Source organism: Dyella sp. 2RAB6, from assembly GCF_052115385.1.
GTDB lineage: Bacteria > Pseudomonadota > Gammaproteobacteria > Xanthomonadales > Rhodanobacteraceae > Dyella_D.
In genome coordinates, this window is record NZ_JBFRGP010000004.1 from 55,022 (window position 1) to 280,567 (window position 225,546).

Annotated in this window: 210 protein-coding genes and 1 pseudogene (2 of these 211 only partly in view); 101 read left to right on the forward strand and 110 right to left on the reverse strand. The window is 66.8% G+C overall.

Annotated elements, in window-relative coordinates:
* The 3 genes from AB4083_RS08030 to AB4083_RS08040 form a co-directional block, all read right to left on the reverse strand.
* Positions 1-466, reverse strand: the 5' portion of a protein-coding gene (locus tag AB4083_RS08030; RefSeq protein ID WP_441607257.1) for a cation diffusion facilitator family transporter. Its footprint begins 443 nt before the window's first position; 466 of the gene's 909 nt are visible here — the first part of the coding sequence; its start codon is at positions 464-466; its stop codon lies off the left edge, out of view.
* Positions 467-537: 71 nt separating this feature from the next.
* Positions 538-1,050, reverse strand: a complete 513-nt coding sequence (locus tag AB4083_RS08035; RefSeq protein WP_441607258.1) for a Slp family lipoprotein — start codon at positions 1,048-1,050, stop codon at positions 538-540.
* Positions 1,051-1,245: 195 nt separating this feature from the next.
* Positions 1,246-2,163, reverse strand: coding sequence for a 23S rRNA (adenine(2030)-N(6))-methyltransferase RlmJ (locus tag AB4083_RS08040; protein ID WP_441607259.1), 918 nt, complete (start codon positions 2,161-2,163; stop codon positions 1,246-1,248).
* A gap of 157 nt (positions 2,164-2,320) precedes the next feature.
* On the opposite strand from AB4083_RS08040, the gene AB4083_RS08045 reads away from it, so the two are divergent.
* From AB4083_RS08045 to AB4083_RS08060, 4 genes are all read left to right on the forward strand, one after another.
* Positions 2,321-2,698, forward strand: a complete 378-nt coding sequence (locus AB4083_RS08045) for a hypothetical protein (RefSeq protein ID WP_441607260.1) — start codon at positions 2,321-2,323, stop codon at positions 2,696-2,698.
* 82 nt (positions 2,699-2,780) lie between these two features.
* On the forward strand, positions 2,781-4,502 hold the full coding sequence (locus tag AB4083_RS08050; protein ID WP_441607261.1) for a copper resistance system multicopper oxidase: 1,722 nt from the start codon (positions 2,781-2,783) through the stop codon (positions 4,500-4,502).
* On the forward strand, positions 4,499-5,446 hold the full coding sequence (locus AB4083_RS08055) for a copper resistance protein B (RefSeq protein WP_441607262.1): 948 nt from the start codon (positions 4,499-4,501) through the stop codon (positions 5,444-5,446). Before AB4083_RS08050 ends, AB4083_RS08055 begins: the two co-directional genes overlap by 4 nt.
* Positions 5,447-5,460: 14 nt before the next feature.
* Positions 5,461-6,021 carry a c-type cytochrome gene (locus AB4083_RS08060; RefSeq protein WP_441607263.1) on the forward strand — a complete coding sequence of 187 codons (561 nt, stop codon included), beginning with the start codon at positions 5,461-5,463 and terminating at the stop codon, positions 6,019-6,021.
* 104 nt (positions 6,022-6,125) lie between these two features.
* On the opposite strand, the gene AB4083_RS08065 is transcribed toward AB4083_RS08060, so the two are convergent.
* Positions 6,126-6,767, reverse strand: coding sequence for an NAD(P)-dependent oxidoreductase (locus AB4083_RS08065; RefSeq protein ID WP_441607264.1), 642 nt, complete (start codon positions 6,765-6,767; stop codon positions 6,126-6,128).
* Between the two features lie 265 nt (positions 6,768-7,032).
* On the opposite strand from AB4083_RS08065, the gene AB4083_RS08070 reads away from it, so the two are divergent.
* Positions 7,033-7,938: a LysR family transcriptional regulator gene (locus AB4083_RS08070; protein ID WP_441607265.1), complete on the forward strand. Its 906-nt coding sequence runs from the start codon at positions 7,033-7,035 to the stop codon at positions 7,936-7,938.
* Here AB4083_RS08070 and AB4083_RS08075 read toward each other — a convergent pair.
* The 8 genes from AB4083_RS08075 to AB4083_RS08110 all read right to left on the reverse strand — a co-directional run bounded on the left by AB4083_RS08075 (position 7,928) and on the right by AB4083_RS08110 (position 16,852).
* Entirely contained in the window at positions 7,928-8,851 is a 924-nt protein-coding gene (locus AB4083_RS08075) for a DMT family transporter (RefSeq protein WP_441607266.1), read from the reverse strand. The genes AB4083_RS08070 and AB4083_RS08075 overlap by 11 nt on opposite strands.
* A gap of 139 nt (positions 8,852-8,990) precedes the next feature.
* Positions 8,991-9,800 (reverse strand): siderophore-interacting protein, encoded by an 810-nt coding sequence (locus AB4083_RS08080; protein ID WP_441607267.1) that lies wholly within the window; start codon positions 9,798-9,800, stop codon positions 8,991-8,993.
* 174 nt (positions 9,801-9,974) lie between these two features.
* Positions 9,975-10,679, reverse strand: coding sequence for a PadR family transcriptional regulator (locus AB4083_RS08085; RefSeq protein WP_441607268.1), 705 nt, complete (start codon positions 10,677-10,679; stop codon positions 9,975-9,977).
* 115 nt (positions 10,680-10,794) lie between these two features.
* Complete coding sequence (locus AB4083_RS08090) at positions 10,795-12,924, reverse strand: AsmA family protein (RefSeq protein ID WP_441607269.1); 2,130 nt, start codon at positions 12,922-12,924, stop codon at positions 10,795-10,797.
* Positions 12,925-13,152: 228 nt separating this feature from the next.
* The gene (locus AB4083_RS08095) at positions 13,153-14,088 is read right to left on the reverse strand and encodes a peptidylprolyl isomerase (RefSeq protein ID WP_441607270.1); all 936 of its coding nucleotides are present in this window, start codon (positions 14,086-14,088) and stop codon (positions 13,153-13,155) included.
* 73 nt (positions 14,089-14,161) lie between these two features.
* On the reverse strand, positions 14,162-15,250 hold the full coding sequence (locus tag AB4083_RS08100; RefSeq protein WP_441607271.1) for an alginate lyase family protein: 1,089 nt from the start codon (positions 15,248-15,250) through the stop codon (positions 14,162-14,164).
* Between the two features lie 103 nt (positions 15,251-15,353).
* Positions 15,354-16,250, reverse strand: coding sequence for an alpha/beta hydrolase family protein (locus AB4083_RS08105; RefSeq protein WP_441607272.1), 897 nt, complete (start codon positions 16,248-16,250; stop codon positions 15,354-15,356).
* Positions 16,247-16,852 carry a TetR/AcrR family transcriptional regulator gene (locus AB4083_RS08110; RefSeq protein ID WP_441607273.1) on the reverse strand — a complete coding sequence of 202 codons (606 nt, stop codon included), beginning with the start codon at positions 16,850-16,852 and terminating at the stop codon, positions 16,247-16,249. The genes AB4083_RS08105 and AB4083_RS08110 overlap by 4 nt, the downstream gene beginning before the upstream one ends.
* Positions 16,853-16,956: 104 nt before the next feature.
* On the opposite strand from AB4083_RS08110, the gene AB4083_RS08115 reads away from it, so the two are divergent.
* The 8 genes from AB4083_RS08115 to AB4083_RS08150 all read left to right on the forward strand — a co-directional run bounded on the left by AB4083_RS08115 (position 16,957) and on the right by AB4083_RS08150 (position 23,026).
* Positions 16,957-17,886, forward strand: coding sequence for a hypothetical protein (locus tag AB4083_RS08115; protein ID WP_441607274.1), 930 nt, complete (start codon positions 16,957-16,959; stop codon positions 17,884-17,886).
* Positions 17,887-18,003: 117 nt separating this feature from the next.
* On the forward strand, positions 18,004-18,543 hold the full coding sequence (locus AB4083_RS08120) for a MarR family winged helix-turn-helix transcriptional regulator (protein WP_441607275.1): 540 nt from the start codon (positions 18,004-18,006) through the stop codon (positions 18,541-18,543).
* On the forward strand, positions 18,540-19,859 hold the full coding sequence (locus AB4083_RS08125) for a S41 family peptidase (RefSeq protein ID WP_441607276.1): 1,320 nt from the start codon (positions 18,540-18,542) through the stop codon (positions 19,857-19,859). Before AB4083_RS08120 ends, AB4083_RS08125 begins: the two co-directional genes overlap by 4 nt.
* A gap of 59 nt (positions 19,860-19,918) precedes the next feature.
* Positions 19,919-20,356: a tetratricopeptide repeat protein gene (locus tag AB4083_RS08130; RefSeq protein ID WP_441607277.1), complete on the forward strand. Its 438-nt coding sequence runs from the start codon at positions 19,919-19,921 to the stop codon at positions 20,354-20,356.
* Positions 20,357-20,376: 20 nt separating this feature from the next.
* A complete protein-coding gene (locus AB4083_RS08135) occupies positions 20,377-20,799 on the forward strand; it encodes a hypothetical protein (RefSeq protein ID WP_441607278.1) in 423 nt (140 codons plus the stop codon).
* 152 nt (positions 20,800-20,951) lie between these two features.
* Positions 20,952-21,923, forward strand: coding sequence for a LysR family transcriptional regulator (locus AB4083_RS08140; protein ID WP_441607279.1), 972 nt, complete (start codon positions 20,952-20,954; stop codon positions 21,921-21,923).
* Positions 21,924-22,025: 102 nt separating this feature from the next.
* Complete coding sequence (locus AB4083_RS08145) at positions 22,026-22,736, forward strand: SDR family NAD(P)-dependent oxidoreductase (RefSeq protein WP_441607280.1); 711 nt, start codon at positions 22,026-22,028, stop codon at positions 22,734-22,736.
* 53 nt (positions 22,737-22,789) lie between these two features.
* On the forward strand, positions 22,790-23,026 hold the full coding sequence (locus tag AB4083_RS08150; RefSeq protein WP_441607281.1) for a tautomerase family protein: 237 nt from the start codon (positions 22,790-22,792) through the stop codon (positions 23,024-23,026).
* Between the two features lie 40 nt (positions 23,027-23,066).
* Here the strand turns inward: AB4083_RS08150 and AB4083_RS08155 are convergent, their stop codons facing one another.
* The 7 genes from AB4083_RS08155 to AB4083_RS08185 form a co-directional block, all read right to left on the reverse strand.
* Positions 23,067-23,816 carry an HvfC/BufC family peptide modification chaperone gene (locus AB4083_RS08155; protein ID WP_441607282.1) on the reverse strand — a complete coding sequence of 250 codons (750 nt, stop codon included), beginning with the start codon at positions 23,814-23,816 and terminating at the stop codon, positions 23,067-23,069.
* The gene (bufB, locus tag AB4083_RS08160; protein WP_441607283.1) at positions 23,813-24,658 is read right to left on the reverse strand and encodes an MNIO family bufferin maturase; all 846 of its coding nucleotides are present in this window, start codon (positions 24,656-24,658) and stop codon (positions 23,813-23,815) included. Before bufB ends, AB4083_RS08155 begins: the two co-directional genes overlap by 4 nt.
* A gap of 239 nt (positions 24,659-24,897) precedes the next feature.
* On the reverse strand, positions 24,898-25,182 hold the full coding sequence (bufA2, locus tag AB4083_RS08165; RefSeq protein WP_441607284.1) for a BufA2 family periplasmic bufferin-type metallophore: 285 nt from the start codon (positions 25,180-25,182) through the stop codon (positions 24,898-24,900).
* Between the two features lie 46 nt (positions 25,183-25,228).
* Positions 25,229-25,984, reverse strand: coding sequence for an alpha/beta hydrolase (locus AB4083_RS08170; RefSeq protein WP_441607285.1), 756 nt, complete (start codon positions 25,982-25,984; stop codon positions 25,229-25,231).
* Between the two features lie 50 nt (positions 25,985-26,034).
* Positions 26,035-26,466: a DoxX family protein gene (locus AB4083_RS08175; RefSeq protein WP_441607286.1), complete on the reverse strand. Its 432-nt coding sequence runs from the start codon at positions 26,464-26,466 to the stop codon at positions 26,035-26,037.
* Positions 26,466-26,741, reverse strand: a complete 276-nt coding sequence (locus AB4083_RS08180; RefSeq protein ID WP_441607287.1) for a BufA1 family periplasmic bufferin-type metallophore — start codon at positions 26,739-26,741, stop codon at positions 26,466-26,468. Before AB4083_RS08180 ends, AB4083_RS08175 begins: the two co-directional genes overlap by 1 nt.
* Before the next feature lie 54 nt (positions 26,742-26,795).
* A complete protein-coding gene (locus AB4083_RS08185) occupies positions 26,796-27,209 on the reverse strand; it encodes an organic hydroperoxide resistance protein (RefSeq protein WP_441607288.1) in 414 nt (137 codons plus the stop codon).
* Positions 27,210-27,513: 304 nt separating this feature from the next.
* On the opposite strand from AB4083_RS08185, the gene AB4083_RS08190 reads away from it, so the two are divergent.
* The 5 genes from AB4083_RS08190 to AB4083_RS08210 all read left to right on the forward strand — a co-directional run bounded on the left by AB4083_RS08190 (position 27,514) and on the right by AB4083_RS08210 (position 32,371).
* Positions 27,514-28,053, forward strand: a complete 540-nt coding sequence (locus tag AB4083_RS08190) for a redoxin domain-containing protein (protein WP_441607289.1) — start codon at positions 27,514-27,516, stop codon at positions 28,051-28,053.
* 26 nt (positions 28,054-28,079) lie between these two features.
* Complete coding sequence (locus tag AB4083_RS08195) at positions 28,080-28,820, forward strand: response regulator (RefSeq protein ID WP_441607290.1); 741 nt, start codon at positions 28,080-28,082, stop codon at positions 28,818-28,820.
* Complete coding sequence (locus AB4083_RS08200) at positions 28,817-30,136, forward strand: ATP-binding protein (RefSeq protein ID WP_441607291.1); 1,320 nt, start codon at positions 28,817-28,819, stop codon at positions 30,134-30,136. The genes AB4083_RS08195 and AB4083_RS08200 overlap by 4 nt, the downstream gene beginning before the upstream one ends.
* 120 nt (positions 30,137-30,256) lie before the next feature.
* On the forward strand, positions 30,257-31,060 hold the full coding sequence (locus AB4083_RS08205; protein WP_441607292.1) for an SDR family NAD(P)-dependent oxidoreductase: 804 nt from the start codon (positions 30,257-30,259) through the stop codon (positions 31,058-31,060).
* A 255-nt stretch (positions 31,061-31,315) separates the two neighbouring features.
* Complete coding sequence (locus AB4083_RS08210) at positions 31,316-32,371, forward strand: hypothetical protein (RefSeq protein WP_441607293.1); 1,056 nt, start codon at positions 31,316-31,318, stop codon at positions 32,369-32,371.
* Positions 32,372-32,387: 16 nt separating this feature from the next.
* Here the strand turns inward: AB4083_RS08210 and AB4083_RS08215 are convergent, their stop codons facing one another.
* The gene (locus tag AB4083_RS08215; protein WP_441607294.1) at positions 32,388-32,753 is read right to left on the reverse strand and encodes a hypothetical protein; all 366 of its coding nucleotides are present in this window, start codon (positions 32,751-32,753) and stop codon (positions 32,388-32,390) included.
* Between the two features lie 236 nt (positions 32,754-32,989).
* Between AB4083_RS08215 and AB4083_RS08220 the strand changes: the two genes are divergently transcribed.
* From AB4083_RS08220 to AB4083_RS08235, 4 genes are all read left to right on the forward strand, one after another.
* Positions 32,990-33,535, forward strand: a complete 546-nt coding sequence (locus AB4083_RS08220) for an AAA family ATPase (protein WP_441607295.1) — start codon at positions 32,990-32,992, stop codon at positions 33,533-33,535.
* Positions 33,536-33,781: 246 nt separating this feature from the next.
* Positions 33,782-36,691: a putative bifunctional diguanylate cyclase/phosphodiesterase gene (locus AB4083_RS08225; RefSeq protein ID WP_441607296.1), complete on the forward strand. Its 2,910-nt coding sequence runs from the start codon at positions 33,782-33,784 to the stop codon at positions 36,689-36,691.
* Between the two features lie 283 nt (positions 36,692-36,974).
* Complete coding sequence (locus tag AB4083_RS08230) at positions 36,975-37,604, forward strand: hypothetical protein (protein ID WP_441607297.1); 630 nt, start codon at positions 36,975-36,977, stop codon at positions 37,602-37,604.
* A 10-nt stretch (positions 37,605-37,614) separates the two neighbouring features.
* Entirely contained in the window at positions 37,615-39,033 is a 1,419-nt protein-coding gene (locus tag AB4083_RS08235; protein WP_441607298.1) for an XVIPCD domain-containing protein, read from the forward strand.
* A gap of 189 nt (positions 39,034-39,222) precedes the next feature.
* Here the strand turns inward: AB4083_RS08235 and AB4083_RS08240 are convergent, their stop codons facing one another.
* From AB4083_RS08240 to AB4083_RS08260, 5 genes are all read right to left on the reverse strand, one after another.
* Complete coding sequence (locus AB4083_RS08240; RefSeq protein ID WP_441607299.1) at positions 39,223-40,479, reverse strand: DUF4785 domain-containing protein; 1,257 nt, start codon at positions 40,477-40,479, stop codon at positions 39,223-39,225.
* A gap of 6 nt (positions 40,480-40,485) precedes the next feature.
* On the reverse strand, positions 40,486-41,346 hold the full coding sequence (locus tag AB4083_RS08245; protein WP_441607300.1) for a hypothetical protein: 861 nt from the start codon (positions 41,344-41,346) through the stop codon (positions 40,486-40,488).
* Positions 41,347-41,702: 356 nt separating this feature from the next.
* A complete protein-coding gene (locus tag AB4083_RS08250; protein ID WP_441607301.1) occupies positions 41,703-42,332 on the reverse strand; it encodes a DNA-3-methyladenine glycosylase in 630 nt (209 codons plus the stop codon).
* Entirely contained in the window at positions 42,322-42,825 is a 504-nt protein-coding gene (locus tag AB4083_RS08255) for a hypothetical protein (protein ID WP_441607302.1), read from the reverse strand. Before AB4083_RS08255 ends, AB4083_RS08250 begins: the two co-directional genes overlap by 11 nt.
* A 5-nt stretch (positions 42,826-42,830) precedes the next feature.
* A complete protein-coding gene (locus AB4083_RS08260; RefSeq protein ID WP_441607303.1) occupies positions 42,831-43,433 on the reverse strand; it encodes a helix-turn-helix transcriptional regulator in 603 nt (200 codons plus the stop codon).
* A gap of 94 nt (positions 43,434-43,527) precedes the next feature.
* On the opposite strand from AB4083_RS08260, the gene AB4083_RS08265 reads away from it, so the two are divergent.
* Positions 43,528-44,115 carry a GrpB family protein gene (locus tag AB4083_RS08265; protein WP_441607304.1) on the forward strand — a complete coding sequence of 196 codons (588 nt, stop codon included), beginning with the start codon at positions 43,528-43,530 and terminating at the stop codon, positions 44,113-44,115.
* A gap of 16 nt (positions 44,116-44,131) precedes the next feature.
* Here the strand turns inward: AB4083_RS08265 and AB4083_RS08270 are convergent, their stop codons facing one another.
* Together AB4083_RS08270 and AB4083_RS08275 are read right to left on the reverse strand one after the other, a co-directional pair.
* Entirely contained in the window at positions 44,132-44,911 is a 780-nt protein-coding gene (locus AB4083_RS08270) for a LytR/AlgR family response regulator transcription factor (RefSeq protein ID WP_441607305.1), read from the reverse strand.
* Positions 44,908-45,990 carry a sensor histidine kinase gene (locus AB4083_RS08275; protein ID WP_441607306.1) on the reverse strand — a complete coding sequence of 361 codons (1,083 nt, stop codon included), beginning with the start codon at positions 45,988-45,990 and terminating at the stop codon, positions 44,908-44,910. Before AB4083_RS08275 ends, AB4083_RS08270 begins: the two co-directional genes overlap by 4 nt.
* A gap of 167 nt (positions 45,991-46,157) precedes the next feature.
* Here AB4083_RS08275 and AB4083_RS08280 point away from each other — a divergent pair, with 167 nt between their 5' ends.
* The 6 genes from AB4083_RS08280 to AB4083_RS08305 all read left to right on the forward strand — a co-directional run bounded on the left by AB4083_RS08280 (position 46,158) and on the right by AB4083_RS08305 (position 51,040).
* The gene (locus AB4083_RS08280) at positions 46,158-46,658 is read left to right on the forward strand and encodes a hypothetical protein (protein WP_441607307.1); all 501 of its coding nucleotides are present in this window, start codon (positions 46,158-46,160) and stop codon (positions 46,656-46,658) included.
* Between the two features lie 107 nt (positions 46,659-46,765).
* Positions 46,766-47,506 carry a helix-turn-helix domain-containing protein gene (locus tag AB4083_RS08285; protein ID WP_441607308.1) on the forward strand — a complete coding sequence of 247 codons (741 nt, stop codon included), beginning with the start codon at positions 46,766-46,768 and terminating at the stop codon, positions 47,504-47,506.
* Positions 47,503-48,204 carry a DUF4440 domain-containing protein gene (locus AB4083_RS08290; protein ID WP_441607309.1) on the forward strand — a complete coding sequence of 234 codons (702 nt, stop codon included), beginning with the start codon at positions 47,503-47,505 and terminating at the stop codon, positions 48,202-48,204. The genes AB4083_RS08285 and AB4083_RS08290 overlap by 4 nt, the downstream gene beginning before the upstream one ends.
* Before the next feature lie 266 nt (positions 48,205-48,470).
* The gene (locus tag AB4083_RS08295; protein ID WP_441607310.1) at positions 48,471-48,854 is read left to right on the forward strand and encodes a YciI family protein; all 384 of its coding nucleotides are present in this window, start codon (positions 48,471-48,473) and stop codon (positions 48,852-48,854) included.
* 214 nt (positions 48,855-49,068) lie between these two features.
* The gene (locus AB4083_RS08300) at positions 49,069-50,313 is read left to right on the forward strand and encodes an autotransporter outer membrane beta-barrel domain-containing protein (protein WP_441607311.1); all 1,245 of its coding nucleotides are present in this window, start codon (positions 49,069-49,071) and stop codon (positions 50,311-50,313) included.
* An 88-nt stretch (positions 50,314-50,401) separates the two neighbouring features.
* Positions 50,402-51,040 (forward strand): glutathione S-transferase family protein, encoded by a 639-nt coding sequence (locus AB4083_RS08305; RefSeq protein WP_441607312.1) that lies wholly within the window; start codon positions 50,402-50,404, stop codon positions 51,038-51,040.
* A 106-nt stretch (positions 51,041-51,146) separates the two neighbouring features.
* Here the strand turns inward: AB4083_RS08305 and AB4083_RS08310 are convergent, their stop codons facing one another.
* Positions 51,147-51,320 carry a hypothetical protein gene (locus tag AB4083_RS08310; RefSeq protein WP_441607313.1) on the reverse strand — a complete coding sequence of 58 codons (174 nt, stop codon included), beginning with the start codon at positions 51,318-51,320 and terminating at the stop codon, positions 51,147-51,149.
* 641 nt (positions 51,321-51,961) lie between these two features.
* Here AB4083_RS08310 and AB4083_RS08315 point away from each other — a divergent pair.
* Together AB4083_RS08315 and AB4083_RS08320 are read left to right on the forward strand one after the other, a co-directional pair.
* On the forward strand, positions 51,962-55,090 hold the full coding sequence (locus AB4083_RS08315; protein WP_441607314.1) for a TonB-dependent receptor: 3,129 nt from the start codon (positions 51,962-51,964) through the stop codon (positions 55,088-55,090).
* Positions 55,091-55,151: 61 nt separating this feature from the next.
* Positions 55,152-57,521 (forward strand): GH92 family glycosyl hydrolase, encoded by a 2,370-nt coding sequence (locus AB4083_RS08320; RefSeq protein WP_441607315.1) that lies wholly within the window; start codon positions 55,152-55,154, stop codon positions 57,519-57,521.
* A gap of 50 nt (positions 57,522-57,571) precedes the next feature.
* On the opposite strand, the gene AB4083_RS08325 is transcribed toward AB4083_RS08320, so the two are convergent.
* Complete coding sequence (locus AB4083_RS08325; RefSeq protein WP_441607316.1) at positions 57,572-57,871, reverse strand: hypothetical protein; 300 nt, start codon at positions 57,869-57,871, stop codon at positions 57,572-57,574.
* A 115-nt stretch (positions 57,872-57,986) separates the two neighbouring features.
* Entirely contained in the window at positions 57,987-59,531 is a 1,545-nt protein-coding gene (locus tag AB4083_RS08330) for a 2OG-Fe(II) oxygenase (protein ID WP_441607317.1), read from the reverse strand.
* Between the two features lie 106 nt (positions 59,532-59,637).
* Here AB4083_RS08330 and AB4083_RS08335 point away from each other — a divergent pair, with 106 nt between their 5' ends.
* The 3 genes from AB4083_RS08335 to AB4083_RS08345 are packed head-to-tail and all read left to right on the forward strand — an operon-like array spanning position 59,638 to position 61,413.
* Entirely contained in the window at positions 59,638-60,309 is a 672-nt protein-coding gene (locus tag AB4083_RS08335; RefSeq protein ID WP_441607318.1) for a TetR family transcriptional regulator C-terminal domain-containing protein, read from the forward strand.
* The gene (locus tag AB4083_RS08340) at positions 60,306-60,977 is read left to right on the forward strand and encodes an HD domain-containing protein (protein WP_441607319.1); all 672 of its coding nucleotides are present in this window, start codon (positions 60,306-60,308) and stop codon (positions 60,975-60,977) included. Before AB4083_RS08335 ends, AB4083_RS08340 begins: the two co-directional genes overlap by 4 nt.
* Before the next feature lie 52 nt (positions 60,978-61,029).
* Positions 61,030-61,413 carry a nuclear transport factor 2 family protein gene (locus AB4083_RS08345; RefSeq protein ID WP_441607320.1) on the forward strand — a complete coding sequence of 128 codons (384 nt, stop codon included), beginning with the start codon at positions 61,030-61,032 and terminating at the stop codon, positions 61,411-61,413.
* Positions 61,414-61,503: 90 nt separating this feature from the next.
* Here the strand turns inward: AB4083_RS08345 and AB4083_RS08350 are convergent, their stop codons facing one another.
* The 3 genes from AB4083_RS08350 to AB4083_RS08360 all read right to left on the reverse strand — a co-directional run bounded on the left by AB4083_RS08350 (position 61,504) and on the right by AB4083_RS08360 (position 64,037).
* Positions 61,504-61,887, reverse strand: coding sequence for a carboxypeptidase-like regulatory domain-containing protein (locus tag AB4083_RS08350; RefSeq protein ID WP_441607321.1), 384 nt, complete (start codon positions 61,885-61,887; stop codon positions 61,504-61,506).
* 371 nt (positions 61,888-62,258) lie between these two features.
* The gene (locus AB4083_RS08355; protein ID WP_441607322.1) at positions 62,259-62,705 is read right to left on the reverse strand and encodes a RidA family protein; all 447 of its coding nucleotides are present in this window, start codon (positions 62,703-62,705) and stop codon (positions 62,259-62,261) included.
* A gap of 72 nt (positions 62,706-62,777) precedes the next feature.
* Positions 62,778-64,037: a hypothetical protein gene (locus AB4083_RS08360; protein ID WP_441607323.1), complete on the reverse strand. Its 1,260-nt coding sequence runs from the start codon at positions 64,035-64,037 to the stop codon at positions 62,778-62,780.
* Positions 64,038-64,432: 395 nt separating this feature from the next.
* On the opposite strand from AB4083_RS08360, the gene AB4083_RS08365 reads away from it, so the two are divergent.
* The 5 genes from AB4083_RS08365 to AB4083_RS08385 all read left to right on the forward strand — a co-directional run bounded on the left by AB4083_RS08365 (position 64,433) and on the right by AB4083_RS08385 (position 68,085).
* Complete coding sequence (locus tag AB4083_RS08365; protein ID WP_441607623.1) at positions 64,433-64,798, forward strand: PadR family transcriptional regulator; 366 nt, start codon at positions 64,433-64,435, stop codon at positions 64,796-64,798.
* Positions 64,795-65,700 carry a sensor domain-containing protein gene (locus tag AB4083_RS08370; protein ID WP_441607324.1) on the forward strand — a complete coding sequence of 302 codons (906 nt, stop codon included), beginning with the start codon at positions 64,795-64,797 and terminating at the stop codon, positions 65,698-65,700. The genes AB4083_RS08365 and AB4083_RS08370 overlap by 4 nt, the downstream gene beginning before the upstream one ends.
* 31 nt (positions 65,701-65,731) lie before the next feature.
* A complete protein-coding gene (locus AB4083_RS08375; RefSeq protein ID WP_441607325.1) occupies positions 65,732-67,063 on the forward strand; it encodes a hypothetical protein in 1,332 nt (443 codons plus the stop codon).
* 25 nt (positions 67,064-67,088) lie between these two features.
* Entirely contained in the window at positions 67,089-67,532 is a 444-nt protein-coding gene (locus AB4083_RS08380; RefSeq protein ID WP_441607326.1) for a DUF1579 family protein, read from the forward strand.
* Positions 67,533-67,695: 163 nt separating this feature from the next.
* The gene (locus tag AB4083_RS08385; RefSeq protein WP_441607327.1) at positions 67,696-68,085 is read left to right on the forward strand and encodes a DUF1090 domain-containing protein; all 390 of its coding nucleotides are present in this window, start codon (positions 67,696-67,698) and stop codon (positions 68,083-68,085) included.
* Positions 68,086-68,182: 97 nt separating this feature from the next.
* On the opposite strand, the gene AB4083_RS08390 is transcribed toward AB4083_RS08385, so the two are convergent.
* From AB4083_RS08390 to AB4083_RS08400, 3 genes are all read right to left on the reverse strand, one after another.
* Complete coding sequence (locus tag AB4083_RS08390) at positions 68,183-69,385, reverse strand: DUF1501 domain-containing protein (RefSeq protein WP_441607328.1); 1,203 nt, start codon at positions 69,383-69,385, stop codon at positions 68,183-68,185.
* Positions 69,386-69,394: 9 nt separating this feature from the next.
* Positions 69,395-70,957: a DUF1800 domain-containing protein gene (locus AB4083_RS08395; RefSeq protein WP_441607329.1), complete on the reverse strand. Its 1,563-nt coding sequence runs from the start codon at positions 70,955-70,957 to the stop codon at positions 69,395-69,397.
* Positions 70,958-71,115: 158 nt separating this feature from the next.
* A complete protein-coding gene (locus AB4083_RS08400; protein WP_441607330.1) occupies positions 71,116-71,403 on the reverse strand; it encodes a hypothetical protein in 288 nt (95 codons plus the stop codon).
* Positions 71,404-71,552: 149 nt separating this feature from the next.
* Here AB4083_RS08400 and AB4083_RS08405 point away from each other — a divergent pair, with 149 nt between their 5' ends.
* The gene (locus AB4083_RS08405; RefSeq protein WP_441607624.1) at positions 71,553-72,158 is read left to right on the forward strand and encodes a class I SAM-dependent DNA methyltransferase; all 606 of its coding nucleotides are present in this window, start codon (positions 71,553-71,555) and stop codon (positions 72,156-72,158) included.
* A 239-nt stretch (positions 72,159-72,397) separates the two neighbouring features.
* On the opposite strand, the gene AB4083_RS08410 is transcribed toward AB4083_RS08405, so the two are convergent.
* The 5 genes from AB4083_RS08410 to AB4083_RS08430 all read right to left on the reverse strand — a co-directional run bounded on the left by AB4083_RS08410 (position 72,398) and on the right by AB4083_RS08430 (position 78,477).
* Entirely contained in the window at positions 72,398-73,783 is a 1,386-nt protein-coding gene (locus tag AB4083_RS08410; RefSeq protein ID WP_441607331.1) for a DUF3472 domain-containing protein, read from the reverse strand.
* An 80-nt stretch (positions 73,784-73,863) separates the two neighbouring features.
* On the reverse strand, positions 73,864-75,126 hold the full coding sequence (locus AB4083_RS08415; protein ID WP_441607332.1) for a DUF3472 domain-containing protein: 1,263 nt from the start codon (positions 75,124-75,126) through the stop codon (positions 73,864-73,866).
* A gap of 359 nt (positions 75,127-75,485) precedes the next feature.
* Complete coding sequence (agaR, locus tag AB4083_RS08420; RefSeq protein WP_441607333.1) at positions 75,486-76,292, reverse strand: transcriptional repressor AgaR; 807 nt, start codon at positions 76,290-76,292, stop codon at positions 75,486-75,488.
* Positions 76,289-77,491: an amidohydrolase family protein gene (locus tag AB4083_RS08425; RefSeq protein ID WP_441607334.1), complete on the reverse strand. Its 1,203-nt coding sequence runs from the start codon at positions 77,489-77,491 to the stop codon at positions 76,289-76,291. The genes agaR and AB4083_RS08425 overlap by 4 nt, the downstream gene beginning before the upstream one ends.
* Before the next feature lie 119 nt (positions 77,492-77,610).
* Positions 77,611-78,477, reverse strand: a complete 867-nt coding sequence (locus tag AB4083_RS08430) for a class I fructose-bisphosphate aldolase (RefSeq protein WP_441607335.1) — start codon at positions 78,475-78,477, stop codon at positions 77,611-77,613.
* Between the two features lie 108 nt (positions 78,478-78,585).
* Here AB4083_RS08430 and AB4083_RS08435 point away from each other — a divergent pair, with 108 nt between their 5' ends.
* From AB4083_RS08435 to AB4083_RS08470, 8 genes are all read left to right on the forward strand, one after another.
* Entirely contained in the window at positions 78,586-79,788 is a 1,203-nt protein-coding gene (locus AB4083_RS08435; protein ID WP_441607336.1) for an SIS domain-containing protein, read from the forward strand.
* A complete protein-coding gene (locus tag AB4083_RS08440; RefSeq protein ID WP_441607337.1) occupies positions 79,785-80,723 on the forward strand; it encodes a carbohydrate kinase family protein in 939 nt (312 codons plus the stop codon). The genes AB4083_RS08435 and AB4083_RS08440 overlap by 4 nt, the downstream gene beginning before the upstream one ends.
* Positions 80,720-81,652 (forward strand): 1-phosphofructokinase family hexose kinase, encoded by a 933-nt coding sequence (locus tag AB4083_RS08445; protein ID WP_441607338.1) that lies wholly within the window; start codon positions 80,720-80,722, stop codon positions 81,650-81,652. Before AB4083_RS08440 ends, AB4083_RS08445 begins: the two co-directional genes overlap by 4 nt.
* Positions 81,653-81,751: 99 nt before the next feature.
* Positions 81,752-83,764 carry an enterotoxin gene (locus AB4083_RS08450; RefSeq protein ID WP_441607339.1) on the forward strand — a complete coding sequence of 671 codons (2,013 nt, stop codon included), beginning with the start codon at positions 81,752-81,754 and terminating at the stop codon, positions 83,762-83,764.
* A gap of 62 nt (positions 83,765-83,826) precedes the next feature.
* Entirely contained in the window at positions 83,827-85,311 is a 1,485-nt protein-coding gene (locus AB4083_RS08455) for a hypothetical protein (RefSeq protein ID WP_441607340.1), read from the forward strand.
* 98 nt (positions 85,312-85,409) lie between these two features.
* On the forward strand, positions 85,410-88,427 hold the full coding sequence (locus tag AB4083_RS08460; protein WP_441607341.1) for a TonB-dependent receptor: 3,018 nt from the start codon (positions 85,410-85,412) through the stop codon (positions 88,425-88,427).
* A gap of 104 nt (positions 88,428-88,531) precedes the next feature.
* Complete coding sequence (locus AB4083_RS08465; protein ID WP_441607342.1) at positions 88,532-88,996, forward strand: hypothetical protein; 465 nt, start codon at positions 88,532-88,534, stop codon at positions 88,994-88,996.
* A 159-nt stretch (positions 88,997-89,155) separates the two neighbouring features.
* Positions 89,156-90,280: a metallophosphoesterase gene (locus AB4083_RS08470; protein WP_441607343.1), complete on the forward strand. Its 1,125-nt coding sequence runs from the start codon at positions 89,156-89,158 to the stop codon at positions 90,278-90,280.
* Positions 90,281-90,295: 15 nt separating this feature from the next.
* Here the strand turns inward: AB4083_RS08470 and AB4083_RS08475 are convergent, their stop codons facing one another.
* Complete coding sequence (locus AB4083_RS08475; protein WP_441607344.1) at positions 90,296-91,558, reverse strand: hypothetical protein; 1,263 nt, start codon at positions 91,556-91,558, stop codon at positions 90,296-90,298.
* Positions 91,559-92,333: 775 nt separating this feature from the next.
* On the opposite strand from AB4083_RS08475, the gene AB4083_RS08480 reads away from it, so the two are divergent.
* A complete protein-coding gene (locus AB4083_RS08480; protein WP_441607345.1) occupies positions 92,334-94,520 on the forward strand; it encodes an alpha-N-acetylglucosaminidase in 2,187 nt (728 codons plus the stop codon).
* 41 nt (positions 94,521-94,561) lie between these two features.
* Here the strand turns inward: AB4083_RS08480 and AB4083_RS08485 are convergent, their stop codons facing one another.
* A complete protein-coding gene (locus tag AB4083_RS08485) occupies positions 94,562-95,797 on the reverse strand; it encodes a hypothetical protein (protein WP_441607346.1) in 1,236 nt (411 codons plus the stop codon).
* Between AB4083_RS08485 and AB4083_RS08490 the strand changes: the two genes are divergently transcribed.
* On the forward strand, positions 95,760-96,359 hold the full coding sequence (locus tag AB4083_RS08490) for a hypothetical protein (RefSeq protein ID WP_441607347.1): 600 nt from the start codon (positions 95,760-95,762) through the stop codon (positions 96,357-96,359). The two genes, AB4083_RS08485 and AB4083_RS08490, sit on opposite strands and share 38 nt — an antisense overlap.
* A 9-nt stretch (positions 96,360-96,368) precedes the next feature.
* Positions 96,369-98,240, forward strand: coding sequence for a beta-galactosidase (locus AB4083_RS08495; RefSeq protein ID WP_441607348.1), 1,872 nt, complete (start codon positions 96,369-96,371; stop codon positions 98,238-98,240).
* A 110-nt stretch (positions 98,241-98,350) separates the two neighbouring features.
* On the opposite strand, the gene AB4083_RS08500 is transcribed toward AB4083_RS08495, so the two are convergent.
* The 7 genes from AB4083_RS08500 to AB4083_RS08530 all read right to left on the reverse strand — a co-directional run bounded on the left by AB4083_RS08500 (position 98,351) and on the right by AB4083_RS08530 (position 106,991).
* Positions 98,351-99,676, reverse strand: coding sequence for a carbohydrate porin (locus AB4083_RS08500; protein WP_441607349.1), 1,326 nt, complete (start codon positions 99,674-99,676; stop codon positions 98,351-98,353).
* A 195-nt stretch (positions 99,677-99,871) separates the two neighbouring features.
* Entirely contained in the window at positions 99,872-101,701 is a 1,830-nt protein-coding gene (gene typA, locus AB4083_RS08505) for a translational GTPase TypA (protein WP_441607350.1), read from the reverse strand.
* A gap of 235 nt (positions 101,702-101,936) precedes the next feature.
* A complete protein-coding gene (locus AB4083_RS08510; RefSeq protein WP_441607351.1) occupies positions 101,937-102,839 on the reverse strand; it encodes a hydroxymethylglutaryl-CoA lyase in 903 nt (300 codons plus the stop codon).
* Positions 102,840-102,932: 93 nt separating this feature from the next.
* Positions 102,933-104,930 (reverse strand): acetyl/propionyl/methylcrotonyl-CoA carboxylase subunit alpha, encoded by a 1,998-nt coding sequence (locus tag AB4083_RS08515; RefSeq protein WP_441607352.1) that lies wholly within the window; start codon positions 104,928-104,930, stop codon positions 102,933-102,935.
* Between the two features lie 200 nt (positions 104,931-105,130).
* Complete coding sequence (locus tag AB4083_RS08520) at positions 105,131-105,649, reverse strand: cupin domain-containing protein (RefSeq protein WP_441607353.1); 519 nt, start codon at positions 105,647-105,649, stop codon at positions 105,131-105,133.
* A gap of 110 nt (positions 105,650-105,759) precedes the next feature.
* Positions 105,760-106,149 (reverse strand): VOC family protein, encoded by a 390-nt coding sequence (locus AB4083_RS08525; RefSeq protein ID WP_441607354.1) that lies wholly within the window; start codon positions 106,147-106,149, stop codon positions 105,760-105,762.
* 47 nt (positions 106,150-106,196) lie between these two features.
* Positions 106,197-106,991 carry an enoyl-CoA hydratase-related protein gene (locus tag AB4083_RS08530; protein ID WP_441607355.1) on the reverse strand — a complete coding sequence of 265 codons (795 nt, stop codon included), beginning with the start codon at positions 106,989-106,991 and terminating at the stop codon, positions 106,197-106,199.
* 173 nt (positions 106,992-107,164) lie between these two features.
* On the opposite strand from AB4083_RS08530, the gene AB4083_RS08535 reads away from it, so the two are divergent.
* From AB4083_RS08535 to AB4083_RS08545, 3 genes are read left to right on the forward strand one after another with little or no spacing between them, the layout of a single operon-like run.
* On the forward strand, positions 107,165-107,410 hold the full coding sequence (locus AB4083_RS08535) for a FeoA family protein (RefSeq protein WP_441607356.1): 246 nt from the start codon (positions 107,165-107,167) through the stop codon (positions 107,408-107,410).
* Positions 107,407-109,263: a ferrous iron transporter B gene (gene feoB, locus AB4083_RS08540; protein ID WP_441607357.1), complete on the forward strand. Its 1,857-nt coding sequence runs from the start codon at positions 107,407-107,409 to the stop codon at positions 109,261-109,263. The genes AB4083_RS08535 and feoB overlap by 4 nt, the downstream gene beginning before the upstream one ends.
* A complete protein-coding gene (locus tag AB4083_RS08545) occupies positions 109,260-109,562 on the forward strand; it encodes a DUF6587 family protein (protein ID WP_441607358.1) in 303 nt (100 codons plus the stop codon). The genes feoB and AB4083_RS08545 overlap by 4 nt, the downstream gene beginning before the upstream one ends.
* 91 nt (positions 109,563-109,653) lie before the next feature.
* On the opposite strand, the gene AB4083_RS08550 is transcribed toward AB4083_RS08545, so the two are convergent.
* The 6 genes from AB4083_RS08550 to AB4083_RS08575 all read right to left on the reverse strand — a co-directional run bounded on the left by AB4083_RS08550 (position 109,654) and on the right by AB4083_RS08575 (position 117,022).
* Positions 109,654-111,465, reverse strand: a complete 1,812-nt coding sequence (locus tag AB4083_RS08550) for a J domain-containing protein (protein ID WP_441607359.1) — start codon at positions 111,463-111,465, stop codon at positions 109,654-109,656.
* Positions 111,462-113,144 (reverse strand): Hsp70 family protein, encoded by a 1,683-nt coding sequence (locus AB4083_RS08555; protein WP_441607360.1) that lies wholly within the window; start codon positions 113,142-113,144, stop codon positions 111,462-111,464. The genes AB4083_RS08550 and AB4083_RS08555 overlap by 4 nt, the downstream gene beginning before the upstream one ends.
* Positions 113,141-113,434: a hypothetical protein gene (locus tag AB4083_RS08560; RefSeq protein WP_441607361.1), complete on the reverse strand. Its 294-nt coding sequence runs from the start codon at positions 113,432-113,434 to the stop codon at positions 113,141-113,143. Before AB4083_RS08560 ends, AB4083_RS08555 begins: the two co-directional genes overlap by 4 nt.
* Before the next feature lie 129 nt (positions 113,435-113,563).
* Positions 113,564-115,171: a carboxyl transferase domain-containing protein gene (locus AB4083_RS08565; protein WP_441607362.1), complete on the reverse strand. Its 1,608-nt coding sequence runs from the start codon at positions 115,169-115,171 to the stop codon at positions 113,564-113,566.
* 162 nt (positions 115,172-115,333) lie between these two features.
* Positions 115,334-115,696, reverse strand: coding sequence for a hypothetical protein (locus tag AB4083_RS08570; RefSeq protein WP_441607363.1), 363 nt, complete (start codon positions 115,694-115,696; stop codon positions 115,334-115,336).
* Positions 115,697-115,840: 144 nt separating this feature from the next.
* Entirely contained in the window at positions 115,841-117,022 is a 1,182-nt protein-coding gene (locus tag AB4083_RS08575) for a thiolase family protein (protein WP_441607364.1), read from the reverse strand.
* Between the two features lie 275 nt (positions 117,023-117,297).
* Here AB4083_RS08575 and AB4083_RS08580 point away from each other — a divergent pair, with 275 nt between their 5' ends.
* Positions 117,298-120,117 carry a S8 family serine peptidase gene (locus AB4083_RS08580; RefSeq protein ID WP_441607365.1) on the forward strand — a complete coding sequence of 940 codons (2,820 nt, stop codon included), beginning with the start codon at positions 117,298-117,300 and terminating at the stop codon, positions 120,115-120,117.
* A 33-nt stretch (positions 120,118-120,150) separates the two neighbouring features.
* Here AB4083_RS08580 and AB4083_RS08585 read toward each other — a convergent pair whose 3' ends face one another.
* Complete coding sequence (locus tag AB4083_RS08585) at positions 120,151-120,384, reverse strand: hypothetical protein (protein ID WP_441607366.1); 234 nt, start codon at positions 120,382-120,384, stop codon at positions 120,151-120,153.
* Between the two features lie 130 nt (positions 120,385-120,514).
* The gene (locus AB4083_RS08590; protein WP_441607367.1) at positions 120,515-121,672 is read right to left on the reverse strand and encodes an isovaleryl-CoA dehydrogenase; all 1,158 of its coding nucleotides are present in this window, start codon (positions 121,670-121,672) and stop codon (positions 120,515-120,517) included.
* 283 nt (positions 121,673-121,955) lie between these two features.
* On the opposite strand from AB4083_RS08590, the gene AB4083_RS08595 reads away from it, so the two are divergent.
* Positions 121,956-122,423, forward strand: coding sequence for a WapI family immunity protein (locus AB4083_RS08595; RefSeq protein ID WP_441607368.1), 468 nt, complete (start codon positions 121,956-121,958; stop codon positions 122,421-122,423).
* A gap of 8 nt (positions 122,424-122,431) precedes the next feature.
* On the opposite strand, the gene AB4083_RS08600 is transcribed toward AB4083_RS08595, so the two are convergent.
* The 5 genes from AB4083_RS08600 to AB4083_RS08620 form a co-directional block, all read right to left on the reverse strand.
* Positions 122,432-123,322: an aldo/keto reductase gene (locus tag AB4083_RS08600; RefSeq protein ID WP_441607369.1), complete on the reverse strand. Its 891-nt coding sequence runs from the start codon at positions 123,320-123,322 to the stop codon at positions 122,432-122,434.
* A 117-nt stretch (positions 123,323-123,439) separates the two neighbouring features.
* Positions 123,440-124,168 carry a 3-oxoacyl-ACP reductase FabG gene (fabG, locus tag AB4083_RS08605; RefSeq protein ID WP_441607370.1) on the reverse strand — a complete coding sequence of 243 codons (729 nt, stop codon included), beginning with the start codon at positions 124,166-124,168 and terminating at the stop codon, positions 123,440-123,442.
* 55 nt (positions 124,169-124,223) lie between these two features.
* On the reverse strand, positions 124,224-124,772 hold the full coding sequence (locus AB4083_RS08610) for a hypothetical protein (RefSeq protein ID WP_441607371.1): 549 nt from the start codon (positions 124,770-124,772) through the stop codon (positions 124,224-124,226).
* A 101-nt stretch (positions 124,773-124,873) separates the two neighbouring features.
* Positions 124,874-127,015: a YccS family putative transporter gene (gene yccS / locus AB4083_RS08615; RefSeq protein WP_441607372.1), complete on the reverse strand. Its 2,142-nt coding sequence runs from the start codon at positions 127,013-127,015 to the stop codon at positions 124,874-124,876.
* A gap of 195 nt (positions 127,016-127,210) precedes the next feature.
* On the reverse strand, positions 127,211-128,113 hold the full coding sequence (locus AB4083_RS08620) for an NAD(P)/FAD-dependent oxidoreductase (RefSeq protein ID WP_441607373.1): 903 nt from the start codon (positions 128,111-128,113) through the stop codon (positions 127,211-127,213).
* Positions 128,114-128,209: 96 nt separating this feature from the next.
* On the opposite strand from AB4083_RS08620, the gene AB4083_RS08625 reads away from it, so the two are divergent.
* Positions 128,210-128,665, forward strand: a complete 456-nt coding sequence (locus AB4083_RS08625; RefSeq protein WP_441607374.1) for an Rrf2 family transcriptional regulator — start codon at positions 128,210-128,212, stop codon at positions 128,663-128,665.
* Positions 128,666-128,805: 140 nt separating this feature from the next.
* Here AB4083_RS08625 and AB4083_RS08630 read toward each other — a convergent pair whose 3' ends face one another.
* From AB4083_RS08630 to AB4083_RS08690, 13 genes are all read right to left on the reverse strand, one after another.
* Positions 128,806-129,909 (reverse strand): Glu/Leu/Phe/Val dehydrogenase dimerization domain-containing protein, encoded by a 1,104-nt coding sequence (locus tag AB4083_RS08630; protein WP_441607375.1) that lies wholly within the window; start codon positions 129,907-129,909, stop codon positions 128,806-128,808.
* A gap of 237 nt (positions 129,910-130,146) precedes the next feature.
* Entirely contained in the window at positions 130,147-133,023 is a 2,877-nt protein-coding gene (locus AB4083_RS08635; protein WP_441607376.1) for a TonB-dependent receptor plug domain-containing protein, read from the reverse strand.
* A 163-nt stretch (positions 133,024-133,186) separates the two neighbouring features.
* Positions 133,187-135,139 (reverse strand): glycoside hydrolase family 127 protein, encoded by a 1,953-nt coding sequence (locus AB4083_RS08640; protein ID WP_441607377.1) that lies wholly within the window; start codon positions 135,137-135,139, stop codon positions 133,187-133,189.
* A 348-nt stretch (positions 135,140-135,487) separates the two neighbouring features.
* The gene (locus AB4083_RS08645; protein WP_441607378.1) at positions 135,488-137,842 is read right to left on the reverse strand and encodes a twin-arginine translocation signal domain-containing protein; all 2,355 of its coding nucleotides are present in this window, start codon (positions 137,840-137,842) and stop codon (positions 135,488-135,490) included.
* Between the two features lie 281 nt (positions 137,843-138,123).
* A complete protein-coding gene (locus AB4083_RS08650; protein WP_441607379.1) occupies positions 138,124-139,548 on the reverse strand; it encodes an amino acid permease in 1,425 nt (474 codons plus the stop codon).
* 30 nt (positions 139,549-139,578) lie between these two features.
* On the reverse strand, positions 139,579-141,342 hold the full coding sequence (locus AB4083_RS08655; RefSeq protein ID WP_441607380.1) for a DUF885 domain-containing protein: 1,764 nt from the start codon (positions 141,340-141,342) through the stop codon (positions 139,579-139,581).
* Between the two features lie 19 nt (positions 141,343-141,361).
* Entirely contained in the window at positions 141,362-142,567 is a 1,206-nt protein-coding gene (locus AB4083_RS08660; RefSeq protein WP_441607381.1) for a M24 family metallopeptidase, read from the reverse strand.
* On the reverse strand, positions 142,564-144,150 hold the full coding sequence (locus tag AB4083_RS08665; protein WP_441607382.1) for an aldehyde dehydrogenase family protein: 1,587 nt from the start codon (positions 144,148-144,150) through the stop codon (positions 142,564-142,566). Before AB4083_RS08665 ends, AB4083_RS08660 begins: the two co-directional genes overlap by 4 nt.
* A 1-nt stretch (position 144,151) precedes the next feature.
* The gene (locus AB4083_RS08670; RefSeq protein WP_441607383.1) at positions 144,152-145,057 is read right to left on the reverse strand and encodes a dihydrodipicolinate synthase family protein; all 906 of its coding nucleotides are present in this window, start codon (positions 145,055-145,057) and stop codon (positions 144,152-144,154) included.
* The gene (locus AB4083_RS08675) at positions 145,054-146,343 is read right to left on the reverse strand and encodes an FAD-dependent oxidoreductase (RefSeq protein WP_441607384.1); all 1,290 of its coding nucleotides are present in this window, start codon (positions 146,341-146,343) and stop codon (positions 145,054-145,056) included. Before AB4083_RS08675 ends, AB4083_RS08670 begins: the two co-directional genes overlap by 4 nt.
* Positions 146,336-146,581, reverse strand: a complete 246-nt coding sequence (locus AB4083_RS08680) for a 2Fe-2S iron-sulfur cluster-binding protein (protein ID WP_441607385.1) — start codon at positions 146,579-146,581, stop codon at positions 146,336-146,338. The genes AB4083_RS08675 and AB4083_RS08680 overlap by 8 nt, the downstream gene beginning before the upstream one ends.
* Complete coding sequence (locus tag AB4083_RS08685; protein WP_441607386.1) at positions 146,578-147,684, reverse strand: NAD(P)/FAD-dependent oxidoreductase; 1,107 nt, start codon at positions 147,682-147,684, stop codon at positions 146,578-146,580. Before AB4083_RS08685 ends, AB4083_RS08680 begins: the two co-directional genes overlap by 4 nt.
* Positions 147,681-148,622 carry a 4-hydroxyproline epimerase gene (locus tag AB4083_RS08690; protein WP_441607387.1) on the reverse strand — a complete coding sequence of 314 codons (942 nt, stop codon included), beginning with the start codon at positions 148,620-148,622 and terminating at the stop codon, positions 147,681-147,683. The genes AB4083_RS08685 and AB4083_RS08690 overlap by 4 nt, the downstream gene beginning before the upstream one ends.
* A 140-nt stretch (positions 148,623-148,762) precedes the next feature.
* Here AB4083_RS08690 and AB4083_RS08695 point away from each other — a divergent pair, with 140 nt between their 5' ends.
* Positions 148,763-149,506 carry a helix-turn-helix domain-containing protein gene (locus AB4083_RS08695; RefSeq protein ID WP_441607388.1) on the forward strand — a complete coding sequence of 248 codons (744 nt, stop codon included), beginning with the start codon at positions 148,763-148,765 and terminating at the stop codon, positions 149,504-149,506.
* A 13-nt stretch (positions 149,507-149,519) separates the two neighbouring features.
* Here the strand turns inward: AB4083_RS08695 and AB4083_RS08700 are convergent, their stop codons facing one another.
* The 3 genes from AB4083_RS08700 to AB4083_RS08710 form a co-directional block, all read right to left on the reverse strand.
* Positions 149,520-149,870: a YXWGXW repeat-containing protein gene (locus AB4083_RS08700; protein WP_441607389.1), complete on the reverse strand. Its 351-nt coding sequence runs from the start codon at positions 149,868-149,870 to the stop codon at positions 149,520-149,522.
* A 103-nt stretch (positions 149,871-149,973) separates the two neighbouring features.
* On the reverse strand, positions 149,974-150,303 hold the full coding sequence (locus AB4083_RS08705) for a YXWGXW repeat-containing protein (RefSeq protein WP_441607390.1): 330 nt from the start codon (positions 150,301-150,303) through the stop codon (positions 149,974-149,976).
* Positions 150,304-150,478: 175 nt separating this feature from the next.
* Positions 150,479-151,282 (reverse strand): M48 family metallopeptidase, encoded by an 804-nt coding sequence (locus tag AB4083_RS08710; RefSeq protein WP_441607391.1) that lies wholly within the window; start codon positions 151,280-151,282, stop codon positions 150,479-150,481.
* Between the two features lie 112 nt (positions 151,283-151,394).
* Between AB4083_RS08710 and AB4083_RS08715 the strand changes: the two genes are divergently transcribed.
* Together AB4083_RS08715 and AB4083_RS08720 are read left to right on the forward strand one after the other, a co-directional pair.
* Positions 151,395-151,997, forward strand: a complete 603-nt coding sequence (locus AB4083_RS08715) for a TetR/AcrR family transcriptional regulator (protein ID WP_441607393.1) — start codon at positions 151,395-151,397, stop codon at positions 151,995-151,997.
* Between the two features lie 44 nt (positions 151,998-152,041).
* A complete protein-coding gene (locus tag AB4083_RS08720; protein WP_441607394.1) occupies positions 152,042-152,983 on the forward strand; it encodes an alpha/beta hydrolase in 942 nt (313 codons plus the stop codon).
* A 76-nt stretch (positions 152,984-153,059) separates the two neighbouring features.
* On the opposite strand, the gene AB4083_RS08725 is transcribed toward AB4083_RS08720, so the two are convergent.
* On the reverse strand, positions 153,060-153,410 hold the full coding sequence (locus tag AB4083_RS08725) for a hypothetical protein (protein ID WP_441607395.1): 351 nt from the start codon (positions 153,408-153,410) through the stop codon (positions 153,060-153,062).
* A 185-nt stretch (positions 153,411-153,595) separates the two neighbouring features.
* Here AB4083_RS08725 and AB4083_RS08730 point away from each other — a divergent pair, with 185 nt between their 5' ends.
* Both AB4083_RS08730 and AB4083_RS08735 read left to right on the forward strand, forming a co-directional pair.
* A complete protein-coding gene (locus AB4083_RS08730; protein WP_441607396.1) occupies positions 153,596-154,654 on the forward strand; it encodes a sensor histidine kinase in 1,059 nt (352 codons plus the stop codon).
* The gene (locus tag AB4083_RS08735) at positions 154,651-155,427 is read left to right on the forward strand and encodes a LytR/AlgR family response regulator transcription factor (RefSeq protein WP_441607397.1); all 777 of its coding nucleotides are present in this window, start codon (positions 154,651-154,653) and stop codon (positions 155,425-155,427) included. The genes AB4083_RS08730 and AB4083_RS08735 overlap by 4 nt, the downstream gene beginning before the upstream one ends.
* Before the next feature lie 19 nt (positions 155,428-155,446).
* Here AB4083_RS08735 and AB4083_RS08740 read toward each other — a convergent pair whose 3' ends face one another.
* A complete protein-coding gene (locus AB4083_RS08740; protein WP_441607398.1) occupies positions 155,447-156,313 on the reverse strand; it encodes an energy transducer TonB in 867 nt (288 codons plus the stop codon).
* Between the two features lie 158 nt (positions 156,314-156,471).
* Between AB4083_RS08740 and AB4083_RS08745 the strand changes: the two genes are divergently transcribed.
* Positions 156,472-157,098, forward strand: a complete 627-nt coding sequence (locus AB4083_RS08745) for a YceI family protein (protein WP_441607399.1) — start codon at positions 156,472-156,474, stop codon at positions 157,096-157,098.
* Between the two features lies 1 nt (position 157,099).
* Here the strand turns inward: AB4083_RS08745 and pdxR are convergent, their stop codons facing one another.
* Positions 157,100-158,575 (reverse strand): MocR-like pyridoxine biosynthesis transcription factor PdxR, encoded by a 1,476-nt coding sequence (gene pdxR, locus AB4083_RS08750; RefSeq protein ID WP_441607400.1) that lies wholly within the window; start codon positions 158,573-158,575, stop codon positions 157,100-157,102.
* 122 nt (positions 158,576-158,697) lie between these two features.
* Between pdxR and AB4083_RS08755 the strand changes: the two genes are divergently transcribed.
* From AB4083_RS08755 to AB4083_RS08765, 3 genes are all read left to right on the forward strand, one after another.
* Positions 158,698-159,666, forward strand: a complete 969-nt coding sequence (locus tag AB4083_RS08755) for a transporter (protein ID WP_441607401.1) — start codon at positions 158,698-158,700, stop codon at positions 159,664-159,666.
* Between the two features lie 184 nt (positions 159,667-159,850).
* Entirely contained in the window at positions 159,851-160,981 is a 1,131-nt protein-coding gene (locus AB4083_RS08760; RefSeq protein WP_441607402.1) for a PepSY-associated TM helix domain-containing protein, read from the forward strand.
* Positions 160,982-161,071: 90 nt separating this feature from the next.
* On the forward strand, positions 161,072-164,539 hold the full coding sequence (locus AB4083_RS08765) for a methylmalonyl-CoA mutase family protein (protein WP_441607403.1): 3,468 nt from the start codon (positions 161,072-161,074) through the stop codon (positions 164,537-164,539).
* Positions 164,540-164,670: 131 nt separating this feature from the next.
* On the opposite strand, the gene AB4083_RS08770 is transcribed toward AB4083_RS08765, so the two are convergent.
* Both AB4083_RS08770 and AB4083_RS08775 read right to left on the reverse strand, forming a co-directional pair.
* Complete coding sequence (locus AB4083_RS08770; RefSeq protein ID WP_441607404.1) at positions 164,671-165,972, reverse strand: MFS transporter; 1,302 nt, start codon at positions 165,970-165,972, stop codon at positions 164,671-164,673.
* Between the two features lie 129 nt (positions 165,973-166,101).
* Positions 166,102-167,007, reverse strand: a complete 906-nt coding sequence (locus tag AB4083_RS08775; protein ID WP_441607405.1) for an SDR family oxidoreductase — start codon at positions 167,005-167,007, stop codon at positions 166,102-166,104.
* A 123-nt stretch (positions 167,008-167,130) separates the two neighbouring features.
* Here AB4083_RS08775 and AB4083_RS08780 point away from each other — a divergent pair, with 123 nt between their 5' ends.
* From AB4083_RS08780 to AB4083_RS08830, 11 genes are all read left to right on the forward strand, one after another.
* Complete coding sequence (locus AB4083_RS08780) at positions 167,131-167,979, forward strand: helix-turn-helix transcriptional regulator (protein WP_441607406.1); 849 nt, start codon at positions 167,131-167,133, stop codon at positions 167,977-167,979.
* A 131-nt stretch (positions 167,980-168,110) separates the two neighbouring features.
* Entirely contained in the window at positions 168,111-170,435 is a 2,325-nt protein-coding gene (locus tag AB4083_RS08785; protein WP_441607407.1) for a SpoIIE family protein phosphatase, read from the forward strand.
* Positions 170,432-170,824, forward strand: a complete 393-nt coding sequence (locus AB4083_RS08790) for an STAS domain-containing protein (protein WP_441607408.1) — start codon at positions 170,432-170,434, stop codon at positions 170,822-170,824. Before AB4083_RS08785 ends, AB4083_RS08790 begins: the two co-directional genes overlap by 4 nt.
* A 239-nt stretch (positions 170,825-171,063) precedes the next feature.
* On the forward strand, positions 171,064-171,645 hold the full coding sequence (locus tag AB4083_RS08795) for a TetR/AcrR family transcriptional regulator (protein WP_441607409.1): 582 nt from the start codon (positions 171,064-171,066) through the stop codon (positions 171,643-171,645).
* Positions 171,629-173,062, forward strand: a complete 1,434-nt coding sequence (locus tag AB4083_RS08800; protein ID WP_441607410.1) for a nitrilase-related carbon-nitrogen hydrolase — start codon at positions 171,629-171,631, stop codon at positions 173,060-173,062. Before AB4083_RS08795 ends, AB4083_RS08800 begins: the two co-directional genes overlap by 17 nt.
* A 20-nt stretch (positions 173,063-173,082) precedes the next feature.
* A complete protein-coding gene (locus AB4083_RS08805; protein ID WP_441607411.1) occupies positions 173,083-173,883 on the forward strand; it encodes an alpha/beta fold hydrolase in 801 nt (266 codons plus the stop codon).
* Between the two features lie 76 nt (positions 173,884-173,959).
* On the forward strand, positions 173,960-174,622 hold the full coding sequence (locus tag AB4083_RS08810) for a response regulator transcription factor (protein ID WP_441607412.1): 663 nt from the start codon (positions 173,960-173,962) through the stop codon (positions 174,620-174,622).
* Entirely contained in the window at positions 174,619-175,767 is a 1,149-nt protein-coding gene (locus AB4083_RS08815; protein WP_441607413.1) for an ATP-binding protein, read from the forward strand. Before AB4083_RS08810 ends, AB4083_RS08815 begins: the two co-directional genes overlap by 4 nt.
* A gap of 154 nt (positions 175,768-175,921) precedes the next feature.
* A complete protein-coding gene (locus AB4083_RS08820; protein WP_441607414.1) occupies positions 175,922-176,587 on the forward strand; it encodes a DUF3313 domain-containing protein in 666 nt (221 codons plus the stop codon).
* Positions 176,588-176,600: 13 nt separating this feature from the next.
* Entirely contained in the window at positions 176,601-177,200 is a 600-nt protein-coding gene (locus AB4083_RS08825) for a paraquat-inducible protein A (RefSeq protein WP_441607415.1), read from the forward strand.
* Complete coding sequence (locus tag AB4083_RS08830) at positions 177,197-177,835, forward strand: paraquat-inducible protein A (RefSeq protein ID WP_441607416.1); 639 nt, start codon at positions 177,197-177,199, stop codon at positions 177,833-177,835. The genes AB4083_RS08825 and AB4083_RS08830 overlap by 4 nt, the downstream gene beginning before the upstream one ends.
* 46 nt (positions 177,836-177,881) lie before the next feature.
* Here AB4083_RS08830 and AB4083_RS08835 read toward each other — a convergent pair whose 3' ends face one another.
* Positions 177,882-178,295 carry a hypothetical protein gene (locus tag AB4083_RS08835; RefSeq protein WP_441607417.1) on the reverse strand — a complete coding sequence of 138 codons (414 nt, stop codon included), beginning with the start codon at positions 178,293-178,295 and terminating at the stop codon, positions 177,882-177,884.
* A 176-nt stretch (positions 178,296-178,471) separates the two neighbouring features.
* Here AB4083_RS08835 and AB4083_RS08840 point away from each other — a divergent pair, with 176 nt between their 5' ends.
* The 4 genes from AB4083_RS08840 to AB4083_RS08855 all read left to right on the forward strand — a co-directional run bounded on the left by AB4083_RS08840 (position 178,472) and on the right by AB4083_RS08855 (position 181,614).
* Positions 178,472-178,969, forward strand: coding sequence for a YybH family protein (locus AB4083_RS08840; RefSeq protein ID WP_441607418.1), 498 nt, complete (start codon positions 178,472-178,474; stop codon positions 178,967-178,969).
* A gap of 62 nt (positions 178,970-179,031) precedes the next feature.
* Positions 179,032-180,126, forward strand: coding sequence for a sensor histidine kinase (locus AB4083_RS08845; protein ID WP_441607419.1), 1,095 nt, complete (start codon positions 179,032-179,034; stop codon positions 180,124-180,126).
* On the forward strand, positions 180,123-180,848 hold the full coding sequence (locus AB4083_RS08850) for a LytR/AlgR family response regulator transcription factor (RefSeq protein ID WP_441607420.1): 726 nt from the start codon (positions 180,123-180,125) through the stop codon (positions 180,846-180,848). The genes AB4083_RS08845 and AB4083_RS08850 overlap by 4 nt, the downstream gene beginning before the upstream one ends.
* A 70-nt stretch (positions 180,849-180,918) precedes the next feature.
* Positions 180,919-181,614, forward strand: coding sequence for an ExbD/TolR family protein (locus AB4083_RS08855; protein ID WP_441607421.1), 696 nt, complete (start codon positions 180,919-180,921; stop codon positions 181,612-181,614).
* Positions 181,615-181,649: 35 nt separating this feature from the next.
* Here AB4083_RS08855 and AB4083_RS08860 read toward each other — a convergent pair whose 3' ends face one another.
* Positions 181,650-182,789: a serine hydrolase domain-containing protein gene (locus tag AB4083_RS08860; RefSeq protein WP_441607422.1), complete on the reverse strand. Its 1,140-nt coding sequence runs from the start codon at positions 182,787-182,789 to the stop codon at positions 181,650-181,652.
* 168 nt (positions 182,790-182,957) lie between these two features.
* Complete coding sequence (locus AB4083_RS08865) at positions 182,958-183,482, reverse strand: hypothetical protein (protein ID WP_441607423.1); 525 nt, start codon at positions 183,480-183,482, stop codon at positions 182,958-182,960.
* A 127-nt stretch (positions 183,483-183,609) separates the two neighbouring features.
* Between AB4083_RS08865 and AB4083_RS08870 the strand changes: the two genes are divergently transcribed.
* Positions 183,610-184,812 carry an aminotransferase class V-fold PLP-dependent enzyme gene (locus tag AB4083_RS08870; RefSeq protein WP_441607424.1) on the forward strand — a complete coding sequence of 401 codons (1,203 nt, stop codon included), beginning with the start codon at positions 183,610-183,612 and terminating at the stop codon, positions 184,810-184,812.
* A gap of 70 nt (positions 184,813-184,882) precedes the next feature.
* Here AB4083_RS08870 and AB4083_RS08875 read toward each other — a convergent pair whose 3' ends face one another.
* The 4 genes from AB4083_RS08875 to AB4083_RS08890 all read right to left on the reverse strand — a co-directional run bounded on the left by AB4083_RS08875 (position 184,883) and on the right by AB4083_RS08890 (position 190,165).
* Entirely contained in the window at positions 184,883-187,429 is a 2,547-nt protein-coding gene (locus AB4083_RS08875; RefSeq protein ID WP_441607425.1) for an XVIPCD domain-containing protein, read from the reverse strand.
* The gene (locus AB4083_RS08880; protein ID WP_441607426.1) at positions 187,426-187,941 is read right to left on the reverse strand and encodes a hypothetical protein; all 516 of its coding nucleotides are present in this window, start codon (positions 187,939-187,941) and stop codon (positions 187,426-187,428) included. Before AB4083_RS08880 ends, AB4083_RS08875 begins: the two co-directional genes overlap by 4 nt.
* Positions 187,942-188,334: 393 nt before the next feature.
* The gene (locus AB4083_RS08885; RefSeq protein WP_441607427.1) at positions 188,335-189,306 is read right to left on the reverse strand and encodes an aldo/keto reductase; all 972 of its coding nucleotides are present in this window, start codon (positions 189,304-189,306) and stop codon (positions 188,335-188,337) included.
* Positions 189,307-189,322: 16 nt separating this feature from the next.
* Positions 189,323-190,165 (reverse strand): EamA family transporter, encoded by an 843-nt coding sequence (locus tag AB4083_RS08890; protein WP_441607428.1) that lies wholly within the window; start codon positions 190,163-190,165, stop codon positions 189,323-189,325.
* 105 nt (positions 190,166-190,270) lie between these two features.
* Between AB4083_RS08890 and AB4083_RS08895 the strand changes: the two genes are divergently transcribed.
* The gene (locus AB4083_RS08895; RefSeq protein WP_441607429.1) at positions 190,271-190,846 is read left to right on the forward strand and encodes a CGNR zinc finger domain-containing protein; all 576 of its coding nucleotides are present in this window, start codon (positions 190,271-190,273) and stop codon (positions 190,844-190,846) included.
* A 31-nt stretch (positions 190,847-190,877) separates the two neighbouring features.
* On the opposite strand, the gene AB4083_RS08900 is transcribed toward AB4083_RS08895, so the two are convergent.
* Positions 190,878-191,798: an alpha/beta fold hydrolase gene (locus AB4083_RS08900; RefSeq protein WP_441607430.1), complete on the reverse strand. Its 921-nt coding sequence runs from the start codon at positions 191,796-191,798 to the stop codon at positions 190,878-190,880.
* A 211-nt stretch (positions 191,799-192,009) separates the two neighbouring features.
* On the opposite strand from AB4083_RS08900, the gene AB4083_RS08905 reads away from it, so the two are divergent.
* On the forward strand, positions 192,010-192,465 hold the full coding sequence (locus tag AB4083_RS08905) for a winged helix-turn-helix transcriptional regulator (RefSeq protein WP_441607431.1): 456 nt from the start codon (positions 192,010-192,012) through the stop codon (positions 192,463-192,465).
* A 58-nt stretch (positions 192,466-192,523) separates the two neighbouring features.
* Here AB4083_RS08905 and AB4083_RS08910 read toward each other — a convergent pair whose 3' ends face one another.
* A complete protein-coding gene (locus AB4083_RS08910) occupies positions 192,524-193,594 on the reverse strand; it encodes an alkene reductase (protein ID WP_441607432.1) in 1,071 nt (356 codons plus the stop codon).
* Between the two features lie 103 nt (positions 193,595-193,697).
* Between AB4083_RS08910 and AB4083_RS08915 the strand changes: the two genes are divergently transcribed.
* Positions 193,698-194,609, forward strand: a complete 912-nt coding sequence (locus AB4083_RS08915) for a LysR family transcriptional regulator (RefSeq protein ID WP_441607433.1) — start codon at positions 193,698-193,700, stop codon at positions 194,607-194,609.
* Here the strand turns inward: AB4083_RS08915 and AB4083_RS08920 are convergent.
* Entirely contained in the window at positions 194,584-196,206 is a 1,623-nt protein-coding gene (locus tag AB4083_RS08920; protein ID WP_441607434.1) for a family 43 glycosylhydrolase, read from the reverse strand. The two genes, AB4083_RS08915 and AB4083_RS08920, sit on opposite strands and share 26 nt — an antisense overlap.
* A gap of 246 nt (positions 196,207-196,452) precedes the next feature.
* On the opposite strand from AB4083_RS08920, the pseudogene AB4083_RS08925 reads away from it, so the two are divergent.
* Positions 196,453-198,159 (forward strand): annotated as a pseudogene (locus tag AB4083_RS08925) (monovalent cation:proton antiporter-2 (CPA2) family protein); the annotation flags it as partial.
* 170 nt (positions 198,160-198,329) lie between these two features.
* Here the strand turns inward: AB4083_RS08925 and AB4083_RS08930 are convergent.
* Positions 198,330-199,061, reverse strand: a complete 732-nt coding sequence (locus AB4083_RS08930) for a hypothetical protein (protein WP_441607435.1) — start codon at positions 199,059-199,061, stop codon at positions 198,330-198,332.
* 269 nt (positions 199,062-199,330) lie between these two features.
* Between AB4083_RS08930 and AB4083_RS08935 the strand changes: the two genes are divergently transcribed.
* On the forward strand, positions 199,331-200,188 hold the full coding sequence (locus AB4083_RS08935; RefSeq protein WP_441607436.1) for a helix-turn-helix domain-containing protein: 858 nt from the start codon (positions 199,331-199,333) through the stop codon (positions 200,186-200,188).
* A gap of 21 nt (positions 200,189-200,209) precedes the next feature.
* On the opposite strand, the gene AB4083_RS08940 is transcribed toward AB4083_RS08935, so the two are convergent.
* Both AB4083_RS08940 and AB4083_RS08945 read right to left on the reverse strand, forming a co-directional pair.
* Positions 200,210-201,316 (reverse strand): hypothetical protein, encoded by a 1,107-nt coding sequence (locus tag AB4083_RS08940; RefSeq protein WP_441607437.1) that lies wholly within the window; start codon positions 201,314-201,316, stop codon positions 200,210-200,212.
* 217 nt (positions 201,317-201,533) lie between these two features.
* Positions 201,534-202,280 carry a glucose 1-dehydrogenase gene (locus tag AB4083_RS08945; protein ID WP_441607439.1) on the reverse strand — a complete coding sequence of 249 codons (747 nt, stop codon included), beginning with the start codon at positions 202,278-202,280 and terminating at the stop codon, positions 201,534-201,536.
* 111 nt (positions 202,281-202,391) lie between these two features.
* Here AB4083_RS08945 and AB4083_RS08950 point away from each other — a divergent pair, with 111 nt between their 5' ends.
* Positions 202,392-202,769: an ArsR/SmtB family transcription factor gene (locus AB4083_RS08950; protein ID WP_441607440.1), complete on the forward strand. Its 378-nt coding sequence runs from the start codon at positions 202,392-202,394 to the stop codon at positions 202,767-202,769.
* Between the two features lie 86 nt (positions 202,770-202,855).
* Positions 202,856-203,005: a hypothetical protein gene (locus AB4083_RS08955; protein WP_441607441.1), complete on the forward strand. Its 150-nt coding sequence runs from the start codon at positions 202,856-202,858 to the stop codon at positions 203,003-203,005.
* 61 nt (positions 203,006-203,066) lie between these two features.
* Here AB4083_RS08955 and AB4083_RS08960 read toward each other — a convergent pair whose 3' ends face one another.
* The 6 genes from AB4083_RS08960 to AB4083_RS08985 all read right to left on the reverse strand — a co-directional run bounded on the left by AB4083_RS08960 (position 203,067) and on the right by AB4083_RS08985 (position 207,794).
* Positions 203,067-203,891 (reverse strand): helix-turn-helix transcriptional regulator, encoded by an 825-nt coding sequence (locus AB4083_RS08960; protein ID WP_441607442.1) that lies wholly within the window; start codon positions 203,889-203,891, stop codon positions 203,067-203,069.
* 63 nt (positions 203,892-203,954) lie between these two features.
* Positions 203,955-204,776: a DUF4198 domain-containing protein gene (locus AB4083_RS08965; protein ID WP_441607443.1), complete on the reverse strand. Its 822-nt coding sequence runs from the start codon at positions 204,774-204,776 to the stop codon at positions 203,955-203,957.
* On the reverse strand, positions 204,773-205,246 hold the full coding sequence (locus AB4083_RS08970; protein ID WP_441607444.1) for a hypothetical protein: 474 nt from the start codon (positions 205,244-205,246) through the stop codon (positions 204,773-204,775). Before AB4083_RS08970 ends, AB4083_RS08965 begins: the two co-directional genes overlap by 4 nt.
* A gap of 8 nt (positions 205,247-205,254) precedes the next feature.
* On the reverse strand, positions 205,255-205,854 hold the full coding sequence (locus AB4083_RS08975) for a HupE/UreJ family protein (RefSeq protein ID WP_441607445.1): 600 nt from the start codon (positions 205,852-205,854) through the stop codon (positions 205,255-205,257).
* Complete coding sequence (locus AB4083_RS08980; protein WP_441607446.1) at positions 205,851-207,080, reverse strand: DUF4331 family protein; 1,230 nt, start codon at positions 207,078-207,080, stop codon at positions 205,851-205,853. The genes AB4083_RS08975 and AB4083_RS08980 overlap by 4 nt, the downstream gene beginning before the upstream one ends.
* A gap of 132 nt (positions 207,081-207,212) precedes the next feature.
* On the reverse strand, positions 207,213-207,794 hold the full coding sequence (locus tag AB4083_RS08985; protein ID WP_441607447.1) for a hypothetical protein: 582 nt from the start codon (positions 207,792-207,794) through the stop codon (positions 207,213-207,215).
* A gap of 178 nt (positions 207,795-207,972) precedes the next feature.
* On the opposite strand from AB4083_RS08985, the gene AB4083_RS08990 reads away from it, so the two are divergent.
* Positions 207,973-208,509: a cysteine hydrolase family protein gene (locus AB4083_RS08990; protein WP_441607448.1), complete on the forward strand. Its 537-nt coding sequence runs from the start codon at positions 207,973-207,975 to the stop codon at positions 208,507-208,509.
* Positions 208,510-208,739: 230 nt separating this feature from the next.
* Positions 208,740-211,673, forward strand: coding sequence for a TonB-dependent receptor (locus AB4083_RS08995; RefSeq protein ID WP_441607449.1), 2,934 nt, complete (start codon positions 208,740-208,742; stop codon positions 211,671-211,673).
* A 63-nt stretch (positions 211,674-211,736) separates the two neighbouring features.
* Here AB4083_RS08995 and AB4083_RS09000 read toward each other — a convergent pair whose 3' ends face one another.
* Together AB4083_RS09000 and AB4083_RS09005 are read right to left on the reverse strand one after the other, a co-directional pair.
* Positions 211,737-212,444 carry a DUF899 family protein gene (locus tag AB4083_RS09000; RefSeq protein WP_441607450.1) on the reverse strand — a complete coding sequence of 236 codons (708 nt, stop codon included), beginning with the start codon at positions 212,442-212,444 and terminating at the stop codon, positions 211,737-211,739.
* 28 nt (positions 212,445-212,472) lie between these two features.
* A complete protein-coding gene (locus AB4083_RS09005) occupies positions 212,473-213,132 on the reverse strand; it encodes a glutathione S-transferase family protein (RefSeq protein ID WP_441607451.1) in 660 nt (219 codons plus the stop codon).
* Positions 213,133-213,401: 269 nt separating this feature from the next.
* On the opposite strand from AB4083_RS09005, the gene AB4083_RS09010 reads away from it, so the two are divergent.
* Genes AB4083_RS09010 through AB4083_RS09020 form a run of 3 tightly spaced genes read left to right on the forward strand, consistent with a single transcriptional unit; the run spans position 213,402 to position 215,807 of the window.
* Positions 213,402-213,869, forward strand: a complete 468-nt coding sequence (locus AB4083_RS09010; RefSeq protein ID WP_441607452.1) for a MarR family winged helix-turn-helix transcriptional regulator — start codon at positions 213,402-213,404, stop codon at positions 213,867-213,869.
* Between the two features lie 59 nt (positions 213,870-213,928).
* A complete protein-coding gene (locus AB4083_RS09015; protein WP_441607453.1) occupies positions 213,929-214,486 on the forward strand; it encodes an isochorismatase family protein in 558 nt (185 codons plus the stop codon).
* 34 nt (positions 214,487-214,520) lie between these two features.
* Positions 214,521-215,807: an MFS transporter gene (locus tag AB4083_RS09020; protein WP_441607454.1), complete on the forward strand. Its 1,287-nt coding sequence runs from the start codon at positions 214,521-214,523 to the stop codon at positions 215,805-215,807.
* A gap of 197 nt (positions 215,808-216,004) precedes the next feature.
* Here the strand turns inward: AB4083_RS09020 and AB4083_RS09025 are convergent, their stop codons facing one another.
* Positions 216,005-216,475, reverse strand: coding sequence for a hypothetical protein (locus AB4083_RS09025; protein WP_441607455.1), 471 nt, complete (start codon positions 216,473-216,475; stop codon positions 216,005-216,007).
* Between the two features lie 370 nt (positions 216,476-216,845).
* Here AB4083_RS09025 and AB4083_RS09030 point away from each other — a divergent pair, with 370 nt between their 5' ends.
* Positions 216,846-218,186 carry a hypothetical protein gene (locus AB4083_RS09030; protein WP_441607456.1) on the forward strand — a complete coding sequence of 447 codons (1,341 nt, stop codon included), beginning with the start codon at positions 216,846-216,848 and terminating at the stop codon, positions 218,184-218,186.
* Positions 218,187-218,305: 119 nt separating this feature from the next.
* Here AB4083_RS09030 and AB4083_RS09035 read toward each other — a convergent pair whose 3' ends face one another.
* Together AB4083_RS09035 and AB4083_RS09040 are read right to left on the reverse strand one after the other, a co-directional pair.
* Complete coding sequence (locus AB4083_RS09035; RefSeq protein WP_441607457.1) at positions 218,306-218,653, reverse strand: ArsR/SmtB family transcription factor; 348 nt, start codon at positions 218,651-218,653, stop codon at positions 218,306-218,308.
* Positions 218,637-219,101: an SRPBCC family protein gene (locus AB4083_RS09040; RefSeq protein WP_441607458.1), complete on the reverse strand. Its 465-nt coding sequence runs from the start codon at positions 219,099-219,101 to the stop codon at positions 218,637-218,639. Before AB4083_RS09040 ends, AB4083_RS09035 begins: the two co-directional genes overlap by 17 nt.
* A 190-nt stretch (positions 219,102-219,291) precedes the next feature.
* Between AB4083_RS09040 and AB4083_RS09045 the strand changes: the two genes are divergently transcribed.
* From AB4083_RS09045 to AB4083_RS09055, 3 genes are all read left to right on the forward strand, one after another.
* Complete coding sequence (locus AB4083_RS09045; RefSeq protein WP_441607459.1) at positions 219,292-220,107, forward strand: creatininase family protein; 816 nt, start codon at positions 219,292-219,294, stop codon at positions 220,105-220,107.
* A 52-nt stretch (positions 220,108-220,159) separates the two neighbouring features.
* Positions 220,160-221,347 (forward strand): YVTN family beta-propeller repeat protein, encoded by a 1,188-nt coding sequence (locus AB4083_RS09050; RefSeq protein WP_441607460.1) that lies wholly within the window; start codon positions 220,160-220,162, stop codon positions 221,345-221,347.
* 191 nt (positions 221,348-221,538) lie between these two features.
* Positions 221,539-223,188 carry a WG repeat-containing protein gene (locus AB4083_RS09055; protein ID WP_441607461.1) on the forward strand — a complete coding sequence of 550 codons (1,650 nt, stop codon included), beginning with the start codon at positions 221,539-221,541 and terminating at the stop codon, positions 223,186-223,188.
* A 193-nt stretch (positions 223,189-223,381) separates the two neighbouring features.
* Here the strand turns inward: AB4083_RS09055 and AB4083_RS09060 are convergent, their stop codons facing one another.
* Positions 223,382-223,639: a GIY-YIG nuclease family protein gene (locus tag AB4083_RS09060; protein ID WP_441607462.1), complete on the reverse strand. Its 258-nt coding sequence runs from the start codon at positions 223,637-223,639 to the stop codon at positions 223,382-223,384.
* Between the two features lie 66 nt (positions 223,640-223,705).
* On the opposite strand from AB4083_RS09060, the gene AB4083_RS09065 reads away from it, so the two are divergent.
* The 3 genes from AB4083_RS09065 (at position 223,706) to AB4083_RS09075 (ending at position 225,024) form a co-directional block, all read left to right on the forward strand.
* Complete coding sequence (locus tag AB4083_RS09065; protein ID WP_441607463.1) at positions 223,706-224,047, forward strand: zinc ribbon domain-containing protein YjdM; 342 nt, start codon at positions 223,706-223,708, stop codon at positions 224,045-224,047.
* Positions 224,048-224,157: 110 nt separating this feature from the next.
* Positions 224,158-224,526, forward strand: coding sequence for a hypothetical protein (locus tag AB4083_RS09070; protein ID WP_441607464.1), 369 nt, complete (start codon positions 224,158-224,160; stop codon positions 224,524-224,526).
* A 123-nt stretch (positions 224,527-224,649) separates the two neighbouring features.
* A complete protein-coding gene (locus AB4083_RS09075) occupies positions 224,650-225,024 on the forward strand; it encodes a hypothetical protein (protein ID WP_441607465.1) in 375 nt (124 codons plus the stop codon).
* Between the two features lie 40 nt (positions 225,025-225,064).
* Here AB4083_RS09075 and AB4083_RS09080 read toward each other — a convergent pair whose 3' ends face one another.
* Positions 225,065-225,546: the 3' portion of a VOC family protein gene (locus AB4083_RS09080; RefSeq protein WP_441607466.1), read on the reverse strand. The gene runs 13 nt beyond the window's last position; the window shows 482 of its 495 coding nt (coding positions 14-495); the start codon falls outside the window, past its right edge; it ends in the stop codon at positions 225,065-225,067.

Below are 225,546 nucleotides of genomic sequence, written 5' to 3' on the forward strand. Positions count from 1 at the left end.
AACGCGTCTCCCGGAACCATTGCCACAGGCCCATGCCATCGCGCGCCTTGTTCACTTCCTGCATGCAGCCGCGCATCGAGATGCCTTCCATCACCAGGCCGAACACCAGCACGCCCACCGCCAGCCACGGACGCTGCAGCGGTTCCGGCGAACCCAGCTTGTGCACGCCTTCGTAGATCGAAAACATGCCACCCACGCTGAACAGCAGGATCGCCACCAGGAACGACCAGAAATACAGCGCGCGGCCCCAGCCCAGCGGATAGTCCTCGCTGGGCGGACGCTTGGCCTGGCGCATGCCCAGCAGGAGCAGGCCCTGGTTGCCGCAGTCGGCCAGCGAATGGATCGCCTCGGCCAGCATCGCGCTGGAGCCGGTCAGCACCGCGGCGGCGAGCTTGCTGACAAAGATGGCGAAGTTGGCACCGAGCGCCAGCAGGACCGCTTTCAACGAATTCGCGTGACCGGACATCGACTCTCTTCCCTGCAACCTTCTGTAGTGAGCGAGCTGTAGTGAACGAGCTGCAGCGAACCAGGAGCGCGTCAGCGGATGCCGACGCCCAGGCCCACGCCGAAATGCACGTTGTTCTTGCCGCTGCTCAGCTCGTCCGCGGTCCACACGTGCGACCGGTTCACCTTCACCAGCGGAAACACATACGGCGCCTCGCCGACTTTGCCGGCGCGGCTGCCGCTGATCAGGCCGTCGACGGTGACCAGCGCGCCGGCCGGATAGTCCATCGATTCGACATAGCCGGGCATGGTGGCGATAAAGCGGCCCAGGCCACTGTCGTTCGCCTTCGGGCGCTGCGAGCCGTCCAGCGGATAGGCCAGCACTTCGACCTCGCTGTGGTCGGGCAGGTTGTGCACCGCCACCACGCGGCCGCCCCAGACCACCGGCGCATTGCTGTAGCGCTCCGGCGCCTCGGCCACGTTGAACGGCGCGGCGGCGAGGGTGCCGGTGGCTTTGTAGATCGGCGCGGGCGCGCAGGCGCTCAGGCCGAACACGGCGGCGGCGGCCGCCAGGCGAAGGACGAGGTTCACGTTCGGCGTGCGCATGGTCGGTCTCCTACGTACAGTGGGACTGCCTGGATGTTGAGCTGCCCGCACGACCTTCGTCACCCCAGCGAAAGCTGGGGTCCAGTGCCTCAGAGGCCCTGGATTCCGGCTTTCGCCGGAATGACGAGTTCGCAAAGGCTTAAGTTCGGTAAGCCATTCTTTGCTGTCCGCGCAGGCGCGGACGCGGCGCCAAGCTTAGCGGCGGGTGGGTTTGCGCGGTAGCGGCGCTTCGCCGGTGTCTTCGGCCAGCCAGTCCAGGCGCCAGGTGGCCGGGCGCTCCTGCGACAGCAGCCGGCTCATCGCGCGCAGCGGTTCGCGCAGCACATCGTCGAGCTTCCACGGCGCGTTGAGGATGACCACGCCCGAACCGTTGAGGCGCAGCGGCGAGTCGTCCGGCCGCACCAGCAGTTCCGCGCGCAGCACGCGGCGCACGCCGCTGTGCTGCGTCCAGCGCAGGAACGGCTGCACCTGGCTGCGCAGCTTGATCGGGTACCACACCGCGTACACGCCGGTGGGCCAGCGCAGCAGCGCGGCTTTCAAGGCCTGCTCGATGCTGCGGTACTCGGCTTCCTGCGCTTCGTACGGCGGATCGATCAGCACCAGACCGCGCTTTTCCTTCGGCGGCAGCAGGCCCTTCAAGGCTTCGTAGCCGTTGCGCTCGTGTACGTGCACGCGGCGGTCGTGGTGGAACAGTTCGCGCAGGCGGGTGGCTTCTTCCGGATGCAGTTCGCATAGCTGCGCGGTGTCGATATCGCGCAGCGCGTTGGCGGCCTGCAGCGGCGAGCCGGGGTAGAGCCGCAGTCCGTCCTTGTTGCCGGGCAGTGCCAGCACCGAATCCAGCCAGTGCCGCAGCGGCGGCGGCAGCGGGCCCGAGGGCGCGCTCTTTGCGCTCTGGTGCAGGTCCGGAAACAGCAGGCGGACGATGCCGTCCTTGTATTCACCGGTCTTGCCCGCTTCCGCGCTGTCCAGCGCATAGCAGCCGCTGCCGGCGTGCGTGTCGACGAAGCAGAACGGGGTGGGCTTGGCCTTCATCGCCTCGATCAGGGCGAACTGCACGGTGTGCTTGAGGACATCGGCGAAGTTGCCGGCATGGTAGGCGTGGCGATAGTTCATGCCGCCATTGTAGGTTGGGGTGAGCCCCAGGCGAACCCCAACGTTGCCGCCATGTTGGGGTTCGCCGGGGCTCACCCCGACCTACGCCATGCGGTGAAGCCGCTTGAAGCCAACTCCAGAGTTGTTCCCCCTGGTGCCCGCTGGCATCCTCCGGCTCATGTTTCATCGCCTCCTCCCCTCGCTACGCCGCTCCCGTGCCCTGTTCGCGCTGGCGCTGTGCGCGTGGCTGCTGCTGGCGAGCATGGCCTGGGCCACCGGTGGGTGTTGCGACGAACTGCAGCCGGCACCGGCCAAAGCGATGCAGATGGACGGCCACGCCGGCATGCATGGCATGCACGACGTGCAGCCGCAGGCTCCGCAGACGCATGGCCATGCGGCGCCGGATTGCACCTGCGCGCATGCGCCGGCCAAGCTGGATGGCGTGGCCATCGTCGCCGCCGCGCATCCTTCGCCCGAACGCCTGGGCCTGCCGCGCGGCAGCGAAGCCGCGCCGCAACAACCCGCCAAACCTCCCTTGAGACCTCCGTCGGCCTGACTGTCGTGCATGGCGCGGCCGCTTTGCCGGCCGCTCTTTATCCATGCCTGCGCGGCAGGCACGAGCATGACGGAGCAAGACGATGAACAAGCAGGATCCCGCGCCGGGATACCGGGGCGTCCACCTGCCGCGGCGGCGTTTCGTGCAGGGCCTGGCCCTGGGCGGCGTGGCCGCCGGCCTCGGCCTGTGGCGTGGCGACGCGCTGGCGCAAGCGGCCAGCGCGCCGCGCGCCGAACTGAGCGGCACCCATTTCGAACTGGAGATCGGCGAGCTGCCGGTCGATTTCACCGGACGCCGGCGCATCGCCACCGTGGTCAATGGCCAGTTGCCCGCGCCGCTGCTGCGCTGGCGCCAGGGCGACACCGTCACCCTGCGCGTGCGCAACCGCCTGGCGGTGACCAGTTCGATCCATTGGCACGGCATCGTGTTGCCGGCGGACATGGACGGCGTGCCCGGCATCAGCTTCGACGGCATCCCGCCCGGCGGCGAATACCTCTATCGCTTCAGCGTGAACCAGGCCGGCACCTACTGGTATCACAGCCATTCGCGCTTCCAGGAGCAGATCGGCCTGTACGGCCCGATCGTGATCGAGCCGCGCGGCGGCGAACGCCATCCCGCGCAGCGCGACTACACCATCCTGCTGAGCGAGTGGACCGATACCGACCCGGAGCGCATCTACGCCAACCTCAAGCAGCAAAGCGACTACTACAACCTCGGCAAGCGCACCGCCGGCGAATTCCTGCGCGATGTGCGCCGCCAGGGCCTGGGCGACGCACTGGCCGAACGGCGCATGTGGCAGCAGATGCGCATGGACCCGACCGACCTCGCCGACGTCTCCGCGATGGCCTACACCTATCTGGTCAACGGCTGCGCGCCGGCGGGCAACTGGACCGGCCTGTTCGAAGCGGGCGAGAAGGTGCGCCTGCGCTTTATCAACGGCGCATCGATGAGCTTCTTCGACGTGCGCATTCCCGGCCTGAAGATGACCGTGGTCGCCGCCGACGGGCAGCCGGTCGAGCCAGTCACGGTGGACGAATTCCGCATCGGCACGGCCGAAACCTACGACGTGATCGTGGAGCCCTCGGCCGACCGCGCCTGGACCATCTTCGCGCAAAGCATGGACCGCAGCGGCTATGCGCGCGCTACGCTGGCGCCGCGCGCGGGCATGCTGGCCGAGGTGCCGCCGCTGGATCCGCGCCCGCTGCTGAGCATGGGCGACATGATGGGTTCGATGTCGATGGGTTCGATGGGGCATGCCATGGGCGACATGGCTCAGATGGGTCACCAGATGGCCGCCACACCCGCACTGAAGACCGGCGTGGAAGTGGACATGCGCGTGCCGCAACCGCGCCGCAATCTCGACGACCCCGGCGTGGGCCTGCGCGACACCGGTCGGCGCGCGCTCAGCTATGCCGACCTGCACGCGGTGGATGCGCCGATCTCGCCCGAGGTGGATCGCGAACTCACCCTGCGCCTCACCGGCAATATGGAACGCTATCTATGGTCGTTCGACGGCACGCGTTTTTCCAACGCCGGGCCGCTGCGCCTGAAATACGGCGAGCGCGTGCGCATCACTTTGATCAACGACACCATGATGACCCACCCGATCCACCTGCACGGCATGTGGAGCGAGCTGGAAAACGAGCATGGCCAGTTCCAGGTGCGCAAGCACACCGTGGTGGTGCAGCCAGCGCAGCAGCTCAGCTATCGCGTCAACGCGGATGCGCTCGGCCGCTGGGCGTATCACTGCCATCTGCTCTACCACATGGAGGCGGGCATGTTCCGCGAGGTGGTGGTGGCATGAAGACGATGCACTACGCATTCGCCTTGCTGTCGATGCTGCCGTTCACCGCGGCGGCTCAGGACGGCATGCAAGGGCATGAGCATCACCATGCGCCAGCGAAATCCGCCAATGCTCCCGCGCAGCACGCGACGATGGACGACATGCCCGGCATGCAGATGCAGCCCGAGCAGGCTAAGCCGCAAGCGCAAGCCAAGGACGAGCATGCCAGCCACGCCATGCCCATGCCGCCGACATTGCCACCGAACGACCACGTGCCACCGCCACCGCCGCAACACCAGCCTGCGCCGATGCCACCCGCGCACATGGTGGACATGATGCAGATGGACGACCTGGCCAAACGTGGCATGTGGTTGTTCGATCGCCTCGAACGCACGCGCGGTATCGGCGGTGACTACGCCACGGCGTGGGAGGCCGAAGGCTGGTGGGGCAGCGATACGAATCGGGTGTGGCTGCGCACGGAAGGCGAACGCAGTGCGCAAGGTACGCAGGATGCGCGCGCCGAAGTGCTGTGGGGCCATGCCTTCAGCACGTTCTGGGACTGGCAGCTCGGCGTGCGCCACGACTTTGGCCAAGGTCCGGATCGCCAATGGCTGGCAGTCGGCGTGCAAGGCCTGGCGCCGTACTGGTTCGAAACGCAGGCGACCTTTTACGCCGGCCCGCAGGGACGCACCGCGCTGCGCCTGCAGAGCAGCTACGACCTGCGTTTTACCCAACGCCTGATCCTGGCGCCCGAGCTGGAAGTGAACTTCTACGGCAAGGACGACCCGCGGCGCGGCATCCGCTCCGGATTGTCGGAAGCAGAAGCAGGCCTGCGCCTGCGCTACGAATTCAGTCGCCGCTTCGCGCCGTATATCGGCGTGAACCACACGCGGCGTTTCGGTGAACCCACCGGCCTGCCGCGTCGCGAGACGACCTGGCTGGCCGGTATCCGGCTTTGGTTCTGAAGGAGGAATCTGCGATGAAAGCCTTGCTGTTGTTCTTGCTGCTGGCCGCGATCGCCGCGCTGGCCTTGGTCTATTCCGGCATCTATCCGATCGGCGCCGACCAGCCGCATTGGGCGGTCACCGAACGCGCGCTGGAAGTGTTGCGCGATCGCTCGATCGAGAAACAGGCGGCGGGTATCGCGGTGCCTGCGCTGGACGATCCGGCACGTATCCGTCGCGGCGCCATGCATTACGCGCAGATGTGCAGCTCCTGCCATCTGACACCCGGCATGCGCGATACCGAACTGCGCAAGGGCCTGTATCCGCAACCGCCGGACTTGGCGCGGCATGGCGTGCACGATCCGGCGGAGGCGTTCTGGACGATCAAGCATGGCGTGAAGATGAGCGCCATGCCGGCCTGGGGCCGCAGCCATGACGATGCGGCGATCTGGGATATGGTGGCGTTTCTGCAGGTGCTGCCGAAGCAGGACGAGGCGGCGTTCGAGGAGATGGCAGGATCGGCGGGGGACGATGGGCATGGTGGCGGGCATCACCATCACGACGACGAGCATGACGATCACGACGACCATCATTGAACATCGCGTAGGTTGGGGTGAGCCGAAGGCGAACCCCAACGTATCGCCACGTTGGGGTTCGCTGGCCGCTCACCCCAACCTACGCCCAAGTGAAGGCGAATCGATCAGTAGGCGAGCGTGATGCGCTTGTTCTCCGCATCCCGCTGCTCCAAGCGATCCAGCAACCCAGCCGCGTAATCGGCGATCGAAATCCGGCTATTGCCTTCCGCATCCACCAGCAACTGCTCTCCACCCACCCGGTACTTGCCGGTGCGCTCGCCCGGCTCGATCACCGCGGCGGGGCTGAGGTACGTCCAGATGGTGTCGCCGTTGCTGGCACGAAACACTTCCAGCGCCTTGCCCTGCGCCTCAGCCTCCGGCTTCCACGCAGCGGGGAAATGCGGATCGTCGATCACCCGCTTGCCCGGCGCCACCTCCAGCGTGCCCGCACCACCCACCCAGAACAGGCGCGACACGCCGGCCTTGGGCAGGTTGTCGAGCAGCACGCGTGCGTTGGACGGCACCAGCCCAGGGTCGCCATCGCGGCGCGCCGACAGGCTGGCCACTGCGGCATCGGCGCCGCGCACGGCGTCGGTCCAGCTTTCCGGCTTGGCCACATCGCCGGTGACTACGGTGAGCCTGGCGTTCTGCTGCGGCAGGCGCGAAGGATCGCGTACCACCGCGATCACGTCGTAGCCGCGCGCCAGTGCTTCGTCGAGGATGCCTTGGCCGATATGGCCGGTGGCACCGAACAGTGCGATTTTCATAAGCGATCTCCAGTGAGGGATGGTCGACAAAGGGATGGCATGGCTGGAATGCAGTGGCTCGAGGCCACTTCATCTCGCCCTTGCTGACTTTTGGCGCTCAGCTCCAGCGACGCTTCCTCGCCGGCAGCAGGGCAGTGCGGAAGGCGCGCATGGAAGATGTCTCGCAGTGGGAATGAAGCAAAGCATGCGCCGATCATTGATACGGATATATGTATCAACGATTAATTCACTGTAAAGTCTAATTTGACAGTGAGCGGAGGCGCGCATGGCGAACGAGGTCAATCTCAACCGGCTGGCGGTGTTCGCGGCGCTGGTGCGCGCCGGTTCCTTCACCCGCGCAGCGGAGGAGCTGGGCATGACCAAGGCCATGGTCAGCCAGCATCTGGCGCGGCTGGAACAGGAGCTGGGCGTGACCCTGCTGGTGCGCAGCACGCGGCGCATGTCGCTGACCGAAGCCGGCGCCACCTTCCATGCGGACTGCGTGCGCATCCTGGCCGATGCCGAAGCGGCGATCGAACGCGCCGGCGAAAGCCGCGACGCGCCACGCGGCACGCTGCGGCTGACGGCTTCGCTCGATTACGGCATCGCGGTGGTGGTGCCGCGGCTGGCCAGCTTCATGCGGCACTATCCCGCGGTGCAGGTCGACCTGGTGCTGAGCGACCACATCACCGATGTGATCGCCGAGCGCTTCGACCTGGCGATCCGCGGCGGCTGGCTGCGCGATTCCAGCCTGCGCGCCACGCGGCTCGGCAGCTTCCGCCAACTGCTGGTGGCCGCGCCGGCCTACCTGGCCGAACACGGCACGCCGCGCCGGCTCGACGACCTGGCCGCGCACGGCGCGATCGCGATGTCCGCGCTGCCGGTGCCGTTGCGCTGGCAGTTCACCGGCGCGGGCGGCGCGCGCCGCACCCTTCGCCTGCGCCAGGCGGCGCAGGCCAACAGCGCCGCGGCGGTGCGCGGCCTGGTGCTGGCGGGTACGGGTATCGCGGTGCTGCCGGACTATCTGGTGGAAGAGGACATCCGTGCCGGGCGCTTGGTCGCGCTGCTGGCGCAATACCGCCTGCCGGAGGGTGGGGTGCATGCGGTGTATCCCGGGCGCAAGGCGCCGGCCAAGGTACGCGCCTTTATCGAGCACCTGCAGAGCGAGATGGCACCGCTGGTCACTCGATGACGTTGTGGCTCTCGGCGGTGCCCAGCAGTTCCGGTTGCGCGGGTTTCGTGCTGCGGCGATGGAGCAGCGGATGCACGAACACGGCGGCCAGGATGATCGCCACGCCCGCATAGAATTTGCCGTCGAGCTGGTGCTGCTCGCCCAGCAGCAGGATCGCCAGCACGATCGCGTACACCGGCTCCAGGTTCGTCACCATCTGCGTGCCGAACGCGCTCATATGGCGCAAGGCCACCAGCGCCAGCGCGAATGGCAACAACGTGCAGCCGAAGGACAGCAGCAGGAGCAGCGCGGTGTCGTGCGCGCCGGGCAGCACGAACGCCGGGCCGGGCAGCAGCGGGGCGAGCAGGGTCAGGAACAGCGTGCCGGTGCCCAGCTCGATGCAGGTCACCGTCAAGGGATCGGCGCGGTCGACGAAGCGTTTGTTGAACGCGCCGAACAGCGCCACCAGCAGCGCGGACAACGTGCCCACCGCAATGCCTGAGCGCATGTCCTCCGGCACGCCGCCGGCGACCAGGGCCACGCCCGGCACCACGGCCACGCCGATCAACAATTCGCGCGGATCGAACTTGCGCCCGGCGATCCAAGGTTCGACCAGGGCCAGGAACACCGGACCCAGCGCGATGCAGGTCGCCGCTACCGAAGCGTTGGCCAGCTTGATCGCCGCATAGAAGGTCAGCCAATGCAGCGAGACCAGGGCGCCGATGCCTGCATAAGCCCAGCGCAGGCGCACCGGCATCGCTTTCAAGCCGCGCCGCACCTTGGCGATCAGCAGCAATGACCCCGCCACCAGCAGCATGCGCCACCACACCAGCGGCAGTGCCGGCAAGGTGATCAGCTTGCCGAGGATGGCAGTGAAGCCCCACAGCAGGACGCAGAAATGGATCTGCAGGCGGGCTTTGGCGACAGCATGCATGGGGAGGCGAGAGCGGGAGCGGAGCCACATTGTAGGTTGGGGTGAGCCATAGGCGAACCCCAACAGCCGCGCTCCAGCCGAAGCGACCCGTTGGGGTTCGCCTGTGGCTCACCCCAACCTACGCCGGTCGTATCGGGGCCTACTCGTCTTCGTCGTCCGTGCCGTCGGCTTTCCAATAGCCGGTCGCACGCACCCATTCCTTCGGCACGTCACGCTCGGCCAGCATCAAGCGCATATTGCGCGCACGCCGCGATTCGGCCGCGATCCAATAGAACGTGTCGCCCTTCGTCGACAGGCGCTGCAGAGCTGCCACGCGGCGCAAGGCATCCTCGAGCAAGCTGCTGGCCGCGCCCTCCACGCCATCGCGTTCGAACCACTGCACGTCGCACTGCGCATCGGTGAACAGCAACTGCCGGTCCGACGCATCCGGTACCTCGGCCAGCACCGTGGCGGACATCGACGCCGGCATTTGCTCCAGCCAGCGCCCGATCGCCGGCAGTCCGGTCTCATCCGCCACCAGCACGTAATGGTCGAAATCGTCGGCCACCACGAAGGAGCCGCGCGGTCCGCCCGCGCCGATCACCGCGCCCGCTTTCGCCGCTTCCGCCCAGGCCGAGGCGGGGCCGTCGCCGTGCAGGACGAAGTCGATGGTGAGTTCGCCGCGCGCGGCGTCGTGATGGCGCGGGGTGTAGTCGCGCATCGGCGAAGGATCGGCGCCCGGCGGATATTCGAGGCCATTGGGCCCGCGCTTGGGAAACACCAGCTCGCCGGCGTCATTGGGGAAGAACAGCTTGACGTGATCGTCCGGCGCGCCGCTGAAGAAACCTTCGAGCTGCGCACCGCCGAGCACGATGCGCTGCATATGCGGCGTCAGCCGCTCGACGTGCAGCACTTCGAGCTGGCGCATGCGCACTTCGTGCATCACCCTGCGGGATTCGTGTTTGCTCATGAAAACCTCGGAACGGATAGGGAACGCCACCGCGCAGCGGGGCGGAAACCGGGTGGCTGGCCGAGGGGCGTGGCGCCGGAGGAGTAGCTCGCGAAGGCCGATGTGGGCCGCGAAGACGGGCATTTCAAGCCGGGCCGCGCGCATACACGGCCCGGCTTGATGCCGTCATGGAAGTCACTCGCGGCGCGAACCGGCGGCGATGTCGGCCGCAGCCTTTTCCAGGATCGAGGCCACGCGCTGCGTCTCCGCCTTGCTCCAGTCGGCGCCGCGCATCAGCAGGGCATGCTTGAGCGCATGCATGGCATTACGGATCGGCATCGGCATCGACATGCGCGCCGCCATGCGCGCGCTTTCCTCGGTGCGGCTGGTCACCGCTTCCACCGCGGCGCGGTTCTCGTCCAGGAAGGCGCGGCCGGCGTCGGTGATGGCGTAGAGCTTGCGGCCGCCCTGTTCGTTCTCGAGCTGGGCATGGCCCAGTTCCTCGAGCATGGTCAGGGTGGGATAGATCGCGCCGGGGCTGGGCGAGTAGTGGCCGTGGAACATCTCTTCGATCAGCCGGATCAGCTCGTAGCCGTGGCGCGGCTGCTGCTCGATCAGCGCCAGCAGCAACAGTTTCAGGTCGCCGTGGCCGAACATGCGGCCGCCGCCACCGCGGCGTCCGCCGCCGCGCAGGCCGGCCCATTCGGCGAAGAAGTCGCCGCCCATGCGGTCGCCGAAATGGTGGCCGCGGCCGAAGTGGTGCTCGTAGCGCTCATGGCGCGCGCCGCCGTCCCAGTCCATGTCGTCGGCCTGGAACGGGTGGAAGCGCTCGCGCAGGTATTCGTGGTGCAGGTGGTGGTACTGGCGAAGGGCATGGAAGAAGTGGCGGGGGCTGCGCATGATGGATTCCGATATATCGTAAGTTGGTGCTGACGATATATCGGAAGAATATCGAATACAAGTGTCCGGACGCTCCGGAAGGGAGCGTCGTTTCACCCGTAACTTATTGATGCAACTAGCGAGTCGAGGCCTTGCCCGAGCGCAGCTGCTGCAGCACCTGCTGGCAGGTATTGGGCTGGCTGCCCTGGCTGGCGACCACCAGCGGCAGCAGGGCCGCGGCCGGCGCCGCCAGCACGCCCAGCACCACCGCGCCGCCGCCGCGCAGCAGCAGCGGGCCGGTGTGCACGCCGACATCGGGGTTCTTCAGCGTGCCGCGCACATACAGCGGCGAGCGCAGGGTGAACACGCGCAGGCCCTTGCTGTGCGGTTTCACGTCCAGGTCCAACTGCTCGCTGGCGAAGTTGACCTTGCCCTCGACATTGATCACCGCGTCCTCGGTGTCGAACACGAACAGCCGCGTGTTGAATACGCCGTCGTTCGCGGCGAGGTCCGAAGCGGCGCAGTTGATCTTCACCACTTTGTCGCCGAACAGCTTGCCGATCACGATATTGCCGACGTTGAGGCCGGCGGTTTCCAACAGGTTCTTGCTGATCGCGCCATCGTTCATCAGCAGCTTCAGCTCACCGTCGGCGCTGCCGAGCAAGGCGGCGACGGAATTGCCGCGCGCCTTGAGGTTGGCGTCGCCGTTGATCTCGCCGAAGCTGGTGTTCATCGCCTGGAAGGTGGGGAACAGCTGCTTCAGTTTCAGTCCGCGCAGGCGCAGGTTGACCGCGCCGCGCATCGGCGCCTGGCTGCCGTCCAGGCGGATGGTGCTGCCGACGCGCCCGCCGGCCACGCCGAAATCCAGCGGGTCGAGCAGCAGCACGCCGTTGTCCATGACGACGTGGGTGTCCAGCGAATCGATCGGCAGATCCGCGCCGCGCACGATGCGCGCGCCGGTGAAACGCACGTCGGCATCCATGGCTTTCCAGCGCTCGGTGCGGAATGGTTCCACCGGCAGCACCTTGTCCGCCGGCTGCGGGGTGGCGTCGCCGCGGCGCTGTTTTTCCGCATTGGAATCGGCGCCGATCAACGGCGCCAGGTCGGCGAACTGCAGCAGCTGCGAGCGCAGCGTGCCGCTGAGCTTGGGCCGTGCGCCGCCGGTGACGAAGTCCAGGCTGCCAGCCAGGTCGCTGCCGCCCACGCGGCCGCGGAAGTTGCGGTAGCTGAAATGGCTGCCGCCACGCTTCAGTTGCGCGGTGAGATGGCCTTCGGTGGCGTAGGGCGGCGTGTCCGGCAAGGTCACGCCGGTGATGGCGTAGAGCTTGGCCATGCTGCTGCCGGAGAACCACAGCTTCACGTCCAGCGCGCCCAGGTGCAGCGGATCGGTGAGCGTGCCGGCCAGGGCGATATGGCTGTCGCCGATATGCACGTCCGCCTGCAGCGGGAACGGCCGGTCGGTGTCCTGCAACGCGATCACGCCGCCGATCTTTCCATTGCCCTTGAGCGGAGCGCCCTGATAGCTGCCGGTGGCCTGCCAGGCGAACAGGTACGCGGTGCCCGAAGCCTTGGCGTCGACCTTGTCCTCGTCCTTCTCCTTGCTCGACGCAAGCGCCTTGCGCGCTGCGCCGCCGGCGGTGCGTGCGGCCTGGTCGCGCGCGTCGTCGGCTTGCTGCTGCATGATCTGGTCGAACGGGATCGCCTGCAGCAGCGGCTGCACGTCGACCTGCAGCTTCACCTTGCCCACCGCGTCGTCGTAGCTGATCTGGCCGCGGTCGAAGCCGATCGCGCGCAGATCCATCTTCCACGACGAAGGTTCATCGCTTTTGCCGAAGGCGAAATCCCAGTTGGCCCTGTCCGGCGCCTGCCGTTCGAGATCGACCACCGGGTGTTCCAGCTGCACGCTGGGGATCACGATGCGATGCGCCAGCAGCGGCAAAGGCGCCACGCGCACGCGTACGGCGTCCAGCTGCGCGAACTGCGGCTGCTTCGCCCATTCCGGATTAGCGATGCGGATATCGCGTGCGATCAGTTCCGGCCACGGAATCCATCCGCCCAGGCCGCTTTCGCCGGGTTCGCGCCGCCATGCCACGCTGAGGTCGCCCTGGATCGCGAAGGGCCGACCGACCGCCTGGCTCACCTTGTCGTTGATGGTGGGCTTGAGGCGGTTCCAGTCGTAGGTGGCGATCACCAGCACCGCGATGGCTATCAGCACCACTGGCAATGCGGCCAGCGACCAGATCAACACCTTGCGGCTTCGCTTCATGCTTTTCTCCCGCGCCACTTCCATCGCGACAGATAACCGCATGCGCGAAAAAATTGTGTATGTGCGGGGTGTCGCGCTCAGAGGCTGTTCACGCTGCCTGCAGCGGGCTGATCCTGCGCGCGCGCGTTTGCGTAGGTTGGGGTGAGCCATAGGCGAACCCCAACGGGGCGACGATGTTGGGGTTCGCCTGAGGCTCACCCCAACCTGCGCCAGGCGCTGAGACAGTGCTCAGGGCTTCGCTTCGCGCACCGGGATATTGATGCTGCACAGGTCGATCTTGCCCGCCGGGTTGCGATAGAAATCGTCGCGGCGGTTGCGCTTGGCTTCGACCAGCGCGGCAAAGGTGCTGCTGTCGGTGCGGAGCACCTCGATGTTCGGGCGCTCCTTCGCCGGCATGTCCACGGCCAGCTTCACCGACTCGATGGTGGTGCGCTGCTCCGGCTTCTCGTAGAAGCCGAGCGGGCCGGTGCCGCGCGGGAACGCCGAGAGAAACTCCATGCCCTGGATCACCCGGCCGGCCACTGCGAGGTTGCGGTCCAGCCCGCGTGGCGCCTGGCCGATGATCGCGTACAGCGAACTGCCGCTGCCGGTTTCCGGCGCCACGTCGCGCGCCACGCCCACCGCGCCATAGCAATGCGTCAGCCACTCCTGGCCGCTGGCCTTGTCGCGCGCGGCAGGGAAGCCTTCGACGAAGCCCACCTCCGGTGCATACACGTCGCCGTCCGGCAGCGCGGTCCACGGCAGCTTGGCGTCGATCGGGCGGGTGTACTCCGCCGGCACCGTCTTCTTGGCCTTGCCGAGCGAGCGCAGCTTGTTCTTGTCGCCCTTGTCGTCGTCTTCCGGATCGCCCCACTGGGTGACGAAGTTGTCCTGCACGCGGATGATCGCCAGCCCGTCGAAATAGTGCTCGTGCACCAGGGTGCGGATGTTGTCCGCGTGCAGCGGGGTGAAGTCCGGGGCCAGCTCGATCAGCACCTTGCCCTGCGGCAGGCGCATCTCCAGCAGGTTGTTCGGGTCGGGCTTGCGCCATTCGGCGGGCTTGGACTGCTGCAGCAATTCCTTCGGCGTGGCCGACTTGCCCGCCGGCGGCGTGTCGGCCAGGGCCGGCAGGGCCAGGGCGCAGAGCAGGGAGAGGCCGAGCAGGCGCGGAACGAGGCGGGACATGGCGGACCTTGGCGTGGTGGTGGAAACCCGCCGGAAGGTAGCAGAGTGCGGGGCCGCCGACGCGGCCCGCCGGTCATTGGCCGTAGGAGCAGGCGCCGATCCAGTCGGGCGGCTGGGGCGACAGCTGCTGCGCCACCGCCTGGTAGTCCGGGTCCAGTTGCGCGGCCAGCCAGAACAGCGAGGCGGCGCTCTTCGGATTCCACGGCCCGCTATAGCCCTTCTCGCCGGCTTGTTCGCGCTGATGATCGAACTTCACCTGCGTGTGCACGAACTCCTGGTGCGTCTTGCGGCCTTCGGCATACGGACGCAGCCAGTCCAGCGCCTTGGCCAGCGAAGCACCCTGTGGCGTGGCTTCATGCAGCCAGTCGTCACCGAACGGCTTGGCGGCGAGCGAGGCGGTGACCAGCGGCTGCAGGTCGTACACCACGTAATGCAGCGCGTCGCGCTCGGCGAAATCGATCGCTTCGCCATCCGGCTTGATGTTGTCGGCGAGCTGGCGTTCGAACAGCTCATGCGCGGTTTTCAGCATCGCCACGTCGCCCAGCGCGGCGGCGGCGAGCGTCACCAGTTTGACGCGATGGCTTTGCCAGTTGTTGGTAGCGGTGCCAGGTTTGTGATCGGAAGGAAAGGCACGGATGCGTTCGATATAACCCTCGCCCAGCTTGCGCAGCCAGCTGCGCACGGCGTCGCGTGTCGAGGCGGGCAGGGTGGCGGAAGTCAGCACATAAGCATCGATCAATCCGTCGAGATTGGTTTCGTCGATGGGATTGAAATCGGGTTGATAGGTGCTCGACCACGCCACCAGATAATCGTTGACCTGGTGCAGGTAGCGCACATCCGCACTCAGCCGCCACGCCAGCGCCGCCTGTCGCGCCAGTGGCCAATCGCGTTCGGCATCGATGCTCTCGTCGCGAATGCCTTGATGCGGCAGCGTGCCTTCGGTGTGCACGTGGGCGAGCGCGTGGGGCTTGTCGTCGAGCTGCTTCTCCGCGGCGGCGAGGACGCGTTTGGCGGATGCGTTCTGTTCGCCCGCGCCGGGCGCCTTGGGCTGGCACAAGGTGATGGCGCGTGGCGGCGTCATGCTGCCGCGCACCTGCGCTGGCGCGGAGGCGGCGAACAGCGACGCGATGGCGAGCGACAATGCGATGGATCCACGTGACATGGCGACTCCTGGCCTTCCGTTCGGGCCAGTGTGCCGCCTCGAGCGCTTATCGGATGTGAGGCAAGTTCCTGCGGTCAGCCGTGGGCAAGGCCCGTCGGTGTGCTCATGCCGCGCCGTGCTCCGCCGTGCTTGCGCTGCGGGCCTTGAACCACGCCAGTGCCTCTTCCCACAGCGGCTGCGCATGCTGGCGGAAATAGCCCATATGCCCAAGCGAGCCGTAGCCTTCCTTCTTCGCATCGACATCCCGGCGTTGCAGCGGCGCATGGCGATAGCCGCCGATAAAGGCATCGCGCGAGCGGGGCAGGGCCCACAGGTCGTCCACTGCATTGGCGGCGACGATCGGCGTGCGCACGCGCGCATAGACGTCCGCCATGTGGGACATCGCCGGGTCGTCGAAGAAGTAATGCGGGAAGCGGCACCAGCGGCGCCAGTCGCGATAGACGCCCATCGGCAGGTCTTCGCCCGCGCCTAGCAGTTTCCATGGCATATAGCCTTTCCAGTGCGTCAGCATCGGCAGCAGCACATTCCACGCCAGCCAGATGCGCGTGCGTTCCGGTTGCGGCATCCAGCCATGCCAACCCGCGCCGACGCCGAACAGGTAAGCGCCGGCAAGGCGCTGGTGATTGGGCAGCAGGCCCAGCGCGTGCCCGCCGAAGGAATGGCCGACCAGGTACAGCGGCGTGTCGCCCTCGGCCAGATGCTCCACCGCGGCGGCGAGGTCCTGCGTGGCCCAGTCGAGAAAACGCATCTCGAAGCCTTTCAGGCTGGCGGGGCGCGAAGCGCCGACGCCGCGGTAGTCCATGGTGAGCACGGTGTAGCCGTGCGCGTTGGCGAATTCGGCGAAACGCCGATAAAAGCCCTGCGGTACGCCGGTGGCGCTGCCCACCACGATGCGCGCGGTTTCCTTGCCGTTGGCCGGATACAACACGGCACCGAGTCGATAACCATCCTGCGCCACCAGGGTGAGCGCCTGGCCGGAAGCGGCGGCGACAGTATTCATGCGCGAGTTCCCTTCAGGTTGACCAGCTCCGTGCGCAACAGGCCCAGCAGCATCTCCACCGTATCGTTCATCGGCTTCGCGCTGCCGGCCACGCGGGCCTGGATCAACGAGCCTTCGTAGGCGGACACGATCAGCGCCGCCAATTGCGCCGAGCGTTTCGCGCCGACCCCGGCCTTGACCAGCATGCCCGTCACCAGTTCGCGGAATTCGCCGAAGGCCTGGGCCAGCGACTGGCGCAGCTCGGCATCGTCCGGGGTGGATTCCAGCGAGATGGTGGCCAGCGGGCAACCGCGTTCGAAGCCGCTGCGTTCCAGCCGCTTGTGCGCATGGTTCCACCAGGTCTTCAGCGCCTCCACCGGATCGGTATTCGCATCGGCGAGCTGCTGCAGGCTCGCCTTGATCTGCGTCACGGCGGCTTCGATGGCGGCGACCGCGAGATCCGTCTTGCCGCCCGGGAAGTGGTGATACATCACGCCTTTCGGCGCCTGTGCCTCGTGCAGGATCTCGCTCAGGCCGGCGCCGTGCAGGCCTTTGCGCTGCAGGGAATCGAACATGGCCGCGACAAGGCGTTCGCGGGAGCTGGGCGCGTCGTTGCTTTTCATGATGGGCGAATCTATAGACCGGTCGGTCCAGTTGTCAACCGTGGCGCATCGGTGGCGCAGCACATGCACTAGGCTTGCGCTGAGACCTGCCAGGGTGAAGGACCATGTTTCGCGCCACCAACATCCATACCGCCCAGGACATCGACGCCGAAGACTTGTGGTCGATGGAGCCGGTCGATCCGGACGGTTTCGTATGCCCCGACTGCGGCTCCAAGGTCTATCCCACGTCGTACCGGCCGGAGAACCTGCGCCGCGCGCACTTCGCGGCCAAGCCGAAATGCCCGCCGTGGTGTCCGAGCAATGGCGAGGCCGATCTGCTCAAGCGCGCCCGCGCGGAATCGCTCAGCGCGGAGGACGGCGGTTTTCCCGGTTACATGCCCGCTGGATTCCGCCTGCCGGTGGAAACGACGCCTGCCGACAGCGCCGCCGGCGCGAGTGCGACCGAGGGTGAAGGCAAAGGGCGGCGCGCTCCCGCCGCGCCGCCGGAGCAGGGCGCACGCCAGCGTCCGCGCGTCACCACCAGCTTCCGCGATATCTGCCGCGCGTATCTCAACTTCCCCAACGACCGCCATCGCGAACTGCATTTCCTCGACCTGTACGGCAGCACCTACGACGAAGTGATCTGGCGTCTGCGCACGAAGCAGGATCGTCTGATCCGCTATCCCATCCCGCATCTGTTCCACGGCCCGATCGGCTGGCGCGCACCGGAAGTCAGCGACGATCACGCGCTGATCGAAATGGACGTCAAGGAATGGCACGAGGGCAAACCCGGCCGGCCCTATCAGGTGAAAGTGCTATGGGGCGACTGGACGCAGCGCCAGCGCAACGCCTTGCTGCGCGAAGTGCAAACCGCGAGCGACGAGGCGAAGGAACTGAAAAAGGCCGGCAGCAAGGACCGCAGCCTGCTGTTCTTCGTCGGTCAGCAGGAGAAGGGCGACGACGGCATCTTCGTGGTGACGGAGCGCAAGCTGATCTGCTGCCTCACCGGCTTCGACGGTCGCCCGACCGCCGCGCAGGCCAAGCGCAAGGCTTGACCTGAGGGCGCGCCGCACGCAGCGCGCTCCGCTCCAGCATCGGCGTCCATGACCAACGACAGGGTGTCTCTCCAGACACTTGCGATAGATATAACAGCGCTTATACGTTTCATCCCCATGACGCTCCCCAAGACCGCCACCCTGGGCACCCTGCTGCGGCACCTCACCGAATTGCTGGACGGTTCGGTGGAGGACGCCTACCGCTCGCTCGCCCTCGATTACCGGCCGCGCTACACGCCGGTGATGCGTGTCCTGCTCGCGCAGGGGCCGGCTTCGATCCGCGCCATTTCGTTGCGTGCAGGCATCAGCCATTCGGCGGTCAGCCAGACGGTGGCGCAGATGGTGCGCGCCGGCCTGGTGGCACAGGAGCCGGGCGGCGACGCGCGCGAGCGCATCGTCGCGCTCACCCCGGCTGGCGAGGCGATCGTGCCGGCGCTGCGCCGCCAGTGGGAAGCCACCGAAGCGGCCGCCAGGACGCTGGACCAGGAGTTGCCGATGCCTTTGACCGCGCTGCTGCGCGAGGCGATCGACGCGCTGGAACGGCGCCCCTTTCGCGAGCGCCTGCAACGCGCTGCATCCAGCAAGACCGCATCAAGCAAGACCTCATCAAGCAAGACCTCTCCACGCAAACCGAAGCCCGGGAAAAGTTCCTCATGAAACTGCTGACCATGGTCTGTGCAAGCCTGCTGAGCCTCGCGCCCCTTGCGGCATCGGCGCAGCAAGCGCTGACTCCGAAGGAACGCGACGCGGCGATCCAGAATGTCGAGAAGCTGATCCAGGAGCGCTACGTTTTTCCCGCGCTGCGCCCGACGATCGTCGCCGCGCTGGAAAAGCAACGCCGCGCGGGCCGCTACGACACCGACGACGCCCGCGTGTTCGTCGATCGCATCACCGAGGATCTGCGCGCCGCCGGCAAGGACCGGCATCTGTGGATGAGCGTCGATCCGGCCGGCTACGCGGCGGCGCTGCGTTCCTCGCCGGACGACGACTCCGGCGACGACCCGTACTGGCGCGAGCGCGCCGTGCGCAACCACCATGGCCTGGTGGAGATGCGCATCCTGCCGGGCAATATCCGCTACCTGCGGATCGCGGAATTCGCCTGGGTGCAGGACAGCACCGGCCAGGCCTACGACGAGGCCATGCGTTTCCTCAAGGACGGCGACGCCATCATCATCGACCTGCGCAACAACCCCGGCGGCTCGCACGGCGCGGTGCAATACCTGGTCAGCCACTTCCTCGATCCCGACGTGCTGGAATACACCTTCTTCGAAGGCTCCAAGGCACCGAAGCAATCGCGCACCGCCACCTATCTACCCACCGGCCGCATCAAGGACAAGCCGCTGTACGTGCTGACCAGCCGCGGCACCGGCTCGGCCGCCGAAGCGTTCGCCTATGACGTGAAGCAGTTCAAGCTGGGCGAGCTGGTCGGCGAGAGCACCGCCGGCGCCGCCAACAACAATGCGATGCTGCCGGTCGCGCCGTATTTCGTACTCAGCGTTTCGTTCGGCCGTCCGGAACATGCCATCAGCAAAGCCAACTGGGAGCACGATGGCGTGGCCCCGGATGTCGCTTCGACGCCCTCGCTGGCCTTGGAAACCGCCGAGAAGCAGGCTTTGGACAAGTTGGCGAGCAAGCCCAAGGCCACCGAGGAGCAGAAACGCGACTATCAGTGGGCGCTGCTCGGCGTCCAGGCGGCGCTGCACCCGGTAAAGCCGGATGCAGCCACGCTCGCCCCCTTCATCGGCAGCTATCGCAAGAGCGGACCCAATGCCAATGCCATCACGGTCGTTCAGCGCGACGGCTCGCTGTGGATCACCCTGCCGCGCTGGCCCGAATCGCGGATGCAGCCGCTGACCCAGGACACCTTTGGTGTAGATGGCGTGGAGAGGCTGCGCGTGCGGCTGACCGGGAAGACCCTGGAAGCGCTGTGGAGCGATGAGGACACGCCGCGGGTGTACCAGCGCGAAGGCTGAGGGCTTGTGCTTTAATCGCCCGCAACAGCGAGGACCATCGCTCGAGCAAGGAGGCGACCGTGAGCATTCCCGAAGCCCAGATGGCCGATATCGAGCGCTTATGCGCCGAAGGCGACGGCCTGGTCGAACAGGGCCAGTTCGGCGAAGCCTACAAGAGCTACATGGCGGCCCTGCAGCTGGTGCCTGAGCCGGCCGAGCAGTTCGAGGCCACCACCTGGATCCTGGCGGCGCTGGGCGACCTGTACTTCGGCGCTGCGGACTACCACCAGGTGGTGACCGTGCTCAGCGATGCGATGCATTGCCCGGGCGCCATCGGCAACCCCTTCCTGCATCTGCGCCTGGGCCAGGCGCAACTGGAAGTGGGCAACGAGGAACGCGCCGCCGATGAATTGTGCCGCGCCTATATGGGCGGCGGCGGCGAGATCTTCGAAGAGGACGATCCGAAGTACTTTGCCTTCCTCAAGACCAGGATCCAGCCGCCGGCTGGCGGTTGGTAAGCCAAGGGGCGGCCGGCTCGATGGACATCCCGTCGCTGATGTACGAAACCGTCGCATCGCTGGCCAAGGCGATGTTCGAGGCGAACAAGTCCGGGCAGACCGCCGTCTATTGGCGCAGCTACAACCTGTTGCGCGGCTACTGCGAGGAGCAGGAAGCGCAAGGCGTGAGCCATCCCTTTCCATGGGAGACGCTGGCCGATTTCACCCGCGACGACATCGCCGCCGTACCGCTTTACCTGCATGCGCTGAAATACGCCGAACGCACCGACACCTATCGCGCATCGATCCTGTTCGAACTGGCCAGGCGCTATCAGGGCTGCGGGCGGCACGAGGCCGCGTGGACCAGCGCGACGGCAGCGAACGAATGCGCCGCGTCGCTGGACGATGCCGACCTGCGGCGCGATATCGGCAGGTTCATGCTGGAGCTGTCGGCGGGGCGCTGAAGCCGTCTTCTTTCGCACCTACCATCGTCACGAGCTGCGAGTGCAGGCCTTTTAGCCTCGAACCCACCATGTAGCATGTCGCTACTGGATTCCGGCCTGCGCCGGAATGACGGTAGTTTGTGCACCGGCCGCCACTCAAGTGAGGCAACTCCATGGACCGCATCGACGCCATGAAAGTCTTCGTCGCCGCGCTCGACGAAGGCAGCCTTGCCGGCGCCAGCCGCAAGACCGGCCGCTCGGCCGCGGCGGTGAGCCGCGCCATCGCGTTTCTCGAAGCGCACGTCGGCGTCCCGCTGCTCCATCGCACCACGCGTTCGCTGAAATTGAGCGAGGCGGGCGAGCGTTACGCCATCGCCTGCCGCAAGATGCTGGCGGATCTGGACGAGGCGGACCGCAATGCAGCGGGCGAGCGTTCGGTGCCGCGCGGCACCTTGACCATCTCGGCTACCGTATTCGCCGGCGTGGAAATCCTGCGGCCGATCGTCGATGCCTATATGGACGAATTCCCCACGGTCAGCGTGCGGCTGCACCTGCTGGAGCGGCCGGTCAACCTGATCGACGAAGGCATGGACCTCGCGCTGCGCATCACGCATCTGCCGGATTCCAGCCTGGTCGCGCATCGCATCGGCGAAGTAAGGCGCGTGGTGGTGGCGTCGCCGCGCTATCTGGCCAGGCATCCGCGCATCGCGGAACCGGCGGATCTGGGCAAGCACCAGCTGATCGCCATGACGCATATGGGGCCGGAATCGTGGAGCTTCCCGCCGCAGGAAGGTTCGTCCGTGCCACGCGCGGTGGCGTTCACGCCGCGCCTGGTGGTGAACAACGTGCGTGCCGCGATCGACTCGGCGGTCGAGGGGCATGGCGTGACGCGCCTGCTTTCGTATCACGTGGCGCCGCAGGTCAGGGAAGGCGCCTTGCGCATCGTGCTGGCGGATGCGGAGCCAGCACTGATCCCGGTGCATCTCGTCTCGCCGTACGGACGCTTGTCCGTGCCGAAGGTGCGCGCCTTTGCCGACTTCGCCCTGCCGCGCCTGCGCGCGCGTTTCGCCAGCCTGGCCAAGGAAGTGGAGATGGCGCCGGACACACCGATTCCACCGCGGCGCGGAAGAATGTCTGCCGGATGACGGGGATTCGCTAGTCCAGCGTGCGCGCCTAGATTGGAGGCGTCGGGCACCGAGCCCGATCGGCGATCAGCCGAACCTCGTTTCCCACACGAGACGCACCCCATGAACAGCCAACAGAAAGTCGCCATCGTCACCGGCGCATCGCAGGGTATCGGCGCGAGCCTGGTCAAGGCCTTCCGCGACCGCAACTATCGGGTGATCGCCAACTCCCGTTCGATCCAGCCGTCCAGCGATCCGGACGTGCTGGCGGTGGCGGGCGACATCGCCGACCGGGCCGTGGCCGAACGCATCGTGGCGCAGGCGCTGGCGCGCTTCGGCCGCATCGATACCCTGGTCAACAACGCAGGCATCTTCACTGCCAAACCGTTCACCGCGTTCACCGCCGAGGACTACGCCGCCAATATCGCGGTCAATCTCACCGGCTTCTTCCATATCACCCAGCTCGCCATCGCGGAGATGGAGAAGCAGGGCAGCGGGCACGTGGTGAGCATCACCACCAGCCTGACCGATCATGCGATCGATGGCGTGCCGGCGGCGCTGGCCGCACTGACCAAGGGCGGCTTGAACGCGGCCACCAAATCGCTGGCGATCGAATACGCCAAGCGCGGCGTGCGCGTGAATGCGGTGTCGCCCGGCGTGATCAAGACGCCGATGCATGCGCCGGAGACGCACGGCTTCCTGGCCGCGCTGCATCCGGTCGGCCGCATGGGCGAGGTCGCCGATATCGGGGACGCCGTGCTGTACCTGGATTCGGCGGGCTTCGTTACCGGCGAGATCCTGCACGTCGACGGCGGCCAGAGCGCCGGTCACTGAACTACGTGAGGCGGACTTCGGTCCGCCTCTTTCATCACCGCGAGGAGAACGTCATGCCTTACATCCATATCCAGATCACCCGCGAGGGCACGGCACCCGGACGCAACGCCGCGACGGCGGAAGAGAAAGCGGCGCTGATCAAGGGCGTCAGCCAGCTGATGCTGGACGTGTTGAACAAGCCGCTGGACGCCACCTTTGTGGTGATCGACGAAGTGGACACGGAAAACTGGGGCTGGGGCGGTCTGCCGGCGCTGGAGTATCGCAAGCAGCGGGAAGCGGCGAAGAAATAAGGTGATGGGCCGCGCGGAGCATGCCGCGCGGTCCTGGCGTTCAATCGCTTACGCCAGCCACCACGCCGGAGCCGATCCATTCGGCCAACAGCTGGCCGGCGCGCGCAATGCCTTCCTCTTCGCCGAGACGTTCGACCAGGGCATTGCACAGTGTGTCGAAGCGCCCGTCGTCCTGCAGCGAAAGCAGGGCGGCGTGTTCGATGGCATCGACCTGCCGCAGGCGCGACATGAAACCCTGGCGCCACACCACCAGGCCCGCAGGCGCATCGAGCATTTCGGCTACCGGTGCGGCTGTTCCGTCCTGCAGCGCCGACCAGATCGCCATCGCATTGGTGGTGGCGGTGCGCTGGTGAAGGCTGGGGCTGAGGTGCAGTGTCGCGCGCTCCCAATCGACGCCATCGAGTTCGGCGGGCGAAAGCGCGGGAGCGTCGGGCGCAACGAAGACCTCGGACAGCGTCCACTCGATCCAGGCCAGCTCCTGCAGGTCCGGGTTGTGCGGATACAAGGCCTGCAGGCTATGGGCAAGATCGGCACCATACGCATCCAAGGTCCACGAGGATGGTGGGCGCTGGTCGATATAGTGAATGGCGAGCTCCAGGAACGCTTTGTCGCCCATCGCCAGCTTCAGTTGCGGATAGCTCGCGCGCAACACGTTGACCAGTTGCGTACGGTAGTTATTCTGGTAGGCGGCGAGGCTGCGTGCTGCGACCAAGCCACGGCGCAGGCCGTCTTCGTTGCCGGCCAGGGTCAGCCAGTCGCTGAAATTCTTCTGCATCTCGGCCAGCATCATGCGGCCTCCTGCATGGCCTTGCGGCCCTCGCGCAGTTGGCGTGCGGTATCGAGTTCGGCCAGCAGTTCCGGCAGCGGAGGGATCGCGTCGTCGCGCTCGATCATGGTGGCGACCGGGCCGAACATCGCCGTGGCGGCGGCATACAACGCCCACACTTCGTCATTGACGGGCTGGTCATGCGTGTCGATCAGCAGCTCCTCGCCCTGGGTGTGTCCGGCCAGATGGATCTGGCGCACGCGTTCGGCGGGAAGGCCGCGCAGATAGGCCTGTGCATCCCAGCCGTGATTCTGCGCGCTGACGTAGATATTGTTGACGTCCAGCAGCAGGCCGCAACCGGTGCGGCGGCTCATCTGGGCGATGAATTCCCATTCGCTCATGCTGGACGCCGCGAAGCTCACGTAGCTGGACGGGTTCTCGAACAGCATCGCCCGGCCCAGCGCGTCCTGCGCTGTCTCGATATTGCGGCAGACCACGGCCAGCGTTTCCTCGGTATAGGGCAGCGGCAGCAGGTCGTGCGAATTGAAATGGGCGTAGCGCGACCAGCTCAGGTGATCGGAGACGAACAGCGGATCGATCGCATCCACCAGCTTGCGCAGGCGCCGCAGATAATCGCCGCGCAACCCGTCCGCCGAGCCGATCGACATCGATACGCCATGCAGGATTACCGGATGGCGCTCGCGCACACGGCGCAGGATGTCCAGCGGCTGTCCGCCATCGACCATGAAGTTCTCCGAGATCACTTCGACGAAGTCCACCGGCACGTCGGTGTCGAGGAAGTCGCGGTAGTGCTCGCGGCGCAGGCCGAGGCCGTAGCCGTCGAAGGTGGGGATGGCGTGGGACATGGTGTTGCTCCTGCGTTCGTTTGAAAAAAGGGAGGTTGAATGCTCGCCTCAACCCAGCCCCCTCTCCCCTCCGGGGAGAGGGTTGGGGTGAGGGGCCGGGCGGAGCGCGACGTTGAACCTGGAGACAAACCCAAGAGCTTTTCTTCGCTCCGTTGAAATCTCGTGGCGAGCCCCGACCCCTCATCCGGCTGCCGCCACCTTCTCCCCGGAGGGGAGAAGGGCTTCAGCTTGGAACGTGATTACTTCGGCTCCGTCAACGTCCCACCCGCCGCCAGGCACTCCGCCTTCGTCTTCACCACAACGCCCTGACCCTTGCAGTCATTGAGCCCTTTGCAATCGTGCTTCGAAGTGGCGCAAAGGCTTTCGCCCTTGCAACTGTTGACGCCATAGCAACGCACCGGTTCACGCTGCTGCGCGCCCTGATCGGCCGCCTTCACCGGCGAGATGACGGAAGCTGCAGCGATGGCAATCAGAGCGGCCGCAGCGGCCAGACCGGAACGGGACTTCGTGGAGATGATGTTCATAAGGTGACTCCTTTGAATGGATGGAATGGAAGAAGAGAGAAGAAACTCAACGCACGCCGTTGGCGGCGTCCTCGATGACCTTGGCCACGGCCTCGGGCTGCGAGATGTACACGGCGTGGCTGGCCTTGATTTCGGTGACCTTGGAACCGGCGCGCTTGTACATCCAGCGCTGCAGGTCGGGGCTCAGCGCGCGGTCGTCGGTGGTGACCACGGCCCAGCTCGGTTTGCCGTGCCAGGCGGCAACCTGCATGGTGGCGCCGAAGGCGGCGGCGCTGGCCGGCACCTGCGAGACGGCCATGAAGTCGGTGCGGTTCTTGCCGAGGTCGCCGGCGAAGTCGTCGCCGAATTTCTGCGGATCGAAGTACAGGTGGCCGTCGCGGGTCGGCACGATGTCGTTGCTCGGCGATGGCATCGAGCCCACCACCTGCGACAGGCTTTCGCCCACGTCCGGCTGCACGCCGGCGACGTAGACCAACGCCTTCACCTTGTCGCGGTTGCCGGCCTGGGTGATCACCGCGCCGCCATAGCTATGGCCGACCAGCACCACGGGGCCGTCCTGTTCGCGGATCAGTTCGCGCACCTGTTCGGTGTCGTTGGCGAGCGTGTCGATGCGCGGCTGCGCCACGACGACCTTGTAGCCCTTGTGGATAAGGATGTCGTGCACGACGCGCCAGCCGGAGCCGTCGACGAAGGCGCCGGGCACGATCACGACGTTCTTGATGGCGGGGGTGGGCGCCTCGGCGGCGGTGGCGGCGCCGGTGGCGACGGCCATGGCGATGGCAATGCCTAGCAGGGTACGCATGGAAAGGATTCCTGGTTGATGGTGGTAATGCGGTGAGTTGGCGATGCGAATCAACGTGGGCGTTGCAGCAGCCGGTCGAGCGACCAGCGGCCGCCGCCGTAAGCGATCAGCGGCAGCAACAAGGCAGCCCAGGTCAGATGGGTGGGCCAGGCGAGCGGGTAGACGAAGATCTCGATCACCGCGGTCATGCCCAGCAGCGCCAGCGCCGACCCGCGGGTGAACAAGCCGGCCACCAGCAACACGGGGAACAGATGCTCCGCGCCGGTGGCGAGCCGGGCCGCCCATTCCGGCGGGATCACCGGCAGGGCGTATTCGGCGACGAACAGGTCGTAGGTCGACTGCTTGATGGTGAGGAAGCCTTCGACCTTGGTGCGTCCCGACTGGAAGAACACCGCGGCGATGGCGACGCGTGCGATCAGCAGTAGGGCGGCATCCGGCAGCGCGCGGGTCCACCGCGACGTGGTCGTCGCGGCCGCATTCATTACTTCGACTCCAGCGTGCCGTAGCCCTTGGGCGTCTTGATCGTGGTGCAGGTGCCCTTGTCGACCAGCACCCAGGCATTGCCCTGGTAGTCGGTCTTGGAGGTGCCGGCGCAGGTGGTGCCGGTGCCGGCGGCGCAGTCGTTCTTGCCGGCGAGGGCGACGCCGTAGCACTTTTCCATCGGCTTCTTCTGCGCTTCGTCTGCATGGGCCGAAGCGGCGAAACAGGCGAGGCCCAGGGCGAGGGTGGCGGCGAGCTTGGTGTGCGTGCGGTGCATGGGGGTTTCTCCTTGAGCGGCTATTGCGTGGGTGGAAGGGATGAGTGGAAGGGTTCAGATCAGGTTGATCGCGACGTCGATGTTTCCGCGCGTCGCCTTGGAGTACGGGCAGGTCTGGTGGGCGCCGTCGACGATGGCCTGGGCGGTGTCGCGGTCGAGGCCCGGCAGGCTCACGTTGAGCCGCGCCTGCAGGAAGTAGCCGCGCTCGGCGCTGTTGCCGAGGTCGACTTCGGCCTGCACTTCGGTAGCGGCCGGGAGGCGCACGCCGATCGACTGTGCGGCGAAGCCCATCGCGCCGATAAAGCAGGCGGACCAGCCGGCGCCGAACAGCTGCTCCGGATTGGTGCCGGCACCCGGCGCGCCCGGCGGGGTCAGCTTGAGCTCGAGGCGGCCGTCGTCGCTGCGCGACTGGCCGTTGCGGCCGCCGGTGGTGGTGGTCTTGCCGGTGTAGAGAACGTTGCTGCTCATGGTCGTGGTTTCCTGGTGGTGGCCATCGCGTCGGGATGACGGCGGCCGGTGGAGACAAGGAAACCGCGGTGGCGTATCCGGCTTGTGTCGCCGCAAGCGCCGAAAGGCAACGCAATGTGTAGCGGGCAGGGGCGGATACGTTCCGATACAAAAGCCGCCGCAATGGCGCCGTTGCTGGCTCCGGCGGCTTGTACATTCAGATACAAAAAGCCGCTTTGGCGGACACGCGGGGGATAAGGCGCGGCGCTCCAATACGCACCTGGGCGGTGCATGCGCACCGCGTCACCACTACGAGGCAATCCCCATGCGTCTTCTCAAAATCACCGCCGCCGCGCTGTTCCTGGCCGCCGCCTGCGTAGCGGCCTGGCCCGGCACCACCACTTCCGCCCTCGCACAGGAGCGCGAGGCCAGCCCCGCGCCGGAACTGAATGGCGCCGGCCCCTGGTTCAATTCAGCGCCGCTGACCCTGGCCGGACTGCAAGGCAAGGTGGTGCTGGTCGAGTTCTGGGCGCGCGAATGCATCAATTGCATTCACGTGCTGCCGCACACGCGTGAGTTGCATGACCGCTATGCCGCCGACGGACTGGTGGTGATCGGCGTGCACACGCCGGAGTACGAGGAGGAACAGGATCCGGTCGCACTCAAGGCCGCCATCCGGCAATACAAGATCGACTGGCCGGTGGTGGCCGACAACGACTACCGCCTGTGGAATGCCTATGGCAACCGCTACTGGCCGGCGCTGTACCTGATCGACCGCAACGGAAAGCTGGTCTACAGCCACTTCGGCGAGGGAAACTACGAGCAGGTCGAGCGCCGCGTCCGCGCGCTGCTTGGCAAGGCCTGATCGGGCGCATGGCAATGGGGCAGGGTATGGATCACATCGACAACATCCTGGTCGTGGACGACGACCGCGAGATCCGCAACGGCGTGGTCGACTACCTGCGCAAGAACGGCCTGCGCGCCAGCGCGGCGGTGGACGGGCGCGACCTGTTCGCCCAGCTCGACGGCTCGGCCTTCGACCTGGTGGTGCTCGACATCATGATGCCGGGCGACGACGGCCTGGTGCTGTGCCGCACCTTGCGCGCCGGCAAGCACCGCGCGCTGCCGGTGGTACTGCTCACCGCGCGCGACGACGAGACCGACCGCATCATCGGCCTGGAGATGGGCGCCGACGACTACGTGACCAAGCCGTTCGCGCCGCGCGAGCTGCTGGCGCGGATCAAGGCGGTGATCCGCCGCACGCGCATGCTGCCGCCCAACCTGCGCGTGACCGAGGCGGCCAGCGAGCTGGCGTTCGGCCGCTGGCGGCTGGATACCACCGCGCGCCACCTGCTCGACGAGCACGGCACCATCGTGCCGCTGAGCGGCGCGGAGTTCCGCCTGCTGCGCGTGTTCCTCGACCATCCGCAGCGCGTGCTGTCGCGCGACCAGCTGCTCAACCTTACCCAGGGGCGCGACGCGGAACTGTTCGACCGCTCGATCGACCTGCTGGTAAGCCGCCTGCGCACACGTCTTTCCGACAACGCCAGGGACCAGGCCTATATCAAGACCGTGCGCAGCGAAGGCTATGTCTTCAGCATGCCGGTGACCGTGCCGGGCGAGGGCGCATGAGCGCGCAGCCTGGCATGCGCAGCTTGCGCTGGCTGCCGCGCAGCATGGCCTCGCGCCTGTACCTGATCATCATCGCCGGCCTGCTGCTGGCGACCGGTTTGTCGCTGGCGCTGGCCTTCTACGAGCGTTTCGAAAGCGCCACCGCGGTGATGCTCAACACGGTGGAGCACGACGTGGCCACCTCGGTCGCCGTGCTCAACCGCCTGCCCGCGGCGGAGCGTGGCGACTGGCTGGGCCGGCTGGAGCGCGACAACTATCGCTACGTGCTCGGTGAAGGCAAGCCGGGCTTTGCCTTGATCTCAGCGCGTTCGCGCGAGTTGTCGCAACGCATCGCCAACGAGGTGGGTTCCGCTTATCGCGTGCATGCCGAGGCGATTTCGCGCGAACCGGAGCGCTACCAGGTGCACTTCACCCTGGGCGACGGCGCGCCGCTGACACTGGAAGTGACGCCGCAGTTGAAGCCGGTCGCGCCCTGGCTGCCGCTGGTGCTGGTGCTGCAGGTGGCGACGGTGCTGTTGTGTGCATGGCTGGCCGTGCGCCTGGCCACGCGTCCGCTGACGCGGCTGGCGCAGGCGGCGGAGGCGATGACGCCCACCGCGGATGGCCCGCGCCTGCACGAACAAGGCCCCACCGAAGTGGCGCAGGCCGCGATGGCGTTCAACACCATGCAGGAGCGCATCGCGCGCCACTTGAAGGAGCGCCTGCACATCCTCGCCTCGATCTCGCACGACCTGCAGACCCCGATCACCCGCATGCGCCTGCGCGCGGAGGGGCTGGACGAGGGCGAGGGACGCGAGAAATTGCTCGGCGACCTGAAGGCGATGGAACACCTGGTGCGCGAAGGCGTGGCCTATGCGCGCAGCGCGCACGGCGGCGCGGAGACGCCGGTGCGGCTGGACATGGATGCATTCCTGGAAAGCCTGGTGTTCGACTATCAGGACATGGGCAAGCCGGTGACCCTGGAGAGCGTGGCCGGCGGCACCGCGATGGTGCGCCGGCAGGCGCTGCAGCGCGTGCTCGGCAACCTGGCCGACAACGCGATCAAGTACGGCGGCTCGGCCCAGGTGTCGTCGTGGCGCGATGCCGGTGGTGCCTTGTGCATCGCCGTGGCGGATCGCGGGCCGGGCATTCCGGAGGACGAACTCGAACAGGTGCTGCAACCGTTCTATCGGTTGGAGGCCTCGCGCAACCGCGACACGGGTGGCGCGGGCCTGGGCCTGGCGATCGCGGCGCAGCTGGCGTTGGCGATGGGCGGAGTGCTGACGCTTGCCAACCGCAAGGGTGGCGGACTGATCGCCACCGTGACGCTGCCTTGAGGCGGCCCCGCGCCGGCCGTGGCATAAAAGGTGGTATCTGCGACATTTAAGTCGTGGCGCCCGAAGCCTAAAAAGTCCGCATCCCGCCGGCAATCCCGCCGGCGCATGCGGAGTATCGACATGAGCACCCACGAAGACGGCACCGCCCTTATCACCGGTGCCTCCACCGGCATCGGCGCGGTATACGCCGAGCGGCTGGCCCGCCGTGGCCATGACCTGATCCTGGTGGCACGCAATCGCCAGCGCCTGGACCAGCTCGCGCGCCGCCTGACCGACGAAACCGGCCGCTCGATCCAGGTATTCCCCGCCGACCTGGGCGATCCGGCCGGCGTGGCCGGTGTCGAGCAGCTGCTGCGCAGCGACCACAGCATCTCGATGCTGGTGAACAATGCCGGCATGGGCGCGGTGGCGCCACTGCTCGAATCCGACGTCGCGCGCATGACGCAGATGATCGAACTCAATATCGGCGCGCTGACGCGCCTCACCTATGCGGTGGTGCCGGGCTTCGTCGAGCGCGGCGGCGGCGCGGTGATCAATCTCGCTTCGATCGTGGCCATCGCGCCGGAAATGCTCAACGGCGTATATGGCGCGACCAAGGCCTACGTGCTTGCTTTCACCCGTTCGCTGCATCACGAACTCGCTGCGCAAGGCATCCGCGTGCAGGCGGTGCTGCCGGGTGCGACGGCGACGGAGTTCTGGGCGGATTCCGGCAAGCCGGTGAGCGAACTGCCGCCGGCGATCGTGATGACGGCCGAGGCGATGGTCGATGCCTCGCTGGCCGGCTTCGACCAGGGCGAGGTGTTCACCATCCCCGCGCTGCCGGAGCTGGGCGACTGGGCGGCCTATGAAGGCGCCCGCGAGAAGTTGCTGCCGCAACTTTCGCGTGCGCAACCGGCGACGCGTTATCTGCGCGCGGTGGACTGACGCTTCGCACCGGCAGCATCGCCGAACCCGAGAAGGCCGCCACCGCTTCGGGTGCCGGCGCGGGCGCGGCGCTCACCGGCCGCTGGCTCCAAAAACACGCGCTTTTAATCGATTCCCGTGCTATCAACCGGCGGTTGTCGTCAGGGGGACGATCCAGGGTATTCCAGCGGTGGTGGCGAGAGGGCATGTACATCCCGGCCCCTCTCCCGCAGCCGTACCAGAAAACGCGTGCGATACGGCAAGGAGCTATATCCGATGAACGCAGAACACGAAGCGCTGCAGCGCCAGCTGCAGTGCATGCAGACGCAGGTCGATCAACTTCAGCAACAGCTGCAACGCAAGCGCGTGCGCCGCCGTCCGTTCCTGGCGGTGCTCGGCATCGCCGCACTGGGCCTGATCTTCAGCTGGGCCGCCCATAGCCAGAGCGACAGCACCGAGTTCCTGCTGATGAAGCAGGTGGCGGAGCTGGAAACCCGCATGGGGAACATCGAGAAGCAGCTCGCCTCCGGCAAAGTGAGGGCGCCTTTCAGCGTGGTGGACGCCAAGGGCTTGCCGATCATGTCGGTGTTCGCCGGCAGCAACCGCGGCGTGCAGGTGATCAATGACGCCACCAAGCCCGGCTCAACGGCTACCGCGGTCTCCATCGAGGCCGGCGACGTCGCCGGCGTGCGGGTGCGTGCCGGCAATGAGCAGGCCTGGATCGGCGGGCTGGACAAGGGTGTTGGCATTTACGTGGCCGGCGATGGGGGTGTGCAGGACATCCGCACCTTGATGACGGCGAATCTCGGTTTCGAAGTACGCCGCAGCGATCAGCGCATGTCGACGCTGGGCGTCACCGAGAAGGGCAATGTCGCGCTGCGGCTGTATTCGCCGGAACCGACGCCGGAGACGGAGACGCGCCGCCAGCTGGTGGCGGTGGGCGTCACCGCCAAGGACGACCTGGGCGGATTGGAGGTGCGCGATTCGGCCGGCAAGTTGCTGACCCGAGTCAGCAGTGTCGGCAACAAGACCGGCATCGTCAGCGTGTATCCGGCCTCCGACAATGCTTCGGCCAGCATGCAGATCAACGATGGCGGTGCGGGCCTGCTGGCGGTGCTGGCCGACGACGGCACCGCGATCGCCAGCCTGTCGCGCGGAAAGAATGGCGGCCTGTTCCAGCTGACGGATTTTCCCGGCGACGTGATGGTCAAGGCCGGCGTGACCGACAAGCACACCGGCGGCGTCTTCGCCGGGCCCGAGAGCAGCGCCGCCGGGAGCTTCCTGGTCGGCCGGAATCCTGCTCACCCAGGCGACGCGGCGGGCGGCGACTGATCCGGCGCGACGCCGCTCAGCAGCCTGCAATGACGAGCAGCGCGCCTGTCAGCGCCAGATTGGCCTGCCAGGCGCGCAGCGCCGCTTCGCGCGCGGCATCGGTGGCGCGCCAGAAGTCCAGCATCAGCAGCGAGGCCAGCACGGTGAACACCGCCAGGCCGAGCGCCGCGAAACCTGCGTGGAGCTGCAGCGCGAGCATCGATCCGGCGACGAGCTGGAAGATCGAGCCGACGGCGAGCGTTGCGCCGGCGCAGGGGATGCGGCGTGCGGACAGCGCGCCGGACAATCGGGCGAAATGCCGGAAGTGCAGGGCGCCGTTTAGCGCGTAGTACAGGCCGAGCAGGGCGTAGCCGAGAGGCGCCAGCCAATGATGCGCGAACATGCGGGAAACCTCGGATTCCGGGCGAATCCGAAGTCTCGACCGATCGCCGCAGCTTCGCGGTTCATATCTTGCGGGATCGGGGCCGCGCTATCTCAGGTTTTCGAGCTGCGCAGCCAGCTGCGATTCCAACTCCGGCCATTCCTCGCGCAGGATGCTCAAGCTGCACCTGTGCATCGATGGGCGATCGATGCAGTATGCAGGCACCGGGTGGCAGGCCAGGGGCAACGAGGGCGTTCATGCAGGCATCGCAAGCCATGCCATTGGCGGAACTGGGCGAGCGCATCTGCGTGCTGGGTCCGTCCAACAGCGGCAAGTCCACGCTGGCCGATGCGATTGCCCGCAAGCGCGGCTTGCCGGTTGTCCATCTCGACCAGCTCCATCATCTGCCGGATACGGATTGGCAACCGCGCCCCTTCGACGAGTTCGTGGCGCTGCACGACCGGGCGATCGCCGCCGAGCGCTGGGTCATCGACGGCAACTACACGCGTTGCATGCCGCAGCGCCTGCGCCGTGCCACGGGCCTGATCCTGCTCGACGTGCCCGTATCGCTCAGCCTGCTTCGCTATGTCAGAAGGACGCGCGCCGGCAGCAGGCGCGTGGGCGCCATCGCCGGCGGCCGCGAGCGCATCAGCTGGGACATGCTCCATCACATCGCGCTGGTGACGCCGGGGAACCGCAAGCGCTATCTGGCGCTTTATCGCGATCTCGAGCTGCCCAAGCTGCACCTGCCGTCCGCGCGCGCCATCGAGGCGTGCTATCGGGATTGGGGCCTGCAACGCTAGGAATGCTCGCTGCGCAGCTGCGATGAGCGACGCGTCACGAAAGATGTCGCAGCACCGCACGCAGCAGGGCGCGCCTATGGCCTGACCGCGGCGCTCGCGCTATGGTCCATCCATGCCAGCGGACTGCCGTGCCGACAGGAAGCGTGCCGTCGCCCCTGGCCACCGGGCCGATCCGTGCATTGCGGCATCAGGGGAGGAACCAGGCAGGTCATGGCGACGATGAGCGGCCCGCCGAAAGGGCCATCCGTGTTGAGCATCTTCGTGTTCGGCAGCCTCACGGCCGTCCTGCTGCTCGCGGTGCTGATGAGCGGCTTGCGCTCGGATCTGCGCGCCCAGCTCGGCGAGAGCAGCCATCGCACGCATGAGCTGGCGGCGCACGTATCGCAGGCCATGCGCATGCCCTTGCGCTTCAGCGCCAACTCGCTGACTTTCATCGCCGAAGAGTCGAGCCGGCTGCAAAGCACGGCGCCGCAGCAGAGCGAGGTGCTGCTCAAGGGGCTGGTCGCCGAAATCATGCGGCGGCAGCCGCAGATCCTGCATATCGACGTGGTGGCCGCGGAAGGCTCCGCGTCCGGCGCCGTACACGAGGTGTCGACCGGTACCGTGTGGGCATCCTGCGCTGCAAGCGCGCTGCGCGTCGCCGGTGCACCTTGCTTCGGTCCCGTGGTGAACACGACGGATGGCGAGGTGATGTTTGTCGCGGCGCCGTTCGACGAGCATCGGCGGATCGTGGCGGACATGCAGGTCGCAGCGCTGCAGCGCGCGCTGGTGGGCGTCCCGCATGCGAACGACATCTTCTTCGCGCTCGAAGATGCGCACGGCCGGACCATCGTCCAGGGCGGCGATGCCGAGGCCGCGGTGGCCGATCCGAATGCATCGGCCCCGCCGTGGTGGGTGCGCCACCTGTTCGGCTGGCAGGGGCCGCTGCCGCTGCGGGCCACCACCGCGATCGAGCCGTATCCGTTCAAGGTCGTCGCCGGCATCACTTACCAGAAGGCGCTGGCGCCATGGCGCCGCCAGGTCGCCGCGGCGGCGGCGTTCTATCTGTTCTACCTGTTCGCCTTCGCCAGCCTGCTGGGCGTGATCTATCGCTCGGCCAAGGTGCAGCGCTATTACATTGAGCATCTGCAGGCCAAGACGCAGGAGCTGCACACCGCGCAGCGCGTCGGGCGGACCGCGATCTGGACGTTCCAGCAGGGGCGCCTGGCCTGCACCGACGAGGAGGGCGAGATCTTCGGGCTTGCCGGCGGGCGCAATGCGGCGAGCGTGCGCGAATTCCTGGCGATGGTGCATCCGCAGGACCGTGCGCCGCTGATCGGGCAGGTCGGCGCGGCCTGGCGCAACCAGGACAATCTGCGCGCGGAGTTCCGCATCAGGAAGGCCGACGGCAGCGAGCGTTCCCTCTCGGCAGGCGGCAAGGTGGTGGTCGGCCAGGACGGCGCGCAGTTCATGACCGGCACGGTGGTCGACGTCACGGAGCAATGGAACGCGCACCGGCGCCAGGCGGAAAGCGAGCATCGCTTCCATTCGCTGTTCGAGCACAACCCGCTGCCGTTCTGGGTGTTCGACGCCGATACGCTGCGCTTCCTGGAAGTGAATGCCGCGGCGATGAAAGCCTATGGCTATACGCGCGAGGAACTCCTCGGCATGACCATCGCCGACCTCAGGGACCCGACGGAACGTCCCGGCCTGGTCGCGCATCTGGCATCGCCGCATGAGTCGCGCAGCGCGCCGCGGGTGTGGGCGCACCGGACTCGCGACGGCAAGCGCATCGATGTGCGCATCCACGCCGCCGATATCGTCTTCAACGGCATCCCCGCGCGACTGGTGCTGGCCGAGGACGTAGGGCAGCAGCTTGCCGGCGAGCGTGAGCTGGCCTACCGCGCCACGCACGATGCAGTGACCCGGCTGCCCAACCAGCACGCGTTGCTGAACCGGCTGGACGTACTGATCGCCGAAGGCCGCCCCTTCGGCATCGCCTATATCCAGTTGCTGGGCATGGATGCCATCGCGGACACCTTCGGCATCAGTGTCGCTGCGGGTGTGTTGCGGGCGATGACCGCGCGCCTGGTGGAGCGCGTGATCGGCGATGAATTCCTGGCGGCGGTGACGCATGAGTCGTTCGTGTGGGTGGCTTCGCGGGACCGCATGAGCGAGGCCGGCCTGCAGGCCATCGTTCACTGCAGCAACGAGCCGCTGTACTTCGAGGAAACCCAGCACCAGATCGAAATCGTGATCGGCGTGGTCGCTCATCCGCGCGATGGCGCGCGTGGCGACGTGCTGTTCGCGCACGCGGCCCTGGCGGCGCATGCGCAAGGGCGCGGCCAGCGCGCCGTGCATTACTTCGAGCCGTCGCTGGCGCAGCAGTCGAAGGAGCGCATGCAGTTCTCGGCCAGCCTGCGGCGGGCCGTGCGGCGCCACGAATTCGAGATGTATTTCCAGCCGATCACCAATTATCCCGACCAGCGCCTGATCGGCCTGGAGGCGCTGATGCGCTGGCCGCAGGCCGACGGTTCGCTGATTCCGCCCTCGACCTTTATCCCGGTGTGCGAGGAGTCCGGCCTGATCGTGCCGCTCGGGCGCTGGGTGCTCAACCAGGTGGCCAAGGCCAGCCTGCAATTGAAGGAAGCCGGCTTTGACGATCTGCCGATCGGCGTCAATATCTCGCCCGCGGAATTGCGCGGCAGCGACCTGGTCGCCAACCTGCGCGGGGTGCGCGCGGCGTATGCGCTCGCCGATCACGCCATTCATATCGAGCTGACCGAGAGCTGCCTGATCGAGCATCGCGACAAAGCGATCGAGGTGATGCGGCAGTTGCGTGCCGATGGCGTGGCTGTCGCGCTCGACGATTTCGGCACGGGTTTTTCCAGCCTTTCCTATCTGCGCGACCTGCCGATCGACATGCTGAAGATCGACCAGGCCTTTATCCGCAGCGTCGACCGCGACGCCAGGTCGGCGACCATCTGTGATGCGATCATCGCGCTGGGCAAGAGCCTGGGCATCCGCGTGATCGCCGAAGGCATCGAGCGGCCCGCGCAGTACCAGTGGCTGCATCGGCATGGCTGCGACGGCGCGCAGGGCTTCTATCTGGGCCGGCCGGAACGGCTGACGGATTTCCTGGCGCAGTGGACGCCGGCGCGGGCCCGGGCGCGCTGAACCGTCGCCACGCGGCGGTTGCGCACCTGGCCATTCGGTCTACTTGCTGGCCGGCGGGGCGCCGAGTACTTTCCCACGGCCTCGCGGCGGGGGGACAACAGTGGACTGGTCCGCAGTTTTCGCCGGCGCGGCGCCTTAACCTGACGAGCACACTCAGGTTGGCAGACTGTTTCATTGAGCGTCAGGGACCGGTTGCTCCGCGCCACGCGGAGAACCATGACGAACCGCCAGGCAGCGCAAGGGATTGGAAGTGCCAAAGATACGAAGCGAACAAGGAACCCGCATGCATCATGCAGCTTCGCGCACACCGGCCGCGGGTCGGTTCATGCTGTTCGCCGCCATGGGCATGCTGGGCGCCAGCCCGCTCCTGGCCGCGCCCGGCCAGCCACAGAATCACGTCAAGGAGAAACATGCGATGACCACGTCGGCAGCTACCGACTCTTCGTCGGGCATCAGCGCGACCCAGGCCTTGCAGCGGACGCTGGAATTGATCCGCGGCAGCAAGAGCGTCGCGGACATCACCCCCGAGTCCATGCAGGGCACGTTCGGCGTGCAGGTGAAGAAGGTCGATCCGCAGGAGTTCGGCTACGGCCAGCACCTGCCGGGCAACTGGGCCTTCAGCATTCTGCGCCAGGACGTGGACGGCAGCGGGCGCGTGGACCTGAACTTCGATCCGCTGCCCGGTACGCAGGCCGCGTTGAAGGACATCTGCGAGCCGGATTTCTCCCGCTTCACTGCGGAGCTGGAATCCATGGGCTTCGCCCGCCACTCCGCGCACGGCGAACACAATCGCTGGACCTACGACGCCTTCGAGCGTCCGGGCATGCGCGTGGAGGTGTATCCGGAGGTGGAGCATGCCGACAACGGCGAGCCCACCGGTCCCACCTGCGTGAAGATGGTGCTGGTACGGTAAGGAGACCGCCATGCCTTTATCCACGGAAGCCCAAGCGGTCGTCGATGCGTTCGGCCACCAGACCGGCGTCACCTCACAACAGCTGCAGAACCTGCAGAACACGCTCAACGGCTCGCCCGCGCTGACCCAGGAGGTCAACGACGCGGTGGCGCAGGGACATCTGCAGCGCATCGTGCCGCTGACCAATCCTCATGCGGGCGGTGAATACAGCCCGCAGGACAAGGAGATGCGCCTGCCGCTGACGATGCTCGACTCGCCGGCACACGGCGCCTACAAGCCCGGCGAGGCCACCTTCGTGCTCGGCCACGAGCTGCAGCACGGCTTCAATGCCGCCGAGAAGGCCCAGGCCAGCACCAGGTTCGGCCAGGAGCTGACCGCGGTGGCGCAGTCGCCCGATCACCAGCACGACTACACCGCGCCTATCGGCAATCTGATCGCCGCCAGCCGGCGCGACGAAGCGGGTGCGGAGATCTCCGGCTGGAACGCCATCGTCAGTGCCGCGCAGAAGGACGCGACGGATCACCATCGCGCCGCGCCGACGCTGCAGGACATCTACAAGGAGCAGCCGTTCCGCATGAAGGATTTCATCGACGTCGACCGCAGCCATGTGCCGCCGACGTATTCGATGAAGCCCAACCTCGAGGTCGACGCCCACCTGCACATGGCCACCTCGGCCAAGAACCTCGAAGGCATGGGGCAGAACTATTTCGACCGCGCCGGTGGCCTTGGCCACAACGGCAATTCGACTTACGCCAACTACTACGGCGCCAGCGCGATCAGCGATGCGGTGCGCTTCGAGCGGGCCTACAACCCGCCGCAGCCGGGCGTGCCCGCCCACGAGATGCGCGTCGACATGGCGAACCTGCATCTGAGCCCGCGCATCGTGGCCGAGAACGGCATCAACCTGGGCAGCAACACCGCGCCGGCGCCGTATATCGACCGCAGCTCCGGCACCTCGGTGGATGCGCAGTTCCGCCATAGCGCGGGGACCCACACCTACCAGCCGATCGCACCGCTGCCTTCCACCGGGGAGCCGGGAGTGACGCGCCTCGACCAGGCGGCCCATCCCGACCACGGCCTGTATCGCCAGACTCTGGACGCGGTGCATCGCCTGGACGTGCAACATGGACGCGAATCCGACGTCAGCAGCAACAACCTCGCTGCAGCGGTGACGGTGCAGGCGCGGCGCGACGGCTTGAACAAGATCGACCACGTCGTGCTGAGCGAAGACAAGAGCAAGACCTTCGGCGTGCAGGGCGACCTGCATTCGCCCACCAAGCAGATCACCGAGGTGGGCACGGCGCAGGCGGTCAATACGTCGGTCGCGCAGAGCAGCCAGCAGTGGCAGCAGCACCGCGCCGCGCAGCCGGAGCAGCAGAATCAGAACCAGCAGCAGAACCAGCAGAACCAGCAAGCCCAAGCTCGCTAGGCCCAGGCTCGCTAAGCCCAGGCTCGCTGGGCCCGAGCTCGCTAACTGCAGGGTGGGTGTGCCATCCGGCTCAAGCGATGGCAGGACAGCAGTAAATCATCGAGGTGCCGCTTGTCGGCACCTCTTTTTTTTAGCGCCTCGCCACGCCATGGCCGGGAATGAACCATCCATTCCCGGCCATGCGCCGGTTTACAGCGAGAAGCGCAAGGCGTTCGCGCGCCGTTCGACCAGGCCTACCGCCGGCTGATCCTGCAGGCGCAGGTCGCGCAGCTCGTACGGCGGTGCCACGCCGTGCAGGCTGGCCGGATCGAAGTGCAGACGCAGTTCGCCACTGCCCGTTTCCAGCCACGCCGCCGATTGCGCATAGGCAACCGGAACCTGCGCGCCATTCGCGCCGCGGCCGTAGAGCACGCCGGATACCGCATAACGGCTGCCGCTGCGGATATCCACGCCGAACGCGATATCCACGCCGCCATCGCTGGCGCGCTGCGGTTCGGCGTTGCCGGTGAAGCGTGCGTCGGGCACCGCGACCGCCACCGCGGTGTTGACGTTGCGCCGCACCTCGCGGCCATTGGCGTCGGTACCGGTTACCGTGCTCTGCACTTCCCACAGGCCGGGGATGCCAGCTTGCTTTGCCGGACTGGCGGTGGCGACGAAGCTGCCGTCGGCCTGGCGCTGGAAGCTCAGCGGCGTGGTGTCGCCGTCGGGCGAACGCAGCACGCCCGAGGCTGCGCTCAGTGCGCGCTGCTGCTTGCCGTCGCGCAGGTTCACGGCCACCTGCAGGTTGCCGCCGAGCAACAGCTCGGGACGGTTAGCCTGCGCTTCGACTACCAGCGGACTCTGCGGCTCGTATACATAGACCACGTAGCGACCGCGCGCCGTCGGCGCCTGCAGCGTGGTGCGGCCGGCGCCGAGGTCCGGGCGCAGCTGCAATGCCATCGAAGCATCCGTGGCTTCCATGCCGGCAGCCTTGAGCTGCTCGGTATCGGCGACATGGCGGGTGGCCGCGTTGCCGTCGAAGCGCTTGCCGCCGACCTGCAGGCGCAGGTCCGCCGGCTGCAGCCGCGCGCCGCCCTGGCCGGGGCTGAGGCGGATGATCGCGCCGGGTGCGGTGGTGGAGAGTTCGACGCCGCGCTGCAGTTCGGTGTCGCTGACTTCGCGCCAGTATTCGCGGCTTTCGCGGCGCACCGGCGCCGGCGTCGCCTGCAGCGACTCAGTGGAGTTCAGCGCCCAGCTCACCTGGATCGGCTGCCGCTCGGTATGCACCTGCGGCGCGGTGGGCGCCAGCCGGCTCGATACCGCGGCGGTGGGGTTGGCGGTGCGGGCGTGCACCAGCGTGGGCACCAGGTCGCCGGCCTGCGCCGGCAGCAGGTTTTGCGTGGCGGCGAAAGCGGACAGGGGCAGGGCGCCGGCGAGCAGCGCCAGCATCAACGGTCGAATGCGCATGGCGGCTTATCCCTTGATGTCGTTGGCGAGGACGGATTCCAGGCCGAAGCAGGCGCGGCGGCTCTGGTTGTGGTTCAGTACCGCGCCCCCGCTGGTGCGCTGCGTATCGCGGAACCACACGCTGCCGGCGGCCGAGGCACTGCTGCAGTTGATGAAGCCGTCGGAACAGCTGTCCAGCCAGTTTTGGGTGATCTCCAGGCCCACGCTTTGCGCATAGCCGCCGCAGTAGCTGTCGCTGTTCCACACGCCCGAGGTCACGTCCGTGCCGACGACGTCGCGGAAGCTCACCGGCAGGGACGGGCGCCCGGCGGTGCCCAGCAGGTTCTGCTGGTTGTAGGTGGCCATCCAGCTCACCTGCTGCATGCGCACCGCGTCGTTCTGGTAGCCGAGCAGCCAGCCCAGCGCCGACTCGAACACGTTGCCGTTGATCACCGCATCGGCCAGCGGCGTGCCCGCACTGGACGGCGCGATCGCGTCGATCCGCACGATGCGGCGGATGATGTTCGGATAGCGCGCGTCGTAGGTGGGGTTGGACAGGATCCAGCGCATCACGTTGCCGCCGTTGGAATGCGTGATGACGATCAGGCGGTCGATATTGCGGCTGTTGATGAAGTCGGTGAGCTGCTGCGCCAGGCAACCGGCGGCGCGGTTGTCCCACATGTATTGCTCGAAGTCGCAGTTGACGACGAGCAGGTTCTGCTTGTCGGTCAAGCCGCCGCGCACGCCTTCGACCATGGCCGATTGCCAATAGTCGTTGGCCGCGTCGGTCTGCTTGCCGGTGCCGTGCACCAGGGCTACGCCAGTGGCCGCGTTGGCCGTGGCGCAGGCCAGGGCGAACAGCAAAGTTCCGATTAAAGTTCCGATCAAACGTCGCACGTCAGTTCCCTCCTTGAATGGGCGCACGGCGCGAAAGCCATGCGCGGGTAAGGCGCCCGTGCAGGACGAAGGGTTTCGTCGGGAACGGCGCGCCGGCGATCGGGCACGCATGGAGGGTGCTGGCGGTGATGCCCGGTACCGGCTTCCATGCGGACTTGAGGCTTGGCGCGGGGAATCTAGCGGGCGTGTCCGCTGTGTTTCTGTGAAGCGGTGCGGCTATCTGGGTTGCAGGCAGATGTCATGCGCGCGCATTGCGGCGTTCGCGGTCGCGGCGTGAGGAAGTCGTGAGCTTGTGGCTTTGACGTTTCGAACGTTTCGAACGATGTGTGCGTTGTGCGCAACCGCAGCTAGGCTCGTTGCGTGGCCGTGCCGGAGACATGCCGATTGCCGTGCACATACCAGCGCCATGGGAAATCCTTGGCCACGCTGATGCCGATGCGCGGTCCGCCGATGGCGTGATCGGGTGGTGGCGTACCGTCGTCGACGACGGTGAAGCCTTCCGATGCGTCAACCAGGTCGATGCCGTCCTGTGCGCGGTCGATGCCGAGCGCCTGGGTCAGGCGCGCCGGGCCGCGGCATAGATCGCGGTCGACTGCGATGCGCGGACGCGCCGCGCGCATCAGCGCCAATCCATGCAGCGGTTCCAGCGCGCGGATCAGCACGGCGCAACCGGCGCCCTGCGGACCGCAGACGCAGTTGGCGCACCAGTGCATGCCGTAGGTGAAGTAGACATACAGATGTCCGGGCGGCCCGAACATGGTGGCGTTGCGCGGGGTCTTGCCGCGGTAGGTGTGCGCGGCCGGGTCCACCGCGCCGGCGTAGGCTTCGACTTCCACGATGCGGCCTGCGCGGCCATCCACCGTGGCGAGAATCTTGTTGAGCAGCAGGGGCGCGACCGTGGTGGCGGGGCGATCGTAGAAAGCCCGCGGCAGCGGTGTGCCGGGCCAGTGGATCGGCGCTGCTTTGCTACGAGCCACGCTGGTTCTCCCTTGTGCGCGTGGCGAATCGCGCCGCAAGCGCCGCTCCCGAGTAAGCGCTGTCGTCGGTGATTTCTACGCCGGTAAAGGGTGGCGGTGTGTAGTTCGCCGCTGCCTGTTCGGAGTCGAAATCAATCTCGAAGATCGCCAGCGGTGGCGAGGACGGATAGACGTCGATGGCGCCACCTTCCACGGCATAGCGCTGCTTGCGCACCGGTGTGCCGGGCAACGCGGATAGCGTCAGGTATTCATCCTGCGACAGGTAGATATTGGTGATCGGGTTCGGCAGCGCATCGGCGCGGCCGTACTTCTTGCAGAGTTTGTAGACCACCTCGCCATCGGCTGCCTCGATGCGGCGAAGGCGCAGCAGGCTGCGCTCGATATAGCGGTCGTCGATGATGCGATAGGCCTGATCGGCAAGCTCGGCCAGATACGGAGGCGCTACCAGCCAGCGCCGTTCGATTTCCGCCTGCGAATACTTTGGTTGTTTCATGCGCGCTATTGGCCCTGGCCCAGCGAAGCCTTCCAGGTGTTCCAGGTTTCGAGATAGTCGGCACGGTTGAGCGATTCGGCCAATTGGCTGACGAAGCTGTACTCGGCCGCCAGCACGGCCAGCCGGTAGTCCTCTTCGATGAGGTAGATCCACGGCACGCCATCCTGCCTGGCCTGCCCGAGCATCGACTCGATGGTGTCGATCTGCTCCCGCATGGTGCGCTGCCTTTTCTGCAGCAGCTCCACGGCTTCGCTGGGCTCCATCACGCTCAACAGCGAGAGCGCCACGCCGAATTGCGGGTATTCGTGCTGCGGTTTGGCGGTCCATTCGCGCATCCAGTCGTACAGCTCCTGCCGACCCTGGGCGGTCAGCGCATAGACCGTCCGTTCGGGCCGCAAGGTGTCGCGCAGGGTTTCGTGCTCGACGATGAAGCCGGCCTTGAGCAACTGCTCCACCACCATGTAGAGCGAGCCGCGGTTGTACTTGATGTTGCGGTCCTTGCCGGTCTCCTTGAGCCGCTTGCCCAGCTCATAGGGGTGCATGGGACCGGTCAACAACCAGGCCATCACGGCCAGGGCCAGCGGATTGGACACTTTTCGGCTGCTCACTGGGCCTCCTGTCGCTGCAGGGAAGGAGTGTGGGTATCGTTATGGTTGCAATCAACTAGTCAGTATCAACTATTTGATCTATAGTGCCGCCCCTATGAGCCCGAACTCGAATCCGTCCGACCTGCCCGGCCTGCCTCGACGGAGAGTGCAGGTGCTGCCCTACGATCCGCAGTGGCCGCTGACATTCGAGCGCCTGAAGGCGGGCATCGGGGGCGCCGTCCAGGGCACCGTCGACGCCATCGAGCACGTCGGCAGCACCTCGGTGCCGGGACTCGCGGCCAAGCCCATCATCGATATCGACCTGATCGTCGCAACGCGCGACGGGATGGCCGCGGTCATCGAGCGCCTGGCCGGCATCGGCTATGTGCATGTCGGCGACCTGGGCATCGAGGATCGCGAAGCATTCGAACCCCCACTGGATCTGCCTGCACACCATCTGTATGCCTGCGTGCGCGGCTGCGTGGCGCTGCAAAACCATCTGCTGGTGCGCGACTACCTGCGCGAGAACCCGCCGCTTGCGCAGGCCTATGGCGATCTGAAGTTGCGGCTGGCCGAACATTGCTCCGACGATCCGCTGCGCTACAGCAAGGGCAAGACGGATTTCCTGCTGGCCGTGCTGAGCGAAGCGGGTTGCCGGGAAGAGGCTTTGCGCAAGGTTCGCCGCGCCAATCTCGGCGCCTGAGTACCGGCGCCGCGTTTCAGGACGAAGGCCCGAGCATTCCGATGTGTTCCAGCCGCAGCCGATGCCGGAAGCGCCGGCTCACGCGCAACTCGGTGCCATCGGCCAGCGTCAGCAGCGCATCGCGCGTCGGCAGCAGGCCGAACTTGCGCACGCGATCCAGCGCAACGATGGCCGAGCGGTGGATCCGCGCGAAGCGTGCCGGATCCAGCCGCTGCTCGATGCCATCCATGCTCGCGTGGAGCATATGCAGGCGCGGGCCGACGTGCAGGATCACGTAGTCGCCGCTGGCTTCGATCCAGTCGACCTGGTCCGCGGGCACCCACACGGTCTGGCCGCCTTGCCTGGCCTCGAAGCGGGTCAGCCACGTGTCGCCGGAAGCAGCGCCGGCCTGCAGCAGGCGCAGCAGCTTGTCGACTTCCACGCCGGCGCGCTGCTGTTGCAGGCGATGCCGTGCAATGCGCAGCGCTTCGTCGAAGCGATCGTCGTCGATCGGCTTCATCAGATAGTCCAGCGCATGCACGCGGAATGCTTCCAGCGCGTAAGCGTCGTATGCGGTAAGGAACACCACCAGCGGCAGCTCGCCTGGCGCGAGCCTGGACAGCATCTCGAAGCCATCCATGCCGGGCATCTGCACGTCGAGAAACACCAGCTCGGGACGAAGCGAGCGGATCAGTTCCAGCGCACTCTGGCCCGAGTCGGCCTCGCCGGCGATCTGGATATCCTCGGCCCGGCGCAGGCAGACGCGCACGCCGCGGCGCGCCAGCGGCTCGTCATCGACGATGAGCGCGCGGATCATGCCTGGGCACTCACCGCGGCGTGCCGCGGAATATCGATGACCGTATCCCAGCCGCCTTCGGCGACGTCCGCGGCGAAGCGATAATCCTCGCCGTAACGGGCGGCCAGCCGCGCGCGCGTATTGGCAAGCCCCAGTCCGCCGCCTTGCAGGCGTTTCCCGGGCATCCCGCCGGCACGGTTGCGGATGGCGATGCGCACGGCGTCGCCGGCGCCGGTCACCGCCAGCGACAAGCTGCCGCCTTCGACGAACGGCGCGATGCCGTGGCGAATCGCATTCTCAACCAGCGGCTGCAGCAACAGGTGCGGCACTGGCGTATCCAGCACGTCGGCATCGCATTGCACCGTGGCGGCCAGGCGCCAGCCGAGGCGGATCTGCTCGATCTCGATGTACTGCTGCACCTGGGTGAGTTCCTTCGCCATGCTCACGTCCCCCTGCCGGGTGGGCTCCAGGGTGGAGCGCAGGAAGTCCGCCAGCAGCGCGATCATGCGCCGTGCTGCCGTGGTCTCTCCTTCGCCGACCAGGGTGGACACCCCATTGAGCGTGTTGAACAGGAAGTGCGGGGTGATCTGGTAGCGCAGCGCCTTGAGTTCCGCCTCGCGCGCCAGCGTCTCGGCCAGCAGCCACTGGCGCTCGCGCTGCTGCGCTTCCTGCCAGTGCCAGGCGCCGCGGTACAGCGCAGCCCAGGCCGCCAGCATCAGGGTAGGGCTGAAGGCGTTGGCAAAGCCGACGAAGAGAATGGAATACCACTGCGAAGACGCAGCGGGTGGATGGCCGAATACCGTTTCGAGCGCGGCGCCGGTGGTCGAACACAGGATGCCCATGGGATAGGCGCAGGCGATGACCACGGCGAAGGTCCGCGGCCACGATGCTTTGGCAACGGCCAGCCGGTAACTGATGGCGAGAATGATCGGGCTGGCCAGAAACGCCATCGCCGTGGTGCCGAGAAAATACATCAGCACCGGAAACGCATTGCGATACGGTAGCGCGCCCAGCGCACTGACGAGGCCATAGCCCAGCCATCCACCGCAGTGGATCAGCCAGAACCGGGGGCGCTGCCTGGGATCGATGGATTCCGCCATGGGTTAAACAGTTTGCGCCACGCCGCGCACGCACGGAAGTCGCCGGCGTACCGGCTGACGGTCGCGAGCGGTCCGCCTGCCGAAAAGCGCAACCGCCACCCGGAAGCGGTTGCTAGCCTGCCAGCCGACTCCAGCGAGGGGTCTTGCCTGGACTGCGGGAGCACGCAATGGCGAACGATAGAAACAACGAGTCGATACGACTCATCATCAAGGCGACCTTGGTCGCGGGATGCCTCGACCTGGCCTCGGCCTTCGTCTATGCCGTCATCGACGGCCATCCCCCGCTCGCCGTGCTGTTCTCCATCGCCGCGGGCGTCTGGCCCGGCGCGCGCAACGCGGGTCTAGCCGGAATGCTCGCGGGGCTGGTGCTGCATTTCGCCATCATGAGCGCGATGGTCTCGGTCTATGTGCTGCTGGTGCGCCGGTGGTCGTGGACCGGACGGCATCCCTTCATCGCGGGCAGCCTGTATGGCCTGGGCTTGTGGTGCGTGATGTACCTGCTGGTGCTGCCGCTGCGCTGGCCGTCGATCCTGCAGCACATGACCCTGGTCAACCTGGGCGAGCAATGGCTGAGCCATGTCGCGCTGGTGGGCATTCCCATAGCCGTGCTTGCCGCGCGCTTCCATCAGCCGTTGCCGGCGAAGGTCGCTGCCGCAATGGATCATTGATCCGGCGTCGGCGCAGCTGGGTGCGGATGGTGCACTACCCGACCATCCGCACTTCCCTCCGCGGGCCACCGTTGCTATAGAACGGCGAAACGCGCGAGGTTCGATGCATGGCGACCCCACACGGCTTCCGCACCGCACGGCGTGGCATCGAGCGCCTCGCGCCCGGTTATGCGCTGCCCAGGCACCAGCACTACGAGGCATACGCCACGGTGCTGTTGCGCGGCCGCTTCGAGCAATGCAGCTATGCCGGGCGCATGCGCATCGCGGCGGGCGACGTACTGGTCCAGCCAACGCTCGACTGCCATGCAGACCGCATGCTCAGCGCCGGGCTTACCGTATTGCGCCTGCCGTGGCCGCGCGATGAGGGACGCGGCGGCGTCCACGCCGGTTGCGATGTGGACATGCTTGCGCGCCTGGCGGAGCGGGATGTGCTGGAAGCAGCGGCAGCGCTGCGGGAGCAGTTGGCGCAACGGCAGGTATTGCCTTCGCTGATGGAAGATCCGGCCGACGCGCTCGCCGCGGTCCTGGTTGAACCCGATGCGATGGCGATCGGCGCATGGGCCGAGCGTATCGGCCTCGCGCGCGAGACCGTCTCGCGCGGGTTCGGTCGCCTGTATGGCGTGTCGCCGATCCGTTTTCGCGCGGAAGCGCGCGCACGCGCCGCGTGGTTGCGCATCACCGGCCAGCGCGAGCCGTTGGCGGCGATCGCCGGCGATTGCGGTTTCGCCGACCAGGCCCACATGACGCGCGCTGTTTCCCGCTTGACCGGTGCCGCGCCGACAGCCTGGCGCGGCAAGTCACATTCGTTCAAGACGGGCGCAGGCACTGACGCCAGGCTGGCGCCATGATCGCTCTCATCCTCGCCGTTGCACTGGCCGGCCCCGCCGCTACCTCGCTCGAAACCACGCTGCGCGCCAAGGACCAGGCCCTGCTCGATGCAATCGCTCCCGGCGACCGCGGATTGTGGGAACGCACGTTGGCGGACGACGCCATCTATGTCGACGAAAACGGCGCGATCATGGATCGCCAGGCCTTTCTCAAATCGCTGGTGCCGCTCCCGCACGGCGCCAGCGGCTCGATTGCGATCACCAGCTATCGCGTGCAGCGGCACGGCGACAGCGCATTCGTCATCCACCAGGACGAAGAACACGAGATGTTCCACGGCCAGGCGCTGCTGGCGCACTACCTGATGACCGAAACCTGGCGCCTGGAACGGAACGAGTGGAAGCTCGCCTCCGCGCACGTCTACGTGGTCAACGACGACCCGCCGGCGGTCAAGCTGCCGGCCGCAACGCTGGCCGAATATGCGGGGCGTTACCAGGCGGCGCCGGACCTGCGTTATGTCGTGCGTATCGAGCACGGGGTCCTGGTGGGCGGCGTCGAGGGTGCGCCGCTGCAGCCGCTGCTGGCCGAAGTCGCCGACGTGCTGTTCCTCAAGGGGCAACCGCGCAAGCGCCTGGTTTTCCAGCGCGACGGGCAGGGCAAGGTTATGGCGTTCGCCTTGCGCCGCGAAGGGCATGATGTGATCTGGACGAAACTGCCTTAGACCAGAGTGGCGCGATTCCCCATCGCGCTCGCTTCCGGGCGCACCCGTGCAAAGGCGACAACCGTGGTTGACGATGCCGATTGCATCCATGCCTGGGCGGGTGAAACCCCCTGATTTCAGGCGCGCTGATTCAGCCGCCCGATGTCCGCGTCGAATTGATGGGTGATGCCGGGAAATAATTTTCCCGACGCTGTCGATTTCCGGCCCGCTCGTTCGTCGCTCCCATGTAAGGCCGCTCATGCCGGCCCAAACCGAGGAGACCGACGATGCGCGTCATGGTGCTGGTCAAAGCGACCGAAGACAGCGAGCAGGGCTTCAAACCCACGCCCGAGAACATGCAGATGCTCGAGGCGATGGGCCGGTACAACGACGAGCTGGCCAAGGCGGGCATCCTGCTTGCCGCCGATGGCCTGACGCCGTCCTCGCAGGGCAAGCGGATCGCGTTCGATGGTGCGAGCCGCCTGCTCATCGACGGGCCGTTCGCCGAGACCAAGGAGCTGGTGGCGGGCTTCTGGTTGTGGGAAGTGAAGGATCTCGACGAGGCGATCGCCTGGGTCAAGCTCTGTCCGAATCCGATGCCGGGGCCGAGCGAGATCGAGATCCGTCCCTTGTACGAGATGGACGATCTTGGACTGGATACGGGCGCCTGACATGTTCAGGTATGTGCACATCGGCGTCGATCGCCCCGGGCTAAATGAAGTCTTGGTGCGTAGTCGTCGCAGCGGTGTATGTACCGCTTTGAAACCGCGAGTGTGTGCCATTGCACGCTGCGGGAGCGTCGCTGCTCCACGCACACATAAAATTGCAGTGCGATGCAGATACTCGGTGGTTGCCACGCCCGGTGGCGATCATCGAGAGCTTTGCATGGATATCCGCAACCGCAATCCCGCCGCGCCGTGGGCTGGCACCCGGCATCATCAGCCGTCCGTTCACGCCGCTCGCCGACGTGTCCGCCACGTGCTGGCCATCGGCGTGGCCTTGGCGGCGGCCGCACCGTTCTCCAGCGCCTTCGCGCAGAGCCAGCCCTTCGTCGCTACCGGTTCGTCCAACCAGGTGGCGGTGGCCAAGGCCCTGCAATCGCTGCCCGCCCGCAGCGCGCTGCGGACGGCGCTGCAAAGCCAGTGGCCCGCCGACCCTGCCGTGGCTCGCGCCGCCTACGACCAGCTCTCCGGCGAAATCCACGCCGCGGTGGGCACGCAGATGATCGAAGGCAGCCATTTTGCCCGGGACGCCGCCTTCGCCCGGCTCTCCTGCGCGGCCGGTTGCGCCGATGGCAGCCATCTGTGGGCGCAGGCCGCCGGTGGCTGGAGCCACCAGGGCAACAACGGCAATGCCGGCGCCATCACGCGCGACATGGGCGGCGTGATGGGCGGCGTCGACACGCTGATCTTCGCCAACCGCTGGCGCGTGGGCCTGTTGTTCGGCTACGACCATGCGCGCCTCGACGCCGACAGCCGCACTTCAACCGCCACCACGCACGACACCACCTACGGCGCCTACGCGGGCACGCAGTGGGGCGCGTTCACGCTCAAGCTGGGTGCGGCGTATGTGCGTCACGACATCGCCACCGACCGCTTGGTGCAGGTGCCGGGACTCGCCGCGGCGCATCTCGGCACGGATTACTACGGTCATACCGCGCAGGTCTTCGGCGAACTCGGCTATGGCATGCATTGGGGCGGCAGCACCTTGCAGCCCTATCTGCAACTGGCCCAGGTGCGGCAGAGCTTCGAAGCGTTTCGCGAATCCGGTGGCGCAGCGACGCTTGCCGGCGGCAGCCACGATGCCGACGTGACGTACTCCACCCTGGGCGTGCATTTCGTGGCGGACAGTTTCCAGCTCGGCACGGTGGCGGTGAATGCGCGCGCCGGCCTGGCCTGGCGCCATGCCACCGGCGATGTGGACGTCAACCATGCGCTGGTGTTCCGCGCGGGCGGCAGCGCCTACAACGTGCAGGGGCTGGTGGTGAGCCGCAACGTCGGTGTGCTCGATGCCGGCCTAGATTTCACGCTGGCGCCCGACGCAGTGTTCTCGCTGACCTATACCGGCCAGGCCGGCAGTCAGCGTCTGCTCGATCAAAATGTAACTGCAGCGATGTCGGTGCGCTTCTGAACGGTGTGCGCGAGGGCGATGACCATCGCCTTCGCGCACCACGTGCAGGGTGCACATACTTTGACCTTATGCACGGAGGAAGCTGACGATGAGCATCACCATTACCGCGTTCGAGCGGTCGCCCGATGGCGGCAAGGGGCTGGCGCGCGATACGCGTGTGCGCTGGGCACTGGAGGAGGCGGGGCTGCCTTACGAGGTCCGGCTGGTGTCGCCTCGTGCGATGAAGGAGCCTGCGCATATGCGCCTGCATCCTTTCGGCCAGATTCCCACGTATGAGGAAGACGGGCTGGAGTTGTTCGAGACCGGCGCGATCGTTTTCCATATCGCCGAGCATCATGCGGATCTGCTGCCGCGCAATGCGCAAGCCAGGGCGCGTGCGATTACCTGGATGTTCGCGGCGCTGAATTCGGTGGAGCCGTCGATTCTTGAAATCGTGACGGTCAAGTTCCTGGAAGGCGACCAGCCTTGGGCCAAGGAGCGGATGCCCTTGGTGCAGGACCGTATTCGCCAGCGGCTGCAGTTGCTGGCGGCGCGGCTCGGTGATGCGGATTGGCTCGATGGTGCCTTCAGTGCCGGGGACCTGTTGATGGTGTCGGTGTTGTTGAGGTCGCGGCCGTCGGGGATTCTGGATGAGTTTCCGACGCTGGCGGCGTATGTGGCGCGTGGGGAAGCGCGGCCTGCGTACCAGCGGGCGTTTGCGGCGCAGTTGGCGATCAATGCCGCGTAGTAAATTTGCCCTGGGCAAGCGCAGGTTGGGGTGAGCCGCAGGCGAACCCCAACATGGCCACGTCCAAACGCAGCGCATTGTTGGGGTTCGCTTTGCTCACCCCAACCTACGCCGAGGGTTGTGCCGTCTTATGCTGTACCTGCAGCCAATGCATGCGGCCATGTGCTTGCGCCGCACAGCGTGCGCCTATGTCGATGTTAAGCAGGGCATCCGGGCTGGCGTCAGGATCGGAGAAATAATTCGCGTGGCGCGTGATCCACGGTTCGCCATAGCTGTTCATAAGCAGCTCCTTGCTAAGCGCCGCGTCCTCGCCGCGTAAAACGGCACGCCGCCAACAGCTCGGCGTGCCGTCGACCTTACGGACTCGAAGATTCACCGACAGCCGAAAGACTGGGCGCCGGGCGGCTTGATTGATGAAGTGGGTTGCGGCGCCAGCAGTTTTCGCCGTCGCGCAGGGTGACGTGCCGGCCCACGCAATACACCGTCATTCCGGCCTACGCCGGAATGGCGATAGCTGGGTCGTGAAGCGAGCCCAAGCCTTACATCCCACCCCTCTCAGCCGGCCATCCAGCCGTCCGAAACCCTCGTCCCACCAAGCTCCTTTTTGCGTCGCAGCGTGACACCTCGCCTGTTCGGGGCCTTAATTTGGCGCCAGGGGATTTAGATCGATCCAAATCAAGTGTGATTCAGTTCATATCGCGGAGACGATGGAACTGAGGGGCTTGCCGGCGCCATTAGTTTCAATCGATCCAATTCGAAAGGGAGGGCAGCGCAGCGCGTATCAGCAGCACGTGATCGAACGGGGGATACCCGCGCCGATGCAAAACGGCGCGCACCATGTAGGGGAGAGCAATGACTTACCAGTCGCATGTGTTCACTCGCAAACCTTTGTACATCGCACTCGCTTTAGCCACTTTAGCCATGGGCAACGCACCCACGGCAGCCTTTGCCACGCAGCCGGCCGCAGCTGCCGCGACACCCGCCGCCACGCCGGCAGCGCAACCGCAACAGGCCGCCGACGGCGCGCAATCCAGCAGCACCGACGAGAAGAAAGCCGGCAAGGACAAGAATGGGGACAACCGTAACCCCACCACCTTGCAAACGGTCGTCGTCACCAGCTTCCGCCAGTCGGTCGACCAGAACATGCAGGACAAGCGCGATTCCAATTCGATCGTCGAAGTGATCAATGCGCAGAACATCGCGCAGTTTCCGGCCAAGAACATCGCCGATGCCCTGGCGCATGTGCCCGGCGTGGTGATCAGCCGCGAGTCGGGCGAAGGCAAGACCGTCAGCATCCGTGGCCTTGCGCCCGAGCTGACGCTGACCCAGTTGAACGGCAACTACGTGGCGTCGGCCGACACGTCGGCGGGCCTCTCGCGTTCGTTCAACTACACCTTGTTCCCGGCCAACATGTTCGCGGACATCAAGCTCTACAAGAGTCTTGAAGCGCGCCTGGACGAAGGCGGCATCGGCGGCAACGTCGACCTGCGCACGCGCCGTCCGCTGGAGATGGCGGCGAACGAGGGCTTCATCTCCGGCACCTCCGCGAGCTCCGACACGAGCTCGAAGACGGAGCCGCAGGTCTCCGCGCTGTGGTCGTGGAAGAACAAGGACGAAACCTTCGGCGTCCTCGTCGCGGGCTCCTACCAGAAGCGCCAGGCGACCACCTACGAAGCCGATGCCACCAGCTGGCACTGGTGGTCGGACAACTGCACGGACCACACCACCTGCACTCAGTCGCCGGTGAACGTCAACGGCAGGCCGTATCCGTCCGCGGTCAACAACAACATCGACCTGTGGGGCAACGGCGTCGTCGACCAGGCCGGGCACGTCTCCAACGGCTTCTGGATGCCGCAGCAGTTCGCCACCAGCCGCAACGACCTGACCCTGAAGACCAAGGGCGCCCAGGCCACGATGCAGTTCAAGCCGAGCGACCACTTCCTGCTGACCGGCAACTACTTCCGCTTCCAGCGCCAGCAGACCCAGATCACCAACACCCTGGAAATTCCCGAGTGGGGCCTGCCCAACAACAGCAACTACGCCGACCAGAACGGCCGCCTGCTCGCGCCCAACGGCCTGACCTTCGACAAGTCCGGCACGATCGTCACGGGGGCGAACTACGTGTTGCCGCCGGCGGGTGTCGGATGCAATGCCGCGGTGAACCCGGTCACGGGCGCCGCCCGCCAGGCGGTCGACGTGTGTTCGACGGAAATCCCGTGGCTCAACGGCAATTACTCCGTCGAGAAGGCCACCTCGCAGACCCTCAACCTGGAAGGCGAATGGGATAACGGCGGCAGCCTCAGCGGCTCGTTCAACGTCGGCCGGACCTGGGCCAAGGGCGGCCCCTCCATCGAACTGGGCATGGCGGCCAAGCCGCGCAATTTCGTGAACGGCCAGTGGGTGGACGGCAGCACCGGCGCGGCCTGGACCTTCAGCGGCAAGCCGGGCATCGTCGCCGACCAGTCGGTACTGCAGAACATGCTGGCCGGCGCGGGCCAGGTCGACCTGGGTTCGACCGGCTCCAACATGGTCAATACCCGCACCTCGCAGAACTTCGCGCAGGCGGACTTCACCTGGGCGTTCGAGTCGTCGTGGCTGCAGTCGCTGCAGTTCGGCGCCAAGTACAGCGATGCCAATGCCGAGCAGCAGAGCAACGAGGTGCGCTGGTACTGCAAAGGCACCACCTCGCAGTTCCAGACCTGCGATCCGAACGCGGGCCAGCTGCCGGCCAGCTTCCTCCTGCCGAATTACCTCAACGGCGCGAACCATGCCTACGAGGACAGCATCTTCCCGGCGATCAATTTCCCGGCGTACTACAACCATCTCAATTCGACCTACGACCGGGTGCTCTACAACAAGCCGCAGAACAAGTCGTCGATCGGCGAGAAGATCGCCGCCGCCTATGTACAGGCGAACTTCGACACGGGTACCTTGCGCGGCAACGTCGGCCTGCGCTTCGTTTCCACCAAGCAGGACCTCACGGTCGCCAACCAGGTCACCACCAACAATGCGGTGTACTACCACGATACCGCCGGCAACATTCTGATCTGCCCAGCTTCGGGCATCAACGCGGGCGGCGGCAAGTGCGCGCCGGGCGACTTCCAGTACCTGCCGCGCGAAGTGGCGGTGGTGGAGAACTTCACCAACTCGACCACCAACAAGCGCTACAACAAGCTCCTGCCGAGCTTCAACATCGCCTGGACGATCGCCGAGCAGTTCGTCCTGCGCGCCGCCGGCTCGCAGGCGCTGGCGCGCGCCAACTACACCGACCTGGCTCAGCTTGGCCAGCTCACCAACAACACCCAGGACTACTACAACGACCGCAAGCAGTTCGGCGCGCCGCTGCCGGGCTGGTACGGTTCCGGCGCCAATGCCGACCTGAAGCCCTTCACTGCCACTCAGTTCGACCTTGCCGGCGAGTGGTACTACGCCCCCCACGGTGTGGTCGGCATCGACCTGTTCCAGAAGAAGGTGAAGAACTTCGTCGTCCCGGTCACCGTCAACAACATCGACGTAAACGTAGGCGGTACCCAGACCAACTTCCGCCAGTACAGCACCAATGCCAACGGCCGCTCCGGCACGTCGAAGGGCATCGAGCTCTACGCGCAGCACACCTGGGACTCGGGCTTCGGCTATATCGCCAACTACACGCTCAACAAGACCAACGAAACCGCGGTGACGCTGGGCGATACGGAGGTGGGCAAGGCGGAGCTGATCGGCAGCGCGAAGTACGCGGCGAATGTCTCGCTGTTCTACGAAAAGAACGGCCTGCTGCTGCGTGCCAGCGAGAACTGGACGGGCCGCACCATGCAGGGCCTGGCCGCGGGTTTGCCAATCTACGCGCAGCCGTATCACCAGATCGATCTGAACGGCGACTATGAGATCAACAAGCACTTCATGGTCACCGCGTCGGTCATCAACATCAACAAGGCGACGCCGCACACCTATCTCGGTGGCGACACGCGCGCGCGCCTGGTCCAGTTGATGTATCCGGGCCGGCAGTACTACCTGGGCGTGACCTACAAGTTCGGTGGAGACAGCAACAGGTAAGAAGAAACGACGGGGCCGGGTGCATCACCCGGCCCCTGTTCTTTTCCAGAAGGAAAACCGCATGAATACCTCCATGGCACGCCTTCCCCATCGTGCCGTCGCGGCCGCGCTGTCGGTGCTCGCCGTGACTTCAGCGATGGCCGTACCGGCGAAGGACCCCATGCGTGCGGCTCCCGCCACGGCGCCGGTGGACATGGCCAACCCCCTCGTCGGCACCGCTCCGCTGGACCGGCAGGAACTGATCGGCAATGCGCCGCCTCCGGGCGAGCCGCTGTATTCCGGCATGACCTCGCCCGGCGCGAGCCTGCCGCAAAGCGCGACCGAAGCGGCGCCGGTCAATATCAATGTCGATCTCAGCTATCCCAGCGGCGTCGCCACTTCGTATGGCTATGGTCGGCCCACCATGTTTGGCTTCACCGGCGGTGGCGGCTCGACCTATGGCGGCCGCGGCACGCCGATGGTGATGCCGGTGGTGGGCGACTGGACCGTGCCGCCGGATTACACGCCGGCGTATTACGAAAAGGCCAGCGAGAAGGCTACACCTGGTTATTACGCCGTCGATCTGGCTCCCTTCCGCACTCGTGTCGAGCTGACCGCGACGCGGCGAACCACCCTGATGCGTTTCACCTTTCCAGCGAGCCATCGCTCGAACGTCGTCGTCAACCTGCGCCGTCCCGGTGGCGAGGTGGAAGTGATCGGCGACCGCAGCATTCGCGGCGTCGATGCGGATGCGCGTGCGGCACACGATTCGAACGGGTCATGGTTCGTCGCCGAGTTCTCGCGGCCATTCGCCGCCTTCGGCAGTTTTCGCGCCAGCCACGATCACGAAGGCTACGGCATCGGCGACCAGGACGTGCAGGCCGGGCGGCGCAAGATTTCCGGCAGCTATGCGGGCGCCTACGTCACCTTCGATACGCAGGCCGGCGAGCAGGTGCTGGTGAAGATCGCCCATGGCCATACGGCGGAGGAAGCCGAGCAGCGCTTGCGCGCTGAAGATCCCGCCTGGGATTTCGAGCGTGTGCATGACCGGGCGCGCGCGGCCTGGGCGCAACTGTTCGACCGTGTCGAAGTCACCGGCGGCACGCCGAAGCAGCGCATGCTGTTCTACTCCACGCTGTATCACTCATTCGCCAGTCCGCGGTTGGTGGCGAGCAAAGGCGAGCGCTTCACCGACGCCAACGGCCAGGTGCAGGTTGCCGCTTATGATCGCTACGGGCCGGTGCCGTTCTGGGATACCGGCCGTAACCAGATCGTGCTGTTGATGCTGCTGGAGCCGAACGTGGTGCAGGACATCATGCGCTCCGAGCTGGATATGGCGCGCGAACGTGGCTACATGAATACCTCGTTCCATGGCGACCACGCGGTATTCCTTTACGACGGCGCCTGGCAGCGCGGCATCCCGTTCGATTACGCATCCGCTTATACCTACCTGCGCAAGAACGCGACCGATCCCAAGGGACCGCGCGGCTTTCTGGCTGAGTACATGAAGAATGGCTGGATTGCCGACATCATTCCGCCGGGAAATCCCAGCCCGCCCTATGCGGGTGGCAAGGCAGGGGCCGCCACCACCCTCGAATACGCCTGGGACGACCACGCGCTGGCCGATGTCGCCCAACGGTTGGGCAAGACGGACGACGCGCAGATGTTCATGCGCCGCGCCGGCAATTACCGCAACGTATTCGATCCGTCGGTGGGCTTCGTCCGGGGCCGCACCGAGGACGGCAAGTGGATCTCGCCCTTCGATCCGGGTGAGCCGTGCTACAACTTCACGATGAAGGAAGCATCGGGCTGGTCCACGCTGTGGCTGGTGCCGCACGACGTGCAAGGCCTGATCGAACTGCTCGGTGGCCGCGATGCGTTCAACGCCAAGCTCGATGCGTTCTTTTCGACGCCCTATCAACCCAAGGGCGTCTGCCGCGACTGCACCGGCCTGATCGGGCAGTACGTGCAAGGCAACCAGCCGGACCAGCAGGCACCGTATCTCTATGCATGGAGCGGCCAGCCGTGGAAAACGCAGGCCCTGGTGCGCCGCGTTCTGGAAGAACTCTACGGCAGCGACGCCAGCGGCTATGGCTTTCCCGGCATGGACGACCAGGGCTCGACGTCGTCCTGGTATGCACTGAGTGCGATGGGTTTCTATCCGGTCGATCCGTCCAGCCCGGATTACATCATCGGCAGTCCGATCTTCGACCAGGTTCGTTTGCGCATGGGTAACGGCAAGCTGTTCGAGATCGTGGCGCGGAATAACTCGGCGACGAATATGTACATCCAGTCCGCCACGCTCAACGGCAAGCGCTGGACCAGACCGTGGTTCAGCCATGCCGATATCGCCAATGGGGCAACGCTGGTTTTGACGATGGGGCCGGAACCGAATAAGGAGTGGGGTGCGGACCCCAGCGATGCGCCGGCTTCGATGTCGGCGCGACAGTGAGCGCCCGAGTTATCTCTGACTTCGATCCTGTAGCGAACGTCCGCTATCGGCTACTGACCGTTGCCCGAGTTCCAAGGCGGGGGCGCCGGGCTGTTGAGCGCCTGGTAAATATGACCGGTATGCTCATGAGGAACGGGCAGGTAACCTGTCGCCGGCGCCTTTCCTCTCTGCGTCCACATGAACAAACCAATCAGCGTCACGCCTAAAGGTGGCATAAGCCACACGATCAGGAGCTGCCCGAGCTTCTGGCCCGGAGTAAGGCTTTCGCTTCTGGCTACCGCTACGGAAACGATCAGATTCAAGAGCGCTACGATTACCAGCGCACTTTCAAGTATGCGTGTCCAACTCATCTAGCCTGCTCCCGAAAAATGAGCTATCCGACGTCAGCCTGTGGGCGGAGGCAAACATTTTGAACTTGTCGAGCGCTGCTGCCAATCATCTGAGCAAAGGCTTGCGCGCACTGGCTCAGGACCAAACGAGTTCGCCATCGTATCCACAGCTGACTCGGGTACCGCCTTCGAGCTCGATGACGTCGGTAACGAAGTTGGCATGCACTTCCTCCTGGACTAATTCCAGGGAGCAGCTATCCCAGAGGCGAAGATGGTTGTCCTCCCCGCACGTGGCCAACAAGCCGTTGCGGAGAAAGCGCACCCGTCGCACGGCTGCAGTGTGCGCGACGAAGGATGCGGTTGCCGATACCTCGCCATGATTGACGGTCCACAGTGTGACCCTGCCGCTGGCGTCGCCTGTGGCGAGGAGGTTCGTGCCCGGCATTGGCTGGGAGAGGCTGACGTCGATCGTCCTTAAGGGATGTGACATATGGCGCGTGACAATGCACCGGTTGGTCCGCAAATCCCAGATGCGCAGGCTTTGGTCTTCCGACACGCTGGCGAGGCCGGTCCTGCCCAGGGCGGCCAGACCCCATACCCAGCCGCGATGGCCCTCCAGCGTTTGCAGATGCTTGGCGTGTTTCGACCACAGCCGAATGGAATGGTCTGCACTGCCAGTGGCAACGAGCTGATCGGACAGGCGCGCGATCGAGAGTACGGCGGCTTCGTGCGCGATCACGGATTGCAGGCAATGGCCGGATGAGGTCGCCCAGAATCGCAGCGTGCGATCGCGCGAGATCGACGCGAGCATGCCGGCGTGGACCTCCACCAGCCCGAGCACGGACTGGGTGTGTCCTTCCAAAGAGTAAACCAGGTCGCCACCGGGCGCCCAGGTGCGAATGCTGCCGTCGCGGCCTCCGCTTGCCAGTCGTCCATCGCTCAGCGCCGCAAGCGCCCAGATGTAGCCCTGGTGGCGCGGTATGGCGGCAGCCTCTGCTATAGCGCTTTCCGCTCGGTGAAAGATGAGGTCGCTGCGGAGCACGTACTTGGTTCCTCGCGTCACCGTTTCGCCGGCATGCCACACGCCGTGGTCGAACAAAATCAGGCTTCCCGCCCTGGGGCGGATACGCGCAATGACATTGCGCTCGTCTTCTCCCTGCGCCGGGCCGGCGCCATAGAACAGCGTATCGCCCCCTTCGAACTCGTCGCCGTCCGTGAGGTACACCATGAAGGTGAGCATGGACCGGCAGTCCGGTCCGCGGTGGTGCACGCCGTCCTGGTGAATATGGAATTGCTGACCGGGACGGTACCTGCAGAGGCGGAGCCGTTCATTAATGCCTTGCAGTCGCCATTCATTCCGCAGACGCGGGTCGAGCAGGCTTTCGGGGCCGTGTTCGAACACGTCGGCAAGGCGTCTCTGCAGACTGCCGGCCAGGCCTTGGTCGTCGAGGACTTGCCGATCGTTGTTGCGATACGAAGGCGGATAGTCCAGTTCGGCGCTGGCAAATCCGCGTTCTTCGGCTTCCGCGATCAACGTTTTGCATTCGGCCGCCGAAAGAAAGTCTTGAATAAGGGCGCAGGCGCCCAGGGAGCGGGGCAGGGGATATTCGACGGTGGGGGCCGGTGCGCGCTCCCGGAGGTCAGGTTCTTCCGTTGCCGATATTGCTCTGATCGCGTCCATGGCGTTCTCGTTATTGGTTGGTTGACCAATTAATTGTCACGCTACTCCTGCGATTGCTCGCGATCAAGTCATATTTGGGTGTATAACCAAGAAAAGGAGGCCGCTCATGCCGCGCAAACCCAATACCGAGCTTCGCCGGCAGCAGATCGTCGATGGCCTGCTCAGGACCATCGCGACCCAGGGCTATACGGGGGCCACCATCCAGGCGATCGCAAGCGCATCCGGTCTTGCGCCAGGGCTGGTCCACTATCACTTTCGCGACAAGCGCGAGATTCTGGTGAGTCTGGTCGAGCAATTGGGCGCTTATGCCGCCGCACGCTTTCAGTCGCGCGCCGCCGATGCTGCCGGCGCCAGGGAACGCCTGCGCGCCTACATCGACGCGCGCCTGGCCTACGGCAGCGATGCCAACCCCGATGCGGTTGCTGCATGGGTGATGATCGGCGCCGAAGCGGTACGTGATCCCGATGTACGGGAGATCTATCAGCGGGCCGTTCGGCAGGAGATCACGCTCGTCCGCAAGTTGCTCCGAGCCTATCTGGTCGGAAGCGGCAAACGCGTGCGGAAGCTGGATGCATTTGCTGCCGCCCTGCTCGCCTTCGTCGAGGGTGTGTTTGTCCTGGCCAGCAATGCCCGCAGCCTGGTGCCGACCGGATTCGCCGCCGATATGGCCGCCGAATGGGTCGAGCGTTACGCCGCGGCCGAGCCACCGGCGACGGATCGGGATGCCGCGGTCAGCAAGATCAGTTCCCCGCGAAAGTCAAAAGGAAGGCAGCGATGAATGCACCGCCGATGAGCGCGCATGCTCGTCCGGATCGTTTCCTTACGGCGGATGCCGTGCTGTGGGAAGCGACCTGGGCGGGTCTTGGCATCAGGTCTGCACCACGCGATGTCTTTGACCTGCTGCGGAAGCGCTATGACGAGCGCCATCGCGCTTACCACACGCGCGAACATCTGGAGCACTGCTTTTCGCTGCTGGTCGAGGCACGCGAGCGCTGCGAATATCCAGACGAAGTGGCACTCGCGCTATGGTTCCACGATGCGATCTACGAGCCGCTGCGCTCCGACAATGAAGCAGCCAGCGCAGGCTGGCTGGTCGAGGTTGCCCGTGCCGCCGGAGTTGTCGAGCCGTCCGTAGAGCGGATGCACGCGCTGGTCATGGCTACGCGGCATGACGCGCCCGCGCAGCGGGAGGACGAACGGATTCTGGTGGACATTGATCTGGCGATTCTCGGTTCGTCGCCGCAGCGATTCGAAGCTTACGAGTCGCAGATACGGCGGGAATATCGTTGGGTTCCCGGCGCGGTTTACCGTGCGGGAAGAGCACGGATCCTGCAGGCTTTCCTGGATCGGCCCGCGATTTATGCCACGGCTCCGTTCCATGTCCGGTTCGAGCACGCGGCGCGGACGAACATCATGCGATCGCTGGAGTTGCTGGCGCGCCGTTGATCGGAATCGACTGCGTCGAAGTCGTTTCTTCGACCTGAAGTGGAGACCCATAATGGAAACGCAGAACATCCGAATGGCCATCGACCGGCACTGGGTCGCATCTGCTGCGGGCGACCAGGTTGCCGAGCATGAGATCTATCACGACGATGCGGTATGCGAGTACCCGCAGTCCGGGGAAGTCATTCGCGGTCGGGATAATCTGCGGGCGCTTCGCAGCCATCACCCTGGTCGGCCGTCGGGATTTGCGGTGCGTCGCGTGGTGGGGGAGGGCGAGCTTTGGGTTACCGAGTATGTGATTGTCTATGGAGACAAGCGCACGCACACGGTGAGCATCATGGAGTTCCGCGACGGGAAGGTGTCGCACGAAACCCAATACTTTGCGGACTCTTTCGAGGCGCCTGGCTGGCGATCCCGGTGGGTCGAGCGAGGAGCCTGATCGATCTGGCGGCCTGCGGCGCCGCCGCGCTTTATCTGGACATGCGATGGGTGTCATGCCCCGGAGGGCATGACACCTGGGCCCACACGATCAGTGATTGAACGATCCCGTGCACTGGTCGTTGTCGCAGGCGAAATCCACTTCGGATGCCCGGCCCGCAAACAGCGGAATGCCGTCCACCGTGGCGAGCGTCTTGCCGTCCCGCTGCAGCGACACCTCGTAGGTGCCCGGCGGCAGCGCGGACAGGTTGTAGCGGCCCTTGCTGTTGGGCGAGCCGTGGCGGGTGATGCCCTTGTCGCTATGCACGGTGATCGTGCTGTCAGCGGGGCTCTTGCCGAGAATGCTGGAGCTGGTCGACTGCGCGTAGGCAGCGTTGACTGCGATGGCGCCGAACGCGCTCACGGCAATGGCCGTCATGAGCTTGAGCGCGTAGCGACGGTGCCCGACGGCTGCGGTTTTCTGGCTGGTTTTCATGTGGGTTCTCGGAAATGGGGGCACGACAAACCGATCGACCATTCGCGCCATAGTCGGTTTGCGATCGATGTCAGTTGAATCACGGCAGTGGGGACTGCCGAAGTACTTATCTTTCTTGTAGCGGAAACTTTTCTGCGTGCGATAGCTTGGGTTGCACCTGATCGCCTGGATCGGTTTGCTGGATGATCCATGGCGGAGGCGGCTGCAAGTTAACCGAGCGGGCTCGGGTCAGGCATGTGAAGGTGGTAATGCTTTTCGCTACGAACCCATCCTTCTTGCCGTCGCCGGCCGCGATACGCGGGACGTTTCGTGAAAATCGAAAGTTCTTTCGCGACGGCTTGAAGGTCGCCTTATATCAACGACGCGCATGCTCAACCATCGACGACCGCAAACGCATCGACCTCGATCAGATAGTCGGGCGACAGCCGCGCAACTCCCATCACCACGTCGGCTGCCTTGTGCTCCCCGAACAGCGCCAGCCGAGCCTCTTCGATGATCGGGAGGTGATCGTCGCGCTGGTAGTCGACGACGTAGACCGTAATCCTGGCGACGTCCTTGGGAAGCGCTCCTGCGGCTGCCAGCGCGCGGCCGAGATTGGCAAACACCTGGCGCGCCTGACGCGCAAAATCACCCTGGCCGACCAGCTTCCCGTGGATGTCTTCGGGCTCCTGGCCAGCGATGAAGATCAACTTGCTCCCCTTCGCGATCACCACTTGAGAGTAGGTGGTCGGAGTGGGCAGGTCCGGCGGATTGATACATTCGAGTGTCATCTGTCTGCGGTCCTTGAGTGGCAGGAACAGCGAGGAGCCCTCAACCAAAAACCCCTCCCGCAGCGCGCGGGAGGGGTTTTCCTGATGCCGCCGTTGAGGCTTGCGGCTTCGAGCGGCAGTTTACTGATACCGCGCTACAACGAAGGTGACTGGCGAGTTGCCATAGCCCGAGACGACGATCTTGCCGTCGCTCTGGATGGCGAGCCCCTGGATAGCGGCATTCGCGCTGCCGATGGCGGTGGTCACCGGACCGAAGCTGTAGTCCTGGTTGCCGAGCTGGTCGTAGCGGTTCAAGGTCAGCTGGCGATAGCTGCCCGCACTGGAGTAGCCGCCGATAATGATGCCGCCGCTGGCGTCGATGGCCACATCGCTGCCGATCGCATCGCCGCTGCCGATCGCGGTAAGCACCTTGCCCGTGCCGGAACCGAAGCCGCTGTCCAGCGCGCCGGCGGTCGTGTAGCGAACCGCGGCAAAGCGGTAGTAGCCGCTGCTGGTGCTGTTCGCGTAGCCGGCCGCGACGATCTTGCCGTCGCCCTGGATCGCCAGCGACGTGGCGATGGCGGCGTTGCCGCTGAAAGTGCCGCCCACATTGGTCAGGACCTTGCCGCCGGTACCGAACGTGGTGTCCAGCGCGCCCGTGGTGGTGTAGCGCGTCAATGCGAAGACGGTGCCGCCGCTGGACGCATAGCCGGCCAGCACCGGCTTGCCGTCCGCCTGGATGGCCAGGCCGTTGGCATAGGCAGAGCTGGTGCCGATCGCCGAGGTGACCATGCCGGTGCCGCTGCCGAAGCTGTAATCCAGGCTGCCGGTGCTGGTAAGGCGTGCCAGCGCAAAGCCGGAGCCCGCATAGCCCGCCACCCAGATCGAGCCGCCCTGTACGGCAACGGCGAAGGCTTCCGAAGCGCCCGCATAGAAACTGACCGTCGTCTTGCCCGAGCTGCCGAAGCTGGTGTCCAGCGAACCATCCGTGTTGTAGCGATAGACGGTGAAGTTGCGGGTGGAGGTGAAGTTCGGGCACGAGGTGCCTGCAACGACGATCTTGCCGTCCGTCTGCAGGGCGAGTGCGCGCGCCTGTCCGGAGCAGGTGCCGGCCGGCGTGGTGGTGACTTTGCCGGTGCCGTTGAAGCTGGTATCCAGCGCACCGCTGGTCGTATAGCGCGCCAGTGCGAAGTCGCCGCCGACGTCCTGGCCGGCGGTGACGATCCGGCCGTCCGGCTGGATGACGACCCGGGCGGCAGAACCGTAGGCGCCAAAGGCGGTGGAGGTGATGCCGGCCGAACCGAACGTCGGATCCAGCGATGCGGCCTGCGCGAGTGTTGCCACTGCGCCCAGAGCCGTGATGGCGATGCCGAGCGATACCTTCATGGTGTTGCTGATCACGGATGCTTCTCCCTGTCGAATAACGTCAAATCTGTTTGAGGTTCAATTCAAACCACCTTCGCCAGCCGCGTGGCCCCCTGCCAGCAGCGCTCCTCTCCTTGAAGTGAAATCCGATCTTGATGGCTCCCCCCTGCGCTGACCTGACGACGATCGGCTGATCGGCCGGAAACCCAGGTCCGAGGCGGGTTCGCAAGCACTCGTTGCGACCTGGTAATCATCCAATTTCGCTGTCTCATGGACTGCGCCGATTGAGGTTTTTATTCGTGCAATTGGCACGTGGATGAGGCATGCCCAGGAGCCCATTCCAACGCCAACCCATGACTTCCAGCGCATGTACTATCCATAACTTCACACTATGATTCACTCACGGCTAAGTAGCCCAAAGGGTGAGCCAGGTGGAAGACATTGCCGGCCTGTTGAAGAAATTCCAGAAGGAGCTGTCCGCGGGCACCGTTTCGCTGGTGCTGCTGGCGGTGCTGGGGCAGTCGCGGCAGCCGATGTATGGCTATCAGATTGCCAAGCGGCTGGAGGAAGTGGGGGAGGGCGTGCTGGCGGGGAAGCAGAGCGCGCTTTATCCGGTGCTGCGCAATCTGGAGGCCTACGGCTTGCTGGAAAGCGAGGTGGAGCCTTCGGTAAGCGGGCCGCCGCGCCGCTATTACCGCATTACGAAGCTGGGTCGCGAAGCGCTGCGCGAGTGGGTGGCGGCGTGGAGTGCAACCCGCGATTCCGTCGAATCCGTCTTGCAAGGAGGGGTGATATGAACACGCCGCGCACCATCGCGGAATACCTGGAGCAGCTGCGCGCCGCCTTGGCCGGCGCCGATCCGGCTTTGATCCAGGATGCTCTGTACGACGCCGAGGAACACCTGCGCGCCGAGTTGCAGGAACACCCCGGCATGTCGCAGGAAGACATGCTGGCCAAGGTCGTGGGCAGCTACGGTTCGCCCGAAGAAGTGGCCGATATCTATCGCGACCAGGAGATCAAGATCCAGCGCGCGCTGCGTCCGCCGCCGCCGCCGAAGCGGCACTCGCTGATCGGGCGTTTCTTCGGCGTGGCCGCCGATCCGCGCACCTGGGGTTCGCTGTTCTACATGCTGCTGGCGCTGGCCACCGGCATTATCTACTTCACCTGGGTGGTGACCGGCATCTCGATGTCGGCGGGCCTGGCGGTGCTGATCGTCGGCATTCCCTTCATCGTGCTGTTCTTCGGTACGGTGCGCGGCTTGTCGCTGATGGAAGGACGCATCGTGGAAACCATGCTGGGCGTGCGCATGCCGCGCCGGCCGCCCTATCAACAGGCCGGGCATTCGCTGCTGAGCCGCATCGGTGCGATGTTCACCGACGCGCGCACCTGGAGCACCATGCTGTACATGGTGCTGATGCTGCCGCTGGGCATCATTTACTTCACCATCACCGTGACCTTCCTGGCGGTATCGATCGCTTTCACCGGCGCGCCGCTGGCGTGGACCTTCGGCGATTTCGACCACAGCTTCGTCACCATGAACTGGGGCTATGGCGAGCACATTCCGGGGATCGGCGATGCACTGGTGCTGTTCGTGGCCGGCGTGTTGCTATTGTTCGCCACGCTGCACCTGGTGCGGGCGCTGGGGCGGATGCACGGGCTGATCGCCAAGAGCCTGCTGGTCTCGCGCAGCGCCAACTGATCCTTATCGGTAGTCCGTCGTCGGAGGTCTCATGCGTCGTATGAGCTGGTGCTTGATGCTTGCGTTGTGCCTGTCGTGGACCTTGGCAACGGCGGCGGAAGCGCCGCCTTTCGAACCTGCGCAGGCCAAGGCCTGGTTCGGCGAAATGCAGCGCCAATGCCAGGCCGACGGCGGCAAGTTGTGGGGCGCCAGCCTGTGCGGCCCGATCATGCTGGTGGAACCATCCAGCCGCCGCGTGATTGCCAACCAGGCGGATACGCAGGGACTGCTGCAGGCGGAGCAGGGCGTGTTTACCGGGCATCTGCCGGACGACGTGTCCTTTGCCAACAGCTCGCTGGACTGGGCCGGCGTGCGCTGGGCGCAGATGGGCTGGCCGCTGCCGGCGGATGCCGGCCAGCGGCGCGTGCTGATGGCGCACGAGTCGTTCCATCGCATCCAGCCGCAGGTAGGCCTGGAACCGCCGCGCGAGCTGACCAACGATCATCTCGACAGCTTGCAGGGGCGCTACCTGATGCAATTGGAGTGGCGCGCCCTGGCCAAGGCGGTGGCCGCCACCGACCACAAGACGCGGCGTAGCCACGCCGAGGATGCGCTGCTGTTCCGCGCGGCGCGTTACCGCCAGTTTCCCGCGGCGGCGCAGAGCGAGCGTTCGCTGGAACGCAACGAAGGGCTGGCCGAATACACCGGCATCGCGATCGGCGCGATATCGCCAGCCGAGCGCACGGCGCTCACTGCAGGCGACCTGGTTTCGCACGTCTCCGCACCCAGCTTCGTGCGCTCGTTCGCCTATGCCACCGGGCCGGGCTACGGCCTGTTGCTCGATCGCTATCTGCCTGCATGGCGGCAACGTATAAAGACGCCGGACACCGGCCTCTCCGACTTGCTCGCCAGTGCGCTCGGTACGAAGAACGCCAACCCCACCGATGCCGACGTGCAGCGCCGCGCCGCCGCTTACGACGGCCCCGCGCTGCTCGCCACGGAGCAGGCGCGCGAGCAGCGCCACCAGCAGGACATCGCGCGCTACAAGGCCTTGCTGGTCGACGGCCCGCGCCTGGTGCTGCCGCTGCACGAGCCGAAGGTGATGTTCAATCCCAGCACCCTGGTGCCGCTGGGCGAGGCCGGCACGGTCTATCCGACCATCAAGGTGCTGTCCGACTGGGGCGCCATCGAAGTGAGCGCGGGCGCGTTGCTGGCGCCGGACTGGAAGCATCTGTATGTGGCCGTGCCCGACCCGCAGGCCGCGCGCAAGGGCAGCATCGCCGGGCCGGGCTGGACACTGAAACTCAACGACGGCTGGCGCATCGATGCCGGCGAACGACCGGGCGACATGGTGTTGTCGCCGCCTAACCAGGGTGCGCATTGAGCGCATCTCACACGAGGTTCTTTCGATGCAGGAAACGCTGGGATTTCTGATCGGCCGCTGGAGTGGCGAGGAACACATCGCCACCACGCGTTGGGGCCAGGGCGGCCCAGCCACCGCGGAGGTGGATGCGCGCCTGGATCTTGGCGGCAAGGCGGTTGTGATCGATTACCGCCAGCAGCGCGAGGGCAAGCCGGCGTTGCAGGCGCATGCCGTGATCGGCGCCGGTCCGGAACACGACCGGTTCGAGCTGTTCTGGTTCGACAGCTATGGCTTCGTGCCGTCCGCGCCGGCGCCGGGGCATTGGAATGGCAACCGCCTGGTCTTTCTGCGCAGTTCGCCGCGCGGACAGACGCGTCACGTGTATACGCCGCAGGGCGATGGAAGCTACACGCTGGCGCTGGAGAGTTCGTTCGATGGCGGCGTGCAGTGGGAAGGGGTGGTGATCGGCACCTATCGCCGCGCTGGATGATCCGCCGCGCGTGCGCTGACCACATCAGGCGCGCCGTTGTTCCGAACTTATCGTGGCACGCCGGGTCATAGCGCCCCATGCTTTTTCCCTAAGGCATGGGCGCCAATCCCGGCAATCGCCTCTGCTCAGGTGCAGGGCGATGTTTTAGGTAAGGAACATCCTAATGTTGGTCAAATCCTGTTTATTCACTGCTTCATTCGTGCTTGCGATTTCCCTGGCAACGACTGCCCAGGCCAGCGTCACCTGCGCCGGAAAACAACACGACATCGAAGAGCAGATTCGCTACGCCCAGCTTCATGGCAATGCCAATCAGATCGCCGGCTTGCAGAAGGCGTTGCAGGAAAGTCGCGAGCACTGCACGGATCAGGCACTGCAGGCGGAACTGCAGAAGCATGTGAGCGAGAAAGAGCGCAAGGTGGGCGAACGCCAGCGCGAACTGGCCGATGCACAGGCCAGCGGCAAGCCGGGCAAGATCGCCAAGAAGCAGCAGCGATTGGAAGAAGCACAACAGAGTTGCGCGAGGTGCGCAGTCGGTAATCGTAGGTTGGGGTGAGCCGCAGGCGAACCCCAACATCGCCGTATCCAGGTGCATCGCATTGTTGGGGTTCGCCGTTGGCTCACCCCAACCTACGGGATAAGGTGGCGCGGTCTTAGACCAGTTGCAGGTCGCGCGGCTTGGCCCCCGGGAACACCGCCTGCAACTGGTTCGGCGATAGCCCCCAGGTGCGTGCGAACAAGCCGCCGAGCACATCGCGGTAATTGTTGAGCACTGGGTAATCGCGGTTCTGCAGCAGGTTCTTCGCGTCCACCGCCACCTGTTCGCCGGCGATGCGGCCGCCGCGCACGCGGCCGCCCAGCACCCAGTACACCGTGCCGTGGCCGTGGTCGGTGCCCTTGTTGCCGTTCTCGCGGAAGGTGCGGCCGAATTCGGAAACCACCACCACCACGGTGTTGTTCCATTCGTCGCCCAGCGCGTCGGCATAGGCGGCCAGGCCCTGGCCAAGATTGGTGAGGTTGTTGGCCAGGGCGCCATTGGCGCCACCCTGGTTGACGTGGGTATCCCAGCCGCCGACATCGACGAAGCCGACGCGATACTGGTCGCGCATCATGGTGGCGATGCGCTGCGTTTCGGCGGCGAAGTTCTTCGCGGTGGTGGCGCCGCGATTGGCCTTCATCATTTCGTCCTGCAGGTCCTTGGAGACCTTCTGGCGCAGTTCCAGGCCGTCGGTCGCCGCGGCGGCGAGCGTGGTGCCCTTGTACATTTCGGCCAGGATCGCCGACTGCCGCTCGTCGAACGCGGGCTTGGCCACGCCGCGCAGCGAGATATTGGGGATGTCCTTGCCGCCGCCCTGGAAGCTCAGCGGCAGCGCATCGGTGAAGGCGATGGACGGGACGTTGGACAGCGAGCCGGACAGGCGGGCGAGGAAGCCGGAGCGATAGTCGCTGCGCTGGCCGGTGGGTTCGCCGGATTCGATATTGTCCTGCGTCTCGAAGTGGCTGCGCGACATATCGTCGGTGCCGGCGAAAGGCACGAAGGCGAGCTGCTTGCGCTGCCATAGCGGATAGAGCGAATCGCGCAGCACGGGGTTGAGGCCCCATTGGCTGTCGAGTGCGATCGCGCTGTTGGCATTGGCGGCATCGGGGCGTGCGATCGCAATGGTCGGACGCGACTCGTAATAGAAGTCGCTGCCGCAGGGCACCAGCAGGTTGTTGCAATCGTAGCCGCCGCGCAGGAACACCAGCAGCAGGCGTGGCGTACTGGCCGCCGGCGCGGCGAACAGGCGGCCGGAGTAGGAGAACAGCGGCGAGGCGGCAGCGGCCGCGGCGGCAAGCAGGAACTGGCGGCGGTTCATGGCGCTACCTCAGCGGTAATTGAAGTCGGGAGACGACAGCAGGAAGGTGTTCCACTCCTGCTGCGACGAGGCCTTGCCCAGCGCCTCGCGCGTGGCGACCGAGAGATGCGGGTCGATCGCGTCGTAGTACAGCCGCGTGGTCAGCATGGGAAAGCCAGGTGCCACGCCATTGCTGCCCTCGGGCACGAACAGGCGGTTATTGCCGGTGCCGATCGCGCGCGCGATCTCGAAACGCTTGGCCATCTGGCCGGAACTGGCCCAGCCGGCGGCATCCAGCGGCCAACCATCCGGCGTAAGGCGGCCGTAGATCGGCTCGCCCAATTGATTGAGCCAGTTGAGCAGCGGACGCGCGTTCACCACCGGGCGCCCGTCATAGGCCAGGCGCACCGAGGACACCACGAACTGCATCGGGTCCTTGAACTTCTTGCCGCTGTCGGCGGTGAACTCCTTCGCCTCCAGCATGGTGCGCAGCACCTTGGCGATATCGCCGTCGCTGCGCTGGAAGGTGCGCGCCATCTTGTCGACCAGGGCCGGCGGCGGTTCGTCGGCGATGAAATAGCGGGCCAGCTTGGTGGCGACGAATTTCGCGCAGGCGGGCTGGCGGGTGATCAGGTCCACCGCCTTTTCCACCTCGTCGAAACCGCTGCCCTTGATGTGCTGGCCGAGCAGCACCTTGTCGCCGAAGTCGTGGCGCATCGGGTTGAACTCGAACAAGCCGTCGCGCACATAGGCCGAGGCCATCTTCGGGTTGATGCGCTGCTTGTCGGCGGGCGGGGCGATGCCAACCCCGGTCAGCACCAGCGCCAACTGCTGGACGTCCTGCTGCGTATAGCCGGAGCCGACGCCCAGCGTGTGCAGCTCCATCAGCTCGCGCGCGTAGTTCTCGTTGACGTGGCCCTTGGCGTTCTGCGCGTTGTCCAGGTACTCCAGCATGGCCGGGCTTTTCAGCGTGGCCATCACCAGGTCCTTGAACTTGCCCAGCGCGTGCGGCCGGATGGTCTCCTCGGCGAAGCGCGCCGCCACCCAGCGCACGCGGCCCTTGGCGCCGTAGATGCTGAAGTGGTTCAGCCAGAACCACACCATCTGTTCCTTGAGCTGGTTGGAGCCGTACGTGGCGCGCAGCAGCGCGGCCTGCTGGGCTTCCTGCAACAGGTCGTTGCCGCGCTGCTGCAAGGCTTTGCGCGCTTCGACCTTGGCGTCGCCGTCGGGCATGTCCTTGATGCGCTCCTGTTCGGTCTGGAACGAGGCGATCAGCTGGTCGGGCGGGGTGTTCACCACTTCGTAGCCGCGGATCAGCTGGCCGATCTCCGGCGGCAGCTCGTCGCCCAGCTTGTCGTCCAGCTGCGCGTCGAGGTAGCGGTCGCGGCCCAGCTCGCGATAGCGGGCCACGCTGGCGCTGTCCAGGCCAAAGCCGTCGCGGCGCAGCCACGCCACGTCATCGGCGCCGAGCGCATCGCGGCCACGTGCGGAAGCAGGTGGTGCGCCGAGCGCGAGCGTCGCGGCGAGGGCGAGCAGCAAGGTGGAAAGGTGTCGGCGTAATGCCTGCGGGTGGAACGGAGCGTGGCGGCGCATGCGTCTTGGCTTCCTGGCGGTTGACGGCGGCGAGGGTTGCGAGAACTGACAACGCGTCACCTTGCCATGCGTAGACACGGGTCATCCGTGGACCGGGCCGCATTCGGCCGACATTCACCAGGGCGGGCCGCCGCATGAACTTGCGGTGGGCGGCATGTTCAGAACTCGTCGACGAACTCCACCGCGATATCCAGTTCGCGCGTGGCCAGCAGGGCGACGTTGCGCACCAGCTCTACTTTCTTCTGCGGCGCATTGACCTCGACGCGCACCACGTCGCCCTGGCTGTCGTCGACCAGCTCGCTGGAACTGGAATCGTCGCGCATCTCGTCCATCGACTCCTCGTCGACGTCTTCCACGTGTTCGATGCCGTCGATGCCGCGCAATGCATGGATCAAGGTATCGATCTTGTCGTGGTCGCCGGAGATGCGCATTCGGATCATGGACATGGCGGAGGTACCGGGCGTTGCGGATGCGCTGCCATGCTGGCGCGCGGCGTGTATGTAGCGGGTGATGCGTGCGGTAAGGATGAGTAGTGATGCCGCGGCTTTCGTGCTGCAATAAGCGGACCTTTGCCCACCGCCGCGTCGCGCTGCCCATGCCCAAGACCTACGATCGCGCCTATTTCGACAAGTGGTACCGCAGCCCGCGCCATTCGGTCGCCTCGCCGGCTGAGCTGCGGCGCAAGGTGGCGATGGTGGTGGCGTTGACCGAGTACTACCTGGGCCGGCCGATCCGCAACGTGCTGGACGTGGGCTGCGGCGAGGCGCCCTGGCGGGCGGCGTTGCGGGCGCTGCGGCCTGGCATTGCGTATCGCGGGCTGGATGCCAGCGAGTATGTGGTGGCCCGTTATGGGCGCAGCCGCAATATCGGCTGGGCCCGCTTCGGGCAGCTGGCGGAGTTGCGTTTCGACGAACGCTTCGACTTGATTGTCTGCACTGATGTGCTGCATTACCTCAAGCCTGGGGAGATCCGCGCGGGGCTGACGGGTATTGTCGACATGCTGGAGGGTGTGGCTTTTCTGGAGGCCTATACCAGCAAGGACGATGTGGCTGGCGACCACGATGGTTTCGTGGCGCGTGCGCCGGCCTGGTATTTGCGCAGCTTTCGCGAGGCGGGGTTGTTGCCGTGTGGCTCGCATGGTTATCTGGGGCCGCGGTTGGAGCGGCGTATCGCGGCGCTGGAGCGGGCTCAGCTGGGCTGAGGCTGCGTAGCTTCTTCCGGGGAGAGCGCTGGCTCAACCTTCGTCATTCCGGCGTAGGCCGGACGAGCGCGTAGCGCGAAGAACGCCCGCAGGGCGGCCCCGAAGGGGTGAGCGAAGCGAATCATCCAGTAGCGGTCACGTTTGATTGTCGCGTTATCGCTAGGTTGTCTCGCCTTTGGCGAGTGTTTCGCCCCGCTGCCGCGGGGCGACTTACTTTCTCTTGCTTGCCCAAGAGAAAGCTAAGCAAAGAGAAGGGCACCCTGCTTGGCGCCCTCCGATGGCAAAGCCATCGGAGGGTCCGTGAGGGCTGGCCGGGCTTTTTGACAGGGCATCCATGCCCTGATCAAAAAGGCGGGGACGTCCTGTCCCCGCCCGTTCGCCGCGCGCACGAAGGTCTGCCCCGAAGCGACGGACGGCGTAAAGAACCCGTCGTTGCGCAGATAGAACGCGTTAGTGCCTTTGAGGCCGCCGGCGAAATCCAGGCGCTGCTTGTTCAGGCCGGTGGGGTCGACGTCGTAGTACGCGGAGGTCAGCTCGGTCCATGCGCCGCCTGCGGGCTTCGCCCATTCGTTGCCGTACTTGGCGCGGCGACCGACATAGCCGTGGTCGGGATCGAACGATTCCAGGAATGAATACAGCCCGCGCAGATAGGTGGCGACGCCGGGATATTTCCAGGTGGCGATCAGATGCCAATTGCAGTTGCCATGGGCGTTGTGTGCATTGCATTGCCCGCGCGAGGCGGCGTCGGCGAACCACGAGCTGAAGAGTGTGTTGCCGGCGTCGTCGAGTTGCGCGCGCGTCAGGAAGCGGTAGGTGTGGCCGGCTTCCCAGCGATAGACCAGGTAGCTCTGGCCGCCGGTGCCTTCGCCGCCGAAGCCATTGGTGGTGACGCCGGGGCCTTTGCGCACGAGGGTGGTGCTGCCGCTCGGCGGGTCCCACACGGAGAACAGCACGCGGCGTTCGGTGGGCGAGTTCACCTGGATGCCGAAGTAGCCGACGTTGAAGCCGTTGGCCATGTAGTAGGAGCCGACGGGATCTTCGCCGACAGGCACGGTGATCTCGCTGTAGAAATACTCGGTGTTTGCCGGCGCCTTGAAGCCCAGGTGCACCGAGGGGCCGCGGCGCGACCAATAGAAATTGTCGGGGTCGTTGGCGTAGGTGACGCCTGCGGTGGTGGCGCTGCCCGATACCTGCAGGCCGCTGATGTCGCCGTAGCCGCTGCCGTCGGTGGCCACGCCCTGCAGATCCACGCGGACATAACCGGGCTGCGCCACGGTAAACGTGCCGGCGTCGAACGGGTCGGCCGCGGTGCTGCTCAGGTTGGCCAGGCGCGCTTGCCCGTTGACGGACACCTTTACCGTGCTGTGGCTGGCGCCGGCCAGCGTGCCGACCAGCGCGAGTTTCAGATCGCCAGCCTGCTTCACGTCGAAGTACACGCTGACCACGGCCTTGCTGGAATCCCAGTTGTGCAGGCCGTCGTCGGCGATGGCTTCGTCGGCGGTGGGCGAAAGGTGGGTGATATAGGCATTGCCGCCGAGCGGCACGGTGTTGGTTGCGTCCTGCGCGCTGGCGGCGCCGGACATCGCGAGCAGCACGACGAGGCTGCGGTACATGATCGATCGCATGATTCCCTCCCAGTGGATGACGGTGTTGCGTCCGGCGGAGGCCGCGCGTGGCCTCCGCCGGATAAGGCGACGCGCAGGCCTCAGGGCAGTGCGTCGAGATCGATGTCCGGCGCGGTGCCGTTGGCGCTGCGCACGAAGCTCTGGCCGGAAGCGACGGACGGGGTAAAGAAGCCGTCGTTGCGCAGATAGAACGCGTTGGCGCCGCTGAGGCCGCCGGCGAAATCCAGGCGTTGCCGGTTCAAGCCGGTGGGGTCGACGTCGTAGTACGCCGAGGTCAGCTCGGTCCACGCGCCACCGGCGGGCTTCGCCCACTCGTTGCCGTAGGTAGCGCGGCGGCCGATATAGCCGTGCTCCGGATCGAAGCATTCGAGGAACGAGTACAGCCCGCTGAGATAGGCGCTGGTGCCGGGATACTGCCAGGTGGCGATCAGGTTCCATGCGGTTGGCGTCGCGGCGTCGGAAAACCACGAGGTGTATTGCGTGTTGCCGCTGCCATCCGGTTGCGCGCGGGTAAGGAAGCGGTAGGTGTGGCCGGCCACCCAGTTGTAGACCAGGTAGCTCTGGCCACCGGTGCCTTCGCCGCCGAAGCCATTGGTGGTGACGTTGGCGCCCTTGCGCACGAGGGTGGTGCTGCCGCTGGGCGGATCCCACACCGAAAACAGCACGCGGCGCTCGGTGGCGGAGTTCACCTGCATGCCGAAGTAGCCGACGTTGAAGCCGTTGGCCATGAAGTACGAGCCGATCGCATCCTGGCCGGTGGGGACGTTGATCTCGCTGTAGAAGTATTCGGTGCTGCTCGGCGCGGTGAAGCCCAGGTGCACCGACGGGCCGCGGCGTGACCAGTAGTAGTTGGCAGCGTCGTTGGCATAAGTCACACCTGAGTTGGTGGCGCTGCCGGAAACCTGCAATCCGCTGATGTCGCCGTAGTAGCTGCCATTGGTGGAGACGCCTTGCAGATCCACCTTGACGTAGCCGGCCTGCGCCACGCTGAAGTTGCCGGCGCTGAAGGGCCCGGGCGAGGTGCTGCTCAAGGTCGCCGTATGCGACTGGCCGGCGACGGTCACTTTCACCGTGCTGCTGCTGGCGCCGTTGAGCGCGCCGGCCAAGGCCAGGGACAAAGTGCCGGCCTGCTGCACGTCGACGTAGACGCTGATCACCGCCTGGCTGGAATTCCAGTTGTGCAGGCCGGTGTCGCTGATCAACTCGTTCGCGCTGGACGACGCTTGAGTGATGAAGGCATTGCCGCCCAGTGGCACGGTGCTGGTAGTGGCGTGTGCGGCGGTGGCGGTGGCGGTGGAGATCGCAAACAGCAAGGCGAGGCTTTGGTACGCAATCGATCGCATGACTCCCTCCCAGGTGATGGCGTTTCGATTCGTCGGGCAGACCGCCCCCAAGCGGTCCGGTAGTGCGGGTCAGGCAGGTTTCGCGTCGCGTCGCGTCGATGGCGTTTCCGGTTTCATTTTCGTTTTAAGCGAAAATGAAAGATATTGATTCAAAACGGAAGTTAATCGACGGAAATCGGAGGATAATGAAAGTTATCGGCGATGCAAGTGCTGCGCATCGCAGTAGCGCGATCAGGCGGGGAAGGTGATCGGCGCAGGTTGGGGTGAGCGCAGCGAACCCCAACGCGTAAAGCGGCGACATGACGAATCGTTGGGGCTCGCTGCGCTCACCCCAACCTGCGTGGTCTATCGCGAGGGATTCAGACCAGCATCACTTCCACGCCAGCCGCACGCAGCGCTTCCACTGCCTTCGGCTCGGCGCTGTTATCGGTAATCACGCGATGCAAATGCTGCACCGGGGTAATCACCGAGAGGCTGCGCTGCCCCAGCTTGCTCGCATCGAACACCGCGATGGTTTCGCGCGACACGCGGATCATCAGCGCATTGAGCGAGGCTTCCAGCGGGTCGGGCGTAGTGACGCCGACCACCGGGTCGAGTCCATCCACGCCGAGGAATAATTTGTCGGCGGAAAGCTTGGCCAGCGCCTGTTCGGCGTCGGGGCCGACCAGCGAATACGAAGTCTCGCGCAGCAGCCCGCCCAGCATCATCACGCGGATATTGGAAAGACCCGACAACTCCAGCGCGATATTCAGCGCATTGGTGATGACGGTGAGCGATTCGAACTTCTGCTGGCGGATCTGCCGCGCGATCTCCACCGTGGTGGAGCCGGAATCGAGAATGACCGTTTCGCCGTCGTGGATCAGCCGCGCCGCCGCCTGGCCGATGCGCAGCTTCTGCGCATGGTGGCGGGTCTCCTTGATGCTCAGCGGCGTGTCGTGCGCATTGGGCGCGGTGGCGGGCAGGGCGCCGCCGTGCGAGCGGGTAATGGCCGAGCTGCGCGCCAGCGATTCGAGGTCGTTGCGGATGGTGACGGCCGAAGTGCTGAACTGCCTGGCCAGTTCCTCCACCGTGGCCCGGCCCTGCTTCTCGACGTATTCGACGATCAGGCGGCGACGCTCTTCCACCAGCAGGCGGCGCGTCGGGGCAGAGGCTCGGTTTGGAGTCATGGAAGACCTAGAAGTCGTGCGGCGTTGTCATGGTATACCTTGCGCAGGATAGCGTCTGGCAGGTCCAGCCCATAGATGGACCAGCGCCCTTGCGGCGGGGTTTCCGCGGGGGCGTAGTCGAAGTACTCGTCGTCGGTTTCCAGGAAGCGGTAGTAGATCTCGTACAGCGCGTCGCCGAACAGTTGCTGCGGGACGTCGTCGCCGTAGGGAGAAGGCACCGCGTCGGTGCCGAACAGGATGCGGTCCTGGAAACGCTCGAAGAAGCGCCGCGCCGTGCGCGGTTGCCGGCCCAGCTCGCCGATGCGCGCGCTGATGTCCACCACGGTATTGGGGTAGCGCTCCAGGCAGGCCGCTACGGCCTCGAGATTTTCCGCGCCATTGCCCACGTGCATCAGCGCGAAGGTGGTGTCCGGGTGGCGCGCGATCAGGCGGTCGCGCGCGGCGATCAGCTCCGCATTGCTGGGGAATTCCGGGCCGTAGAACGACCAGTCCGGATGGCGCGCCAGTTCCTCGTAGCGCTCGTTGCAATCGTCGGTGGGTAGGAAGAACGCCTCCGGATCGGAGACGTGCATGAACACCGGCAGCTTCAACGCGGCGCAGGTTTCCCACATCGGATCGAAGCGGCGGTCGTCGATCGCCACCAGCGGGCCATCGTCGATGCGCTCGCGCAGATACAGGCCCAGCGTCTTCAACAGTTTCAGGCCGCGCGCACCGACGCGGTGGGCATGTGCGAGAGCGTCGGCCTGGCGGTTGGGATAATCGGCTTCGGCGAACAGGCCGAACGAGGGTTCGGTCAGCGTGAGGAAGCGCCCGGGCGCAGCCTGGTCGAACGTGCGGATCGCCTGTTCCAGTCCCGCGCCGGTGCCGCCGGTGAGGTTGACCAGGGTGCGGATGCCCTTGCGTTCCATCACCGGCAGCAGGTCTTCCGGTGGCGCGAAGACGGTGATTTCCTCGCCCACCGACACACCGTTGCGCACGTTGGCGGTCCAGGTGAGGTGGGTGTGCATGTCGATCACCGGAAAGCGCGGGCGCTCCACCCGCGTCTGCTTGACGTGCAGCATGCTTCGCGGCTTGAAGTCGAACAGGCGCAGGTTACTTTTGCTCTCGTCCGGCTGGGTGGCGAGCTGGTTCTTGCCGCTGTCGATGCGGACGGTGCCGGCGCCGGAGGGTGGGGAGCAGCAGAGGCAGGGTTTGGGCATGAGAGCGTTTCTTGTTCGAGGCGCGCGTAGGTTGGGGTGAGCGCAGCGAACCCCAACGGTGCGACAACATGCGAGGTCCGTTGGGGTTCGCTGCGCTCACCCCAACCTACGTCTGGCGATCAGCGCGGGTACTTGGCCATGATCTTGTGCACCTCGTGCACCAGCGCCACCGCCTGATCCAGCGGCCGCAGCCACATGTTGCGGCCGAACATCACGCCCTGCGCGCCGGAGGCCATATAGAACTCGACCTTGCGCAGCACCGCCGCATCGTCGTCGTTCTTCTCGCCGCCGGAGAACAGCACCATGGTGCGGCCGGCCGAACGCACCACTCGCTCGGAACGCGCGGCGGCGTCTTCCTGCAGCTTGTCGTACGGTGCGGGGGCGTTGGTGCGGTTGTCGTTGGGCTCGTGCAGCTTGACGATGTCGGCGCCCATTTCCACGGCGACGCGTGCGGCGTAGTCCTGCGCGAACAGGCTGTTCTTGCCGCCCTTGGCCTCGACCGCCTCGCCGCGCGGGTATGACCACATCACCAGCGGCATGCCGTAGCGCTCGCAGTCCTGGCGCACCTTCTCGAACTGGCGGATCTCATCTGCCTGGCGCGGCGAGCCGACATACATGGTGTAGCCCACGGCGTCGGCGCCCAGCCGCACCGCGTCCTCGACCGAGGCGAACAGCGGCGAGGTGGCTTCCGCGTCGCTGGGGATATTGGTCTTGCCGTTGAGCTTGAGGATCAGCGGGATGCGCCCGCAGTACTCGCCCATGTACTTCTCGGCCAGGCCCACGCCCAGCGCGATGGCGGAGAAGTTGCCCTCCACGGCGAGCCGGAACTGGTAGTCCGGGTCGATCGCGGGCGGGTTGGGGAAGAAGTCGGTCGGGCCGTGCTCCAGGCCCTGGTCCAGCGGCAGTACCAGCAAGCTGCCGTTGCGCGGGCCGTGGCCATACAGCAGGCGCCACAGACGGGTGCGCTTGCCATGCGAAAGCGCCAATTTCGAAAACCGTTCGGAAGTTTTCGAAAGGGCTTGTGTGCTCTGAATCATTTCGAATACCCTGCGTTTCGTGATCGAACGGTTTCACATTCGAGCGAAACGACCGAAATGTCAATAGTTGATAAGAAAACGAAAGCAAATGATGGTCTCACCGGACTGCGCACCCGCCCGGCGGCGGAGCAGCAGACGGCCGGTTATGCCGACACCTTGCGCGAGGTGCTGCAGCAGCCCGCCACCTGGCGCGGGACCGCGGCGTTGCTGCGCGAACCGGCGGTGCGCGAGCGGCTGGCGCGCGCGCTGTCGCCGCGGCCTTCGCATGTCGTGCTGACCGGTTCGGGCAGCTCCATGTATATCGGCGAATGCCTGGCGCCCACGCTGCAGGAAGGCTTGGGCATTCCCGCGCAGGCGATCGCCGCCGGCACCTTGCTCACGCATTGGCGCGGTGTGCTGCCGCCGGGCGAAGGCTTGCTGATCTCGCTGGCGCGTTCCGGCGACAGTCCCGAAAGCTGCGGCGTGGTGGATCGCGTGCTGGCCGATGCGCCGGGATGGCGGCATCTGGTGATCACCTGCAATGCCCATGGCAAGTTGGCGACGCGCTACAACCACGACCCGCGCGTCACCGTGCTGGTGCTGGACGAGCGCACCAACGATCGCAGCCTGGTGATGACCAGCAGCTTCACCAACTTGCTGCTGGCGGGCTCGGGTCTGCTGCTGAACAGCCCTGGCGAGCTGACCGGGCAGGCGGTCGCCGCGCTCGCTACGGTGGTCGATTATCTGTTCGACGAGCAGGCAGTGGCGCTGGCCGAACTGGCGTCGCGCAACGTGGAGGCCGCGGTCTACCTGGGCAGCGGCGGCGGCATCGGCGCCGCGCACGAAGCGGCACTGAAGATGGTGGAAATGACCGGCGGCAAGGTCATCACCATGGCCGAGACTTTCCTGGGCCTGCGGCATGGGCCGATGTCGAGCATTCGCGCGAGCACGCTGATCGTCGGCTTCCTGTCGCCGGATCCGGCGGTGCGCGGCTACGAACTGGACCTGCTGCGCGAACTCGACCGCAAGCAACTGGGCCTGGCCAAGCTGGTGGTGGGCGAGGGCATTCCGGCCGACGTGCTGCGGCCGGGCGACGTGGCGATCGAACTCGCCGGCCTGGGCCACCACGGCGAACTGCCCGCGTTGATGGCGAGCGTGGCGGTGGGCCAGCTCTTGGCGTTCTTCCGCTGCCTGCGTCTTGGCGACCGCCCCGACGCACCCTCGCAAGGCGTGCTCACCCGCGTGGTGCAGTCCTTCACTCTGCACGGAAACGGCGCGTGACGACGGCGCTGCTCAAGCGCGTGCTGGTGGTGGGCGAGGTCAATGTCGACCTGGTCCTGAAAGGCCTGCACGCCGAGCCCGCGCCGGGCCAGGAAGTACTGGCCGACGATTTCCTGATGACGCCGGGCAGCTCCTCGATGATCTGCGCGATGGGCCTGGCCAGGCTGGGCAATCCGGTGGCGTTTCATGGCCGGCTGGGTGCGGATACGTGGGGGCGCTATTGCCTCGACGCCTTGCGCGATGCCGGCATCGAGGTGGCGTCGCTGCAGCCGGAGACGGCCTTGCGCACGGGCATCACGGTGTCGCTGTCCACACCGCGCGACCGCTCGCTGGTGACCTTCCCCGGCGCCATCGCGGCCTTGTGCGCGGAGGATGTCAGCGACGCGTTGCTGGCCGGTGCGCAGCATCTGCACGTGTCCTCGTTCTATCTGCAGCAGGCTTTGCGGCCGGGTATTCGCGGGCTGTTCGCGCGCGCCCGCGCCGCCGGACTCAGCATCTCGCTCGACCCGGGTTTCGATCCCGAACAGCGCTGGGGCGACGATCTGCGTGGCGTACTGGCGGACGTGGATGTGTTCCTGCCCAATGAAGAAGAGCTGCGCGCACTGACTGGCGAACACGACACCCGCAAGGCGCTCGCCGCACTCGACAACGGCCACACGCTGATCGTGGCCAAGCGCGGCCGCCAGGGTTGCGCCGTGCTGCACGAGGGTGTGCTGCTGGAAGCGCCGGCGTTTACGGTCGAAGCGGTGGACAGCACCGGCGCCGGCGATTCCTTCGACGCGGGCTTCCTGCATGCCTGGCTGCGCCAGCTGCCGCTGCGCGACTGCCTGCGCTGGGGCAATGCCTGCGGCAGCCTGTCCACGCGCGGCATCGGCGGCACCACGCGCCAGGCCAGCGCCGACGAAGTCAGCGCGTTGCTGGTGCCCGCGGCATGATCACGGTGGCCGGCTTCAATACCGCGATCGACCGGCTGTACACGCTGGACGCGCTGGAGCCCGGCGTGGTGCAACGCGCGGCGGCGGTGCAGGCGTATCCGGGCGGCAAGGGCATCCATGTCGCGCAGACCATCGCCGCGCTGGGCGAACCCGTGCAACTGGTCGGCCTCACCGATGCATTCCATCGCAACCTGATCGCCCGCCGCATGAGCGAGCGCGGTGTGCTGTTCCACGGGGTGGAGATTCCCGGCGAACTGCGCCACTGCCTGGCGCTGCGCGAGCGCGACGGACGCATGACCGAGGTGCTCGATCCCGGTCCGCTGCTGCAGCCGCGCGCGCAACAGCAACTGCTCGATACCTTGTGGCGCTGCGTGGAAGACAGCGGCGCGCTGGTGCTTTCCGGCAGCCTGCCGCGCGGTTTCGAAGCCGATACCTACGCCGCGCTGGTGCGCCAGATCGCACCGCGCGGCCTGCCGTGCCTGGTGGATGCGAGCGGCGAAGCACTGCGCCTGGCCGCGGATGCCGGCGCCTTCCTGCTTAAGCCCAACCGCGACGAGGCGGGCCATCTGGCCGGCCGCGCGGTGGACACGATCGAAGAAGCCGCTGCGGTGGCACGCGAGCTGCACACGCGCGGCGTGGCGTTCCCGGTGATCACCCTGGGCGCGCAGGGCGCGCTGGGTTTCGACGGCACGGCCTGCTGGCACGCCTCGCTCGCCATTGCGCACAGCGCCAACGCGGTGGGCTCGGGCGACTGCTTCCTGGCCGGCGTGGCGGTGGCGCTGCGGCGTGGCCAGGAGCCGGCGCAGGCCTTGCGCCTGGGCGTGGCCTGCGGCGCGGCCAACGCGCTGCACGAGGAGACCGGCTATGTGCAGCGGGCGCAGGTGGAAGCGCTGCTGCCGGAGGTGAAGCTGGTCCGCTTCGACGGTTGACGACACCGCGCGGCGCCGTGGGAGCGGCAACGCGCGGGAAGGTGTTTCGAGGCCACGGGGAGGACCGTGGTGTTTTCCAAAACTGGAGAGAACCGCGGTATGTCACCTGTTTCCGTATCCGATCTTCCGCCCTCGTTGCGGCATCCTTCCCCTGGCCTGCGCCGCAAGCTGCTCGCCGCGCTGCTCGCCGTGCTCGGCATCGGCTCGGCCCAGGCCGCGGACGATGCGGCATTCGGCAATAACGCGATCGCCGCGCGCTGGTCGTATGCCGACGGCAAGCTTGACCACGTGGTGGTGGACGACAAGATCAACCAGCGTCCGCTGGAGATCACCGCGCCGTTCGTGCTGATCTTGGCCGACGGCAGCAAGTTCGCCACCGCCGACATGCACGCTGCCGCCGCGCCGAAGACGGCGATGCTGAAGGCGAATGCCAAGGCCTCGCGCCTGGCCGAACGCCTGAAAGGGCAGTCGGTGCAGGCGAGCTTCACCGACACCGGCGGCCGCTTCCGTGTCGATTGGCAACTGGTCCAGCGCGAGGGCTCCGATTATCTGCGCGAGATCGTCACCGTCACCGCGCTCAAGCAGGACGAGTCGATCAAGCGCATCGACCTGCTGCAGGCGAAGCTTGCCGACGCGGAAGTGATCGGCAGCGTGGCCGGCTCGCCGGTGGTTGCGGGGCGCGATTACCTCGGCTTCGAACATCCGCTGTCCGGCAGCCAGGTGCATGGCAGCAAGGTCAATCTGTGGATCGACCGCGAGCTGCCGTTGCGCAAGGGGCAGTCGGTCACCTACTCGGCGGTGGTCGGTGCCACCCATGGCGACCAGTTGCGGCGCGACTTCGCCACTTACGTCGAACGCGAGCGTGCGCGTCCCTATGCGCCGTTCCTGCACTACAACTCCTGGTACGACATCGGCTACTTCACGCCCTACACCGAAGCGCAGGCGCTGGATCGCATCCAGGCCTTCGGCGAAGCGCTGAGCGTGAAGCGCCACGTCAAGCTCGATTCCTTTCTATTCGACGATGGCTGGGACGACCGCAGCGGTAGCTGGCATTTCAGCAAGGACTTCCCGCGTGGCTTCCTGCCGCTGCGCGAAGCCGCTGCGAAGTACGGCGCAGCGCCGGGCATGTGGCTGTCGCCGTGGGGCGGCTACGGTCCGCCGAAGAAGGAGCGCGCCGAGCGCGGCGCGCAGGCCGGCTACGAGATCATCGACGGCGGCCTGGCCCTGTCCGGCCCGAAGTATTACCAGCGCTTCCACGACGCGGTGATGGAACTGGTGAGCAAGGACGGCGTCAACCAGTTCAAGTTCGACGGCACCGGCAATGCCGACAAGGTGTTCCCGGGCAGCGTGTTCGACAGCGACTTCGGTGCGGCGATCCAGCTGATCGAGGATATCCGCGCGGCCAGACCCGGCACCTATATCAACCTCACCACCGGCACCACCGCTTCGCCGTTCTGGCTGCGCTACGCCGATTCGATCTGGCGCGATGGCGAGGACGACGACCTCACCGGCGTGGGCAGCAAGCGCGAACGCTGGATCACCTACCGCGACCGCGAGACCTACCGCAACATCGTGGTGAAGGGGCCGCTGTTCCCGCTCAATTCGCTGATGCTCCATGGCATCATCTATGCGAAGGAAAACCGCAACCTCAGCACCGACCCGGGCCATGACTTCGCCAACGAAGTGCGCTCGTACTTCGCCACCGGCACCCAGCTGCAGGAGCTGTACATCACGCCCACGCTGCTGACCGAAGCCGATTGGGACCTGCTCGGCGACGCGGCGCGCTGGGCGCGCGACAACGCCGACGTGCTGCGCGATTCGCACTGGATCGGCGGCGATCCGGGACGCCTGGACGTGTACGGCTGGGGTGCGTGGTCGGCGAAGAGGTCCATCGTCACCTTGCGCAATCCCGACGCGAAAGCGCAGACGATGGTGCTCGACCTGGCCCGCCAGCTGCAGCTGCCGGCCGATGCCGCGCGCAACTTCGGCGTGCGCGACGTGTGGAAGACCGGCACTGAACCGGTGCCGGCCACGCTCGATGCCGACCACGCCACGACGGTGCAGCTGGCGCCGTTCGAAGTACTGACGCTGGAACTGACACCCACGCGCTGAATCGATCGCGCCGGCTGCCGCGGGAGGCGTGCGGCCGGCAGGCGATCTCCGGGGAGGTAGGCATGACCACGTTCGACCGCACGAGGCGCGGACTGTTGAAAGCGGCGGCGCTGCTGCCGCTGGCGGGCACGCTGGGTTCGTTGGCGCGGGCGGCGGAAAGGCCGTCGTCCGTGGCCGACTCTGCGCAGGCAAGCTTCGCGATCAAGCCGGATGGAGCAGGGCGCCTCGTCAGCGAATCGCTGGCAAGCCTCAGCTACGAGACCGGGCAACTGGCGGACCCCAGCTTCTTCTCGGCGGGCAATCGCTCGCTGGTCGAGCTGCTGCGCCGCATGAATCCGCACGGTGTGCTGCGTATCGGCGGCAACACCAGCGACTTCACGGTGTGGAGCGAATACCACGGCGAGCTGCCGCAGCAGCAGGCGCGCAAGGGCGGGCCGCAGCATCCGGTGCTGCTTCGCCCCGCGGCCTTGCATGAGCTGGCCGGCTTCCTGCGCGCGACGGGCTGGAAGCTGATCTTCGGCGTGAACCTGAAGATCGGCGTGCCGGCCATGGCGGTGGCGCTGGCCAAGGCGGTGCGCGAAGCCGTGGGCGACGACCTGGTGGCGATCCAGATCGGCAACGAGGCGAACAACTACGCGAAGGACTATGCGGCCTTCGATGCGATGTGGACGCCGTACGCCGAGGCGCTGCGCGCGGCCGGCTTGCCGATCGGCGGCCCGGATACCGGCGCCAACTCCGACTGGGTCACCGAGTTCGCGCAGCGGCATGGCAAGGACAGCGTTCTGCTCAGCCGGCACTACTATCGCGACGCCGCGCCGCGCGGTTCGATCGGCGACCTGCTCGGCGGCGATCCGGGTTGCATCGAGGACACCGAGCGATTGGCCGGCGTCGCCGATGCCGCCCATCTGCCGCTGCGCCTGACCGAAGCCAACTCCTATTACTTCGGCGGACGCGATGGCGTCAGCAATGTATTCGCTTCGGCGCTATGGGGTGCGGACTTCATGCTCGCGCTGGCGCAGCTGGGCGTGGAGGGCATCCATTTCCACGGCGGCACCTTGGCTTCGGTGGAAGCGTCGCTCGGCCGCGAAGCCGATAGTTCGACCGCGGCAACGGATATGGCCGCGCGCCGCGATGCGGTGAGCTCGCGCTACTCCGCCATCGCCGGCAACGTCGAACTGGGTTTCCAGCCGCGGCCGCTGTTCCACGGCATCGAACTGGCGCAGCGCTTCGCCGGCGCACGCATGTTGCCGGCTCGCTTCGATACCGGCGGCGCCAACCTCGGCGCCTACGCCGCTCGCCGCGGCGACACGGTGCTGGTCGCGCTGATCAACAAGGACACTTTGCGCGACGCGGACGTCGCTATCGCCGGTCTCTCCGGCTACGGCAAGGCGAACACGATGCGCCTGCGCGCACCGGCCCTGGACAGCCGCGGCGGGGTCAGTTTCGCCGATGCCAATGAAGACGTGCATCTGGATAAGCAAGGCGCGGCGCGTATCGCCGTGCCGCGCGGCAGCGCCGCGCTGTTGAGTTTCGAACGGATGGTTTGAAAGGGCTGGCATGGACGCCGTTACCTGCCGGCTTGGTCGCGGCAGTGGGGAAGGAGCAGTCAATCAATGAGCCATAAAACGATTGGGGAGTTGCCGAAATGAACAAGCGTCAAGCCAAGTACCAGAGTTTGTGTCGAAGCCCACTGAGCCTGCTGATCGCCCTTAGCCTCGCCGGCGGCATCGCGCACGCACAGTCCACCACCGGCAGCATCGTCGGCCAGGTGCCCGCGGGCATGGGCGATACGGTGACGCTGCAAAGCGCCAACGGCCTGCAGCGCGACGTGGCGGTGGACGAGCGCGGCCGCTATTCCGCCAACCAGCTGCCGCTGGGCAATTACACGGTGACCCTGAAGCGCGCCGGCCAGGCCGTACAGACGCGCGACAACGTGGCGCTGCGCGTGGGCACGGCGACCGACGTGTCATTCACCGAGGCCGCGACCAGGAACCTGGAAGGCGTCAGTGTCACCGCCAATGCCTTGCCGGCGATCGACGTCACCAGTGTGGACTCGCGCACGGTGATCACCTCCGAGCAGCTGGCGAAGTTGCCGCTGGGTTATTCGGCGGAGGCGGTGGCGCGGCTGGCGCCGGGTGCGGTCAACAACGGCGGCGGCTTCACCAGCGCTACCGGCGGCTCGCTGGTCAGCTTTGGCGGTTCCGGCGCCAACGAGAACGCGTACTACATCAACGGTTTCAACACCACCGATCCGCTGAAGTCGGAAGGCGGCCTGACCCTGCCTTACGGCTCGATCGACCAGGAAGAGGCCTACACCGGCGGCTACAGCGCGCAGTACGGCCGCTCCGACGGCGGCGTGCTCAATATGGTGGGCAAGCGCGGTAGCAACGAATGGCATTTCGGTGGGCGCGCGAGCTGGGAGCCGGCCTCGCTGCGTTCCTCGGCCAAGAATTTCTATTACGAAAACGGCCTGCCCAATCCGCCACTGCCGACCGGCTCGCTGTATTCGCCGCGCGAGAAGAACGAATACTGGATCACCACCTATGACGCCTATGTCGGCGGTCCGCTGATCAAGGACAAGCTGTTCTTCTTCGCCTCGGCGGAGATGTCCAAGCAGCAGGGCAGCTCGGTCGGCACGGTGACCAGCAGCTCGCCGTACCAGACCTACGCCTACCGGATGCCGAAGTGGTACGCGAAGCTGGACTGGAACATCAACGACAGCAATATCATCGAACTGACCGGTGCGTCCAATAAGCGCTCCTACGAGGGCAATCTGTACCGCTACGACTTCCAGAACATGGTGCCCGGCCGCCTGGTCAGCCATGCCGACAGCACCAAGAGCGGCGGCGACATGTGGACGGGCAAGTACACCGGTTATCTGACCGAGAGCCTCACGCTGACCGCGCAGTACGGCAAGATGAAGACGCGCGCGTTCCAGCAGCCGGTCGGCTACGCCCCGGACCTTACCTACGTGTCGGGCATCACCTCGCAGAACCCGGCCATCGTCGGCGGCCAGCCGCGCTTCAACAACCAGACCACCACCTCGCTGTACGACCCGGATCGCGGCAACACGGTGACCAACCTGCGCGTGGCCCTGGAGTACAAGTTCGGCGACCACACGCTGACCGCCGGCATCGACAACCTCACCGCCGAGGCGTTGAAGCAGGGCCGGGTGACCTCGGGTCCGGGGTATAGCTGGAGCTATGGCCATTCGGATCACCCGACCGCACCGCTGGATCCGGGCCTGGGCGTAGGTCCGACCGCGGGCTTTCCCAATGGCGCCACCGGCTATTACGTGATGAAGAACGTCAACAGCCAGTTGGCCAACGTGAAGACGGTGGAGCACGCGCAGTACCTCGAGGACAACTGGCAAGTCAACGACCGCCTGCTGTTGTCGCTGGGTATCCGCAACGACCAGTTCACCAACTACAACGCCAACGCGCAGGCGTATATCAAGCAGACCGCGCAGTGGGCGCCGCGGCTGGGTTTTGCCTGGGACGTCAACGGCGATTCCAGCTTCAAGGTGTTCGGCAATATCGGCCGCTATTACCTGGCCTCGCCGCTGGAGCCGGCGCTGAGCGCGGCAGGCGCGCAGACCAGCACCACGCAGTACTTCACCTATAGCGGCATCAATCCGGACGGCACGCCCAGCGGGCTGACCCAGATGTCGCCGCCGGTGTCGGCCAACAACAACTTCGGCGTGCTGCCCGACCCGCGGACGGTCACCGCCAAGGACCTGAAGTCGATGTACCAGGACGAGTACATCCTGGGCTTCACCAAGACCCTGGGTCACGAATGGGTGTACGGCGCCAAGGCCACCCGCCGCGTGCTGCGCAGCGCGATCGACGACTTCTGCGACGTCGACCTGATCACCGCCAAGGCGCAGGCGCTGGGCTACAACGTCAGCTCGCTCAACAGCTGCTATCTGATCAACGCCGGCCGAGCCAACACCTTCGTGGTGCTGGACGATGCAGGTCAGCATCATGACGTGAAGCTCAGCCGCAAGGAGCTCGGCTTCCCGGATATGAAGCGCAAGTATTACGAGCTGGACCTGTTCATGGAGCACCCGTTCGACGGCAAGTGGTACGGCAAGCTGGACTACGTGTTCTCGCGCAGCTACGGCAATACCGAGGGCTGGACGCAGTCCAATGTGCAGTCCGATGGCCCGAGCGAATCGGCCGACTGGGACAACGCGCCGATCATGGTCTACAGCAATGGCGACCAGGGCAACGATCATCGCCACCAGATCAAGGCCTGGGGCTATTACCAGATCACGCCGGAGTGGCTGGTGTCGGGCAATGTGTCGTTGATTTCGGGCAGCCCGAACGTGTGCCTTGGCTTGTTCCCGGGTGACAATCCGGATCCGTCTTCCTACGGCTCCGCCTATCACTTCTGCCGCGGCGTACCGGTAACGCCTGGCAGCATCGGGCGTTTGCCATGGCAGCGCCAGGTGGACCTGGGCGTGAAGTACACGCCGGACTTTGCCGCACACAAGCTGGGTCTGCACCTGGACGTGTTCAACGCGTTCAACAGCCAGCCAGTGATCAATATCACGCCGAATCTCTATTCGAAGGCCGACGGAACCCTAAATCCGTTGTACCGCACGCCGCGTGTGATGCAGTCGCCTCGGTATGTCCGCCTGTCGGTGACCTACGACTACTGAGCTTCGGCTGGCACAGGGATGTGCCGTCATCTCAATGGATGAGCGTGTCGCGGCGACGCGTTGTTTTCTCGGGGTGGTTTGTTCTTTCATTAAGGAGGATAGCGATGGTTGCATTCAAAAGGGTGTCGCAAGGTCTTTTGTTCTTGTTTGCGCTAGTGGCGTCTTTTTCCTGTTTTGCGCAGACGCCTATAGCACAGAGCGTCATTTATCTTGATGCAAACAACAACATCATCGGTCAGCAGATGATTGCGTGTAATAACGTTGCGCAGCACGCGGGGACGATCAGCTTTTCGAATCCCAACAAGATTTACCAGGAATGGCCCTGTGAGCCGCAATGCCACTACATCGGTGGCGCCGATGGCGCTTCTCCTAGCAAGGACATCGAGTGCGATAACGGCGCTTACTATGTGATGTACAAGAATGTGTCAGGCGTCGCGACGGCGAATGGCATGACCGTGCAGCAGTACTGTTCCACGCCGTCGCCGATCTATCACAGCGTGAGTTGTGACGCGACGGAGCCGACTTATGCTGGCAGTTTGATTAACTACCAGCCCGGCTTTAGTCCTTGAAGCGAGGCTTTTCATCCAGGTGCTTATTGCGCCTGGATGCTCGAGGCGATGCGCGGAGGAGATGATATGGAATCTAGGTTTCTGCGATCAGGTCTTATCGGCTTGGTTCTGTGCGCATTGTCTTTCAGCTGTGCACATGCGCACGGAGACAAGGTCTCAATGGCCCAGGCCAAGCCAGATGACGACGCCAACGCCCCCTACAAGGTCTACGACACCACGCCCGCCATCACCATGGGTCCGCTTCTGCTGGACATGGCCGAAGACTCGGTAGTGATCGAGTGGATGACCGATGCGCCCAGCGACGGCAAGGTCAGCTACGGCGAGCACGCACTCGATCATGAAGCGGTGCCGCAGGTCGATGGCCTGGTGCCGGTGGGAACCATGCACCGCGTGGTGCTGCGTGGACTGCAACCCGGACGCACATATCGGTACCGCATTGCTTCGCGACGCGTGGTCGCGCTGCGGCCGTACTGGCCGGATCGCGGCAAGACCGTGGAGAGTGCGGTCTACGGTTTCACCACATTCGATACGTCGAAGAAGAGCACCAGCTTCGCGACGATGACGGACACCCACGAGAACGTCGAGCGCGTGCGCGCATTGGCCGAGCTGGCGCAACGCCAGCCGGTGGACTTTGTCGTGCATACCGGCGACAGCGTGCATTACGCCACCGGCGAGGACCAGCTGAAGGACAAGTTCCTGGAGCCGATCGCCACTGGGCTGCAAGGCCGCATGCCGCTGCTCTACGCGCGCGGCAACCACGAATACCGTGGCGGGTTCGCCCGCTCGCTCGGCGATTACCTGCATGCGCAGGAAGGGCGCTACTACTACACGCGCGACGAAGGTCCGGTGCATCTCGTTGTGGTCGATACCGGCGAGGACAAGCCGGATGCGACCAACGTCTACGCCGGACTCAATGACCTGCGCGCCTATCGCGCGGAGGAATACGCCTGGTTCAAGCAGGTGCTTGCCGACGAGCCGAGAATGCGCACTGCGCCGTTCACGGTGGTGCTTGGCCACGATCCCGAATGGGGTTGGCTGGACGGTGCCAACGCCGAGTGGACGAAGCGGGCGAACGAGGCCAAGGTCGATCTGTTCATCGCCGGGCATCTGCATCGGCTCGAACGCGTAAAGCCAGGCCAGCGCGGCAACGACTTCACCATTCTGGCGCTGGGGCAGGACCAGGTCGCACGGGTGGAGGTGGACGAGCGCGTGCTGAAGGTGAGCGTGATCGATCGAACGGGCCAGATCATGGACGCCTTCGTGCTGAAGCGGCGGGACAAATAGCGGCAGGTGTCGCCGCTACCGTCGAGGGGCGCGAAAATGGCCGCTGATATCCAGATTGACGTTGCGCGGGGATGGGAACGGTGTGGCAGCCGCAGGTGAATGCGAGCCTGCACTTGGGCTTGCCGCTGCCGCGGCGACCTGGGGCGCCTGGTCTGCGCGGGGGCGTTTGTTGGCGCGTGAGGCGGAAGGGTCAGCGACGGCCGGCGTTGCCGGCCTGGCGTGAATGGCGGCGACGCGCGTGGGTGGCGTCGCACTCGCGGCCATGCCCGCGGGCGGAGCATCCGCCCGCTTTCGCTTGCTCCCTCCAGTCCCGGCTGCTGCGACAGCAGGAAGATGCGGCGTCACCGCGGAAGAGGCGCTGGCCGCCGCGGCCTGGTGGGCGGAATGTGCGGCCACGCCGGAGGTGCCTGAAGCCGCCGTGGGTGGAGGTAGTGCCAATGGCGGAGGCTGCATATATCCGCCGCCCGCGATGGCTGCCCCGGCCGGACCATCGGCATGACGCAGAGGCGAATGAGGGGCGTCGGGCAGCAAGCGCCGGCGGCTGTCCTGGAGATCACTCATGGCGCTACGCGCCAGACTCATCACCGTGGCCTGCCCGGCGGCGGGCAGCGCGTGGTAATAACGCGCGAGCTTGGTCTTGGCCGCGTTCCGATCGCTTTCATAGGTCCTGCGTGCCCCTCTGTCCTTGAGCTTGCGGGCATCCTTGACGGTGGCGGCGCGTTCCCCGGGCGCCATGCTCATCACTACCAGCGCGGCCGAGGCTACGCCGGCTGTGGGTGGCGTCAGGTCGGGCGCTCGCAGCATCTTCATCATCTGCACGCGATTGAAATCGTGTCCCGCGGCCTGGCCCGCGGTATGCGTATCCGAACCGCTATGTCCGGCTGCGCCGCCGCCGGGCACGCTCAAGAAGGTTCTCGCCGTATCCGGACGCGCGCCATCGCTGGCTTCCATGACGGGTCTGACATTGGCCTCGCGGATCTTCCCGCGGGAGTAATGACGCAGGGCCGTCTTGCTGTTGGTGGCAGGCAGGGTCGACTCGACCGTGCCCTTGGTGCGGCCGGACAGGAGTACCGCCATGTCGGTGGGGGCGGCCCCTTCGTGGTGCCCGGTGCTGTGCCTGGACTCGGCCTTGGTCGGGTTGGAGGCGACCCGGAATTCCGCCGAGGTGGTCTTGTTGCCCCGCACGATCTTTTCGGTGGCTGCCTTCTTGAATGCTCCTTCCTTGGCCTGCGATGCCGTCAGTGTCCGGTCATCCGCGGTGAGATAACGAGGCGCCATGGGTGGCCGCGATGCGGGAGTGAGGGGCGCCACCATCGGCGACAGCGTGGCCGCCGCGCCGGCGGCCGCGGCGGCCGAGTGCGGCGATGCGGCGGCTGCAGCTGCTGCGCGGCGTGGGTGATGCGGGGACAACAGGGATGGGGTCAACCCGGATGGGGTGGCAGGTGATTGCGGCGTACGCAAACCTCCCGCGAAAGCCTGGCCTGCCACCGGCATCGCCGACAGCGATCCCGGCGAGCTGGCGGCGGCCGGCGTCATCCACAGGCCTGCCAGCGCGCCGGTTGGACGTGCCGCGGGCGATGGTGACGACGGTGGAGTGTGCCTGGCGGGCATGGACGCCGTGGCGGCCTGGGGCGTATGTAGCATCGCCATCGACGGCGCTCCGCCGCCAGGTGGGCGGGGCGATACCAGCGGCGTCGGCGGTGGCATGCGGGCCAGGCCGGGTGGCGCATGCGGCCTCGGCACAGGCGGTGGCAACAGCAGTGGCGAAACGGTGGGTGGGGCAGCTCCGCCAGGCGCATGGCTCGACGGCCGCGCGACCGCTGCCGCCCCCGGCCGCCCGGCAGGGGGCGTGCCCTGCGGCTTGGCAGTTCCCGAACTTCCGCCTGTTCCTTCCGGCTTCCCTGGCATTGCCCTGATCCCCCATCAAGGACCCCGAAGACTAATCGCCGTCGCCGCCGGCTGCCAGTGAGCCGGCTGCCGGCCCCGCCGGCCCCGGCGAAGCAGGCGTGGGAGCAAGTAATCTGGCGGCTATCGTCCGTGGGGAGGAGCGCCGATGGCTTGCACCGGCATGATGAAGTGGCTGCTGGCCGGTGTGCTGATGGTGGCCTCGTGCGGTGCCTGCGCCGACACGGCTTTCGAGGTGGCGCCCGCGCGCGCAGCCCTGAAGCGCCTGCTGCCGCATCACGCAGCGCAGATCGCACTGGTCGCGCTTCCTGCTGGCACCGAAGACCGTTACAGCATTCGCGGCCAGGCCGGCCATATCGAAATCGCAGGCACCTCGCCGGCCGTATTGCTCACCGGCGTCGAGGCGTATCTCGAACAGGTGCCTCACGTGAGCATCGGCTGGCCCGGCGACAGCCTGGATCGCCTGCCGGCCACGCTGCCGGCGCCATCGAGGACGATCGAGAGCCGTGCGGTGGTGCCGGACCGCTTCGCGCTCAACGATGTCGACGACGGCTATTCGGACGCCTATCTCGACTGGCCCGGATGGGAGCACAAGATCGATCTGCTGGCGCTGCGCGGCATCAACGAGGTGTTCATGCCGGTGGGTGCGGAGGAGGTGTATCGCCGCGCGTTCCGCGAGTTCGGCTATGGCGACGACGAGTTGCGTGCATGGATTCCGGCGCCGGCGCATCAGCCGTGGTGGTTGCTGCAGAACATGTCGGGTTTCGGCGGGCCGGTGTCGGCGGAGCTGTTCGACGCGCGCGCTGAGCTTGGCAAACGCATTGTCGAACGCTTGCGCGAGCTGGGCATGCAGCCGGTGTTGCCGGGTTACTTCGGCACCGTGCCACCGGGCTTCGCCACGAAACAGCCCGGCACGGCGCTGGTGCCGCAGGGCGAGTGGGTGGGATTTCAGCGGCCGGACTGGCTGGATCCGCGCGATGCGCATTTCGCCAAGGTCGCCGCGGCGTTCTATCGGCACCAGCGCGAGTTGTTCGGCGACGGCGTGCTGTACAAGATGGATCTGCTGCACGAGGGTGGGCGTGCCGGCGAGGTGCCGGTGGGCGAGGCGGCGAAGCAGGTCTTCGCTGCGTTGAATGCCGCTCATCCTGCCGCGAGCTGGGTGCTGCTCGGCTGGCAACACAATCCGCCGCAGGCGGTGGTGGCGGCGGTGCCGCACGATCGCTTGCTGATCGTCGATGGCCTGTCCGACCGCTACAACGGCATGCAGCGCAAGCAAGACTGGGGTGGTGCGCCGTTTGCGTTCGGCACGATTCCCAACTTCGGCGGACACACGACGCTGGGTGCGAATGCTGGCGTGTGGATCGAGCGTTTCGCGGCGTGGCGCCGCGACGATGCAGGTTCGCTGCGCGGCATCGCGTACATGCCGGAGGGCAGCGGCACCGATCCTGCCGCGTATGCGCTGTTCACTGCGCTGGCCTGGACGCCGGTGCCGGACGATGCGCGCCGCTGGTTCGACCGCTATGCGGCGAACCGTTACGGCGGTGACGACGCGCATGCGCGGGCTGCATGGCGGACCCTCGCGCAGACCGCTTATGCGATGCCGTCGGGCGAGTGGTCGGAGCCGCACGATAGTCTGTTCGGCGCACGGCCGAGCCTGGATGCGCGCAGCGCGGCGACGTGGTCGCCGACGGCGGCACGCTACGACCTGGCGCGCTTCGATGGCGCCGTGTGCGAGTTGCTGAAGGTGGCGCCGGCATTGCGCGCGACCTCCGCCTATCGCCACGACCTGGTGGACGTCACGCGGCAGGCGCTGAGCAATCGCTCGCGGCTGTTGCTGCCGCGCATCAAGGCGGCGTACGAGGCGAAGCATGCGCAGCAGTTCCGTGCGCTCACCGAGGAGTGGATGGGTGACATGGCGCTGCTCGACCGCTTGCTCGCTACCGATCCGGATTTCCTGCTCGGCCGCTGGCTGATGCATGCGAAAGCGGCAGCCCGCAACGACGCCGAAGCAGCCCAGCTCGAATACGACCAGCGCTCGATCCTGACCAGCTGGGGCGATCGCTCCGGCGCCGATCGCGGTGGCCTGCACGACTACGCCAACCGTGAGTTGGCGGGCCTGGTCGGTGGCTTGTATGCGCAACGGTGGCAGCGTTTCTTCGACACGCTGCAGGTTGGACCGAACGGCGGCGAAGCGCAGCCGATCGATGGGTTCGCGCTGGAGCAGGCTTGGGCGCGTTCGCGCGAGCCGCACGCTACGGAACCGGCGGGCGATCCGTGGCGCCTGGCCGGAGAGGTTGCGCATCGGCTGCGGCTTTGCACCGTCGCTGGCGACTGAGCCCGATCGTCATCCGCGCGCGGCATGGTGCGCGCGTACGCTCATTTGCGATCGGCACGGAACGAACGCGTGATGTCCATGGCGATGTCGCGGGCGCCGGCGCCGGATCCGCTGGCCGTGGTGCTTGGCGTAGTCGGCGGCGTCGCCGTGGCGACGGTGGTCGTGGTGGTGGTGGTCGTGGCTCGCGTCGGCGGCGTGGAGACGACGGGCATGCCGATCGTCAGCGTGTGGGAAGTGCTGGACGTCGACGACGAGCTCGATGAGCTGCTCGTGGGCATGGGTGCGAACGCGGATGACGGCGGTGTCGGCGTAAGCACGGGTGGCATGGGCAGGTAGCCGCCGCCGCCGAGGGCGGCGCCGGAACCGCCGGTCGGATCGCGCATCGGCGAGTGGGGGCGGTCGGGTAGCAGGCGGCGGCCGCTGTCCTTGAGATCGCCCATGCCCTGCTTGGCCAGTTTCATCACGACGTTCTGCTCTTTCGGGGGCAGGGCCTGGTAGTACGCGTCGAGCTTGCGCTTGGCGTCGTTCCTGCTCTGCTCGTAGCCCGCACGAGCCTGCACATCCTTGAGGCTGCCTGCGTTCTGCGCCTTGCTGGCGATCTGCCCTGGAGCGACGCTCATGACCGTCATGGCGCCGGCGACGGTGCCCGCCACGCCGGAGGTGACGCCGGGTTCCTGCAGGGTGCGCATGCCCTGGTGGCGCAGGAAGTCGTGCGCCTCGGCCTGTCCCGTCGTTTTTACGCCCGAGCCGGTATGGCCCGCCGGCTTGCCGCCAGGCACGCTGAGCACGGTCCGGGCGGTATCCGTGCGCGCGCCGTCGCTGGCTTCGGCGACGGGTCTGACATTCGGCTCCAGGATGCTGCTGCCGGCGTACTTCGGCAGCACGCTGTTGCCGGTCCAGGCCGGCATGGTCGCGGTGCCGTCGGTGTTGACCTTGCGCCGCGACAGGAACCGCATGGCGTCGGTCGGCAGGAAGCTCTCGTGATAGCCGCTGCTGTGCCCGGAGGTGGTCGGGTTGGAAGGAAAGCGGAAGTCGTTCTCGTCGATCGGCTTGGCCTGCACCACGTTTTCGGTGCCGATGGGGCGGAAGCCGCCGGAGGAGGCCTGCGCCTTGGTCAGCGTCTTATCGGACGAGGACTTGTAGGAAGTCATCGGCGACAGCGTCGACGGTGCGGTCGGCGGCGGAGGCATCGGCGACAGCGAGCTCGATGGCGATACCGAACTGGACGAGGTGGTCGGCGTGGTCGAATGCGGCGCGCCGCCATGCAAGGGCAGCAAGGGCGAAAGCGGCGAGGAGGAAGTGGTCGACGAGGTCGGCGGCAGCAGGGAGCTCGTCGATGTCGTGGTGGTGATCGAAGGCCGCGGTGCGCTGGTCGCGCCACCGCGCGTCATCGGCGACAGCGTGGTCGGCCTGGGCGACGGCGTGACCATCGGCGACAGCGTCGTACTGGACGCGCGCGTGGATGACGTGGATGACGTGGACGAGGTGGATGAACGCTGGAGCGGCCGTCCCGAGGTCGAGGACGAGGACGACGATGTCGAACGGCGCGGGCGCCCGCCTCCCGAGCCGCTGCTGCCGGAGCCGCCACCGCTGCCGGAGCCGCCACCCGATCCGCTGCCGCCCGTTCCGCCCGTTCCAGAACTCCCCGTTCCGTGTGGCATGACCCTGATTCCCCCATCAAGGACCCCGGAGGTTACTCCCGGCCCAGGGCGCTCGCCAGGGCACGGCCTCGCTGGGCATTCGCGCACGGCGGGGCCCGCCGGCCCGCGCTACCATCGAACGGCTTTCGCCCAGCCCGGTCGCCACGCGGATGCGCTTCCATCCCCCCGCCAGCCCTGAGGAGTCCCCATGCGGCGAAGAGAGTTCCTGCGCCTGAGCGCGCTCGCACCGTTGGGTGCGTTGAGCCTGCACGTCGATGCGGTGACCGTGCCGTCGATGCACACGGAACCGGCGCCCGACGGCCGCGCGCATCGCTTCGCGCTGGGCAAGCGCGACTTCCTGCTGGATGGACGTCCATTCCAGATCCGCAGCGGCGAGATGCATCCGATCCGGGTGCCGGCCGAGTACTGGACGCAGCGCATCCGCATGGTCAAGGCGATGGGCTTGAACACCGTTGCCATTTACCTGATGTGGAACGCGCTTGAGAAAGAACCTGGCGTGTTCGATCTCGAAAGCGGCAACCGCGACTTCGTGCGCTTCATCAAGCTGTGCCAGCGGGAAGGCATGTGGGTTTATCTGCGGCCCGGTCCGTATGTCTGCGCCGAATGGGATTTCGGCGGTCTGCCGCCGTACCTGCTGCGCGAGCCGGATATCCGCGTGCGCGACAAGGACGATCCGCGCTACATGAAGGCGGTGGCGCGCTACCTCGACCGGATCGCACCGCGCATTGTGCCGCTGATGGCGGCGCAGGGCGGGCCGATCCTGATGGTGCAGGTGGAGAACGAATACGCCTCGTTCGGCGGCGACCTGGCGTATCTGGAGCAGCTCCAGTCGATGTGGCGCGAGCGCGGCATCGAAGGGCCGTTCTCCATTTCGGATGGGCTGGGCACGATCCAGAAGCAGCAGACCTATCTGCCCGGCAGCGCGCTGGGCCTGGATGGCGATACCGATTTCGCCGCGGCGCAGGCGATTGCGGGCGAGGCGCCGGTGTGGGTGGGCGAGGGTTATCCCGGCTGGCTGACGCATTGGGGCGACCAGGATTTCCAGCGCGGCGATTACGCGGCGATGTTGAAGAAGCTGATGGCCGAGGGGCGCTCGTTCAATCTGTACGTGGCGCATGGCGGCACCAACTTCGGTTTCGGTGCGGGTGCCAATGCCGATGCGGACTATGGCAAGTTCGATCCGGTGATCACCAGCTACGACTACGGTGCGCCGATCGACGAGCGCGGTGCGGCCACCGCGGATTACCGCGAGTTCCGCGGCATCATCGGCGAGCGCCTGGCGCATCCGCTGCCGCAGATTCCCGCGCCGCCGCCGGCGATGCGCTTTGCCAAGTTCGAGCTGAAACCGTATGCGTCGCTGTGGGACAACCTCACGCCGTCGCCGACATCGGTCGAGCACGGGCCGGTGGCGAACGAGCTGCTGCTGGGGCAGGACCACGGCATGGTGTTGTATCGCGCGATGTCAGCCAAGGGTGGGCGTCTGTCGATCGAGGGCGTGCGCGATTACGCGACGGTGTTTGCTGCGGGGCGCTATCTCGGCTACATCTCGCGCGTGCGCAAGCCGGGCTTGAGCGAAGCGACGCAGATGGAAGTGCCGGCGCCGCACGCGCAGGATGGCGATGCGATCGAGATCCTGGTCGACAGCTTCGGGCATGTCGGCTATGGGCAGGCGATGGCGGACCGCAAGGGCATCGTCGGCGAGATCCGCCTCGATGGCGAAGTGCAGCAGCATTGGTCGGTGCATGGCTTGCCGCTCGACGCTGCGTATCTGGCGGGGCTGCGTCCGCTGCAGCGCAAGCCGGAGCGGCCGGGCCTGTTCTTCAAGGGGACGCTGGTGCTGGAGAAGACGGCCGATACGTACCTGGACATGAGCGCCTGGGACAAGGGCTATGTGTGGGTGAACGGGCATCTGCTCGGGCGGCATTGGAAGATCGGGCCGCAGCAGCGTCTGTTCTGTCCGGCGTCGTGGTTGAAGGCGGGGGAGAATGAGGTGCTGGTGTTCGATATGCATCGCATCGAAGCGGCGGCGATCGAAGGGTTCGAACGCCTGCACGGCTGACGTAGGTTGGGGTGAGCGCAGCGAACCCCAACATGTGACCCGTCATGCGCATCGCAACGTTGGGGTTCGCTGCCGCTCACCCCAACCTACGCCGGCATGGATATCGGCTGCTAGAACTCCACGTGCGCCCGCAGCGCCAGGAATTTCGCCGGTCCGCGGTCGCGGTTGTAGCCCGGGTGGCGCACCCATTGGAAATCGGGGCTCAGGGTCAGATGCTCGAACGGCACGAAGCTGTAGTACGCCTCGATGATCTGCTCGCGGCCGTAGTTCAAGGCGCCGTCGCCGAGCACGAAGCCGCTGCCGCCCAGCTCCAGATATTCGCGATGCGGCGAAGACAGCGTATTGATCGCGAAGCCCAGGCTGAAATGATCCTGCTGGCGCCCCCAATGCGTACCTGATAACTGGACGCCGCCGCTCAGCGTGCGATCCACTTCGGTGAATGCGAACGACTCGTTGCGCCCGTCGTTCCAACCCGCACGCATGAACACGCCGGTATCGCCGCCGTCGGCCAAGGGCAATTCGCCATTGAGGCCGAAGCCGTACTTCTTGCGCCCGGGACGATCGTCGGCGCGGATATCGGGAGTGCTGCCGGTGGCGAGCGCCTGGGCGATCACCGTGCGATACACGCCCATGCTGGCCTGGTTCTGGAACACCAGCGCACGCAGCGCCCAGCCATCCTTGTCCGGCTGGATGGTGAGTTCGAGCTGCTGGCCGCGCGCCTTGTGCAGCGACTCCACCAGGTGCGAACCGTTGGCCTCGGTCGGCATGCGGTAGATGCCGTAGCGCAGGCTCCAGCCGGATTGGACCAGGCCGAGCATCAGGCCTTCGGTATAGCCGCGCGTGTCGGCGGCGAAATCCCAGGCGACGTTGTTGAACAGCGCCCAGTTCATGAACTGCGTGCGGGTGCCGTCGGCGTAGCGGTTCTTGTCGAAGTCGTCGTTGATCGCCATCTTGCCGAGCTTCACTTCGATGCGCTGCGCGGGTTCCTTGCCGGGCAACTGGTCCATGGCGCGCCCGGCGTCTTCGGTGTCGTCGCCCAGTGGCAGCGTCCAGCGCAGGAAGCGGCGTGCGACGTAGGGCGTCTTGCCGAGGCTGGCGGAGCCGGAGCGGATCACGTCGCCGTTGGGCAGGCCGGCCATGCCGGTGGCGCCGCTGACACCCTCGCCCTTGAACATTTCCACGTCGAAGTAGAACTGGAAGCGGGCGGGCAGGGCGACGCCGAAGTAGGCGCCGAAGGTGTGCGAGCGAGCGGTGTCGGTGCGCGCCTTCAGGCTGAGCGGGCCGGCATACGGCGAATGCACGGCGTACTGGTGCTGGTCGATGAAGGTGTACTGCGCACCGAGGAACTGCGGCACGAATACCGGCGCTTCGTCAGCGTGCAGGACAGGGGCGGCGAACAGCAGTGCAGCGACCGCCAGGAAACGCAGCGATTTCATCCTTAACTCCCGTACGGCGCGGCCCGTGCTTCCCGCGGCAGCAGGCATGGTGGCATGCGCGTGTGGCACGTCAACGTCAACGTCAACGTCAATGGCCGTGGCGCGAGCAAACAAAAAGGCCGCCTTGCGGCGGCATCGTTACAAAAGGAAAGGCCGCCCTGCGGCGGCCTTTCGTAAAGCACATCGAACCGTCGATCAACCGCCGCGCGAAGCCTTCTTGCGATCGTTCTCGGTGAGGTGCTTCTTGCGCAGGCGGATTTCCTTCGGGGTGATCTCCACCAGCTCGTCGTCGTCGATGAAGTCCAGCGCCTGCTCCAGCGAGAACTTGATCGCCGGGGTGAGCTGGATCGCATCGTCCTTGCCGGAGGCGCGCATATTGGTCAGCGGCTTGGGCTTGATGGCGTTGACGGTGAGGTCATTGTCCTTGGAGTGGATGCCGACCAGCTGGCCTTCGTACACCGAATCGCCTTCGGCGGCGAACAGCTTGCCGCGCTCCTGCAGCGGCCCCAGCGAGTAGGCGGGGGTGTTGCCGGCGGCGTTGGCGATCATCACGCCGTTGAGGCGCTTGGCGATCTGGCCTTCTTCCTTCGGACCGTAGTTCTCGAACACGTGGAACAGCAGGCCCGAACCCTGGGTGAGGGTCTTGAACTGGTTCTGGAAGCCGATCAGGCCACGCGCCGGGATCATGTACTCCAGGCGCACGCGGCCCTTGCCGTCCGGCTCCATGTTCTTCAGCGCGCCCTTGCGCACGCCCAGGCGCTCCATCACGGGGCCCTGGTGGGTTTCTTCGACGTCGACCACCAGCTGCTCGATCGGCTCCATCTTCTGGCCGTCGATCTCCTTGATGATCACTTCCGGACGCGACACGGCCAGCTCGTAGCCTTCGCGGCGCATGTTCTCGATCAGCACCGACAGGTGCAGTTCGCCGCGGCCGGAGACCAGGAACTTGTCAGCGTCCGAGCCCTGCTCGACGCGCAGCGCCACGTTGTGCACCTGCTCGCGCTCCAGGCGCTCCTTGATCTGGCGGCTGGTGAGGAACTTGCCGCCGGAGAGATCCTTGTTGCCGGCGAACGGCGAGTTGTTCACCTGGAAGGTCATGCTGATGGTGGGCTCGTCCACGGTCAGCGCGGGCAGCGCCTCGGGCGTGTCCAGCGCGCACAGGGTGTCGGAGATGGTCAGCTCCTGGATGCCGGAGATGGCCACGATGTCGCCGGCCTCGGCGGTGTCCTGCTCGATGCGCTCCAGGCCCATGAAGCCCAGCACCTGCAGGATCTTGCCCTGGCGCTTCTTGCCGTGGCGGTCGATCACGGCCACCGGCATGTTCTTCTTCAGGGTGCCGCGCTGGATGCGGCCGATGCCGATCACGCCGACGAAGTTGTTGTAGTCGAGCTGGCTGATGCGCATCTGGAACGGGCCTTCCGGATCCACTTCCGGCTTGGGCGCGTGCTTCATGATGGCTTCGTACAGCGGGGTCATATCGCCTTCGCGGGTTTCCGCGTCGAGCGAGGCATAGCCGTTCAGCGCCGAGGCGTAGACGATCGGGAAGTCCATCTGCTCCGGCGTCGCGCCGAGGCGGTCGAACAGGTCCCACACCTGCTCGACCACCCAGTCGGGGCGGGAGCCGGGGCGGTCGATCTTGTTGACCACCACGATCGGCTTGAAGCCCATCGCGAAGGCCTTCTGGGTCACGAAGCGGGTCTGCGGCATCGGGCCGTCCATCGCGTCGACCAGGATCAGCACGGTGTCGACCATCGACAGCACGCGCTCCACCTCGCCACCGAAGTCGGCGTGTCCGGGCGTGTCCACGATGTTGATGCGGTTGCCCTGCCAGGTGATGGCGGTGTTCTTGGCCAGGATGGTGATGCCGCGTTCCTTTTCCTGGTCGTTGCTGTCCATCACGCGCTCAGCCAGGACGGTGCGCTCGGAGAGCGTGCCGGACTGCTTCAGCAGCTGGTCGACGAGCGTGGTCTTGCCGTGGTCGACGTGGGCGACGATGGCGATATTGCGCAGATTTTCGATGGACATGGGATGGGCTCGGGCGACCGGATGGCCGTCACGTGGGTTTCTCAAGGGCGAATCGGACGATTATACGGGCTTATGTGACAACTTGCTTGTTTGTCCCGCCAAAGCTTGAAGAAGGTGCAGGCTGGGGTGAGCCGAAGGCGAACCCCAACGTGGCCAGCTCCAGACGCATCGCAATGTTGGGGTTCGCCGGCGGCTCACCCCAACCTACGGCCCGCGGACGTCCCTGAACTGCTGTTCAGGCGGCCGTCCGCGCCCGGGTCACCCGGCTGGCGGTTTCCTTGTGCAGCTGCGCCGCCAGCCAGGCCCCGGCAGCCACCAGCAGGTCCAGGTTCACGCCGGTCTCCATGCCCATCCCGTGCAGCATGTAGACCACGTCCTCGCTGGCCACATTGCCGGTGGCGCCCTTGGCATACGGGCAGCCGCCGGTGCCGGACACCGCGCTGTCGACCACCCGCACCCCTTCCTCCAGGCAGCTGAGGATATTGGCCAGGGCCTGGCCGTAGGTGTCGTGGAAATGCACGGCCAGGGCGGCCATCGGCACCTCGGCCGCCACCGCCTTCAGCATGGCGCGGGCCTTGGCCGGCGTGCCGACGCCGATGGTGTCGCCGAGCGAGATCTCGTGGCAGCCAAGCTGGTGCAGCCGGGTGGCCACGTGGACCACGTCGGCCAGCGGCACCTCGCCCTGGTAGGGGCAGCCCAGCACGGTGGAGACATAGCCGCGCACCTTCACGCCGTCGGCCCGGGCCAGTTCCAGCACCGGGCGGAAGCGCTCGATGGATTCATCGATGCCGGCATTGATGTTCTTGCGGTTGAACGCCTCGGAGGCCGCGGTGAACACCGCCACCTCGGTGGCGCCGACCTCGCGCGCACGCCGGTAGCCCTGTTCGTTCGGCACCAGCACCGGATAGCTCACCCCGGGCACCTTGCGGATGCCCTGGAACACCTCGGCGGCGTCGGCCAGCTGCGGCACCCACTTGGGGCTGACGAAGCTGGTGGCCTCGATGGTGGCCAGGCCGGTGGAGGAGAGGCGGTCGATCAGCGCGATCTTCACGTCGGCCGGGAGCATGGCCTTTTCGTTCTGCAGGCCGTCGCGGGGGCCGACTTCGACGATGCGGACGTGGTGGTCGGAGCTATTCATGGGAGCTATCCGTCAGGCGGGCGTCTTCGTATGTGACATGCGGTTGCGCTGCGTGCGGCTCAAGTTGGGGTTCGCCTGGCGGCTCACCCCAACCTACGTGGCGAAGCGCACCAGTACGGCGTCGGCTTCGACGAAATCGCCCTGCGCGGCGCCGATGCTGTCGATGGTGCCGGCGCGCGGAGCCTTGAGCGCCAGCTCCATCTTCATCGCTTCCATCACCAGCAGTTCCTGGCCTTCCTCAACCTGGTCGCCGGGGCTGGCCTTGACCAGCACGATGCGGCCCGGCATGGGGGCGATCACCTGGTTGCCGCCGCCACCGCTCTTGGATTCCCACTCGAACGCGGCGGCGCGGGCGAAGGCGTGGCGGCGGCCGCCGGCGTCGTGCAGCAACACGCGCTGCGTGTCGGCGTGCAGCGGCAGGCGCAGGGATTCGCCGTCGAAGCGGGCGCTGAGCGCCTCGCCGTCGTGGCGCGCACCCTGCACGTGGCAGCTGGCATCGCCATGGCGCAATTCATAATTGCCGGCGTGGCCGTGGGCTTCCACTTCGTAGCGCTGCTCGCGCAGCGACAGCGCCACGATGCGCTTGCCGGCATGGCCGACGCGCCAGGCGTCGGTGCGGGCCCAGGGCGAATACGGATCGCTGCCGTGCGCCGCCTGCGCCACCACCGCGTGCTCGTCGTGCAGCAGCGCGGCCACGGCGGCGGCAAACAGCAGCTGCGGCGCGGGCGCGGCGTCGCCGGCGAGGAATTCGTCCAGGTGGCGGTCGAGATAGCCGGTGTCGATGCGGCCTTCCACCACCACCGGGTGGCGCACCAGCCGTTCGAGGAAGGCGATATTGGATTTGGGCCCGGCGATCTCGCAGGCCATCAGCGCTTCGCGCAGGCGCTGCAGGGCCTGCGGGCGGTCGCGGTCGTGCACGATCAGCTTGGCGATCATCGGGTCGTAGAAGATCGTGACCGTATCGCCCTCGATCACGCCGCCGTCCAGGCGCACCTGGCGCGAGGCTTCCGGCAGGCGCAGGCGCAGCAGCTTGCCGGAGCCGGGCAGGAAGTTCTGTTCCGGGTCTTCCGCGTACAGGCGCACTTCGATGGCGTGGCCCTGCGCGTGGATGTCTTCCTGGCGCAAGGGCAGCGCCTGGCCGGCGGCGATGCGCAGCTGCCATTCGACCAGGTCCAGGCCCAGCGTTTCCTCGGTGACCGGATGCTCGACCTGCAGGCGCGTATTCATCTCCATGAAGAAGAACTCGCCGTCGGGTCCGACGATGAATTCCACCGTGCCGGCGCCGACATAGTCGACCGCGCGCGCGGCAGCCACCGCAGCGGCGCCCATCGCGGCGCGGCGTTCCGGCGTGAGGAACGGCGAGGGCGTTTCCTCCAGCACCTTCTGGTAGCGGCGCTGCGCCGAGCATTCGCGCTCGTTGAGATGGATGACGTTGCCGTGGGTGTCGCCGAACACCTGGAATTCGATATGGCGCGGATGCTGGACGTAGCGCTCCAGGATCACCCGCGTATCGCCGAACGCATTGGCGGCTTCGCGCTGCGCGGAGGCGAGCGCGTCGGCGAATTCCTGCTGCGCATGCACGATGCGCATGCCCTTGCCGCCGCCGCCCGCGGCGGCCTTGATCATCAGCGGGAAGCCGGTGCGGGTGGCTTGTTCGGCGAGGAAGGCCGCGTCCTGGTTGTCGCCGTGGTAGCCGGGCACCAGCGGCACGTCGTGGTGTTCCATCAGCGCCTTGGCGGCGGCCTTGGAACCCATCGCGTCGATGCTGGCCGGGCGCGGGCCGATAAAGGCGATGCCGGCCTCGGTGCAGGCGCGCGCGAAAGCGGTGTTCTCGGACAGGAAGCCGTAGCCGGGATGGACAGCCTGGGCGCCGCTGCGCCGGGCCACCTCGAGGATGGCGTCGCCGCGCAGGTAGGAGTCGGCCGGGCGCGGCCCGCCGATCGGCCAGGCCTCGTCGGCCAGCCGCACGTGCTGCGCATCGGCGTCGGCCTCCGAATACACCGCGATGGTGTGGATGCCCAGACGGCGGCAGGTGCGGATCACGCGGCAGGCGATCTCGCCGCGGTTGGCTATCAGTACGCGCTCGAACATGCACGGGTCCGTGGGTGTGGGGTGCAAAGTCCGTAAAGCTAGCAGAACGGGCGTTTCAGGCCGATGCGCGGCGCAGCATTTGGCGGTGGCACGGCTGCCGTAGGTTGGGGTGAGCGAAGCGAACCCCAACGTCCAGCGTGTCGGCGGCGCCCGTTGGGGTTCGCTTCGCTCACCCCAACCTACACCGGCGCTGGATGGATTTACTCGCCTTCCCAGTAATCCACCGTTTCGCCCTGTCGTCCGATCACGCGGAAAAACTGCGGCGCACCATCCGCCCCCGGGCCGTATTCCGCGATCACACCGAACTTCTTGCTGTCCGGGTATTCGCACACTTCCGGCGTCTGCTTGGTGCTGACGCTGAGATAACGCAGGTCCTTGTCGCTGGTATTGGCGATCTGGTGCGCGCTCTCCGGCCCGCCGGGCGGGCAGGCGATGATGTCGCCGGCGCGGATCGGATGGCGTTCCTCGCCGATGCGCAGTTCGCCTTCGCCTTCCAGCACGAAGAACATTTCCTCGTTGATGCGATGGTTGTGGAAGGGATAGCCGCGCTTGCCGGGCGGCAGCAGCGTGATGTTGTAGCCGAGCTTCTGCGCGCCGAGCATCAGTGAAAGGCGCGCAATGCGCGGCGCGTAGCGTTCGGCGGCGCTGCCGGTGGGCGCGAAGGCGAGCGGGATGGGCTGCGGCTCGACGTCGGCGATATTGAGGATAGGGCGGGGCATGGGAGCTCCTGGGCAGGTTGGGGTGAGCCGGAGGCGAACCCCAACGGGTTGGTGCGCTTGGAGGGGGCACGTTGGGGTTCGCTGTGCTCACCCCAACCTACGTCATGGCGTCACACCGTCAGGTGGCAGACGGCTTCCACGTTGTGGCCGTCCAGATCCAGCACGAACGCCGCGTAGTAGTTGTCGTGGTAGTGCAGGCGCAGGCCGGGCGGGCCGTTGTCGGTGCCGCCAGCGGCGAGCGCCGCGGCGTAGAAGCGGTCGACTGCTTCGCGGGTGGGCGCGACGAAGGCGACATGGATGGCCGACAGCGGCGCGATCGGATCGGCGCTGATCCAGAAGCTGGGCTTGCCGTCCTTGCCGAAGCCGGCATGCGAGCGGCTGCCGGTTACTTCCTGGGTGACTTCCATCGCCAGGCCGCCGCCGAGCGGGGCCAGCACGCGTTCGTAGAAGGCCTTGCTGCGGGCGTAGTTCGAGACGGGCACGCCGATATGGTCGAGCATGTAAGCCACTCCTTGCAGGGGATGACGGAAGGTAAGCGCGACGCAGTTTATGCCTGCGCGGTCCAGGCCGCCGCGCGCTTGTCGAGAAAGGCGCCCAGGCCTTCCTGGCCTTCGGCGGAAACGCGCAGGCGTGCGATCAGCTCGGCATTGTCGCGGTCGATGCGCTCGGCCTGCGCTTCGTCCTGGCCGGCGACGCGCAAGGCCAGGCGCTTGGCCTGCGCCTGCGCCACGGGGCCGGCCTTGGCGAACGCGGCCAGCACGCTGTCGACGGCCTCGTCCAGCGCCTCGGCGCGCACGCACTGGTGCAGCAGGCCGATGCGCTCGGCGGTCGGCGCGTCGAACAGTTCGCCGGTGAGGAACAGGCGGCGCGCCTGGCGCAGGCCGATCGCGGCGATCACGTAGGGGGAGATCACTGCCGGCACCAGGCCGAGCTTGACCTCGGTCAGGCCGAACTTCGCGCCGTCCACGCCGATGGCGATATCGCAGCAGGCGACCAGGCCCACGCCGCCGCCATAGGCCGCGCCGTTGACTCGCGCGATGGTCGGCTTGGGCAGGAACTGCAGGGTGCGCATCAGCGTGGCCAGGCGCAGCGAATCCTCGCGGTTGTCCGCCTCGCTGGCCTTGGCCATGCCGCGCATCCAGTTCAGGTCGGCGCCGGCGGAAAAGCTGGCGCCCGTGCCGGTGAGCACCACCGCGCGCACGGCCTGGTCGCGGCCGGCCGTGGCGAGCGCATCGGTCAGTTCGGCGATCAGGCTGTCGTCGAAAGCGTTGTGCACCTGGGGGCGGTTCATCGCGATGCTGCGGACGCCGGCGCGATCGGCGAGCTGGAGGCTGGTGTACATGGGAGCCTGGGCGGTGGGGGAAAGCACGTAGGTTAGTGAAAGGGAGCGGGGAGGAGGCAAGCGGCAGCAAGAGCTTGCGATCCACCCGTAGCTAATGCCGCATGGCGGTGCGGATTCACCGTTTCCGTCACAACCCGGTTACAATGCGAACCATTCTTATTTGAGTGGTTGCCGTGCGACTGTCCGACCTGCCGAAAGGGGCGCCTGCCGTGGTGGACCGAGTGGACGATGCGCTTGCCGACGATCCGATCGCGCAGCGCCTGCGCGACCTGGGCTTCGTCACCGGCGAGCCGGTCCGCGTGGTGGCGCGCGGACCGCTGGGCGCCGACCCGCTGCTGATCCAGATCGGCTCGACGCGGTTCGCCCTGCGCCGCAGCGAAGCGGCGCGCGTCACCGTGCGCACCGGAGACCACGCATGAGCGCGAGCACGCTGCGCATCGCCCTGGTGGGCAATCCCAATTGCGGCAAGACCGCGCTGTTCAACCAGCTCACCGGTGGCCGCCAGAAAGTGGCCAACTACGCCGGCGTCACGGTGGAGCGCAAGGAAGGCCGCTTCACCGCCCCCAGCGGCCGCGTGCTGCACCTGATCGACCTGCCGGGCACCTACAGCTTCGACGCCACCAGCCCGGACGAGCAGATCACCCGCGACGTCTGCGCCGGTGCGTATCCCGGCGAGCCGGCGCCCGACCTGATCGTATGCGTGGCCGACGCCACCAACCTGCGCCTGCATCTGCGCTTCGTACTGGAAGTGAAGCGCCTGGGCCGGCCGGTGGTGCTGGCGCTGAACATGATGGATACCGCGCGCCGCCGCGGCATCCGCATCGACGTCGAGGAACTGCAGCGCCGCCTGGGCGTTCCGGTGGTCGAGACCATCGCGGTGAAGCGCGGCGGTGCGAAGGACCTGATCGCGCGCGTGGACGGCGAGGTTCCCACCGCCGCCGACGCGCAGCCGGACGATCCGGCCAGCCGCGCCGACCTGCACGGACAGGTGCGCGAGCTGCTGGCCGCCACCGTGGTGATGCCGCGCAATACCGATGCGATCGACGATGCGATCGACCGCTGGGCGCTGCATCCGGTATTCGGTCTGGGCATTCTCGCGGTGCTGATGTTCCTGATCTTCCAGGCGGTGTTCTCCTGGGCGCAGCCGTTGATGGATGCGATCCAGGCGGGCGTGGCCGCGTTCGGCGGCTGGGTCACCGGCGCACTGCCCGAGCACAGCGCGCTGCACAGCCTGCTCAACGAAGGCATCTTCGCGGGGCTGGGCGCGGTGCTGGTGTTCCTGCCGCAGATATTGATCCTGTTCCTGTTCATTCTGTTGCTGGAGGAATCCGGCTATCTGCCACGCGCGGCCTTCCTGCTCGACAAGCTGATGTTCAAGGCGGGCCTCACCGGGCGCGCCTTCATTCCGCTGCTGTCGAGCTTCGCCTGCGCCATTCCCGGCATCATGGCCACGCGCAGCATCACCGACCCGCGCGACCGCCTCACCACGATCCTGGTGGCGCCGCTGATGACCTGCTCGGCGCGCCTGCCGGTGTACACGCTGCTGATCGCCGCGTTCATTCCGCAGCGCACGGTGTGGGGCCTGTTCAATCTGCAGGGCGTGGTGCTGTTCACGCTGTACGTGGCGGGCATCGTCAGTGCGCTGACGGTGGCGTTCGTGATCAAGCGCTTCCGCAAGGACAAGAGCGAGCACGCGTTGCTGATGGAGCTGCCTTCGTATCGGCTGCCGAATCCGCGCGACATCGCGCTGGGCCTGTGGGAGCGCGCGCTGATCTTCCTGAAGCGCGTGGGCGGCATCATTCTCGCGCTCACCGTGCTGCTGTGGTTCCTGTCCAGCTTCCCGGCGCCGCCGCAAGGCGCGACGCAGCCGGCCATCGACTACAGCCTGGCCGGCCGCCTGGGCCACTTGCTGCATTACGTGTTCGCGCCGATCGGTTTCAACTGGCAGATCTGCATTGCGCTGATCCCCGGCCTGGCCGCGCGCGAAGTGGCGGTGTCGGCGCTGGGCACGGTGTATGCGATGTCCGCCGCCGGCGGCGACGATGCGCTGGCCAGCCAGCTCGGCCCGGTGATCGCGCAGCAGTGGTCGCTGGCCACCGCGCTGTCGCTGCTGGCCTGGTATGTGTTTGCGCCGCAGTGCATGTCGACCCTGGCGGTGATCCGCCGCGAGACCAATTCCTGGCGCAACGTGGCGATCACCGCCGGTTACTTGTTTGGCCTGGCCTACCTGGCTTCGCTGATCACCTATCAAGTGGCGAGCGCATTGTCATGAGCACGTTCGGCGTGATCCAGGCAGTGATCATCGGCGCGCTGGTGCTGTTCAGCGCGCTGTACGCCATGCGCAAGCTGCTGCCCGGCATGAGCACGCGCTGGCTGGCGGCGCTTTCCGCCTCGCTCAACAAGCCGTGGCGCAAGCCCTGGCTGCGCGCGCTGGGACGCCGGCTGCAGCCGGCGCAGGCCAGCGGCAGCTGCGGCGACGGCTGCGGCACCTGCGGCAGTTGCGGCCCGACGCCGCCGGCGTCCGCGCGGCCGGATGCGCAGCCGCTGGAATTTCGCTCTCGCCAGCGCTGACAGCTGCTCGTCATCCCGGCCTGCGCCGGGATGACGAGGTTGCGACGGCTTGGAGTGAGTCGCTGCGATCCCATGCCGATCAGGCTTCGCGTCAGCGCCAGCGCAACTGCTTGCGCTGCTTGAACAGATCCAGCATCCAGAACAGCAACGCGCCGGCGGCGGGCAGGCGTGCGTCGCTGAGCAGCAGCACGGCGACGATGATCACCAGCACGCCGACCAGCGTGTCCGGCAGCTTGCTCAGGAACGAGCGCCTGGCCGGATTGCGCGCGCGCCAGCGCAGGAAGCCCAGGGCGATCGCCGGCACTGCCAGCAGCAGGGCAGGGAACCGCAGCGGCTCTCCATCATAGGTATGGCCGAAGCTGTAGAGGGCGAATGCGCCCAGCGCCAGCAGCGGCACGAAGGCGATGCGCAGCAGTGGACGCGGCGTCACCGGTTGCTCCGGCTGCTGCTGCCAGCGCCAGGCCAGCAGGAACACCAGATAATAGGCCCAGGCCGCGGTGGCGATGCCGGCCATGATCGGGAACACGTTGCGGTCCGACTGTGCATCTACCGACACGTACAGCAGCGTGGCGGCCAGCAGCAGCGCGGCGCAGCGGATGGCGCCGACGATTACCCGCGGCCGCGTCACCAGGAAGCGTTCCGCCGCCGCGATGCAGAAGCGCGTGAGGCGCGGATCGAAGAAGCTGTCGAGCAGGTGCAGGTTGCCGTCGCACAGCCGCAGCGCGAAGCGTCCGAGCGAACTGAGCCGGTTGGGAATCAAGGCGGCGAACGCGATCCACCACCAGCGGAACGGCTGGCGCAGCCGCTGCAGGTCATGCCAGGCCTGGTTGGGCATGGGATACGGTTTTTTCGGGTCCTTGGTGACGCTGGCGAGCGCGTTCTTGTTGCGCTCCTGCATCAGCCAGCCGATTTCCAGGCGCGCGGCGAAGTCCTGCGGCGTCTGGCCGGCCTGGGCCAGCAGCGGGCGCAGGCCGAAGAACTGGATCAGCAGCCAGGCACAGGCGGCGGGCATCGGCGGGCGTTCCAGCCATAGCCGTTCGAACAAGGGCCGCGCGGCTGCCTGGCGCACGGCAAAGTTGCGCAGCGCCGGCTGCACGCACAGCGCGGCTTCCAGCGGCGCGCGGTCGCCCGCCAGCGCCTGCGCGCTCAGCCAGGCGAAGAAGCCGTCCATATCCAGCCACTGCGCATTCGCGCCCCAGGCCTGCATGCTCGGCGAGTGGCGTTTCACCAGCTCGTAGCGTTCCTGCGCAAGGCCGCGCAGTTGATGCAGGTGCAGCGCATCGACGCCGCTCTGGGTGTGCTCCAGATCGAAGAAGTCCAGCGTGGCATCCATGCTCGCCGCGTCGATCGGCGGCACTTCGCCGAGCAGCCGCTGGATCAACGCGCGTCCCACGTGCTGCTTGACCTGCAGCGACCACAGCGCCGGCTGTTCGTGCAGCCACGATTTCAGCTGGCGCGGCTGGCCCAGCGGCGCGACTTTCATATAGGACTCGATAAAGGCCGGCAGGTCGAAGGGTTGCGGCGGCGCGGGCGCGGCGGCCGCCGGCGCCTGGGCGAACGGTACCGGGCGCCAGGCGCCGTGCGTATCCGGTACGGGCGGCATGTGCGGCGCCGGCGCTGCGGACGGCACGTGCGGCAGCTGCGGTGCATCGACCGGCGTGGCGGCTTCGTCGGCGTACTCCGCCTCCTCCGCGTCCTCTTCCTCGTCGGCGCAAGGCACCATCGCCATCGAAGCCGTACGCACGCGCCACGCCAGCGCGCGCTGATACATCTCGTGCAGTTGCTGGAAGCCGGCCGGATCCTCGTCCGGGCGCACCGTCCGCAGGCGCTTCGCGTAAGCGCGCTTGATCTCCCGTTCGTCCGCTTCCGGCGGCAGGCCGAACTCGTCGAGCGGAGAGTTCACAGGCTGGCCTCCAGCGTATCCAGCGCGTCGGCGAAGTGGCGGCGGTGCTCGCGGATCATCTGCTCGTCCTGGCTTTCCAGGATCGAGCGGAAGCGCGCGATCCAGTGCTGCAACTGGTCGCGCGCCTGCACGTACTCCTCGTACAGGCGTTCGGCGCGGGCCAGCATGGCGATGTTTTCCTGCTTCTCGCGCGGATGGATCTTGATGTTCTCCAACGCCAGCAGGCGCGCCCGGATCTCCTCGGGGCTGAGCACGCCGGGGTTCTGCTCCAGCACCAGCTCGTGGCGCTGGCGCGTGGCGACCACCTCGGCTTCCACCTGCAGCACGCCGTTGACGTCGTAGGTGAAGCGCACGTTCACCGCATTCTCCTGTTTGGTGCGCTGTGCCGGCAGGGGAATGTCCAGTTCGCCCAGCTTGATATTGCGCTCGACCATCGGGTTCTCGCCCTGGTACACGCGCAGCTTGATTTCCTTCTGGTGGTCGCGGGTGGGATAGAACTCCTCCTCGCGGCTCACCGGCACCGTGCTGTTGCGATGGATGATCGGCGCGAAGAAGCCGTCCTGCTCGATGCCGCCTTCGTCGCGGCGCGCGATCGCGATGCCCAGGGTGTAGGGGCAGACGTCGGTAAGAATCACCTCGTCCAGCCGCTGGTCGCGCGCCTTCATGCCGGCGGCGGCGCAGGCGCCGAGCGCGATCGCCTGGTCCGGATTGATGTGGCGCAGCGGCAGGCGGCCGAACATGCGCGAAACCAGCCGCGCCGCCAGCGGCATGCGGCTGGCGCCGCCGACCATGATGATCTCGTCGAGCTGGTTCGGCTGCAGGCGCGCATCGCGCATGGCGCGCTCCAGCGGTGCGCGCATGCGCTGCACCAGTTCTTCGCTGAGGCGGGCGAAGCGCTCTTCGTCGATGCTCCAGGACAGCAGTTCCTCGCCGCGCTTCCAGTTCACCTGCGCCTGGCCGGTGCCGAGGTCGCGCTTGGCCTGTTCCAGGCGGCGGCGCAGCTGGCCGCGTTCCTGCGGCGACAGCTCGCCCAGCTTGTGGTCGGCGTGGAAAGCCGTTTCCAGCACGTCGAGGAAATCCTCGCCGCCGAGATAGTTGTCGCCCGCGCTGGCGTGTACTTCCACCACGCCGTCGAACATCTCCAGGATGGACACGTCGAAGGTGCCGCCGCCCAGGTCGAACACCAGGAAGCGGGTGCCGTCGCGCTGTTCCTGCAGGCCGTAGGCCAGCGCCGCTGCGGTCGGCTCGTTGATCAACCGCTCCACCCGGATGCCGGCCAGTTCGCCCGCGGCGCGGGTGGCCTTGCGCTGTGCGTCGGAGAAATACGCCGGCACGCTGATCACCGCCTCGCTGACCTTCTCGCCGGTGGCGGCTTCGGCGTCGGCGAGCAGCGTGCGCAGGATCAGCGCGGACAGCTCCTCCGGCCGGAACATGCGCGCGCCCAATCGCGTTTCGCGCGCACTGCCCATCCAGCGCTTGAACGCCGCCACGCTGTCGCCGGGATGGCTGATCATGCGGTCGCGCGCGGCCTGGCCGACGATCATGTGGCCCTGCTCGTCCACGCTCACCACGGAGGGCGTCAGCAGTTCGCCGAGCGCATTGGGAAACAAGGTGGAGCCGGCTTCGCCGTAGCGGCCGACGAGCGAGTGGGTGGTGCCTAGGTCGATGCCGACGATCATGCTTGCCGAACCCCTGTCGATAAATGAAACCCGCGCAGCCCGTTCAGCGCGTGCCGGCGGGCGTTTCCGGTGGCGCTTCGTGCGGCGGCTAAGAGGCGGTGCTGGTGGCAGGCGCCATGGCGGCGCCACTGCAATGCCTGCTGGTGGGCATCGTGCAGCCGCTGGAAAGCGGCGGGACTCTCGCCGGGCCGATGCTTTTTCAGTAGCGGCGCGCAGGCGCGCTTGATCGCCGGCTTACCGGCGTCCGCCTCGGGCGTCAGGCCCAGTCGTTCAAAGATGCCGTGGATCATGCTGCTTCCTGCCTTGCTGCCGGTCCTGTCCATGGGCGCGGCCCATCGCGCCGTGCGGCGGCGCGATGGCGACTATGCGTGGTGCGTGCACGTTCCGTCCCCCTGTCGAAAGAGCATGCCGCTTTTTGGTTACATGCGGAACACGCCGTAGCGCTGCGGCTCGATCGGCGCGTTGAGCGAGGCGGAGATGGCCAGGCCCAGTACGCGGCGGGTGTCAGCCGGGTCGATGATGCCGTCGTCCCACAGGCGCGCGCTGGCGTAGTAGGGGTGGCCCTGGCGCTCGTACTGGTCGCGGATCGGTGCCTTGAAGGCTTCCTCGTCCTCCGCGCTCCAGCTCTTGCCGGCCGCTTCCAGGCCGTCGCGGCGCACGGTGGCGAGCACCGAGGAAGCCTGTTCGCCGCCCATCACGCTGATGCGCGAGTTCGGCCACATCCACAGGAAGCGTGCGCCGTAGGCGCGGCCGCACATGGCGTAGTTGCCGGCGCCGAAGCTGCCGCCGATCACTACGGTGAACTTCGGCACGTGCGAGCAGGCCACGGCGGTGACCATCTTGGCGCCATCTTTGGCGATGCCGGCGTTCTCATACTTCTTGCCGACCATGAAGCCGGTGATGTTCTGCAGGAATACCAGCGGCACGTTGCGCTGGTTGCACAGCTCGATGAAGTGCGCGCCCTTGAGCGCGCTCTCGGCGAACAGGATGCCGTTGTTGGCGACGATGCCGACCGGGTAGCCGTGGATATGCGCGAAGCCGCAGACCAGGGTCTTGCCGTAGCGCGCCTTGAATTCATGGAGTTCGGAGCCGTCGACGATGCGCGCGATCACTTCGCGGATATCGAACGGGCGGCGCGTGTCCTGCGGGATCACGCCGTACAGCTCGTCGGCGGCGTAGCGCGGCTCGGCCGGCGTGCGCAGGGCCAGCGGGATGTCCTTCTTGCGATTGAGGCTGGCCACGATGTCGCGGGCGATCGACAGCGCATGCGCGTCGTTCTCGGCGAAGTGGTCGGCCACGCCGGAGACGGACGTATGGACGTCCGCGCCGCCCAGCGCCTCGGCGTCCACCACCTCGCCGGTGGCGGCCTTCACCAGCGGCGGGCCGCCCAGGAAGATGGTGCCCTGCTCGCGCACGATGATGGTTTCGTCGCTCATCGCCGGCACGTAGGCGCCGCCGGCGGTGCACGAGCCCATCACCACGGCGATCTGCGGAATCCCTAAGCCCGACATGCGCGCCTGGTTGTAGAAGATGCGGCCGAAGTGTTCGCGGTCGGGAAACACCTCGTCCTGCAGCGGCAGGAAGGCGCCGCCGGAATCGACCAGGTAGACGCAGGGCAGGCGGTTTTCCAGCGCCACTTCCTGCGCGCGCAGGTGCTTCTTCACCGTCATCGGGAAATAAGTGCCGCCCTTGACGGTGGCGTCGTTGGCGACCACCACCACTTCGATGCCGTGCACGCGGCCGATGCCGGTGATGATGCCGGCGGCCGGCGCGGCATCGTCATACATGCCGTGCGCGGCGAGCGGCGACAGTTCGAGAAAGGGCGAGCCGGGATCGAGCAGGGCGCGGATGCGCTCGCGCGGCAGCAGCTTGCCGCGCGCGGTGTGCTTCTCGCGCGCCTTCTCGCCGCCGCCTTCCGCGCTGACGGCCAGTTGGCGCTGCAGGTCGTCCACCAGCGCGCGCAGGTTGGCGCTGCCGGCCTGGAATTCGGGCGAACGGGTATCGAGCTGCGAGGTGAGGACACTCATTGGCGAGGGCGCGTTCGAGGGGAAAGGCCGGATCATAGCGGCCGGCGCGCCGGGGCCGAAACGCACCGCCGCATTTCCTCGCGCGGTATAGCGCTATTTTTCGCGGACGAAAAAAAACCGGCCGCTTGCGCGACCGGTTTTCCTGAAGCAATCGCGAAGGGATTAATGGCCCTTGGCGGCGTCCTTCGCCTTTTCCGCGGCGTCCTTGGCGGCGCCGGCAGCGTCCTTGGCGGCGTCAGCGGCCTTGGAAGCGGAGTCGGCAGCCTGCTCCATGGCGCTGGCCGGAGCGGCGGTACCGGCGGCAGCCGGAGCGGCAGCGGTCGAAGCCGGAGCAGCGGCCGGAGCGGCAGCGGTGGAGGCCGGGGCAGCAGCCGGAGCCTCGGCAGCCTTCTGAGCCTGGTCAGCGGACTGCTGAGCCTGGTCAGCCGACTTCTGGGCGTCCTGCGCGGAATCCTGCGCGCCGTTGCTGCAAGCCGCCAGCAGCGCGACGAGCGCGGAGGCGAGTAGGGTACGCGTGAACTTCATTGTTGAATCTCCTTTGCCGTGGAATGCCGTTTGGCGGGCGTATTAATAGCGCTTTCGCGGAATTTGCGCCACATCTTTATTTAACAAGGCCATAGCCGGTTATCCCCCTTTCATTGGGGTCGCCGGCCAGGCCATGCCTTTCGCTTAGAGCAGTTCGACCGCGATGGCGGTGGCTTCGCCGCCGCCGATGCACAGCGAGGCGACGCCGCGCTTCAGGCCACGGGTCTTCAGCGCATGCAGCAGGGTCACCACCAGGCGGGTGCCGCTGGCGCCGATCGGATGGCCAAGCGCGCAGGCGCCGCCGTTGACATTGAGCTTGTGGTGCGGGATGCCCAGCTCGCGCATCGGCGCCATGGCGACCACGGCGAAGGCCTCGTTGACCTCGAACAGGTCCACGTCCTCGACCTTCCAGCCGGCCTTCTCCAGCACCTTCTGCATGGCGCTGACCGGGGCGGTGGTGAACCACTCAGGCTCCTGCGAATGGGTGGCGTGCGCCACGATGCGGGCCAGCGGCTGCAGGCCGCGGGCCTTGGCCTCGTCGGCCGAGAGCAGCACCACGGCGGCGGCGCCGTCGGAGATGCTGGAGGAGCTGGCCGCGGTGATCGTGCCGTTTTCCTTGCGGAAAGCGGGCTTCAAGGTCGGCACCTTGGCGATGTCGGAGCGGCCCGGCTGCTCGTCGGTATCGACCACCACGTCGCCCTTGCGGCCGGCCACGGTGACCGGAACGATCTCTCCGGCGAAGGCGCCGTTCTGCTGCGCGGCCTGGGCGCGCTTGACCGACTCGATGGCGAAGGCGTCCTGCTCTTCGCGGGTGAAGTGGTACTTGTCGGCGCACAGTTCGCCGAACACGCCCATGGCCTTGCCGTCGTAGGGATTGGTCAGGCCGTCCCAGGCCATGTGGTCGACCAGCTGACCGTCGCCGTAGCGGATGCCGGTGCGCGCGTTGACCATGTGCGGCGCATTGGTCATCGACTCCATGCCGCCGGCAATCACCACGGCGGCCGAGCCGGCCTTGATCAGGTCGTGGCCGAGCATGATGGTCTTCATGCCCGAACCGCACACCTTGTTGACGGTGGTGCAGCCGACGGCGGCCGGCAGGCCGGCCTTGAGCGCGGCCTGGCGGGCCGGGGCCTGGCCGAGATTGGCCGGCAGCACGCAGCCCATCAGCACTTCATTGACGTCCTGTGCGGCGATGCCGGCCTGCTCCAGGGCAGCCTTGATGGCGGTGGCGCCCAGCACGGGGGTGGGCACGCCGGTGAACTGGCCGAGGAAAGAGCCGATGGCGGTGCGCTTGGCGCCCGCGATGACAACACTGACGTCCGACATGGGGATCTCCGCAAGAACTTCTGAGTGGGCAGGGGTTGCCCGTTTGGTGTGATGGGTGATGCCGTAACCGCGTAATTATCGCAGCGCCTACCACTGCCGGCAAACCGTTGCCGTAACAGAGGTTTGCGCGCGACCTCCGTGATTATTCCGTCGCCTTCCTTCGCACTTCGTTGCCCTGGCTTTGTGCGACCATTGCGCCCAGGAATCACCGTCCGCGGGCAAGCCGCGCCGGTCTAGACATGGGTCGTCAAAAAGTGGGGATCAAGATCATGGGCATGGGGAACGGTTTTCCGCGCCAGCGCGAAGTGTGCCTGGCGGTCGTGGTCGCGCTGGGATTGAGCGCCTGCGGAGGCGGCGGAGGCGGCAACGGCAATGTCCGCGTCACGCCGAGCACGCCGCCGAGCACGCCGTCCACGCCATCGCAACCCAGCAGCCCGCAGCCGCCGATCGATGCGCAGCTGACGCTGACCGACACCAACGCGGCGCACGCGCAGGGCTATACCGGCCAGGGCGTCACCATCGGCGTGGTCGACAGTGGTGTCATGCGCAACCATCCGGCCTTGGCGGGACGGGTGCTGGCGGATCTGCTCTACGTCGATCCCAGCGTAAACAACACCAGCATCGACGACGTGGTCGGCCATGGCACCTGGGTCTCGCAGGTGGCCGCCGGCAAGCCGGTCGGGCAGTTCGTCGGCGGCATCGCGCCGGGGGCGAACATCGTGTCCGCGCGCATCATCGCCGACAAGGCGCCGACGGACGATGGCTCCGGCCAGGGCAACCGGGCCACCACGGCCGATCCGCTGGGCGCGATCAACGACGACCTGATCGCCAACGGCGTGAAGGTGATGAACAACTCCTGGGGCGGCCTGTACTGGGACGCCACCGCCACCGCGACCACGCAGAGCTTCCACGACGCCTACAACCGCTTCATCAACAGCTGGGGCGGGCTGGTGGTGTTCGCCGCGGGCAACGATTCGAAAGCCAATCCCAGTGACGTGGCCGCATTGCCGGCGCGTGCGCCGGACCTCACCCGCGGCTGGCTCACGGTAGTGGCGGTGGACAGCAACAACCCGACCAAGCTGGCCAGTTATTCCAATGCCTGCGGCATCGCCATGAATTACTGCCTGGCCGCGCCGGGCAACCTGATCGTCACCGGCAAGGACGACACCACCACCAGCACCAGCTACTACATCATCACCGGCACCTCGTTCGCCGCGCCGCAGGTGTCGGGCGCCGCTGCGCTGGTGTGGCAGGCCTATCCGTATTTCAGCAACGACCTGGTGCGGCAGACCCTGCTGGGCACCGCCGCCGACCTCGGCACGCCGGGGCCGGACAGCACCTTCGGCTACGGCATGCTCGACGTGGGCAAGGCGGTGAACGGTCCGGCGAAGTTCGACTGGGGCGACGTCACGGTGAGCTTCACCGGCAGTTCGAGCTGGAACAACCCGATCTCCGGCGCCGGCGGCCTGATCAAGCAGGGCACCGGCACCCTGCTGCTGACCCAGCCGTCCACCTACACCGGCCTTACCCAGGTGCAGGGAGGCGTGCTGTCGGCGAAAGCGCTGGCCTCCGGCGTGGCGATCGGCGCGCAGGGCACGCTCACCGACACGCATGGCATCGGCGGCAACGTGGCCAATGCCGGCGTGCTCACGGTGCGCGGTGGCGACGTCAACGTGACCGGCAGCTATCAGCAGACGGGCGCCGGGCGTCTCGCGCTGGAACTGGGTTCGGTGCTGCGCACGGGCGGCAGCGCCACGCTCGGCGGCGGCGACCTGTACGTGATCGGCGCGGGTTCGGGTTACGTCGCCAATGCGCACACCAACGTGCTGGTGGCGAACGGCGGACTCAGCGGCGCGTTCTCCGCCGTCAACACCGCTTCCAACGTTTTCCTCAACGCCTCGATCAACTACGACGCCACCAGCGCCTGGCTCAATGTCACGCAGGTGCAGGTGACCGCGGTGCAGGGCATGAGCTACACCGCTGCCTCGATGGGCGCGGCGCAGCGCGTGGATGGCGCTTTCCAGCAGCTCAACATGCAGCTCAACGGGCAGCTCGCGCAAAGCGGCGTGAGCGGGCAGGCCGCGGCGTCCGGCTTTATCCAGGGTGCGGCCCTGTTGCAGCAGTCGCCGAATCTCAATGCCGCGCAGCACTCGCTGGAAAGCCTGTCCGGCCAATTGCACGCGGCGAGCGCAGCGATGACCCTGCAGGCGATCGACGCCAGCACGCGCGCCTTCTCCGACCGCTTCGACGAACTGGCGCAGGCGCCACTGGCCGGCGGCTGGGCGCAGAACCTCGGCTACCAGGGCTCGATGGCGCGCGCCGGCTACGGCAACGTCGGCATGGACCTCAGCGGCTGGATGGTGGGCCAGGACCGCCGCCTCGGCGCCAACGGCTTCGCCGGTTTCGCGGTGGCGCAGATGCAGGGCCTGGGCCGCCTGGCCGAGAGCGCCGACCAGGGCCGCAGCCGCGCCGTCGAAGGCAGCCTGTATGCCGGTGTCACGCGCGATGCGTGGTACGCGACGGGCCGCGTCGGCGTCGGCGACTACCAGGAAAACATGCGCCGCCACCTGCAGCTCGGCGACGCCACCACGGCCGTGGCCAGCGATACGCGCGGCCGCTACGGCGTGGCCTATGGCGAAAGCGGTTATCGCTTCGAGGCCGCCGGCATGCGCGTCACGCCGTACATGGACGTTCAATACACGCGCATCCAGCGCGACGGCTTCAACGAACTGGGCGGCTACGGCTTCGGCCTGAAGGCGCCGAGCCAGACGATCGAGCGCTGGCAGGCCGGCGCGGGCGTGCGTGCGGCGCGCAGCTGGCTGGTGCCCAGCCTGGGCCGGCTGGACCTGAAAGCGCGGCTGTCCTGGCAGCAATCGTTCGCCACCCGCGGCGATGTGTTCGACGCCAGCTTTACCGGGCTCAATCAGTGGGCGCCGCTGGGTGGCGTCGGCTTGGCGCGCTACGCCGGGCTGGCCGGCCTGGAGCTGGACTGGCGCTTCTCTTCGCGCGGTGCCTTGCAGCTGGGCTACGACCAGTACTTCGGCCAGCGCGACCAGTCGAGCATGGCCACGCTCGCCTATCAGTACCGCTGGTAAGGACGGGGCGGCATCGGCCGACGCCGATGCCGCTCAGCGCGACGTGTGGCGCAGACCGAACGGCTGGTAATGGCCGCGGCGCGTGGCGTAGCGGGGGCGGGCCGCAAGCAGGTCGGCGAGGTGATCGATCGCCGTGTCGGCGGGCGCGGACGTGGCGCTGCCTCGTGCGGTGTTCGCGTGATTCATGCGGCAGGCCAGCAGCAGTTCGGCGACGGCCTGGCGGGCCTGGTGTACCAGCGGGTCGGAATGGATGCAGTCGTTCTTCATGACGCGCCTGCGTAGCGCAGGCCGGTAGCCGCTGGATCAGCGGACAGCAGGATCGCCGTGCGGCGTGTCGCTTTCGTGACGTTGCCGCGACGGATCGCGCACCGCGGCGCGCGATCCGTACTGCACGGGCTCAGGACTTGCCGTGGAACAGCTCGCGCCCGATCAGCATGCGGCGGATCTCGTTGGTGCCGGCGCCGATCTCGTACAGCTTGGCGTCGCGCAGCAGGCGGCCGGCCGGGAACTCGTTGATATAGCCGTTGCCGCCCAGCGCCTGGATCGCTTCCAGCGCCACCTGCACCGCATTCTGCGAGGCATTGAGCAGGCACGCGGCCGGATCGATGCGCGACTTGCTGCCCTGGTCGAATTCGCGCGCCACCATATAGGCGAAGCCGCGCGAGGACTGCAGTGCGGTGTACATGTCGGCGACCTTGGCCTGCATCATGCCGAACGTGCCGATCGGCGCATTGAACTGCTTGCGCTCGCGCACGTAGGGCAGCACCAGGTCCATCGCCGCCTGCATCAGGCCGAGCGGGCCACCGGACAGCACCAGGCGCTCGGTGTCCAGGCCGCTCATCAGCACGCGCACGCCTTCGTTGACTTCGCCGACGATGTTGGCGGCGGGAATCTCGCAATCCTCGAACACCAGCTCGCAGGTGTTGGAGCCGCGCATGCCCAGCTTGTCCAGCTTCTGCGCGGTGCTGAAACCCTGCATGCCCTTCTCGACGATGAAGGCGGTCATGCAGCGGCTGCCGGCCGGGCGCGGCGCGGTGCGCATATACACCAGCAGCACGTCGGCGTCGGGGCCGTTGGTGATCCACATCTTGGTGCCGTTGGCCACCCACACGTCGCCGCGCAGCTCGGCCTTGCAGCTCATCGAGCCGACCACGTCCGAACCCGCGCCGGGTTCGCTCATCGCCAGCGCGCCGACGTATTCGCCGGAGCACAGCTTGGGGAGGTACTTGCGGCGCTGTTCTTCATTGCCATTGTGGAACAGGTTCTGCACGCACAGGTTGGAATGCGCGCCGTAGGACAGGCCGACGGAACCGGAGGCGCGGGAGATTTCTTCCATCGCCACCATGTGCGCCAGATAGCCCAGGCCGGTGCCGCCATAGGTTTCCGGAACCGTCATGCCCAGCAGGCCCATCTCGCCGAACTTGCGCCAGAGATCGGCCGGGAACACGTTGTCGTGGTCGATCTGGTTGGCGCGGGGAGCAATCTCCTTTTCCGCGAAGGCGTGCACGCTTTCGCGTAGCAGGTCGAGCTCTTCACCGAGGGAAAATGGACGCATCGGAAGCTTCCGGCAGGGACGGGGAGCCGGAAATGCTAACGCAGGATCGGTACCGGCCCATGGCGCAGCGCACCACGGCGCGGTTCGGACGGGTCATCGGCTCGGAAATAGTCCGATTGCTTCTGTCCGTGAAGTAGATCACAGTTATCTAATATAAGTGGGTGGGGGCACCTCAGGGATTATGGATGTGAGAGGTTTTCTCGCGCTTCCGGCACTGCTTGGAGGCTTGAGCGCATGGGCGCGCCGGCGGCTGCGCAGGGGAGTCTGGACACGCGGCGCGTCGGTGAGCATCGAGCTGGGCGGCTTGCGCCTGCGCGTGCTGCGCCGGGAAAAGCCGTCGGCGGACGACGCCTGGTGCCGCAATCAATTGCTGGTCGATGCCCGCTGCGACGTGCACGAACGCAGCTTGCACGAGCACGGCACGCTGCTGTCCGCGGTCGACCTGCAGGCCTGGTGCCTGAAGCTGCCGTCGCTGCTGGATGGCGAACTCACCGAGCTGCACCTGTGCAGCGTCAGCGACCGCATCGGCCTGCACCTGCAGCGGCCGCTGCAGGAGAACCTCACCGCGGTGACGGTGGCGCTGGTCGATCCGGCGCGCGACGGCCAGACCGTGTACGACGCCTGGCACGCCGGGCGCGGCCTGCTGTTCCTGGTCACCCAGCTGCAGCTGCAGGAATTCTTCGCGCAACTGGAACATGCGATGCAGCGCTTTCCGGTGCGCTACGGCCACGTGCAGCGGCAGCCGGCCTAGCCCGCGCGTCAGGGCACCGGGTGCCCTTGGCTGGCCGTCCAGATCGCATACCAATCTTCGTTAGCCAGGCGCACGTCGAGCGCGGCCACCGCTTCGCGCAGGCCTTCGATGCGGCCGCTGCCGGTCACCGGATGCGGCCGCGAGGGATGGCGCAGCACCCAGGCGAAGGCCAGCGTGGCCAGGCTGATCTGCAGCCGCGCGGCGATCGCTTCCATGCAGGCGCGCACGCGCACGGCCTGCTCGTCGGTGCCGGTGAACAGCCGGCCGCCGCCGAGCGGCGACCAGATCATCGGCCGCAGGCCCAGCTGCTGGGCCTGGTCCAGCGTGCCGTCGTCGAGCGCCGCCAGCTGCAGCGGCGACAGCTCCAGCTGGTGGGTGAGCAAGGGCACGCGGCTGTGCAGCAGCGCGAACTGGCTGGCGCTGTGGTTGGACACGCCCCAGTGGCGCACCTTGCCTTCGCGGGTGAGCGTGGCGAAGGTGCCGGCCAGTTCGGCGGCGTCCATCAGGTAATCGGGGCGATGGATCAGCACCAGGTCCAGGTGATCGGTATGCAGGCTCTGCAGCGAGCGCTCGACCTGCGCGCGCACATAGGCCGCGGTGGTGTCGTAGTAGTTGACCGTGTAAGGACGCTTGGCGGAACGCAGGCGGATGCCGCACTTGGTGACCAGCTGCATGCGTTCGCGCAAACCCGGTGCTGCTTTCAGCGCGGCGCCGAACGTCGCTTCCTCTTCGTAGTCGCCATAGATATCGGCGTGATCGAACGAGGTGATGCCCAGCTCCAGCGCCTGCTCGATCCAGCGCACGCGCGCCTGCACGTCGAGGTTCCAACTGGTGAGTCGCCACAGGCCGGCGACGATGGGGGAGAGTTGCAGACCCGGCGCGGGGAGGGGCGGTTGCATGGCGTGGCCGATGGAGAGAGCTGTCCATGCTATCGGCCGTTCGCGGCATTGGCTAATAAACGCTCGCCATGCCGGCGCAGACCCGCATGACGGGTTCTTCGCTTTGCCTGGAAGTTGTCAGCACAACCCGCCATTGACGGCCAGCACCTGCCGCGTGATGTAGCCCGCTTCGGGACTCATCAGAAACTGCACCGCTCCAGCCACTTCCTCCGGCGTTCCCATCCGCTGCATCGGGATCGCCGCGAGGATCTCCTCCAGCGGCAATCCGGCATCGACCATCTCGGTATCGATCAAACCCGGCGCCACGCAATTCACCGTGATCCTGCGCTTCGCCAGCTCCAGCGCCAGCGCCTTCGCCGCGCCGATCACGCCGGCCTTGGACGCGCTGTAGTTCACCTGGCCGCGGTTGCCGATCAGGCCGGACACGGAAGTGATGCACACGATCCGCCCCGGCGCGCGGCGACGGATCATCGGCATCACCAGCGGATGCAGCACGTTGTAGAAGCCGTCGAGGTTGGTGCGCAGCACCTGGTCCCAGTCTTCTGCGCTGAGCGCGGGAAACGCGCCGTCGCGAGTCAACCCTGCATTGCACACCACGCCGTAGTACGCGCCATGCGCGGCCACGTCGGCTTCGAGCGCGGCGGCGCAGGCGGCGCGCTCGGCGATATCGAACTGCAGCACGCGCGCCTGCCGGCCCAGGGCCTGGATGGCGGCTTGCACGGCCTCGGCCTCCTCGCGCCGCGAGCGGCAATGCAGCACCAGGTCGTAGCCGGCCTGGGCCAGGCGCAGGGCGATGGCGCGGCCGATGCCGCGGCTGGAACCGGTGACCAGGATGGTGTCGGTCATGCGTGGCGATCCTCGATAAGCGCAGCGGCAACCATAGCGAAGGCGCGCGCGGCGATCACGCCGCGTGCCGCAGGAACCGGCGCCGCACCAGCCATTCGCCGGCGAACAGCGCGCCCATGATGAGGTAGGCGATCAGCCCGTTGTACAGCGTCCACCAGCGCAGCGGCGCCCACAGCGTAAGCGCGGCGGACACCAGCGCGTTGGCGGCGAAGAAACCCATCCACAGCCAGGTCACCTTGCGCGTGTACGGCACGGCCGCGGCGGGCAGTTCGGGGTCCTGCACGCGTGCGATGCGTTCGATCATCGGCGGCCCGTAGCGCAGGGTCAGCCCGAAGGCGAGCAGCAGCAGCGCGCAGATCAGGCTGGGATACCAGCGCAACAGCTGCGATTCGCCGCTCAAGGCCAGCAGCGCGCAATAGGCCAGCGCCGCGCCGAGCATCCAGCGGCCGCCCGGCTGGCGCCATAGCGCGGGTGCGCGCAGCAGCCACGCGACGCCCAGCGCCAGCGCGAAGGCCTGCGGCGGCACGTACTGCATGCCGAAATACACCAGGAAGGGATACAGCACGCCGACGGCGAGCAGCAGGAGGGAAGTGAGTTTGCGCATGCGGCCCGGCGGTACTCCACGAAGCAGGCGGGGTTCGCCACCTCCGCGACTATCCGGCCCGGCGCTGAAGCGACGGGCCGGCGCATGCTACCAGAGGCGGCTCAGCCGTCCCGTACTTCCAGCGCCAGTTCCGCCAGGCGCTCGCGCTGGGCCAGGATCAGGGCGAGCTGGCCGAGCACCAGGCGCGCGGTTTCGTCGCCGCTGGCGTAGGCCGGCATGGTCAGCAGCAGCGGCGCGGGCTCGTTGGTTTCCAGCGCCTCGGCCAACTGCTCCAGCGCCTCGACGGTCTGCGCGCCGCAGGACTGCACGGCTTCGCGCGCATGCCCCGCCGCGAGCGCCTGGCGGTTGGCGCCCAGCGCGGACAGCTGGCTGAGCAGCACGTGCGCCGCGCCGAGGAAACGCAGCAGCGATTCGCTGCCACGCCGGTGCCGGCCCGGTTCGCGCAACATGTTGGAGAGCACGCCGCTGAGGTTGGCATCCGCGTTGTGCGCGTCGCGCCGCGCGATGCGGTAGGGCAGGTCGTCGCGCCGCCCGCCGGCGTACTGCGCCAGGATGCTCGCCAGGTAGCGCGCATCGCAGCGCAGCGTGTCGGCCATCACCTGGTCCAGCCGCCGCCCCTGCCAGTCCGGCAGCACCAGATGGATGGCCAGCGCCGCGATCGCCACGCCGATCAAGGTGTCGACCATGCGCGGCCACATCACCTCGTAGCCGTTGCCGACCTGGTTGAAGCACAGCACCACGAATAAGGTGATCGCCGCCGTGGCCAGCGTGTAGCGCCGCTGGCGCGCGGCGAAGAACACCACCCCGGCCACGATCAGCAGCGGCACCTGCGCCGGCTCGAACGGCAGCAGCCGCAGCGCCGCCCAGCCGGCGACCAGGCCCGCCAGCGTGCCGGTGGTCCGCTGCAGCAGGCGGCGGCGCGTGGCGCCATAGCTGGGCTGGCACACCAGCAAGGTGGTCAGCAGGATCCAGTAGCCGTTCTGCGGATGCACCACGCGCAGCACCGCATAGCCGGCCAGCAGCGCCAGCGCCAGGCGCAGCGCGTGGCGGAAGCGGAACGAGCGCGGCGTGAACTGGATACGGATGCGCGCCCAGGCCTCGGCCAGGTTGCCCGGTCCCGGATCCTGCAGGGCGCTTTCCTCGCCCGGCACCGGGCCGCTCGCCGGCTGCTCGCGTTCGAGCAGCGCCTGGATCGCGTCCATGTTGCGCAGCAGGGCATCCAGCGAACGCAGCAGATGCGCATCCGGCGGCGCGGCCTGCGCGCGCAGCGCTTCGATCGCATCGCGTACGTCGTCCAGCGCGGCGCGCGCGCCATCGTCGACGTGCAAGCGCGTGCGCAGGCGCAACGTCTGCGCGCGCTGGCGGCACAGGCCGGCGTGGCGGCGCAGCAGATGTTCGCAGCGGAACAGCACGTCGCTGTGGAAGAACGCTGCGGCCAGCGCGTCGTAGGGATAGTGCGAGGAACTGACGCGCTCGTGGATGTCCTGCGCGGCGAAGTACAGGCGCAGGCGTTCCGCGGTAGGGCCGCTCGGCCGGCGCGGGCCGATGCGGTCGATCAGGATCAGCCGCGTCTCGTTGAGCGCCTGCACCACCTTCTCGTTGCGCATGGCCAGCGCCTGCTGCAGGGCCTCGCGGTCCACGCCCGGCAGCGGCGCGAACAGCGCCGCCTTGCCTTCGAGGTAACCGGCCAGCGCATCGAAGGTGCGCGCCAGCGCGTGGCGCACCGCCTGCTGCGGCGACAGCGCGCTCCACAGCAGCGACAGCAGGCCGTACCACGCGGCGCCGCCGAGCAGCAGCGCCGGTTCGTGCAGGGAGCCCGGATGCGCGCCGGTATCCGCGGCGATCATGGTGTACACCGACAGCAGCAGGGCGGAGCCGGCGATGGTGGCGTAGCGGTGGCTGGCCGCGCCCAGCATCACCAGGGCGAACGTCGCCAGCGGCAGGCCCAGCGCGAACAGCGCCGGATGCGGCAACAGCAGTTGCACCGAGCAGGCGGCGACGGCATAGCAGGCCAGCGTCACCAGCAAGGTGAGCAGCCGGCTGCGCCAATGGTCCTCGGTCTCGGCCAGGGCGCAGGCGATCACGCCGAGCAGGGCGGGGATGGCATCGGCGAAATGGCTGCCGGCCAGGCAATACAGCACCACGCCGCCGAGGCCGAGCAGCACGCGCAGGCATTCGGCGAAACGGTCGGAGCCGCGGATGCGGCGCAGGGTGTCGGCGATGGAGGAGGGAGCGATGGTCACCCCACAAGGATACGTAAAGCCCCTCTCCCAGCGGGAGAGGGGTTGGGGTGAGGGTACGGCCGGAGTGGGGCACACCACTTCGACCGTACCCTCATCCGGCTGCCGCCACCTTCCTCGCTCCTTAGAGCCGCGCACATCCCTGTGCGCTCCTCGCGTGCTCCCGAAGGGAGAAGGGTGCTCGTTTTAAGCGTTGCCTTAAGCCGCCACACCCATGAACAACGACCGGTGCGCCGCCACGCCCGCCATCACGCCGGCCGAAGCCGCGCGGGTGGCATTGGTGAACAGGGTAGCGGCGTCGCCGGCGGCGAACACGCCGGGGACCGTGGTCTGCTGCATGCCGTCCACGCGCACGATCGACCCCAGCGGCCCGGCATCGAATTCGCAGCCCAGCTGCGCGGCCAGCGGACTGGCCACGCTGGTGCGCGGCGCCACGAACAGGCCGTGCATGGGCACGATCTGCTCATCCGCCAGGCGCACCCCGTCCAGCCGCGGCGCCGCGCCCAGCAGTTCCACCACCGGCTGGCGTTCGATGCGCACGCCGCGGTTGGCCAGTTGCGCCAGCTCCGTTGCTTCCAGCATCAGCGTGCCCTGGGTGAACAGCGTGGTCGGGCCCCAGTCGGGCAGCAGCAGCGCCTGGTGCGTGGAGCCCGGATGGGTCGCCAGCACGCCCAGCGGGCCTTCCAGCTCGTAGCCATGGCAATAAGGGCAGTGCACGACGGTCTGGCCCCAGCGTTCGGCCAGGCCGGGCAGTGCGGGCAATTCGTCGCGCACGCCCAGGGCCAGGATCAGGCGCTGCGCATCCAGGGTCGCGCCATCGTCCAGCGTCACGCGAAAGCCGTCGCGTGCGCGCGCCGCGCCCGTCGCCATGGCCTGGCGCAAGCTCATCGTCGGATAGCGCAATAGCTGGTCGAGCGACTCGCTGAGGATCTGCGCCGGCGCCTTGCCGTCATGCCCGAGGAAACCGTGCGAATGCGCGGCGAACCGGTTGCGCGGCATGCCGGCGTCCACCACCAGCACCTTGCGCCGGGCCCGGGCCAGCTGCAGGGCCGCGGCCAGGCCGGCAAAGCTGCCGCCGACGACGATGACATCGAAGCTCATGGCTTGCTCCTTTCAAGTATCTTTAAAAGTTACAAACTAGTGCGGATAGCCGCCTTATGCAACATTGGGAGTTACTTGAGTCCAGCGAGCCGACCCATGAAAGGCGACAACCGGCTTTCCCGCATGCTCCACGTGCTGATCCACCTCGGCCAGCAGGACAGCCCCACCACCTCGGAGCTGATGGCCCGGATGCTCAACACCAACCCGGTGGTGGTACGCCGGACCATGGCCGGCCTGCGCGAGAAAGGCTTCGTCCGCGCCGACCGCGGCCACGGCGGCGGCTGGACCCTGACCCGCGCGCTGGACCGGATCACCCTGCTGGACGTCTACCGCGCCATCGACGAACCGGCGATCTTCGCCTTGGGCATGGCCGAGGACACCCCGCGCTGCCTGGTGGAGCAGGCCGTGAACGCCGCACTGGAAGGCGAGCTGCGCAGCGCACGCGAGCTGCTGCTCAAGCGCTTCGAAGGCATCACGCTGGCAACGCTGACCAAAGACTTCGAGAAGCGCGCACGCAAGCATGCGCACGCAAAGGCACATTGCCCGGCGTAGGTTGGGGTGAGCCGCAGGCGAACCCCAACCATGAGGTGCGCATCGATTGCCTATGTTGGGGTTCGCCTGCGGCTCACCCCAACCTACAAAAAAAACGCCTCCCGATGGGAGGCGTTGTTCCTGACGCATGACCGCGCGGCTTACTGCCCGCGCATACGCCCGGCAAAGCGCGGCGCGCCATTGCCCATGTGCGGCAGCTTGATCTTGCCGATCGAGGTGATGCGCTCCTCGGCCAGGCGGTCGGCGGCCTTGTAGGTCGGCACGCCCTCGTTCTTGGAGATCTCGAAGATGCGGCCCAGGTTGTAGTAGATCGTGCGCATCATGCGCATCGCACGCTCGCGGTTGTAGCCGTCGATCTCCAGCGACACGTTCATCACGCCACCGGCGTTCACCGCGTAATCCGGCGCGTACAGCACGCCGCGGCGGGTCAGCTCGTCGCCGATCGAATCGGTGGCCAGCTGGTTGTTGGCGGCGCCGCAGATGATCTTGGCCTTGATGCGGTCGATGGTCTGCTCGTTGAGCGTGCCGCCCAGCGCGCAGGGCGAGTACACGTCGGCGTCGACGTCGTAGATCTCGTCCAGGCCAACGGCTTCGCAGCCCAGCTCGTCGACGCAGCGCTGCACCGCATCCTTGTTGATGTCGGTGACGAACACCTTGGCACCCTGCTCGCGCAGCAGCTTGATGAACTCGCTGCCGACGTGGCCGCAGCCCTGCACGGCGTAGCTGTACTTGCCCACGTCTTCGTTGCCGTGCTTGACCTGCAGCGCGGCCATCAGGCCCTGCAGGGTGCCGAACGCGGTGAACGGCGACGGATCGCCCGAGCCGCCGTGCACCTGGTGCACGCCGGTCACGTATTCGGTTTCACGGAACACGTATTCCATGTCGTTGACGTCGATGCCGACGTCTTCGGCGGTGATGTAGCGGCCGTTGAGCGAATTGACGAAGCGGCCGAACGCGCGGAACAGCGCCTCGGACTTGTCCTTGGACGGATCGCCGATGATCACCGCCTTGCCACCGCCCAGGTTCAGGCCGGCCACGGCGTTCTTGTAGGTCATGCCGCGCGACAGGCGCAGCACGTCGTTGACCGCGTCCTGCTCGGTCTTGTACGGCCACATGCGCAGGCCGCCGAGAGCCGGGCCCAGCACCGTGTTGTGGATCGCGATGATGGCCTTCAGGCCGGCGTCCTTGTTGTGGCAGAAGACGACTTCTTCGTGACCCGTTTTGGCGATGGTTTCGAAAATCATTGGAACGGTGACTCCACGGTGGGGTGGCGCGGTTGGGGATGCGGTGATCGGTGCGGCGGCCGCTGGACGGCGTGCGCATGCCTCTAAAGTCAAAACCCCGACCGGGGGTCGGGGTACTTACACAGTCCATAAGTCTAGCGGGTCACCCGGCGGGTTGCTGTTGCGTTGCAGCAGGGCGGGCGCGCCGAGGCACGCCAGGGACCGCGCCGGCCCTTGGCGTGCCTGGATTTGACTCGATCAAAACGTCAGCGTGACCCGCGCCCAGTAGTAGCGCCCCATCACGTCGTAAGTCGCTACGTCGGTGTTCGAGTTGTTCACATTGTTCTGATAAAGCAGGGGTGGCTGCTTGTCGGCGAGGTTGTCCACGCCGACGTCGAAGCGCGTGCGCCAACCCTTCACTTCATAGCCCGCCTGCACGCTGTGATAGGCATACGCACCCACCGTGCGCACCACCGACGGCACGGTCAGATCGGCCGACAGCTGCTGGCGCGTATCGGGGCTGCCGACCTGGGTGCGGCCGACGTAGCGCAGGCGCCAGCTCGCGCTCCACGGACCGCGCGTCCAGTTCAGCGTGGCCAGCCCGCGCCAGCGCGGGAAGTTGCCATACGCGTAGGTATAGCGGCCGGCGTTGTGGATGGTCACCGAGGTCGCGTCGGCGGGATCGGGATTGACGTCGTAGCGCGCCACATACGTCGTGTCCAGGCGCAGGTTGAAGCGGCCGTAGCGCTCGGTGTTGAAGCGATACGCCACGCTGCCGTCGACGCCCTTGGTCGACAAGGCGCCGAGATTCACCGTCGGCTCGGCCACGTAGTTGATCGCGCCGCTGGCGAAGCGATGGATGAAATTGCAGAACGGGCTGGCCGGGTTGGCATAGCACTGATTGAGCGCGGTCTGCGCCGAGATGGCGGTGATGGTGTCGTTGAGGTTGATGCGCCACACGTCCGCGCTCAGCGACAGGCCCGGCACCCATTGCGGGTCGTACACCACGCCGAAGTCGAACGACTTGCCTTGCTCGGGCTTGAGCTGATAACCGGCTGCGATCGAGCCGGAGGTCTTGGCCGAAATCTCCGGATTGGCCTGCCGGTAGCTGCCGTCGGTGGGCACGCTGGCGCAGGCTTGCGGATGGCCGCCGGTGTAGCCGTTGCAGGGGTCGTTCACCGTCGGCGCATCGCCCGCGATGCCGCCATACAGCTCGCTGATATTCGGCGCGCGGAATACCTCGGACACGGTGCCGCGCAGCAGCAGGTTGTCGATCGGCCGCCATTCGACCGCCAGCTTGCTGTTGGTGCTGCGGCCGGCGCTGCTGTAGTCGGACCAGCGCGTGCCCAGGGTCAGGTTCAGCACCTGCGCCCAGGGCTTGCCGGACAGCAGCGGGATCAGCGTTTCGGCGTAGGCCTCCTTCACGTTGAAGCTGCCGGCGAGCACCGAGCTGCAGAACTCCACCACGCCGCACAAGCCGTTGAGGTCGGCCACCGCCAGCGGATCGGTGCGCGTGGACGTGCTCTCCTTGCGGTAGGAAAAACCGGTGGCCAGGTTCACCGTGCCGGCGGGCAGGTCGAACAGGCCGCCGTTGGCGTTCGCTTCGAATTGCTTGACCGTGTACGCGGTGGTGGTCACCGGGTTGCGCTGGATGTTCTTCAGCGCCGCGATGGTGCCGGGATCGTTGACGTTGAAGATATTGATCGGCGTGCAGCCGGCGATCGGGCTGCCTGGCGCGCCGCACGTCACCTTGCCGGTGGACGTATCCAGATACGAGGGGCCCAGTCCCTGCTGGAAGCCGGCGTAGTCGAGAAAGCCGTTGTTGACCGACTTCTGCCGCACCTTGCCGTAGTTGAACGCCGCATCCCATTGCCAGCTGCTGTCGCCGAAGCTGCCGCGCAGGCCCGGCGTCACCTGCAGGTTGTAGGTCTGGTAGGCATAGCGGCGATAGCCCAGGGTGGTGAAGCGGGTATTGAAGTCGCCGTTGTTGGCGCCGCTGATGCGGTCCGTGCCGAAGTCCACGCCGAACGGGTTGTAGTAGTTGTTCCTGGAGACGATGAAGTTGTCGCCGTTGGCGAACACCGGCACCGGCGCGATCTGCGATTCGGATTGCGTCTTGGTGTAGTAGAGGTTGGCGTAGGCCTCCAGCTTGTCGGTGAGCTTGTACTTGCCGAGCACGAAGAACTGGTCGCGCTTCTGCGGTGTCTGCAGGATGTTGTCGCCCTGGTAGTTGTAGCTGTCCGCCACGCCGTAGCAGTGATAGTCGCCCGGCGTGGTGACGCCGCTGACGCCGGGATTGAGCGCCACGCGCGAGGAGCAGCCCAGCGCCTTGGCCTGTGCGCCGGGCAGGGTGATCGCGCCGTATGGCGTGGCCGACGAGCCGCTGACGATCACCTTGCCGCCGGTGAGATTGAGCGCATCGCGCGAGAACGAGCGGTCGCGTGCCGACACTGCGTCCAGGCTCTGGTGGCCGAGTCCCGCGATGATGCTGCCGCGCTCGTTGCCCTGGCCGGCGGTGAGCGTGAAGTTGCGGCGGCGGCCGTCGCTGTGGCCGCTTTCGGCGAAATCGCCGGACAACTGCACGCCATCGAAATGTTCGCGCAGGATGAAGTTCACCACGCCGCCGATCGCATCCGAACCGTAGATCGCCGAAGCGCCATCGCTCAGCACCTCCACGCGGTCGATCATATTGGCCGGGATGCTGTTGACGTCGTTGTAGGCCAGGCGCACGCCGTTGACCAGGATCAGCGTGCGCTTGTCGCCCATGCCGCGCAGCGAGATGGTCGCCGCGCCGGTGCCGCCGCCGTTGTTGGTATTGGCATTGGTCGCGTTGCCGGCGATCGACGGCAGCTCCTGCACCAGGTCGCCGAGGCTGGCCTTGCCGGTGGCGGCGATCTGCGCGCGGTCGAGCGTCACCACCGGGTTGGCGGTTTCCACGTCGACGCGGCGGATGCGCGAACCGGTGACGGTGACGGTTTCCAGGCTCTTGGCTTTTTGCGGATCGGCGGCATCGCCGGGCGGCGGCGAGTCCTGCGCCCAGCCATGCGCGGCAAGGCCGAAGGCAGTGCTGGCGATGGCGAACTTGACGGCGAGGCTCAGTGCGCGTGGACGGCGACAGGCGGAAGGTGGATGCATGGGCGGATACCTCGCATGGCAGGTGGTGCCGGTGATGGGGCGTGCGCAACGGCCCCCCCTCAGGGCGGTTGCGTTTCGTCGGGCAACAGCGCGCCGTGCCGGGCCAGTGGCCCGGTTGCGTGCGTTGCATTGCTGCGGCCCGCCTCAGGCGGGCATGACGCGCTCAGCCCTGGCCGGGCGCGTCGGGTTGAAGCTGCCAGTACACGGCATAGCGCTCGCCGTGGATTTCATTCAACGGCGCCACCGCAATGCTGCCGTCGCGCGTGTCGGCCTCGAAGCGCAGTTCGCGCGCCGAAAGCGTGCGCAGCCAGGCGGCCGCTCCGGGCCGCCCGGCTGCCACGCCCGGCGCCGGCCGGGGTTTGGGCTCGGGTTTCGGTGCGGCCTCGTAGCCGCAGTACTGCATGTCGTGGGTGAGGCCGTCGGCGCCCAGGCGCGCGGCCAGGACCAGCGGCCCGTACAGCGCGGCGTGCAGGCCGTCGTCGCCAGCCAGCGCTTCGCTGTGCAACTGCATCGGCAGGTCCAGCTCCACGCGATCGCCGTCGCGCCAGGCGCGCTGCAAGGTGAGATAGCTGCCGGGCGACGCGAACACGTCCAGGGCCTCGCCGTTCACGCGCACGCCCGCGCCGGGAGCGATCCACGACGGCACGCGCAGATTGAGCGCGAATGTCGCCGGCCCGGCGAGCGAGAGCTGCAGGCGCGTAAGCGGTTCGCGCGGGAACGCGGTGTCCTGGCGCAGGCGCAGGCCGTGCTGCGGCCAATCCAGTTCCGATGGGATAAACAGGTTGACGTAGAGAGCGTCGTCGTCATGGAAGTAGATGCTGTCATTGAAGCGCGCGAATTCCTCGGCGCCCGAGCCGGTACAGCACCAGAACGAATCAACCGGCGAGTTGTAGAACTTCGCCGCACCCGCCTGCAGCGGGTAGTAGTACAGCTTCATCCCCGCCGGATCCTGCGTGCCCAGCCGTGCGTTGTAGAGCGTGCGCTCGTAGTAGTCGAACGCGCGCGGGTCGCCGCTCCAGGCGTAGACGTAGCGGGTGAGCTTGAGCAGGTTGTAGGCCACGCAGCATTCGGCGCTGTACAGGCCGAGCTGGCCTTTCAGGTCGCCGGGGCCGGTCTTCCAGAATTCGTCATTGCTGGAACCGCCGGTAGCGTACGTGCGGTTCTGCGTCACCGTCTCCCAGAAGAATTCGGCGATACGGCGGTAGCGCGGCTCGCCGGTGAGCTCGTAGCGGCGCGCCGCGCCCAGGATCTTCGGGATCTGCGTATTGCTGTGCAGCCCTTGCAGTTCGTCGCGATGCGCGGCCAGCGGATCGAACAGCGTGGCCTGGTCGAAGCGATGCGCCGCATCGCGGTAACGCTCGTTGCCGGTGAGTGCGTAAAGCTGGTACAGCGCCTCGTTCATGCCGCCGTATTCGGTCTTGAGCATGTGCGCCAGCTCGGCGTCGGAGAATCCGTTGAGCCAGCGCACCGTCCAGTTGCCGATGCCGGTGGCCACCTCCAGCGCCTGGCGGTTGCCGGCCAGCGTGTACATGTCGAGCATGCCGGCCAGGATCTTGTGGATGGTGTAGAACGGCGCCCACACCTTCTGGCCGCTGCTGAGGCGGTCAAAAAAACTGGCCGGAAACGCGCTGAGATAACCATTGGCCTGCTGGCACGCGGCCAGCGCAGCAACCAGTTCGTCGCCGCGTTGCTTCAGCAGCGCGTCGCCGAGGCTGGCGTGGGCCAGCGCGGCGGCGGAAAGATAATGGCCGCCGGCGAAGTGCCCGCGCAGTTCGCAATCGGGCTTCTCCCAGCCGCCGAATGGCTTGGCGGAAGAGGGAAGGCTGGCCTGGAGGCGAAAGCTGTGCGCCAGGCGATCGACCGGAAGGCTGTGCAGATAGCGCAGGTTGATCGCCGCGGCACGCGCAAAGTCGCCGTCCAGCAGACGCACCTGGCCCAGATCGAAGGCCTGCATCCGCCGTACGGGCTGTTCGCGGATCTTCAGTGAGGCAGTGGCGTTACCGGGATCGGCAACGTCAGGGGCGGCGAGGATGCGCGGCGTCACCGCGAGCGTGGCGGCCGCGACGGCCGCGTTCTTCAGGAATCGCCTGCGGTGATCGCTACAGCCAGACGGCATACCCTCTCCCCGGATGTGCTGGCCACGCCGGCGCGGCGTGGCAGTTAGTGGCGCATCCCCCATGCGCACGGTTTCATCGTGCCGTCACATGCGCGGGGCGTCTTGTCGTATTTGGGAAAGGGGGGTGCGGAATTGCGCATAGTGGTTTGAATGTGAATGCGACAACGCCACGACGACCGTAAAGCCCCTGTCCCGACGGCGACCCGAAGGTAGTCCCGTGGGAGAGAGGGGTTGGGGTGAGGGTACGGGCGGAGTGGGACGCTTCACTCCGCCCGTACCCTCATCCGGCTGCCGCCACCTTCTCTCCCACGGGGACTACCTTCGGGTCGCCGGCGGGAGAAGGGTTTCTCAAATGAAGGTCGCGGAAATCCGCACGACTCGCTCGGGGTGGCCGTCGATGCGCACCATCTCGCCGCGCCGCTTCTTCAGCGCGACTCCATCGGCGCGCACGTCGCCCAGTCGCTTCCCCTCAGGCGCCCGCAAACTCAGCCACACCGCCCCGGCCATCCGCTCCGGCAGCGTGATTTCACCCGTAACACCATGCCCACCATCCGGCTGCAAGCGCACATCGACCCGACCCCACCGCGTCGGCGCACCAAGTATCTCGATCGCCTCGTCACCGCCCATCCACCGCCGAGGCACCGCACGCGCCAGATGCAGGACCTCGCCCGCGCTGTCCTCGAACACCATCATCCAGCGCAACAGCAAGGGCATCGTCAACTGCGCGGGCATGCAGAACAGCGGCATGCCACCGCTCAGATCGCTCACTTCGCCGGCCGTCCAGCTGCCCGGCGTATGCGCGTGGTAGCGGTGCGCGTAGAGAAACAGCAGGTACTCGTCGATCCGGTCCAACCGCAGTAATTGCTGCGCGTAGCCGTAGGAAATGAAACCGAGGATGTCGCGCCCTTCCGGTGAAGGCGGCGCGACGTTCGCCACCACGCCGAGCGAGGTAGCGCCATGGCCACGCATGCAATCGATCACCAGGTGCGCGAGATCCTCCGGCAACACATCGGCCTGCAGCAGTTCGGCATAGGCGCGATGCGGCCACTGCTGCTCGCTGGGATGTTCCTGCAGCAAGGATTGGCGGAAAGTGAGCTTCACGCCGGGAAGCGGGCCGATATACGGCGGATGCAGGTCGTAGCGGATATTGGCGCGCAAGCTGCGCACGAACTGCTCGGTAAGCACGCGCGCGCGTTCGCGCCAACGCTCCGCCGAAGCCTTGCCATTGGCATCGATCTGCACCCACACCGCCGCAAGGTCTTGCAAGCCCCGTACCGCCAACGCGCTGTTGGCGTAGTAAGGCTTCCACCACAGCTGCGGCTCGGGAAACAGGCAGGCGTCGGATTCGTTCCAGCCGTGGATCAGGCCATGGCCGGGATCTTTCTTCGGCAGGCGCAGGCTGGCGTCGTGCAGTTCCAGCAGGATGCGCGCGGTGGCTTCGATCTTGCCCCGGTGCTTGCGCAGCAGCGCCACGTCGCCGGTGTAGTGCAGATAACGCGCGAGCAGCGACAGCGTAAGGCCGAACTGGCCGGTCTCCGCGCCACGCATATTGACCATGCCGTCGGCCTGCACGAAGTCGGTGAAGTAGCCATCCAGCACGATCGCCGCCTGCGTGTAGCGGCCCCATTCGAGATTGGCATACAGCGAGCTGGTGAAGGTGTCCTGGAAGCCGTCGTACTCGTTGCCGTAGTAGTCGCGATCCACCGCGCCATACTTCGGATAGCTGCCGCCCGGCCGCACCACCAGCTCGCGCGCGAACGCATGGCGCGCCATGTCCGCCCAGCTTGGATCCGGCGTGCGCATGGCGCAGGCATCGGCCAGCTGTTGCTGCCAGGCATCGTGGAAGCGCAGCAGGGCGCGATAGAAAGCTTCGGCCGATGGTGGCTGCCGCGCGGGCGGATAGGCCGGATAGCTGTAGCCGTAGTGCAGCTCGCTGATGCGCCCATGCTCGACCAGCGCGGTGCGGTGCCAGGTCTGCACCACGAAGCGGTCGGTGGCATCGACATCGGCGAATACCAGCACGTCGTACCAGCGCCCTTCGCCCAGCGGAAACACTTTATGCACCGCCGGCAACCAGCCGCCGAGCAAGCCTTCGCGCCGCCGTGGCGCAAGTTTTTCGTCACGCAGCGCTGCCGTCTCCTGCGAGGGCTTGAAGGTGCGCGTGCTGCCGCCGGGAAACACCGGCATGGTGTCGGCGCAGGCCACGTTGCCGACGAAGCTGGTCCAGGGCAGGCGGCCGTTGTAATCCTTGGGGTCGAGCACCGAGGCGAGCGGCGGTGCGGCGATGCGCACCTGCTCGGGATCGGGCTCGCCGCGCTGGAGCAGGCGCTCGGCCAGCAGGTCCGCATCGGCGAGGGCGAGTTCCTTCAGCGCGATGCCGAGGTAGGGCGTTCCCGCGTCGGCCGCGCACGATTCGGTGCGCTTGCCCAGCACACAGCCGCCATCGGGACCGAGCAAGGTGATCGCGCCATCCGGCGTGCTCAGATCCTCGAACACCGACCAGGCGGCGCCTTGCAGATCGAAACCCACCAGGCGCAGATGGCCTTCGGTGGAAAGCGCCGCGAGCGGTACGCGCGGCGGTGGCGCCAACGCACCGGACACTGGCGGCCGTGCCGCCGCCTGCGCGGACGTCACATCCCAACCCACCACTCCGGCGGCCGCACCCGTTGCGGCCAGGCCCTGCAGAAAACGACGCCGATCCATTCCGTCCCCAGGCCGACGCTCCCCGCGCGGCAATCAGAAAGAGAGGGCCCGCGTACGCGCCGGGTTGCAGCGGAAGGGAGGGAGCAGACTTCCGTACGCGGACCGAAGCACGAGGCTCCCATGCACCCGCTCATGGGTCTTGTATCGATGCGGCAGAGGTAGTGCGGAATGCCGCACAGTGCCGTCGACCGGCGCAGGTTGGGGTGAGCTACGGGCGGACCCCAGCATGAACACTTTCACGCGCACCGCATTGTTGGGGTTCGCTTGCGGCTCACCCCAACCTACGCCGTTTCAGACGTCGGCGCGGTTCGGCTCGCGAGACGGCTATGCTTCCTGCCATACCCCAGATACACCACGCAGCCCACCAGCAACCACAGCGCAAACCGCAGGTAGGTCACCATCGGCAAGCCCCAGATCAGCCAGCAGGAAAACCCCACGCCGATCAACGGCACCAGCGGCACCCAAGGGGTGCGGAACGGCCGATGCAGATCCGGCTGGCGCCAGCGCAACACCGCCACCGCGGTGCAGATCACGATAAACGCGCCGAGCACGCCGATATTCACCAGCTTCGCCAACTCATCCAGTGGAAACAGGCCTGACGCCACCGCCGTGACCGTCCCCAGCAGGAAGGTCGCGCGGTGCGGCGTGCGCCAGCGCGGATGGATTCCGGCAAACCACGCCGGCAGCAAGCCATCGCGGCCCAGGCTGAAACCGATGCGCGCGCCGGCCAGCAGGTTGGCGAAGATCACGCTGGTGATGCCGCATACCGACGCCATCGAGATCACCGCCATCGTCCACGGCATGCCGATGCGCAGAAACGCATGCGCCACCGGCGCATCGTTGTCCAGCGTGGTGTAGGGCACGATGCCGGTCAGCACCAGGCAGATGGCGAAATACAGCAGCATCGCAATGCCCAGCGACAACAATACCGCACGCGGCAGGTCGCGCTGCGGATTGCGCGACTCCTCCGCGGCAGTGGTCAGCATGTCGTAGCCGAACACCGCGAAGAACACCACCGCCGCGCCGGTCACCACGCCGTGCATGCCGAACGGCATGAACGGATGCCAGCGCTCCGGCTTCACGTAGGCGGCGCCCGCTATCACGATCAAGGCGGCGCCGGCGATCTTGATGCCGACGATCAGCGTGTTGAAGCGCGCACCCCATTCCATGCGCACGGCGAGCAGGGCGGTGATGGTCACCGAGATCACGATCGCCGGCAGGTTCACCACGCGCCCTGGCGCCGTGCCCCACGCCCCCTGCGCCCAGGTCGGCAATGGCAAGCCGAAGTTGTCGAGCAGTACCTGTGCGTAACCGGACCATCCCACCGCCACCACCGCCGCGATCAGCGCGTACTCCAGCAGCAGGTCCCAGCCGATGATCCACCCGGCGAATTCGCCCAGCACCGCATAGCCGTAGGTATAGGCGCTGCCGGAGACGGGAATCAGCCCGGCGAACTCGGCATAGCACAGCGCTGCCGCCGCGCTGGCGATGCCGGCAAGCAGGAACGACAACAGCACCGCCGGCCCCGCCTGCGTCGCCGCCACCGTGCCGGTGAGCACGAAGATGCCCACGCCGATAATGCCGCCCAGGCCGATGGCGGTGAGTTGCCACAGGCCGAGCACGCGGCGCAGGCCGGTGCCCTTGTCGGCCTCGCGCTGGAGGCTCGCCACCGACTTGCGCCGGGTGATGTCGTCGATCAGGCCCATCGGTTCCTCCCCGAAACCTCGTGGTAGTCGTTACGGTGCTTTCGCCTCCGCATACGGCGACTTGCCGCCGTCGGCGATAAAGCGATCCACTTGTTGTTGCAGTACGGGCAGCGGCACCGAGCCCAGCGACAGCACGGTGTCGTGGAAGGCGCGCAGGTCGAAGCGTTCGCCCAGGGCCTTTTCGGCCTTGGCGCGCGCCTCGACGATCGCCATCTCGCCCAGGTAGTACGACAGCGCCTGGGCCGGCCAGGCGATATAGCGATCCACCTCGGTCTCGATCTCGTGTTCGCTCAGCGCAGTGTTGTCGCGCATGAAGGCCTGCGCCTGTTCGCGCGTCCAGCCCAGGTGATGGATGCCGGTGTCCACCACCAGGCGGCAGGCGCGCCACATCTGGTAGCTGAGATAACCGAAGCGGTCGTACGGCGTGTCGTACATGCCCATCTCCACGCCCAGCCGTTCGGAGTACAGCGCCCAGCCTTCGCCATAGGCGGAGATATAGGTGTAGCGGCGGAACTCCGGCAGCCCTTCGTGCTCGGCGGCGAGCGGCATCTGCAAGGCATGGCCGGGCGCCGATTCGTGCAGGGTCAGCGCGGTCAGCGAATACAGCGGGCGCGACGGCAGGTCATAAGTGTTGACCAGATAGATGCCGGGGCCGCCGCGGCCGCCGGTGTAGAACGGCGCCAGATCCGGCGGCACCGGCTCGATGGCGAAGCGCTGGCGCGGCAGGCGGCCGATGTACTGAGCGAGCTTGCCGTCCACGCGCTTGGCGATCCATGCGGCATCCTTGAGCAGTTCGTCGGCGCTCTTCGGATAGAACTTCGGGTCGGTGCGCAGATAGTGCAGGAACTCAGCGAAGCTGCCCTTGAAACCGGTCTCGCCGATGGTGTGTTCCATCTCGGTGCGGATGCGCGCCACTTCATGCTGGCCGGTTGCATGGATCTGTTCCGGGCTGAGTTCCAGCGTGGTGAACTCGCGGATCTGCGCCTGGTAGAACGCCTTGCCGTCCGGCATCGCCTCCGCCGCCAGCGTGGTGCGGGCCTGCTTCATGTAAGTGTTGCGCATGAAGCCGAGCAGCTTGGCGTAGGCAGGGATGACCTGCTGTTCGATCTCCGCACGCGCCTGCGCGCGCAACTGCGCCTGCGTGGTGGCCGGGATGCTGTCCGGCATCTTGCGCAATGGCGTGTAGAACAGGTTGTCGTCGCCCTTGGCGTTCGCCACGTCGGCGATGGACTGGTCGCGTCCGGCCAGGGTCACCCGCGGCACGCTGAAGCCGCGTGCCAGGCCGGCGCGCATATTGGCGATCTGTTCGTCGAAGTAGCGCGGGATATCGCGGAGCTGGCCCAGGTAGCGGCGATAGTCGTCCGCGCTGCGCATCGACTTGCGTGCGGTGAAGCCGAGGTTGGTCCAGAACGCGGTGTCGCTGTTGAACGGCATTTCCCAGGTGTGCAGGCGCTGGTCGGCCAGCAGCGTCTCGACCTGGTTGCGGTAGACCGCGTAGTTCACCGGGCCGTCGCCGCGCAGATCCTTCGGCTCGATCGCGTCGAGTTGCTTCAGCACGTCCGCCCAGTAACGCTCGCGCTGCGCCTGCGTGGCCGGATCGACCCTGGGCAGATGATCGGCGGCCTTGCCCTCGCCATCTTCATCGTCGCCGCCGGCGAACTGCGCCTGGCGCCATTGCCATTCCTGCGTGTAGATGGCGCGGAAGCGCTGGTCGGCGCCGTCGGCCGCGTGAGCGAGCAGAGGAGCGATGGCGAGGCAGATGGCGCAGGTAAGCGTAGCGATCGGTCGATGCATCGGCTGCTCTCCGGGGGCGTCAGGCGAAGGGCTGGTCGATGGCCGGCGACGGTGGGGTGAACCAGGCCGCGCCGTCCTCGGTGACGTAGAAGTGGTCCTCCAGGCGTATGCCGAACTGCTCCGGGACCACGATCATCGGTTCGTCGCTGCAGCACATGCCCGGCCGCAGCGCAGTGCGCGAACCGCGCACCAGGTAAGGCATCTCGTGGATGGCCATGCCGCAGCCGTGGCCGGTGCGGTGCGGTACGCCGGGCAGGCGGTAGTCGGGGCCCAGCCCCGCGCGTTCGATCACGGCGCGGGCGGCGTCGTCGACGGATTCGCAGCTCACGCCCGGGCGCACGGCGTCGAACGCGGCCTGCTGCGCGGCCTGCTCGAGTTCCCAGATGCGCGCCTGCTCGGCGCCTGGCGTGCCGAAGATGTAGGTGCGCGTGATGTCGGAGTGGTAACCCTGCACCGTGCAACCGGTGTCGATCAGCACGAGCTGGTCGCGCTCCAGGTATTGCTCGCCGGGGATGCCGTGCGGATAAGCGGTGGCATGGCCGAACTGCACGATGCAGAAGGTGGACCCGTTGTCCGCGCCCATCGCACGGTGCGCTTCATCGATAAAGCGCACCAGCTCGGTGCGCGAGATGCCTTCGCGCATCAGGCGGGCAGCCAGGCGATGCACGTCCAGCGTCATCGCGGTGGCCTGCTTCATCAGCGCCAGTTCGGCGGACGACTTGCACATGCGGCAGCCGTCGATGATGGCGGTGGCATCCGCGATGGGCTTGCCGCCGAGCACGCCGCGCAGGCGTTCGGCGACCGCGAACGGCGCCGCCGGGTCGAGCGCGAGGCTGCCCGCGCCGCGTTCGGCGAGGGCAGCGGCGACGAGTTGCTGCGGGTCTTCGTGTTCCTCCCACAAACGCACGTCGGCAGGAATGCGCAGCACCGCGGCGAGCGAGCCGGCCTCGAAGCCGGGGCAGATCAGGATGGGATCGCCCTGCGCGGTGAGCAGCATGCCCAGCAGCCGCTCGCTGGCACCCCAGGCCACGCCGGTGAAATAGCGTAGCGAGGTGCCGGCGGTGACGAGCAGCGCATCGAGCCGCTGCGCGCGCAGCAGCGCGCGGGCGTGTTCGAGGCGGTGCTCGTATTCATCCGCGCCGATCGCGGGTGCCACTGCTTGCCACGGCCGCAGGCGCGCACGCGCCTGGGCGAGGTCGAGACCGCCGATCTGCATCGAACTCATGCGCCTGGCGTTCCCAGGTCGTCGACGCACCAGCAGCCGTCGATCTGCCGCTCCACCCCACCGGGGTTATGGTCGCGCAGCTCCGGCGGCAGCAGGTGTTCGGGCAGGTTGTCGTAGCAGTGCAGGGCGGCGAAGCGGCGGATCGCCGCCGGCATGCCTACTGCGGTGAAGCCCGGATGGCCGGTGCTGGGGTAGGGGCCGCCGTGGTTCATCGCCGGGCTGACCGCCACCCCGGTGGGCATGCGGTTGCCGATCAGGCGGCCGACGCGCGGGCGCAGTGCGCGCGCGACGTCGACCGATGCCGCCTCGTCGGCGCCGCTCGTATACAGCGTGCCGGTGAGATTGCCTTCGAACGCGGCCGCCACCTGCGCCATCTGCGCCACGTCGCTGGTGCGCACCAGCAGGCTGACCGGGCCGAACGCTTCGGTCTGCAGGGCTTTCGGTTCGCGCAGGAACGATGCGGCGTCCACTTCCAGCAGGCTCGGCGCGTAGCGATAACCGGGCGAGCCGGCTGCGCCGCCCGCCAGCAGTTGCGCACCGGCCGCACGCAGCGTGGCGACGCCGTTCTGCAGATGTTCCAGCACGCCGCGCGAGAACAGCACGCTCGGCGCCGCGGCGGCGAAGTGCGTCTTGGCGGCTTCGACGAAGGCGTCGCCCGTCTCGCTGCGCGGCACGATCACCACGCCCGGATTGGTGCAGAACTGGCCGCTGCCCATGGTGCAGGAGCTGAAGAACTCCTGCGCCAGCGCCGCGCCGCGTTCGGCCAGCGCACCCGGCAGCAGGAACACCGGGTTGACGCTGGACAGTTCCACATACGCCGGCACGCCCGCCGCATCGGCGGCGGCCTTCAGCGCCAGCCCGCCGGCGCGGCTGCCGGTGAAGCCGATCGCGCCCAGGCGCGGATCGCCCGCCAGCGTGGCGCCGATCGCATGGTCGAAGTGATAAAGCATCTGCACCGACGCGGCCGGCAAGCCAGCCTGGCGCAGCGCCGCGAATGCCGCGCGTGCCAGGCGTTCGCTGGTGGCGGGGTGCGAAGGATGCGCCTTGGCGATCACCGGATTGCGCGCGGCGATGGCGGAGGCGAAATCGCTGCCGGCGATCGCGTTGAAGGCGAACGGGAAATTATTCGGGCCGAACACCAGCACTGGCTTGCCCAGCGGCGCCAGGTGCGAACGCAGGTTGGCGGCGGTGTCGATCACCGGCTGGGTCCACGCATAGCTGCGCACGGCGTTCGCGGCCAGACGCAGCTGATGGGTGGTGCGCGGCAATTCCACCGCGGCGAGGCGCGGGTGCTTGGGCAAGGCGGTTTCGGCGTGGGCGATGTCGACCAGTGCCTCGGCGTCGGCTTCGATCGCATCCGCATACGCTTCGAGAAAGGCGGCGATGCGTTCCGGCGGTGCGGCGGCGAGTTCGGCGGCGGCGCCGGCTGCGGCGGCGAGCGCGGCTTCGACATCCGCTGCGCCGCAGACCGGGAAGGCCGGGCCGATCGCTACGCCTGTGCTCGGGTCTTCGGCGCGGAACTGGCCGGCCGGCGCGTTTGCCGCGCGCCAGTCGCCGTCGATCAGGACGGGTTGGATGTCCATGTCAGAGCTTCGGCGCGTGGGCGATGGCGTGATCGATCACACGCAGCGCGGCTTCGCGTTCCGCGCCGACGACCGCCAGTCGCGGCGCGCGCACCTGCTCGGAGCCCAAGCCGACCTTGGCCTGCACCAGCTTGATCAGCTGCACGAAGGTCGGCACCGTATCCAGCCGCAGCAGCGGCAGGAACCAGCGGTACAGTTCCAGCGCCGCGTCGGCGCCGCCGTCGCGGGCCAGCTCGAACAGCTTCACCGACTCCTTCGGGTAGGCATTGACCAGGCCGGCGATCCAGCCGCGCGCGCCCATCGCCACGCCTTCGACGATGGCGTCGTCCATGCCGACCAGCAGCTCCACCCGGTCGCCCAGCAGGGCGCGGATGCCGGCGAAGCGGCGCACGTCGCCGGAGGACTCCTTCACCGCCTGCACATTCGGGTAGGCATGCGCCAGTTCGGCGATCTGCTCCGGGGTGAAATCCGTCTTGTAGGCGACGGGGTTGTTGTAAAGCATGCAGGGCAGGTCGGTGGCCGTGATCACTGCACGCAGATGCGCGCCCATTTCGCGCCAGTCGGTGGAATACACGTACGGCGGCAGCACCATCAGGCCGGAGCAGCCCAGCGTCTTCGCTTCCCTGGCCAGGCGCACGGCCTCGTCGGTGGACAGCGCGGCGATGCCCGGGATGACCGGTGCGCGGCCGTTCAGCGCCTGCACCAGGGTGCGGATGATGGCGACCTTTTCCTCGAAAGACAGCGTGGCCGCTTCGCCGAGCGAGCCGAGCGGCACGATGCCGGTGCAGCCGGCGTCGATCAGCTGGTTGGCGTGCCTGGCGAGAAAGGCGTGGTCGACCTGGCCGTCGGCGGTGAAGGGCGTGGTGATGGCGGGAATCACGCCGCGCCAGATGGATGCATTGCTCATGTCGGTGACCTCGATACGTCGTCGGAAGGGGAAAGAGCGAGCCCCGCCAGGGTGGCGAGGCGTGCGGGAAACAAGGGCGGGCGGCCGGCGCTGCGCGGAAAGCGGCCCAGCTCGGCCAGCGCGGTGCCGCAGATGCGGCCCTGGCAGGCGCCCATGCCGCAGCGCGTGGCGAGCTTGGCTTCGCGCGCATCGGCGTAACCGTCGAGCGCGCCGAGCGGGACGTCCTCGCAGCGGCAGATCAGGGTTTGCGGCGTAGCCAGCGCACGCACGCGCTGGCCCGGCGCGAAGTGCATTGCCAGCAGCGCGCCGAAGCGGCGGGCGCGTTCACGCTCAGGCAGCAGGGCGCGCGCTTCGGCGGCGTTGCCGACCGCCATATGGCCGGCGATGGCGCCCTCGATGCGCGCTACGGCCAGGCCGCCGATGCCACAGGCTTCGCCTGCGGCGAAGATGGCGGGCACACTGGTGCGCAGCAGTTCGTCCACCTGCACCTGCGGATGGGTCGCTGTGTGGTCGAGCGCGCAGCCGAGCAGTTGCGCGAGTTCGACATTCGGCACCAGGCCGTAGCCGACGGCGAGCAGATCGCAATCGACGACATGGGTGCCGTGCGCGTCCTCGATCTCCACCGTGCGCACGGCCTCTTCGCCATGCGCGTGGCGCACCACCGAACCGAGGCGATACGGCACGCCGAGCAGCCTGGCGCGCAGCGACAGCGCCTGCGCGGCGCGCGTGGGCCAGTGCAGCAGCTGCCGTGCGAACGCGTGCACGCTGTCGGCGGAAGCCTGTTCGTGGATGCCGACCAGCCTGGCGCCATGCGCGCGCAAGGTGGCCGCGGCGGCGAGCAGCAGCGGACCGCTGCCGGCGACGACCACGCGTTTGCCGGCGACCGGCCAGCCTTGCTTGGTCAAGGCCTGCAGACCGCCGGCGCCGGTGACGCCGGGCAGCGTCCAGCCGGGGAAGGGCAGCAGCAGTTCGCGTGCGCCGGTGGCAAGGATCAGCGCGCCGTACGCAAGCAGGGCCGAACCTTGCGGGGTCTCCACCCGCAGGGCGCCGTCTTCGCTGGCGACGACGCTGCGCTGAGCCAGCAGGGTGACCTGGCGCAGCGTTTCAAAAGCTGCGCGCGCGGCACGCGGTGCGGGCTTGCGCACATCGTGGCGCCACACCTGGCCGCCCACGCGCGGCTGCGCATCGAGCAGGCCTACGCGCGCGCCGTGTGCGGCAGCGGTATGCGCCGCGGCGAGACCGGCGGGGCCGGCGCCGACCACCAGCACGTCGTAGCGCTCAGTCATGGCTGTCCACCTGCATGCCGTCGCGCGCCGGTGTCATGCACGCGCGCTGGTGCGCGACGCCGTCGATGCGGACGCGGCATTCGAAGCACACGCCCATGCCGCACAGCGGCGCGCGCGCTTCGCTGCTTACCGAGGTGCGGAAATGCAGTGTCCAATGCGCCACCGCGGCGGCGACGCTGGCGCCGGCCGGTACGTCGACCGGCTGGCCATTCACTTGCAGGCGCACGGTGGCGCTCATGCCGCCAACCTCGACGGTGCGTAGGGCGCGGGATCGATCGCCGGCTCGCGTTGCTGGATCAGGTCCAGCAGCAGGCGCGCGCTGCCCAGGGCGGTGGTGACGCCAAGGCCTTCGTGGCCGGCGGCAACCCATTGATCGGTGCTGCCGGGCACCGCGCCGAGATAAGGACGTCCATCCGGCGTGGTCGGGCGAAAGCCGGTCCACGCGCGCAGCGCCTGCAGTTCGCGCAGCGCGGGGACGAAGGCGAAGCAGCGTTCGAGCATCCGCCGCAGCATGGCGGGCGAGACCGCCGCATCGGTGGCGCTGAATTCGCGCGAGGAGCCGAGCAGGATCTGCCCGGTCGGACGCGGCTGCACATTGAAAGCCACACTGCTGTCGGCGTCACCGTGCGCGCTGTCGGCATAGCCCAGTTCCAGCAACTGGTGCCGCAGCAGGCCGGGATAGCGGTCGGTGATCACCAGATGTCCCTTGCGCGCGCGCATCGGCAACTGCGGCAGCAGTGCCGGCACGGCGCAACCGGTGGCGACCAGCACCGGACCGCTGAGCGAGGAGCCATCGTCCAGTTGCGCGCCGCCGCGGCGCAGCGCCTGCACGCGGCGTCCTGCATACAGCACCGCGCCGCGCGCTTGCGCGCGATGAACCAGATGGCGCGCCATCCGCGGCGGATACACCACCGCTTCGCGCGGCACCAGCATGCCGCCGCTCATGCCGGGGGCGAGCTCGGGTTCCAGTTCGTACAGTTGCCTGGCGTCAAGTAACTGCACTTCCACGCCGGCGGCCTCCAGGCGCGCGGCGCGGGTGGTGGCGGAGGCGAGATCGCGTTCTTCGCGCGCCACCCACAAGGTGCCGCAGCGGCTGAATTCGGCTTCCGGCAGGTCGGCGAAGGCTTCCCACTGCCGCAGCGAATAGCGCGCCAGCGCCAGTTCGGCGGGATCGTCGTCCATCGCCACCAGGTGGCCCATCGCCGCGGCGGTGGCGCCGCCGCCGATCGGGCCGGGTTCGACGATCGCCACGCGCAGGCCGTCGCCGCTGGCCGCATCCGCGCAGGCCGCGCCGACGATGCCCGCGCCGATCACGATCAGGTCGTAGCCGGCTACGCTCATTCCGCGCCGCTGCCCCAGGTGAACGCGTCGGCTTCGTCGAACAGCAGGGTGGAACTGGCCACCACGAAGGCGCTGCCGGTGATGCGCGGCTTTACGCCGCGCGCGCCCGGTGTGTAGCTGGCTTCGAATTCGCTGCCGTGGCCGAGGATGCTTTCCTGCCGCCACACTTCGCCGGGGGCGAGCTTGCCGTCCGCCGCCAGGCAGGCCAGCTTGGCGCTGGTGCCGGTGCCGCAGGGCGAGCGGTCGTAGGCCAGGCCCGGGCACAGCACGAAGTTGCGGCCGGCCTGGCCATCGAGGTCGGCATTGATCTCGATATGGTCGATCTCGCCGCCTTCGGCGCCGGTGATGCCCTGCGCTTCGAGCACGCGGCGGATCGCTTCGGTGTAGGCGGTCAGTTCGCGCTGGTGCTGGATCTCCAGCGGCAGAGGCGTGTCCTTGGTGATGAAGAACCAGTTGCCGCCCCAGGCGATGTCGCCGGTGACGTCGCCGTAGCCGGGCACGCTCACGCGCATGTCCTTGGCATGGCGATAGCTCTCGACGTTGTCGATCGACACGCGCCCGTCCGCATGCAGTTCCGCCCCCACCGTGCCGACCGGCGTTTCGATGCGATGCAGGCCGGGGCCGATGCGCCCCAGGTGCTGCAAGGTGCGCACCACGCCGATGGTGCCGTGGCCGCACATGCCTAGATAACCGACGTTGTTGAAGAAGATCACGCCGGCGCAGGCATCGGCACTTTGCGGCGGCAGCAGCAGCGCGCCGACCACGGTGGCCGAGCCGCGCGGCTCGCAGGCGATGCCGGCGCGCCAGCGGTCGAAGTCGCGGCGGAAGCGTTCGCGCTGCTCCATCAGGGTGCCGGCGCCCAGGTCCGGAAAGCCGGCGATGACGGTGCGGGTGGGTTCGCCGCCGGTGTGCGAGTCGATCACGTCGATGGTATGCATACCGCACATGCTCGCCGCCGGGGCGGCCGAGCGTCTAGCAACGCTTGGCATCGCTGCGTGCGGAAATCAGCACAATGCGCCAGGCCGATTTTGTGCCATGCTGCGATTGCACAAGGCTTTGCGACGAGGCAGGACCTGCGATGGACATGAAGATTTCGGCCGACGAGCTGGAGGCGCTGTTCGACGCCTTGCCCGATGTGGTGTTCTTCGTGAAGGACGGCCAGGGCCGCTACACCCACGCCAATCTCACCCTGGTGCGCCGGCTGGGCTTGAAGCAGCGCGCGGATGTGATCGGCCGCAGCGTGGTCGAGCTGTTTCCCGCCACGCTGGGCGGCTCCTACGCGTCGCAGGACCGGCGCGTGCTGGACGGCGAAGTGATCGAGAACCAGCTCGAAGTGCACATCTTCCCGAACCGCGTGCCCGGCTGGTGTCTTACCTGCAAGCGGCCTTTGCTCAAGTCGGCAAAAGGGCAGCGCGGCGAGGTACACGGCATCGTCGGCATCTCGCGCGACCTGGGCAAACCGGATGGTCGCCATCCCACTTATGTGCGCCTGCGCCGCGTGCTCGCCTACCTGCAGGAGCATTACGCCGAAGGCGTGCGCGTGGCGAAGCTGGCCGAACTGGCGGGGGTCTCGGTGGCGCAGCTGGAGCGGCATTTCCGCCGCGTGTTCCAGCTCACCCCGCAGCAGGTGCAGACCAAGCTGCGCATCGAGGCGGCGATGCGGCTGCTGCGTGGCGCGGAAAGCGTGGCGGCGATCGGCCTCGCCTGCGGTTTCGCCGACCAGAGCGCGTTCGCGCGGCAGTTCAAGGCGACGGTGGGCATGACGCCGCGGGACTACCGGGCGATCGCCGCCGGCGCCCCGCGTGCGGCGCCGGCGGCGTAGAGCGGGAGACGGCTCAGCCGTTGACCCACACGCCGACGTTCAGATGCCAACCGTCGTTGCGACGCTCGTAATGCGGGTGGACGTAGTGGTAACCCGGACGCACCACTTCCCAATGCCCCGGCATGGCCACGTATTCGCGCCCGCTCCAGTGCCAGTAGCCACGTGCCCACACATAGCCCTGGCGCGGCGCCGGCTCCACTTCCACGATGCGCTCCGGCGGCGGCTGCGGTGCGATCACTTCGACCACGTCGCGGCGCACCACCGGGCGTTCCACCACCACGGGGCGCTCGTGCACCACGCGCTCCTCCACGCAGCCGCTGGCGAGCAAGGTCAGCGCGGCGAGCGCCACGATTCGAATCTGCATTGTTGTGCCCCTTCTTGGTGAGAACTAATTGGTTAGAACTAGTTGGTTAGAGCCGGGAAAAACGCGGCTGCCAGCGGGCAGCCGCGTCGAAATCAAACGGAGCTCAACGGCCCCAGTAACCGTCGTGGAAGCGCCAGCCGCCGCGGTAGTGCTCCCAGCGCGGGGCGCGATAGTTGTAGCCGTGGCGCGCCGGCATCCAGCGGCCGACCATCCACACGTGGCGGCGCGCATACGGGTCCCAGCGCCAGTAGCCCGGCGCCCAGGCGTAGCCGACGCGCGGCGGCGGCACCACTTCGTAGCGCGGTGCGGGCGGTGCGACGTTGATGCCGACGGAGATCTGCGTGCGCGCGGCGGCATCGGGAGCGTAGGCGGAAGCGCCCAGGCCCAGGCCCAGCGCGGTCAGCACGGCGAAGGTTCGTGCCAGCGTTTTCATGCGGTTTCTCCTCGGCCACGCAACGTGTGGCCCGCATGGAAAAACGGCATGGGCCGGCGGCTGTTGACCGCGGCCGGCCGGCTTGTTCAGAAATGGGTGGGGTGGAACAGGATGGGGGCGAGCAGGATGCGGTGAAATACGCGCGGCGGCGCCGGAACGCCGCCGCGCGCCGTCCTCACATCGCGCAGTTGGGCTTGTGCCCGCTGGTGCGTGCCTGCTCGAACACCGGCATCAGCAGGTCGGCCTGCTTGGTCAGCGATTGCTGGCGGTTGTACGAGGCCGGATGGGTCGACAGGAAGGCCGGCTGCTTGGGGCCGGCCGGGCCTTGCGCCGCCATCCGCTCCCACAGCGTGGCGGCCGAGCGCGGGTCGAAGCCGGCCTGCGCCATGTAGCGCTGGCCCAGCGTGTCCGCCTCGCTTTCCTGCATGCGCGAGAACGGCAGCAGCAGGCCCACTTCCGCACCCACGCCGAGCGCCGCGGCGGCGTAGCCGACGTTGGTGCCGCGGGTGGCGGCATAGGCGGTGCCGGCAACCACGGCCACCTGCGCGGCGATGTTGTCGGACATGCGCTCGGCGCCATGGCGCGACACCACGTGCGAGAGCTCATGCCCCAGCACCACGGCGAGCAGGTCCTGGTTGGACGCCACCTTGAACATGCCGCGGTTGACGCCAATGCGCCCGCCGGGCAGGGCGAAGGCGTTGGGCGTGTTGTCGTCGATGATCTGCACTTCCCACTGCTGGGTGTTCCACGGCGCCGGCAGCACCGCCACCAGGGCGTTGGCGACACAAGTGGCGTAGGCGCGCTCCTTCGGCGCATCGGCGAACTTGCCCTTGGTGCGCATATCGTTGAACGCGGCCAGGCCCATCTTCGACATATCCCCGTCGGAGACCATCATCAGCTGCTTGCGCCCGGTGGGCGAGGTGGTGCAGCCACAGAGCAGGGCGCCTAGGGCCAGCACGAGCGGCAGGCGGAATTTCATGCGTTTTACCTCCCTGGAAAACTGGTCCGAAGCATAACCTTGCGTCCGCCTTCGCAATGTGTGCCAGGTCGGCACTTGAAAAGAACGAACGGTCGTTCTATTTTCCGACCCCATGAACGCTACTACCGCCCCCGGCAAGCGCGCCGCCACCCGCGAGATGATCCTCGACCGCGCCTACGCCATGGCCTGCAACGACGGCCTGGAAGGGCTGTCGATCGGCACGCTGGCGCAAGCCGCGGACATGTCCAAGAGTGGCGTGTTCGCCCACTTCGGTTCGCGCGAAGACCTGCAGCTGGCCGTGCTCGAACTGGGCGCGCTGCGCTTCATGGACAACGTGCTGCTGCCCGCGTTGAGGATGCCGCGCGGCTTGCCGCGCCTGCGCGCCATCGTCGAGCACTGGTGTGACTGGGCGCATCGCTACGAGCGCGGCTGCGTGCTGCTGTCGGCCGTCGGCGAATACGACGGCCGCGATGGCGCCCTGCGCGACGCGGTGGTGCATCAGCAGGCCGGTTGGCGCGGGCAGTTGGAGAAGGCGATTGCCCTGGCGGTGGACGAAGGGCATCTGGGCCGCGATACCGACGTCGGCCAGCTCGCCTTCGAGATCTACGCCTTCATGCTCGTACTGCACCACGACGCCGGCTTGTTCGGCTTCGAGGAGGCACGTCGCCGCACGCTCGCGGCGGTCGACCGCCTGTTCGCCAGCTATCGCATCTGACCCCCGCACCCGCACTCAGCACCCACACCCCAGGGAGCTCCGCCATGCCTCGCCCCCAACGCGCCCATCGCCCGCACGGCCGCCCCAGCGCCGGCCTGCTGCTGAAACTCGGCGCCGTGCGCGCCAGCTTTGCCGTCGGCGGCCGGCTCGCGCCGCGCCGCACGGTCGACCGCGCCGCACGCCTGTTCGCCACGCCGTTCGCCAGCAGCCGCAGCCGCGCGCTGGCGGCCCAGCCGGACGAGGCGATGACGCTAGGCGAATTGCCGGTCGGCGGCGAGCGGATCGCCACCTATGTCTGGGGCGATCCGGCGACGCAGCCATACGCGCTGCTGGTGCATGGCTGGTCCAGCTTCGGCCTGCGCTATCTGCCGTGGGTGCAGCGCCTGCGCGAAGCGGGCCTGGCGGTGGTGGCGTTCGACCAGCCCGGCCATGGCCGCAGCTCGGGCCGCTTGTGCACGCTGCCGGATTTCATCGCCACCATCCGCGCGGTCGGGCAGCACTACGGCAACGCGGCGTTGGCGATCGGCCATTCGCTCGGCGGTGCCGCGCTGGCCTTGGCGCAGAGCGAAACCTGGTGGGCACGGCAACTGGTGCTGGTGGCGCCTGCGGCCGATATGGAAGCCGCCGCCGGCCGCTTCTTCCGCTTCGTGAAACTGGGCGACCACCTGCGCGAAGCGTTCTACGGCTGGCTCGAGCGGCGCACCGGCGTGACCGTGCGCGACCTGCAGGTGCACAAGCATCTGCCGGCGCTGGGCCAGTCCGGGCTGGTGGTGCACGACCTGGACGACCACGACGTGCCGTGGGACGAGGGCGAACGCTACGCGCGCTACTGGTCGGGCGCGCGTCTGCTCACCACGCAGGGACTCGGCCACCATCGCGTGCTGGATGCTCCAGAAGTGATCGAGGCGACCTTTGCTTTCCTGCGTGGCGAGACGGTGGGCGAGCGCGTGGTCGCGACGCCAAACCTGCCTTACGGCGTGGCCTAGGTTGGGGTGGCAACCCCAACGTCGTCGCTTGCGAAGTGGTCGCATCGTTGGGGTTCGCCTGTCGGCTCACCCCAACCTACTTAGCCGGCAGCACGCGTCCTGTGCGATAGCTGCGATAGCGGCACACGTCGAAGTTGCGCTGCAATAGCGAGCGCCCATCGGCGAAGGTGGCGCGCAGATCGCGGCGGCAACCTTCCTTGCCATCGATCGCCACCGTTACAGCGTTGCCGCCACCGATCAGCGGACGATCGCCGATAGGCACAGCGCGAAACGCATCCGTTCCCGCCGGCGCAACGGCCAGCGTCACCAGGCTGGAAGGCGCATCGTTGTAGACCTCCAGATAGCGCGTCTGCGCAGCGGCCATCGTTGGCAGCGACACGCAGGCGAGCGACCCACTGGCGAGCAGCAGCGCAAGGCGACGGTTCATGGCTTCCTCTCCACAGCTGCCGCCCGGGCGGCGATGCACGGATTGGGCGCGAAGCGCCCGTCGGGCGTGGTTGTGGCGGGACGGATCGTAGCGGGCGCGGGACGAATGGCAGCCGTGACCGGCGAGCCTGTTCGCGCGCAGCTATGCCTGTGTAGGATGCGGACGCCACGGCATGGAGGAGTGCGATGCGATTCTGGCGTTACCTGGCCGCGTGGACCGTGCCGGCCGTGCTGTTCGCCATCCAGGGCTACAGCATGGATGCGATGCGCGGGCATACCTGGAATGCCGCCGACTACATCCGCTGGGCGATGGTGCAGTGGTACACGCTGGCGGTGCTGGCGCCTGGCGTGTTCGCGCTGGCCAGGCGCTTTACCGTCGACACCACCGCGCAGTGGCGCTACCTGCCGCTCTATATCGCCGGCAGCCTGGGATTCTCCGCCTGCGCGGTGCTGATCGGCGCCACGCTCGGCCATCTGCTCGAACCCGGCCAGCCGCCGTTCGACGACCAGCTGCAGCAGTTCATCGACAAATACGTCTTCATCGATTTCTTTATCTACTGGGTGCTGGTGGTGGGTTGGCATGCCATGCGCTTCTTCCGCGAGAAGGACCGGCGCGCGGACCAACTGCAGGCGCTGCTGGCGCAATCGCGCCTGCAGGTGCTGAAGATGCAGCTGCAGCCGCATTTCCTGTTCAACACGCTGCATGCGATCACCACCCTGATCCGCGAGGAGCCGGAAGTCGCCGAGGACATGCTGCTGCGCCTGAGCGAGCTGCTGCGCGCGTATCTCGATGAAGACCGGCAGGAGATCGCACTGGCCCGCGAGTTGGAGTTGCTGGACTTGTACCTCGGCATCCAGCGCGTGCGCTTCAAGGACCGCCTCGATACGCGCGTGGACGCGTCGGTCTCCGCGCTTGGCGCCGCCGTGCCCGGCCTGATCCTGCAGCCTTTGGTGGAGAACGCGATCCATCACGGCATCGGCCGGCACGCCGGCGGCGACACCGTCGAAGTGTTTGCGCATCGCGACACCGACAGCCTTTACCTGGAAGTGCGCAATCGCAACGGCGTGCTGGAAGTGACGCCGGAAGAAGCGTTCACGCGCGGCATCGGTCTGTCCAATACACGCTTGCGCCTGCAGGAGCTGTACGGCACTACCGCCTCGGTTTATATCGACACGCTGTCGCCGCAAGGTGTCACCTGCCGCCTGCGCCTGCCGTTCCGCGCACTGGGCGCGGTGGCCGCATGAGCATCCGCGCGCTGATCGTGGACGACGAGCCGATCGCGCGGCACAGCATCGCGCGCCTGTTGCGCAAGGAAGCGGATGTCCTGATCGCCGGCGAATTCGGCGATGGCGCCAGCGCGCTGGAGGCGATCCGCCAATTGCAGCCGGACCTGGTATTCCTTGATATCCAGATGCCGGAGATGACCGGCATCGATGTTGCCGTCGCGCTGGGCGAGGCGGCCTTGCCGGCCACGGTCTTTGTCACGGCTTATGAGCAATACGCGGTGCGCGCGTTCGAGGCGAACGCGGTGGATTACCTGGTCAAGCCGTTCAGCAGCGAACGCTTCGACGCGGCGTTGCGCCGGGTGCGGCGGCGGCTGGCGGGCGAGGGCGGCGGTGCCGAGTCCGCGCGGGTATGGCAGGCGCTGGCGCAATGGCGGCGCGAGCAAAGCTACGCGCGGCGCCTGCCGATCCCGATGGACGGCAGCGTGATCCTGCTGGAGGTGGCGCGCATCGACTGGATCGAAGCCAACCGCAACAGCGTGCGCCTGCACGTGGGCAAGGACACCTACGAGTTGCGCGAGACCATGACCGCGCTGGAGGAACGCCTCGATCCGCGCCAGTTCGCGCGCGTGCATCGCTCGGCCATCGTCAATATCGACCGCATCCAGGCGATCCATCCGTGGTTCAAGGGCTACCACATGGTGGTGCTGAGCACGGGGCAGGAGTTGCGCATGAGCCGCTACCAGCACGATGCGTTCCGTGAGCTGGTGCGCTTGCCGGTGCGGACGCCGTAGCGGCGTCCGCACCGGAGAATCAGGAGCGATCCAGCGGCGTGGTCAGGTGCAGGCCGCTGCCGACCAGGTAGAGACTGCCGTCGGGCAACGCATCGGCGCCCAGGCTTTCATCCTTGTGCGTGCGGCGATACTCGTCCATCCACGGGATCGGTTCCTTCGGACCCGGAATATAGGCCTGCCAGGCGGCAGATTCGGGCTGCTCGGAATCTCCCATGTGGCGCAGATGGTAGGCCACGGGCACGCGTACGATCCAGGCATCGCCGTTCCGGCCCGGGCCGTTGGCCGGCACGGTGAAGGTCCAGTTGCGCGCGGCTTCGATGCTGGAGGCGGCCAGCAGCTTGCGCCAGCGGCGCATGCCGTTCTCGCTGTCCGCCACGTTGAGATTGACTTGCTCGGCGGCCACGTCGCCCACGGTGCCGTCGGGCTGCACGCGCACGAGCAGGAACACCGTGCCGCTGACGCGCGCCTGCACCGCATCCTGGGGGTAACGGGGTGGCGTGCGGTTCTTGTAGGCAAGCCCCTTGTCGGCCTGGCCATTGCTGAAGGTGCCGCTGACGATGCGCAGGTTGAAGGTGTCGCCGTCGCCGCTTGGGGTCGCGACGACGCGCAGGTGCATCGGCGCTTCCGCCGCCACCGCGACGCCGTCCGCCAGCACCGGTTGGAAACGCCAGGTGGCCGAATTGCGCTTGACCAGATCCACTACCGGCACCGGCAACTGGTCCTGCTGGTCGAGGGTGCACGAGCGGACGCTGCCGTCCGGTGCCAGCACGATATGCCCATTAACCACCATGCTGGCCTCGGCGCGCTTGCGCACCGCGCTGGCGGTCTGTGCGATGGCGGCGCCGCAGAGCGCCAGGCAGAGCAGCAGCATTCCTATGCGTTTCATCGACTTTCCCTCTGTCGTTTGATCGAAGCGCAAGTATCCCGCGTGCTCAAGGCAATCCGCCAGAGCCGGCGTGTCGATTTCCCGCGCCCTGGTTCGTCGCCTAGGCAAGTCGGCCATGCTGCCGGCGGACAACCCACTCTCCACAAGGAACGCCGACCATGCACGCCATCGCCCACCGTCCCCTGCGCACCCTGATCGCCACGGCCGTGCTGGCCCTGGCCGGCACCTCCGCGCGCGCCGGCTCCGCCACCTACACCGTCGACCCCACCCACACCTACCCGAGCTTCGAAGCCGACCACTTCGGCGGCCTCTCCGTATGGCGCGGCAAGTTCGACCGCAGCAGCGGCAAGGTCACGCTGGACAAGGCCGCCGGCACCGGCACGGTCGACATCGCGGTGGACATGAGCAGCGCCAACTTCGGTCTGGCCAAGCTGGACGAAGAAGCGCGTGGCCCGCAGTTGTTCGAGACCGCCAAGTACCCCAAGGCTACCTACAAGGGCAAGCTCGCCGGCTTCGTCGACGGCAAGCCGACCAAGGTGCTGGGCGAGCTGACCCTGCACGGCGCGACGCATCCGCTGGAGCTGACCGTCAACTCCTTCAAGTGCATGCCGCATCCGCTGCTGAAGCGCGAAGTGTGCGGTGCCGACGCCAGCGCTACGTTCCAGCGCGATACGTTCGGCATGGCCGGCGGCAAGGACTACGGTTTCAAGATGGACGTGGTGCTGCGCATCCAGGTCGAGGCGATCGCCGATGAAGCCGATGCCAAGCCAGCCGCCGCGCACTGATTCACAGGCAGCTCTTGAGCCGGCGCACCGCCTCTTCGAGCGCGCGTGCGTCGGCGCCGCCGTAGCCCATGATCAGTCCGCCGCGCACGGGCGGTTCCGCGTAGCACAGCGACAGCGGCCGCGCGGACACGCCCACCTGCGCAGCGCGGCGCGACAGCGCCACGTCGTCCACCCCCGGCGGCAGCAGCGCCACCAGTTGCATGCCGGCTTCGGCGCCGATCACTTCGAGCTGCTGCGGCAGATGCGTGCGGATCGCGGCGACCAGAGCGGCGCGCCGCTCGGCGTACAGCACGCGCATGCGGCGGATATGCCGCGCGAAGTGGCCTTCGCGGATGAAGTCGTTCATCGCCAGCTGCGGCAGCGTGGCGGTGCAGGTATCGAGCGCGTCGCGGCAGGCGACGAAGGCGTCGACCAGGTCCTTTGGCACCACCAGGTAGCCCAGGCGCAGCGCGGGGAACATCACCTTGCTGAAAGTGCCGACGTAGATCACCCGCTCTTCCGTATCCAGCCCTTGCAGCGAAGCGACCGGACGGCCGCCGAAGCGGTATTCGCTGTCGTAGTCGTCCTCGACGATCCACGCGCCGGAGCGCGCGGCCCAGCGCAGCAACTGCATGCGCCGCGCCGCGCTCAAGGTCATGCCCAGCGGAAACTGGTGCGACGGCGAGATATAGGCCAGGCGCGCATCCGGCGCGCGGCGGATGCCTTCGGCCACGTCGAGGCCTTCCTGGTCCACCGGCACCGGCACGATCCGCGCGCCCATGGTGCCGAAGGCCTGGCGCGCGCCGGGATAGCCGGGGTCTTCCAGCCAGGCGCGGTCGCCGGCGTCGAGCAGGGCATGCGCGCAGATCTGCACGCCCTGTTGCGAGCCGGTGGTGATCAGCACCTGCGAAGCATCGACGCGCAGCGCGCGCACCGCACCGAGATACTCGGCGATGGCCTCGCGCAGCAGCGGACAGCCGCGCGGATCGCCATAGACCATCGACTCCGTGCTCGGCGTGCGCGCGTGGCGGTTGAGCAGCTTCGCCCACAGCTCGGTGGGGAAATGCTCCAGCGCCGGGAGGCCGACGCGGAAGGCGCCCTGGCTGTCCAGCCAGGTCTGTTCCGGCGCGCGCATGCTGGCCACGCGCTGGGCCACGCGGCGGTTGGCATTGTGCTTGGCCACCGGGACGGCGGTCAGCCTGGGACGGGCGGGTTTCAGCGCCGCGGCCGGAATCGAGTGCGCGACGCAGGTACCGGCGCCGACGAAGCTCTGCAGATAACCTTCCGCCAGCAACTGCTCGTAGGCGCTGAGCACCGGCAGCCGCGACACCCGCAATTCGCTGGCCAGGCTGCGGGTGGACGGCACGCGCTGGCCGGGGCGCAACTGCCCGTCGGCAATGGCGCGGCGAAACCATTCGGACACCTGCTGGTAGATCGGCACGCCGCTGCCGCTTTCCAGCGCAATCGGCGGCAGGAACGAAGTGGACGCTCGCGGCATGGCGGCTGGCCTCAAGTGGTCATGCCGGATGATAGCCAAGTGGCTATTCGCCCACGCCACTGCCATTCGTAGTGTTGCGCGGCGGCGTATGGCCGGGCAGGAGAGCGGAGACGGACTTGAGCATGGGGCACCGTATGAAGGGCAAGGCGAGGCTGGGGCTGCTGGGCGTGCTGGCGTACCTGCTGGCGTCGATGGCGATGGCGCAGGAGGCGGGTGCGCCGATCCGGCAATCGCGCGACGACGCCTGGTGGACTGGCCCCATGCTGGCGAACGGCGCCGAGACCCTGCCGCAGGGCCATATGCTGATCGAGCCGTATATCTATGACGTGATGACGCCCGGCGTCGATGCGTTCGGTTCGCGCGCCTATGTGCTGTACGGCCTCACCGACCGCGTGACGGTCGGCGCCATCCCGATCATCGGCTACAACCGGGTGAGTAATGGCCCGAACAGCTCCGGCGTCGGCCTGGGCGACCAGATCCTGCAGTTCCAGTACCGGCTGATCCGCTTCCACGAAGGCAGCTGGGTGCCGACCGTCTCGCTGATGGTGCAGGAGGCGGTGCCCACCGGGCGCTACGACCGCCTGGGCCACCGTCCAGCGAATGGCCTGGGTGGTGGCGCTTACGCCACGACCGTGGGCGTCAATATGCAGAGCTACTTCTGGTTGCCGAACGGGCGGATCCTGCGCGCGCGGCTCAATGCCACCACGACTTTTTCCGGACGTGCGGCTGTCGAGGGTGTCAGCACCTACGGCACCGGCCAGGATTTCCGCGGGCATGCGCGCGGCGGCACCAACGTCTATGTCGGCGCCGCGCTGGAGTACAGCCTGACCACGCGCTGGGTGCTGGCGCTGGACCTGACCTACAGCCACAACGACAACACCTGGGTGAGGGGTTTCGACGTCGTGCCCGGGTTGGAGCCGGCGCGCGTGAGCAACCGCTTCGGGCGCAGCGATGCGGTCGGTTATGCGCCGGCGATCGAATACAACTGGACACCCAATATCGGCCTGCTGCTCGGCGTGCGGGTGGTGGCGGGTGGCAACAACACCAAGCGCTCGGTGACGCCGGCGATCGCACTTAATTACGTGCATTGACTACGCACCCCTCTCTTTCCTTCGCAGAGAGCAGGCGTAGGTTGGGGTGAGCCAGAGGCGAACCCCAACCCCAACCATGCGATGCGTTTGAAGGTGACCATGTTGGGCTGTATTGCGCCTGAGATGCGAACCATTCTCATCGCTGTGCTAAGGTCGCGCCCCTGATTCCAAGCCGCCGCGACCGATGCCACTGCCGTCCCAGCCGACCTCACGCCACCCCTGGCGCCCGCGCGACCTGCTGCGCAAATTGCACCTGTGGCTGGGCTTGAGCGTCGGCATCGCCTTTGCGGTATTGGCGTTGTCCGGCACGGTGTTGGCATTCCAGACGGACCTGTTGCGCTGGCGCCATCCGGAGTTGTTCGCACATGCGCTGCCCACATCCGCGCAGCGGGCAGCGATCCTCGAACGAATCCACGACACGCCTTGGCCGGCCCCCTTGCGTGCCATCGACACGCCCACCGCCGACCTGCCGCTGTGGCAGCTCTCGTTAGGTGGCGAGAAGCGCGTTTATCTCGATCCAATCGATGGACATCCGTTGCTGACGCGCTCCAAAGACGACGACTTCGTCCTTTGGCTGCGCGATCTGCACACCCATCTGCTCAGCGGTCGCAATGGCGAAACCGCGCTCGGTATCCTCGGCCTGGCGGAGCTGAGCCTGATCCTGATCGGCTTCACGCTGTGGTGGCCGCGCCGCGGTCATTGGCGCCATTCGGTGCGCATGTATGCGCAACCGCCGACGCGGCGCTGGCGCAGTTGGCACCAGGGCATCGGCGCGATGCTGTTTCCGTTGCTGCTGCTGAGCACGCTCACCGGCGTCACCCTGATCTACAAGGACACCACGCGCAGCGCGCTCGCCGCGTTGTTCGGCGACAAGCAGGCCAGGCCGCCGAAAGCGCCGGCCGTTGCGCCGAGTGACGCTCCATTGCAGTGGTCCGCCGCACTCGCCGCCGCGCAGGCCGCGCTGCCGGATGCCGAGTTGCGCCGCATTACCCTGCCCAATGACAAGAACGCCGCGCTCACCATCCGCGCGCGCGGTCCGCAGGAATGGAATGCGGTCGGCCGCAGCGTCGTGGTGGTCGATCCCTATAGCGCCAGGGTGCTGTCGGTATACGACGCGCAAGCGCAGGGCGGTGGCGCCAGGCTGGTCGACAAGATCTACCCGGTGCACTCCGGCCAGGTCGGCGGCCTGCCATGGCAACTGCTGATTGGCGTGGTGGGCGTGCTGCCGGCGTTCTTCCTCGTCACCGGCTTTTTGTTCTGGCGGACGCGCAGGCGCCACCTCAAACATGCGCAAAGCATGCTCGGCAAGCGCTGAGCCGTACGCCCAGGTACGCACGCTGCAAGCGCTTAACGGCGATCCCCACTAGAATTGCGCGTCTTAAGCACATCCTGAGTTGGAGTCGCCATGAGTTCCCCCGCCCAGCACGTTTCCGCCAGTGCTGCAGTGCACGAAAGCCGTCCCCTGCGCTTTGTCACTGCCGCCAGCTTGTTCGATGGCCACGACGCGGCGATCAATATCATGCGCCGCATCATCCAATCGCAGGGTGCGGAGGTGATCCACCTGGGCCATAACCGCTCGGTCGAGGACGTGGTCCGCGCCGCCTTGCAGGAAGACGCCGACGCTATCGCGCTGTCCTCGTACCAGGGCGGCCACGTCGAGTACTTCAAATACATGGTGGACATGCTCGAGGAACATGGCGCCGCGCATATCCGCGTGTTCGGCGGCGGCGGCGGCACCATTACCCCGGAGGAAATCCGCGAGCTGCAGGCCTACGGGGTGGAGCGCATCTACCACCCGAACGACGGCATGAAGCTCGGCCTCACCGAGATGATCGAGGACGTGATGCGCCGCACCCGCGAGGCCGCCGAACGCCGCGCCAGCGCGGAAAAGGCCACCGCCGTCGCGCCGCGCGTGGACATCGACGACGAGATCTCGATCGGCCACATGCTCTCGGCGATCGAAGAAGCCGAGCTGCCCGAGGCGGAACTCGAGCATCTGCGCAAGCAGTGGAAGATGGCCGGCAAGCAGACGCCGGTGCTGGGTGTCACCGGTACCGGCGGCGCGGGCAAGTCCTCGGTGGTGGACGAGCTGCTGTTGCGCTTCCTGCATGCCTTCCCCGACATGCGCATCGCGGTGCTCGCGGTCGATCCGACCCGCCGCCGCAGCGGCGGCGCGCTGCTGGGCGACCGCATCCGCATGAATTCGCTGCGCAGCCATCGCGTGTACATGCGCTCGATGGCCACGCGCCGCCAGCACGCCGCCACCAGCGTGGTGCTGCATGACTGCATCGATTTCCTCAAGGCGCAGCCTTACGACCTGGTGATCGTGGAGACGGCCGGCATCGGCCAGAGCGATTCGGAGATCGTCGACCTGGTCGACTTCCCGATGTACGTAATGACCAGCGACTACGGCGCGGCCAGCCAGCTCGAGAAAATCGACATGCTGGACTTCGCCGAACTCATCGTGCTCAACAAGTTCGACAAGCGCGGCGCCGAAGACGCGCTGCGCGACGTGCGCAAGCAGTGGAAGCGCAACCGCACCGCCTTCACCCTGAAGGACGACGAGGTGCCGGTCTATCCGAGCATCGCCAGCCAGTTCAACGATCCGGGCGTGACCTGGATGTTCGCCAACCTGTGCCGCCTGCTGCGCGACAAGCTCGCGCTGCCGGCGCCGAAATGGACGCCGGAGCTGGACACCTCGTTGAAGGAGCCGCGCGCCACCGTGCTGATTCCCGGCAGCCGCGTGCGCTATCTGGCCGAGATCGCCGAACAGGGCCGCAGCATCAACGCCGGGATCGAGCGCGAGGCGGAATTCGCCAGCAAGGCGCAGCATTACTACGAGTCGCTGAAGGACCTGGGCGATGCGCGCCTGCCGCGCCAGCTCTCGCGCTACGACAGCGAGTCGCTGCACGAGGAGGGCGCCGACCGCACCCTGCTCACGCTGCGTCAGCGCTACAACCAGGCGGTGAAGGAACTCAGCCACGAGGCCGTGCACCTGCTGCACGACTGGCCGGCGCGCTACAAGTCGGTCACCGACGATTACAACGAATACAAAGTGCGCGACAAGACGATCCGCGTCGAGAACTATCGCGAATCGCTCAGCCATCAGAAGATCCCCAAGGTGTCGCCGCCGAAGACCAAGGATTGGGGCGACCTGGTGCGCTTCCTGCTGCGCGAGAACCTGCCGGGCCATTACCCCTACACCGGCGGCGTGTATCCGTACCGCCGCACCGGCGAGGACCCGACCCGCATGTTCGCCGGCGAAGGCACGCCGGAGCGCACCAACCGCCGCTTCCATTACCTCAGCCAGGGCGGCGCCGCCACGCGCCTGTCCACCGCGTTCGACTCGGTCACGCTGTATGGCGAGGACCCGGCGCCGCGTCCGGACATCTACGGCAAGATCGGCAACTCGGGCGTCAACGTCGCCACGCTGGACGATATGAAGAAGCTGTATTCGGGCTTCGACCTGAGTGCGCCGAGCAGTTCGGTGTCGATGACCATCAACGGTCCGGCGCCGATCGTCCTGGCGATGTTCATGAACACCGCGATCGACCAGAACGTGGAGAAGCATCTCAAGGCCGATCCGGCGCGCTGGAGCGAGGCGCAGAAGAAAATCTCCGCGCTGCAGCCGCACGGCGGCCCGCGCTATTCCGGCGAGCTGCCCAAGGGCAACGAAGGCCTGGGCCTGGGCCTGCTCGGCATCACCGGCGACCAGCTGGTGGACCAGGAGACGTATGCGCGCATCAAGGAGGAAACCCTGCAGACCGTGCGCGGCACGGTGCAGGCGGACATCCTGAAGGAAGACCAGGCGCAGAACACCTGCATCTTCAGCACCGAATTCGCGCTGCGCATGATGGGCGACATCCAGCAGTATTTCGTCGACCACAAGGTGCGCAACTTCTATTCGGTATCGATCTCCGGCTATCACATCGCCGAGGCCGGCGCGAACCCGATCAGCCAGGTCGCCTTTACGCTGTCGAACGGCTTCACCATCGTCGAGTACTACCTTGCGCGCGGCATGGACATCGACGACTTCGCGCCGAACCTGTCGTTCTTCTTCTCCAACGGCATGGACCCGGAGTACACCGTGATCGGCCGCGTGGCCCGCCGCATCTGGGCCCGCGCCATGCGCGAGCGCTACGGCGCCAGCGCGCGCAGCCAGATGCTGAAGTACCACATCCAGACCTCCGGCCGCTCGCTGCATGCGCAGGAGATCCAGTTCAACGACATCCGCACCACGCTGCAGGCGCTGTACGCGCTGTTCGACAACTGCAATAGCCTGCACACCAATGCCTACGACGAGGCGATCACCACGCCGACCGAGGAAAGCGTGCGCCGCGCGGTAGCGATCCAGCTCATCATCAACCGCGAGCTGGGCCTGAACTTCAACGAGAACCCGTGGCAGGGCAGCTTCGTGGTCGATGCGCTCACCGACCTGGTGGAAGAAGCCGTCTACCGCGAGTTCGAGGCGATCAGCGAGCGCGGCGGCGTGCTCGGCGCGATGGACACCATGTACCAGCGCGGCAAGATCCAGGAAGAGTCGATGTACTACGAGCAGAAGAAGCACGACGGCAGCCTCCCGCTGATCGGCGTGAACACCTTCCTGCCCAAGGATCACGGCGGCGAGATCGCCACCGAGATCGAACTGATCCGCTCCACCGAGGAGGAGAAGGGCCAGCAGATCGACAACGTGCTCGCCTACGCCAAAGCGCGCAACGGACTGGCCCCGGAGAGCCTCAGGATCCTGCAGAACACCGCGCGCGAACGGCGCAATGTGTTCGAGCAGTTGATGGAGGCGGTGAAGTACAACTCGCTGGGGCAGATCAGCCACGCCTTGTATGACGTCGGTGGCGAGTACCGCCGCAATATGTAAGCGAAAAGGGGCCGCAAGGCCCCTTTTTTTTCCACTGGCTCGACGTAACGATCTCGTCATTCCGGCCTGCACCGGAATGACGCTACTCAAGGGCAAGCCGTGAGTAGCCAGGTTTTATTGCGTTGCGCAGCTCAGGCCCGATCGCCTTGCACCAGCGTGCTGGCCGACTGCGGCCGCGTCTCGGGCATCCGCACCAGTACCGGCAGTACAAGCAAGGCCACCACCGCGATCATCACGCCCGGGATTACCTTCCAACCGGTCGTTGCAATCAGCAGCTCGGCCAGGAACGGCGTCAAGCCACCGAAGATCGCCGTCGCCATGGTCACCCCCAACGCCAATCCGCTCAGCCGCCCCTCGCCAGGAAACTGCTCGGCCGTCGCCGGCGCGCCCACCGCGCTCACGCCGCCGGCGAGGCAGGCCAGCACGATCGCGCCGAGTGCGATATCGACTTCCGCACCGCGCGTCATCCACTCGAACATGCCCCAGGGCAACAGCATGCTGGCGACGGCCAGCCAGACCAGCACCGGCCGGCGCCCCACACGATCGGACAGCGCACCCGCCAGCGGCGTCACCAGGATCACCGCCACCGCGGCGAGCGTCGACAACCACAATGAGCGTTCCTCGGCGAGGATGCCCGACGAGCTGAGAAAAGCAGGCACATAGGTGATGCCCACGTAATAGGTGATCGAGCCCAGCGCCGAGATGGCGAAGGTGCGGAACAGGGCGGGGCGGTGGTTGGCCAGCGTAAGGCCGAGTGGCGATTCCGGTACGGTGTGTTGTTCCACCTGCCGCACGAAATCCGGCGACTCCTCCATGGTGGAGCGCGCGATCCACACGCAACCGGCCAGCGCTGCGCCGACGAAAAAAGGAATACGCCAACCCCATGCATCGAGCTGGGCCGTACTCATCGCGCTCACCGTCAGCGCCGAAACGCCTACCGCGAGCAGTGCGCCGATCTCGCTGGCGGCGGATGCCAGCGAGGTGATCAGCCCGCGCCGGTCCTGGCGTGCGCCTTCGAGCAGGTAAGCCACCACGCCGGTGTATTCGCCGCCGACCGAGAACGCCATGAAGCAGCGCAACAGCAACAGCAGCACGCCTGCGCTGGAGCCGATGCTCGCGTGCGACGGCAACAGCGCGGTCGCCAGCATCGCCAAGGTCATCAGCATCATCGACCACAGCAACGTGCGCCGTCGTCCGATCCGGTCGCCGATATGGCCGAACACCACCGCGCCCAGCGGCCGCATGGCGTAGGAGATGGCGAAGCCGGCCAGCGTAGCGAGCAGCGAGTTTGCGCCGCCGCCGAAGAACACCCGCGACAGCACGGTGGCGAAGTAGAGATACAGGGTGAAGTCGTACCACTCGACCACCGTCGAGAGAGCGGCGACCGCCATGGAGCTGCGGGAGATTTCGGCGGTGCCGGGCTGTGCGGTCATGCGGTGACGGTGGCCGGTACGGAAACCGCGATCCTAGCGCGATCCGCCGTACCCGGCCCGTCAACAGCCCCCCGGCCCGTACTGGCGTAGGTTGGGGTGAGCGTCAGCGAACCCCAACATCCCGCGCGATTACGCCACCACGCTAGGAAAGTAGACGTTGCGATCGAGATCCTCGATCAGTCCCGGTCCTTCCGGCATCCAACCCAAAGACGCACGCGTCTTCGCGCTCGACGCCGGAATATCCGCGCCAAAGAAGTACGCGAGAAACCCGAAATGCTCCTGCGCCTCCTCGCGCGACCTGGCCACCACCGGCAAGCCCAGGCGCCGGCCGATGACTTCGGCGATCAGTCGCGTCGGCACGCCTTCTTCCGCTACCGCGTGATAGCAGGTGCCAGCCGTGCCTTGCTCCAATGCCAACCGATAGACACGCGCGGCATCCAGGCGATGCACCGCCGGCCAGCGGTTCTGGCCGTCGCCGATATACGCCGATACGCCACGCTCCCGCGCGATGCGGATCAGCCACGGCACGAAGCCATGGTCGCCGTCGCCATGCACGGTGGGCGACAGGCGCACGATGCTCGAGCGTACGCCGCGCGCGGCCAAGCCCAAGGTCATGACTTCCATCGGCAACCGCGGCGAGCCATGCGAGGCCGGATCGGCCATGTCGTCCTCGGTGCCCACGCGACCCGGCGCGAGCAAGCCGACGCCGGTGGTGCCGATCAGCGGACGAGCGGAGCCCGCCAATGCCGCGCCCATCGCTTCGACGGCGTGGCGCTCGGTCACGGCGTTCTGCGCGTAGCGCGAGAAGTCGTGATTGAAGGCGGTGTGGATCACGCCGTCGCAGGTGGCAGCGGCTTGCGCAAGGCGCTCCGGCTCCTCCAGCGAGGCGTGCAGAATGTCTACGCCAAGCGCAGCCAATGTTGCTGCGGCGGCCTCTGAACGGACCAGGGCCAGCACTTTGTGACCCGCGGCGAGCAGGTCATCGACCACGGCGGAACCGACGAACCCTGTCGCACCAGTAACGAATACACGCACAATGCATCCTCCAGCTTTGGGATGCCCGGCATCGTCCTCGCGCGCCACGCACGGATGAAGTCGTGGCGTTATACGGGTATACGGACTAACAGGCTGGTCTCCACAGCCGAGGATCAGACGGCCATGAACACCCAGGTCGTGAACGACAACCTGCTGGGCGCGTATCTGCGCGATCGCCGCGAGCGGCTCGATCCATCCGCGCTCGGTTATCCGGCCAGCCGCCGGCGCACGCCGGGCCTGCGCCGCGAGGAAGTGGCGCAGCGCGCCAACGTCAGCGCAACCTGGTACACGTGGCTGGAGCAGGGGCGCGGCGGCGCGCCCTCGGACGAAGTGCTGGATCGTATCGCCAGCGCGTTGTTGTTGAACGATGTCGAGCGCGAGCACTTGTTCCTGCTGGCGCTCGGGCGGCCGCCGGAGATCCGCTACCAGGCCAGCGAAGGCGCGACGCCGCGCCTGCAGCGTGTGCTCGACGCGCTGCCCTACAGCCCCGCGATGGTGAAGACCGCCACCTGGGACGTGCTGGCCTGGAACCGTGCCGCGGCGGTGGTGCTGACCGACTACGGCAAGCTGGAGCCGGCGCAGCGCAACGTATTGCGTCTGATGTTCTGCAACCCCGACGTGCGCGCGCACCAGGTCGACTGGGAAAGTGTCGCGCGCTTCGTGGTGGCGGCGTTCCGCCTGGATGCGGCGCGTGCGGGTGCGGCGCGCAGCGTGCAGGCGCTGGTGGATGAGATGAGCGAACGCAGTGCAGAGTTCGCGGCGATGTGGCAAAGCCAGGAGGTGCAGCAGCATGGCGGCGGCACCAAGCAGCTGCGTCACGCGGCGCTTGGCACCATCGCGATGGAGTATTCGGCTTTTGCCGTCGATGGGCATCCCGATTTGAATATGGTGGTCTACAACCCGGCGACGCCGGAGGATGCGCAACGCATTCGCCGCCTGATCGAAGCGGCGGAGTCCAGCCGTAACGGTTGACGTGTAGAAGGTGTGAAGATGGCGGGTGGCGCGCCTCCGCCTCAGGGCCAGCCACATCGCGCGATTGTGATAGCGCTCTCTGCCTGGAGCCCGCAGCGGATCGCAAGATGCGCTGCAAGGGGGGGCGTCACATGGGGTTGCGCAGCATCGCCACGCGTCTGGCCGTCTGGGTACTGGCCGGCACTTTGCTGGTGGTCGTCGCCGGCGGTTTCCTGCTGTTCCGCGTCATGCGCCAGCAGATCCTCGAACAGAGCCACCGCGAGTCGGCGGTGCTGGCAGGAGACGTCAGCCATCGCATCCAGCATCGGCTCGACAAAGTCGTCGACTCCGCGCAGATGCTCGCGGCATTGATCGGCCCGCGGCCGGACGATGCGGAACCGCTGATTCGCGATGCCTTGCGGCACAACGTCGATCTCGCCGGACTCGCCGCTGCGTACGTGCCGGCATCGATCGACCCGCGTGCGCCGGGCCGTTCGCCGTTCGTCAGCCGCCAGGGCGACGGCGGCCTCGTCACGCGCGACCTGCTGAAGGACCCGGCGCCGTACTGGACGCAAAGCTGGTTCCGCAGCGGACTCGCTTGCTCCGTGGGTTGCTGGCAGCAACCGTTCTTTTCGCAATCGCGCCAACGCCAACTGGTCAACTATTCGGCGGCCATCCTGTCGGATGGCCGCGCGGTGGGCGTACTGAATGCCGATGTCACGCTGGAATGGCTGCAGGGCGTGCTGAAGAACTTGAACAAGCCCGAAGGCACCGCAGCCTTCGTGATCGATCAGCAAGGCGTCTATCTGGCCACCGATGGCCCGGCCCTGGCCGGGCCGCACGCGCAGGACGAGCTGGTCGCGGCGATGCGCGGCGATACGGCCGAGCCGGTGCGGCACGGGGGGCTGTTCGCCGCGCACCCCGGCTCGCCGGTGTGGATCTATCGCGCACCTATCGACGGTACCCATTGGCAGGTCGGCCTGGTGGTGCCGGAGCAGCGCATTTACGCCGGCGTGCGGCGCAGCTTTTCGGTGGCGCTGTCGGTAGGTGCCCTGGCCTTGCTCAGCCTGACCTTGCTCACCCTGGTGGTCACGCGGCGCGTGCTCAGTCCGCTGGGCGTGCTGACGGAACGCGCCGAACAGGTGGCGAAGGGCGCGCTGGATTTCGAATTGCCCACGGTGCGCCGCCGCGACGAGGTGGGCCGGATGACGCATGCGTTCGACCGCATGCGCCACGAACTGGCCGATCACCTGGCCGAGCTGGGCCGCGTGGCGCGCGAGCAGCAGCGCCTGGCCAGCGAACTGGAAATCGCCCAGCAGATCCAGACGGCGCTGCTGCCGGGCGCTCATTTCCTCGACGCGCGCTGCAACAACTTCGAGTTGCATGCCGTGCTCAAGCCGGCGCGCACGGTCGGCGGCGACCTCTACAGCTACTTCATGCTGCACGACCGGCGCTTCTACATCATGGTCGGCGACGTCTCGGACAAAGGTATTCCCGCGGCGCTGTTCATGGCCCGCGCGATCACCCTGGCCAAGGCGCTGGCGCCGCGCGCGCAGTCGCCGCAGCAACTGTTGCAGTTGCTCAACCAGGACCTGTGCCGCAACAACGACGGTTGCATGTTCGTCAGCCTGCTGTGCGGTCTGCTGGATACCGCCACGGGGCACTTCTCGATGGCGAGCGCCGGCCATGAACCGCCGGTGCTGTGGGGGGAGGGCGCGCCGCGCCTGCTGGAGATCGAGACGGGACCGGCGCTGGGCCTGGACGAGGATGCCGTCTACTGCTCGCGCCGGGTGCGTCTGCAGGCGGGCGAAACCTTGCTGATGTACACCGACGGCATCACCGAGGCGACCGATGCCGACCTGGGCATGTACGGCCAGGAACGCATGCTGGCGTGCCTGCAGCGCTATGCCGTGCAGGGCGAGGGCGATCCGGCGGGCTATCTGCTGGCCGATGTGGAAGCGTTCGCCGCCGGCCACGGGCAGGCCGACGACATCACCGTGCTGGCGTTACGCTGGCACCACGCCGGGGCGGAGGGGAGTGCATCCATGCTGGAGCTGACTATGCCTGCTTCCATCGACGCGGTGTTCGAAGCGCTCGCGCGCTGCGACGAACGGCTCGCGCTGGCGGCGGTCGACCACGGCGTGCGCGAGGACGTGCGCCTGGTGCTGGAAGAACTGATGGTCAACATGGCCGAGCACGGCCGTCCATCCACGGGCGAGGCGCGCATCGAGTTGCGCATGACCCTGGCCGCCGATGCCGTGCTGGTCGAGCTGCATCACGACGGCCAGCCCTTCAATCCTTTGTTGTCACCCGTGCCGCAGCTCACCGGCGACGTCGCCGACCGCGAGATCGACGGCGGCCTGGGCATCCACCTGGTGCGCGCCATGGCCAGCGATTTCAGCTACGCGCACGACGAGCAGGGCAACCATCTGCAGTTGCGTTTCATCCTTCCTTCCCGAACGGAGGCACGACTATGAGCTTCAGTCTGCACACCGATGGCCTGTCGCCCCAGCGCACCACCCTGCGCCTGCACGGCCGGCTCGACGCCCTGAGCTTCGGCGACTTCGACGGCGGCGCCGCGCCGGTGCTGGAACAGATGGGGCCGGGCGGCACGGTGGTGCTCGATCTTGCCGCGCTCGACTACATCAGCAGCGCGGGCCTGCGCAGCATCGCCAGGATCCGCAAGGCCATGCGTGCGCGCGAAGGGCATACCTTGCTGGTCAATCCGCAGCCGCAGGTGCGCAAGGTATTCGAGATCGTCAAGGCGGTGCCGGTGAGCGATGTGTTTTCCAGCGTGGAGGAGCTGGATGCGTATCTGGACCGGATTCAGAAGAGGGTGCTGGGTGGGGAGGACGAAGACGTTTGATGAAAAAATCCTTCTCCCTTGCGGGGAGAAGGTGGCGGCAGCCGGGTGAGGGGTCGCTCTAGGGGAAGCGTTTGTACGGAGCGAAGAAAAGCTCTTGGTCTTTGATGACCCTCAGCCCACCACTCCGCCCGCCCCTCACCCCAACCCTCTCCCCGGCGGGGAGAGGGGGCAGTAGCGTTGGACGCCCCTGCCGTTGGTCACCTTTGCCAACCCCGGCGAAGCATGTATACATTGTATACATGCCAAGACTCACCACCCCCGACAAGATCCTCCGCGCCGCCCACAAGCTGATGGACAAGGGTGGCGCCGACGCCGTCAGCATGCGTCGCGTGGCCGCGGCGGTGGGTATCACGCCGATGGCGATCTACCGTCATTTCCCCAACCGCGAGGCACTGCTCAAGCGCATCTCCGACGACAGCTTTGCCAGCGTCGCGCAGGACTGGGCAGAGCGTTCGCGCCATCCGGATATCTATCAAGGCTTGCGGCAGTCGATGGAGCAGTACCTCGATTACGCGCTGACCCATCCGAACCTGTTCGATCACGCCTTCTCCGTGCGCCGCGATGACGCACGCCGCTTTCCCGAGGATTTCCGCGACCGCCAATCGCCCACCCTGACCGTCATCGCCGACAAGCTGGCCGAAGGCATGCAGCAGGGGCTGTTCCGCGAGGCCGATCCATGGGACCTGGCGATGACGTTGTGGGGCCTCGGCCATGGCCTGATCGCGCTCTACCGCGCCGGCCGCTTCAGCTACGACCAGAAGCAGTTCCGTGCTTTCTATCTGCAATCACTGGAGACCGTGTTCGATGGCATCAAGTCCTGATCCGCGCCGGCTCGTCGCCGGCCTCGCCGCCACGGCGCTGTCCGCCCTGGCTTATGGCTTCGGCACCGGCCTGCAACCGCTGCCCTGGCTGACCTGGCTGGCGCCATTGCCGCTGGCCTTGCTGGCGCCGCACGTGAAAGCACGCTGGCTCGCGCTCGCGGCTTTCGTGGCCGGTGCGCTGGGTGCGCTCAACCAGTGGCATTACCTGCACGGCGTGATCGGCTTGCCGGTGCCGGCGATCGTGACGTTTACCGCGTTGCCTGGGGTGTTGCTGGCGCTGTGCCTGCTGTTCTTCCGCCGGCTGCTGCAGCGTGGCCACGGCATCGCTGCCGCGCTCGCGATGCCGGCGTTGTGGGTGGCGGTCGAGTACATCAACACGCAGACCTCGCCGCATGGCACCTTCGGCAATCTCGCCTACAGCCAGATGGACCTGCTGCCGGTATTGCAGCTGGCTTCCGTCACCGGCCTGTGGGGCATCAGCTTTCTGTTGCTGCTGGTGCCGGCGGCCTTGGCGGTGGCGTTGACGCGTAACGCAGCGTCGCGCACGCGCTTCGTGGCGGTCGCCATCGTGGTTCTGACCCTGGGCGCGACATGGGTCTACGGCTATGCGCGCCTGCAGGCGCCGGCGACGGAATCGATAAAGGTGGGACTCGCTTCGATGGAGAAGCCGGTTCGCCCCGCCTTGTCGGCACCGGAAGGGCAGGCGCTGCTGGAGCGCTACCTCGCCGCGGTCGACCGCCTCGCTGCCGCCGGCGCGACCGTCATCGTCACGCCGGAAACCGCCTTCGCCACCGGCGACACCACCGTGCCTGCCTTCGCCGAAGCGGCGCGCCGTCATGGCCTGCTCCTCGCTGCGGGCATCGATGCCAAGGGCGGCACGGACGGCGAGCGCAACGCGCAGTGGGTCTTCGGTCGCGTACTGCAGTCGCCGGCAACGTATGCCAAGCACCATCTGATCCCCGGCTTCGAGAACCAATACCGCCCCGGCACGGCCTACACCATGCTCGACGGCGCGCCGCGCATCGGCCTGGCGATCTGCAAGGACATGGACTTCCACGATATCGGCCGCGCCTACGCCGACCGCCAGGCGCAACTGCTGCTGGTGCCGGCCTGGGACTTCGGTGTCGACGGCTGGCTGCATGGGCGCATGGCGATCATGCGCGGCGTCGAAAGCGGCTTCGCCGTCGCCCGCGTGGCGCGTGCCGGGCGCCTCACGCTGAGCGACGATCGCGGGCGGGTGGTGGCGGAAGCGTCCAGCGAGCAGCATGATGCGGAGCTGGTCGGCGAGCTGCCGCTGCACGCATCGCACACGTTCTATGCGCAGTGGGGCGACTGGTTCGCCTGGGCGGACCTGGCACTGCTGGCGATCCTGCTGGTGTGGGCTTGCGTGGTGCCGCCCCGCTCGACCCGTACCTAGAGCTGTTACCGGAGATACGCATGCTTGCCTCGTCCGCCGAAGATTTCTGGATCGCCACGGACCACGGCCGGCTCTACGTGAAGCACTGGTACCCCGCGGCGGAAGACACCGCCGCGGCGCCGATCGTACTGTTCCACGATTCGCTGGGTTGCGTTGCGCAGTGGCGCGACTTCCCCGAGCAGTTGGCAGACGCAACCGGGCGGGGTGTCATCGCCTACGACCGGCTTGGCTTTGGCCAATCCGATGCGCACCCCGGCCATCTCGATGCCGGCTTCGTCGAGACGGAAGCCCACGGCGGCTTCCGCTTCCTGCGCGAGGCCTTGCGGCTGGACTGCTTCGTCGCCTTCGGCCATAGCGTGGGCGGCGGCATGGCGGTCGCCTGCGCGGCGGCCTGGCCGGAGGATTGTGCCGCGCTGATCACCGAGTCCGCCCAGGCCTTCGTCGAAGACCGCACCCTGCAAGGCATCCGCGCGGCCAGGCAAGCGTTCGCCGAGCCGGGCCAGTTCGAGCGCCTGCGCAAGTACCACGGCGACAAGGCGGCCTGGGTGCTGCAGGCCTGGACCGAAACCTGGCTGGCGCCGGATTTCGCCGCGTGGAACCTCGACGCGGCCCTGCGCCAGGTGAGCTGTCCGGTGCTGGCCATCCACGGCGACCAGGACGAATTCGGCTCGCCGCGCCATCCCGAACGCATCGCCAGCCTGGCCGCGGGGCCGGTGGCGAAGCACGTATGGGAAGGCTATGGCCACGTGCCGCATCGCGAGAATGCCGCCGCTGTGACCGCACTGGTGGCCGCCTGGCTGGGTGCGGGCAACGGCGGCTGAGGGCCGCTGCGCCATTAATCAAAACCTAACGCCCTGGGCGCATGCTCCTGCCTTCCTGTCCTGGCCGGGTGTGCCTGTGTATCTGTTGCTGGTGGAAGACGATGCGATGCTGGGCGAAGCCATCTGCGATGGCATTCGCGAACAGGGCTGGGCGGTCGACCGGGTCAACGACGCGGGCTCCGCCAGGGCCGCGCTGATCGACCATCCGTATACGGCGGTGCTGCTCGATATCGGCCTGCCCGGCGATTCCGGACTCACCGTGCTGCGCTTCCTGCGCGAGCGTTACGACGCGATCCCGGTGCTGGTGCTCACGGCACGCGGACAACTCAGCGACCGCATCCGCGGATTGGACGCCGGTGCCGACGACTACCTGGTCAAACCCTTCCAGCTCGGCGAACTGCTGGCCCGCGTGCGCGCGGTGGCACGGCGCAGCGATGGATTGGTGGTGCCGACACTGCGGCACGGCGAGGTGGTACTCGATCCGGTGCGGCGGCGGGTGACCAAGGATGGCGAAGCAGTGGCGCTCAGCGCGTACGAATACCGCATGCTGCTGACCTTGCTGCAGCGCGCCGGCCACGTGGTGACGCGCGACGAACTGGAGAAGGCCATCTATGGCGACCGCGCCGTGGTCGGCAGCAATACCGTTTCGGTCTTCGTGCACCAGTTGCGCCGCAAACTGGGCGACGACCTGATCGCCACCGTGCATGGCCACGGCTACACCCTCGGGGAAGCGCCGTGAGGTCGCTGCAATGGCGCATGCTGGCGGCGCTGGGCCTGGTGATCGTGCTGGCCTGGTCGATCTCCATCGCGATGTTTGCCGCCGTGCTGGTCTCCGGGCGGGCGAATTTCTGGCACGAGCATCTGGACTGGCTGGGCCAGGCCCTGGTCGGCAGCCTGCCGGATCACTGGAAACCGGAGGCGCCGCCGCACGCGCTGCCGAATGCGGCCCAGCTTCCCGGGCGTGGCGGCGATCCCAGCGGCATCCTTACCGCCATGCTGCTCAACACCGTCGAGCTGGCCATCGTCGGCCTGTTGATGTGGTGGGCGGTGGTCGCCTCGCTGCGGCCGCTGAAGGCGATCTCGGCGGAGATCGGCCGGCGCCGGGCCTTCGATGCCGCGCCCTTGCCCACCGAGCGGGTGCCGTCTGAGCTGCGCCCGCTGCTCGTCGCGTTCAATGCGCTGCTTGGCCGTGTCGACACTGCCATGAAGGCCGAGCACCAGTTCATCGCCGATGCCGCGCACGAGTTGCGCACGCCGCTGGCCGCGCTGCACGTGCAGGCCGACGTGGCCTTGCTGGCTGGCACGCTGGAGCGCAAGGACGAAGCGCTGCGCAAACTGCTCGATATCGCCCAGCGCAGCCATCGCCTCGCCGAGCAGCTGCTGGACCTGGCCCGGCTGGATGCGGGCCTGCATGCGTTGAGCGTGCAGCGCATCGACCTGCTGGAGCTGGCCAATCACGTCGTCGACGAATTCGTGGTGCGTGCGGAAGGTCGCGGCACGCGGCTGTCGATCGACGGCACCTCGTGCTGGGTGCGCTGCGACGTCGACGAGATGGGCATCCTGATTCGCAACCTGATCGACAACGCATTGCGGCACGGTCGCGCGGACGGCGCGGTGGAAGTGAGCTGCAGCCAGGTGGTGCGTGAGGACGGTACCCATCCGGTACTGGAAGTGGTCGACGACGGACCGGGCGTGCCTGAGAGCGAACGGGTAGTGATTTTCGAACGCTTCTATCGCGCCAAGGGCAGCGTCGTGCGCGGCAGCGGCATCGGCCTGTCGCTGGTGGTGCGCATTGCCGAGCTGCACGAGGCGAGCATCGAGACTGGCGCCGGCATGGGCGGCGCCGGCCTTTGCGTCCGCGTGGTCTTCCCGCCGCAGGACTGATCGCGTCAGTGGTTGTTCAAGTCCACGGCGCAGGCCTAATCAAATCCTAAAACCCTCTTCCTAGGCTTCACCTCGAAGCGCCGCTCGCGCGCCGCTCGACCCGAAGACTTCGTCACGCGGCGCTGGCCGCGTCACCCATGCACAGGAAGGGACTATGCGTATCCACCTCAAGGCGCCCGGCGCCATCTTTTTTTGCGCTACCGTGTTGGCGCTGGCCGGCTGCGCCACCACGCGGCCGATGCCTTACCAGGGCATCGAATCCTCCGGTTATCTGCGCCCCAATGAGGATACGCACCGCGGCCACCAGCCCTATGTGTACGACACGCGGGTGGACTGGAGCCAGTACCGCAGCTTCGTGCTGGATCCGGTGAATATCTATCGCGGCCAGGACCAGCAGTTCGGCAAAGTCGCCGAGCAGGACAGGCAGGCGCTGGCCGGTTATATGCAGGAGCAGTTCCAGGCGAAGCTGCGCGAACGCTATGCGCAGGTGTCCGAGCCGCGGCGCGACACGCTGCGCATCCGCGTCACGCTGACCGGCGCGCGCGCCTCGACTACTTTCATCAGCACCTTTACCAGGATGGATATCGGCGGTGCGCCGTACAACGCGGTGCAGGCGGTGCGGGGCAGGGAAGGCCTGTTCACCGGTTCGGTCAGCTACGCGGTGGAAATCTATGACGCCTCGTCGCAGCGCCTGCTCAAGGCTTATGTCGACAAGCAATATCCGAACGCGATGAATATGAAGGCCACGTTCGGCGCCATGAGCGCGGCCAGGACCGGCATCCAGAAGGGCGCCGACAACCTGCTGCAGAACCTGCAATGAGCGGGGCCGGGCCATGCGCACGCATCCTTCCCTGATCGTCTGCCCGCATTGCGATGCCGTGTATCGCCGCCCCGCGCTCGCGGCGGGGCAGGTGGCACGCTGCGGCGAATGCGACGCGGTGCTGCACCGCGCCGCGCGGCTCGATATCAACGGCTGGGTCGCGCTCACGGCGGCGGCGGCGATTCTGTTCGTGCTCGCCAATATCTTTCCGGTGATCAGCGTGGGACTGCAGCCCTACCGCAACGACGCCACGCTGTGGCAGGCCACCGCTGCGCTGGTGCATGGCGCCTGGGCGCCGTTGGCATTGCCGGCGGTGGCGGTGGCCATCGTGGCGCCATTCGCGCAGATCACTCTGCTTGGCTGGGTGTTGGCTTATGCATGGCACGGGCGGCGTGCGCCGGGCTTTCGCTCCGCCATGAAGGCACTGGATTGGCTGCGGCCATGGAGCATGCTGGACGTGGCGCTGCTGGGTGTGGCCGTGGCGGCGATCAAGCTGGCGGGCATGGCCGAGGTGGCGATCGGCCCGGGCCTGTGGGCGATGGCCGCGCTGATCGGCGTCACCGCCGTCACCGCCAAGGGCGATCCACGCTGGTTGTGGGAGGCGACGGAGTGAGCTCGCGGCCACGCGCGTGGCGCCTGGGCATGCTCGGTTGCCGCGTCTGCGGGCTGGTGGTTTCCGCGCCGCTGCAAACCGGCGGCAGGTCGTTGTGCCCGCGCTGCCGCGCCGAACTGCAGCCGCCTTTCAGCGGCGGGCTCGGACGCGTCTGGGCGTTGTGGATCGCCGCGCTGATCTTCTATGTGCCGGCGAATCTGCTGCCGGTGATGGATATCCGTGCGCTCGGCGAGGTGGAGCACGCGGCGACCATCCTGGGCGGCGTGGCGGAGCTGTGGCGCGATGACTCGTATGGCATGGCGTTGGTGGTGTTCGTCGCCAGCGTGCTCATCCCGGGTGTCAAATATCTCGCCCTGGCCTTCCTGCTGCTGACCGTGCGCCATGCCAACGGTTGGGCCAGGCGCGCGCGGGCCAGGCTTTATCGCTGGCTCGAAGCCGTGGGCTATTGGTCGATGCTCGACGTGCTGGTGGTTGGTCTGCTGGTCAGCCTGGTGCAGTTCCAGGCGCTGGGTGAGATCCAGCCGCGCGCGGGTATTTTGTTCTTCGGCATGTCGGTGGTGCTGACGATGCTGGCGACGCAGAGTTTCGACGCGCGGCTGATCTGGGATGAAGGGGGTGGGGAGGACGCGGCTTGAGCGATCGGACTTATGTCCGGTGTATGCCGCTGGCGCAGGCAGCGATTCAGGCCATCCCATTGCAGCGGATCAACAGCACCTGCTTCATATCCGCGTCGTAGACCACATTGATCTGCGCGCAGCTGCCGTCATGGATGCCCGGCACGTCCTTCGATGTCGCGACGATTTTGACGCCGGCGACCTGGCCCCTGATGCCCTTGCGGACGAAGGTACCGAACAGCAGGCGGTGGCCATCGCTGTACTCGCCGTAGTAATAGCGAGCGTAGTTGCCGAGTACTGTGTCCCTGGGCATGCGCAACTGCGGTTCGACCTCGGCGACCAGGGCGGCCGTGGGCGTCCAGGGTTTGTTCTCGGGTTCGTCAGCCGGCGACGTGGCCATGCCTGCGCTGCTCCACAGCAGTGCCGCGAGGGCGGTCGCCAGCACGTGGTGTATCCGTGCGGCGTATCGATGAGCCGTCATGAGCGGTGATCCTTCAGCCGTTGCCAATGGATGGTCCGCCTATATTCCCGCTGGCCGGCCCTTTCCGCCAGCCGCTCACGGCTCGCCGCACGGCCCGCACGTATCGCCGCATTCCGCTGGCGTGCGTCTGTTCGAAGCCGGCTTAATCGCGGCACCCCCGCCGATCCGGAGTTGCCGTGAAACCCCTGCTTCCCGCGTTGTTCCTGCTCGCTGCGTCCCTGGCTCCCGTGCATGCCAAGGAGGCCGCCAACGTCCCCCAAGCCCGTGCCCAGATCCAGCAGCTGGTGGAGCAGTTCAAGACCGCCATCAAGGCCCATGACGGCGAGGGCATGGCCAAGCTGTTCATGCCCGGTGGTTCCTGGTTTCAGTCCCTGGACGATGCCTCCTGGGCGAAGGTCAAGACCAGGGAGCCCAACGCCAGGCAGGTGATGCCGGACGACTACCAGAAGTTCTCGCAGTTCGTGGGCAAGGCGACCAAGCCGATCGAAGAGACCTTCGATAACGTGCGTATCGAAACGGATGGCACCATCGGCACGGTGTACTTCGATTACGTGTTCCTGCAATCGGGCAAGCCCACCAACCACGGCGCCGAGACCTGGCAGCTGGTGCGCACGCCGGATGGCTGGAAGATCAGCGCCATGCTGTATTCCGTGGTATTGGATGACATGCGCTGAGCTTCGGGCTAGGGTGCGCCGTAGCCGGCGACGGACCGGCGCACCCTCTGAGCACGAAAGCCATGCACGCCTCGCCGACGCGACCTGCCGTTCCACCGTTCTGGCTTCCGCTCGCGGCGGGTCTGCCGATCACCTTGTGCATGGCGGTGATGGCCTTGCCCGAGCTGGGGCATGCGTATGCCGGCGCCTATCGGGCGTTTTTTGCGGTGGCTTACCTGTTCTGGATCGTGCCGCTGAGCGCATTGCAGCGCAGGCTATGGCAGCGGCGTACGTCGGCCTGGGCCACGGTGGGCGTGCTGTCGGTGGCGACCTATGTGCCGTCGGTGATCAACAACGGCATCGGCGGCTTGGCCGCTTTGCATCTGGGGCTGGTGCCTTCGTTGCCGCTGCAGCGCATCTTCACCGGGCTGGACGGCTGCTGGCTGGCGCTTATCGCGTTCTGTGCCATCCATGCGCTGGTGCTGCATTACACCGAGTTGCAGCATTCGCGGCTGCGCGAGGCGGAAGCCGCCCGTTTCGCGCGCGAAGCGCAACTGCGCGCCTTGCAATACCAACTGCAACCGCACTTCCTGTTCAACACCCTCAACAGCATTTCCTCGCTGGTGGCCGAAGGCCGCGGCGCGGATGCCACGCGCATGCTCGCGCGGCTGGGCGATCTGCTGCGCGATTCGCTGGAACGCAGCGATGCGCGGGAGGTGACCCTGGCGGAGGAGCTGAGCACCACCGAGCATTACCTGGATATCGAGAAAGCCCGCCTCGGCCGCCGCCTGAAAGTGGATACGCGCATCGGCGCCGGCGTGTTGCATGCGCTGCTGCCGCCGCTGTTGCTGCAACCGCTGGTGGAGAACGCGATTCGCCATGGCATCGCCCCGCGCGTGGAAGGCGGCACGCTGGCGCTGCAGGTCGAGCGGCAGGACGACTGGCTGAGCATCGACTTGCGCAACGATGGCGTGGCGCCGAGTGACGCGCACGGCGAACGCAACGGCCGCTCGGGCGCGCTGGGTTTGAACAACGTGCGCCAGCGGCTGCTTGCGCTATATCCCGAAGCGCATGACTTCCAACTGCACTTGGCCGACGATGGTTCCTGCCGCGTCAGCATCCGCCTGCCGCTGCGCCTTGCCCCGCCGTCCCGCGGCGCGGAAGCGCTCAGCGCATGATGCGCGTGCTGGTGGTCGACGACGAACCGCTGGCGCGCGGCGGCGTGCGCGCGCGCTTGACTGCGCATGCCGACATGCAACTGGTGGGCGAGGCCGCGGATGGCGAGGAAGCGGTGCGGAGCATGGCAGCGCTGCGGCCGGACCTGGTCTTCATGGACGTCCAGATGCCCGGCCTCGACGGGTTGGCGGCATTGCGCAGTTTGCCGCCGGCAGAGCGTCCGCTGGCCATCCTGCTCACCGCCTACGATCACTTCGCGGTCGGCGCCTTCGAGATCCAGGCGCTGGACTACCTGCTCAAGCCGATCGACGACGAGCGCTTCCGCGAGTCACTGGACCGGGCGCGCGCGGCGTTTCGCCATCGTGGCGTGGGCGAGGCGGCGCCGGTGGCTTATGCCAGGCGCTTCAGCGTGCGCACCGGCCAGCGCATCGCCGTGATCGATGCGGACGAGATCGACTGGATCGAAGCCAGCGACGACTACGCCGGCCTGCACGTGGGGCCGCGCGTGCACCTGCTGCGCGAACCCTTGCATCAATTGGCCGGCCGGCTGGACCCTGCGCAGTTCGTGCGCATCCATCGCTCGGCGATCGTCAAGCTGGACCGGATTGCCGAGCTGGAGCCGCTGGTCAACCGCGATTGCCTGTTGCGCTTGCGCGACGGGACGCCGCTGCGGGTCAGCCGGACGTATATCGATCAATTGAATGCTGCACTGGCGAGCCGGTGATGGCGTAGGATCGGCGAATACCGGATGCAGGGAAGGGAGCACGGTGGTCAGGAACGTCTTGGCATGGGGCTTGATCGTGCTGCTGCTCGTCGTGGGCGGCTTGGCGATTGGCCTTGGCCATTCCGTCAGCCAGCGCGCCGAGGAAACGGCGCAGCCGCGGCCGATCCTGCTCTGGTTCGAGACAGGCGGCATCGTCGATATCGATGAGCGGCGATCCAGGCTGACGCGGTGGCAGGACCCCTGGCGGCTGGCCCTGGTACTCAACCCGCAAGCTCCTGTCCGCATCGGCGCTGACGACAGCATTCCGTTTGCGGTGGTCGATGAAGCCATGGCCGAGGCGTGGCGCCAGCGGATGCCGGATATCGGCTATGCCATCGACCAGAACGGGCAGGCCCTGGTGCTATCCAGGTTGGTGCCGGCCGATATCCAACCGCCAGGTCCGCATATCCTGTCCATCGACGCGGATGGGCGGATGACCCTGGATGACACGCCTGTGGATGAACGCGCTATCGGCGAGTGGCTGAAACTGTCGGCCGTGCCGGGCTACCCGCGGGGGGCGGGTACGCCGATCGAGCTCAAGGTCGATCAGCTCACGACTTATGGAAGCGTCCGGCGCGTGTTGACGGTGCTCGCGGCGAACGGGCCGCGCCGTATCGTGGATTTCGGGCAAGGCAGCAAGCTTGTGCGCCAGTTGCAGCCTGCTCCGCCGGAACATCCGATAGCCACGCCGAATTGCCCGCAGCCGTCGAAGTTGGCTTGCCGATAGGCGCCTGGCTGGCGTTCGGCCATGCCGCGGCCGCGTCAGGGTGATTTGTGTCCGGCGCCGGTCGCGTTATGCACTGCCACCGCGATGGTCTTCAGCGCACTTTCGGTGCCTTCGCAGGTGTCGTTGGCGAACAGGGCGAAACCTTCGTCCTGCGCCGGAAACAGCACCATCTGACTCGACATGCCGCCGCTGCCGCCGCCGTGCGCGAGCATTGGCTGACCGGCTTCGTAGGCCAGGTTCCACGGCATGGCTACGCCTTCCCGCGCGGTGCCGACCAAGGGTTGGCGGATGCGCTGCACGACCGGGTCCTTTGCATCGAGCTGCCATTGCACGTACTTCGCCATGTCTTCGGTGGTCGAGTACAGGCCCCACGCTGCGCCGGCGTTGCGCAGGTGGTAAGGCATCAGGCGGCCTTCTCGATTGAAGCCTTGCAGCAGGCGCGCGCGGTCGGCGCCTGCCACGGCGAAGCCGGTGGCGTTCATGCCCAAGGGCGTGAGCAGCCGTTGGCGCATCAAGGTCTCGAAGGGTTGCCCATAGACTTTCTCCAATCCCAGGCCGATCACCAGGTAAGCGACGTTGGAATAGGCCTCGGTGCTGCCCGGTGCGCTGCGCAGGTGGATGTCGTGCAGCGACGAGAGCAGGGTGTCGCGATTCAATCCTTTCTGCAGTGCGATCAGTTCGTCGGGCAGGGTGTTGAAATCTTTCTTGGCGAAGATCGCGTCCGAGTCGGGGATGTCGCGTTGCATACCGGAGCGATGCGTGATCAGGGTCGCCAGCGTGACCGGCTTGTCCTGCCAGGCCAGGTTGGCGTAGTCGCCCGGTAAATAGGGGCGGAAGTCCGTGTCTACGCGCATCTTTCCTTCCTCGACGGCTCGCGCGGCGAGCGCACCGGTGAAGGTCTTCGTGACGGAGGCAATTTCGTAGATGCTGTGACGGTTTGGCAGCGTGTCGCCGTGCGGCCTGGTCGCGCCATAGTCGTAGAAGAAGCGGCCTTGCCGCGTTACGGCGACGAGGGACAGGCCGACGTGGCAGCGGTTGTGGAAGTAGTCGGTGGCTGCGGTGTCGACGGCGCGGTCGAGAGCGGAGTGGCGGGGGTTGTCACTCGCTGTGAAAGGCTTGGACACCTCGTCCGCACATAGCGTAGTGGCGCAGAGCAGCGCGGCGAGGCCGATCAAGTGCGTGGCTTGATGGCATGGCGACATGGCTTGCTCCGGTGGCAACCGAGGGTTGGCTGGGGCCATGGTCCCTCATGGTCGCTGCGTAGCCTTGTGTCGGAGGTCATGGCGGGTGCCATGGCTTACGCAATCGCGGTTGCTGCTGAGGGGCTGGAGCTCGGTGCAGTTTCATCCGCAACCATGTCTTCCGCGGCCTGCCTGTCTTTGACGACCAGTGCGCGCTTGAGTGCGATCTCCAGAAACTTCCCACGATGCCTCGTGCCTATGCTGATCAGGCAAAGCCAGTACAGCCAGGCCACTCTCGGCATAGTCGGCCATGTCCGCGATCTGATCGCGAGGGAAGCCCGTGATCCACGAAATCAGCCCGCCGTAATGCGCGAAATCGTAATCGAGCTGTTCCGCATATTCGGTCCGTTCTGAGCGGAAGCTCGGGAAGCGTGGTGGCCACTTCGGTATGAGAGTTGCCGCAACGGCAACCAGTTCCACCAGGAGAAGGAAGCAGGCAATGACGAGCGTGTAGAGCTTATCCGGTAGCACCTTCATGGAGAGAAAGAAAAGGGCGACCGCGAGTAAGGATATTGCATAGCCGTACTTCTCTCTGGTCGATAATCCTACGGCGACGCCAGGGTGCTCAGGTATGTCGTCAATGCACTCATTCAATGTCTTGAACGTCAGCGTGACTGGCCGGTCCATGCCTGTTCTCCCCTGTGGTGCTTCAAGCATAGCGCTCTTCGAAGGGCCCACGGCGAGTATCATCTTGCACTCACAACGGGGCGTGCCGCGCCAGCGTTGGGATAATTTCGCTGAGGAAACCCGAGTCGTGACGCTTGCCATCCCTGCTTTGCTTCCCCGCGATCTGTTCGACCTTTCGCCCGATACTCTCTGGCTTTCCCACTGCAAGGACGGCCCGATTCCGCGGGTTGCGGTGCAGCAGCTCACCAATCTCCTCGATACCGAACGGCATCCCTGGTCGCTGCGCTGGAACGAGGATTTCCTCGATATCCAGGACTCTCTGCGCCAGGCCGGCGCCGCACTGTTCGGTGTGGATATAAGCGATATCAGCCTCACCACCTGCACCTCGACCGGGCTGCAAGCGGTCTCGCTTGGCTACCCGTGGAAAGAGGGTGACGAGGTGCTTATCCCGGTGGGCGAATTTCCCAGCAACCGGTTGCCCTGGCTGGCGCTGGAGTCGCGAGGCGTCCGTTGCCGGGAGGTGGCGTTGTGGCCCGGCCAGGTGGTCAACGCTGCCGTGCCGCCGCGTGCGGGTATCGAGCCCGAACAGCAGTTGCTCGACGCCATCACCCCTCATACCCGCGTCGTCTCCGTGTCCTGGGTGCGTTACCAGGACGGACTTCGCCTCGACCTTGCCAGGCTGGGACGAGGCTGCCGTGAGCGAGGTGTCCATCTGGTGGTCGATGGCATCCAGGGTGCCGGCACGGCGGTGCCGTCGTTCGAAGGCGTGAGCGCTTTCGCCACCGGTGGGCATAAGGGGTTGCTCGGTCTGCAAGGGCAGGGTTTGCTATGGACCGATGCCGCTTTTCGCGAACAGCTGATGCCGGTAGGCACGTGGTTGTCGGCGCCGGACGCGTTTTCGCAAGGCGGCACGCAAGCCAAGGCAAGCTCGCCATGGGCCGCCGATGGGCGCCGGTTGGAGGCGGGAAGTCGCTCTATCCTGTCGTGCGCGGCCCTGGCCAGCTCGATCCAGGTCTTGCTCGACCATGGCGGTGCCCCGGCCATCCAGGCTCACGTGATGCGTTTGCAGCGAGCCTTGTTGGCAAAGTTGATGAGCTCTACGAGATGGATGGCCGAGGCAACGCGGCTGGGCGATCTGATCCAGGCAGGCCGCCTGGGATCCATCCTTTCCTTCGTCCCACCTGCCGAGCGTTTCGATCGCTTGCTGAAAGACGCCGAAGCGAGCGGTATCGGCACCAGCATTCGGGAAGGCTATCTGCGCATCGCATTTCATGGCTGGCATTCGGGCCAGGATGTGGAGCGCTGCGCGGCATGGCTGATGGCCGACTAGCCTTTGCAACGTACCCGACCTCTTTGCCGGGTACGCGTTGCGTGCTTCGACGCAAGCGGTATCGCTGCCGTTATCGCCCCGGCCCGGTCTGCTGCTGATTCGGCTGCGCTGGCGGCTGTTGCGACTGCTGCGCCTGCGTCTCCTGATACTGCTGCATCGCCTTCGGCCACTGCGCCGCGCTTTGCTCCATCGGTATGTTGGCCGCGGCGGTAGGCACGCTGGTCTGGCGGTCGAGGAAATGATCTTTCGCACCCGGCGTGGCTTGCGTCGCCCATAGCTTGCTGTGGTCCGCACTCAGCGCCACCTGGTCGATCCGGCTCAGGCCATCGGCCCGGGCCTGGACGACGACCGCCGCGGTGATGTTGTCGGTGTGCTGGTCCGGCTTGCGGCCCAGCTTCTGATCGAGTGCGGCTACTTGAGCACGTGTGTGGTCGAACAGCGAGTGATCGGGGTGCTTCGGATCGTCCAGGCGCAGCGGTGGCGCTGGCGATGCCGGTGCGGTGATCGGAGTTGTCGTCGGTGTGATGTGCGGCGTCGTATGGGCTCCGGCGGCTTGCTGCGCCTGCCGCGTGGTGTTGAGCTCCTCGCGGATATTGCCGTCCGCCGCATTCGTACCCCAGATCATCCCCGGCGTATTCCATTGGCCCTTGGCATCGCGCGTATAGGTGTGGCCATCGGACGCTTCCAGCACGCTTCCCTGCGTCTTCAGCGTGTTGGTCACCACCGGCGGCACGCCGCCGAACTGGTTCCAGCCGCGTTGCTCGTACGCGGTCTTGTAGTCCTGCGCGATGTGCTGCGCCGAATGCGTCAGGTTGTCCGCCACGATCTGCCGCGAGCTGCGTTCGAGTTCGGCGGCGCGCTGCGGGCTGGCGACTTCGGTGCGGTAATCCATCACGCGGTAGTCGATCAGGCCGGCCGCGATGGTGCGGCTCCACTGGTGCGTTTCGGCGCTACGTGTCCACGGCGCTTCGCGCAGGCTGCGCGTGTCGTGCTCGTTGGCGGGGATCGTGTAGGGATCGCGCGGGGTCGGCGGATGGGCCAGGGTCAGGCCGATCGCGACGTTGGAGGCTTTGTAGTCGAGCTGGTTCTTGAGCGCGGGGTCGGCGGTCAGTTTCTCCAGCTTCTGCACCGGCATGCCTTCGCTGTAGCGCATGGCCTCGAAATCCAGTTCGCCGGTCGGGTGCAGGCGGGTCCAGCCCTGGTCCGCTTGCTTGGGATCGAAATGCCAGTGATTCCCCTGCTGGTCCGTCTGGTTGTAGATGTGGTGGTAGTCGATGGCCTGCGCCAGCTTCTCGCCGCCGATCGCGCCGACGATGCCGCCGAGCCCGCCGGCGATCAGCGCGCCGGGCCCGGTCTCCGAGAACACCAGCGCACCGCCGGCCGCTCCCGCTTCGGCGCCGGCCAGCATGCCGCCGGTGCGTGCGTAGAAGTGGCCGACCTCGGAGTTGGCGCCGACCACGTTGCCCTGCTGGCGCATATCGGCGGCGCGCGAGGAGGTATGCGCGGCGTCGTAGAGCACCGCAGCGGTGCCGACCACGCCGAGCGCACCCTTGGCCATGGCGCCGACGCCGACTTCGCCGCCAGCCGCGCCCTTGGCGGCCTCACCCGGGCGGATCCGTAGATTGACTTCGCCCTCGCCGATCACGCTCTTGGGCGGCCCGGTGGGCGGGTGCAGCTCGGTGGCCTTGGTACGCGCCTCGCCGACCCGCGGTTCGGCCGGCGGATGCGCGACGACACCGGTGTGCGAAACGTTCCATGCCTTGCTGGCGCCGGACATCTGTTCGAACTTGAGTTTGGAGAAGTCGCTGAGCGGCTGGCCGAAGACGGTTTTCTGCGCGGCGTTGTAGCCGTCGATCAGGCGGACGTCGGCGCGGAATTCGGCCAGGGTAACCTTCTGGCCATTGGCTTTGAGCGTGCCGTCGGCCAACGACTGTTCGAGCTTCTGGAAATCGCCGGCGGACTTGCTGGCGAAAGCGAGCGGGTTGGGGCCGAAGTCGCTGATCGGATGGCCGTTGACAATGGTCTTCGGGCTTTTCAGCGCCTCGGGCAACTCGAAGTTGGAGAATCCGCGATTCGGCGGGGCATTCTCGACGAAGGCCACGATGGGACGCCCGCTGTGGACGGCGTTCTCCATATACGGTGCGCTGCCGGCGTTCCACATCATGTCCTGCAGGGCGCCGCCGGTGTTCTTGCCGTAGACCTCGATGCCTTCGGACGCCAGGTAGCGCGTGAAGCCGCGGTCGACCGTCTTGAACTCGGCGGTGGCCTTGCACTTTTCGATGTACTCGCCCCAGGGCGTGTGGCCGATGATGTCCGCGCGCCCCTTGGTGTCGGCGACGTACTCGGAGGCATTCTTGTAGTTGCTCTTGTTCGCAGCGTCGGTACCCGAGAACGCCACATAATCGACACCCGCAGGCAGCTTGGGCGGATGCGCCGCCATCTCCTTGGTTACATAGTCGGCGTAGCTGTGGGTGGCATCGACCCCGGAGCCGGGCGATTTCAGGTAGGCAATCACCTTGTCGATCTCGGCGGGCGAGAGCTTGTTGCCTTGCGCATTGGTGGCGCCGCCCATGGTGGTGCGCACCACGTCTTCGAACACGAATGGGGGCGTGCTCATGACTGCACCCCGGACAGCGGATGCATCGGGATGTCGATGGCCGCGACGAGGATCTGCCCGTCGGATTCCTGCGTGGCACCCTGCGGTGCCGCCATGCCGTGGCGTTGCAGGGCGTCCTTGGCGATCACGACTTCGTAGCGCACGTCTTCGTCGTAGTTGTCGGTCCGATCCTGGTAGGTCTTGATCAAACCGTCGGCCAGTCCCCACAGAAAGCTCAGGTCGTCGCCCGGGAACGCGAGCCAGCCCTTCAGCTTGAGCGCCCAATCGAGGGTGGTGTCTTGCCCGAGGTCCAGTACGAAGGTGCGCTGCGTGCGGTCACCGTCATGCGCGACCTGCTGTGTGCCATTGCAGCCGAAGCCGAAACGGTTCTCGCCTTGATAGACGCCGAACTGATATTCCGTTTCGCCTGGTTTCCCGGTGGGCAGGGTGCGCGATTCGAAAATCTCGATGCCGTGCTGCCGATCCACGGCCGAGCCGTCGTTAGCTTCGAAGCGCAATGGAGTGAATGACATGGCGATTGATCCGGTGGGTGCGGCGGGTCAGTGGCTTGCTTTCAGATAACGGAGACACGAGCGTGCGCCCTCGGTCGCACACGAGGTTTCCGTCTGAACATCAGGGAGAGCTGCGCTAAGCATGGGGCTCGCCTCCTGCAAGCGGGGGGCGGCGGTTCCTTGGGCCGGCCTGGAGCAGGAAGGTACGCCGCCGGCGGGGGCAGTGCAACGCTGTGCCACTGACCAGGGATTTGCCTGGAAGCTAGTGCTGTTGCGGGTTCCGGGCGAGAGCGGTGCGGTGGAGCCGGGGCGCGGGGCCGGGCATTTTCAGCTTGGTGCGATGCTCATCACATTCGCAAGTTCCTGCTTTCTTGGCCTGCCGAGTGGGCCAGTGGCCAGGTCTGGTGGCTTGAACTAGTCATGTCCCAACACCCGATGTGGCCGATAGGGCGCCTCCAGCCTCGCGCATTCTTCTTGGGTGAGGGGCAGCGCCAATGCCTCCATCGCTTGTTCCAGATGTTCCATCTTCGTCGCCCCCACGATCGGCGCCGTCACTCCGGGCCGATGCAGCAGCCACGCCAGCGCAACTTGCGCTTGTGCCATGCCGCGTTCTGCTGCCAACTCCGCAACCGCATCCACCACTCGAAAGTCGTCTTCGCTGTAATACAACGCCTGCGCGAACGCATCGCTCTCGGCGCGCACGGTAGCGGCCTTATTCCGCGGTCGCGCCAGAAAGCCTCTCGCCAGCGGACTCCACGGCAGCGCTGCAATCCCCGCATCCCGGCACAGCGGCAGCATCTCGCGCTCTTCTTCGCGATACGCCAGGTTGTAGTGGTTCTGCATCGAAACGAAGCGTGTCCAGCCGTGCCGCTCGGCCGTCATCAAGGCCTTCTGGAACTGCCACGCGTACATGCTCGACGCGCCCACATAACGCGCCTTGCCGCTGCGGACGATGTCGTGCAGCGTCTCCAGGGTTTCCTCCAGCGGCGTGTCGTCGTCCCAGCGATGAACTTGATAGAGGTCGACATAGTCCATGCCCAACCGCGTCAGCGAGGCATCGATGGCATGCAGCAGATGCTTGCGCGACAAGCCGCGCTGGTTCGGTCCCGCGCCGGTGGGGTAGTAGGCCTTGGTGGCCACCACCACTTCCTCGCGCCGCGCGAAGTCGCGCAATGCACGGCCGAGCACGCGTTCGCTGTCGCCGCCGGAATACATGTCGGCGGTGTCGAAGAAGTTGATGCCCAGTTCCAGCGCGCGGCGAAGGATCGGGCGGCCTTGCTCCTCACTGAGGATCCACGGCTTGGCCTGCGGGTTGCCGTAGCTCATGGCACCCAGGCACAGGCGCGATACCTTCAGGCCGCTGCGTCCGAGCTTGACGTATTGCATGGCGTGCACCTCGCGCTCAGGCCGGCGGACGGTGCAGCGCGACGCCTGCCGCCACCAGGGCCACGCCCTGGATCTCGACCGGCGTCGGCAGCTGGTGCAGCACCAGCACGCCGATGATCACAGCGGTGGCCGGCAGCAGGGCCACGAACAGCGCGTAAGTCGCCCGTGGCAGCCGCGCCATCGCGAGCTGATCGAATACGTAGGGGATGACGGAGGAACTCAGGCCCACGGCCAGGCCGGCGCCGAGTGCGATCGGGTCCAGCAAGGCGGGTGCAGCGTCGCGCAAGCCGAGCGGCGAGATCGCCACGCCGGCCACGATCATCGCGGCGCCCAGGCGGTCGATGGGACTGGTGGCGGGATCGGCGCGGGATACCGCATGCGCCAGCACGATATACGCCGTGAACAGCGCGGCATTGGCAAACGCCCAGAAGAACGCCTCCGGTGCGCCGCCGAAACGCATGTGGGTGAGCAGCGCTACGCCAGCCGCCGTGAGGCCCAGCGCCACGATATTGCGCCGCGAGCGCACGCCGGCCAGCGCCAGCGTCACCGGCCCGATGAACTCGATGGCGGCCACAGTGCCCAGGGGCAGGGCCGCGATGGCTTTGTAGAACGAGTAATTCATCAGCGCGAACACGCCGCCGAGCGCAAGCATGGTGGCCTGGGCGCTGCGCGTGGAGGCCAGGAACGCGCGCCACGGCTTGCGCCACAGCGCGAACACCAGCGCCGCCGACACGATCCGCAACCAGGCTACGCCGGCCACCGGTACGCGCGTGAACAGCAGTACGGCGAACGAAGGGCCCAGGTAATGGAAGATCGCGCTGCCGACGAAGAACGCGTGCGGAGGGATCCGTTCGGTCAACGGCAGCCGGCTTTCGTTTTTACCATCTATTGTATTCATGATGGTGAGGTTTATACGCCCGCAAAACTCACCTGTCAAAACCATATAGATGGTAAGATGCGCCGCATGGACGCACTCGACCTCAACCCCGATGGCTACGGCGGCACCTACAAGCTGATCGGCGGACGGCCCAGCCTGGACTTCGTGAACACCATCAGCTGGCCCGACACCGAGCGCGAGCACGATTGGCTGGCACTGCCGGAAAACGCGCGGCGCTGGTTCGCGGCGATGGACTTGCCTTTTCCGCGCGGCAAAGGCCTGGACCTGGCGCCGCTATACAAGGCGCGCCAATCGCTGGTTCGCGTGCTGCGTCCGTTGGCGCACGGAGAATCCGCCGCCGAAGCCGCGATTGCGGAACTCAGCAAGGCATTGGCGAAGGCTTATCAGATGCGGGCGATCGATCCGCATACCCTGGCCTGGCATTGGCCGGAGCCGGCCACACCTCACGAAGCGTTGGCACCACTGCTGCTCGACGCCGCGGAACTGGTCACCGCCGCCGACCACGATCGCCTGCGCTACTGCCCCTCCTGCGACTGGCTGTTCGAAGACCAGACCCGCAACGGCCAGCGCCGCTGGTGCGATATGGCCGACTGCGGCAGTCGCGACAAGGCGCGGCGGTATTACCAGCGGACGAAGGGATAGCCGCCACCCGGGTCGGGTGGCGGCGCTTGTTTCAATGCTGCTGCAGGAATGCACGCACCAGGCGTTCGATCTCTTCCGGCGCGTCTTCGAAACTGTAATGGCCCACGCCATCGAGTTTGTGGATCGGCGCGGCAGGAAACAGCGCACTGAACAGCGGCAGGAAATGCCGGGCATGCAGCGTGCGGTCGGCCATGCCCCAGATCGCGATGGCGGGTTTTTCCTGGATGGCGCGCCAGGTCGATTCGTTGGGCTCTTCGAATCGATGGATGCCAAGCGCGAAGCCTTTCGCCCAGCCCAGCGCGCCGGCGCAGGTGTCCGGGGTGGTGAAGCGCGAGCCGTAGGCGCGCAACCAGGTGTCGTCGATCAGCGCGTTGTTTTCGAAGCCGTTGAGCTTGAGCGTGCTGAGGATGTTGTAACCCAGTTCGTTGAGCACGCCTTCGAGGCGGCCCTCGGCTTCGGCGCGCAGAATCCACGAGAACCACGGCGCTTCCGGCGCATTCGCGGTCAGCCGTTCGCGCTGGTCGGGGTGGCCGAACGGCGTGGGGCCGTTGACCGAGACGATGCGCCGGATGCGGTCCGGATGCCGCGCCGCCAGGCCCATGCCCATAGGTCCGCCGAAGTCGTGCAGCACCAGGGTGATGCCGCGCAGGTCCAGGGCGAGCACGAAGCGTTCGAGGTTGTCGATGTGGTCCTGGATCCAGTAGCTGCGGTCCCGCGGGGTGGCGCTCTTGCCGAAGCCCATATGGTCGGGGGCGACGACGCGGTGCGTGGCGCGCAGCGCCTTGATCAGGTGGCGGAACAGATAGCCCCAGGTGGGCTCGCCGTGCAGGCACAGCACGACCTCGCCGTCGCTAGGGCCTTCATCGACGTAGTGCATGGCGAAGCCGGAGACGTCGCTGAAATGCGGGGCGAACGGGAAGCTGCCGTCGAATGTCTCGTCTGGGCGGATCATGGGCTGGTCTCGAAAAAGGAAGGGAAGGGAAACCCGCGCGGGCACGGCTCGGCCTCACCCGTTGCGGATGCTTTCGCTTGCGTAAGGAGCGGCACGCCATCGCGCGCACTCGGGCCGATGGCGTTGGTTTCAAATTGAAACCTATTGCCTTTGTAGCAGGCGTGGTTCTATCTTGCAACCATATCGGCCGATAGCCGATCTGGACACGATCATGGTCAAGCGCGTTACCCAGGAAGATTCGCTATGCGGCGTCGCCCGCCCGATGGATGCCATCGGCGACGGCTGGTCGCTGTTGATCGTGCGCGATGCGTTCAACGGCATGCGCCGGTTCGGGGAGTTCCAGAAGAGCCTGGGGCTGTCCAAGAACATTCTGGCCGCGCGGCTGCGCCATCTGGTCGCGCACGACATCGTGGAGGCGGTTGCCGCGTCCGATGGCGGCGCGTATCAGGAGTACGTGCTCACCGAGAAAGGGCGTGGCCTGTTCCCGGTGCTGGTGGCGCTGCGGCAGTGGGGCGAGGATTTCCTGTTCGAGCGCAAGGAGGCGCGGGTCATGCTGGTGGATAAGCAGACCGGTCGCCCCCTGGAGAAGCTGCAGCCGCGCGCGCTGGATGGGCGGGATGTGGCGCCCGAGGATACGGAAGTGCGGATGCCTGCGCGGCGGCGCTGACGGCCGCCGGGCGCGTGCGCACGAGCCCCGGATTTGCTCCAGGGCTCGTGCGTGCCGGTCAGGCGATTTCTGCTGTGGTCAACGCGGGATAGTCGATGTAGCCCGCCGCGCCCGGTGCGAAGAACGTCGCCCGGTCCGGCGTATTGAGCGGTGCGCCCTGGCGGAAGCGCTGCGGCAGGTCCGGATTGGCCAGGAACGCGCTGCCGAAGACGGTGGCGTCGGCGCGTCCGTCGGCCAGGGCCGCTTCGGCGGACGCCTGATCGAGGCCGCCGCCGATCAGGTATGCGCCGTCGAAGCGCGGCCGCAGCAGCGCGTGGTAATCGACTTCCTTCGAGTACGGCGCCACGTGCAGGTAGGCAAGCCCCAGCGGCTTGAGCTGCTCCACCAGGTAGGTGTAAGTCTCCTGCGGATTGGCGTCGACGATGTCGTTGAAATTCATCTCGGGCGAGATCTTCAGACCCACGCGATCGCTGCCAGCTTGCTCCACCATCGCGCGCAGCGTGTCGAGCATGAAGCGTGCGCGGTTGGCGATCGGGCCTCCGTACTGGTCGTCGCGATGATTGGTGCCGGAGGAAAGGAACTGTTCGGGCAGATAGCCGGAGGCGCCGTGCAGTTCCACGCCGTCGAAGCCGGCTTCCAGCGCACGCCGGGTGGCCTGGCGATAGTCTTCGATGACCAGCGCGACCTCATCGGTGCTCAGCGCGCGGGGCGTGACGAAATCCTGCTGTCCCTGATCGGTCCAGGCCTGGCCGGCCGGCTTGATCGCCGAAGGCGCCACCGGCAGTCGTCCGTCCGGTTGCATCGACGGATGCGAGATGCGACCGGCATGCATCAGCTGCATGAAGATGCGGCCGCCGCGCGCATGGACGGCGGCGGTGACGAGCTTCCATGCCTCGACCTGGGCCTCGGTCGCGATGCCCGGCGTGCGCACATAGCCTTTGCCGGCGGCATCGGGGAAGACACCTTCGGTGACGATCAGGCCGGCATCGGCGCGCTGGGCGTAGTAGGTCACGGCCAGCTCGCTCTGCACGCCGTGGTCATCGGCGCGCGAGCGGGTCATCGGCGCCATCACGAAGCGGTTGGGCAGGGTGTAGCGGCCGACCTGGACGGGGGTGAATAAACGGCTCATGGGGGAATCCTCGAAGGGGTGTTGCTGCGCATGCTCCGCCACCCTCGTCGTGGGATAAAGACGGTAGAATAGAAAACATTGATCCACTGATGGAGCAATCGCCGTGGAGCTGCTGAAGGACATGGGCCTGTTCGTGGAGGTGGTCAGGGCGCGCAACTTCCGCCGCGCGGCCGAAACGCTGGACATGCCCAGCTCCACGCTGTCGCGCCGGATCTCCCTGCTGGAGAAGGCGATCGGCCTGCGGCTGCTGCATCGCACGACGCGCAAGGTAGAGCTGACCGAGGCCGGCCAGCTTTATTACGAGCGCTGCAAGCGCATCGTCGACGAAGCCAGGCTGGCTCACGAGCAACTGGGCGACATGCTGATGCAGCCCAGCGGGGTGTTGCGTATTTCTTCCTCGGTGGATTTCGCCACCTTCGTGCTTGCACCGCTGCTGCCCGAATTCGCCGCGCGCTATCCCGGCATCGGTTTCGATTTCGATCTCACGCCGAGGAAGGTCGACCTGGTCGCCGAGCCCTTCGACATCGCCATCCGCATGGGCGAACAGCCCGCCTCGAATCTGGTGGCGCGGCTGCTGGCGCGCGTACCGCAGGCGCTGTTCGCCGCGCCGGATTATCTGCAGCGCGCGGGAACGCCACGGCGGCCGGTTGACCTGGCGAAGCATGAATGCCTGCGTTTCCTGGGCGGCCGTGCCGACGAGTGGACCTTGCATCGCCGCGAGGAAGTGCAGCGCATCGACGTGCAGGGCCGCATCCGCGTCAACAGCGTCGGTATGGTGCACCGGCTGGCGCGGCAGGGCCTGGGCATCGCTGTCCTGTCCGATGCGCTGGTGGTGGAGGACGTGGCGAACGGCAGCTTGCGGCGCGTGCTGCCGGCCTGGCGTTCGGTGGTGGTTCCGGTCTATGCGATGACGGAAACGCGCTTGCTGCCGGCGAAGGTGCAGCGCTTTATCGAGTTTCTGAAGGAGCGCCTGGGGCAAGGCGAAGCCGCTAGGCCTCCAGCGCGCGATAGCTGAAGTCCCGCAACACGACGCTGCCTTCGTGGGCGCTGTAGACAGCGATCTTCAGCGCCAGGAAACCACCGAACACATTGTGGTGAATGCCGGAAACCTCCATGCGCAGGGGATGCAAGGTCCACGTGCGTCCTTCGTCATGCGAGTAATGCCAGGTCACCACATTCTTCTCGTTGGTGAGCCGGATACGCACGCGCGACGTAGGCATGGCCTGGCGGATCCAGGGATGCTCCTGCGCGTACTCGAAGGTCTTCATGGCGTCCGCCGTGAAGCCGACGCCGACGAAGGCCTTGGGGTTGTAGAACAGCAGCAGGCCGCCTTCCGCGTGGCCGCTGAGTTCGATCGCGACCTCCGCTTCGTATGAGCGATCGCCGACTGTGCAGACGAGTGGCGTGCTGTCGGCAGGCGACTGGCCTTGCGCGGCGAGGCGCAGGCCGCCGCCGTCGACGTCGCTGATGCGTTGCATCTCGGCGGGTGTCGCGTCGTGGAACGCCCACGGCATGCCGAGCCGCTGCATCGCGAAGTTGCCCGACAACGTCATGCCATGCCGGCTGGCCCGTCCGCCCTTGGGTTTGGGCAGCGGTTTGGACAGGTCGCCGCCGAGTGCGCGGAACCAACCGTCGCCGGTCCACTCGATCGGTTCCAGCAAGGTCTGCCGGCCCAGTGTGCGCAAACCGTTTTCGTAAGCGTGATAGACCATCCACCAATCGCCGGCGGGCCCCTCCACCAAGGATGCGTGGCCGCGCGACCACCATGGTTCGTCGGCGCTTTTGCTGCGCACCAGCGGGTTGTGCGGGCAGTGCTCCCATGGCCCGTGCACGGACTTCGAGCGTGCGGCGATCACCATATGCCCGGTCGGCGGGCCGGCGGTGCCGCCGACGGCGGTGACCAGGTAGAACCACTCGCCGCGCCGCAGCAGCTTGGGGCCTTCGGGTGCGAAGGTTTCCACCACCCAATCGTCCGGATAGCGCCACGCGTTGTAGGCCGGTTGCAGTTCGCCGTCGGCGGCAAGGCCGTCGTCGCTCAGGCGCACCTTGCGGATGCCGTTGACGAACAGATAGCGCTTGCCGTCCTCGCCGACGATATGGCCAGGGTCGATGCAGCCAGGGATCTTGAGGTCGACCGGCTCGCTCCATGGCCCTTCGATGCGGTCGGCCCAGATGGCGTAGATCGACCATGGCTTGCCTTCCGGCGCCGCGGGCAGATAGATGAAATAGCGGCCATTGTGCTTGCACAGGTCCACGGCCCAGACCGTGCCGATCGGCTTGGTCAGTGCGGGGACGACGGGCGCCCAGTTGACCAGGTCGGTGGAATGCCAGATCAGCAGCCCGGGGCAGGCGGAGAACGGCGAGAACGTCATGTAGTAGTCGTCGCCGTCCTTGAGGATGGTCGGGTCCGGATGGTCGCCGGCGACGATGGGGTTGCGGTAAGTGCCGTTGCCCAGATCCGCCTGGCGCTGGCCTTCGATGCCGTGGCGCCACGTTGCGGTTGCAGGTGCGGCTGCGTTTGCGCGGATGCCGGCGGCTTCCAGCGCGAACGGTGCGGACGCGGCGCCAGCCAGCAGCAGTTGCAGTGTTTGACGGCGGCGGGTGTCGACCATGGCGGTGTCTCGCTCGTAAGGGGCACTAGGCGCCGAATCGTATCGACGCCAGTAGCGCGTGGGGCGGCAAGGCGGCCCGATGACGCAAAAACGCAAGCAGCGACGGCGGATATCGCAAATGCGCTCGGCCTGCCTTGAGCTTGGCAAGCACAAGGTGCATGTCACGCCTGGCGTGACGAAGCCTCCAGTCGCGTGGCCTGCTTTGCTACGCTCCGCCCACGATTCCGGCGAGGGGAAGCCAGGCACATGGCGGTGGAACACCAAGGGGTAGCGTTGCTGCCGGTCATCACGCTGCTGGCCGCGGGTGTCGTCGCGGCGCCGCTGTTCAAGCGCCTGGGCCTGGGCGCGGTGCTCGGTTATCTCGCCGGCGGCCTGGCGATCGGGCCGTTCGGGCTGAAAGTCTTTACCGACCCCGGCGCCATCCTGCAGGTGGCCGAGCTGGGCGTGGTGATGTTCCTGTTCCTGATCGGGCTGGAAATGCACCCCTCGCGCCTGTGGAGCCTGCGCCGGCAGATCTTCGGCCTGGGGTTGGCGCAAGTGGCGGTCTGCGCGTTGGCGCTCACCGCGGTGGGTGTGCTCACCGGCTATCCGGTGGCGCCCTCGTTCGTGGCCGGCGCGGGTTTCGTGCTGACCTCCACGGCGATCGTGATGCAGCTGCTGGAAGAGCGGCGCGAGGTGAACGAGCCGAGCGGCCAGCGCATCGTCTGCGTGCTGCTGCTGGAAGACCTGATGATCGTGCCGCTGCTGGCGGCAGTGGCGTTCCTGGCGCCGATCGCGCCGGGCAGCCCGGTGGCGCACCGCGGCATCGACTGGGGCGCGATCGGTATCGGCGCGGCCTCGATCGCGGGCCTGTTGCTGGCCGGACGCTATCTGCTCAATCCCTTCTTCGGCCTGCTGGCGAACGCCCGTGCGCGCGAGGTGATGACCGGCGCCGCCCTGCTGGTGGTGCTCGGCTCGGCCTATGCGATGCAACTGGGCGGTTTGTCGATGGCGATGGGCGCGTTCGTGGCGGGCGTGATGCTGTCCGAGTCCTCGTACCGGCATCAGCTGGAGGCCGACGTGGATCCGTTCCGCGGCATCCTGCTCGGCCTGTTCTTTATCGCGGTCGGCATGTCGCTGGACCTGCGCGTGGTGGCGACGAGCTGGCGCACCATCCTGTGCTATGTGTTCCTTTACATGGCCGCCAAGGCGCTGGTGATCTACGCGGTGGCGCGGCTGTTCCGCTCATCGCACCGCGAGGCGGTGGACCGCGCGGTGTTCATGGCGCAGGGCGGCGAGTTCGCTTTCGTGCTGTACGCCGCTGCGGGGGCAGCAGGCATCATCAATGCCGAGCAGAATGCGCAGCTCACCGCCATCATCATTCTGTCCATGGTGCTGACACCGATCGCCATCGCATCGATGAATGCGATCCGCGCGCGCCTGGGTCCTTCCACCGACGGCTACGAACGGCCCGATGGCCTGAACGGCGCGGCGCTGGTGATCGGCTTCGGGCGGGTGGGGCAGATCGCCAGCCAGTTCCTGTTCGAGCGCGGCTACGAGATCTCGATCATCGATACCGACGTGGAAATGATCGACACCGCGCGCAGCCTGGATTTCAAGGTGTATTACGGCGACGGCACGCGTCTGGACATTCTCGAAGCCGCCGGCGCGGGGCGTGCCGGCGTGGTGCTGGTGTGCGTGGACAAGGCCGATGAAGGCACGCGCATCACCGAGCTGGTCAAGGCGCAGTTTCCGCTGGTGCCGGTGCTGGTGCGCGCGGTCGATCGCCGCCACAGCATCGACCTGATCAAGGCCGGCGCGGACCTGGAAGTGCGCGAGACCTTCGAGTCGGCCGTGCTGCTGGGCGAGGCGGCACTGGCGAAGCTGGGCGTGGATCGCGAGGAGATCGACGAGATCGCCCGGCGCCTGCGCGAGCGTGACCGCGAGCGTTTGCAACTGGAGATCACCGGCGGCCTGTTCGCGGGGCGCGCGCTGTTCAGCGGCAAGCGCAACGCTGCGGATACTGGCGAGACGTAGGCCATGCAGCGGCGTTGGCGCATCGTTCGCTTGCGCGGGTAAGCGGAGCGCGCTGCACCGATCGCATGAATCGTGGCGCGGCATTGCGCCGCGCCACGATGGCGAAGCTACTGCACGGTGAGGAAATAGGTCAGCGACCTGACCATGCCCGTCATATCCGTCATCCGGCTCACCAGCGTGTGCTGGCCAGGCCGCAGCGGACGGAACATCAGGTAGTAGCCGTAGTTCACCGCCGGTTGCCAACCGGTGGTGATGCAGGGATCGAAGCTGGTCTGCAGACTCGGATCGCCCTTGAGGGAGAACAGGTTTTCCGAGGTGTACAGATAATCATTGACGGAACGGATGGGGTGGCCGTCCAACGTCACCTGCATGTTGCCCATCATCGGATAGGTCTTCGCGTCGGCCACCAGGAAGTCGTACAGCGACTGTCCTGGCTTGGGACCGAAGTTCGGATCCGGGCAGGGGTAGGTATCGCTGATGAAACCGACCATCAGCAGCAGCGCCTTGCTGTGCGGCACCGTGCAGGTGCGCGCGACATCGCCGGCCATCATCATCGGCATGGCCGCGGGCGCAAGGTTCCACACCGGGCCGTCCTGGCCTGCTGCGCAGAACGCGCCGGTAGTGTCGAACACCGGATTGCTGGCTGAAGGCTGCGCATACAGCCACTGCAAGGAGCGGTCCGCCCAGCCGAAGATGCTCTTGCCGAACGGACGCGCGTCCTTGGGATAGAGCAAGGGATTGGGACCGAAGCCGAGCAGGTCATTGCCCGGCGGCTCGGCCGCCTGTGCGGTGACCAGCGTGGTGCAAGCGAACAACAGACCACAGAACGTCTTGTACATAACGCCCTCCTGGTGAATGTGCGTGCGCGGAAGCGTGGGGTGGGGACGGTGGGATTCCGCGAGCCCAGCTTGGGTGGGTGCGATGGAGCGCGCTTCCAGAAACCTGCGCGCTTGCGTTCGGCCACCGGGCGGGTTGCGCGGCGCAACCGCGCAGCGTGCCGTGTCTCATCGCGGCGCGCTTCCGGAAACGTGCTTTTGTGCGCTGGCCCGGTGTGTGCCGCCGGTACGGGCGTATGATCGGCCCCGGATGCCGGCGGGGGCTTAGGCGAATGTCCATTGTGCAGACAGTGCTGAGTTCATCTCACTTCACGGTGATGACCCAGGATTGCAGCTATCCGCGCGTGAATTGCGGTCACGGAGAAGGCGAGCCCGCGCGCTTCCTGCTTACGCGGCGCGGCGCGTTCTCGATCCAGGTCGGCAACCGCACCTGCCTGGCGCGACCGGGGCAGGCGGTCTTCCTGGGCCGCGACGTGGAGTACCGGGTCTCGCATCCGGACCATCGCGGCTGCGCCTGCTGCACCGACGTGTGGCTGGAGGATGCGTGGCTGGATGGATTGGGCTTGGCAGGCGCCCATGCACCGGCCTGCCTGGATATCCAGCACGATCTGCATCTGCAGCAGGCGCATGTGGAGATGTTGCTGGGCATGCGCGGCGGACCGGATGCACTGGAAGCCGAGGAGGCCTTGCTGGCCGTGCTCGACGGATTAATGCACGGCGGCGAACCGCCGCGCGCATCGAACCGCGGCGCCGCGCGCCAGGTGCGCCGCGCGCAGGAGGCGATCGTCGCCAGCCCCGGTGAGAACCTCGGCGTCGACGAACTGGCGCGGGTCGCGGGTTGCTCGCCGTTTCATCTATGCCGGATCTTCCGCCAGGGCACCGGACAATCGCTGCGGCAGTTCCGCGTGCAACACCGCCTGGGCACGGCGCTGGGGCGCCTGGGCGAAGGCGAGGAAGACCTCGCGGCGTTGGCTTGCGACGTGGGCTTCAGCAGCCACAGCCATATGACCGATGCGTTCCGGCAGGCGTTGGGGGTATCGCCCAGCGATCTTCGAGACACGCTTCGTGCCAGCGATCTGAAACGGCTGCACGCGCGGCTGACGGCAGGTCGAGACGCGCGCTTGCATTGAGGCTCGGTGGGCGGCTGTTGCTCAGGGCGAGTGCGCTGCGCGACCGGCGACCGCATCATTGCCGGTGCCTTGCGCACGCTTCGATGCATTGACCCAGTTCACCTCCCACGTCTTCCCTCCATCGGCGGAGAACGCCTGCTCGTCGCTGTTCGAGCCTTGGGCGAGATGGAGGAAGGAAAACCGCGCCAGGATGGCCTTGCCGTTGTAAGGCTCCTGATCGTAGAAATCGCCGCGCCCGTCCACGAAGGCGCCGATCATCGGCGAGCTGAACTTGCCGCTGTCGCTGCTGACGAAGTTCAGGCTCCACTGGTGCGCGATGGGATTGAACAGGCGCAGCGACAGGAACTGCAGATGGCCGGACGGGCCCTGGGTGTCGATCTCGGCGAGGTTGGCGCGGCCGTTCCATAGCTTGCGTACGCGTACGCTGCCATCGAGCGGAGTCCAGCGGGATTGAGCGGTAAGCGGGTGCTCCATGCGCGACATATGGATGTCCCAGTTGCCGAGTTGCCAATCGAAGTCGTGCTGTCCGGCTTCATGGCCAACCGGCTTCATCGGGGTGACTGCTTCGCCGGGCTTGTAGCGCGTGAGGTTGGCGATGAAGTTCGCCTCCCAGATCTTGCCGCCGTCGTCCGAGTAGTCCTGCTCGTAGCTGTGCGCATCCGGCGAGGTGACCGTCCAGATGCCGCGCACCAGCACGGCGCGGCCCTTGTAGAGTTCCTGGCTGTAGAACTCGCCGCGGCCATGTTCGAAGTGGCCGACGGAGGGCGTTTCCATGTTGCCGTCGTCGCTGTCGGTGAAGTACTGGCGCCATTGATGCGCGGCGGGATCGTAGAGGAACACCGTCATGCCTTCGAAGCGGCCGCCGGGGCTGTCCGCTTCGATTTCCTCGACCTGGGCCTTGCCGTTCCAGAGCGGGTTCACCGTGACGGTGCCGCGCATCTCGTTCCAGTCGGTGTGCCCGGACAGCGGTTCCTTCAGCGTGCGGATATGCGTGTGCCAGGTGCCGATGTTGAAATCGAAATCGTGGCTGCCGTCGGCTGGCGCCGCGTGAGCGGTCGGTGCTTGCCTGGCGCAGGCGAGGCCCAGCGCGACGGCTGAGCAGAGCAGGAGCTTCAGCGTGGCTTGCATGGCGCGACTCTCATCGGCGGGAAGTGATGCGCAAGCTACGCGTACTAATGGTTTGCTTGAATAGCCACTTTTGAGTCTTTTTACATAGCCACTTTGCGCACTGGCCGAGGCACCGAGACGGCATAAAGCAAACGGCACGCGAGAGCGATTCCCGCGTGCCGTTCGTGTCTGGCGCATCGTCGCCACCGCTTTCAAGCGGTGGCGACGGTATCGTCGATCAGCGTGCGCCGCCGGCGGCGTAAAGCTTCTCGCCGGTCAGCCAGTACGAGTCGTCGGAGGCGAGGAACACGGCGATCGAGGCGATGTCATCCGGCTGGCCGATGCGGCCCAGCGGGGTGTGCGCAATCGCTTCCTGGTGGAAGTCCGAGCCGATAAAGCCGGCGGTAACGGTGCCCTCGGTCTCGACCATGCCGGGATTGAGCGCGTTGACGCGGATCTTGCGCGGGCCCAGTTCGCGCGAAAGCACGCCGGTGATCGCGTCGACGGCGCCCTTGGTGGCGGTATAGACCGAGCCGCCCGGCGGCACGATGCGGGTGACCAGCGAGCCGATATTGATGATGCTGCCGCCGTCGTTCATGTGCTTGGCGGCGGCCTGGGTGGTCAGCAGCAGGCCCAGCACGTTCACGTTGAACTGCTTGTGGAAGTGCTCTTCGGTGATCTGCTCCAGCGGCGAGAACTCGTACACGCCGGAGTTGTTCACCAGGATGTCGAGGCGGCCGAACTCCTTGACCGCGGCGTCTGCGATGGCCTGGGCGTCGGCGGCCTGGGAGACGTCGCCCTTTACCGCGACAGCCTTGCCGCCGGCCTTGCTGATGGCCTCGACCACGGCGTCGGCGCCGGCCTTGCTGGAAGCGTAGTTGACGACGACGGCGGCGCCTTCGGCGGCGAGCGCCTTGGCGATGCCGGCGCCGATGCCCTTGGATGCGCCGGTAACCAGCGCGACTTTGCCTTTGAGCTTGCTCATGACGGATTTCCTGTCAGGTGATGGAAGGGCGAACTGCCCGGTTCAGTAATTCAATAGTTCGCAACATATGAACTAACGAACTGCAAGTCAAGGGCTGGTAAGATGCCTGGCATGAGACCGCTAGTTCACCCCTCGATCGAAGACGTCACCGTGGAAGGCATCCTCCACGCCTTGGCCGACCCGGTGCGGGTGGCCATCTACGCCGGGCTCGCCGCGTCGGAGAAGGGCACGAGCTGCTCGGCCTTCCTGCAGTTGGACGACCGCGAGATCCCGAAGTCCACGCTGTCGCAGCATTTCCGCGCCTTGCGCGAAGCCGGCCTGATCCGCAGCGAGCGCCATGGCGTGGAGATGCGCAACACCACGCGTTGCACGGAGATCCATCAGCGCTTTCCGGGGCTGCTGCCGGCGGTGATGGGCGCGTACCAGCAGCAGTTGATGGACCGGATGAAGGCGGCCAGGCGCAGAAGCGGCAAGGCACGCAGCGGTTGAACGCTAAAGAATCTGACAGCGCGCGTTGTCGCCAACGGGCCCAATGAACACACCCGGACGTCGGGTGCCATCAACGAGCCAAAGCCATGTCTGAGAAAACCTGCGCGGCCTGCGACTGCGAACTGGATGCCAGTGCGATCCAGGTGAAGATCGGCGGGAAGACCGTCGAGGTGTGCTGCGAGGAATGCGCGGAGAAGCTGCGGGAAGCGCATGCTTCGGCCGCTTCCAGCCGCTGAGCAGCATTGAAACCGGAAACCGGGCCGCTCCAGAGGGCGGCCCTTTTCGTTGGTAGCGAGCTCAGGTCGACTGCTTGAACGCACTCGGCGTACGGCTGTAGGCCTGGCGGAATGCGTTGGCGAAATGGCTATGGCTGGAGAAGCCCAGATCCGCGGCGAGCGCGGAAAGATCTTCGCTGTGCGGCACCATGTCGAGCGCGCGCGCCAGGCGCAGATGCAAGTGGTAGCGATACAGCGGCACGCCTTCCACCTGGCGGAATACCTGGGTGAGATACACCGGCGAGCAACCGATCTCGGTGCCGATATCGGCGAGAGTCCAGCGCCGCGACAGGTCGCTGGCCAGCAGCACTTTCACGCGATCGGCCAGACGCCGCCGCGCGTGCGTGGCGGCCGGTTCGCGCGCGCTGCGCGGCCCGAGGCTGCGGCCGATCAAGGTGAGCAGCAGTGCTTCCGCTTCGAGCGGTTCGATGCCGTCGCGTTCGAGGTTATGGCGCAGCAGGGCGACCAGGGCTTGCGCGCGCGGATCGATCGGTTGCGATTGCCGGTTGAAACCGACCTTGTCGCCGCCCTGGCGCAGCAAGCTGCGCGGCGCCAGTTCCTCCAGCATCGCATCGGGCACTTCCACCGAGAGGCAGGCGTCGCCGCCGTTCACCGGATGGCTGACCTGGTAGGCCTCGCCCGCGTTGAAGAACAGCATGTGGTTGGCATCGGCGACGGACTGGTCGCTGCCGACATGGCGCACGTAGACGCCGCGATAGGGGAACACCAGGTTGGTCGAGCTGGCGCATTCTTCCGCGCTGCGATGCCGGCAGGCACCGTCGCAGCGCACGTTGCGCAAGGCGACGGTGTCGGTGCTCAGCCAGCGGTCGACGTGGAAGGCGGACATGTTGCGCAGGATAGCTTGATCGGGCCAGGGAAGTGGTTCAGGGAAGTGGGCCAGGGAAGTGGTTCAGGGAAAGCCGAAAGCCAGGCTCGAGAACGCGGTTTCGAAGTCGACGTCTTCGCTGGCTGGCAACGGGCGGGTCCAGATCACATTGAGCAGCCAGCTGCCCTCCGCCGGTACCTTGAAGACGGCGCGGCCGGCTGCGTCGGTACGCTGGGTTTCGACGGGGCTTTCGTCGTGTTCCAGGCGGGTCAGCTTGACCAGGCCACCGGGCAGGGGCTGGCCGAGGTAAAGCACCTGGATGGGCAGTTCATCCACGTGCGGCAAGGCGTAAGGGTTGCGCTCGGGGACGATTTCCAGGGTCAGGCCGAGTGGGCGGGTGACCGTGTCGGCAGCGGCTGTGCCGGGCGGGCCGACCTGCACCAGCGTCTTGGCATGGCGGCCGTAGCGCTCGGCGCCGTCGCGGTCCATGCGATGGGTTCGTTCGCGCTCGGCCAGCGCCGGGGTGAGTCCTTCGGCGTGCAGGTAGTCGTTGAAGCGAATGGCGGGTAGGGAAGTCATCGCGCGGTTGTCGGTTTCCAGTACCAGCAGATGGGTGCCGGGCGTGGTGAACTGCACGTCGGCATCTGCATCGGCGACGCCGGCGTGCAGGCGGGAATGCAGGTCGGTGGCCGTGCCGTCCGGAGCTATGTCTTCGAAGCGCGTGATGCGCCGCGCCGGTATCGGCGAGCGCTGCCGGTAGGGGCCGTGCCCCACCTGCAAGGTGAACTGCGCCGTGCCATGCGGCACGATCCAGTACGGCGACGGCTGCAGCCAGAAGTCGTGCGCGACTACCGGCGATGCAGCGAGTGCGAGCAAGGCGCAGCCGATCCACATACGCATCTTCATTCGAGATGATCCGGCAGATAGCCCGGAGTGACGGGCAAGTAAGGCAGTGCGGCGGCGAGCACCGCGATGGCGATCAGCCAGCTCGATATCACCTTGGCGGCGATCGGCAGGCGCCAGCGCACGGCCAACGCGGCGGGAACCAGCGCGAGCATGCAAAGCCAGGCGGCGGGAAGATGGAGCCAGCGTCCTTCGAAGGCGATCATCGCGCCGCTCCATGCGCCAGCGTCGATGGCCAGCAGCAGGGCAAGCGGTGACGGGAGTCCGCTACGCAGGTGCACCGTTGCGGCGCAAGCGATCACGCTGAGCCAGCCGCAGAGAAACACCAGATCGATCGCCGCACGCGGCAACTTCAGCGCAAAACCAAGCATGGCCGATAGCGCAACCAGGCCGACACATGCCAACCACACGCGCCGCGGCGCAAATGCCAACGCCAGGCCGAACGCGGCGCACAGCAACATTGCTGCGGGCACGCCGCCTCTCATGACAGCGCCTTCAACAGGAACCACAGGCCGGTCACGCCGATCGAGGCGCCCAATCCCCGCGCTACCAGCTTGCCGGCCGGCCGCGCGCACAGCAGGCCCAATCCAATGCCCGCTACATGCAACGACCCCGTGGCCAGCACGAAACCACTGCTATAGCCCACCGGATCGGCCGCCGCGGGCAATTCGCGGCCATGTGCGTAACCATGGAACAGCGCGAACAAGGCCACTACCGCAACCGCTGCCCATGTCGGCGCACGCCACGCCAGCGCGATGCATGCACCGAGCACCAGCACCGATAGCGCGATGCCGCTTTCCACCGACGGCAGCGTGGCGCCGAACATGCCGAGCATCGCGCCGCCGACCATCATCGCGGGGAACACCACCGGCAATACGTGCACCAGCGGGCGGCCGAGAAACGCTCCCCACAAGCCGACCGAGACCATCGCCAACAGATGGTCCGCGCCCGACAGCGGATGGGCGAAGCCGGCGAGAAAGCCGCCGGCCAGGCCCGTGCCCGTATGTGCATAAGCGGGCAGCGAGAGGCCGCACGCGCAGAGCAAGGCGCCACGCGTGCGGATCGACGGCGAGGAAATCACTGATAGGCCCCGGCCGTAGCCGCCTGTCCGTCGGGCGCGGCCAGGAACGGAAAGACGCTGTCCGAATGCTCGCGTTCGTCGCGCGTCAATCCATCGCTGACGCTGTCGGGGGTGCCATCGACCAGCATCGAGCGATAGACATTGGAGGCGCTGTAGGTCGGCGTGCGTCCTCCGCAATCCTTGGCCAGCGCACGCTCGCCGCCCAGCGCCGCACGTTCCACCGCGAAGAACTGCGTGCAGATGGCGGAAGCGCTGTTCACCCACAGGCGATCGTCGGCGAGCAGCGATGCGAGCGCGTGATAGCGGCGCGTCGGTGCTGCCTTGGCGTCCGCCAGCCACTGGTTGCCGCACTTGCCGTCGAAGCCGTCGTACAGGCCCAGGTTGCTGGCGATCTCGTCGACGAACTTCGCCCCATCCGCGGGCGTCGCCATGTTGTAGGTCTCCTTGAACGCATCGCTGATTTCTTCGGGGGCCAGCGTGCCGAGCAACGCATTGCCGGTGAGCGGGCGTCCGGCGCGATCGATCTGCCGCGTCGGCCCCTGCGTGGTAGCCCACACCGCGAGCAGTGGACCGCCCTTGCTCACCACGCCCAGGTCGATGGAGACGACGATGGCCGAGGTGGTCCAGCCGGCGAGCAGGTTCTTTGCGGGGCCGCCCTGGGTATGGCGCCATTCGTCGGCGACGGCGCGTACGGTAGGCGCGTCGAACGCGGGACAGCCGGCCGCATCCACCTTGGCGCCGGCTTCGAGCGCGGCGTGCGCTTTGTCATAGGCGGCGCGGGTGCCCTTGACGTTGTTGAAGAACGGATCGTCGCGCGGGCCGGCAAAGACGCGGAAGCTGCCATGTGCGCTGGCCAATCCCTTCGGGTCGCCGGGGTTGCCTTGCGCCTGGTCGGCATCGCCTGCGGTGCAGGTCAGGTCGGTGCCGGAGCGGAAGCGGCAACGCAGAACAGTGCTGGCGGTGGTGTGGCCGAAACGCTTGCCGCTGTCGATATGAAAGACGTAGTCGAGCTTGTCGGAGAAGGTATGCCCGACGATATCCATCACCAGGTTGAGGTGCTTACCGTCGGGAGAGGTCCAGGCATAGAGGTCGCCGATATCGGCGCGCGGATCGCCGATCACCGACGGCGTGTCGAGGTGGTCCGAGGCCTGGGCCGCGCTGCCGAAGGCCAGATTCAGGGTAAGGCAGGCCAGCGCCTGCAGCCGCCATGCAGCTGTGCGTTTCATCGGGTTGTGCTCGTGTGGAGAGGGCACGAGCAGTAGGCCCGAGATGGGGAAAGCCGGGCTATCAAAATCTTTAGCAAGCCGCTTGCCGGCGCCTGTGCGGGCCGGCAGGGGCGCGCCAACGCCAAGCGGTGCTCAGGCGCGCGTGTAACGCATGATCCAGTTGGTCTCCCAGCTGTGTCCTTGATCCGGCGAGTACGCCTGCTCCCATTGGCAGGTATCGGCCGCGATGGGGGTGAAGATTCCGCGCACCTTGACCGGCTTGCCCTCGAACATGTCGTCGGAGAGGAAGGTGCCGACGCCGCCTGCGAAGCGTCCGCTGCCGGCCGCTTCGATCGAGGTCGGCTTGCCGCCGTCCAGGTACCAGTCGGCCCATTGCCCGCTGGCGGCGTCATAGGCGCGGATGCCCAGGCCGTTGTAAGTCCGGCCGCCACGGCTCGACTCGCTCTCGTTGATGTTGACCAGCCCGCCGAGCATGGCCTGGCAGCGGGAGCTGCCGTCGAACTCGTCCCAGTCCCGGCTGCCCGCCAGGCGCTTGCGCAGGCGCCGGTGGTGCACGCGCCAGTTGCCGAGGAAGAAGTCGAAGTCGTGCGCGCCTGCGGCGGTGGCCGCGGCGGCGGGCAGGCTCGTGCCTAGGCCGCCGAATGCAAGCAGGGCGGGCAGGCTGGCCATGGTCCATTGCAGGACCTGGCGGCGGTGGGCGTCGATCTCGCGCATGCATCACCTCGGCTTGGCTGGGGTGGGTGGGGTGGGACGGGGTGGGCGCAACCATGCGCCGGGTGCGGCGGGGCCGGAATAGCCACTTGGCAAGCGTTGGCCGGACCACTTCGGCGGAGGCTATGATCGTTGCGTGGTTCTCGCCTCGCTTCGAATTGTTCGCTATGACTTCAACCCTATGACTTCGGCGCTACTCGTGATCGACATGCAGCAAGGCCTGTGCACCGGCGCATGGGCCGCGTACGACATCGACCGCGTGCTGCAGCGGGTGAACGGCCTGGTCGACCGCGCCCGCGCCGCCGGCGTGCCAGTGGTGCTGATCCAGCACGAAGAGGCCGAAGGCGATCTGGTGCACGACACGGCCGGTTGGCAGCTGGTCGATGGCTTGCATGCGCAGGCGGACGATCCGCGCGTGCGCAAAGTCACGCCCGATTCCTTCTACGAGACCGAGCTGGGCCAGTTGTTGCAGCAGCGCGGCATCGATCATCTGGCGATCTGCGGCCTGCAAAGCGATTTCTGCATCGACACCACCGTGCGGCGTGCGCTTGCGCTCGGCTATCACGTCAGCCTGGCGGAGGATGCGCACTCGACGGTGGACAACGAGGTGTTGCCTGCGCAGCGGATCATCGCGCATCACAACTGGGTGCTGGCGCGGCTGCAGACCTTCGGCACGCGGATGGAAGTCGTGCCGGCGCAAGCCTTGCGCTTTGCATAAGACCCATCTGATTTTTCTTATGTGATCTACCCAGCGTTTTCACGCTGCTGAACCTTTGCTCAGCAAGTTGTTGCGCCGCGGAATGACGTAGCGCTGACGCTCGCTCATTCTCCGCGGCGAATCCGGGCACGCGCCATAGAACAGCGGGCATCTCGCGATGACTCGCTGCGTTGGCGCGTACGCCTGCCGGTGCCATGGGGGGCACTCAATAAAAGAGGGAGGAATGGTTCATGAATCAAGGCCTCGCGCCGCGCATGCGGCTTGGGTATGGAATGGCACGCAAGCCGCTCGCCGCGGCATGTATCGCCGCCTTGCTGGCATCCGGCATCGCCAACGCACAGGACAGCCCCGCACCCGCCAAGCCGGCGGCTGCCACGCCGCAAGCGCAGGGTCAGCAGACCCAGGACCCCAACAAGAAGCCGGCGCCCGGACAGGTCAGCAACCTGCAGGAAGTGGTGGTCACCGGTATTCGCGGCAGTATCGAGAGTTCGATCCGCGCGAAGCAGAATTCGGACAGCATCATCGAGGCGATTTCAGCCGAGGACATCGGCAAGTTGCCGGATGCGAGTATCGCGGAGAGCCTGGCGCGGTTGCCGGGGTTGGCGACGCAGCGGGTGGATGGTCGTGCGAACGTGATCTCGATCCGCGGCTTGTCGCCGGATTTCGCGGGCACCACGCTCAATGGACGCGAACAGGCGACGATCGGCGAGAACCGGGGCGTGGAATATGACCAGTATCCGTCGGAACTGATCAGCGGGGCGGCGGTGTACAAGACGCCGGATGCCAGTCTGGTCGGGCAGGGTCTGTCCGGCACGGTGGATCTGCATACGATCAAACCGCTGGATCTGCCCAAGCGCGCGATCGCGATCAACCTGCGTGGCGAGCACACCACCAACGACAAGCTCAATCCGGGCTCGGGCGTGGGCGATATGGGCCACCGCGCGAGCTTCTCGTACATCGACCAGTTCCTCGACCATACCTTGGGCGTGGCCGTTGGCTTCGCCCAGCTGGATTCGCCGATCCAGGAGAAGCAGTACCAGGCCTGGTGGTGGAGCGTGAACAACGGCTCGGCCGGCATCGAGCAGAACTGGGGTGGTCCGCATACACCCGGTCTGCCGGACAACGTGCTTTCGCAGGAGGGCATGCAGTTGCGCGCGCAGTCGGAAAACCAGCTGCGCAACGGCTTGATGACCGTGCTGGAATGGGCGCCGGGTGAGCACTACCACACCACGCTGGACCTCTATTACTCGACCTTCAACGAGCGCAAATACAAGAACGGCGTGCAATGGTCGAGCAGCCCCTACAACTCCAATGGCCTACCCGTATATAGCAACGTGGGTATTACGCCTGCTTTGCCGTATCCGATCGTCACCTCCGGAACGATCAGCAATATCGCGCCGATCCTGCAGAACGAGTACAGCAAGGAGAAAGACAAGCTGTTCTCGGCCGGCTGGAACCATCAGTACGACTTCGGCAACGGCTGGGTGATCACCGGCGACCTGTCGTATTCCATGGCGAAGAAGCGGTTGCGCGACGCCTATCTGTTTGGCGGACTGGCCGGCAACCCGACCACGGACGTGTTTTTCCGTACGCCCACCGGTGACGACTATCCGTACTTCCGCCCGGGAGTGGACCTGACCAATCCGGCCAACGTCGTGTTCACGGATCCGGACAACTATGGCTACAACGGCCGCGAGGAGTTCGACAAGCAGAAGGACACGATCAAGGCCGCACGGTTCCAGGTGTCGCATCCGGTGGGCTGGATCTTCAGCACGGTGGACGTAGGCGTTGCCTACTCGGAGCGCAAGAAGACCAAGCAGGCCGACGTGTTCTTCGCCTGGCTCAACGGCAACGGCAATGGCGATGGCGTGGGCAATGGACCCTATAACCATGCGATGGGCGTACCCGTCGGCTCGGCCTTCCTGCGCGGACCGACTTCGCTGAGCTATGGCGGTATCCCTGGCATCCTCAATTACAACGTGCTGGATGCGCTCGGAAGCCAGTTCTATCTGACCCAGCGCAATGGACAGTCGGACTGGAGCCGCAACTACTCGATCACCGAGAAGGTTCCGGTTGCCTATGCCAAGTTCAACATCGATACCCATCTGGGTGACGTGCCGTTGCGCGGCAATGTGGGTGTGCAGTTCGTTCGTACCGACCAGTCCTCCACTGCGGTACAGACCAATGGCGATGCGCTGGTCGGTACGCTCAAGGGTGGCGTCAAGTACAACAAATTCCTGCCGAGCCTCAACCTGGTCGCGCAGATCGCCGACGGGCAGTACCTGCGCTTCGGCCTGGCCAAGACCATGGCGCGCGGCCGCATCGACGACGAGAAGGTGTCCAGCTCCGCCTCGGTCGCCCGTGTCACCGAAGGCCCGGCGGCGGGGCAGGTGTTGTGGTCTGGCAGCGGCGGCAATCCGCAGTTGCGGCCATATATCGCGGTGGGTACCGATTTGTCATGGGAAAAGTACTTCGGCAAATCCAGCTATGTGGCCGTTGCGGTGTTCAACAAGAACCTGCTGAACTACATCTACAACAAGACCGTGCTGGACTTTAATTTCGACAAGGCCGGTTTCGTCAACGACAACCCCACGCTCCAGCCGACCAGTCCGATCGGCTCATTCACCCGCCCTGAGAACGGCACGGGTGGACGGATGGAAGGCCTGGAACTCTCAGGTGCATTCGAAGGCGGCCTGATTACGCAGGCTCTGGACGGCTTCGGTGTGCAGGCGAATTTCTCGCTGACCAACAGTTCGATTCCCGAGAGTTCGGTGTCGTCCATTCCGGGAGGTCCGAAGACCTTGCCTGGTCTGTCGCGCAAGGTGGCCAACCTCGCCGTGTACTACGAGAAGTACGGTTGGTCGATTCGCGTGGCCGAGCGTTACCGCTCTTCGTTTACCGGTGAGGCCGTGCCGCTGTTCGACCAGCTCGGTTACGTAAAGGTGTTGGCTGATAAGCAGACTGACCTGCAGATCGGCTACGCCTTCGCTGACGACACCCGTTTGAATGGCTTGTCGCTGCTGCTGCAGGTCAACAACCTCAGCAATTCTGCGCAGAAGACCCAGCAGATATCCGGCTTGCCGAACAACGTGCAGGTGGGGAGGCCGTTGGATTACGTGACCTGGGGCCGCACGGTGATGTTCGGCCTGAATTACAAGCTCTAAAGCGCGAGCACACGGCTCCCTCTCCCCACGGGGGAGAGGGAGCCGTGGTGTTGAGGGCCAGGCTCAGTCGTCGTACTGCAGCTTCGGATACCAATCCTTCCCGCGCCCCTCCGGCGTCATATCGAGCAAGGTCCAGATCGGCATCGGGTCCGGCGCGCCGCGCGGGTCCTGGCCTGGATCGGCGGTCTCCATGCTCATTTCCTCGCTCCAGAAATGCCGGATCGTGCCATCGCGCCGGGTGAACACATTGAGCGACGGCATGTCGCTGCCATCCGGCGCGATGCCGCGGAAATCGCGCGTGTAATCGCCATTGAGGTCGGTATACAAGGGCAGGTCGCGCCAGCCGCGCTCCTGCTTGAAGGCGAGCAGGCGCTCGATCGGCGCGCCGGCCACCACCGCCAGCGCCACGCGTTGCTGGATATCGCGGGCCTCGCCATTCCATGCACCCAATAGCGAGGTGCACATCGGGCAGGGACGTTCGCGCTTGGCGCCGAACATATAGCTGTAGACCAGCAGGGTCTGCTTGTCGCCGAACAGGCTGGCGAAATCGAGCGGACCTTGCGCGCCTTCGAAGCGATAGTCGCCGGTGATCGCCGGACCGCGCGGCAAGCTGCGGCGCTGCTCGGCGACGCGTTCGATCTGGCGGCGCAGTTCGATCTCTTCGGCCAATAGCGCCGTACGCGCCTTGCGGTATTCGGCGCTCTCGCCGGGGATGGTGACGCCGGAGCGTGCGGCCAGGTCGGTGGCGGGAACCAGGGGAGTTGCACTCATCTTGTCGTCCTCCTGCGGGTGGGGAAGGTCAATCGCGATCCGGCGCGCCGAGCGGGAACAGCGGGCGATAGGGCCGTGCCTCGTTCACCGCACGCGCGAACGAAGGCCGTGCGAGCAGGCGCTTGCGGTAGGCGATGACGTTGGCGAATGCCGGATCGATCGGGTGGGTCCAGTCGGCGTAGAACAGGAACGGCGCCGCGCCGCAATCGGCGAGCGTGAAGCGGTCGCCAACCGCCCAGGTGCGGTCGGCCATGGTGCGGTCGAGCCAGCCATAGGCGGCTTCGAGCATCTGGCGTGCTTCCTTGACGCCATGCACATCCTGGGTGCCTTGCGGGCGGATCGCATCGAACACCACTTTCTGTTGCGGCGTGGAAATGTAGTTGTCGAAGAAGCGGTCCATCGCGCGCACCTCCAAGGCGTCGCGCGGATCTTCCGGCAGCAGGCGCACCGGGCCGGCGTGATGCAGCCCCAGGTATTCGATGATGGTGCTTGCCTCCGCCACCATGCGCCCGTCGTCGACCAGCACCGGGAAGCGCTTGACCGGCCACATCTGCAGCCACTCCTGGATCGCCTGCGGATGCTCGGGCGACAGCTCGTGCCATTCGAATGGCGTGCCGTTCTCGTACAGCGCGATCAGCACCTTCTGGCTGTAGGAGGAGAACGGGTGGGCGTAGAGCTGCAGGGCCATGGGAATTCCAGTCGTTTCGAGGGGACATGAAGGCGACGAACGGGCGGTTGTCGAATCGACATCGTTTCACTCGTCATTCCGGCGCAGGCCGGAATCCAGTAGCGATCGCGTCAGGTCAAGTGAAGGCGCCCCACGCGATGCTCTTGGTTTCGCGCGACAACCGGGCGCTACCGCTACTGGATTCCGGCCTGCGCCGGAATGACGGCTGTCAAGGCATATGCGAAGGAAGACTTTGCAGTTCTCCTTCGTAACCGCTACGATGCCGCCCCATGCCCACCCCAGCCCCCCGGCCCGACGCTACCCACGCCCTCGCGGTGGAAATGCGCATGGTGTTCGGCCAGCTCGCGCGCCGCCTGCGCAAGCAGGGCCGCACGGATCAGTTGACCTCCGCGCAGACCTCGGTGCTGATCCAGCTCGAGCGCCACGGCGCCGCCACGGTGACCGCGCTGGCGCATGCCGAGGGTGTGCGGCCGCAGTCGATGGGTGCCACCGTGGCCTCGCTCGAAGCGCTGGAGCTGGTGGCCGGCGCGCCGGATCCGGCCGATGGCAGGCAGACGCTGTGGACGCTCACGCCGGCCTGCCACGAACTGGTGCGCGCCAGCCGCGCCGCGCGCGAGGACTGGCTCGACCGCCTGCTGCGCGAGCAGCTCGACGAACGCGAGCAGGCCCAGCTCGCCGCCACGATGCCGCTGCTGCGCCGCCTGCTCGATGCGTCGACGGAGCCGCGCGTCCCCTGAGTGTGTTCTCCCCCGCGCGCCCGCGCGGCGCGTGTCCCCGCACGTAACGGAGTTTCCGCATGAGCATCACCGCGATCGACGCGAAGACCGCACTTATCCTGATCGACCTGCAGAAGGGCATCGTCGCCTATCCGACCGCGCATCCCGTCGATGCCGTGATCGAGCACGCGCGCCAACTGGCCGATGCGTTTCGCCAACACCAACTGCCGGTGGTGCTGGTGAACGTCACCGGTGGCGCTCCAGGCCGCGTCGAGCAGCGTGCAGCTGGCGAGCGCCCGGCGGACTGGGCCGAGCTGGTGCCTGAGCTGGACGTGCAGCCCAGCGATCACCGCGTCAGCAAGCAGACCTGGGGCGCGTTCGCCAGCACCGATCTGGGCGATGAGCTGCGCAGGCAAGGCGTCACCCAGGTGGTGATCGGTGGCGTGTCCACCAGCATCGGCGTGGAATCCACCGCGCGCCAGGCGTTCGAAGCGGGCTTCAACGTGACGCTGGCGATCGACGCGATGACCGACACCCGCGCCGAAGCGCACGACAACAGCATCGCGCGCATCTTCCCGCGCCTGGGCGAAACCGGCACGACGCGCGAGATCATCGAACGTCTCGACGCACGCGCATGAGCGACGCCACCGCCACCGGCAAGGACGCGCGCCGGTGCTAGGCGCGTTCCGCTCGCTGCGCAGCTACAACTACCGTGTGTGGTCGGCGGGCGGCCTGGTCTCCAATGTCGGCACCTGGATGCAGCGCACCGCGCAGGACTGGCTGGTGCTCACCGAGCTGACCCACAAGAACGCCACCGCGGTGGGCATCGTGATGGCCTTGCAGTTCGGTCCGCAGCTGCTGCTGTTGCCGCTGACGGGCTATGCGGCCGACCATCTGGATCGGCGCAAGCTGCTGTTGGTGACCCAGGCGCTGATGGGCCTGCTGGCGCTGGGCCTGGGCCTGCTGACCCTGGCCGGGTGGGTGCGGCTATGGCACGTGTACGTATTCGCCGGGCTGCTCGGCGCGGTGGCGGCGTTCGATGCGCCTGCGCGGCAGACCTTCGTGTCGGAACTGGCTGGCGAGAACGATCTCTCCAACGCGGTGGCGCTCAACTCCACGTCGTTCAATGCCGCGCGCATGATCGGTCCGGCGGTGGCCGGCGCGCTGCTGGCGTCGATGAGCGCGGGCTGGGTGTTCCTGCTCAATGCCTTCTCGTATGTGGCGGTGCTCGCTTCGCTGGGCCTGCTGCGCACGGCCGAGTTTCATCCGCGGCTGCGTGCGGAGCATCGCCGCGGCGGCCTGATGGAAGGCTTCCGCTATGTGTGGGGCCGGCGCGATCTGCGCGCGGTGCTGCTGATGCTGTTCCTGATCGGCACCTTCGGCCTGAACTTCCCTATCTTCATTGCCGCGATGGTGGTGAAGGTTTTCCACGGCGAGGCGAACCAGTACGGCCTGCTGACCTCGCTGATGGCTGCCGGTTCGGTCGCCGGCGCGCTGTTCGCCGCGCAGCAGGCGCGGCCGCGGCTGGGTTATCTGCTCGGTGCGGCGTTGTGCTTCGGCATCGGCTGCGTGCTGGCGGCGGTGATGCCCACCTATGTGTGGTTCGGCGTAATGCTCATGCTGGTGGGCATGGCTGCGCAGACCTACACCACCTCCACCAACAGCCTGGTGCAGTTGTCGACCGAGCCGGCGATGCGCGGACGGGTGATCGCCATCCAGTTCGCCATCGCCATGGGCGGCACGCCGATCGGCGCGCCGCTGGTGGGCTGGGTGGCGGACACGCTGGGGCCGCGCTGGTCGCTGGGCCTGGGTGCGTTGTCCGGGTTGGCGGCGGTGGCGGTCGGCTTGCGCTACTTCGTGCGCTATCGGCAGTTGCGCATGTTCGTCGAGGGTGGGCGTTTGCGTTTCAGCGTGTCGCTGACGACTGAAGCGAGCCGGGCGGTGGCGGAAAAAGCCTGACCTGAAAAAAACGTGGCCCGGAAAAAAAGCCGCGCCCGCCGGGTGTGTCGGCGGACGCGGGAAATTGCGCCTACAGGGGTGGAGGCGCGAGCTACGAGGTTGGTCCGGCTTCCCGGCCGGGCGCGCGAGATATGCCGACCAGGGCGTGAGGCGGCCGTGAAAACGGCCGCCTCCGCGATTCGCTCACGGCGAGGGGATTACTGCGGCGCGATGTGAGTGCTGCACTCCACCGGGTCGCTGCAGGGCAGGTCCATGGCGCGCAGGTTGAGCGAGCCGTCCGCCGCCGGGGTGGCGGTCACCTGCACGGTGCCGTCGGCGTACACGATCTCGCCGGTGGTCGGAGTGGTGCTGCCGGTCGGGGCCACGCTGAGGTTGGCGCCGATGCCCATCGGCAGCACCAGGAACTGGCCGCCGGCAGTGGCGAAGGCGCCGAGCACGCGGCCGTTGGCATGGTTGACCTGCACGTAGCGCACGCCATCGCGCTCGAACACGTAGACGTGCCAATGCGGGCTGGCGCTGACGTCGGGCGCATTGGGCCAGGCCTGGCCCAGGCCGGAGGCGGGCTGGCTGGCCTGGGCCGCCAGCGGCGACAGGGCAAGCGCGAACAGGACGAGCAGACCGCGCCGGACCAGCCGGCGTGCACTGCGCTGCGTGTTGGATTGGGTCATGGCATTTCCCCTTGCATGGATGTGATGGTTACGCACTGCACGAGCGCCCCCAAGGCTAGCGCCGTCCGCTCGCAGATGCTGGGACGTCCGGGCAGGCTTTCAACGCAATACCGGTTCTTTAGACAGACTCCCGACCGTCACACCGTCTGCACGGCCCTGGCGCGACCTTACCGCCGCTGCGCCAGGGGGGCGCCACAGGGGGCAAGACCAACACCATCTCCCAGCCCAGGGTTCCTGGCGACGCAGGTCGCCGGCAAGCGATCGGCATGAGGCCGGTCCGGGGCCAGCCGTATCCGGACAGACGCAGGCGCGGACGCAAGGTCCGCGCCCAGGGGGTTCATCTATCCAACAGGGAGCAGATGCAATGCGCATGAATCGATCAGGGATATGGGGCGCGGTCGCCGCGCTGACGTTCGTTGCTGGAGCGGCGAATGCAGGTACGTTTCCGGATTTTGGTTATCAGCCGCCGTCCAAGCTGTATAGCGGACCGTTGTTTCAGTTGAGCCAGGATTATCCGAAGCAGATGCCGAATTCGACGCCGCCGGGATTCTTCGGCCAGTTGCCGAAACCGTTGAGCAATGATTTCGAGAAATGGCGCCCGTATACGGACGCAGTAAAGAAATACTGCCTGGAAGGTAATGTGGAAACCGACTGGGTGGTGCAGAAGAACCCGGTGCGCAAGTGGTACCACGCGCCGTGGCAGCACTACGGCCCGGATGGCCGCGAAGGCATCCACGGCCTGACCAAGGAAGCGCAGATCCAGGTCAAGCAGCTGGCGCCGACCCAGACCACCACGGGTCAGACCTATGCGGTGGGCATCTACAACGACATCGGCGGCTACACCTTCGGCCAGGTCTGGAAGGACCCGCAGAATCCCGATCCGCGCTACACCTCCAAGCCCAACAGCTTCCCGAACGGCACGGTGGTGTGCAAAGCGCTGTTCGCCGACGTGGTGCAGTCGCAGGTGCCATTCCTGCAAAACCCGGTCCAGTGGGATGCGTACATCACCGACACGTTCGCTTCGTCGAACCGGGTGATCCGCAAGGTGGCGCTGATCCAGATGGACTTCGCCGTGCGCGACACGCGCATTCCGGGCACGGGCTGGATCTTCGGCACGTTCCAGTACAACGGTGCGGTGACCGGCAAGCCGGGCTGGGACAACCTGATCCCGGTGGGCGTGATGTGGGGCAACGATCCGGAAAACAACGGCAACGACTACACCAATCCGCAGCCGTCGGTGACCAAGATCAATCCCAAGCTGCTGGAGTCGGCGATCAATGCCAACACCAAGGAATTGCCGCCCACCCACCTGGGCTGGAACGGACGCCTCAATGGCCCGGTGGACAATCCGGTCAGCGCCTGCATGAGTTGCCATATGACGGCCGAAGCACCGGCGGTGTCGCCGATGAATCCGACCTTCCAGGCCAATCCGCCGCCGGTGGGTTCGAAGGAATGGATGCGCTGGTTCCAGAACGAGCCGGCCGGCTGGCCGTTCGATCCGGGCAAGGCGCTGAGCACGGATTACAGCCTGCAGCTGGCCGGTGGCCTGCAGAACTTCTATGACTGGAAGTGCAACCAGGGCGGTGTGTTCGTGGGTGGCGGCAATGCCTGCACCAACCGCGCGGGCCCGCGCCTGCAGCTCAATGCGTTGCCGCAGCCGACCAAGATCTTCAAGGTGACCCGCGATCCGGGCCTGGAAGAGGTCCACTGAGGATGCTGCGTTCGTCCCCTCTCCCGTGCGGGAGAGGGGACGTCGTTGCGGTGTAGGTTGGGGTGAGCCGACGGCGAACCCCAACGTTGCGATGCGCTTGGAGGTGTCGATGTCGGGCGCTAGCTCTCGACGAAATCCTTCAAGCGCAGCAAGGCCGCATCCCACTGCGCCGCGATCGCATCGAGCGAACGCCGCGCCTCGTCCAGGCGCGATGGTTCCAGTTCCCAGCGCCGCTCGCGCCCGAGCTTCGCATCGCGCACCAGCCCCGCCTCCGCCAGCACCTGCAGGTGCTTGGTGACGGCTTGCCGGCTGATCTCGGTGCCCAGCGTGAGCTGGGCGATCGACAGCGCGCCACCGGCACAGAGCAGGGCGACCAGGCGCAGGCGGGTGGCATCGCCCAGTGCGGCGAAGACCGGCGCGGCGCGTTGCAGCGCGGGTGCGCTGATCGGTTTATTGCGGGTCGACATGGCGGCGGATGTTGTGCATCTGTTCTTCCCAGCCACCGCTGTTCATGCGGTAGGCCTCGTGGCGGCGCGCGACCGGGATCTGGTCGAAGCCCGATTCGACCACGCGCAGCAGGGTGCCGCCAGCGTGGTCTTCCAGCATGAACTCGACCAGCGTGGTCGGCTCGTCCGCGTAGTCATGCTTGCGGTCGATCGCATAGGGGTGCCAGCGGAACGAGAAGTAGCGCTCCGGCTCGATGCGCTCGACCAGGGCTTCCAGCACGAGATCTTCGTAGCCGGGATAAGTGAGGTTGCCGCGGGTGTACTCGCCGGCGACGAAGCGCTGGCCCTGGAGTTTCACGCCGAACCAGCTGCCAAATGATTCGGCGTCGGCAAGAGCCTGCCACACGCGCGAGCGCGGGGCCTTGAGCTGGACCTGGCGTTCGATGCGGTCGGTCGATGGGATGTTCATGCAGTCCTCCTGGGGCGGGTGGGGAAAGCTTAAATGCAACTAAAAGGTTGCATGTTAGATGCGGTGCCCGCGAAATGCAACCGATTGGTTGCCTGTTGCCGGGGCTGCTGTTTGCCCGCTTCCAGTCATGTTCCGCCGCGGCCATGGTGCTAACGTGTCGCGCCGTCGTAACTGCCGCACGAATCCCCGCATGACTTATCCGCTCCGGCGCGCTTTCGCCGCCATGCTCCTGCTTGCCATGGCGCATAGCGCATTTGCACAGACGCCGCGCAGCGTGATGCTGGAAGACTTCACCTGGACCGAGCTGCGCGACGCGCAACAGGCCGGCAAGACCACCATCATCATTCCGATCGGCGGCACCGAGCAGAGCGGGCCGGGCGTTGCGCTGGGCAAGCACAACGCACGTGCGGTCTTTCTCGCACGCCGTATTGCCGAGCGTCTCGGCGACGCGCTGGTCGCGCCGGTGGTGGCCTATGTGCCGGAAGGTGCGATTTCGCCGCCGCAGGGCCATATGAAATTCCCCGGCACCATCACCGTGCCGGACGCCGCCTTCGAAGCCACCCTGGTTTCCGCGGCGCAGAGCTTCGCGGCGCACGGTTTTCGCAACGTGGTGTTCCTCGGCGACCACGGTGGTTATCAGAACGATTTGAAGCGCGTCGTCGCGCAGTTGGATAAAGCCTGGGCCGGCAAGCCGGTGCACGCCTTCGTGCCAGCCGCTTATTACCAGACCAGCTCCGACGGCTTCAGCGCGATGCTGCGCAAGCAGGGCTATCGCGACGACGAGATCGGCAGCCACGCCGGTCTCGCCGACACTTCGCTGCAATTGGCCGTGGCGCCCGAGATGGTGCGCATGGATGCTCTGAAGCGCGGCCCGAAGCTGGGCGCCGCCGACGGCGTGTTCGGCGGCGATCCGCGTCGCTCCAGCGCCGCGCTCGGCCAGGCCGGCGTCGATGCTATCGTTGCGCGGACCGTGGATGCGATCCGCCAGGCTACGGCCGGCCGCTGATCTGCGCGGCCGGGCTTTCCCTCTCCCTCGAAGAACAATACGGAACTCCCCCATGAAGTCTCGTTCCCTTTGCGCGCCGCGCCTTGCCATCCTCGCAAGCGCGCTGGCCGGTCTTGGCCTTTCCTTCGCCGCGCAGGCGACGCCGCCGGTGCAGACCGTGGCCGGCATGCCTGCCGTGATCAATCCGGCCAATATGTACAGCGAAGCGCACGCCGGCAATTTCAGCCCGGCGGTGAAGGGCGCGCTGGAGCGCATCTACGTGCCCAACCTGCGCTCGGACACGGTGTCGGTGATCGACCCGGCCACCTATAAAGTGATCGACACCTTGCCGGTGGGCCGCAGCCCGCAGCACGTGGTGCCGGCGTGGGATCTGCAGACGCTGTGGGTTACCAATAACGCCGAAGGCCGCAGCGACGGCAGCCTTACGCCGATCGATCCGAAGACCGGCAAGGCCGGCAAGGCGATCGAAGTGGACGATCCGTACAACATGTATTTCACCCCGGACGGCAAGGAGGCCATCGTGGTGGCCGAGGCGCATGCGCGGCTCGACTTCCGCGATGCGCACACCATGCAGCTGCGCAGCAAGCTCGAGGCGCCGGAGTGCAAGGGCATCAACCACGCCGATTTCTCGATCGACGGCCGCTACGCCATCTTCACCTGCGAATTCGGCGGCAAGCTGGTGAAGATCGACATGGTCAACCGCAAGGTGCTCGGCTATCTGGATCTGAATGCCAAGGGCATGCCGCAGGACATCCGCGTCTCGCCCGACGGCAAGGTGTTCTATGTGGCCGACATGATGTCCGACGGCGTGTTCCTGGTGGACGGCGACAGCTTCACCAAGATCGGTTTCGTCAAGACCGGCATCGGCACGCATGGTCTGTATCCGAGCCGCGACGGCAGCAAGCTGTACGTCGCCAACCGCGGCTCGAACCACGTGCACGGCGAGCGCCGCGGCAACAAGAAGGGCATCAACAAGGGCAGTGTGTCGGTGATCGATTTCGCCACGCGCCAGGTGGTGGCTAACTGGCCGATCCCCGGCGGCGGCAGCCCCGACATGGGCAACGTGAGCGCGGACGGCAAGACGCTGTGGCTGTCCGGCCGCTACGACGACCTGGTCTACGCCTTCGACACCAGCACCGGCGCGGTGCGCAAGATCAAGGTCGGCGCCGAGCCGCACGGCCTCGCGGTGTGGCCGCAGCCGGGCCGTTACTCGCTGGGCCATACGGGCATCATGCGCTGAGCGTTCGCCCGGTTCATGCTGCAAACGACACCGCCACCTTTTGGGTGGCGGTGTCGTTTTGGCTCAGTGCGATGCTTTAAGATCCATTCGATCGACGGGCGGCTCTGCTGCAACGCCGCTCTGTCGATGGCAGCGACCGCAACGGTTCGCCGCAAGGACTGATTCCACTCTGGCATGGGAGCCACACCGACATGATGTTCCCCCGTATCCGTTATTCCGTGCTCGCGGCGAGCCTCGCCGCGCTGCTGCTCAGCGCCTGCGGTGCGGGCGACAAGCCGGCCGCCACCGAGGCGGCCGCGCCGCAGGCACCCGCGCCGCAGACCCCCAGGACGCCCGCGCCGGTGCCGTTCAACATCGCCCTGTGCGTGGACGGGCAGTGCGGCGTGATCGACCAGAACGCCGCGCCGGTGCTGCCGTTCGAGAACGACTACGACAACCTCTCGCCTTACGTCATGCACGACAGCTTGCTGGCGAACAAGGGCGGCCAATGGATGCTGCTCGACGCCAGCACCAAGGCCACCCTCAAGTCCGTCGACGGCGACATCTACGACGCCGCGCCGGGCTACTTCGGCTTCGCCCGCGACGGCAAGATCGGCGTGATGGACTTCAAGGGCAACGAGGTGCAGCCGCCGCGTTTCGATTCGACCTTCAGCGGCGGCGAGAACCAGTACATCGGCTTCGAGATCGGCGACAAGCGCGGCCTGCTCGATCCGCAGGGCAAGCCGCTGGCCGAGGCGCTGTACGACAGCACCACGATCCGCGAAGACTTCGACCGGCACGCTGGCCTGGTGACGGCCGAGCGCGGCGACACGCACTGGGTGATCGACCTGAAGAACGGCGCGCAGAAAGAGGTGCCGTACGAAAAGCTCGGCGAGCTGCACGACGGCCACATGGTGGCCACGCTGATCATGGACAGCAAGAGCGGCCTGGTCGATGCATCCGGCACGCTGGTGGTGCCGCTGCAATATGACTGGATCGGCGAGCCGGGCGAGGGCCTGGTGGCGTTCCGCGAGAAGAGCGGCGGCGCCTGCGGTTATCTCGACTACCAGGGCAAGCTGGTGATCGAAGCGCGCTTCGCCGGCTGCGAAACCTTCGGCAAGAAGGGCGCGCTGGTGAAGGAGCGCGGCGCCGACGGTGCCAGCGGCAAGGCCGGTTTCATCGATCGTTCCGGCGCGTGGCTGCTGCAGCCGGCCTACGTGGACGTGGCCGGCGCGGGCCATAGCCGGCTGGGCATGACCGGACACGTGCCCGGCTACAACGTGGTCTACAAGCAGGCCAGCGAGTTCGCCTACGACGCGGGCATCTTCGATGCCAACCAGGGCAAGGAGCTGGTGGCGCCGACCTACGAGCAGATCGGCGTGCTGACGCCGGACCGCCTGCTGTTCGCCCGCAAGGACAGCCCGCGCACCAGCTTCAGCTTCATGGGCCAGGACAACGAGGTGCCGGCGGTGGGGCTGATGGATGCGAGCGGCAAGGTGCTGCTGAAGCCGGAGCGCTTCGTGGATATCGAGCTGCACAAGTCCGGGCGCTATCTGGTTGCGCGCGACGGCAACGCCACCGCGCACGAGGCCTTGTACGACCTCGACGGCCATGAGCTGATCGGCCCGCAGTGGCATGCGCTGCAGGTCGACGAGAAGAACGCGGTGATCTTCGGCTACGAGATCGAAGGGCAGGGCGACGAAGAAGTGCGTCACCTGAAGGCTGCGTACGACCTGGCGGGCAAGCCGCTGTTCGTGGTCAAGCACACCGAGTGCGGTGCGGAGCAGCTGGTGGATGGCGCCGGCAAGGTGGTGTGGCCGCAGGATGTGAAGCCGTATTGCGCGAAAGCGCAAGCCAGCTGAGTTTTCAGTCTCCACGTTGAAACCCTTCTCCCTCCGGGAGCACGCGGGGAGGGCACCGGGATGTGCCCGGCTTTGAGGAGCGAGGAAGGTGGCGGCAGCCGGATGAGGGTACGGGCGGAGTGAAGCGCACCACTCCGCCCGTACCCTCACCCCAACCCCTCTCCCGACGGGAGAGGGGCTTCAGCGCCAGAACTCACGGCGTCAGGAAGCCGAGCTTCTTCCCCTTCGGCAACTGCTTGATCTCCCACTCCGCCCGCGCCGCCGCCGCGCGATCCGGATAGCTCCTCGAGCCCAGCAACCGCAACGGCGGATGCGACCGCGTATACCGCGCGCCCTTGCCGTCGGCATGCGCCCGATAGCGCGCCTCCAGATCGTTGGTAATGCCGGCGTAGTACGAGCCATCGCGGCATTCGAGCAGATAGAGAAACCAGGGGCGTTCGTCGTTGGACACGAAGGAGGCGGCAAGAGGGAACCGGGCGATATAATCGCCGACCATCCACCCCGCAGGAACCCCGCCATGTCCGACATCCCCGCCTGCCCGCGCTGCGGCATGGAGAACACCTATCCGGACGGCGACAACTACGTCTGCGCCGACTGCGCCCACGAATGGCCGATCGCCGCCGCCGCGGCGCAAGAGGAAGCGCTGGTGGTGCGCGACGTCAACGGCAACGTGCTCGCCGCCGGCGACACGGTGGTGGTGATCAAGGACCTCAAGGTGAAAGGCTCCTCGATTCCGCTCAAGCAGGGCACGGTGATCCGCGGCATCCGCCTGGTCGACGGCGACGCGGAGCACATCGAAGGCCATTCGGACAAGATCAAGGGCCTGGTGCTGAAGGTCTGCTTCCTGCGCAAGGCCTGAGCCGGCACGGCGCCGCGGCTCGCATCACGGAAGCGGCGCTAAAGAATTCGCAGCGGCCGCCGATAGGGCGTTCAGTGCCCATCGCCAACCGTCCGGAGCCGTCCCGCCCCATGCAGAAAACGCCCGCCCGCTTGACCGGTAACCGCGTCGACTGGGACGACGAGCGCCTCTCGGCCCTGTTGAAAAAGACCGAGAGCTGGACCCTGGACAACCGCGACAGCGCGGACCCGCTGGAGGTGCAACTGCACGTCGGCTGGGGCGCATCGTCGGGACGCCACGCCAGCCTGGTGTGGGAGCGCGACCAGGCGGTGGTACTGGTGACCGCCTTCGTCATCGCGGTCGGCCAGCACGTGCGCATCGACCGCCATGTCGGCGAGGAAGTGCGCAGCGCCTGGGGCGTGGTGGTGGATGGGCGCGAGGGCTTCCGCGCCGAAGACCGCGAAGCCGGCGCCTGGGTGCACTGGGTACACGTGCGCTAAAGCCTGGCGTCAGCGAAAAACAGCGGCCGCGTTCACCTAAACGCGGCGCGAAGACGGCACAATCGTGCGCATGCCGGCGGGGCGCACCAGGCGCGCCGCCCTCGATCGCGAGGTGACGCGCCCATGTCTTTCCATAAGCCGCCGTCCAAGTGGGATGCCAATCAGGTCAACTGGTCCGATCCCGAGCTGAAAGCGCTGCTCGACCGCTCCGAGAACTGGACGCTGGACAACCGCAGCGGCTTCGAGGCGCAGCGGGTGGACGTGCATATCGGCTGGGGCGCCAGCGGCGGCCGGCCGGCCCTGCTGGTGTGGGAACGCGGTCAGGCGATGGTGCTGGAAACGCAGTTCCCGATCGCCAAGGACGAGAAGCTGCGCATCGACCGCGTCACCGCCACCGGCCTGCGCAGCGTGTGGGGCGTGGTGGCGGACGGGCGCAAGGGCACCCGTGCGGACGACGAGGAAAACAATATCTACGTGCACTGGGTGCACACCCAGTAAAGCGAGGCGCGCGGGCCGCGGCCGGCGCGCCCTCGGGACCTTACGCTGCCGCCTTGCGGATCTGCGCCAGGTCGATCTTCTGCATCTGCATCACCGCGCCCATGGCGCGCGCAGCCTTGTCCTGTTCCGGTCCGGTGATCAGCTGGATCAGTTCCTCCGGCACGATCTGCCATGACAGGCCATAGCGATCCTTCAGCCAGCCGCACTGGCTTTCGGCGCCGCCGTCGGCGGTGAGGCCGTTCCAGAAATGGTCGATCTCCTGCTGCGAGCGGCAATGCACCACCAGTGAGAACGCTTCGGAGAGCTTGAAGACCGGGCCGCCGTTGATCGCGGTGAAGGCCTGGCCATCCAGTTCGAACGCCACCGTCATCACGTCGCCTTCCTTGCGTCCGGCCGCCTGGGCCACTTCCTTGGTGTAGCGCGCCACGTGGGTGATGCGCGAGTTCTCGAACAGCGACACGTAGAGCTTGGCTGCCTGCTCGGCCTGGTCGTCGAACCACAGGAACGGGGTGATGCGCTGGA

Coding starts and splice junctions, on each gene's coding strand:
- AB4083_RS08035 (WP_441607258.1), bottom strand. CDS start 1,050: ATGCGCACGCCGAACGTGAACCTCGTCCTTCGCCTGGCGGCCGCCGCC.
- AB4083_RS08040 (WP_441607259.1), bottom strand. CDS start 2,163: ATGAACTATCGCCACGCCTACCATGCCGGCAACTTCGCCGATGTCCTC.
- AB4083_RS08045 (WP_441607260.1), top strand. CDS start 2,321: ATGTTTCATCGCCTCCTCCCCTCGCTACGCCGCTCCCGTGCCCTGTTC.
- AB4083_RS08050 (WP_441607261.1), top strand. CDS start 2,781: ATGAACAAGCAGGATCCCGCGCCGGGATACCGGGGCGTCCACCTGCCG.
- AB4083_RS08055 (WP_441607262.1), top strand. CDS start 4,499: ATGAAGACGATGCACTACGCATTCGCCTTGCTGTCGATGCTGCCGTTC.
- AB4083_RS08060 (WP_441607263.1), top strand. CDS start 5,461: ATGAAAGCCTTGCTGTTGTTCTTGCTGCTGGCCGCGATCGCCGCGCTG.
- AB4083_RS08065 (WP_441607264.1), bottom strand. CDS start 6,767: ATGAAAATCGCACTGTTCGGTGCCACCGGCCATATCGGCCAAGGCATC.
- AB4083_RS08070 (WP_441607265.1), top strand. CDS start 7,033: ATGGCGAACGAGGTCAATCTCAACCGGCTGGCGGTGTTCGCGGCGCTG.
- AB4083_RS08075 (WP_441607266.1), bottom strand. CDS start 8,851: ATGCATGCTGTCGCCAAAGCCCGCCTGCAGATCCATTTCTGCGTCCTG.
- AB4083_RS08080 (WP_441607267.1), bottom strand. CDS start 9,800: ATGAGCAAACACGAATCCCGCAGGGTGATGCACGAAGTGCGCATGCGC.
- AB4083_RS08085 (WP_441607268.1), bottom strand. CDS start 10,679: ATGCGCAGCCCCCGCCACTTCTTCCATGCCCTTCGCCAGTACCACCAC.
- AB4083_RS08090 (WP_441607269.1), bottom strand. CDS start 12,924: ATGAAGCGAAGCCGCAAGGTGTTGATCTGGTCGCTGGCCGCATTGCCA.
- AB4083_RS08095 (WP_441607270.1), bottom strand. CDS start 14,088: ATGTCCCGCCTCGTTCCGCGCCTGCTCGGCCTCTCCCTGCTCTGCGCC.
- AB4083_RS08100 (WP_441607271.1), bottom strand. CDS start 15,250: ATGTCACGTGGATCCATCGCATTGTCGCTCGCCATCGCGTCGCTGTTC.
- AB4083_RS08105 (WP_441607272.1), bottom strand. CDS start 16,250: ATGAATACTGTCGCCGCCGCTTCCGGCCAGGCGCTCACCCTGGTGGCG.
- AB4083_RS08110 (WP_441607273.1), bottom strand. CDS start 16,852: ATGAAAAGCAACGACGCGCCCAGCTCCCGCGAACGCCTTGTCGCGGCC.
- AB4083_RS08115 (WP_441607274.1), top strand. CDS start 16,957: ATGTTTCGCGCCACCAACATCCATACCGCCCAGGACATCGACGCCGAA.
- AB4083_RS08120 (WP_441607275.1), top strand. CDS start 18,004: ATGACGCTCCCCAAGACCGCCACCCTGGGCACCCTGCTGCGGCACCTC.
- AB4083_RS08125 (WP_441607276.1), top strand. CDS start 18,540: ATGAAACTGCTGACCATGGTCTGTGCAAGCCTGCTGAGCCTCGCGCCC.
- AB4083_RS08135 (WP_441607278.1), top strand. CDS start 20,377: ATGGACATCCCGTCGCTGATGTACGAAACCGTCGCATCGCTGGCCAAG.
- AB4083_RS08140 (WP_441607279.1), top strand. CDS start 20,952: ATGGACCGCATCGACGCCATGAAAGTCTTCGTCGCCGCGCTCGACGAA.
- AB4083_RS08145 (WP_441607280.1), top strand. CDS start 22,026: ATGAACAGCCAACAGAAAGTCGCCATCGTCACCGGCGCATCGCAGGGT.
- AB4083_RS08150 (WP_441607281.1), top strand. CDS start 22,790: ATGCCTTACATCCATATCCAGATCACCCGCGAGGGCACGGCACCCGGA.
- AB4083_RS08155 (WP_441607282.1), bottom strand. CDS start 23,816: ATGATGCTGGCCGAGATGCAGAAGAATTTCAGCGACTGGCTGACCCTG.
- bufB (WP_441607283.1), bottom strand. CDS start 24,658: ATGTCCCACGCCATCCCCACCTTCGACGGCTACGGCCTCGGCCTGCGC.
- bufA2 (WP_441607284.1), bottom strand. CDS start 25,182: ATGAACATCATCTCCACGAAGTCCCGTTCCGGTCTGGCCGCTGCGGCC.
- AB4083_RS08170 (WP_441607285.1), bottom strand. CDS start 25,984: ATGCGTACCCTGCTAGGCATTGCCATCGCCATGGCCGTCGCCACCGGC.
- AB4083_RS08175 (WP_441607286.1), bottom strand. CDS start 26,466: ATGAATGCGGCCGCGACGACCACGTCGCGGTGGACCCGCGCGCTGCCG.
- AB4083_RS08180 (WP_441607287.1), bottom strand. CDS start 26,741: ATGCACCGCACGCACACCAAGCTCGCCGCCACCCTCGCCCTGGGCCTC.
- AB4083_RS08185 (WP_441607288.1), bottom strand. CDS start 27,209: ATGAGCAGCAACGTTCTCTACACCGGCAAGACCACCACCACCGGCGGC.
- AB4083_RS08190 (WP_441607289.1), top strand. CDS start 27,514: ATGCGTCTTCTCAAAATCACCGCCGCCGCGCTGTTCCTGGCCGCCGCC.
- AB4083_RS08195 (WP_441607290.1), top strand. CDS start 28,080: ATGGATCACATCGACAACATCCTGGTCGTGGACGACGACCGCGAGATC.
- AB4083_RS08200 (WP_441607291.1), top strand. CDS start 28,817: ATGAGCGCGCAGCCTGGCATGCGCAGCTTGCGCTGGCTGCCGCGCAGC.
- AB4083_RS08205 (WP_441607292.1), top strand. CDS start 30,257: ATGAGCACCCACGAAGACGGCACCGCCCTTATCACCGGTGCCTCCACC.
- AB4083_RS08210 (WP_441607293.1), top strand. CDS start 31,316: ATGAACGCAGAACACGAAGCGCTGCAGCGCCAGCTGCAGTGCATGCAG.
- AB4083_RS08215 (WP_441607294.1), bottom strand. CDS start 32,753: ATGTTCGCGCATCATTGGCTGGCGCCTCTCGGCTACGCCCTGCTCGGC.
- AB4083_RS08220 (WP_441607295.1), top strand. CDS start 32,990: ATGCAGGCATCGCAAGCCATGCCATTGGCGGAACTGGGCGAGCGCATC.
- AB4083_RS08230 (WP_441607297.1), top strand. CDS start 36,975: ATGCATCATGCAGCTTCGCGCACACCGGCCGCGGGTCGGTTCATGCTG.
- AB4083_RS08235 (WP_441607298.1), top strand. CDS start 37,615: ATGCCTTTATCCACGGAAGCCCAAGCGGTCGTCGATGCGTTCGGCCAC.
- AB4083_RS08240 (WP_441607299.1), bottom strand. CDS start 40,479: ATGCGCATTCGACCGTTGATGCTGGCGCTGCTCGCCGGCGCCCTGCCC.
- AB4083_RS08255 (WP_441607302.1), bottom strand. CDS start 42,825: ATGAAACAACCAAAGTATTCGCAGGCGGAAATCGAACGGCGCTGGCTG.
- AB4083_RS08265 (WP_441607304.1), top strand. CDS start 43,528: ATGAGCCCGAACTCGAATCCGTCCGACCTGCCCGGCCTGCCTCGACGG.
- AB4083_RS08270 (WP_441607305.1), bottom strand. CDS start 44,911: ATGATCCGCGCGCTCATCGTCGATGACGAGCCGCTGGCGCGCCGCGGC.
- AB4083_RS08275 (WP_441607306.1), bottom strand. CDS start 45,990: ATGGCGGAATCCATCGATCCCAGGCAGCGCCCCCGGTTCTGGCTGATC.
- AB4083_RS08280 (WP_441607307.1), top strand. CDS start 46,158: ATGGCGAACGATAGAAACAACGAGTCGATACGACTCATCATCAAGGCG.
- AB4083_RS08285 (WP_441607308.1), top strand. CDS start 46,766: ATGGCGACCCCACACGGCTTCCGCACCGCACGGCGTGGCATCGAGCGC.
- AB4083_RS08290 (WP_441607309.1), top strand. CDS start 47,503: ATGATCGCTCTCATCCTCGCCGTTGCACTGGCCGGCCCCGCCGCTACC.
- AB4083_RS08295 (WP_441607310.1), top strand. CDS start 48,471: ATGCGCGTCATGGTGCTGGTCAAAGCGACCGAAGACAGCGAGCAGGGC.
- AB4083_RS08300 (WP_441607311.1), top strand. CDS start 49,069: ATGGATATCCGCAACCGCAATCCCGCCGCGCCGTGGGCTGGCACCCGG.
- AB4083_RS08305 (WP_441607312.1), top strand. CDS start 50,402: ATGAGCATCACCATTACCGCGTTCGAGCGGTCGCCCGATGGCGGCAAG.
- AB4083_RS08310 (WP_441607313.1), bottom strand. CDS start 51,320: ATGAACAGCTATGGCGAACCGTGGATCACGCGCCACGCGAATTATTTC.
- AB4083_RS08315 (WP_441607314.1), top strand. CDS start 51,962: ATGGGCAACGCACCCACGGCAGCCTTTGCCACGCAGCCGGCCGCAGCT.
- AB4083_RS08320 (WP_441607315.1), top strand. CDS start 55,152: ATGAATACCTCCATGGCACGCCTTCCCCATCGTGCCGTCGCGGCCGCG.
- AB4083_RS08325 (WP_441607316.1), bottom strand. CDS start 57,871: ATGAGTTGGACACGCATACTTGAAAGTGCGCTGGTAATCGTAGCGCTC.
- AB4083_RS08330 (WP_441607317.1), bottom strand. CDS start 59,531: ATGGACGCGATCAGAGCAATATCGGCAACGGAAGAACCTGACCTCCGG.
- AB4083_RS08335 (WP_441607318.1), top strand. CDS start 59,638: ATGCCGCGCAAACCCAATACCGAGCTTCGCCGGCAGCAGATCGTCGAT.
- AB4083_RS08340 (WP_441607319.1), top strand. CDS start 60,306: ATGAATGCACCGCCGATGAGCGCGCATGCTCGTCCGGATCGTTTCCTT.
- AB4083_RS08345 (WP_441607320.1), top strand. CDS start 61,030: ATGGAAACGCAGAACATCCGAATGGCCATCGACCGGCACTGGGTCGCA.
- AB4083_RS08350 (WP_441607321.1), bottom strand. CDS start 61,887: ATGAAAACCAGCCAGAAAACCGCAGCCGTCGGGCACCGTCGCTACGCG.
- AB4083_RS08370 (WP_441607324.1), top strand. CDS start 64,795: ATGAACACGCCGCGCACCATCGCGGAATACCTGGAGCAGCTGCGCGCC.
- AB4083_RS08375 (WP_441607325.1), top strand. CDS start 65,732: ATGCGTCGTATGAGCTGGTGCTTGATGCTTGCGTTGTGCCTGTCGTGG.
- AB4083_RS08380 (WP_441607326.1), top strand. CDS start 67,089: ATGCAGGAAACGCTGGGATTTCTGATCGGCCGCTGGAGTGGCGAGGAA.
- AB4083_RS08385 (WP_441607327.1), top strand. CDS start 67,696: ATGTTGGTCAAATCCTGTTTATTCACTGCTTCATTCGTGCTTGCGATT.
- AB4083_RS08390 (WP_441607328.1), bottom strand. CDS start 69,385: ATGAACCGCCGCCAGTTCCTGCTTGCCGCCGCGGCCGCTGCCGCCTCG.
- AB4083_RS08395 (WP_441607329.1), bottom strand. CDS start 70,957: ATGCGCCGCCACGCTCCGTTCCACCCGCAGGCATTACGCCGACACCTT.
- AB4083_RS08400 (WP_441607330.1), bottom strand. CDS start 71,403: ATGTCCATGATCCGAATGCGCATCTCCGGCGACCACGACAAGATCGAT.
- AB4083_RS08405 (WP_441607624.1), top strand. CDS start 71,553: ATGCCCAAGACCTACGATCGCGCCTATTTCGACAAGTGGTACCGCAGC.
- AB4083_RS08410 (WP_441607331.1), bottom strand. CDS start 73,783: ATGCGATCGATCATGTACCGCAGCCTCGTCGTGCTGCTCGCGATGTCC.
- AB4083_RS08415 (WP_441607332.1), bottom strand. CDS start 75,126: ATGCGATCGATTGCGTACCAAAGCCTCGCCTTGCTGTTTGCGATCTCC.
- agaR (WP_441607333.1), bottom strand. CDS start 76,292: ATGACTCCAAACCGAGCCTCTGCCCCGACGCGCCGCCTGCTGGTGGAA.
- AB4083_RS08425 (WP_441607334.1), bottom strand. CDS start 77,491: ATGCCCAAACCCTGCCTCTGCTGCTCCCCACCCTCCGGCGCCGGCACC.
- AB4083_RS08435 (WP_441607336.1), top strand. CDS start 78,586: ATGTCAATAGTTGATAAGAAAACGAAAGCAAATGATGGTCTCACCGGA.
- AB4083_RS08445 (WP_441607338.1), top strand. CDS start 80,720: ATGATCACGGTGGCCGGCTTCAATACCGCGATCGACCGGCTGTACACG.
- AB4083_RS08450 (WP_441607339.1), top strand. CDS start 81,752: ATGTCACCTGTTTCCGTATCCGATCTTCCGCCCTCGTTGCGGCATCCT.
- AB4083_RS08455 (WP_441607340.1), top strand. CDS start 83,827: ATGACCACGTTCGACCGCACGAGGCGCGGACTGTTGAAAGCGGCGGCG.
- AB4083_RS08460 (WP_441607341.1), top strand. CDS start 85,410: ATGAACAAGCGTCAAGCCAAGTACCAGAGTTTGTGTCGAAGCCCACTG.
- AB4083_RS08465 (WP_441607342.1), top strand. CDS start 88,532: ATGGTTGCATTCAAAAGGGTGTCGCAAGGTCTTTTGTTCTTGTTTGCG.
- AB4083_RS08470 (WP_441607343.1), top strand. CDS start 89,156: ATGGCCCAGGCCAAGCCAGATGACGACGCCAACGCCCCCTACAAGGTC.
- AB4083_RS08475 (WP_441607344.1), bottom strand. CDS start 91,558: ATGGCGCCTCGTTATCTCACCGCGGATGACCGGACACTGACGGCATCG.
- AB4083_RS08480 (WP_441607345.1), top strand. CDS start 92,334: ATGGCTTGCACCGGCATGATGAAGTGGCTGCTGGCCGGTGTGCTGATG.
- AB4083_RS08495 (WP_441607348.1), top strand. CDS start 96,369: ATGCGGCGAAGAGAGTTCCTGCGCCTGAGCGCGCTCGCACCGTTGGGT.
- AB4083_RS08500 (WP_441607349.1), bottom strand. CDS start 99,676: ATGAAATCGCTGCGTTTCCTGGCGGTCGCTGCACTGCTGTTCGCCGCC.
- typA (WP_441607350.1), bottom strand. CDS start 101,701: ATGTCCATCGAAAATCTGCGCAATATCGCCATCGTCGCCCACGTCGAC.
- AB4083_RS08510 (WP_441607351.1), bottom strand. CDS start 102,839: ATGAATAGCTCCGACCACCACGTCCGCATCGTCGAAGTCGGCCCCCGC.
- AB4083_RS08515 (WP_441607352.1), bottom strand. CDS start 104,930: ATGTTCGAGCGCGTACTGATAGCCAACCGCGGCGAGATCGCCTGCCGC.
- AB4083_RS08520 (WP_441607353.1), bottom strand. CDS start 105,649: ATGCCCCGCCCTATCCTCAATATCGCCGACGTCGAGCCGCAGCCCATC.
- AB4083_RS08525 (WP_441607354.1), bottom strand. CDS start 106,149: ATGCTCGACCATATCGGCGTGCCCGTCTCGAACTACGCCCGCAGCAAG.
- AB4083_RS08530 (WP_441607355.1), bottom strand. CDS start 106,991: ATGTACACCAGCCTCCAGCTCGCCGATCGCGCCGGCGTCCGCAGCATC.
- feoB (WP_441607357.1), top strand. CDS start 107,407: ATGAGCGCGAGCACGCTGCGCATCGCCCTGGTGGGCAATCCCAATTGC.
- AB4083_RS08545 (WP_441607358.1), top strand. CDS start 109,260: ATGAGCACGTTCGGCGTGATCCAGGCAGTGATCATCGGCGCGCTGGTG.
- AB4083_RS08555 (WP_441607360.1), bottom strand. CDS start 113,144: ATGATCGTCGGCATCGACCTAGGCACCACCCACTCGCTCGTCGGCCGC.
- AB4083_RS08560 (WP_441607361.1), bottom strand. CDS start 113,434: ATGATCCACGGCATCTTTGAACGACTGGGCCTGACGCCCGAGGCGGAC.
- AB4083_RS08565 (WP_441607362.1), bottom strand. CDS start 115,171: ATGAGTGTCCTCACCTCGCAGCTCGATACCCGTTCGCCCGAATTCCAG.
- AB4083_RS08570 (WP_441607363.1), bottom strand. CDS start 115,696: ATGAAGTTCACGCGTACCCTACTCGCCTCCGCGCTCGTCGCGCTGCTG.
- AB4083_RS08575 (WP_441607364.1), bottom strand. CDS start 117,022: ATGTCGGACGTCAGTGTTGTCATCGCGGGCGCCAAGCGCACCGCCATC.
- AB4083_RS08580 (WP_441607365.1), top strand. CDS start 117,298: ATGGGGAACGGTTTTCCGCGCCAGCGCGAAGTGTGCCTGGCGGTCGTG.
- AB4083_RS08585 (WP_441607366.1), bottom strand. CDS start 120,384: ATGAAGAACGACTGCATCCATTCCGACCCGCTGGTACACCAGGCCCGC.
- AB4083_RS08590 (WP_441607367.1), bottom strand. CDS start 121,672: ATGCGTCCATTTTCCCTCGGTGAAGAGCTCGACCTGCTACGCGAAAGC.
- AB4083_RS08600 (WP_441607369.1), bottom strand. CDS start 123,322: ATGCAACCGCCCCTCCCCGCGCCGGGTCTGCAACTCTCCCCCATCGTC.
- fabG (WP_441607370.1), bottom strand. CDS start 124,168: ATGACCGACACCATCCTGGTCACCGGTTCCAGCCGCGGCATCGGCCGC.
- AB4083_RS08610 (WP_441607371.1), bottom strand. CDS start 124,772: ATGCGCAAACTCACTTCCCTCCTGCTGCTCGCCGTCGGCGTGCTGTAT.
- AB4083_RS08620 (WP_441607373.1), bottom strand. CDS start 128,113: ATGAGCTTCGATGTCATCGTCGTCGGCGGCAGCTTTGCCGGCCTGGCC.
- AB4083_RS08625 (WP_441607374.1), top strand. CDS start 128,210: ATGAAAGGCGACAACCGGCTTTCCCGCATGCTCCACGTGCTGATCCAC.
- AB4083_RS08630 (WP_441607375.1), bottom strand. CDS start 129,909: ATGATTTTCGAAACCATCGCCAAAACGGGTCACGAAGAAGTCGTCTTC.
- AB4083_RS08635 (WP_441607376.1), bottom strand. CDS start 133,023: ATGCATCCACCTTCCGCCTGTCGCCGTCCACGCGCACTGAGCCTCGCC.
- AB4083_RS08640 (WP_441607377.1), bottom strand. CDS start 135,139: ATGCCGTCTGGCTGTAGCGATCACCGCAGGCGATTCCTGAAGAACGCG.
- AB4083_RS08645 (WP_441607378.1), bottom strand. CDS start 137,842: ATGGATCGGCGTCGTTTTCTGCAGGGCCTGGCCGCAACGGGTGCGGCC.
- AB4083_RS08650 (WP_441607379.1), bottom strand. CDS start 139,548: ATGGGCCTGATCGACGACATCACCCGGCGCAAGTCGGTGGCGAGCCTC.
- AB4083_RS08655 (WP_441607380.1), bottom strand. CDS start 141,342: ATGCATCGACCGATCGCTACGCTTACCTGCGCCATCTGCCTCGCCATC.
- AB4083_RS08660 (WP_441607381.1), bottom strand. CDS start 142,567: ATGAGTTCGATGCAGATCGGCGGTCTCGACCTCGCCCAGGCGCGTGCG.
- AB4083_RS08665 (WP_441607382.1), bottom strand. CDS start 144,150: ATGGACATCCAACCCGTCCTGATCGACGGCGACTGGCGCGCGGCAAAC.
- AB4083_RS08670 (WP_441607383.1), bottom strand. CDS start 145,057: ATGAGCAATGCATCCATCTGGCGCGGCGTGATTCCCGCCATCACCACG.
- AB4083_RS08675 (WP_441607384.1), bottom strand. CDS start 146,343: ATGACTGAGCGCTACGACGTGCTGGTGGTCGGCGCCGGCCCCGCCGGT.
- AB4083_RS08680 (WP_441607385.1), bottom strand. CDS start 146,581: ATGAGCGCCACCGTGCGCCTGCAAGTGAATGGCCAGCCGGTCGACGTA.
- AB4083_RS08685 (WP_441607386.1), bottom strand. CDS start 147,684: ATGAGCGTAGCCGGCTACGACCTGATCGTGATCGGCGCGGGCATCGTC.
- AB4083_RS08690 (WP_441607387.1), bottom strand. CDS start 148,622: ATGCATACCATCGACGTGATCGACTCGCACACCGGCGGCGAACCCACC.
- AB4083_RS08695 (WP_441607388.1), top strand. CDS start 148,763: ATGGACATGAAGATTTCGGCCGACGAGCTGGAGGCGCTGTTCGACGCC.
- AB4083_RS08700 (WP_441607389.1), bottom strand. CDS start 149,870: ATGCAGATTCGAATCGTGGCGCTCGCCGCGCTGACCTTGCTCGCCAGC.
- AB4083_RS08705 (WP_441607390.1), bottom strand. CDS start 150,303: ATGAAAACGCTGGCACGAACCTTCGCCGTGCTGACCGCGCTGGGCCTG.
- AB4083_RS08710 (WP_441607391.1), bottom strand. CDS start 151,282: ATGAAATTCCGCCTGCCGCTCGTGCTGGCCCTAGGCGCCCTGCTCTGT.
- AB4083_RS08715 (WP_441607393.1), top strand. CDS start 151,395: ATGAACGCTACTACCGCCCCCGGCAAGCGCGCCGCCACCCGCGAGATG.
- AB4083_RS08720 (WP_441607394.1), top strand. CDS start 152,042: ATGCCTCGCCCCCAACGCGCCCATCGCCCGCACGGCCGCCCCAGCGCC.
- AB4083_RS08725 (WP_441607395.1), bottom strand. CDS start 153,410: ATGAACCGTCGCCTTGCGCTGCTGCTCGCCAGTGGGTCGCTCGCCTGC.
- AB4083_RS08730 (WP_441607396.1), top strand. CDS start 153,596: ATGCGATTCTGGCGTTACCTGGCCGCGTGGACCGTGCCGGCCGTGCTG.
- AB4083_RS08735 (WP_441607397.1), top strand. CDS start 154,651: ATGAGCATCCGCGCGCTGATCGTGGACGACGAGCCGATCGCGCGGCAC.
- AB4083_RS08740 (WP_441607398.1), bottom strand. CDS start 156,313: ATGAAACGCATAGGAATGCTGCTGCTCTGCCTGGCGCTCTGCGGCGCC.
- AB4083_RS08745 (WP_441607399.1), top strand. CDS start 156,472: ATGCACGCCATCGCCCACCGTCCCCTGCGCACCCTGATCGCCACGGCC.
- pdxR (WP_441607400.1), bottom strand. CDS start 158,575: ATGCCGCGAGCGTCCACTTCGTTCCTGCCGCCGATTGCGCTGGAAAGC.
- AB4083_RS08755 (WP_441607401.1), top strand. CDS start 158,698: ATGGGGCACCGTATGAAGGGCAAGGCGAGGCTGGGGCTGCTGGGCGTG.
- AB4083_RS08760 (WP_441607402.1), top strand. CDS start 159,851: ATGCCACTGCCGTCCCAGCCGACCTCACGCCACCCCTGGCGCCCGCGC.
- AB4083_RS08765 (WP_441607403.1), top strand. CDS start 161,072: ATGAGTTCCCCCGCCCAGCACGTTTCCGCCAGTGCTGCAGTGCACGAA.
- AB4083_RS08770 (WP_441607404.1), bottom strand. CDS start 165,972: ATGACCGCACAGCCCGGCACCGCCGAAATCTCCCGCAGCTCCATGGCG.
- AB4083_RS08780 (WP_441607406.1), top strand. CDS start 167,131: ATGAACACCCAGGTCGTGAACGACAACCTGCTGGGCGCGTATCTGCGC.
- AB4083_RS08785 (WP_441607407.1), top strand. CDS start 168,111: ATGGGGTTGCGCAGCATCGCCACGCGTCTGGCCGTCTGGGTACTGGCC.
- AB4083_RS08790 (WP_441607408.1), top strand. CDS start 170,432: ATGAGCTTCAGTCTGCACACCGATGGCCTGTCGCCCCAGCGCACCACC.
- AB4083_RS08795 (WP_441607409.1), top strand. CDS start 171,064: ATGCCAAGACTCACCACCCCCGACAAGATCCTCCGCGCCGCCCACAAG.
- AB4083_RS08800 (WP_441607410.1), top strand. CDS start 171,629: ATGGCATCAAGTCCTGATCCGCGCCGGCTCGTCGCCGGCCTCGCCGCC.
- AB4083_RS08805 (WP_441607411.1), top strand. CDS start 173,083: ATGCTTGCCTCGTCCGCCGAAGATTTCTGGATCGCCACGGACCACGGC.
- AB4083_RS08820 (WP_441607414.1), top strand. CDS start 175,922: ATGCGTATCCACCTCAAGGCGCCCGGCGCCATCTTTTTTTGCGCTACC.
- AB4083_RS08825 (WP_441607415.1), top strand. CDS start 176,601: ATGCGCACGCATCCTTCCCTGATCGTCTGCCCGCATTGCGATGCCGTG.
- AB4083_RS08835 (WP_441607417.1), bottom strand. CDS start 178,295: ATGACGGCTCATCGATACGCCGCACGGATACACCACGTGCTGGCGACC.
- AB4083_RS08845 (WP_441607419.1), top strand. CDS start 179,032: ATGCACGCCTCGCCGACGCGACCTGCCGTTCCACCGTTCTGGCTTCCG.
- AB4083_RS08850 (WP_441607420.1), top strand. CDS start 180,123: ATGATGCGCGTGCTGGTGGTCGACGACGAACCGCTGGCGCGCGGCGGC.
- AB4083_RS08865 (WP_441607423.1), bottom strand. CDS start 183,482: ATGGACCGGCCAGTCACGCTGACGTTCAAGACATTGAATGAGTGCATT.
- AB4083_RS08875 (WP_441607425.1), bottom strand. CDS start 187,429: ATGAGCACGCCCCCATTCGTGTTCGAAGACGTGGTGCGCACCACCATG.
- AB4083_RS08880 (WP_441607426.1), bottom strand. CDS start 187,941: ATGTCATTCACTCCATTGCGCTTCGAAGCTAACGACGGCTCGGCCGTG.
- AB4083_RS08885 (WP_441607427.1), bottom strand. CDS start 189,306: ATGCAATACGTCAAGCTCGGACGCAGCGGCCTGAAGGTATCGCGCCTG.
- AB4083_RS08895 (WP_441607429.1), top strand. CDS start 190,271: ATGGACGCACTCGACCTCAACCCCGATGGCTACGGCGGCACCTACAAG.
- AB4083_RS08900 (WP_441607430.1), bottom strand. CDS start 191,798: ATGATCCGCCCAGACGAGACATTCGACGGCAGCTTCCCGTTCGCCCCG.
- AB4083_RS08905 (WP_441607431.1), top strand. CDS start 192,010: ATGGTCAAGCGCGTTACCCAGGAAGATTCGCTATGCGGCGTCGCCCGC.
- AB4083_RS08910 (WP_441607432.1), bottom strand. CDS start 193,594: ATGAGCCGTTTATTCACCCCCGTCCAGGTCGGCCGCTACACCCTGCCC.
- AB4083_RS08920 (WP_441607434.1), bottom strand. CDS start 196,206: ATGGTCGACACCCGCCGCCGTCAAACACTGCAACTGCTGCTGGCTGGC.
- AB4083_RS08930 (WP_441607435.1), bottom strand. CDS start 199,061: ATGTACAAGACGTTCTGTGGTCTGTTGTTCGCTTGCACCACGCTGGTC.
- AB4083_RS08935 (WP_441607436.1), top strand. CDS start 199,331: ATGTCCATTGTGCAGACAGTGCTGAGTTCATCTCACTTCACGGTGATG.
- AB4083_RS08940 (WP_441607437.1), bottom strand. CDS start 201,316: ATGCAAGCCACGCTGAAGCTCCTGCTCTGCTCAGCCGTCGCGCTGGGC.
- AB4083_RS08945 (WP_441607439.1), bottom strand. CDS start 202,280: ATGAGCAAGCTCAAAGGCAAAGTCGCGCTGGTTACCGGCGCATCCAAG.
- AB4083_RS08950 (WP_441607440.1), top strand. CDS start 202,392: ATGAGACCGCTAGTTCACCCCTCGATCGAAGACGTCACCGTGGAAGGC.
- AB4083_RS08955 (WP_441607441.1), top strand. CDS start 202,856: ATGTCTGAGAAAACCTGCGCGGCCTGCGACTGCGAACTGGATGCCAGT.
- AB4083_RS08960 (WP_441607442.1), bottom strand. CDS start 203,891: ATGTCCGCCTTCCACGTCGACCGCTGGCTGAGCACCGACACCGTCGCC.
- AB4083_RS08965 (WP_441607443.1), bottom strand. CDS start 204,776: ATGAAGATGCGTATGTGGATCGGCTGCGCCTTGCTCGCACTCGCTGCA.
- AB4083_RS08980 (WP_441607446.1), bottom strand. CDS start 207,080: ATGAAACGCACAGCTGCATGGCGGCTGCAGGCGCTGGCCTGCCTTACC.
- AB4083_RS08985 (WP_441607447.1), bottom strand. CDS start 207,794: ATGCGCGAGATCGACGCCCACCGCCGCCAGGTCCTGCAATGGACCATG.
- AB4083_RS08990 (WP_441607448.1), top strand. CDS start 207,973: ATGACTTCGGCGCTACTCGTGATCGACATGCAGCAAGGCCTGTGCACC.
- AB4083_RS08995 (WP_441607449.1), top strand. CDS start 208,740: ATGAATCAAGGCCTCGCGCCGCGCATGCGGCTTGGGTATGGAATGGCA.
- AB4083_RS09000 (WP_441607450.1), bottom strand. CDS start 212,444: ATGAGTGCAACTCCCCTGGTTCCCGCCACCGACCTGGCCGCACGCTCC.
- AB4083_RS09005 (WP_441607451.1), bottom strand. CDS start 213,132: ATGGCCCTGCAGCTCTACGCCCACCCGTTCTCCTCCTACAGCCAGAAG.
- AB4083_RS09010 (WP_441607452.1), top strand. CDS start 213,402: ATGCCCACCCCAGCCCCCCGGCCCGACGCTACCCACGCCCTCGCGGTG.
- AB4083_RS09015 (WP_441607453.1), top strand. CDS start 213,929: ATGAGCATCACCGCGATCGACGCGAAGACCGCACTTATCCTGATCGAC.
- AB4083_RS09025 (WP_441607455.1), bottom strand. CDS start 216,475: ATGACCCAATCCAACACGCAGCGCAGTGCACGCCGGCTGGTCCGGCGC.
- AB4083_RS09030 (WP_441607456.1), top strand. CDS start 216,846: ATGAATCGATCAGGGATATGGGGCGCGGTCGCCGCGCTGACGTTCGTT.
- AB4083_RS09035 (WP_441607457.1), bottom strand. CDS start 218,653: ATGTCGACCCGCAATAAACCGATCAGCGCACCCGCGCTGCAACGCGCC.
- AB4083_RS09040 (WP_441607458.1), bottom strand. CDS start 219,101: ATGAACATCCCATCGACCGACCGCATCGAACGCCAGGTCCAGCTCAAG.
- AB4083_RS09045 (WP_441607459.1), top strand. CDS start 219,292: ATGACTTATCCGCTCCGGCGCGCTTTCGCCGCCATGCTCCTGCTTGCC.
- AB4083_RS09050 (WP_441607460.1), top strand. CDS start 220,160: ATGAAGTCTCGTTCCCTTTGCGCGCCGCGCCTTGCCATCCTCGCAAGC.
- AB4083_RS09055 (WP_441607461.1), top strand. CDS start 221,539: ATGATGTTCCCCCGTATCCGTTATTCCGTGCTCGCGGCGAGCCTCGCC.
- AB4083_RS09065 (WP_441607463.1), top strand. CDS start 223,706: ATGTCCGACATCCCCGCCTGCCCGCGCTGCGGCATGGAGAACACCTAT.
- AB4083_RS09070 (WP_441607464.1), top strand. CDS start 224,158: ATGCAGAAAACGCCCGCCCGCTTGACCGGTAACCGCGTCGACTGGGAC.
- AB4083_RS09075 (WP_441607465.1), top strand. CDS start 224,650: ATGTCTTTCCATAAGCCGCCGTCCAAGTGGGATGCCAATCAGGTCAAC.